The following is a 230,686-nucleotide window of genomic DNA, read 5'->3' on the forward strand; positions in this document are numbered from 1 at the left end:
TTGTTGGGGCGAGGGAGCTGGCTCCCGCTGGGCCGCGAAGCGGCCCAAACAGGGTCGGCGCGTTTTACCTGACGTAACTCTATGGCTGGTATAGGGGCTGCTTCGCAGCCCAGCGGGAGCAAGCTCCCTCGCCACAAAAGCGCTCTCCTTCTTTAGAGATTCCCCGTCTCATGTCCCAAACCCCACCCCCCAGCCAACTCGCCTACGTCCTGCACAGCCGCGCCTACCGCGAGACCAGCGCTTTGGTGGATTTCCTCACGCCCCAAGGCCGCTTGCGCGCGGTGTTGCGCAGTGCGCGGGGCAAAGCGGGTACGTTGGCACGGCCGTTTGTGGCGCTGGACGTGGAGTTTCGTGGCAAGGGCGAGCTGAAAAACGTCGGCCGCCTGGAAAGCGTCGGCACCTCGGCCTGGCTCAATGGCGAAGCGCTGTTCAGTGGCCTCTACCTCAACGAACTGTTGATCCGCCTGCTGCCCGCCGAAGACCCGCACCCCGCCGTCTTCGATCACTACGCTGCCACGCTGGTGGCCCTGGCCGAAGGTCGCCCGCTGGAGCCGCTGCTGCGCGCCTTCGAATGGCGCCTGCTCGATGACTTGGGCTACGGCTTCGAACTGAGCAACGACCTGCACGGCGACCCCATCGCCGCCGACGGTATGTACCGCCTGCAAGTCGACGCCGGCCTTGAGCGCGTGTACCTGCTGCAACCGGGCCTGTTCCAGGGCACCGAGCTGTTGGCCATGAGCGAAGCGGACTGGACCGCCCCTGGTGCCTTGTCCGCCGCCAAACGCTTGATGCGCCAGGCGCTGGCCGTGCATTTGGGCGGGCGCCCGCTGGTCAGTCGCGAGTTGTTTCGAAAGCCCTGACAAGCCCGTGTATGCTGTGCAGCGTTTCTTTCCCTTTTCAGGAGCGCTTCCGTGACCACCAGCAATCGCATTCTTCTTGGCGTCAACATCGACCACGTCGCCACCCTGCGCCAGGCCCGGGGCACCCGTTACCCCGACCCGGTCAAGGCCGCGCTGGACGCCGAAGAAGCGGGCGCCGACGGCATCACCGTGCACCTGCGCGAAGACCGCCGTCACATTCAGGAGCGCGATGTACTGGTGCTCAAGGACGTGCTGCAAACCCGCATGAACTTCGAGATGGGCGTCACCGAAGAAATGATGGCGTTCGCCGAACGCATCCGCCCGGCGCATATCTGCCTGGTGCCGGAAACCCGCCAGGAACTCACCACCGAAGGCGGCCTCGACGTGGCCGGCCAGGAAGCGCGGATCAAGGCGGCGGTGGAGCGCCTGTCGAAGATCGGCAGCGAAGTGTCACTGTTCATCGACGCCGACGAGCGCCAGATCGAAGCGTCGCGTCGCGTCGGCGCGCCGGCGATCGAACTGCACACCGGCCGTTACGCCGATGCCACCACGCCCACCGAAGTCGCGGACGAACTGCAGCGCATCATCGACGGCGTCAAGTGCGGCCTCAACGAAGGCCTGATCGTCAACGCCGGCCATGGCTTGCACTACCACAACGTCGAAGCCGTAGCCGCGATCAAGGGCATCAACGAGCTGAACATCGGCCATGCGCTGGTGGCGCATGCGCTGTTCGTCGGTTTCAAAGGCGCGGTTGCCGAAATGAAAGCCCTGATTCTGGCGGCTGCCAAGCACTGATCAGACACTGGAAATCTCCTGTGGAGCGGGCTTGTGTGGGAGCTGGCTTGCCTGCGATAGCATCACCTCGGTAAAACTGAAAAACCGAGGCGCCTGTATCGCGGGCAAGCCCGCTCCCACACAAGCCAGCTCCCACAGGAAATCTTCAGAGTCTTCATCGGCGTTTTCGCCATGCGGCAATGCGAAGCCTTACTGTTTAGCCGATGCAGGTGTATCGTATCTGCCCTTTGCGGGCCTCTGGCCTGCGGCAGATACGTGAGGTTGTTGTGTCCCGATCCTTTTCCCGTCGACAAATCCTGGGTGGCCTGGCAGGCCTGGCCGTCGTGGGCGTCGGTGCCGGTGGCGCCTATCGCTACTGGCTGGGGAAAGTCGCCGAGGCCAACGCAGGCCACGATTACGAGCTGATTGCCGCACCGTTGGACGTGGAACTGGTGCCCGGCCACAAGACCGAAGCCTGGGCGTTCGGCCCCTCGGCGCCAGGCACCGAGTTGCGTGTGCGCCAAGGCGAGTGGCTGCGGGTACGTTTTATCAACCACCTGCCGGTCGCCACCACCATTCACTGGCACGGCATCCGCCTGCCGCTGGAAATGGACGGCGTGCCCTACGTCTCGCAACTGCCGGTACTGCCCGGTGAATATTTCGACTACAAATTCCGCGTGCCCGACGCCGGCAGCTACTGGTATCACCCCCATGTGAACAGCAGCGAAGAACTCGGCCGTGGCCTGGTCGGCCCGCTGATTGTCGAAGAGCGCGAGCCCACCGGTTTCAAACACGAATGCACCTTGAGCCTGAAAAGCTGGCACGTGGACGAAGAGGGCGCCTTTGTCGCCTTCAGCGTGCCCCGTGAAGCGGCGCGTGGTGGCACGGCCGGGCGGCTGTCGACCATCAATGGCGTGCCCCAGGCGGTGATCGATCTGCCTGCCGGGCAGATCACCCGCGTGCGCTTGCTCAACCTCGACAACACCCTGACGTACCGCCTCAACATCCCCGACGTTGAAGCGCAGATCTACGCACTGGATGGCAACCCCATCGAGCCGCGCCCGTTGGGCAAGGAATACTGGCTGGGCCCGGGCATGCGCATTTGCCTGGCGATCAAGGCGCCACCGGCGGGTCAAGAGCTGTCGATCCGTAACGGCCCGGTGCGTCTCGGCACTTTCCGTTCAGTCGCCAATACCGACGCGCCGAGCGAATGGCCGCCAGCACTGCCCGCCAACCCGATTGCCGAGCCGGACCTGGCCAATGCCGAGAAACTCAACTTCAATTTCGAGTGGGTCGGCAGCGTGTCGGTGGATGACGGCAAACCGCCGAGCCTGTGGCAGATCAACGGCAAGGCCTGGGACATCACCGACAAGACCTGCGCCGACCGCCCGATTGCCAGGCTTGAGAAGGGCAAGAGCTATATTTTTGAATTGAAGAACATGACCCAGTACCAGCACCCGATTCACCTGCACGGCATGAGCTTCAAGGTGATCGCCTCGAACCGCCACAAGGTGATTCCGTATTTCACCGACACCTACCTGCTGGGCAAGAACGAGCGTGCGCGCGTGGCGTTGGTGGCCGATAACCCAGGCGTGTGGATGTTTCACTGCCACGTGATCGACCATATGGAAACCGGCCTGATGGCCGCCATCGAGGTGGCGTGATGCGCCAGATTCGCCCCGCAGCGATTATCGACCGCAGCCGCGACCAGCACTTCATGCGCGAAGCCCTGGCCCTTGCCGCCCAGGGCGCGGCACTTGGCGAAGTGCCCGTGGGCGCGGTGCTGGTGCAAGGCGGTGAAATCATCGGCCGTGGCTTTAACTGCCCGATCAGCGGCAACGACCCCAGCGCCCATGCCGAGATGGTCGCCATTCGCGCCGCTGCGCAGGCGATCAGCAACTACCGGCTGGTGGGCAGCACGCTGTACGTGACACTGGAACCGTGCAGCATGTGCGCTGGTTTGATTGTGCATTCGCGCATCGCGCGGGTGGTGTACGGCGCGCTGGAGCCCAAGGCCGGGATTGTGCAAAGCCAGGGGCAGTTTTTTACCCAGGGTTTTCTCAACCATCGGGTGCTGTATGAAGGCGGGGTGTTGGCCGAGGAATGCGGCACGGTACTGAGTGAATTCTTCAAGGCCCGCAGAGCCAAGCCCACACTCTAAAGAACACCGAGGAGCCAATGTGGGAGCTGGCTTGCCTGCGATAGCGGTGCATCAGTCACTGATGAGTTGTCGGGCTGGCCGCCATCGCAGGCAAGCCAGCTCCCACATTTTGATCCCCATTTAGTCAGGGACATCAGTGTTTATTTCTTGGCGATAATCACCGCCCGCATCGGCGCCGGCAGCCCTTCGATGGTCTTGCTGTGATCATCCGGGTCCAGGAAATCACTCAGCGACTGATACTTCATCCACTCGGTGCCGCGTTGTTCTTCAACCGTGGTCACGCTCACATCCACACAACGCACCTCACTGAAACCCGCGCGGCGCAGCCACAGCATCAGTGCCGGCACCGACGGCAGGAACCACACGTTGCGCATCTGTGCGTAGCGGTCTTCCGGCACCAGCACTTGCTGCTGATCGCCGTCCACTACCAGGGTTTCCAGCACCAACTCGCCACCTTTGACCAGTGTGTCCTTGAGTGCCAGCAGGTGCTCGATCGGCGAGCGACGGTGATAGAACACGCCCATGGAAAACACCGTATCGAAGCCTTCCAGGTTCGACGGCAGGTCCTCAAACGGGAACGGCAAGTGCCAGGCCTTTGGCGCAGACAAGTAGCGCTGCACCGCCTGGAACTGGCAGAAAAACAGCCAGTTCGGGTCTACGCCAATCACGCTGTCGGCGCCCGCGCCGAGCATGCGCCACATGTAATACCCGTTGCCGCAGCCCACATCGAGGATGCGCTTGCCCTTCAAATCCAGGTGCGGCGCCACCCGCGACCATTTCCAGTCCGAACGCCATTCGGTGTCCACGTGCACGCCGAACAGGTTGAACGGGCCTTTGCGCCACGGGCTCAGGCCCATCAGGGCGGTGTGCATTTGTGCGCGGGTGGCGTCGTCGCAATCGGTATCAAGCGTCAGGCCATTGAGCAAATCGACTTCGCTGGGCTGGATCTGCGGCAGTGCGTCCAGCGCACTTTGCCAGCGCTCCAGGTCGCCATGGCCCTTTTCCATTTTGCTGTCGAGCTGCGCTTGCAGGCCCTGGGCCCATACGGCCAGAGGAGTACCGACCAAGTGGCGGGCGAGGGGGGACAAATCAATCATGGCAAGGCAATCAACGAGGCAAAGTTAAGACACTGGAACCACGGCACGACTTTCGAGAACCCGGCCGCCAGCAGGCGTTCGCGGTGTTCTTCGAGGCTGTCGGGTTTCATGACGTTTTCGATGGCGCTGCGCTTCTGGGCAATTTCCAGTTCGCTGTAGCCGTTGGCGCGTTTGAACGCGATATGCAGGTCGGTGAGCAGCGCGTGTTCTTCGGGATCGTTGAAACGCAGCTTTTCCGAAAGGATCAGCGCCCCGCCTGGCAGCAGCGACTGGCGGATACGCCCGAGTAACGCCAGGCGTTGGTCAGGCGCGATAAATTGCAGGGTGAAGTTCAACGCCACCACCGAAGCAGGCTTAAATTGCAGCGCGAGAATGTCGCCCTCAATCACCTCAACCGGCAGCAACTCCTGGAACATCGAGTCCTGACCGTTGAGGTATTCGCGGCAGCGCTCGACCATGGCGGCGGAGTTATCCACTGCAATCACCCGGCAGCCGTCGGTGCGCACGTGGCGACGCAAAGCTTGGGTCACAGCGCCTAGGGACGAACCGAGGTCGTAAAGCACGCTGCCCGGCTGGGCAAATTGCGCCGCAAGCACGCCGAGGTTCTCGACGATGGTCGGGTAACCCGGCACCGAGCGCTTGATCATGTCCGGGAACACCCGCACCACGTCCTCGTTAAAGGCGAAGTCCGGCACCTGGGGCAGGGGCTGGGCGAATAGGCGATCGGGTTCTTTGCTCACGGTTGTTCCGGCGACGAGGGGGGAAAGGCCGGCATTTTAGCCAAGTTGGCCCTCATGTGCGCGGGTTGTCTGATGGAAAGCCGAAGCGGTAATACCCCACTGACCCAGCCAATAGGTGGTGATCAGCAAATACGGTGCCGCATCGAAGGCCAACACAAACCGGTTGATGCCGATCAGCGTGTCGGAAAACACAAACGACACCGCCCCCGCTGCCGCAAGCCATGCCGAGCGTTTGGGCACTTCACTGCCCAGCCGTGCGAGCGCACGCCAAAGCATGGCACTGATCACCAGGGCGTAAACCACCACTGGAATCAGCAAGTCGCCGAGGCCGTGGGAAATCAAAATACTCAGCAGGATTGCCCCCACACCCAGCGCCAATACCAATGGCAACACCGCCAGGCGGCGGCAATCGCTGAAATAGGCTTTCAGATACGCCAGGTGCGCAAACAGGAACGCGCCGAGGCCAAAGATAAACAGGTCGCCCGGCCAAGCGAGCAGCACATCACCGACCAGGGAAAAAATCAGCCCCAGGCTGATCCAGCGTCGATAGTCAGTGGGCGGCGCATCATGCAGCCAGCCCAGCAGTGCCAGCACCGGCAGTGGTTTGACCAGCAGGCACAACAAGGTGGCGTGGGTGGTCAGGCCGTAGATAAAGGTGCCGGCGCCCATCAGCGCAAGGATCAGCCATGGCATATCAGTTCACCGTAATGGCGCAGTCGAAGGTTTCGGCCGGTTCGGCTTCCGGCTCCCAGGGTTGCTGGGATGTCAGGCGCAAACGGCCCTGGCCGGCCGCGAAGGCCTGGAAGCGCCAGGTGGAGTGGCCACCGCCGCCGATCACACCGGATTCCGCGCTGCTGTAGACCTCTGGGCTCAAGGCGCGCAGCACACCGCCGGCGGAATCCTGGATGGCCCAGCGGTAGCCGGTGGTGGGGTTGCTCGGCAGGGTGAGGATCAGGTTTTGTCCGGTTTTAAGCTGCAGCGGGCAGGCGCTCTGGTTGTCCACTGTGACGTTTTGCTTGGGGGCACTGGCGCATCCGGCCAGCAGGGCAAGGCTCAAGGGGAGAAGCAGGCGGGCAGCGGTCATGGAGGCTCCGTTGTGTGGCGACGAAGGGCGAGCATAACCGAAGATGAGACAAGGTGTGACAAGCAGACAGTGACAGAAACCTTTGTGGCGAGGGAGCAAGCTCCCTTGCCACAGGGTTGGAGTGAAATTTAGAAGAGCACCTTCGCCACATCCGCAAAGCGCTTGGCAAAGTGTACCGTCATGCCTTCCTTCAGGTACTCCGGCAACTCCTCAAAGCTCCCGCGATTCGGCTCCGGCAAGATCAGCTCGTGAATCTTCTGGCGGCGCGCCGCAATCACCTTCTCGCGCACGCCGCCAATCGGCAGCACATGCCCGGTCAAGGTCAGCTCGCCGGTCATGGCCACGCCTTTTTTCGGCGGCTGGTTGCGTGCCAGCGACAGCAGCGCACTGGCCATGGTGACACCTGCGCTCGGGCCGTCTTTGGGTGTGGCGCCTTCCGGCACGTGCAGGTGTACGAAGGCTTCATCGAAGAACTTCGGATCGCCGCCAAACGACTTCAGGTTCGAGCTGATGTAGCTGTAGGCGATCTCGGCGGACTCTTTCATCACTTCACCCAACTGCCCGGTGAGTTTGAAGCCGCGATTGAGCGTGTGGATGCGCGTCGCCTCAATCGGCAAGGTCGCGCCGCCCATGCTGGTCCAGGCCAGGCCAGTTATCACACCAGTGCCCGACAGCACTTGCTCGTTGCGGAACACCGGCATGCCCAATGAGCTTTCCAGGTCCTTGTTGCCGATCTTGATCACCGAGTCTGGCTCATCCAGCAGCTTGACCACCGCCTTGCGCACCAGTTTGCCCAGCTGTTTCTCCAACTGGCGCACCCCGGCTTCCCGCGCATAACCGTCGATCAACGCACGCAGGGCGCCGTCGCTGATGCTCAGGCTGGTTTTCGCCACGCCGGCTTTTTCCAGCTGCTTGGGCCACAGGTGACGCTTGGCGATGGCGACTTTTTCTTCGGTGATATAGCCCGACAGGCGAATCACTTCCATACGGTCCAGCAACGGGCCGGGGATCGAGTCCAGGGTGTTGGCGGTACACACGAACAGCACTTTGGACAGGTCCAGGCGCAGGTCCAGGTAGTGATCGAGGAATTCGACGTTCTGCTCAGGGTCGAGGGTTTCCAGCAGCGCAGACGCCGGGTCGCCCTGGAAGCTCTGGCCCATCTTGTCGATCTCGTCGAGCATGATCACCGGGTTCATCACTTCCACATCTTTAAGCGCCTGCACCAGCTTGCCCGGCAGGGCGCCGATGTAGGTGCGGCGATGGCCCTTGATCTCGGCCTCATCGCGCATGCCGCCAACGCTGAACCGATAGAACGGCCTGCCCAGGGATTCGGCGATGGATTTACCCACACTGGTCTTGCCCACGCCCGGCGGGCCGACCAGCAGCACGATGGAACCGGCGACTTCGCCTTTGTAAGCACCGACCGCGAGGAATTCGAGGATGCGACTTTTGATGTCGTCCAGGCCCGCATGGTGCTTATCCAGCACTTTGCGCGCGTGTTTCAGGTCGAGCTTGTCCTCGCCATATACGCCCCACGGCACGGAAGTGGCCCAGTCCAGGTAGTTGCGTGTGACCGCGTATTCCGGCGAACCGGTTTCCAGGATCGACAGCTTGTTCATCTCTTCGCCGATGCGTTTTTGCGCCTGGGCCGGCAGCACTTTGCCCACCAGGCGTTGCTCGAACTGTTCGACGTCAGCGCTGCGGTCATCCTTGGTCAAGCCCAGCTCTTGCTGGATGACCTTGAGTTGTTCCTTGAGGAAGAACTCGCGCTGATGCTCACCGATCTTGCGGTTTACCTCGGCGGAGATTTCCTTCTGCAGGCGCGCGACTTCAACTTCCTTGCGCAGCATTGGCAATACTTTTTCCATGCGCTTGAGCATGGGGACGCAGTCCAGCACTTCCTGCAACTCGTTACCGGTTGCCGAGGTCAACGCGGCGGCGAAGTCGGTGAGCGGCGACGGGTCGTTGGGGCTGAAGCGGTTGAGGTAGTTCTTCAACTCTTCGCTGTACAGTGGGTTGAGCGGCAGCAGTTCCTTGATCGCGTTGATCAACGCCATGCCGTAGGCCTTGACCTCGTCGGTCGGCTGGGTGGGCTGGTGCGGGTATTCGACTTCCACCAGGTATGGCGGGCGATGGTGCTTGAGCCAGGTCTTGATGCGCACGCGGGTCAGGCCCTGGGCGACGAACTGCAGCTTGCCGTTCTCGCGGCTGGCGTGGTGCACCTTCACCAGCGTGCCGTACAGCGGCAGGCTGGAGGTGTCGAAGTGGCGCGGGTCTTCGGGTGGTGTGTCCATGAAAAACAGTGCAAGCGAGTGGTGGTCGGATTTGCTCACCAGCTCCAGGGTTTCGGCCCACGGATCTTCGTTGACGATGACCGGCAATACCTGCGCCGGGAAGAACGGCCGGTTGTGGATCGGGATGATATAGACCTTGTCCGGCAGGTTTTGCCCAGGCAGGGCCAGGCCGGTGTTGGACGAGGTTTCGTGCTCAGCGTTTTCGGGGTCGGCGTAATCGTTCAGGTCGATGTCCGGGAATTCTTGCTGGTCGCTCATGGGGCACCTGCATAAGGAAGTATGCAGGTTAGATGGGGCGGGGTAGCGGTGGTTTCAATGGTGGGCGTGAGATAGCAACATATTGCATGAAATTTCTAAAACGACGCTGAGTCCATGTGGGAGCTGGCTTGCCTGCGATAGCGGTGTGCCAGTTGATACATCGGGTGACTGATACACCGCCATCGCAGGCAAGCCAGCTCCCACATTTCAGATCGGGTGAAGTCAGCTGATTTTGTGCAGGTAGGCCGGCAGCGGCTGCTCCGGTAACACCGACAGCACCTTCAGGCGCTGCAACATCCGCTGCCGCGCCCGCTGCAAATGCTCGCGCAAATTCAGCGCCGCCGCATCAAATGCCCCATGCAGCAACAACTCCAGAATCAAGCGATGTTCGGCGAGCATGGCGGGATCTGCGCCGATTCCCAGTAAACGGTAAAAAATACGACTGATGATCATCGGGCTTTGGCCCTGGCGGATCAGCGCGGCGATCTTGCGGTTTTGCAGGCCGGCCAGGCAGCGTTGGTGCAAGTCCTCTTCGATCTGTTCGATGGTTTCCAGGCTGCAGTGTGGGCTTTGCTGGGCATCCAGCACGCGCTGCAACATCGCTTCGAGCATCTCGCGGTCCAGGTTCGGCGCACTCTGGCGCAGCGCTTCGGGTTCCAGGCAGGCGCGTAGTTCGTAGTCTTCGGTGACTTCCCGCGCGGTCAACGGCCCGGCCAGCCACTGGGAGTAGGGTTCTTTTTCCACCAGGCCACGGTCGCGCAGGCGCATCAGCGCTTCACGCACCACCGCGCGGCTGACGCTGTAGTGGTCAGCGGCGGCTTGCTCGTCCAGGCGGTAGTGGCCAAAAGCGATACACGTGGACAGCGCCGCGCCGATTTCCTCGACGATCCGTTCGCCCAGCGGCCGCGTATCCACCAACTCAGCTTCGCCATCAAGGCCCAGGTGCGCATGGCTCAGGGGCAAGCGCAGCGGCTCCATGACCAGGCCTTTGGGGTTGATCAAGTAACCTCGGCCATTGAAGCGGCAGATCAAGCCCTCGTCATGCAGCAGGTCCAAAGCCTTGCGGACTGGAACGCGGCTGGTGCCGAACAGCTCGGCCAGCGGCGCTTCCAGCAACACCAGCCCGTGGCGCGCAGTGCCGTTAACGATCGCATCACGCAACAGTTGGTGAATCATCGCGTAACGGGAGGCCGAGGCGGACACTGCTTTCATCGTGTTCTCTTGGGCGTGTAGGAAATTGGTCGGGGATTCTCTCATAGATGCACCTGTCACTCTGCGCTACAGCGGTGGCACTTTTTTGGGGCCGCCAAGAGAGAAACGTTACTTTTTGCACCAAAATGTATTTATTAATAAAAGATACATTATTTCAATTCGAGTCAGGCTCAGCACGTGCGCCGATATTTTTTGCAGCCTGAAAAACCATCTATCCCGCTGGTGTTGACGTTATGGCTTAGGAACACCACAACACGTCCAAAGAGACTGGCACGAAATCTGCCTTTGTAAAACGTACATTTTATTAATATGTACGTTTTGTGAGGGTCATCTTGATGTCAGACGCCACCTCAATGGCCCAAGCGTTCGCCAGCGGTCGCAACGACCCGGTGCAGGCACTGGAGCAGGCACTCGTCCACGCGAGCATGGCGCCCAGTGTCTTTATCTCCCTGACCGCCGAGCGCGCACGCCGTGAGGCCGAGGCTGCCGCCGCGCGCTGGCGTGCCGGGCAGCCTTTGAGCGCATTCGATGGCGTGCCACTGGCCTGGAAAGATTTGTTCGACGTGGCCGGCAGCATCACCACCGCAGGCGCCGCCTATCGCCGCAAGGCTGCGCCGGCCTTGGTCGATGCGCCCAGTGTCGGGCTGTTGTGCCGCGCCGGAATGGTCAGCCTGGGCAAGACCAATCTCAGTGAACTGGCGTATTCCGGCCTGGGCCTGAACCCGCATTTCGGCACGCCCCATAACCCCAATGGCAGCGATCAACCGCGCATTCCCGGCGGCTCGTCGTCGGGCTCGGCGGTCGCTGTGGCGGCGGGGATCGTGCCCATCGCCATGGGCACCGACACCGCCGGCTCGATCCGCATCCCCGCGGCGCTCAATGGTGTGGTGGGCTACCGCAGCAGCTGTCGGCGCTACAGCCGCGACGGCGTATTCCCGCTGGCGCACACCCTCGACAGCCTCGGCCCGCTGACCCGCAGCGTGCGCGATGCGCTGGCCATCGACGACCTGCTCAACGGCCGCACGCAACAGCACGTCGCCCGTAGCCTCAAGGGCCAGCACTTCGTCCTTGAGCAGGGCACGTTGGAAGACATCGAGCCCGCCGTGCGCAATAACCTGCTGCGCGCCGTGGACCAGCTCAAGGCTGCCGGTGCGCTGATCGAGGTGCGCGCGTCAGCCACCTTCCAGGCCACCCTCAACCTGATCAAGCAGGACGGCTGGCTCGGCTCATTCGAAGCCTTCGCCCTGCACGAAGGCCTGTTGGACAGCAGCGATGCCGAGCAACTCGACCCGCGTGTACGTCGCCGCCTGGAGGCCGCGCGTGAATTGCCTGCCAGCCAATTACTGCACCTGATCGACGCGCGTCGCCGCTTGCAACTCCAACTGGTCGATGAACTCGACGGTGCCGTTCTCATTACCCCGACCGTCGCCCATGTCGCCCCGGCCCTTGCACCGCTGCAAGCCGATGACGAGCTGTTCGTCAAAACCAACCTCGCCACCCTGCGCCTGACCATGCCCGGCAGTTTGCTCGACATGCCTGGCGTCAGCCTGCCCAGCGGCCGTGATGCCCTGGGTTTACCCACCGGCCTGCTGCTCAGCGCCCCAAGCGGCGAAGACGCACGTCTGCTCAGGGCCGCACTGTCGGTCGAAACCACCCTGAATTTTTAAGGAGACATACCATGGCTAAAGACATTCTCTGTGCATTTGGCGTCGACGTAGACGCCGTCGCCGGCTGGCTCGGCTCCTACGGCGGTGAAGACTCGCCGGACGACATCTCTCGCGGCTTGTTCGCAGGTGAAATTGGCGCGCCGCGCCTGCTCAAACTGTTCGAACGCTACGGCCTGCGCACCACCTGGTTTATTCCCGGTCACTCAATGGAAACCTTCCCCGAGCAGATGAAAGCGGTGGCCGACGCCGGCCACGAAATCGGCGTGCACGGCTACAGCCACGAAAACCCGATCGCGATGACCGCCGAGCAGGAAGAAATCGTCCTCGATAAGTCGATCGAGCTGATCACCCAGGTCACCGGCAAGCGCCCGACCGGTTATGTCGCACCCTGGTGGGAATTCAGCAAGGTCACTAACGAGTTGCTGCTGAAAAAAGGCATCAAGTACGACCACAGCCTGATGCACAACGACTTCCATCCGTACTACGTGCGCAAGGGCGACAGCTGGACCAAGATCGATTACAGCCAGCACCCGGATACCTGGATGAAACCTTTGGTGCGCGGCGAAGAAACCGACCTGGTGGAAATCCCGGCCAACTGGTACCTCGACGACCTGCCGCCGATGATGTTCATCAAAAAAGCCCCCAACAGCCACGGCTTCGTCAACCCGCGCCACCTGGAAGAGATGTGGCGCGACCAGTTCGACTGGGTTTACCGCGAACACGAACACGCGGTGTTCACCATGACCATCCACCCCGACGTGTCCGGCCGCCCGCAAGTGCTGTTGATGCTCGAGCGCCTGATCGAACACATCCAGAGCCATGCCGGCGTGCGCTTTGTCACCTTCGACGAAATCGCCGACGACTTTATCCGCCGCCAACCGCGTACCTGATCTGAGTCATCCGTTACCTGTGGTTCAGGTTCCACCTTGGCTAGTCGGCATTTGCCCCAACCCTGCGAGGCGCGATTTATGTCCATCTACAACAAGCTTGACCTGACTGGCTGGAAACCCCGGCAACTGACGTCGCAAGAGGTGCGCTTTGCCACCTGGATCGCGTTTTTCGCCTGGGTGTTTGCGGTGTATGACTTCATCCTCTTCGGCACCTTGCTGCCGGAGATCGGCCGGCATTTTGGCTGGGGTGAAGTGGAGCAAGCTGAAATCGCAACATGGGTGGCGGTGGGCACAGCGGTGGTCGCCTTTGCGATTGGCCCGGTAGTGGACAAGTTGGGCCGGCGCAAAGGCATTATTTTTACCGTGGCAGGTTCCGCGCTGTGCTCGGCACTTACCGCGATTGGCGGTGCGTGGGGCAAGTCGCCGCTGATTCTGATTCGTTCGCTGGGCGGCCTGGGCTATGCCGAGGAAACCGTCAACGCCACGTACCTGAGCGAGCTGTATGGCGCCTCGGAAGACCCACGACTGACCAAGCGCCGCGGGTTTATCTACAGCCTGGTGCAGGGCGGCTGGCCAGTGGGCGCGTTGATCGCTGCCGGGTTGACCGCGCTGTTGCTGCCGATTATCGGCTGGCAGGGGTGTTTCATTTTTGCAGCGATCCCGGCCATCGTGATCGCGATCATGGCGCGCAAGCTCAAGGAGAGCCCGCAGTTCCAGATCCATCAGCGCATCAGCGAACTGCGTAAAAGCGGCGCGGTAAAAGAAGCGCAAAACGTCGCTGTGACTTACGGCGTCGACTACGACGAACACAGCAAGGCTGGCCTTAAAGCCGCCTTCCGTGGCCCGGCCCGGCGCGCCACGCTGGTGATCGGCGCCGCGCTGTTGCTCAACTGGGCGGCCATCCAGGTGTTCAGCGTGCTCGGTACCTCGGTGATCGTCAGCGTGCACCATATTTCGTTCGAGAATTCGCTGATCATCCTCGTGCTGTCGAACCTGGTGGGTTACTGCGGCTACCTTACCCACGGCTGGATGGGCGACAAGATCGGCCGCCGCAACGTGATCGGCCTGGGCTGGATGCTCGGTGGCCTGGCATTTGCCGGGATGCTGTTTGGCCCAAGCAACATGCCGATGGTGGTCGGGCTTTACAGCCTGGGCCTGTTCTTCCTGATCGGGCCTTACTCGGCGGCGTTGTTCTTTATCAGCGAGAGTTTCCCCACCAGCATCCGCGCCACCGGCGGCGCGATCATCCATGCCATGGGGCCGATTGGTGCAGTGGTCGCAGGGTTTGGCGCCACCCAGGTGTTGTCCGCCGGCAGTGACTGGCAGACCGCCGCGCTGTGGTTCGGCGCGCTGCCGTGCTTCTTGTCCGGTGCGCTGATGTTTGCCGCACGCCATGTGCGTCCGGAAACCGTTCAGTAAGGAGTGTTAGATGAGCCGTAAAGTTGCCTTGATTACCGGTGCCGCCAGCGGCATCGGCCAAGCCCTCGCCGTGGCGTATGCGCGCAGCGGCGTGGCGGTGGTCGGCGGGTATTTCCCGGCCGATCCCCATGACCCGCATACCACCGTGGCCCTGGTGAAAGAAGCCGGCGGCGAATGCCTGATGTTGCCGCTGGACGTGGGCAATAGCGCCTCGGTAAACGCCCTGGCCGAGGCCGCCGTGCAGCACTTCGGCCGCCTCGATTATGCCGTGGCCAACGCCGGTTTACTGCGCCGCGCGCCGTTGCTGGAGATGACCGATGAGCTGTGGGACGAGATGCTCAATATCGACCTCACAGGGGTGATGCGCACCTTCCGCGCTGCAAGCCGGCACATGAAAGAGGGCGGCGCGCTGGTGGCGATTTCATCGATTGCCGGCGGTGTGTATGGCTGGCAGGAACACAGCCATTACGCGGCGGCAAAAGCCGGCGTGCCGGGGTTGTGCCGTTCGCTGGCGGTGGAGTTGGCGGCGTTGGGGATTCGTTGCAATGCGGTGATTCCGGGGTTGATCGAGACGCCGCAGTCGTTGGATGCGAAGAATTCTTTGGGGCCGGAAGGCTTGGCCAAGGCCGCCCGGGTAATTCCGTTGGGCCGGGTAGGGCGGGCGGATGAGGTGGCGTCGCTGGTGCAGTTTTTGACCAGTGAGGCGTCGAGCTATTTGACTGGCCAAAGCATCGTCATCGACGGTGGTTTAACCGTGCGCTGGCCCGACTGAATGCATCCAATCCAAATGTGGGAGCGGGCTTGCTCGCGAATGCGCCGTGTCAGTCAATGCATGTGTTACTGACCCACCGTATTCGCGAGCAAGCCCGCTCCCACATTGGAACTGTGTTTGTCCAAGGAGACTTGTATGTCCCAACTCGTTAACCGTCGTGCCGTAATCACCGGCGCCGGCAGCGGCATCGGTGCCGCCATCGCCCGTGCCTACGCCGCTGAAGGCGCACGCCTGCTGCTGGCCGACCGCAACGCCGTCAGCCTCGCCGAAACCGCGATCACCTGCCGCAACCTCGGCGCCGAGGTGGTCGAGTGCCTGGCCGATGTCGGCAGCGTTGAAGGCGCCCAGGCCAGTGTCGACCGCTGCGTCGAGCACTTCGGCGGCATCGATATTCTGGTCAACAATGCCGGCATGCTCACCCAGGCACGCTGCGTCGACCTTTCCATCGAGATGTGGAACGACATGCTGCGCGTCGACCTCACCAGTGTATTTGTCGCCAGTCAGCGCGCCTTGCCGCACATGCTGGCGCAGCGTTGGGGCCGCATCATTAATGTGGCCTCGCAACTGGGTATCAAGGGCGGCGCCGAGTTGACCCACTACGCCGCGGCCAAGGCTGGGGTGATCGGCTTCACCAAATCCCTGGCGCTGGAAGTGGCCAAGGACAACGTGCTGGTCAATGCCATTGCACCCGGCCCGATCGAGACGCCGTTGGTGGGCGGCATCAGCGAAGACTGGAAACGCGCCAAAGCCGCCGAGTTGCCCCTGGGCCGCTTTGGCCTGGCCGATGAAGTGGCGCCGACCGCTGTACTGCTTGCCAGCGAGCCGGGAGGCAACCTGTTTGTCGGCCAGACACTCGGCCCGAATTCCGGCGATGTCATGCCATGAGTGAGGTGTAGGCATGTGCGGACTCTGCGGCTTGCTCGGCGAAGACTTGCACTGGAGCGACCCCTTGGGCGATGAACTGCCCAGGCGCCGTGAGCGTCTGCGCCGCATTGCGGCGATCAATCAAGTGCTGGCGGTGTTCCGACTCAAGGTCGAAGACTTCCAGGGCGCGTCCTACCTGTTGTTGGGCGCGACCGGCAAACAGGCATTGGCCAGTGGCCTGGATCAACTGTGGCAGGCGGCGGAGACCATGCTCGGGCGCCCGCTGGACCCGCTGGACCCGCGTGTGCTCGATCATCTGGAGTCGTCATGAGCATCGCCCTTAATGTCATCACCGGCTTTCTCGGCAGCGGTAAAACCACCTTGCTCAAGCGTTTGCTGCAAGGCGAAAGCCTCGGTGATACGGCCCTCTTGATCAATGAATTCGGTGATATCGGCATCGACCATCTGTTGGTGGAAGAGGTCGCGCCAGACACCGTGTTGCTGCCCAGCGGCTGCGTGTGCTGCTCGATTCGCGGCGAGTTGAAAGACGCGCTGCTCGGCCTGTTGCAACGCCGTGAGCGCGGTGAGATCCCGGCGTTCAAGCGCGTGATCCTGGAAACCACCGGCCTGGCCGACCCGGCACCGATCCTCGCCACCCTGAATAACGATGTGCAACTGCGTGGGCGTTTTCATATTGGCCTGGTGATCACCTTGGTGGATGCCAGCCACGCCCAATTGCAAGAGCGCCTGCACCCGGAATGGCTGGCCCAGGTGGCGGCGGCGGATCGTTTGCTGCTGAGCAAAACCGACCTGGCCGGCGATTGCACCGCGCTACGGGCACACTTGCGGGCATTGAATGCCGGCACGCCAATCCTCGATACCCATGCGGTTCACAGCGGCGACCAACTGTTGCTCGGTGAGGGGTTGCGCAGCGCCGAGCCTTCGGTTGAAGTCAGCCGCTGGCAACTGCACCACACCACCACGGCGAGCCACGGCGCGGCCCAAGTCTGCTGCCTGACCTTTGAGCAGCCGCTGGATTGGGTGGGCTTCGGGGTGTGGTTGTCGATGCTGTTAAGATGCCACGGCGAACGAATCCTTCGCGTCAAAGGACTGCTTAACGTGAACGCAAGCTCGGCCCCCATCGTTATCCATGGCGTGCAGCATTGCCTGCATGCTCCGGTGCATTTGCCTGCATGGCCAGGCACCGACCGACAGTCACGCCTGGTGTTTATCCTGCGCGGTCTCGACCCGGCGCTGTTGCAGCGCTCCTTTGACGTGTTCTCACGGCGGTTCGCGGCATGATCACATTGCGTGTCCTCGGTACTTCCGTGACCTTGCTGGAATGCCTGCGCGTGCGCGCCGAGCAAGAGCTGGGCATTCGCCTGGTGTACCAGGTACACGATGTGGAGCAGGCCCAGCGCATTGCGGTGATGCAACCCGAGAGTTACGACCTGTACGACCAGTGGTTTCACAACGTCGACTTCGTATGGCCGGCGCGGGCGATCCAGCCCATCGACACACGGCGTATTGCGTTGTGGCATGAGATCAATGACCTGCCCAAGCGCGGCCGGCTGTCGGCCAGCGACCGCCTGGGCAGCGGCAGCGTGCCCAGTGAGCGCCTGTTCGTGCAGCACGACGGCAGCCTCGGCAGCACGGTGACCGAGCGCATCAGCATGCTGCCGCTGACCCACAACGCCGATAGTTTTGCCTACCGCCCCGAGCGTTTGCCCGATGGCTTCAGCCACGGCAATGAAAGCTGGGGCTGGCTGCTCGACCCGGCCTGGCGCGCGCGTACCGCGTTGCAAAGTGACGCGGCGATTGGCGCGCTGGATGCCGCGCTGGCCGTGCAAGGCGCGGGGCTGGCGCAGTTCAAGGACATCGGCAATATGAGCATCGAAGAGATCGATGTGCTGGCCGACATCCTGGTGCGCAAGCAGAAGGAAGGGCACTTCGCCGCGTTCTGGTCCGATGATGAAGAAGCCGCGCAGTTGATGCTCAGCCCAAGCATCGATATCCAGAGCCTGTGGTCGCCGACCTTGATGCGCCTGCACCGTGCGGGGGTGAAGTACCGGTTGGCGGTGCCGCGTGAAGGCTATCGCGCCTGGTTTGGCGGCTTGTCGTTGTCACGCCATGCCCAAGGCCCGGTGTTGGATGCGGCGTATGCCTATCTCAATTGGTGGTTGTCCGGCTGGCCGGGCGCGGTGATGGCGCGCCAGGGTTACTACATCGGCAACCCGGCGCGCACCCGCGACCATTTGAGCAGCGCCGAGTGGGATTACTGGTACGCGGGCCTTCCTGCCCGCGAGGAGTTGCCGGGCAGCGATGGGTTGCCGTTGATCGACATCGGTGACGTGCGCGATGGCGGTTCCTACGAGCAACGCATGGGGCATATCGCGGTGTGGAACTCGGTGATGGATGAGCACAACTACTTGGTGCGCCGTTGGGGGGACTTTATGCGCGCGCGCAGCGTTTAAGCCGGATATTTCCCACGCTCCGCGTGGGAGTGCCGCCCCGGACGCTACGCACGCCTTTACCGCCAATAAAATGACATTCAAGTCCCCGCTCCAATTGGGTGTACTTATCCCAAGTCCCAGCTAATCTGCTAAAACCAAATATTCAGTTTAAATGGATGTTTTTTTGACGCCAGATCAGCTTCGTCAGGGATGCGTATGACCAAGGAACCCAGTGGCACAGAGAGGCGAACGCGGCCGCAGGGTTCGGCCATGCAGTGGCGCCACACGTTCCAGACCCGTATCGCCGGGGTGCTGGCGCTGTTGTTGCTGGTGGTGGTGGCGGCCACTTACTTTGCAGTCAAGGCTGCTACCACTCGTGCCGTGGAGAACCAGGCCCAGGTTCAGCTCAGTACCGGCATCCAGGTCTTTGAGCGCCTGTTGGACCTGCGCGGGCGTCGCCTGCAATACGGCCTGGACTGGCTGACGGCGGACGGCCCTTTCAAACACGCAGTGATCGACGCCAAGGCTGATTCGATCCTGACTGCGCTGCGCCGGCATGGCACCGGTATCCACTCCACCGAGGTGTTTGTCCTCGACCTGGATGGCAAGGTGATGATCAGCACCTTGCCGGTGTTGGTACAGGGCGCGGTGTTTCCTTATGAGCAGGCCTTGCGCCATGCGCGGCGCAGTGGCCAGCAAATGTTCATCGTCGCCATGGACGGGCAGCCGTATTTGCTGGTGCAGGATGAAGTACTCGACCCGGAGCCCATTGCCCGCGTGGTCATGGGTTTCCCCATGGACAAGTTGTTCGCCAATGAATTGCGCTCCATGAGCAACCTTGAAGTGTCGTTCCTTGGTGAGCAGGACGGCCTTGTCGGCCAGTTGTTCAGCACCCAGCCTGAAGCCTATCAAGACACCGTCATCAGCCTGATGCGCGAAAGCCCTCCCAACCCTGAGGCGCAGATCAATGTGTTTCACGGGCAACGTGCACTGAGCCAGGTGCTGCCGCTGGCCAATACCGGCGATGGCGATCAAGTACGCGTGTTGCTGCAAAGCCCGCTGGACCATGCGCTGGAATCCTTTGCGCCGCTGGACCGGCAGTTCCTCGGGATTGCCCTGGCGGTGCTGCTGGTGTCATTGGCGGCGGCGTTGTTGCTGGCGCGCCGTGTGTCGCGCCCGCTCACTGCCTTGGTGGAGGCCGCTGAACGCATTGGCGCCGGTGACTACCGCACGCCAGTGCGGGTGCGCAGTCATGACGAATTCGGCTTGCTGGCCCGTGCCTTCAACGCCATGCAAAGCGGCATCGCCGTGCGCGAGCGGCAACTGGCGCATAACGCCTTGCATGATCCGCTCACCGGCTTACCCAACCGCGCCTTGGCCATGGAGCGCCTGGGCAGTGCGATCAGTGCGCGGCGGCCAGTGGTGTTGCTGTACGTGGGGATCGAAAACTACCGGGTGATCAACGAAGGGTTTGGCCCTCAGGGCGTCGAAGAAATGCTGCGTGAAGCCAGCCGGTGTTTGTCCATGAGCCTGTTGGCCAGCGACACCGCGGCGCGCATCGCTGGCAGTGAGTTCCTGCTGTTGCTGGAAAACACCGAGATCGACCGCGCCGTGGCCCGCGCCGATCGCCTTTACGGGCTGCTTACCGAACCCCAGCGTATCGGCAATGACGAAGTGCGCCATGAAGTCAGCATCGGCATCGCCGCGTACCCCACCGACGGCCAACAGGTCGAAGAGTTGATCAGCCGCGCGGCCATTGCCCGGCATGATGCGGCGAGCCTGCCGGGGCATTTGCAGATCTACCAGCAAGACCGCGACCTTGCACACCAGCGCCAGATCACCCTGATCCGCGACCTGCGCCGGGCGGTGGTCGAGGGCGAATTGTTCCTGTGTTACCAGCCCAAGCTCGACCTCAGGCACGGCCATGTGCGTCAGGCAGAAGCCTTGCTGCGCTGGCAGCATCCGACCCTTGGGCAGGTGTCGCCCACCGAATTCATTCCATTGGCCGAGCGCACCGGCAGCATGGGCAGCCTGACCTTGTGGGCAATCGAGGAAGCCATCCGCCAAATGGCCGAGTGGGCGCAACGGGGTTTGCACCTGCAACTCTCGGTCAATATCTCGGTGGATGATTTGGCTGATGATGACTTGGCCATACGCGTCACCGCCTTGTTGATGCAGTACAAGGTCTCGGCCGACCAACTGATTTTCGAGATCACCGAAAGCGCGATCATGCATAACCCGCAACAGGCCCTCAGTGTGCTGGAACAACTGCGTGGCTGCGGCATCAGCCTGTCGGTGGATGACTTCGGCACAGGCTATTCATCGCTGGCCCAATTGCAGCGTTTGCCGGTGCAGGAATTGAAGATCGACCAGTCGTTTATCCGCAACCTCGACAGCGCCAGTGGCGACGGTGTGATCGTGCGTTCGACCATTGAAATGAGCCACAACCTGGGACTCAAGGTGGTGGCGGAGGGCGTGGAGTTTGAGCCCAGCCTGAAGTTGCTCAGGCAGTGGAGGTGCGACACGGCGCAGGGGTACTTGATCAGTCGGCCGTTGAATGCCATGGCATTTGAAATGTGGATGCGGCGCGAGCGGATGGTGTTGTAAATCGTGATCTCCAGGCATTCCTGTGGGAGCTGGCTTGCCTGCGATGGCGGTTGGGCAGACGACCTGAGTGTTGAAGCCGTGCTCGGTCAAAATGGTTTCCAGCAGGGCATAAAAAAGGCGGCTACCCATCAGGTAGCCGCCTTTGTTTTACCGCCGGTTCAGCTTAATCCGGCAGTTTGAACGCCATCACATAGTCACCCTGTTTGGTGCCCAGCGAGCCGTGACCGCCGGCCATGACCAGCACGTACTGCTTGCCGTCCTTGCCGGTGTAAGTCATCGGTGTGGTCTGCGCGCCTGCAGGCAGGCGGCCTTCCCACAGTTGCTTGCCGTTTTTCACGTCATAGGCACGCAGGTACTGGTCGAGGGTGCCGCTGAGGAACGCGACGCCACCGGCGGTGGTGAACGTACCGCCCAGGCTAGGCACGCCCATGGTCAGCGGGATCGGAACCGGCGAGCTGTCGCGCACGGTGCCGTTCTTGTGCATCCAGATGGTCTGGTGGTTGGTCAGATCGACCGCCGCCACATAACCCCACGCTGGCGCCTGGCACGGCAGGCCCAAAGGCGACAGCAGTGCTTCGAGGATCACGCCATACGGCGCGCCTTTGTTCGGCTGCACGCCTTCGGTTTCGCTGACGCGTGGGCCTTGCTTGGCAATTTCGGCCGCCGGGATCAGTTTCGATTTGAACGCCATGTAGCTTGGGTTCACGAAAGCGATCTGGCGAACTGGGTCAACCGAGATACCGCCCCAGTCGAACACGCCGAAGTTACCCGGGTAAACGATCGAGCCTTGCAGCGATGGCGGGGTGAATGGGCCGTCGTAGCGCATGGATTTGAAATCGATGCGGCACAGCATCTGGTCAAACGGGGTCACGCCCCACATGTCGCGTTCTTTCAACGGCGGCGGCATGAAGTTGAGGTCGGACTTCGGCTGGGTCGGCGAGGTGTGATCACCGGCCACTGCGCCTTGCGGTACAGGGATTTCGTTGATCGGCACCACCGGCTTGCCGTTGCTGCGGTCCAGCACGTAGATGCTGCCTTGCTTGGTCGAGGCCATGACTGCTGGCTTGACGCCGTCAGCGGTCTTGATGTCGATCAGCGAAGGCTGGCCGCCCACGTCCATGTCCCACAGGTCATGGTGAGTGAACTGGAAGGTCCACTTCACGTGGCCGCTGTCGATGTCCAGAGCGGTCAGGCCGGCGCTGTATTTTTCCGAGTCTTCGGTACGGTCGCCGCCGTATTGGTCAGGCATCTGGTTGCCCATCGGCAGGTAGAGCATGCCGAGTTTTTCATCGACGCTGAACATGGACCACATGTTCGGCGAGTTGCGGGTGTAAGTCTTGCCCTCGGCCAACGGCGTGGTGTCGTCCGGGTTGCCGCTGTCCCAGTTCCACACCAGTTTGCCGGTGTGTACGTCGAACGCGCGGATCACGCCGCTAGGCTCGTCGGTGGAGACGTTGTCGGTCACGTGACCGCCGATCACGACCAGGTTCTTGGTCACGGCCGGTGGCGAGGTGGAGTAGTAACCGCCTGGAGCGAAGCTGCCGATGTTGGCACGCAGGTCGACCTGGCCTTTGTCACCGAAGTCTTCGCACATCTTGCCGGTGTCGGCGTTCAGGGCGATCAGACGGGTGTCGGCAGTCGGCACGAAGATGCGTTTAGGGCAGACAGCGCTGACAGGTGCAGTGCTGGCGCTGCCGGTAGGGCTTTGCGCGGAAGCGTAGACGGCGTCATCGTGATACGACACGCCACGGCAGGTCATGTGCGCCCAACCTTTGAAGTTCGCGGCACCCTGGCTGCTGATCTTCGGGTCGAAACGCCAGATTTCCTTGCCGGTGTCCGGGTCCAGGGCAATCACCTGGCTGTGCGGCGTGCACACATAGAGCATGCCGTTGACTTTCAGCGGGGTGTTTTCTGCGGTGGTTTCACCGGGATCGCCTGGGCCAGGGATGTCACCGGTGCGATAGGTCCACGCCGGCACCAGCTTGTGGGCGTTTTCCGGGGTGATCTGCGCCAGAGGCGAGTAACGATCACCGAAGGCCGAGCGGCCATAGGAATTCCAGTCGCCATCGGCCTGGGCCGGTGCAGTGCTGGCCATGCCAGGCGCGGCGTCGCGGTCCAGTTGGCCGGTCTTGACCATCTCACCCGGGTTGGTGAATTGGCTGGCCAGGGCGGCAGCGCCCGCCAGCACCACGGCTACGCTCAGCGCGCCAGTGCCCAGCGGCGCGGGTTGGCCACGCAGCAACGGACGGCGAAACCACGGCAGCAGCAGGACGATGCCCAAGGCGAACAGCAGGGCCAGGCGCGGCACCAATTGCCACCAGTCCAGGCCGACTTCCCACAGTGCCCACACGGTACTGGCGAACAGCACCAGTGCGTACAGGCCCAGCGCTGCGCGGCGGGTGGCCAGCAGCAACACGCCGGTGAGGGCGATGCCGATACCGGCCAGCAGGTAGTACAGCGACCCGCCGAGCATGCTCAGCTTGACGCCGCCAGCCAGCAAGGCCAGCCCCATGATCAGCAGCAAGACGCCTAGCAGCCTGGGCAGCAGGCGGCTTGGGCTTGAAGCACCATCAGTGCTCATAGTGTGTTTCTCCGTGACGTTGGAATTATGTAACCCCGTGCTTCACTGTAGATGACGATTCGGCGCGGGCTTGGTTCAGCGTTAATTTGGGTTTTTCTGGGGATAAGTCGGTTATCCACAGGCGGGCGATTGAACCCCACGCGCGGGTCGGTTTAAGACAGCGCTGTCTTTAAGGCAGGGAACATTCGGCAAGATGGGATCGACCGCAGGCGTGAAACGTTTCAGTTTGTTGCGGCAAGGATAAAGCGCCTTCTCATTTTGAGAAAGCGTAATTAGAGAGATGCATCATTTCAGATCTGGTAACAGTGACAGAACGTCGCTGCAAGAATGCCTGTAAAGCCTGGCTTCTGTGGGAGCTGGCTTGCCTGCGATAGCGTCACCTCGGTACCCCAGGGAAACTGCGGTGATGCTATCGCGGGCAAGCCCGGCTCCCACAGAAGCCGGTTACTACAGGAGGATTGTGCTGCTGTTTAGAAAGTGGTGCGCACGCCGAACTGCACGCTGCGCCCAGGCGCCGGGGCGATATCGCGCAGGATCGAACTGGCATAGCGCACGGTCTGGTTGGTGAGGTTTTCGCCATTGACGAACGCCAACCACTGGCTGCCACCCATATTGAAGTGATAACCGGCGCTGGCGCCCAAGGTGGTGTAGCCGTCGGTGCCGCTTTCGTTATCCGGCACACGCCCTTGGCCTGCGGCGTGTTCCACGTCGATCCGCGCCTGCCAGCGGTCCAGTTCCCACAGCAAGCCGCTGTTCAAGCGCAGAGGCGCAATACGCGGCAAGGCTTCGCCCGTGTCCAGGTTGGTGGCGCGGGTGTAATCGCCCGACAGTTCCAGGGCGAACTTGCCGTAGGCGCTTTCGCCCAACTTCCAGTGATCCTGGGCTTCGAAGCCGGCGAAACGTGCGCGCACACCGGAATATTTGTATTCCGGGATACCGCCCGCGTCTTCTTCGCCTTCATCGTTCAGCGTGCGCCCTGTGCCCAGCAAGCCGATGTAGTTGGAGAAGCGGCTGTAGAACACGCCGAAACTGCCTTTGTGCGTGCCGTTGTCAAAGCGAAGTGCCAGGTCGCTGGACACGGCTTTCTCTTTCTTCAGGTTGGCGTCACCCAACTCGTAAGTGCCGGTGGCGACGTGGGCGCCGTTGGCGTACAGCTCGTAGAAAGTCGGTGCGCGCTCGGTGTAGCCCAGTGTCGCGGCCAGCGACCAGACCGGCGTGAGGCTGTATACCGCGCCGGACGACAGGCTGCCGGCGGTAAAGTCATTGGATTTATCGGCACCGGCAAAGCGCGCATTACCCTTGGCATTCGGGTCGACATTGGTGTGTTCCACACGCCCGCCAAGGCTGAGCTTGAGACGCTCGGTGGCCTGCATCTCTTCGAGAATAAACAGCGCGCCGGCGTTGGTGTCGGTCTGCGGTACAAAGGCCTCTTCACCCAGTGCCGAGAACTCATTGCGCGTCACTTGGGCGCCGACCACACCCTCGAACGGGCCGAGCGGCTGGTGGCGCGCTTCAACGCGGGCTTCATAGCCCTTGTTCTTGAAAATGGTGCCGGTTTCGCCGCCTTCGATTTCACGGTGCTCGTAATCGGTGTAGCCCGCGTCTAGTTTTACCGAGGTGAACGGGCCTTGCAGGTTGCGGATCTCGGACGCAAAGGCGTAGTGATCCTGCTTCATGCGGATGCGCACATCTTGCTCGGCGGGTGAACCGTAGTTGCTGTCATAGTTGCTGTAGGACAGCCCGGCATAACCGTCGTCCCAGGTGTAGGAACCGCCGACCGCGCCGCCATCCTGACGCCCGTCGCTGTTGCCCAGTCGACCATTTTTGCCGGGGCCATCCTCGGTCTCCGGGGCATGGCGGCTGCGGGCCTGGCCTGGGATTTTGAGGTCGTTGAATTCCCGCGCGTTCGCGTCCAGGTGCAAGGCGAAGGTGCCGTTGCCGGCTTCCAGTTTACCGGCGCTGCTGCGGGTGGTGTCGGCGCCGCCGTAGCGCAGTTCACCGGCACCGTGGATGCCTTCGATGGCTTCTGTGGGAATACGGTTGTCGAAGGTGTTGACCACACCACCGATGGCGCTGCCGCCGTAGAGCAAGGCTGCCGGGCCACGTACGATTTCGATGCGGTCGACGTTGATCGGGTCCAGGGGCACGGCGTGGTCATAGGACAGCGACGAGGCATCCAGTGCACCCACGCCGTTGCGCAGGATGCGAATGCGGTCGCCATCCTGGCCACGAATGATCGGGCGGCTGGCGCCTGGGCCAAAGTACGACGACGACACGCCTGGCTGCTTATTCAGGGTTTCGCCGAGGCTGCCTTTTTGTTGCAGGGTCAGGTCATCGCCTTCCAGCACCGTGGTGGGCGAGGCGAGTTGTTCGCTGCCCAAGGGGTTGCCGGTAATGACTTGGGGTTGCAGTTCCAGGGCGTGGGCTTCGGAGCCGATCAACAGGGCGGCGGCAAGCGGGGTCAAGCGCCACAGAGTAGAGAGGGACATCAAACATTCCTTGGTAAAAGGCACAGAAAAGAGAAGGCTTAAAACGGTATCGATCTTGATAAGTATCGTTACAATATAACATCACTTTTTTGCCTGAAAAGGGGAACTTTTTTCCAGGGGCTATATTCAATGCAGTGCTTCCACCTCTACGCCCCGTCGGCTAAGGTGCGCGGCTGTGTTTCCTCTTTTTGCAAAAGGCCTGGCATGACCGCGACAAGCAACGACCCACTTCACGGCGTGACCCTGCAGCACGTCCTCACCACCCTGGTGGAACACTACGAATGGAGCGGTCTGGCCGAACGCATTGATGTGCGCTGTTTCAAGAGCGACCCAAGCATCAAGTCGAGCCTGACCTTCCTGCGCAAAACGCCGTGGGCGCGGGAGAAAGTCGAAGGTTTGTACGTCAAGCTGATGCGTACCAAACGCCCGCTGGATTGAGGCCATGAAGCGGTATGTGGCCACGGCGGCGCTGGCTGGCTGGACAGGGCTGGCGATTCAGCAATACTTGATTTTCTATTCGCGCTGGGAGGCCGGCGCGAGCCTGTTGGGCGGGCTGATCAACTTTTTCAGTTTCTTCACGGTGCTGACCAACACCCTGGTGGTCGTGGTGTTGAGCTATGCGCTGGTCAATCGCGAGTCGGCGGTAAAACGTTTCTTCCTGGCGCCCGCTGTCAGTAGCGGTATTGCCGCGAGCATCGTGGTCGTGAGCCTGGCCTACAACCTGTTGCTCCGACATTTGTGGAGCCCCACCGGCTTTCAATTTATCGCCGACGAGTTGTTGCACGACGTGATGCCGCTGCTGTTCGTGATCTATTGGTGGCGGTGTGTGCCCAAGGGCACGTTGCACTTCAAGCACATTGGCGGGTGGGTGATTTACCCGCTGGTGTACTTCGGCTATGTGCTGCTGCGCGGGCATTTGCTGGGGCAGTATCAGTACCCGTTCATCGATGTGGACAGCCTCGGTTATCCACAGGTGTTTGTGAATGCCGGGGGGATTTTGGCGGGGTTTGTGCTGATTGCGTTGGCGGTGGTGGGGCTGGACAAAGTTCTTAAACGGGCAGCGTAAAAATGTGGGAGCTGGCTTGCCTGCGATGGCGGTGGGTCAGTTGGACAATTTGTTTCTGATGCACCGCCATCGCAGGCAAGCCAGCTCCCACATTGGATCTTCAGTGGACTTGAGGGCTTTATTCTTCTTCGCTGCCCTCCGCACGCCAGTAACCCACGGCCTTGAGGAACTCCTCATTGACCTGGTGCGTGTCCAGCAACACGCGGCGCAGCTGGCGCGACAGTTTGGTTTCCGTCGCGACAAAGCTGTACAGCGAACCGCCCGGCAGGGTCAGGTTGCGCACCGTCTCCAGCAGGTCGTCGTGGCCGCGCACCACCCAAATCACCTCTACATCGGCAGCGCTGTTCAGTGGCTGCTGTTCGGCGCTATTGGCGATTTCAATCACCGTCAACACCTTGCGCCCGGCCGGCAATTCTTCCAGGCGACGGGCGATGGCCGGGATCGCGGTTTCATCACCAATCAGCAAATAGCTGTCGAAGATGTCCGGCACGATCATCGAGCCGCGCGGCCCGCCGATGTACAGGTGCTGGCCAACCTGCACCTGTTCGGCCCAGGTAGAGGCTGGGCCATCGCCGTGCAGCACGAAGTCGATATCCAGCTCGCCGATGCTCAGGTCGAAGCGCCGTGGCGTGTAGTCGCGCATGGCCGGTTGCGGGCCGTCGCCCTTGATGTTGAAGGTCGGGCTTTCCAGCGCAGCCTGCTCGGCGGCGTTTTGCGGGAACAGCAGTTTGATGTGGTCGTCACTGCCCAGGCTGATAAAACCGGCCAGCTCCGGCCCGCCCAAGGTGACGCGGCGCATGCGTGGGGTGATGTCGACCACCCGCAGCACTTGCAGGCGGCGGCGTTTGATTTCGTGGGTAACGCGATGGATAGCTTGAGTATTCATTGGTTTTTCCCGTCGGCAATGGCTTGAGCGGTGCCGTTGAGCAGCGCCGCGACACGAACGATTTCTTCCGGGCTCCAGCGCCCGTGGTGCGAATGCAAGGCGTGGCGCAGGTTATGCACCGCCTCGTGAATCTCGGGTGGGCGGTCGTGGCCACGCAGCGAGCGCTTGCTGACATCAATGCGCATGCGCACGCCTTCCAGGGCAACGGCTTGCTCGATTAAGAAGAGACGACCGGCGTCGGTGATTGTGTAGCGTTTTTTTCCATTCTCGGCGTCGCCGCTGATCAACTCGCTCTCTTCCAGAAAGGTCAGGGTGGGGTAGATCACACCGGGGCTGGGGCTGTAGGCGCCGTCGAACAGGCTTTCGATCTGGCGGATCAGGTCATAGCCATGGCAGCGCTGCTCGGCGATCAAGGCCGGTAGCAGCAGTTTCAGGTCGCCAGGGGCAAATACCCGAGGGCCGCGGCCGCCGCGTTTTTCAAATTCACTGCGATGCTCGTGTCGCATGGTCTGTCCTCCGTCCTATTTAGATATAACTTAAGATATATCTTATGGTGACGGTAGCCCGAGACGACCAACGGTCGTGAGCAGCGTCAAGCGGCTCACGCTCGAGGGGCATGGACGATAAAAGTATTTAGAGTTATAACTTTAATTAGAGTTTGTGCTCGAACAGGCGCGTTAACAGGTTGCTCTTTATAGCAGCGCTTGTGCGTGTAGTACTGCTCTTACAGTCACTTCCCGTTATGACACTTATGTTCAAGTAGGCTGATTCTTACGGCTATTTTTAAAGTTTTGGCAAAGTGCCATACTTTTCGTTCGCCCCTTGTTTCTAAAGGCTACTTGGCCGTGGGAAGCGACCTGCATACCTGTTGTTGATTTGAATTGATCATTGCTTGGCGTTGTTCGGTTCAACTAACCGTCTGCGTTATTCGTTGTTGAGAAGTTGCTTGGCGACGAATCAATCAATGTTGATAACTACAGGTATTGATCATGTTCAAGAAGTTTGCTGTCGCTGTTCCCCTGGCTGTTCTGGCGCTGTCTTCCTCGGTAACAGCTACTGCTGCCGGTGAAGCCAGCCACACCGTCAATATCAAGGCAAACATCCCGACCACCGTGTTCCACGCACAACCGCGTGATCCGAACTGGGGTCGTGACGAAACCATGACCTACAACCTGGTCAGCGGTGAGCTTGCTTCGTTGAGGGCCACCTACGACGTCAAGAACACCAACGGTTCGGTTGCTGCCTACATCGAAGGTGGCCCGGCCGTACTGTTCAACGGTGATGCCGCGCAAAACATCCCGGTCACCACCACTTTCAATGGTGTGATCTTGAGCGGCAGCCCTCAGGAAGTGGTCAACGAAGCCGACTCCACCCCGGGTATTGGGGCGGAAATGCACATCGCCGCGGCCAAGCCTACGGCCACTCAGCGTGGCTCCTACACAACCACGATCCCGGTAGTGTTCGACGCGGTACTGCCAGTCACCCCATAAGGCCAATGCGTGCCCGTTAACCACGGGCATCTGCTTGCAGGTCGGCTGACTTCCCTCCTCGGTCCGCCGGCCTGATTTTCTCTCCAGTCTTCTGGCATTCAGAGTGTTCCGTTCATGTTTCCGATGACGCCTATCGCGGCTGCGCTAGCGCTGCTGATGTGTACGAGTGCCCTGGCTGCACCTGTTTCTTCCGGTGCTTCAACCCCCGGCAGTCTGATTACTCAGGCGCAAGGCTTGCCCGCTGGTTTTACTGATCATTTTTTCGAGGTGCCGTTGGCGGTACGCGTGGACCTTGACCAGCAACTGTTGGGCGAGGCGCTGATTGTTTTGTCCCGCGATGACCGTGTCACCTTGCTTGAATTTACCGACACCGCCGACAGCAAAGTCCCGGCCGCCACCCGCGACACCTGGCAAGCGCTGCTGGAAAAAGGCGTGTCATTGGGTGCTTGTACCCAGTCCTGCCCGCAGAAAATGCTCTCGGCCTTCTACAACCTGGAAAGCTCCCAGCTGTCGATCCTCACCCAAGACGTCGAACTGAGTGGCGACATCCCGCGTTTCCATGAGCAGCCCGAAGGTGGCAGCCTCGGCTTGATCATCAACAACCAGCTCAACCTTAATGGCAGCCAAGAGGACAGCCTCGGCGGACGCTATGGTTTGCAAGCCAGTTCCAGTCTGGGTAACTGGAGTCAGGTGTTCAACCTGCAGCTGGCGCGCCAGAGCGGCGATGACGAGCCCATGCGCCATGCGATCCATGAGCTGTATACCCAGCGAGAACTCGAAGGGCAGTTTTTCCGCCTGGGCCACTTCACCCCCAATTCCGATGGCCTGACCCGCCAACTGCGCAGCTTCGGCGCCAGCCCCGATACGGCGCTGGGCCTGATGTATGGCAGCTCCGACAGCCTGGCCATCAACAACGCCAAGCCCAGCGTGTACCCGATCTATGTCACCGCCAACCGCCAGGCGGCGGTGGAGATTTACCGTAATGGCCTGTTGATTAACACCCAGGCCGTTGCGGCCGGCCTGCAAACCCTGGACACCCGGCCCTTGCCCGGCGGCATCTATGAAGTGGAAGTGCGCCTTATCGAAGACGGCCTGACCACCAGCACCACCCAGGAGCTGGTCTACAAACCCAGCAACTGGCGCAACGCCGAAGACCGCTGGCGCTATAACCTTTTCGCCGGGCGCGAGACCAAGTTGTTCAGCAACTGGGAAGAACAAGCTTCCGGCGCGGTGACGGCCGGTGCGTCGCTCAACTATCTGGTACACCCGCGCGTGATCCTCGGCCTGTCGGCCCGTCAGGTGCGCGAGCAGCTGCAATACGGTGGCTCGGCGGACTGGACGGTGGCCAACAATACCAGCCTGTATGCCAACCTCTACCAGACCCAGGAACACGGCACCGGCATGGACCTGCAAGGGCTCTATACCCTGGGCGCGACCAACCTGGTGTTCAGCCATAACCGCAGTTGGCTCGACACCCGCGACACCTACGAGACTCTGCCCGATGGCACACGCCTGCGGCGCAACACCTTCGTCGGTGAAGCCAGCAACACGGCGTTGTCGGTCAACCACCGGCTGGATGCGAAAAACACCCTGAACATGCGCCTGTCCCACAGCGAAGGCAATGTGGAGGGGACCGGCGTCGACCTGGGTTGGAGCCGCCACGACAACCTGTTCGGCAGTGACGCCAACTGGCGCTTCTCAGTGTTCGACCGGCCCGGCAGCGCCGGCACCAACGACGCGCGCAACCGCGGCGTGGACGTGAGCGTCAGCGTCAACCTGGGCACCGAAGGCCGGCAGATTTCCGGCAGCATCGGCACCCGTACTGCCCGTGACGGTGGGCGCGACAACAACGCTTCGGTGACGTTGCGCCAGGACCTCACCGACCACTTGCTGCAAAGCGTCTCGGCCACGGCGATCACCGACACCTACGGCGTCGGCCTGTCGGGCATGGCCAGCTTCAATACGGACGCGGTCAGCGGTGACGGGTTTGTGCAACGCAGCTCGTTCAACGGCGACCTGAGCGGTGGCTTGAACCTCAACAGCACCTTCGTTGCCGGCGCCGGCCAGATGCTGCTGAGCAGCCAGTACCAGGGCAACGGTGCGGGCATGATCATCGACGTGGAAACCGACCTCGACGAAATCGCCCTGCGTGCCGACGACCTCGGCGGTGGCGGCGCGATCTTGCGGCCGGGGCGCAACTACGTGCCGGTCTCCGCCTACAAGAGCAGCAGCGTGAGCTTCGACTTTGAAGGTAATCACCCGCCCGCGGCGAATATCCAGCCGACCCGCGCCAGTTATCACCTGAACAAGGGCGGGGTCGACTACCGGAAAATCACCGTGATGAAAACCGTCACCGTGCTCGGCCGGTTGTTGGATGAGCGTGGTGCACCGCTCAAGGGCCATCACGTGATCAACCACGCCAGCCGTGGGGTCAGCGAAGTCGACGGGTTCTTCTCGATGGAAATGAGCGCCAGTTCACCGACCTTGCAAGTGCGCTACCAGAACCAATTGCTCTGTCAGTTCCGCCTGGACCCTGCCAATGCGCCGAGTGAGAGCGATGTGTTGATGATCGGCGATTTGCGCTGCACCAAGGACACCCTGGCAGAAGCAACCCACAACGCCGAAACCGCTGGTTGATGGCATGGACTGGATTTTTATGAACGTGAAAAACGTAACGAGAACCGGCTTGAAGCAGTGTGCGTTCGCGCTGGCGCTGGTCAGCATGAGCCTGCCTGCGCACGCGCTGGTGCAGAACATCACGGCGGTGTTTCGTCCTGACCCGTCGAACCCGATGGTGAATAAATTCGAAAACACCACGCCCCACAGTGGCGTCTGCGCGTGGCACGTACCGGCCAGGTGCGAGGCGTTGAATACCTTCAGTATCCGTGATCCGGCATTCAGGGCCGAGTCGGTAGAGCCGATCGAAGCCAACCATGAAGACCCTCGAAAAGGCGCCTATTTCAAAGTGCCTTCATCTTGGCGTGATGTACAGGTGGTCCATGTCGGGACGGGTGAGGTTGAAACCGTACAAATGCGCATTGCGGGTATTGGTACGCGTTGGGATGTGCCGCGTCCGCCTGGCGTCAGCGGGTGGGCTAACGGAGGAACCGGTTGGACCTACTATTGGAGTAACGGTGCGCCTCCTTGCCAGGGGGTTAACTATTTGGCGGCATCCGCCAGTTACGCACTGTTTTTCTGGATCGTCCCGGAGGGCGTGGGGGCTTGTACGGTAAACCCGGGCACCACTTTTGCGCGTTTGACCTACAGCCACTTGGAGTACGGCTACGAACTTAAAACCCCCAACCCGCTAGGCATGGCCAGCGGCGAATACCGCGGCTCCCTGACTTACAGCATCGGGCCGGGCGGGGATTTTGATTTCGGTGACGTGATGGCGTCCACCGAAAGCGCCCTGACGTTCAATTTTCAATTGGCTGTAGAGCATGAGCTCAAGGTCGATCTCCCACCGGGCGGCAACCGCATCGAGTTGCTACCCGAAGGCGGCTGGCAAGCCTGGCTTAACCGTGGGCGCCAACCGGCGCGGTTGTTCCGTGACCAGACCTTTGTCATTTCCGCCAGTGGGCGTTTCAAGATGCAGCTCGAATGCAGCCTTGCGGTGGGCAACACCTGTGGCTTGCGCAACGGCGCGGGGGATCAGGTGCCGTTGCAGGTTGCTGTCAGCCTGCCCTTTGGCTTGCAGAACCAGGCCGGGCAGGCGGTCAACAAGCAGCCCTTGCGCCTGGATGGCGTGGGCACCGAGTTGTTCCAGCCTGCGTTTTATGTGAACAACCGTGCTGGAACGCTGCACTTCGAAGTCGAAAAAGACCAGGTCAAGGACATGCTCGAACAGCCGGGCAGCACCTATTCGGGTGTGGTCACGGTGATCTGGGATTCGGAAGTCTGAGCGGATATTTGCCGCACGCCGGCCGCTGGGCTGGGTTCAATCAATAAGGCGTAATCAAACATGAAACATGCAGTGTTATCAGTGGGGCTGTGGCTGGTGTCTTTGGCGGTTCATGCGGGACCTGCGATCAACGTCGGCGTGGTCTACGACTACCTGGAAGGCGACCGCAGTTCTTACCTCAAGCGTGTCTACAACGGCGGCACCAGTACCGCGTTTATCAAAGTCAATGTGCTGGAGATCGTCTACAACGCCGACGGCACGTCCAGGGAAGTGCCCGTCGCGTCGATGACCGACGCCAAAGGCAGCACCACCAACCGCGACGGCCTGATGGCCAGCCCGGCTCGTCTGATCGTACCGGCCGGCGGGCGTCAGGGCACTCGGTTGCTGTACATGGGCCAGCGAGACAAGGAGCGCTATTTCCGTGTGCGTTTCATCCCGGTGGTACCGGAAAAGGAAGATGACTTTGCTGTCACCGATGCCGAACGCGCCGAATACAAGGACGCCCTGGCCGCCGGAGTCAACGTCATGGCCGGGTACGGCACGGTGTTCTTCGTGCGCCCGCAAGACACCCGTTTTGATACCCGGATCAGCGAAACCGCCAGCCAATACACCATGCGTAATGCCGGCAACAGCGTGGTGGTGCTCGATGAGTTCCGCGATTGTTCGGTGACGAAAAAGACCGAATGTGAGGCCACCACCAAGCACCACATCCTGCCTGGCCGCCAGTTGGTGCTGGAGAAAAAGCCGGAGCGTCAGTTCAACTTCCAGCTGATCGAAGGTCGCAACAAAAAAACGATGACGGTCAACAGTAACGGGTGATGACAATGTTCAAGCAACTGACGGTACTGGCTGTGCTGATGGCGCCTGTGTTGGCGGGTGACCAGGCGCAGGCATTTCAGGAGCGCCACAGTTTTGATGTATCGGTGACCATCCCGATCCATGAGGCCTATGTGCTGCCTTCCGAGTCCGATTGGATGGGCCAGGACCAAGTGCTGCCCTGGGACCTTGCGACAGCCCGGCTGGGCCGTCTGCGCAAGAACTTTGATGTGAAAAACATCAACGGCGGCGTGGCGGCGCGCCTCGGTGACACGCCTTATCTGTTGAGTGGCCGCAACCGTATCGATTTGCAGGTGTTGTTCAACCGGGTGCCGCTGACCCTCGATTCAACCCTGGTGATCAGCGCCGATGAAGCCCGCTCGGGCCGTCGCGCTGAACTGGAAATCACCGCCGTTGAACCGGAAGACGGCTACAAGGGCGGCGAGTATTACGGCACGGTACACCTGCTGTTTGATTTTCCGGCGCCTTGAGACATGCACTTTGCCGTTCGCGAAATCGGCGGCACAGGCAAGTTATAAGTTGCCTGGCCCACCGCTTTCGCAGCCTCGCTAAAGCTCGACAGCTCCCACAGGGGATCAGTGTTGCCAGCGCTAAAAATTAAATGTGGGAGCTGGCTTGCCTGCGATAGCAATAGTGAATTCACCACCGCCATCGCAGGCAAGCCAGCTCCCGCACAAACCCCATTTCACCCCAGGCGCTTCGGTCATGCCCCGTGGCACAGCAGGGTGCCGCTGCCTTGCAAGTACGGGGTCAAAATCGGCGCCATGCCTTTGAGCACCTGCACCGGCAGTGCCGAAGTGAACTTGAAGTTTTGCGCCGAACTGCCTGGCACAAAGGCGGTTAGGGTGCCGAAGTAGCGCTCGCCGATGTAGAACACGAACGTGGCGGTGCGGTTGATCGCTTTGGAGCTGATCACTCGGCCGCCGGCGCCCATCGCTTCGATACGGTTGTCGCCGGTGCCGGTCTTGCCGCCCATGGCCATCGGCGTGCCGTCGGCCTGCACGAAACTGCCGGAAACACGCTTGGCCGTGCCCGCGTCCACCACTTGCGATAACGCGCCGCGCAGCGCGGTAGCGACCTCGGACGGCATCACTCGTTTACCCGCATCGGGCGTGTTGACCACGCGGGTTTCGTACGGCGTATCGGCGGCAAAGTGGAGACTGTCGATGCGCAGCACTTTGCCGCGCACGCCGTCGTTGAGGATGATGCCCATCAGTTCGGCGAGCGCGGCGGGGCGATCGCCCGAGCTGCCAATCGCGGTGGCCAGCGACGGCACCAAGTGGTCGAACGGGTAACCCACCGCCTGCCAGCGCTGGTGAATATCCAGGAACGCCTCGACCTCCAGTATGGTGCGAATACGACTGTCGCGCGCGCTTTGGTGACGGCTCTTGAACAGCCAACTGTAGACCTCCTGGCGTTCAAACTGGCTGGCCTTGACCACTTCGCTGAAGGTCGCGTCGGGGTGGTTGAGCAGGTAACCGAGCAACCACAGGTCCAGTGGGTGGACCTTGGCGATGTAGCCCTGGTCGGGCAAATCATAGCGGCCCGGGCCGTAGTCGGTGTAAAGGCGTTGCAGGCGTTCGTCGGTGAGTTTGTCGCTGGTTTTGGCATTCACCAGATGTGAACGCACGAAGCGATTAAAGGTGTCCTGGTCGGCCTCGGGGAACAGGTAGCGATGCACGGCCGCCATACGGATCGCCGTGGGGTGCAGCCCGTCAAGAAAGGTCTCAAGGCGCGTCTGGGTGTCTTTTTTCTGGTACTTCTTCCAGAACTTGAGCAGGAAGGTGGTGCCTTCGCGATCAGCGAATTGGGCCAGGTACTCCTGGCGCCGTGGGTCGTTATCATCCTTGAGCAATTGCGCACTGTTGTTGGGGCCTGCGTAAGTAACGTAGCGTTCCAGGTCACGCATCAGCCGGATAAATGGCAGGTTGATCGACTCGCGCAAGGCGTCTCGCAGCGACGGGCTGCGGCCATTGTCCTGGTTGCGGAAGTTGTGGAAGTGGTGCATGCCGCCGCCGGTGAAAAAACCTTCGTTGGGGTTGGCCGAGTAAGTCCGGTCGAGGGCGGCATCGAGCATGTTGGCCAGGGACTTATCGGGATTCTGGATCAGGTAATCGACCGCCCACCGGCTGATGCGGTCCTGCTCGGCAATCTCGGTTTTTTTCAACGCGGCGGGTGTTTGCGCCGCGTAGCGATCATGCAGCTCGCTGATGATCTGCAGGTAAGTGGTGAGCACTCGCAGCTTGGCCGTGGAGCCCAGCTCCAGCTTGCTGCCCTCATTGATGTCGAAAGGCTGGTCGGTGTTGTCGGTTTGCACGCGCACCCGCGAGCCGTCCGGGGTCAGTTCGAACAGGGTGAAGCTGTAGCGCACCTGGGGTGTGCTGGCGGGTGTGAGCAGGCGCTCGCCGAGCAGGCCCATTTTGCCGGCGAAGGTGGGGTCGGCCAGTTGCTTGAGGTAGTCGGTGGCCTGGCTTTGCAGCTCGGCTTGCAGGGTGCTGGTGGCCGACAGGTCCAGGCGGTCGAGGTCGTACAGCGGCCGGTTGAGCAGGGCGGCGAGACGGCTGCGGGCAACGCTGATGCCCTTGTTGGTGTCGATGGGCTGCACGGTCGGCTGTTGCTGCCAGTCGCGGTAAGTGACGTGGGATGCCAGGGCGGCCTTGAGCAACGGCGGGTCGATCACGGCGTTCTGCGCCAGCAGGCGCAGGTGGCTGTCGGTGAGTTGCGCCAGTTCATCGCGGCCGTTGGCCAGGTAATGAGACGGCCGGCGCTGAGCGATCATCAGCGACAGCACCTGGCGCAAAGCCAGGCCACGTTGCGCCACATGGACCGCATCATTTTCAGTGCCGTTAAGGGCCAGGTTCACCTGCTTGAAGTCAGCGCCGTACCACACGCGCAAACCCTCGGCCATGCCATGCACTTCGCCATGCCCCGGCACGGCGGACAGCGGCACGCTGTTGAGGTAGTCGCGCACGATATTCTGGCGTGCCACCTGGGTGTCAGGCCCAGGCTGGTAGGCGCGCACACCGGCGGACAGCATCTGGCGCAGTTTTTCACTGCCGGACAAGGTCAGGCCGTCGGGCGAATGCCGATATTTTTCCAGCTGGGTGGCCAGGGTACTGCCGCCGGCACTTTGACCGGACAGGTGCAATACCTTTGCGACTTGCGACCAGGCCGCCATGGCAAAGCGCGGCCAGTCCACCGCTGGGTTGGCCTGGGGCTGGGCGGGGTCGAGCAGGTCACGGTTCTCGATGAACAACAGGCTGTTGACCACCAGCGGCGGGATGGCGGCAAAACTTGAGTACAGCTGCTGCGGGTACTCGAACTGGTACAGGGGCAAGGCGCGACAGTCGGTGATGGAAAGGCCGGCCTGGATTTTCTCCGGGTAAGGCACGAAGAGACCGTGGCCGGCGTAGCTCATCAGCGCTGGCGAAAACTGCACCTGGGACTCGATCACATAACCGCGCTTGAGCAGGCGCGGCAAAAAGGTGCCGAGGTCGCTGTAGCCCAAGCGGCGATCGAACGGGCCGGCGCCGGGGTAAACCATTGCCTGGCTGGGGCCGGGTTCCAGCCGGTAGGTGAGGTCGTGGGCCAGCCGGCTCAGTTGCCGGGCTTGCAGTGCGGATGTGCGTATCTCTTTGGCGGCGGCGAACCCCAGCGCAATCACCACCATCAACACAATCAGCCAGAACAGGCGACGTATGTAACGGGGCCTGGGTTTATTTTTGGGTAAAGGCGCTGGGTCCGAACTGCCTTGTAATTGCGCAGCCTTGGTCGATTCGGTTTGCCACAGTGCGCCCATAGTCGATTGATCCTGCACGCAGATTGATCGGACTTGTCTGAAGCTTAGTCGCTGGGCGACAGGTGTGAGGGAATTGTGGTTGGGTAGTCGGAATCTTCTTGGATGGCGTGTGAATGCAGGGTGGGTTGCGACGTTTTGTCGCTCAGCGCAGGTAATATGCTCCTGTAAAGTGGCTTTTTAGCCGGGTCTTTCACTGAATTGCATGGTTTTTATAGTGAAAGACCCTGGTCCCGGCTTTTTATACTGCACGTCCCGCCGATCTTGCCCGGCAAGAAGGGCCCGTCCATGAGGCGGCCCCGGTTTCAACAAGGGCACAGGCTTACCGGCCTGGCCCCGGAAACTCGACGGACAATCCAATAACAAAATGAGGTTGTTTCCCTATGCCTGTCGGCAAACCACTGCCCCCTGGCGAGACCGCTCAAGGCGGCCCGCTCAAACGTGAACTGGGTGAACGACACATCCGTTTGATGGCGCTCGGCGCCTGCATCGGTGTCGGCCTGTTCCTCGGTTCGGCCAAGGCCATCGAGATGGCCGGCCCGGCAATCATGCTCTCCTACATCATCGGCGGCCTGGCCATTCTGGTGATCATGCGCGCCCTTGGTGAGATGGCCGTGCACAACCCGGTAGCCGGCTCGTTCAGCCGTTATGCCCAGGATTACCTCGGCCCGTTGGCGGGCTTTCTCACAGGTTGGAACTATTGGTTCCTGTGGCTGGTGACCTGTGTCGCGGAAATCACCGCCGTGGCGGTGTACATGGGTGTCTGGTTCCCCGACACGCCGCGCTGGATCTGGGCCCTGGCGGCGCTGATCAGCATGGGCACGATCAACCTGATCGCCGTCAAAGCCTTTGGTGAGTTCGAGTTCTGGTTTGCGCTGATCAAGATCGTCACGATTATTGCCATGGTGATCGGCGGCGTCGGCATCATTGCATTCGGCTTCGGTAACGACGGTGTGGCCTTGGGTATTTCCAACCTGTGGGCTCACGGCGGCTTCATGCCCAATGGCGTGCAGGGCGTGTTGATGTCCTTGCAGATGGTGATGTTCGCCTACCTGGGCGTCGAGATGATCGGCCTGACCGCCGGTGAAGCACGCAACCCGCAGAAGACTATTCCAAGCGCCATCGGCTCGGTGTTCTGGCGCATTCTTTTGTTCTACGTCGGTGCGCTGTTCGTGATCCTGTCGATCTACCCGTGGAACGAAATCGGCACCCAGGGCAGCCCGTTCGTGATGACCTTTGAACGTTTGGGCATCAAGACCGCCGCAGGCATCATCAATTTCGTGGTGATCACCGCCGCACTGTCGTCCTGCAACGGCGGCATCTTCAGCACCGGGCGCATGCTCTACAGCCTGGCGCAGAACGGCCAGGCGCCGGCGACTTTCGGCACCACCTCCAGCAATGGCGTACCGCGCAAGGCGCTGCTGCTGTCGATCTTTGCCTTGCTGCTGGGCGTGTTGCTCAACTACCTGGTACCTGACCAGGTGTTCGTATGGGTGACCTCCATCGCCACCTTCGGCGCGATCTGGACCTGGCTGATGATCCTGCTGGCCCAGCTCAAGTTCCGCAAAGGCCTGAGCCCGGCCGAAGCGGCGGGCCTCAAGTACCGCATGTGGCTGTACCCGGTCAGTTCCTACCTGGCGCTGGCGTTCCTGGTGCTGGTGGTGGGCCTGATGGCGTACTTCCCGGATACGCGGGTGGCGCTGTATGTGGGGCCTGCGTTTCTGGTGCTGCTGACCGTGCTGTATTACGTGTTCAAGTTGCAGCCGACCAATGCGGCGGCACGCTCCGTCGCCTGACGGCCTGGCGTACACCAAAAGCCCCTTGATCGGGGCTTTTTGTTTTCAGGCGGCGGCCATGCGTGTCGATTGGTCCAGCCGTTTGTTGAACTCCAGCCAGGCGCCCAACATCGCCATCAAGCCAGCGCCCACAAGCGCGGTAAAAATTTGCATGGCAAAGGCATCGCCGGCCATGGCGTTGACCATGTCCGCCAACGGCGCCAACAACACGCCAAGGCAGAACACTTCCAGCGAAAAGCGGCCCATCCGGCAGGTCTGCTGTGCCAGCCAGTTTTGCGTCCAGGCACGCCCCGGCAACAGTTTGGCGGTGACATAGGCCAAGGCCAGGAAATGCAGCAGACGCACCGGCGACAGGTCGGTCTTGCTGATCGGGTACAACAGTTCGCTGAGCGCGTGCGGCATCAGTGCGTCATGCACCTCGGGCCAGCGCCAGCCGATCGTGATCACGCCGGCCATCAATGCGTAGGTCGCGGCCATCATGAATAACGGCTGCCGCAGCAGTGGCCGATGCTCCTGCGCGCGGGGTTGTTGCCCATGAATCGCCGCCGCGCCGCCCAGCACGAACAGGAACTGCCAGGTAACCGGGTTGAAATACCACACCCCGTCGGCAATCGCTGCCAGGTTCCAACCCAGGTGTGGCGCCAGCAGGTACACCGCCATCGACCCCGCCACCACCCACCACGTTTTGCGCAAGAGCCACGGCAACACCAGCGGCAGGCCGGCCAGCAGCACGATATACAAGGGCAACGGGTCCATCAGGTTGGGCTTGAAGCGCAGCAGCAATTCATCCACCAACGCTTGCTGTGGTTGGGTGACAAAGTGCGTCAGGCCCATCTCCTGCACCAGATCGCGGGTTTCCACATGGCTGTTGGCGAAGAACACGATGCCCATCAGCATCGCCAGCAAGAAAATATGCACCACGTAAAGCACCCAGGTGCGCCGCAGGATCTTCAGGCAGGCCATCCAGTAGCCTTCGCGTTGCAAGACCTTGCCATAGGCCAGCACTGAGGCATAACCGGCAAGAAATACAAACACTTCAGCGGCATCGCTGAAACCGATATTGCGCAGGGTGATCTGGCCGAGTGGGTTGTGGGGGACGTGATCCCAGAAAATGAAGATCAACGCCAGGCCCCGAAAAAAATCGATGCGCGGGTCGCGTCCGTTCAGCATGGCAGCGGGCTCTTGAACAGGGGTTTAAGTCATGACAGGCGAATGCGCGTGTTGTCACACGCCGCACGTCGGGCGCGCGCAGGTTGGCGGTATTTGTAAGCAATTGCAAAGGCTGGGTATTACTGAATGTCTCTATACATCGATGATGACCAACGTGCCCCGGCTGCCGGGGCTTACAGCATGGGGAGTGCCGGCTTCTACGAGGTACATCTGGCCGGCAGCAACGCGTATTTGCTCGGTGCCAATGCTCAGGCACAACTGGCCGCTGACTACCAATAACCCCTCGTTGTAATCATGGGTTTCCTCTTTATAAGCTTGGTCATCCATACGCAACACCTTGATCCGCGCTGGGCCGACTTGGCCCAGGCGTGCGGATTTCCAGCTGTCTGGCAGTTGCGCCGCAATGGCGCTGAAGTCGAGTAACGGCATGTGAAGCTCCTTGTTTCAACGATGCCGTCGGTGGTCCGGTTCAGCGGTCAAGAGTATTCGGATATTTATGCGGCAGCCACTTCCTGCGGCTCAAAACTGTCCGCCCGTGCCATTTGCCACATGCGCGAATAGAACTCGCCGTTCACCTCGCCGGTGAGCAACTCGCCAGGCTTGAGGAACACATGCAGCTGCGAGAACAGTTTGATTTCGGTCGCCGACATGCGCCGCACCAAATGCTTGGCCGACAGTTGCGACGGATGATCCAGGCCGGCCGCAGCGAGCATTTCCGCCAAGGCGTGCAGCGTGTTGCGGTGGAAGTTGAACACGCGCTGGGCTTTGTCGGGCACCACCAGCGCACGCTGGCGCAGCGGGTCTTGGGTGGCGACGCCCGTCGGGCATTTGTTGGTGTGGCAGCTTTGCGACTGGATGCAGCCGATGGCGAACATAAAGCCGCGCGCCGAGTTGGCCCAGTCGGCGCCGATGGCCAGCACGCTGGCGATATCGAAGGCGCTGACGATTTTGCCGCTGGCGCCCAGCTTGATCTTGTCGCGCAGGTTCAGGCCCACCAGGGTGTTGTGCACAAACAGCAGGCCTTCACGCAGCGGCACGCCGATATGGTCGGTGAACTCCACCGGCGCGGCGCCGGTGCCGCCTTCCTTGCCGTCGACCACGATAAAGTCCGGGAGGATGCCGGTCTCGAGCATGGCCTTGGCGATGCCCATGAACTCCCACGGGTGGCCGAGGCAGAACTTGAAACCCACCGGTTTTCCGCCGGACAGTTCACGCAGTTGCGCGATGAACTGCATCATCTCGATCGGGGTGGAAAACGCGCTGTGGCGCGATGGCGAGATGCAGTCTTCGCCCATCATGATGCCGCGCGTCTCAGCAATTTCCTGGGTGACTTTGTGCTTGGGCAGAATCCCGCCATGGCCGGGTTTGGCACCCTGGCTCATTTTGATTTCGATCATGCGCACTTGCGGGTTCTGTGCCTGTACGGCAAAGCGTTCCGGGTCGAAACGGCCGTCGCTGGTGCGGCAGCCGAAGTAACCGCTGCCCAGTTCCCAAGTCAGGTCGCCGCCGTTTTCACGGTGGTAGGGGCTGATGCTGCCTTCGCCGGTGTCATGGGCAAAGTTGCCGAGCTTGGCGCCTTGGTTCAACGCGCGAATCGCATTGGCGCTCAGCGAGCCGAAGCTCATCGCCGAGATGTTGAAGACCGAGGCCGAGTAAGGTTGCGTGCACTGCGGGCCGCCGACCATCACGCGAAAGGCGCTGGGGTCGCTGAGCGGCGCCGGACGCATGGAGTGGCCGATAAACTCGAAGCCCGACTGGTACACGTCGATCAGGGTACCGAACGGCTTGTCGGCGGTTTCGTTTTTGGCGCGCGAGTAAACCAGCGAGCGCTGAGCCCGGGAGAAGGGCAGGGCGTCGCTGTCGGATTCGAGCAGGTACTGGCGGATCTCCGGGCGAATGGCTTCCACCAGGTAACGGATATTACCCAGGATCGGGTAGTTGCGGCGCACCGCGTGGGGGCTTTGCAGCAGGTCGAAAACGCCGATCAGGCTGAGGATGCCGGTGACCACGGTGATAGGCCACAGCCATTCATGTTCGATAAACGGAAGGCTGGCGAGGGTGAAAATGACGCACACGGCAAAGAAGGCGTAACGGCTTAGCAACGACAGGCTCATACGGTTTTTCCTCAGGTTCAACTCTACAGGTCGATCGGGCATTCTGCGCCTGTACGGAAACCATAGACAACCTGTGGGAATAATCAGTTTGGCTGCACCTGTGGGACAGACTGGCCCGGAATAGACAACTGGCGGCTATCGGTGACCTCGAATTGCGCCTGTTGGGTGGCGGTCGAGTCGGCCCCGACGAAGACGGTAAAGGTGCCCGCTTCGACCACTGGCGAGAGGTTCATATCCAGCAAGGCGAAGTCCTCTTGATCGAGGGTGAAAGTCACGCTCTGCGCCTCGCCGGGGGCCAGGTGCACTTTGCGAAACCCGCGCAGCTGTCGGACCGGGCGGGTCACACTGGCGACGTCATCGCGCAGGTACAACTGGACGATTTCATCGCCGGCACGCTTGCCGGTGTTGGTGACGGTGACCTCGACGGTCAGGGTTTGGGTGGACGCAAGCCGGGTGCTACTCAGTTTGGGCGTTGAGTAGCTGAACGTCGTGTAGCTCAAGCCGAAGCCAAATGGATAGGCTGGCGTGTCATTGATGTCCATGTAGTTGGAGCGATAGCCGGACGGCGAACCGTCGATATTGCTGTTGGGGCGGCCAGTATTTTTGTGTGCGTAGTAAAGGGGGACCTGCCCGATGCTGCGTGGGAAGGTGATCGGCAATTTGCCGCTGGGGTTGACATCGCCAAACAACACATCCGCCACTGCATGCCCCATTTCGCTGCCGAGAAACCAGGTTTCAAGCAATGCAGGCGCCTGTTGAAGGGGCTGCGCGAACACCAATGGGCGGCCGTTCATCAGGATGACTACCACGGGTCTTCCGGTGTCCAGAAGCGCGCGCAATAGCGCCTCCTGGCCGCCGGGCAAGCCAAGTTCGGCGCGGCTCTGACCTTCGCCGCTGTACTCGGCATTTTCGCCCAGTACGGCGACCACTACGTCGACGTCGCGGGCGGCTTTTTCGGCGGCTGCGATACCTTGGGTGTCGGCGCTGCTGGGGGAGGCGCCGGGCAGGTAGGTTACGTCGGTGTCGGTGGAGACGGCGTTCTGTATGCCTTGCAGGACTGTTACCGCGCCGATGGGGGTGCCTGGCCAGGACGCCGGGCCGAGCGTGGCGGCGGCATCTTTGGCCAGGCTGCCGACCACCAGCAACCGGCGAAGTTTCTTTGACAGAGGCAGTAATTGACCGCTGTTTTTCAACAATACGATAGACTTTTGCCCCGCCTCACGGGCCAAAGCACGATGCTGCGGTATATTCGCGCTATTGGCTTCGCGGATCGGGTCACTGTAGCGGTAAGGGTCTTCAAACAGTCCCAGGCGCTGCTTGGCCTTGAGTACGCGGCGCACGGCTTCATCCACGTCTGCCATTGAAACCTGGCCGTTGCGTAGGAGCGTCGGCAGGTGTTGCCGGTAAGTCTGGCTGGCCATTTCAATATTGATGCCAGCGTTAAAGCTTAACCATGCCGCATCCGATGGGGTGCGGGCGATGCCGTGCTGAATCAGTTCCTCTACGGCGGAGTAATCGCTGACGATAATACCGGTGAAGCCCAACTTCTGACTCAACAGCCCTGTCAGTAGGGCCTTGTTGCTGTTCATGGGCGTGGCGGCGACCTCGTTGAAGGCGGGCATGATTGCGTCAACGCCCGCGGCTACGGCCGCCTGGAAAGGGGGCAGGTAGACCTCCATCAAGGTTCGTTCCGACAGATCGGCGACGTTGTAATCCCGCCCGCCCTCGCCAGCCCCATAGGCAACAAAGTGTTTAGCGGTAGCCATCATGTACGAGTTGTCAGGCCGGCCTGAGCCGTGAAAACCGCGCACCCGCGCAGCCGCCAGGATCGAGCCGAGAAACGGGTCTTCACCAGCACCCTCCACCACGCGTCCCCAACGTGGGTCACGCGCTATGTCGACTACGGGAGCGTAGGTCCAGTGCACACCGCTGGCGGTGGCTTCAACAGCTAACGCGCGGGCACTTCGTTGCGTCAGTTGAGCGTCCCAGGCCGCAGCCTCCGCCAGGGGCACCGGGAACACGGTGCGAAAGCCATGAATGACATCGAGGGTAAACAACAGCGGTATATGTAAGCGCGAACCTTGTACCGCCTGTTTTTGCAGCTGGCGAGTCAGGTCGGCACCGTAGGCTCCGATGACAGAACCGACGGTTATCGTTGGCCGTTCTTCCAAGCCGTTTTGATCAACGACAGTGCCGGTCGGTGTTTCCTTGATGCCGAGCAGGCTGAGTTGGGCGACTTTTTCCTCCGGCGTCATTTGCGCCAGTAGGCGTTCGACAACATCATCCTGGGCGGTTGCTGCCAAGGCCAAAAAGCTCAGTAATAGCATCAAGAAGCGAGTAGACATGGGTATCAACGCTGGCCGAAATATGCACATAAGTGTTCAGCGCGCAGGCAAACCCAGCTACTGTCAGAAATAACAGTTCATCAACGGTTTCAGACAAACGGTCAGGCGTTTTGCGCCTGAAGAAAGATCGAGAACAGCTCCGACTGGGATTTGATCCCTAGCTTGCTGTACATGTGTTTCTTATGGACTTTCACGGTTTCAACAGAGATTTCCAGCTTACGGGCGATCTCCTTGCTGGAGCAACCGCTGAGCATCAAACGGCCTACATCCAGCTCACGGGCGGTGAGTTGTGCGCCCCCCCAGCCATCATTTTGAATCGGCGGTTGCGGCGCGCTCACCTGGTTCAGTTCATGGGGCAGGCGCTGGCGCAGCAGGCTCACCACCCACGGCTGGATCAGTGACAGCAGGGCACTTTGCTGAGGGTCAAAACGCTGTTTCGAACCCAGCGACAGGCACAGGGTGCGCCCGTCCGGCAGGTGGCAATTGAACTGGATTTCATCGGCCACCACGTTCAGGCGAAAGTAGCGCTGGTAGTACTCGGTCAGCTCGAAATGCTCCGGCGCCACGTCCGCCAGGCGCAACAGGCCGGTGCGCGCGTGTTCGCGGCTGGCGATGTAGAACGGGTCGAGCAGGTACAGGCCGTTGAGGTAGTCCTGGAACAGAGGGTCCGGCGTGCCATCGGCGCCCGGGGATTCGGCGAACACCAGCGGGCGGTGCTGACTGCTGAACAGCAAGGCCACCCAACTGTCGGACGGCACGTATTGGTCCAACAGCCGCACAAGCTGGGTCCAGAAATTGGGCTGGTCCAGGGCGTCTATCATTTGCCCCACCGAACGGTGCCAGGCGATGTCTTGCAGCGTCATGCTCATCAATCTACCCCTATCGGGTTACCTCGGCCGCGTAATTCCCTGGCCGGTGTTGGCTGCGCATACTGCGACACGGATAAAGAACAAGGAATACCCATGAAGGTCGAATTTGCCCAATTGGCAGGCCGCGATAACGGTACAGCTTACAACCTTGAGCGCGCCTTGGCGGCCATTGCTGCGTGCGCTGCCGACACGCAACTGATCGTCTTCCCGGAAACCCACCTGATGGGCTTCCCGTCGGCCGAGACCGTCGCCACTATCGCCGAGCCGGTAGACGGCCCCACCGTACAAGCGGTTATCCAGGCGGCCCGTGCGCGCAATATCGCCGTGGTCATCGGCATGGCCGAACACGACGGTGGCCAGTTCTATAACACCACCTTGCTGATCACCCCCGAGGGCATCGCCCTGCGTTATCGCAAGACGCATCTGTGGGCTTCGGATCGCGGCGTGTTCACCGCTGGTGATCGTTACGCCACATGCCTGTGGAACGGCGTGCGCGTCGGCCTGCTGATTTGCTACGACATCGAGTTCCCGGAAACCGCCCGCGCCCTGGCGCAACTGGGTGCCGAGCTGCTGATCGTCACCAACGGCAACATGGACCCTTACGGCCCCACGCACCGCACCGCGATCATGGCCCGCGCCCAGGAAAACCAGGCGTTTGCGCTGATGGTCAACCGGGTCGAAGAGGGCGACGACGACCTGTTGTTCGCCGGTGGCAGCGCCCTGGTGGACCCGATCGGCACCTTGCTGTTTGAAGCGGGGCGTGAGGAAGGGCAATTCACCGTCGAGCTGGATTTCGACCAATTGGTGGCGGCTCGCAAGGACTACCGCTACCTGGATGACCAGCGCTTGAAATTGCCCGGCGAGGTGATTGAGCGCAGCGATGGGACGCGCGAATTGCTGATCCCCCACGTTTAAGACTGGCCCCTAGTGGCGAGGGAGCTTGCTCCCGCTGGGCTGCGCAGCGGCCCCAAAATCTTAGGGCCGCTACGCGCCCCAGCGGGAGCAAGCTCCCTCGCCACAAAAGCGACATCAATCATAAAAATAGTTTGCGCTTCACTGACTTCAGTTCTGCCATAAATCTAATAAATCAGCGGAGAATCGCTCATGGCTCGTTTGCAACGCACCCTGTCGTTAGGGTCGGTGGTGCTGTTTGGCATCGCCTATATGACGCCGATCATTGTGCTCGGCACCTTCGGCATCCTCGCGCAATCCACCGGCGGTATGGTCCCGGCCGCTTACCTGGCGGCCCTGGTGGCGATGTTCTTTACCGCCATGAGCTACGGGCGCATGGCCTCGGCATTCCCGGTGGCCGGTTCCGCCTACAGCTATGTGCGCAAGGCCATCAGCCCCAAGCTGGGCTTTATCGCCGGTTGGGCGGTGTTGCTCGACTACCTGTTCCTGCCCATGGCCATCTGGTTGATCGGCGCTGCGTACCTGCATTCGGCGTTCCCGGCGGTGCCGCAGTGGGTGTGGGTGCTGGCCTTTATCGGTATCACCACGGCAATCAATATCATCGGGTTGAAGCTCGCCAACGGCATCAACGCGCTGCTGATGCTGGTGCAATTTCTGGTGCTGATCGCGTTTGTCGCGCTGTGCATCCACTACATCGGCGGTGACGCGAGCAAGCCGCTATGGACCATCGCCCCGTTCTTCAACGGCCAGATGCACATGCCGCTGATCATGAGCGGCGCGGCCATCGCCTGCTATTCGTTCCTGGGCTTTGATGCGGTCAGTACCCTCACCGAAGAAACCCGCGACCCGCGCCGTACCATCCCACGGGCAATCATGCTGATCACCTTGATCGGCGGTCTGATCTTCGTCGGCGTGTCGTACTTCGTGCAGATCGCCCACCCGTCGTTCGAATTCGCCGATGTGGATTCGGCGGCCTACGAGATTGCCCGCAACGTGGGCGGCGACCTGTTTGTGTCGATCTTCCTGATCGGCCTGATCGTCGGCCAGTTCGCCTCGGGGCTGTCGGCCCAGGCCAGCGGTTCGCGGCTGTTGTTTGCCATGGGCCGTGACGGTGTGTTGCCCAAGTCGTTCTTCGGCTCCTTGCATGCGCGCTTCGGCACGCCGGTCAACAGCATCCTGTTGTGTGCGGTGGTGGCCTTGCTGGCGTTGAAGCTCGACGTGACCACCTCAACTTCGTTCATCAACTTCGGTGCGTTCCTGGCGTTCAGCCTGGTGAACCTGTCGGTGATCTTTCACTACTGGATCGGCGCCAAACAGCGCGGTGTGCGTGAGGTGATCCTGTTCCTGGTATTCCCGACCATCGGCTTGCTCGCGGACGTGTGGCTGATGGTCAGCCTCGATCACCTGGCGATTTACCTGGGCGCGGTGTGGTTGGCGATTGGCCTGGTGTACCTGGGCTTTCTAACGCGCGGTTTCTCGAAACAACCCCCGGAAATGGACTTCCAGGAAGCGGCATAGAAGCAGTCGGCCTATTCTTATTGAAATCGGTTCTCGTTTGAGTGCATGATTAGTGTTACTGTATAACACTTGAATTGCACCCAGACGCCCCGGAGGCCTTATGAAAGCTGGTATCCATCCCGACTACCGCACTGTGCTGTTCCACGACACCGCCGCCGACGTGTTCTTCCTGATCGGCTCCACCGCCGACAGCGACCGCACCCATACACACAGTGACGGCAACACTTACCCGTATATCCCGCTTGATGTGTCCAGCGCCTCGCACCCGATCTACACCGGCCAGCAGCGCAAGACCCAGGTCGAAGGCCGGATCGCCGGGTTCAACAAGCGTTTCGCTTCGTTTGGGTCCAGCCCAAAAAAGGCGGATGCATAACCCCGACTCGGCGGCGTGCCCTACGCCGCCGTTTGCCGAATCGGCAGCACCACCCGAAAGGTTGTGCCCTTGCCCAACTCACTGCTGACCGAGATTGAGCCCCGGTGTTTCTTGACGATGCCGTAGGAGAGTGACAACCCCAGGCCAGTGCCTTCGCCGACGGGTTTGGTGGTGAAGAAGGGGTCGAAAATCTTCTGCACGGTTTCCGGCGCAATGCCACAGCCGTCGTCCGCCACTTCCAGCCAGATGTTCTCACCTTCCACGCCGTTGCTGATGGTAATGGTCCCGCGTTCCGGGCCCATGGCTTGTGCGGCGTTGATCACCAGATTCATCACCACTTGATTGAGCTGCGACGCCAGGCACTCTATGTCCGGCAGCGGCATGTAGTGCTTGACCACATCAGCCCTGTACTTCAGTTCGCTGGCGACGATGTTCAGCGTCGAATCAATGCCTTGTTGCAGGTTGGTGAATTGCCAGGTCTGGTCGTTGTCCACCCGCGAAAAATTTTTCAGGTCTTTGACGATTTGCACCACGCGGCCAATGCCATCCTTGGATTCGCGGATCAGGATCGGGATGTCCTCCTTGAGAAAGTCCAGCTCCAACGTCGTGCGCAAAGCCTTTAGCTGGTCGCGCTGTGGTTGCGATGCGATTATTTCTTCAGTGTGTCGATAAGCTTCAAGCATCTGTTGCAGCTGGTTGAAGTAGCCATCGAGGGTGCTGAGGTTGGACGAAATGAAGCCTACCGGATTGTTGATCTCATGGGCGACACCGGCGGCAAGCTGACCCAGCGACGCGAGCTTTTCCGACTGCACCAGCTGGCTTTCCAAGTGCTTGCGCTCGTCGATTTCCAGTTGCAGCGCCTGGGTACGTTGTTCCACCAGCTGTTCCAGGTGGGAGGTTTGCAAGGCGGCGCGACGGGCCATGTCCCACTTGTTGGCCAAGGTGTTGGCCATTTGCTGGACCTCAATGTTGTCGAAGGGTTTTTTCAGGATCAGCAAGCGGTCATGGGCGTGCAGGCGAAAGAGCAGGTCCTCCCAGGAGTAATCCGAGTACGCGGTGCACACCACCACTTGCAGGTCGGGGTCGACCTTCCACAATGCCTCGATGGTCTTCGCGCCGTCCCAGCCCTGGGGCATGCGCATGTCCACAAAAGCCAGCGCATAGGGCCGTTGTTCTGCCATGGCCGTGGTCAGCAAGCCCAGGCCTTCTTCGCCACCGTACGCCGAATGCAGGTCGAATACCTGAGCCTGAGGCGTGGCGGCGGCGCCGAACAGCGCTGACTCCAGGTCGTCCAGTGCAGGGTTGGCGGCCACGCTCGGCATCAGAATCTTGCGAAAGTCTTCATGAATTGACGGTGTGTCATCAATCAACAGAATGCGCCGGTTGGGAGTCTGGTTCATGGGGCAGTTCCGGCAAGGGTAAGAGGAATCGTCAAGGTAAACACTGCGCCAAGGCCTGGCCCATCGCTGTGGGCGCTGAGTTGGCCGTGCATTTCCACGGCGGCCAGGGCGCAGCTGTGCAGGCCGAAGCCGTGGCCTTCTTTGCGCGTGGTGAAGCCGTGGGTGAATATCCGGGTCATGTTCTCGGCGGGTATGCCCTCGCCATCGTCCCTTACACTGATTTTCAGCGTCTCTTCAGCCGCCGGTTGCACGGTCAGGGTCATTTGCCGTGGCCGGTCACTGAGGTTGGACATGGCGTACTTGGCGTTGCTGATCAGGTTGACCATGATCAGCAACAGCCGGTGTTTGTCGCCCAGAATCTCCGGTACTTGTGCGTACTCCTTGACCACCGTGACGTGATGACGGCTCAAAGCGCCGGCGTTCATGCGCAGGGCGTCTTCCATCAACGCGCTGATGTTGACGGGTTCGAGCAGTGTGGAGGCGCCGGCATAGGATTGCTGGGTCGAGACGATGTCCTTGATGTGGTCAACGCTTTTGCTCAGTTGCGTCAGTTCCTCGCTCATGTCTTGCTGTTCGACTGCAATCGCTTCGACCAATTGGTTCAGGTAGCCCGGCAGCAACTTGCCCTTTTCATCCTCGCTGAGGAAGGTGCCCAGGTCGCCCTGATGCGCGTTGATCAATTGCATGGCTTTGCCCAGGCCCTGGGCCTTGCTGTTGCGCAATTTACGCCCCACCAGGTCGGCGGAAATGTTCACACTGTTGAGCACGTTGCCGACGTTGTGCAGCACGTTCGTGGCGATTTCCGCCATGCCCGCCTGGCGGGCGCTGTCCATCAGCTCGCTCTGGGCGTCCTTGAGCTGTTGCGTGCGCCGCTCCACCCTTTGTTCCAGGGTTTCGTTGGCGGCCTGCAAGGCACGATTGATCCGGTTGATCTCGGCGAAACTGCGCAACAGGCGTACCGCCAGGTACAGCAGCAACACCACCAGCAAGGTTGAGAAAATCAACAGGTAGCGGTGGTATTGATGATCAATGAGGTCGGCCGCCTGCTGGTCCTGGTTGAGGTGGGTGGTCAAGTCATCCAGGCGCTCGGCCACGGGCACTGCGGCAATTCGTTCGAGGAGGCTGTTGACCACCGGTTGCTCGCGCAGGATCAGCGAAATGTGGTTGCTGAGGATCTCGACCGGGGCCTGGAACTCAATGGGCAGGCGTTCCTTGTTAATTTCCAGTTTGCCCAGGCCCACCAGAATATCGGCGGCGCGGTCGTCGCTGGTGACCTGGGCGAACTCCAGGCTGCTGAGCAGCAGGTCGTAGGTGTCGGTGGCCACGCTTTGCAGTTGCAGCCGCCCTCCATCGTCAACACGATTGAACTGGGCCTGGATATCGTCTTCAGCGGTCGGCAGAAACGCCAGCGAGTTGCGCAGCACCGCATTGTGGGATTTGAACCGGTCTACCAGCCGCGCCTTTTCCTGGATGGCGGTTTCATACGCTAGCTGGATGGTGCGCCAACGGGGCAGGTCGACGCTGTTGTGGTAGGTGCTGCGGCTGTTAAGTTCGGCCCATATACGCGTCATTTCGGTGAGTGGTGTCACCAGCGGATCGTAGTTGTGGGTAATCGCGATCCGGGCCTTGAGCACTTCGCTGTCCCATTGTGCGTTGAGTTGCTGGAGCTGGCGGATCAGGTCCCGTGACTGGGTGTAGCTGGCTGTTTGGTCGCGGGAGGACATGAGGTACAAAAAGACCAGGGTCGAGGCCAGCAGCAGGGTCATCAACCCCAGCAACAGCTGACTGATACGGCGGCGGGACAGGCTCGGCAGTCGGCTCATAACGGCTTGCCCGCCCATTGGCCAGTCAGGGTCTTGAGAAACAGGATGATCAGGTCCTTGTCTTCCTGGGTCGGAGTGCGCCCCAGCTGATACTTGAACATCACGTCCACAGCCTCTTCCAGGCTCTTGGCCGAAGCGTCGTGAAAGTAGGGCGCGGTGACCGCCACATTACGCAGGCTGGGCACCTTGAACACATAGCGGTCCTCTTCATCCTTGGTCAACAGGTAACGCCCCAGGTCCGACTCGACCGGGTTGCCGCGGTCCTTGAAGTAGTCAGCCATCACGCCGAATTTTTGAAACATGTTGCCGCCGATGTTCACACCCTGGTGGCAGGCGATACAGCCGTAATCTTTGAAACGCTGGTAGCCGTACTTTTCCTTGAGGGTCAGGATCTCCGTATTGCCCTTCAAGTATTGGTCAAACCGTGAGTCGGGCGTGAGCAGCGTGCGCTCATAGGTGGCCAGGGCGTTTTGCACATTGGCTGCGGTGACCCCATCGGGATAGGTCTGCTGGAATGCGCTCTGGTAGGCGGGCACGGCGGCGAGGTTCTGCACTACGGTTTTCCAGTCGCTGCCCATTTCTGCCGTGCTGGTGACCACGTGTTCGACTTGCGCCTCCAGCGTGTCGACACGACCATTCCAGAACTGTTTGAAATTCAGGCTGGCGTTGAACACCGATGGGGTGTTGACCTCTACCGGTTTGCCGTCAAAACCGATCGAAAACGGCTTGTCGTCGGCGCCGCCGGACTCCAGGCGATGGCAACTGGCGCAGGACAGGGTGTTGTTGGCTGACAGGCGCGGCTCATTGAACAGTTGCCGGCCCAGTTCGACTTTGGCCGGGTCCAGCGTCGGCACGCCCGGCAAGGGTTTGAGTGCCTCGTCCAGCGGTGCGGCTGCCAGTGGCAGACTCGCGCCTAACCATAAGGTGAAAATGAGCCCTTGGGTTGATACTTCGCTCAAGCGAGCACTCCTTGCAATCGGCTATTGATCGGGCATCAGGGCAGGGTGACCGGCTTGCATCAACTGCGCAAAATCCTTTGGGGGCACGGCTTTGCTGAATAGAAAACCCTGGCCTTCTTCGCACCGCTGAGCTTGCAGGAAGTTCAGTTGTTCGATCGTCTCCACGCCTTCGGCAATGATGCTCATGTTCAGACTTTTGCCCATGCCGATGATAGCGCTGATCAGTTGCGCGTCCTGGCTATTTACGCTCATGCCGCGTACGAAAGATTGGTCGATTTTCAGCACGTCGATGGAAAAGCGCCGCAGGTAGCTGAGGCTGGAATAACCGGTGCCGAAGTCATCCAGGGCCAGACGCACGCCCATGGCCTTGATGGTGTTCAAGGTGGCGACGGTGTCGTCGACATTCTGCATCAACACGCTTTCGGTGATTTCCAACTCCAATTGGGCAGGCGGCAGGCCGGTCTGTGTGAGTATCTCGGCCAGGTTGTCGGTAAAGTCCCGCTGGCGAAAGTCGATGGCCGAGACGTTCACCGAGATGCACAACGGGCTCAAGCCCATGGCGCGCCAGGCTTGCCCTTGCTCGCAGGCCCGGCGCAGTACCCACTGGGTCAAGGGCACTATCAGCCCACTGTCTTCGGCCACCGGAATGAACTCAGACGGACTGACCCATCCGGCGCGCGGCGCAAACCAACGTATCAAGGCTTCGGCACCGACGATTTTGCCGGTTTTCAATTCCAGTTTCGGTTGGTAGTGCAGCACGAACTCGTCACGCTCCAGGGCCTGGCGGATCGCGCTTTCCAGGCCTTGCTGGTGTTGCGCGCGCAGGTTCATGGTCTCGGTATAAAAGCTGAAATCACCCGGGCCACGCTCCTTGCTGGTGTGCATGGCGGTTTCGGCATGTTTGATCAGTTCCACCGCCGTGCTGCTGTCATTGGGGTAAATACTGATGCCCAGGCTGGCGGTGACGCTCAGGTCGTGCCCGGCGACGTGGCGGGTTGTGCGCACGGCCGTGAGCAACTTTTGCGCAATATGCTGGGTTTGTTGCGGGTGCTGGATATCGTTGAGCAGAATCACAAACTCGTCGGCCCCGTAGCGAAACACTGAATCCGAGTCTCGCACCGTCGCCACCAGGCTCTGGCTGACCTGCTGGAGCACCTCGTCGCCCGCCGGATACCCCAAGGCATTGTTGATGCGCTTGAAGCGGTCGAGCCCGATAAATATCACCGCCAGTTGTGTGTCATGCCGTCGGCCCAAGGCGATGGCCTGGGTCAGGCGGTCACCCAGCAACGTGCTGTTGGGCAACTGCGTGAGCGCGTCGTATTGCAACAGGTGCGACACTTTGAGCAGTTCCTGCACGCGTTCTTCAATGGTGCGCTCCAGGCCCAGTACCTTGAGGGCGACGTCTTGGGCGAGCTGCCATTTCCAGGTCAGGGCGCTGGCCATCTGGCGGATTTCCAGGTGGTCAAAGGGTTTTTTCAGGATCAGTAGCTGGTCGTTGTACTTCAATCGCGCTTCGATGGCCTCAAAGGAGTAATCGGAGTAGGCGGTGCACAGGGCAACCTGCAGGTTGGGGTCGACGTTCCACAACTGTTCGATGGTGTGCAGGCCATCCCAGCCGGGCGGCATGCGCATGTCGATAAACACCATGGCGTAGGGCGCACCGTCCGCCAGGGCTTTGTTCACCAGGGCAAGGGCCTCCTGGCCCTGATAGGCCGAATCCAGCAAAAACGCCTGGCGCACCGGCGCCGCGGTGCCGAACAGGGCTTCTTCCAGGCTGTCCAGTGAGGGGGCATCGTTGGGATTGGCGCACAGAATCTTGCGGAAATCTTCGTGGATAGAGGCGGTGTCATCCACGATCAGAATGCGTCGGTTGGCCCGCCCTGAATCCGGCTTCATGGCGCACTCTGCATTGGCAACAGGGTTGATGGCATAACACTTCCTTCCTTGGTTTGACATCCGGGAGGAGTACGTACCGGTTGAGACAGCATAGTTGAGTTCCCTTGAAATCGACGGCAAGTTGGCGTCAAATCAGCTGCGTGGCTGCGTGCATCAAGCGCAGAAACGCGGCGGGATACCAGGGTTCAATTTAGCTCTATTACGTTTATTTTTAAGGCGCAGTAACCATGGATGAACAGCTTGCGACCCCACCCACGATTCTGGTGGTTGATGATGAAGAATCGATCCTCAACAGCCTGCGCCGCCTGTTGCGCGGCCAACCCTTCAATGTCGTACTCGCCGGCAGCGGCGCCCAGGCCCTGGAGATCATGGCGGCCCAGCCCATCGACCTGGTGATGAGCGACGCGCGCATGCCCGGCATGGACGGCGCGCAGTTGCTGGCTGAAGTCCACCGGCTGTACCCGGCCACCAGCCGCATCCTGTTGACCGGCTATGCTGACCTTGCGACGATCATCAAGGCGATCAACGAAGGGCAGATTCACCGTTACATCAGCAAACCCTGGAATGACGAAGAACTGCCGCTGGTGTTGCGCCAGGCCCTGGAGCATCAGCGCCTGGAGCGCCTGGCCCATGAGCAGAATGATCAGCTCAAGGTGTTGAACGCCAACCTGGAAAAGCGCGTGGCAGCCCGTACCAGCGAGCTGCAACAGACCGCCGACATGCTCGATCTGGCCTACGACGAGCTCAAGCGCAGCTACGTGACCGGTACCGAAGTGTTTTCGCTGTTGGCCAACCTGCGCTTGCCCAAGGACAAACAGACCAACCGCGCCTTGATCGAACTGATCCGGGTCTACTGCGCGGCCCAGTCCATCGACGAAGCCAGCACCCGCGACCTGACCATGGCCGCTGCGCTGTACAACATTGGCAAGCTGAGCTGGAGCGACAGCATGATGGTTGCGCCGTCGGACAAGCTGCACAGCACCGACCGTGGCCTGTATCGCGAGTACCCGACCCAGAGCGAATCGCTGCTGATGACCCTGGAACCGATGAAGGATGCGGCGCGGATCATTCGCCACCACCAGGAGCGTTGGGACGGTACAGGGTTTCCCGATCACCTCAAGGGCGATGCGATCCCGCCCGGCTCGCGCCTGCTTAAACTGGCAGTGGACTTCATCGAACTGCAAAAAGGCTTGATCCTTGAACGGCATCTGAACAGCGACGAAGCGTTGCTGTATATCCGCAAGTACGCCGGTCGCCTTTACGATCCGGAGCTGGTGGAAGACTTCGTGCAGGCCTGCGCGGCCTTCCTCAGCGATGTGACCTTGGGCGACCCCAGCGTCAAGGTCCTCTCCACCCGAGAGCTGGAAGCCGGCATGGTGCTGGCCCGCAACCTCAATGCCGATAACGGCATGCTGTTGCTTAACGCCGGCAAGGTTTTGAATCTGCCGCTGGTGGACAAGCTGATTGCGTTCGAGGCGATGGAAGGCGCGAAATACAGCGTATTTATCAAACAACCTGAAGAGACACCGATCCTTTCATGAGCATTTCCACTATTCGAATCGCCGCCGCCCTGCTGATCGGCAGCGACGGTCAAACCCTGCTGGTACGCAAACGTGGCACCCAGGCGTTCATGCAGCCCGGCGGCAAGATCGACGCCGGTGAGCAACCCGCCGAGGCGCTGGCCCGTGAGCTGTACGAAGAACTGAACCTGTGTATCAAACCGAGTGACGCCGTGTACTTGGGCCACTTCTCGGCGCCTGCCGCCAACGAACCGGGTTTTACGGTGCACGCCGAGTTGTTCCAGGTGCACATTGATGTGCCGGTAGCGCCCGCTGCCGAGATTGAAGAAGTGCGCTGGATCGACCCGGCTGGTGACGGCGGCTTGCAACTGGCGCCTTTAACGCGGGATTTGATCCTGCCGTTTTACCGAAAGTCGCTCACCGCATGCTGATTCGCCCACTGGGTGCCCACGACGCCGAGGCATATCGAGCGCTGATGCTTGAGGCCTACGGCGCCTATCCCCAAGCGTTTACCTCCAGCGTCGCCGAGCGCGCGCGGATGCCAATGAGTTGGTGGGAAAAGCGCCTGGACAATCCGTTGGACCGGGTACTCGGCGCGTTCGCGGCTGACACCTTGGCCGGGATTGTCGGCCTGGCCTTCGAACCCCGGGAAAAGGCCCGGCACAAAGTCACGCTGTTCGGCATGTTCGTGACCGAGGCTTATCAGCGCAAGGGCCTGGGCCGTGAGTTGCTGGAGGCGGCGCTCGATGCCGCGCGACGCCAGCCCGGCGTCAAACTGATCCAACTGACCGTCACCGCCGGCAACGACGCAGCCTTCGCGCTGTACCAGCGCTGCGGTTTTATTCAATACGGCCTGGAGCCGTTGGCGGTGCGGGTGGGGATCGAGTACTTCGACAAGGTCCACATGTGGCGTGAACTCAAAGGCGACTGAAATTCCATAGGGGAACCATAGTTCTGTGTGGGAGCTGGCTTGTCGAATCGTCGCACCGCTGCGATAGCATCAACTCTGTGTACCTGACACACCGAGGTGTCTGCATCGCAGCGGTGCGACGATTCGACAAGCCAGCTCCCACATTAGAGTCCTCATTGTGTTCACCTTTGTGCGTGATTAACGCACGGCGCTGACCCCATCCAAAGTTGAAAACGAGGTGTCCTTGGCGGTCAGCAAGAAGTCGCGCATATACGGCGCATCCAGCATGTCCGCACGGATCCCCGCATACAACGTCGCGAACAAGCCTTTTTCGCCCAAACGCTTGGCCTTCACATACCCACGCGCGCTGTATTCATGCAGCGCCCAATGGGGCATGCCGCACACGCCACGGCCGCTGGCGACCAATTGCATCATCATCACCGTCAGCTCCGAGGTGCGCACCTGGGCCGGCTCCACGTCGGCCGGTTCCAGGAAGCGCGTGAAGATGTCCAGGCGGTCGCGCTCAACCGGGTAGGTGATCAGGGTTTCGCTGAGCAAGTCTTGCGGCACGATGTACGACTTGTTCGCCAGCGCATGCTGGTTGGCCACGGCCAACATGGCTTCGTAGGTAAACAAGGGCACATAGGTGATGCCCGGCAGTTCCAGCGGGTCGGAGGTCACCACCAGGTCCAGGTCGCCACGGGCCAGGGCCGGCAGCGGCGCGAAGGCAAAGCCTGAGGCCAGGTCCAGTTCGACTTCCGGCCAGGCATCGCGGAACTGGTCGATGGTCGGCATCAGCCACTGGAAGCAGCTGTGGCATTCGATCGCCATGTGCAAGCGCCCGGCGGTGCCACCGGCCAAACGCGCAATGTCACGCTCGGCGCCGCGCAACAAGGGCAGGGTGGCATCGGCCAGTTGCAGCAGGCGCAAGCCGGCGCTGGTGAAGCGCAACGGTTTGGTTTTGCGCACGAACAGCGGCATGCCCAGGCGCTCTTCCAGTTCTTTGAACTGGTGGGACAGCGCCGATTGCGTCAGGTGCAGGCGTTCGGCGGCTTCGACCAGGCTGTCGGCTTCGCGCAATGCGTGCAGGGTCTTGAGGTGGCGGATTTCGAGCACGGGCGCTCCATGAAGATAATTTGTGATGATTAGATATATCGTGAGTTTGTCTCATGTTGCCAGTCATGTCGACCATGACCGTTGGGCGCACTTCATCAAACTGTCACGTAACTGTGGCAGCGCGCTTGTACAAACTTCATCAGACTCGCGCTCTACTGGGGTTCTGCGTTTCGGTGTTTTTCATGCGCGTGTTGTTTTTATTGGCCGCTCTAGTGTTCGGCCTGCCGTCTTTTGCGGCTTCTCGATGTGATGTCAATGTCCCGACCCAAACGGTCGACCTGGAAAAAGTCAGCATCGCCTATCAGAGCATCGGCCGAGCGTCGGACCCGGCGTTGCTGTTGGTCATGGGCCTGGGCGGGCAGTTGATCCACTGGCCGGATGAAGTGGTGGTGGCCTTGTGTGAACAGGGTTTTCGAGTGATCCGCTACGACAACCGTGACGTTGGTTTGTCCACCTGGCGCCAGGCTCCCGCCAGCGCCAACCTGACGTTCGAAGTGCTGCGCTACAAGCTCGGTTTACCGGTGGCGGCGCCGTACACGCTGACCGACATGGCCGACGATGCATTGGGCTTGATGGACGCGCTGCAGATTCAGCAATTCCACGTGCTGGGCGCGAGTATGGGCGGCATGATCGCCCAGCACCTGGCAGCCATGGCGCCACAGCGGGTCGAAAGCCTGACGCTGGTGATGACCAGTTCCGGCGCCGAAGGCTTGCCGGCGCCCAATGCAGCGTTGGTGCAGTTGCTGTCGCGGCGCAGCGCGCCAAACCGTGAAGTGGCGCTGGAGCAACAAGCCGATTTACTCGCAGCCCTGGGCAGCCCCAACGTGAAAGATGATCGCCAGGCGCTGCTGCACCAGGCCGCGTTGTCCTACGACCGCGCCTTCAACCCGGACGGCGTGAAGCGTCAGATCATGGCGATTTTGGCTGAGCCGAGCCGCGTGCCTTTGCTTAACCAATTGCGCGTGCCGACCCTGGTGGTGCACGGCACCGCCGACCCGTTGTTGCCGGTGATGCACGGCGTACACCTGGCCGCGCATATCCAGGGCAGCCAGCTGAAGCTCATACCGGGCATGGCCCACCGCTTCCAGGAAGCCTTCAAGGCACCGCTGCTGACGGCTGTGTTGCCGTATCTGAAAGCCCATCGCGAAGATGCCGCGCATTGGGCGCAGATTGATCTGGGCGAGCCTTCGAAGGTGCTGTGAAGTTGGTGTATGGTGCAACCTTTATGGCGCACATTAATGCCAGCGAGGTTGCCTACCATGAGTACTCCCCTGAAAATCGATTTCGTCAGCGACGTGTCTTGCCCCTGGTGCATCATCGGCCTGCGCGGCCTGACCGAAGCCCTCGACCAACTGGGTAGCGAGGTGCAGGCCGAGATTCATTTCCAGCCGTTTGAGCTGAACCCGAAGATGCCGGCCGAAGGGCAGAACATCGTCGAGCACATCACCGAAAAGTACGGCTCCACCGCCGAGCAATCCCAGGCCAACCGTGAGCGTATCCGCGACATGGGCGCGGCGCTGGGCTTTGCCTTTCGCACGGACGGGCACAGCCGTATCTACAACACCTTCGATGCGCACCGGCTGCTGCATTGGGCGGGGCTTGAAGGGTTGCAGTACAACCTCAAGGAAGCGCTGTTCAAGGCGTATTTCAGTGATGGGCAAGACCCGTCCGACCACGCGACGCTGGCGATCATCGCCGAAAGTGTTGGGTTGGATATCAAGCGCGCGGCTGAAATTCTGGCGTCTGACGAGTACGCTGCTGAAGTCCGTGAGCAGGAAGAATTGTGGATTACACGCGGTGTGACTTCAGTACCCACCATCGTGTTCAACGACCAGTACGCGGTCAGCGGTGGGCAGCCGGCTGAAGCCTTTGTCGGGGCTATTTGTCAGATCATCCAGGAAGCCAAGGCCTGATGATCGTTCCCTTGCTCTGCGTGGGAACGCCGCCCCGGACGCTCCGCGTCCTGCCCTTGAAGTTATGACGCAGAGCGTCACAGGATGCGTCAGTCGAACTTGTAGCTGATCGCCGTCTGGACCTGGCCCTGGTTTACCTTGCCGGTCTCTTTGACGATGGTGCTGTTCGCCGCCGACCCCACCAGGCGAGTCCAACTGGCGCTGGTCAACAGTGACCAGTGGCTGTCCAGTGGGAATTCGAAGCTCTCGGTCAGCGTCAGGTTCTGAAAGCCTGCGCTGGCGTTATAGGTGCGGATGCCGGACGCAACGGACTCTTTATCATCAACGCCAAAAAACGCCTGGGTCTGGCGCGCATCAGCAAAATGCGCCATCAAGCCAGTGCTGCCGATAATGCCGCCGCCCAGCGGGTAGCCCAACTCGCCGCCCAGTTTGCCGAGCACGCCACTTTGGTCACGCGAGCCGCCGACGGCTTGGCCAACCTGGGCGTATACGCGCCAGAACTCGGCCGGTGAGTACTGGACGAACCCCCCGACTTCGGCCATGTCCGGCACATCCCGCAACCCACGCAGTGAACCGTTGGCCGTGCGGCCCGGCAGGTAATTGATATACGGGCCGGCGGTGAAACCGTTGGTATTGAGTGCGCTCCAGGTCAGGCCGTCGTCGGTGCCCAGGCTCACATTGCCCCAATCCAGATCGAAATAAGGAATCGGCCGGGTTTCGTAGCGGCTGCCTGTCGGATCATGGGGCTCATAGCTGACGCCCGCGCCGACTTCGCCGGTAATACCTTCGGCCAATACCGAGCTGGAAAAGCTCCACAGCCCCAGCAAACCGGCGAATACAGCAGAAGTAACCTTGAACATGGAGCGTTTCCTTATCTGAACCTGCGCGCATTCACGCGCGAAGAGCGTCCCTGAGGCAAGCACTCATCTTGTTTGTAGCAAGCTACAAAAATTGTAGCTCCTGCGACACAAATCACCCTGTTTATCGACCAAAACCCCAGCCCCGCTGGGCTTTGGCCAGTTGGCACAGTCTCTGCAATACCCCTGGCACAAGCGCACAGAGCGCTCCTCTTCCAGGTAAACGCAATGATCCAGTGGCATATCGTGTGCGACTTCGACGGGACCATCACCCCCACCGACGTCATCGACAACGTCCTCCAGCGCTTCGCCGGCCCTGAGTGGGAAACCATCGAACAGGAATGGCTGGATGGGCATATCGGTTCCCGCGAATGCCTGAGCCGTCAACTGGCGCTGATCAAGGCCACCCCGGCTGAACTGCTGGCGTATTTCGACAGCGTTGAAATCGACCCGGACTTCCCGGACTTTGTCGATCACGTCATGGGCCTGGGCGCGACCATCGAAGTGGTCAGCGACGGCATCGAGCAAGGCATCGCGCGCATTCTGTCGCGCAACTACGTGACTTTGCTGCCGATCCTCGCCAACCGCCTGCGCCAGGTCGACCAGAACAGCTGGCGCATCGACTTCCCGTATTCCAGCGATGCCTGCCGCGCCGCCTCCGGCAACTGCAAGTGCAAATCCACGCCGCGCAACAAGCGCGTGCTGGTGATCGGCGACGGCAAGTCCGACATGTGCGTGGCTTCAACCGCCGACTTCGTCTTCGCCAAAGGCAGCCTCGCCAAGTACTGCGAAGCCAACAACATTCCCCATGCGCGCTTCGACACCTTTGCCGAATTGCCCGCACTGCTGACCGCTTTGCCACAAGGCATCGCCGCTAACTCCGGCACCTTTGCCGCCGACCTCTCTGTTGAAAATCAGGAACTCTTCCACCATGTCTGATATTCGTATCGCTACCGCCGAAGACCAGATTCTTCTGGATAAAGAAGCCAAATACTGCTCCTACGGCGACACCGTTCACTACATCGAGCCGCCGCGTATTTTCAGCCGTTGCGAAGGCTCCTACGTGTGGGACACCGAAGACCAGGCCTACCTCGACCTGCAAATGTGGTACTCGGCCGTTAACTTCGGCTACGCCAACCCGCGCTTGAATAACGCGCTGAAACAGCAGATCGACACCCTGCCGCAAATCGCCAGCCAGTACCTGCACAAAGGCAAGATCGAGCTGTCGGAAATGATCGCGGTCGATGCCAAGAACAAATTCGGCCTCGACGGTCGCGTGCACTTCAACGTCGGCGGTTCGCAGTCGATCGAAGACTCGCTGAAAGTGGTGCGTAACGCCTCCAACGGCAAGAGCCTGATGTTCGCCTTCGAAGGCGGCTACCACGGTCGTACCCTCGGCGCTTCGTCGATCACCTCGAGCTTCCGCTACCGTCGCCGCTATGGCCATTTTGGCGAGCGCGCCAACTTCATCCCGTTCCCGTACCACTTCCGCGGCCCTAAGGGCATGACCAAAGAAGAATACGGCAGCCACTGCGTGCAGCAATTCGCGCGGCTGTTCGAGACCGAGTACAACGGCGTCTGGGACCCGAAAACCAACCAGTGCGAATACGCAGCGTTCTACGTCGAGCCGATCCAGGGCACCGGCGGCTACGTGATCCCGCCGATGAACTTCTACCGCGAATTGAAGCAAGTGCTGGATCAGCACGGCATCCTGATGGTGTCCGACGAAATCCAGATGGGCTTCTACCGTACCGGCAAACTGTGGTCGATCGAACACTTCGACGTACAGCCGGACGTGATCGTCTTCGGTAAGGCGCTGACCAACGGCCTCAACCCGCTGGGCGGCATCTGGGCGCGTGAAGAACTGATCAACCCGAAGGTCTTCCCGCCAGGTTCGACCCACTCCACCTTCGCCTCCAACCCACTGGGTACGGCGGTAGGCCTGGAAATGTTCAAGATGACCAGCGAAGTCGACTACGGCGCAATGGTCATGGCCAAGGGCAAATACTTCCTGGAAGGCCTGCAAGACCTGCAGAAACGTTTCCCGATCATCGGCGACGTCGATGGCCTGGGCCTGGCCCTGCGCTGCGAAATCTGCGGCCCGGATGGCTTCACGCCGGATAAGGCGACCCTGGACTACATGGTCGAAGAAGGCATGAAGGGCGACATGATCGTCGATGGCCAGAAACTCGGCCTGATCCTCGACGTGGGCGGCTACTACAAAAACGTGATCACCCTGGCACCGTCCCTGGAAATCAGCTACCCGGAAATCGACCTGGGCCTGAAACTCCTCGAGCAACTGCTGGTGCGGGCGACCAAGCGGTGAACAACATCGGGATCGACCTCGGTGAAGGTGATGCCGGCTTCGTTCTCGGTGAAGGTCCGGTCGGGATCCTGTTGATCCACGGCCTGACCGGCACCCCGACGGAATTGCGCCAGGTCGCCAAAGGCCTGGCCAAGGCGGGTAACTGCACGGTGTATGTGCCCACACTCGCTGGGCACTGCGGCGATAACAGCGACCTGCAGGCCACCGGCTGGCTGGACTGGTACGAAGGCGTGCGCAAGACCTTTGCGCAGGTCAAGCAGCGCCATGAGCAGGTGTTTGTCGGTGGCTTGTCCATGGGCGCGGTGATGTCGATGTACGTGGCCGCCGAGCACTCTGGGCAAGTGGCCGGGCTGCTAATGTATTCGACCACCTTGAAGTACGACGGCTGGAGCATTAACAAGCTGGCGTTTTTGACGCCGTTGCTGATGAAGATCCCGTTCGGCGTGCACATCTGTCGCTTCGAAGAGAAGCCGCCTTACGGCATCAAGAACGAGCGCCTGCGGGCGATCGTCGAGCGTCAGATGAAGGAAGGCGAAAGCAGTGAGGCCGGTTTACTGACCATGGAAGGCATCACGGTGCGCGAGTTGCACCGCATGAACGCGGTGGTCAAAAAGCGCATGCCCGAGGTCAAGGTGCCGGCGCTGGTGCTGCACTCCATCGAGGACGACATCACCAGCCGCTGGAACGCTGATTATGTCGAGCGCCACCTGGGCGGCCCGGTGACCAAGATCCTGCTGGATAACTGCTACCACATGATCACCGTCGACCTGCAATACCGCCGAGTGATCGAGTTGAGCGCAGAGTTTGTCGAGCAACACGCGGCCCCGGCTGTGCAGGCGCCCGTGGATTATCGACAGCGGGCCTCAGCCTAAGGACTAGACGTGATCACCGCCCAAGCCTTCTCGACTATCCGGGCCATCCCGCGTTGCGCCTGGAATGACTGCTTTCCTGCAGCCCTGGAGGATTGGGATTTTTACGTTGCCGTGGAAAACGCCGCGATCGATGATTTCAAGTGGCGTTACCTGGCCGTCTACGACGATGAAACGCTGGTGGCCGTTGCCGCCGCGTTCATCACTTATTATCGCCTCGACACCACGGTGTCGGGCGCCGGCAAGCGCTTTACCGAGCGCCTGGAGCGACTGTGGCCGGGTGTTTTGCGCTTGCAGTTGTATGCCATCGGCTCGCCGGTGGCCGAGCGTTGCGATGCGGGCATCGCCAGTCACGTGCCCCAGGGGCAGCGCCGACTGTTGATCAAGCATTTGCTGGAGGCGGCACGCGAGGATGCCACTACCTTCGGGATTGGCCTGGTGGCGGTCAAAGACGTGCCGACCAGTGACCTGGACTGGGCAGAAAATTGCCGCCAGGCAGGCTTTCAGAGTATGCCAAGCTTACCCAGGGGGTGGTTGACGGTGCCTTACGGCTCGGTGGAGGCCTACCTGGGCTCGCTGTGCAAGGCGACCCGCAAAGACTTGCGCCGCAAGTTGCGCGCGCCAGGCCCACGGGTCGAGTGGCGGCACACTATTGATGATGTGTTGCCCGAGGTGATGCGCCTGTACGAAGACACGCTCAGCCGCGCCGATTTGCAGTTCGAACGCCTGCCGGCGCGTTATTTCACCGGCATTCTTGAACAGCTGCAAGGGCGTGCGGTCTGTGCTCTTTACTGGGTGGATGAGCGTCTGGTGGCGTTCAACCTGGTGCTGTTGGACCAGCATCGGCTGATCGACAAGTTTTTCGGGCATGACCCTGAGTTCAGCCGTGCGTACAGTTTGTACTTTCGCTACTGGTTGACCAATGTCGACTACTGTATTGCACACAAGATCCCGGTGTACGAGTGCGGTCAGGAGGGCTATGCCAGTAAGCTGCGCCTGGGGTGCGAGTTCCAGGGCAACAGCATGTTCTTCCGTCACCGTAACCGGCTGGTCAACGGCCTGCTCAAACTCGTGAAAATGTACATAAGACCGGACCGTTCCGACCCTGCCATGGCTGCTGCGATAAGCGAAACCTGATGATCACCAAGACCCGCCCAAAAGCCCGCCCCTTTGCCATTTCGCGTTGGAGCGTCCAGCGCAAGCTGGTGCTGGCGTTCTGGCTGGTCAGCGTTATCCCGACCATGATCGCGGCCGAACTGGCGGCGACCACGTTGTCGCAGATTTTTGACAGCAACGTGCGCATCTGGCTGCAAGAGTCGACCAAGATCGTCAAGGACGAAATCGGCGACATCCTGCATGACAACGCGCGCATGGCCAAGCTGTTCCTGCGCTACACGGCTCCGCCGTTGAACAAACAAGCCGCCAAGCATGACCGGCTCACCGCCGATATTGCCGAGGCCACCGATATCGACGTGGTCTCGCTGATTCGTGTCAGTGACCACAAGATTGTGTTCAGCACGGCCCCTGACGATGTCGTCAAGCAGATCAACCTGACCAGCAACGCAGTGTTGCAAACCATCCAGGTGGCCGGCGTGACGACGGGCCTGGTGGTCTCAACGTTCGAAACCACCCAAGAGGGCGTCGACTACGTGCTGTTGGTGGCCACGTACCTGGACAGCAGCTTCCTCACCAGCGTGGCCGATGTGCATTCCCTCGACCTGCGCCTGTACCTGGCCAACCCTACGGGGTTTTCCGAGATATTCTCGACCCAGCGCTTTGAGAATCATCCCTCACGCATTCCCACGAATGTTGAAACGGCGATGCGCGCCACCAAGCAACCGAGCGAGCAGTTCACCAATAACTACAGCGGTTTGTACTGGCCGATCTTCAATGATGGCGGCGAACTGCAAGGCGTGATTTTCAGCGGCCTGTTGCGCCATACCAGCCTGGTGGGGCTGGTGAACCAGAGCAACCTGTTCGTGCTGATCTTCTTGCTGAGTTCGGCGTTGTCGCTGGGCGCCGGTGTCTTGGTGTCACGCCGCCTGACCAAACCGTTGCGCGATTTATCCCAGGGCGTGGACGCAGTGATCTCGGGCAATTACGAGCATCGCGTGCTGGTCAGCGGCGGCGATGAGCTGGCGCAACTGAGCAGCACCTTCAACCACATGACCGAACGCCTGGGCGAGTTGCACCACCTCGAGGCCCAACTGCGCCGCCGCGATCGCCTGCATGCCCTGGGTGAAGTCGCCATGGGCCTGGCACACGAGATTCGCAACCCGCTGGGCATCATCAAGACCGCCACCCAACTGCTGCACCGTCGCGTCGACCTGCCGGACACCGACAAGCGCCACCTCGAATACGTTATCAGCGAAGTCAGCCGCATCAACGACCTGATCACCGAGTTTCTGGATTTCGCCAAACCCAACCCGCCCCTGCGTGTGTTGCAGGCGGCGCGCCCGGTGGTGGAAGAGATCCTCGGCTTTTGCAGCCCGGAGCTGGCCACCCATAACATCGATGCGCACATCGATGACCAGGCGCCCGGCGCGACGATTTATGCCGATGCCAAGCAGCTCAAGCAGGCATGCCTGAACCTGATCCTCAATGCCATCGATGCGATGCCCGAAGGCGGGCGCCTGACCTTGGGCATTCGCAGCGTGGACGGCAATACGGTGATCAGCATTGCTGACACCGGCCAAGGCATTCCGGCCGATATGATCGAGCGGATCTTCACGCCATTCGTCACCACCAAGGCCTCGGGCACGGGCCTGGGGCTGGCTAAAGTCTATTCGATCATGGAAAGTCATGACGGCAGCATCGAATGTGCCAGTGAGAAAGATGCCGGCGCCACCTTCAGCCTGTACATTCCGGCCCATGGCGAAGACGACGGTGACGATGAGGAAGTTCATGACGCATAACGTATTGGTAGTCGACGACGAGCCCAAGCTCTGCGACTTGCTGTCATCGGCCTTGAGCCAGAACGGCATCCAGGTATTTACCGCCGGCAATGGCCTGCACGCGCTCAAGGTGCTGGAGCAGGAAGACATCGACCTGGTGATCAGCGACTGGCGCATGCCAGGCATGGACGGGCCGGCGCTGTTGGCGGAGATAAAAGTGCGCTTCCCGGAGTTGCCGGTGATCGTGATGACCGCCTACAGCACGGTAAAAAACGCCGTGCAGTCGATGCGTAATGGCGCCTATGACTACATTGCCAAGCCGTTCGATATCGACGAGCTGGACATCACCGTGGCCAAGGCCCTGCAGTTTCGCGACATCATGCGCGACAACGCACGCCTGCGCGCCGAGCTGGATCACCATGCGCAGTTCGACAGCCTGGTGGGCGACAGCCCGGCGTTTCGCCAGGTGCTGCACGCGGTCGATTCGGTACGCGACAGCAACGCCACCATCCTGCTGACTGGCGAAAGCGGTACCGGCAAGGAAATGGTCGCCCGCGCGATTCACAAACATGGCAGCCGCGCCGACAAGCCGTTCGTGGCGGTCAACTGCGCGGCCATCCCCGAAGGCTTGCTGGAAAGCGAGATGTTTGGCCATCGCAAAGGCGCCTTTACCGGTGCCGTGGCCGATCGGGTAGGGCGCTTTATGCAGGCTGACCAAGGCACTTTGTTTCTGGATGAAGTGGGCGACATGCCGTTGGCGTTGCAGGCCAAGATCCTGCGGGCCTTGCAGGAGCGGGTGATCGAGCCGGTGGGCGACTCGCGCGAGCGCAAGGTGGATGTGCGCGTGATCGCCGCCACGAACAAGAACCTGCTGGATGCGGTGGCCAATAAAGAATTTCGCGAAGACCTGTATTACCGCCTCAATGTATTCCCGATCCCGTTGCCGGCCTTGCGCGAGCGCGCCGAAGACATCGTGCCCCTGGCCCGGCACTTCGCCCAGACCCTGAGCGCTACCGCGGGCAAACGCATCACCGGCTTCAGCCCCGAGGCATTGCAGGCGATGGCGGCTTACCACTGGCCGGGCAATATTCGTGAGCTGCAGAACTGCGTGGAGCGGGCGACCATCGTGGCGGCTTCGCCGGTGATTGAAGACATTGACTTGCCGGCTTATCTGTTTGCGTCCAAACCTGCCGAGGACGGCGTTACGGCGCTGCTCGGTGACACACCGGGCGTGCCTGCCGACCTGGATGCGGCGCTGGCTGAGGTCGAGAAAACCTACATCATGGCGGCGTTGAACGAGAGCAACGGCGTGCAGGCTGCAGCGGCGGCGAAGATCGGGATTTCCGAGAGGAGTTTTTGGTATCGGCTGAAGAAGCTGGGGATTCAGGTCGAGAAGATCATCCGCTGATCTATCAGGCTCACCATGAACCCCAATGTGGGAGCTGGCTTGCCTGCGATAGCGGTATGTCTGTGCCAGATAAGTTGGCTGATACACCGCCATCGCAGGCAAGCCAGCTCCCACAGGTTTAACCGCGGTGTGTCAGGCGTGGACGCGTACCCACACTGTCACCAACACCGTCGCCGCCATCAACCATGCCACTGCCGCCACGGCGAGTGACGCCTCCAGGCGCATGCGGTCGACCATCACATACAGCGTCGCCAAATACACAAAATACGGAATGATCGACCACATCCCAAACAGGATGGTGGTCTTCAAGTCGTCCACCGAACGGCCCTTGCCGACGATGTAATGCGCGATCAGTGCGAAAGTCGGAAACAGCGGCACCAGCCCTGCGATATAGTAATTTCTGGTCTTGGCCAGCGCCGCCAGGATCAGCACCACCGCCGCGCCCAGGGCGGCTTTCAAGAGTAAGTCCATCAGTGGCTCAACCCGTATTTCTTGACCTTGTCGAACAGCGTGGTCTTGGCCATTCCGAGTTCCAGGCTCGCCTGGGTGAGGTTGCCGCCGCTGCGTTGCAGGGCGTCGTTAAGCAGGTTGCGCTCGAAGGCTTCCACCGCTTCGGTAAAGGCCAGGCCGTGGTTGCTGCTGCTGGCGCCGCTTTTCTTGAAGGCTGGCAAGCCCAGCGCAAAGCGCTCGGCGACGTTGCGCAGTTCACGCACGTTGCCTGGCCAGTCGTGGCTCATCAGGGTCGATACGGTCTGGTTGTCCAGCTCCGGCACACTGCGGTCAAAACGCAGTGACGATTGCTGCAGGAAGTGTTCGAACAGCTGCAGGATGTCTTCACGGCGCTCGCGTAACGGTGGCAATTCCAGAGTCACGACGTTGAGGCGGTAGTAAAGGTCGCTACGGAATTGGTTGGCGCGGCTCAGTTCATCCAGGTCGGATTTGGTCGCGGCAATGACTCGGCAATCCACCGCCACACTCTGGTTCGAACCCAGGCGTTCCAAGGTGCGTTCCTGCAACACACGCAGCAGTTTGATCTGCAGGTTGATCGGCATGCTTTCCACTTCGTCGAGGAACAGCGTGCCCTCATGGGCGTGTTCGATCTTGCCGATGCGCCGCTTGCCCGCGCCGGTAAAGGCGTTGGCTTCGTGGCCGAATATTTCGCTTTCGAACAGGTTCTCCGGCAGGCCGCCGCAGTTCAGGGCAACGAACTGATGGTCGTGGCGTCGGCTGAAATCGTGCAAGCAACGCGCAACCAGTTCCTTGCCGGTGCCGGTTTCGCCTTCGATCAGCACGTTGGCCGAGGTATCAGCGACGTTGGCGATCAGTTCGCGCAGGTTTTGCATGGCGGGCGAGCGGCCGATGATGCGGCCTTCCAGCGAGTCGCGCTCGGCCAGTTGGCGGCGCAGCGACCAGACTTCCCGCGCCAGCCCACGTTGCTCAAGCGCGCGGCGCGCCACATCGACCAGGCGCTCGGGGGAGAAGGGTTTTTCCATGAAGTCGTAGGCGCCGTTACGCATGGCACCGACTGCCATCGAAATATCCCCGTGGCCGGTGATCAGCACCACCGGCAGGCTTTTATCCAGGGCCTTGAGGCGGGTGAGCAGCTCCAGGCCATCGATGCCTGGCAGGCGAATATCGCTGATGACGATGCCTGCAAAGTTCTCACCGATGCGCTTGAGCGCTTCCTCGGCACTGCCCACACCCACGCTGTGAATGTCTTCCAGCGCCAAGGCTTGCTGGCAGCCGAGCAGCACATGGGGGTCGTCTTCGACGATCAGAACGGTGAGGTCTTTAGGATCGGTACTCATCATGTCGACTCAGCTTTTTGGGTGCCCACCAACGGCAGGCACAAGACGAAGGCAGTACCACCACTGGCCGGGTGTTCCACGGCGAGGTTGCCGCCGGTGGCCGCCGCCAGGCTGGCCGAAAGTGTCAGGCCCAGGCCCAGGCCTTGTTCGCCGGGTTTGGTGGTGAAGAACGGTTCAAATAAATGTTTGCGCGCTTCGGGGTCGATGCCGTGGCCATTGTCGCGCACTTGCAGGCGGTACTTGCCCTCGCTGCTGTGGCCGTCCAGCCATAGTTCGGGGGCCGGTTGTGCCTGCATGGCGTCGAGGGCGTTGCCGATCAGGTTGACCAGGATCTGTTCCAGGCGGGTCTGGTCGATCTGCAATTGCGCGCTGACAAAGTCACGGTGCACGGTCAACGGCAAGCCGTCCAGGCGCGCGCCCAGAACCTGGAAGGCGGCGTCCACGGCTTTGCCCAGGTTGGCCTCGCCCTGATCATCGCCGCGCCGGGCAAACGAGCGCAGGCTGGCGGTGATGCGGCCCATGCGGTCGATCAACTCGTTGATGGTCTTGAGGTTGGCGCTGGCGGTGTCGAGGGCGCCACGCTCCAGGAAGCGCACGGTGTTACCCGACAGCGTGCGCAATGCCGCCAGCGGCTGGTTGAGTTCATGGGCAATGCTGGTGGACATCTGGCCGATGGCCGCAAGCTTGCCGGCCTGCACCAGTTCATCCTGGGCGCGACGCAGGGTTTCTTCGGCCTGGCGGCGTTCGCGGATCTGGCCCTTGAGCCGTTCGTTACTGGCGCGCAGGTCGGCGGTGCGTTCGGCAATTCGCCGTTCCAGCTGGCTGTTGGCTTCTTGCAAGGCTTCGCGCGCGGCGAGGCGGGTGGCGATGACTTTGCGCCGCTCGTTCCAGGCAATCAGCAGGAACGCGACCAGGCCAAATGCGACCGCCACCAGAATGCCCTGATTGATCGCGGCGCGACGCAGGTCGTTAAGTGGAGTCAGCAGGGTGAAGTTCCACGGCGTGTCGCTGAGCGGGCGGGTCTGGGCCAGGTAGCTGACTTCGCGCTCGTCGTTGACCACTTCGCTGTTGGCCGGAAAGGTGAGTTTCTCGGTACCTTCGTTGAGACGCTCGCGGGCCAACGGCTCCAGCTCGTTCAATGTCGCCCAGTAATATTGCAGGCTGTGGGCCAGGCGTTCCTTGGTGTCATCGCTCAGCGGGCGCACGGCCTTGAGACGCCGGGCCGGGTCGCTGGAGAGGATGATGATGCCGTTCTCATCGCTCACAAAGGCTTCGAGACGCGCGCGCTGCCAGCGTTCTTCGAGTGCTTCAAGGCGCACTTTGACCACGGCCACGCCGATGATCTTGCCGTGCTCTTCGAGGCCGTGCGCCAGGTAGTAACCGGGTTCGCCGTTGGTGCTGCCAATGCCATAGAAACGGCCGGGCTGGCCGCGCACGGCGTTTTGGAAATAGGCACGGAAGGACAGGTCTTCACCCTGGTAACTGTCGGCATCGCGCCAGTTACTGGTGGCCAGCACGCGGCCGGTGGTGTCCATCACGTAGATGGCCCGGCTGCGACTGCGTCGGTTCAGGCCTTCGAGGTAATCGTTGACCGTTTGCCGGGTTTCCTGGCTCGGGTCGGCCAGCAGCCTGGAGACGCTGGATTCCAGCTCCAACAGGCTGGGCAGGTAGGTGTATTTGCTCAGTTCGCTTTCGACGGTGCGGGCATGCAGCTCCAACTGGCGTTCGCCGTTGTCGCTGAGGGTGCGGATACCATAGTACTCACTGACCCAGAAGCCGATGTAACCCAAGCCGATCATCAGGGCGATGATCAACGGCGGCAGGAACAGTTGGCGAATCAGACGAGGTTTCACGGCAAGTGATGGCGGTGCGGCGCGAAATTGGTTGGGGTCGCATTTCATCACAGATGCCTTGGGTCAACCAGCGCTGTCAGCCCTGTTGCGAACCCGGTTGTGTGGGCAATTTGATTATGTGGGAGCCGGGCTTGCCCGCGATGCAGGCGCCTCGGTGTATCAGTTGCACCGAGGTGATGCTATCGCAGGCAAGCCAGCGCCCACACAAGCCGTCTTCCACACAAGCCCGGTTCCCACAGGGAGAACAGTGCTGCTTTTTAGTGCTGCAGGATTTTCTCAAGGAAGTGCTGCGCGCGTTCGGAGCGGGCGCTGATATCGCCGAAGAACTCCTCTTTCGGGCAGTCTTCGATGATCTTGCCGGCGTCCATGAAGATCACGCGGTCGGCCACTTTGCGCGCGAAGCCCATTTCGTGGGTCACGCACATCATGGTCATGCCTTCGTGGGCCAGTTGCACCATCACGTCGAGCACTTCGTTAACCATCTCCGGGTCGAGCGCCGAGGTCGGTTCGTCGAACAGCATGACGATCGGGTCCATGGCCAGGGCGCGGGCAATGGCCACACGTTGTTGCTGGCCGCCGGAGAGCTGGCCCGGGTGCTTGTGGGCGTGCGCCGACAGGCCCACACGGTCAAGCAGCTGCAGGCCCTTCTTGGTGGCTTCTTCCTTGCTGCGGCCCAGCACTTTGATCTGTGCGATGGTCAGGTTTTCGGTGATGGTCAGGTGCGGGAACAGCTCGAAGTGCTGGAACACCATGCCCACGCGCGAGCGCAGTTTGGGCAGGTTGGTCTTCGGGTCGGCAATGGAGGTGCCGTCGACCACGATGTCGCCCTTCTGGAACGGTTCCAGCGCGTTGACGCACTTGATCAGGGTGGATTTGCCCGAACCCGATGGGCCGCACACCACGATCACTTCGCCTTTTTTGACATCAGTGCTGCAATCGGTCAGCACCTGGAAGTCGCCATACCACTTGTTGATGTTCTTGATAGAGATCATACGGCAAACCTTTTTTGCAGACGCTTGACCAGCAGCGAGGCGGAAAAGCTGATGATGAAGTAGACGACACCGGCGAAGATCAGGAACTCATTGGAGCGGCCGATGATGTCGCCGTTGGAGCGGGCGGAGTTGAGGAAGTCCACCAGGCCCACGGTGTAGACCAGCGAGGTGTCCTGGAACAGGATGATCGACTGTTGCAGCAGCAACGGGGTCATCTTGCGGAAAGCCTGGGGCAGGATGATCAGACGCATGGTCTGGCCATAGGTCATGCCCATTGCCTGGGCTGCGCCCATCTGGCCCTTGGGGATCGACTGCACGCCGGCCCGCACGATTTCACAGAAGTACGCAGCTTCGAACATCATGAAGGCCACGACGCAGGAAGTGAACGCGCCGATCGGGGTGTCTTCGCCGGTGATCCAGCGCAGCACGAACGGCACCGCCAGGTAGAACCAGGTGATCACCAGCAGCAGCGGGATCGAGCGGAAGTAGTTCACGTAGGCGCCGGCCAGGCGCGACAGCAGTTTGCTGGACGACAGGCGCATCAGCGCCAGGACCGTACCCAGTGCGATGCCGCCGACCACGCCCATGACCATCAACTGCAAGGTCATGACCATGCCGTTCCACAGGCCCGGAATGGCGGGGATGATACCGCTGAAATCGAAGTCCATTATTTACCCCCCACGGAGATCAGTCCGGGCACCGCGACTTTCTTCTCGATCACGCGCATCAGCAACATCAGGCTCATGTTCAAGGTGAAGTAGATCAACGTAGCCAGGGTGAAGGCTTCAAACAGGTTGGCCGAAAACTCGGCAGTCTGTTTGGTTTGCGCCAGCAGTTCCATCAAGCCGATCAAGGACGCCACGGAGGAGTTCTTGAACACGTTGAGGAATTCGGAGGTAAGCGGCGGAATGATGATGCGGTAGGCCTGGGGCAGCAGCACGTTCCAGTAGATCTGTGGCAGCTTGAAGCCCATGGCACGCGCCGCAGCTTCCTGGCCACGTGGCAGCGCCTGGATGCCGGTACGCACTTGTTCGCACACACGGGCGGCGGTGAACAGGCCCAGGCACACGACAACGCTCAGGTAGGCCGAGGTGGTCGGGTTGAGGTCCTGTTTGTACCAGTCCTGCAGGTTCTGCGGCAGCATATCGGGCACCAGGAAGTACCAGATAAACAGCTGCACCAGCAGCGGCACGTTACGAAACAGCTCGACGTAGCAGGTCGCGATGCCCGCTACGATGCGGTTTGGCACGGTGCGCATGACCCCCAGAATGGAGCCAAGCAACAAGGCGATAATCCATGCCACGACAGCGATGGCGATGGTCCAGCCCAAGCCGGCGATGTACCAGTCGAGATAAGTCTCGCTGCCAACGCCAGTGGACTTGAAGAACACGCCCCAGTCCCAGTTGTAATTCATTAGGGTCTCCCCTCGAGATCGATCGATGTACAAGCACCCGCTTGGGGAAGATCCTTTCCCGCCTGACGGTGAACGCCAGGCACACGCGATCGGCTCGAAAACCGCCAGGTCGAGTGTTCCACATTAATGCCAGCAGGTAGTAACAGACGCCTGAGGGAGGGTTGGCCCCCTCAGGACATAAGCTTAGTCAGGTATCAGATTTTTACGTCAGGGGCTGGCTTGTCGCTTGGGTTGGCGATCAGCTCCTTAACCTTTTCGCTCATCGGGAAGTTCAGGTTCAGGCCTTTTGGTGGGATCGGGCTCTCGAACCATTTGCTGTAGATCTTGTTGATCTCGCCGGATTTGTACAGGGCAACGATGGCGTCATCCACGGCTTTCTTGAAGGCCGGATCGTCTTTACGCACCATGCACGCGTAGGCTTCGAAGGACTGTGGAGTACCGGTGATGACCCAGTCGTCCGGCTTCTTGGCCTTGGCTTCTTCGCCGGCCAGCAGGGCGTCGTCCATCATGAACGCGACGGCACGGCCGCTTTCGAGCATCTGGAAGGATTCGCCGTGGTCTTTGGCCGAGATAACGTTCATGCCCATCTGCTTGTCGGCGTTCATCGCTTTGATGATGCGCTCGGACGTGGTGCCAGCGGTGGTCACGACGTTTTTGCCTTTCAGGTCGGCAAAGTCAGCGTAGGACGGCTTGCCATCCTTGTCCTTCTTGACCAGCAGACGGGTGCCGATTTCGAAGATGTTGACGGTGAAATCAACTTGCTGGGCGCGTTCGGCGTTGTTGGTGGTGGAGCCGCACTCAAGGTCCGCAGTGCCGTTCTGGATCAGCGGGATACGAGTCTGCGAAGTCACCAGGTTGTATTTGGCCTTCAGATCGGGCTTGTTCAGGTCTTTTTTCAGGGCTTCAACTACAGCCAACTGAACGTCGTGGGAGTAGCCCACGGGTTTGCCCGAGCCATCCGCGATGTAGGAAAACGGAATGGAGCTGTCGCGGTGAGCGAGGGTGATGGTGCCGGAGTCGTTGATTTTCTTCAGTGTGCCGGTGAGTTCGGCGGCGAAAACTGGAGTGCTGATCAGAGCAGCAGCGATAGCTGCGCCCAGGATATGGGGAACGATGCGCATCAATACTTCCTCGACATTTGTTTTTTTTATGAAGCCGGCTAAGCGACTCTCTTTGTACTGCGAATGCCCATGACGGCTCCTAAGGCGCCTCAGGCAATCGTCAGGGAGTGTAGAGCATGAGTCGTGCCATACCAGAAATAAAAGGTTATTTGATTGATTTATAAGGAGATTAAGTTTGTGTTACGAGGGATTTGTAACGGTTTGGTCCGGCAAACCGAATGGGGTGGGGTGTGGCGTTCGGAAAACCGAATGGTCAGCAAGGTATTCCGAGCCAGGCTTTTTGTGGGAGCTGGCTTGCCCCGCGATGCCTGCACCTCGGTCTTTGATTGAACCGAGGTGATGCAATCGCAGGCACCGGCGGCCTATCCGGTGCTGCTGGGCTCGGCCTTCAGTGTGATTCGCGACATGGGCCTGCGCTATGCCAGGACACACCCCATAAAAAAGCCCCTGGACCTTGCGGTACAGGGGCTTCTCGTCACTGCCTGCGATCAGGCTGCTTCAATCTTCGCGCGGTTTTGCTCGACCTTGGACAGGTAGCGCTGCACGTTTTCCTGCTCTTGCGGTGTGGTGAACAAGCCCAGCTTGGTCCGGCGCCACAGCACGTCATGCGGTTGCGTCACCCATTCTTCGGCGCACAGGTAATCGACTTCGCGGGTGTACAGGCCGCCACCCAGGTGTTCGCCCAAGTCAGCAAGCGATTGCACGCCTTCGAGCAAGCGCCAGGTACGGCTGCCGTACGTGGTGGACCAACGGCGTGCGATCTCGCTTGGCACCCAGTCAAATTTGGCGCGAATCGCTTCGGCCAAGGCTTCTGGCGTAGTCATGTTCTCGCCGCCCGGCAGGCTCGCCGTGGCGGTCCAGCTTGGGCGCATTTGCGTGAAAAACGGCGCCAGTTGCGCCATCGCCGATTCGGCCAGCTTGCGGTAGGTGGTCAACTTGCCACCGAACACCGACAGGATCGGCGCTTCACCGTTACCGCCAGACAGCGACAGGGTGTAGTCGCGGGTGATGGCCGACGGGTTGTCCGATTCGTCGTTGCACAATGGGCGCACGCCGGAGTAGGTGTGCACGATGTCGTCGCGGCTCAACTGCTTCTTGAAGTGCGCGTTGACCACTTTGAGCATGTAGTCGGTTTCACCTTCGGTAATCGCAACCTTCGCTGGGTCACCGGTGTACTCACGGTCGGTGGTGCCGATGATGGTCAGGTGGTTCAGGTACGGAATCGTGAAGACGATGCGCTGATCTTCGTTCTGCAGGATGTGCGCGTGCGCACCTTCGTAGAGTTTCGGCACGATCAAGTGGCTGCCCTGGATCAGGCGGATGCCGTAAGGCGAGTCCAGCTTCAGGTCTTCCTTGATGAACTTGGCGACCCACGGGCCGGCGGCGTTCACCAAGGCGCGGGCGCGGATCGAGAACAGGCTGCCATCGGCGCGTTCCATGTTCATTTCCCACATGCCGTTGCTGCGATGTGCGCTGATGCAACGGGTCTGGGTGTGGATATGCGCGCCTTTTTCACGGGCGGCCATGGCATTGAGTACCACCAGGCGGGCGTCATCAACCCAGCAGTCGGAGTATTCGAAGCCTTTGGTGATTTCACTTTTCAACGGGCTGTCGGGGCCGAACTTAAGGCTCTTGGAACCGGCGAGTTTCTCGCGCTTGCCCAAGTGGTCGTACAGGAACAGGCCCGCGCGAATCATCCACGCCGGGCGCAGGTGCGGGCGGTGCGGCAATACAAAGCGCATCTGCTTGACGATGTGCGGGGCCTTGGCCAGCAGCACTTCACGTTCGGCCAGAGCCTCGCGCACCAGGCGGAATTCGTAATGTTCGAGGTAGCGCAGGCCGCCGTGGATCAGCTTGCTGCTGGCGGAAGATGTGTGGCTGGCCAAGTCGTCCTTTTCGCAAAGGAATACCGACAAACCGCGCCCGGCTGCGTCTGCTGCAATGCCGACGCCATTGATTCCGCCGCCAATTACGGCAACGTCATAGACTTCGGCAAGCGGTGGAGCAGGCAAGGTGGAAGGGTTCATCGGCTGGCCTCGCGATCTTTTTCGTCTTGGAATTCGAACATTAATGTTCATTTGCGAAAATGGTAGCTGATAAACGCGCGCACAGCCACCCGACTTCGATTGAAAAAACTCATCGAAGGGCGGCGAAAGGAAGAATTGTGAACATGAGCCTACGGCAGGCTCGAGAGATGGGGTGTCGGATCTATCGCCATCGCGGGCAAGCCCGGCTCCCACAGTTGACCGAGTGCCTGCATGAGAATGCGGTCAACTGTGGGGGCGGGCTTGCCCGCGATGGCGCCAGTCCAGGCGCTAAACCACTTCCAGCCTGACTTTGTGCTGGTTCAACAACTGCACCAACGCCGGCACCGGCTGCTGGTCGGTCACCAGACAGTCCACCAGACTGATCGGCCCCAAGCGAATCATGGCATTGCGCCCGAATTTACTTGAGTCGGCCGCCAGGATCACCTGGCGCGCATTGGCGATGATCGCCTGGGAAACCCTGACTTCCTGATAATCAAAGTCCAACAAGCTGCCATCTTCATCAATGCCACTGATGCCGACCAAGGCAAAGTCGACCTTGAACTGGTTGATAAAGTCGACACTCGCCTGGCCCACCACACCGCCGTCACGGCGCACGTTGCCGCCGGTCAACAGCACATCGAAGTCGTCCTTGGCACTGAGCATGGTCGCAACGTTGAGGTTGTTGGTGATGATTTTCAGGTGGTTGTGATTGAGCAGCGCACGCGCGATGGATTCGGTGGTGGTGCCGATATTGATGAACAGCGAGGCGTGATCAGGGATTTGCGCGGCAATGGCTTCGCCGATGCGTTGTTTCTCATCGCGCATCTGGTCGGCACGCATGGCGTACGCGGTGTTCTCGACACTGGAGTCATAGGCCGCGCCGCCGTGGTAGCGGCGCAGCAGGTTGGCGTCCGCCAGTTGGTTGATATCGCGGCGGATGGTTTGCGGGGTGACAACGAATAGCTGCGCCATCTCCTCGATACTGACGTAGCCGCGTTCGCGCACCAGTTCGAGAATTTGTTGTTGGCGGGGAGGCAGATTCATGGGGCGTCCTTTGGGCTGCCATACAAAAGTGGCCCATGATGCCGCAGCAATCGACTCCCCGCCAGTTACAACCCGATATGGGTCCGGCGGTTGGCTTATTCAGCGCCTTCGTGCGGTTCCCAGTCGCGGGTGCGGCTGACTGCTTTTTGCCAGCCGGCGTAGAGCTTCTCTTTGGCGGCTTCATCAAGCTGTGGTTCGAATTCGCGCTCGATGACTGCCTTGCCACGCAGTTCGTCCAGGCTGCCCCAGAAACCGCAGGCCAGGCCTGCCAGGTACGCGGCGCCGAGTGCCGTGGTTTCGCGCATTTGCGGGCGCTCGACCTGGGTGCCGAGGATATCGGCCTGGAACTGCATCAGGAAGTTGTTGGCCACCGCGCCGCCGTCCACACGCAGGGCTTTGAGGCGTTCGCCAGAGTCCTGTTGCATGGCGTCCAGCACGTCGCGGGTCTGGTAGGCAATCGACTCCAGGGCGGCACGGATAATGTGATCCACGCGCACGCCACGGGTCAGGCCGAACAGCGCGCCACGGGCATACGGGTCCCAGTACGGGGCGCCCAGGCCGGTGAAGGCGGGCACCAGGTACACGCCGTTGCTGTCCTTGACCTTGCCGGCGAAGTATTCGGTGTCGGTGGCGTCGGCGATGATTTTCAGCTCGTCACGCAGCCATTGCACGGTGGAGCCACCGTTGAAGACCGCGCCTTCGAGGGCGTAAGCCACTTCGCCACGTGGGCCGCAAGCGATGGTGGTGAGCATGCCGTGCTTGGATTTCACCGCCTTGTCGCCGGTGTTCATCAGCAGGAAGCAACCGGTGCCATAGGTGTTCTTGGCCTGGCCGGCTTCTACGCACATCTGGCCGAACAGCGCCGCTTGCTGGTCACCGGCAATACCGCCGATGGCGATGCCGCTTTTGGTGCGGCCGTAGATTTCCGAGGAGGACTTGACTTCCGGCAGCATTTCGCGCGGCACGTCGAGAATCTCCAGCATCTTCGCATCCCACTCCAGGGTGTGGATGTTGAAGAGCATGGTGCGCGAGGCGTTGGTGTAGTCGGTGACGTGGGTCTTGCCGCCGGTAAATTTCCAGATCAGCCAGCTGTCGACGGTGCCGAACAGCAGTTCGCCATTGCGCGCACGCTCGCGGCTGCCTTCGACGTTGTCGAGGATCCACTTGAGCTTGGTGCCGGAGAAGTACGGGTCGGTGACCAGGCCGGTGGTGTCACTGATGTATTGCTCGTGGCCATCGCGCTTGAGCTGCTGGCAGATCTCGGTGCTGCGGCGGCACTGCCACACGATCGCGTTGTAGATCGGGCGGCCGGTGATCTTGTCCCAGACCACGGTGGTTTCACGCTGGTTGGTGATACCGATGGCAGCAACCTGGTCATGGTGCAGGCCGGCTTGTGCCAGGGCCTCGACCATTACCGCGCTCTGGGTGGCGAAGATTTCCATCGGGTCATGTTCGACCCAGCCGGCTTGCGGGTAATGCTGAGCGAATTCACGCTGGGCGGTGCAGACCACGTTGGCGTCACGATCGAAGATGATCGCCCGTGAACTGGTGGTGCCCTGATCAAGGGCAATGATGTAGTTCTTATTCTGAATGTCGGTCATGTCAATTGCCTTGGACGAAATAAGGAAGTCAGAAATCAGCCTGGTCCGCGAAGGGCAGGGGACCAGGCCGGCGCTTTCAGGAAATACGAGTCTTGCCGTTGACAGCCGTGTCAGGTGTTTCTTCAGCTATAGCAGGTGCGGCGCTCGGCAAGTGGCGGGCAATCAGCCCGCGATAAGCCGCTGCGCCGAGGCAGGCGCCGACAATCGGCGCGAAAATCGGTACCAGGAAGTAAGGAATATCGCGGCCGCCAGTAAAGGCCATTTCACCCCAGCCGGCGAAAAAGGTCATCAGCTTGGGGCCGAAATCACGCGCCGGGTTCATCGCAAAGCCGGTCAGCGGGCCCATGGCACTGCCGATAACTGCAATCAGCAGGCCGATTAACAGCGGGGCCAACGGGCCGCGGGGCAGGCCATTGTTATCGTCGGTCAGGGCCATGATCACGCCCATCAGGATGGCGGTGATGACCATTTCCACCAGGAATGCCTGGGCCGTGCTCAGCAGCGCGTGCGGGTAGGTGGAGAACACCGACGCCAATTCCAGGCTGGCCTGAGAGCCGCGAATCATATGGTGAGTTTGTTCGTAATCGAAAAAGAGGTTGCTGTACAGCGTGTAAACCAACGCCGCCGAGCAGAAGGCGCCAGCGATTTGCGCGAGGATATAGAAGGGCAGTTTGCGTTTTTCGAAATCGGCAAAAATGCACAGCGCGATACTTACCGCCGGGTTGAGGTGCGCCCCGGAAATACCGGCGCTCAGGTAGATCGCCATGCTCACGCCGACCCCCCAGATAATACTGATTTCCCACAGCCCGAAGCTGGCACCCGCGACCTTGAGCGCAGCGACACATCCTGTACCGAAGAAGATCAGAAGCGCAGTCCCCAGGAATTCGGCCATGCATTGGCTCGAAAGTGAAGGCTGTTGAAGAGCAGTAGTCATGGCAAACCTCGATTGTTGTTCTTGTTGGCGCACAGCCTCAACGGGCCGTTGCGCGATTTTCACCGTAATCAGGATCCCCATCCTGACTGCAGCTTCCCGCTGGAACACTGGAGCACTATTCCTACAGTATTCGGAAACGAAAAAATATAGACAAGAATGACCGCTGTCAAAGGTCGAAAGTGAACCATTGGTCATTTTCGAACTATTGGTCTGGTGAATGATCACGGGTGAGGCTGCAAGCGCGCATGGCGGGAGGGGCGCACTAGAGCGTTTTGCGCGGGCTTGGCCTAGAATTGGCGATCTTTCTGCCGCGCCCGGAGTAGTCATGACACCCGCACTGGACCTGTTGAAAAAAGTTCGCGCCGAACATCGCATCCACAGTTACGAGCACGACCCCAAGGCCGCGTCTTATGGCCTGGAGGCCGCGGAAAAATTGGGGCTCGACCCGGCGCAGGTGTTCAAGACCTTGCTGGCCAGCAGTGAGAAAGGTGAATTGCTGGTGGCGGTGGTGCCGGTCGTCGGAAGTCTGGACCTGAAGGCGCTGGCCCATGCGGCCGGCGTTAAAAAAGCCGAGATGGCCGATCCGGTAGCGGCGCAGCGCTCTACCGGTTACCTGTTGGGCGGCATCAGCCCGTTGGGGCAGAAGAAGCGTTTGCGCACATTTATTGATGAGACCGCGCAACAGTTTGCGACGATTCATGTGAGCGCAGGCAGGAGGGGGTTAGAAGTGGAACTGGCCGCAGCGGTGCTGGCCGAGCATACCCAGGCCAAATTTGCGCCGATTGGGCGGGGCTGAAACTCAATTCTGAATCCACTAAAAACCCAATGTGGGAGCTGGCTTGCCTGCGATTGCATCACCTCGGTTCAACTGACAGACCGAGGTGTCTGCATCGCAGGCAAGCCAGCTCCCACATTTTTTACCCGGTTTAGTCAGTTGTTCAGTGGGCGGCGCTGTAACGTCGCACGCCGGATTCAACTTGAGGAATCTGCGCCGCCGTGCTGCCCGATGCCTGAAACAACACCAGATGCTCCGCCGCCACCCGAATCCCCACCTGCGCACCCACCTGATGGTCTGCATGGCTGGGGAAAATCGACTCCAGCTGTGCACCGGTCGGCAGTTGCAAGCGGTACAAGGTCGAAGCGCCGAGGAAAGTCTTGCCGACAATCCGCGCTTTTAACGCGCTGTCGGGTGCGTAAACGATGTCATCCGGACGTAGCAACACATCCACCGCGCCACCCGTTGGCCAGGTGTAGGCACGGTTGCCACGCAAGTCACCCAGTTCGGTGCTGACCGATTCCGGCGAACTCAATTGCCCGCGAATGAAGTACCCCTGGCCGATAAAGCTGGCGACATAAGGGGTTTGCGGTTCGTGGTAGAGGTTGTAGGGCGTGTCCCACTGCTCAAGACGGCCCTCTTTGAATACGCCCACGTGATCACTCACGGCGAAGGCTTCTTCCTGATCATGGGTGACCAGAATCGCGCTGGTGCCGCGCGCCTTGAGAATGTCACGTACTTCATGGCTGAGCTTGCGCCGCAGTTCACCGTCGAGGTTGGAGAAAGGTTCATCGAGCAGCAACAGTTGCGGTTCCGGCGCCAAGGCGCGGGCGAGGGCGACGCGTTGTTGCTGGCCGCCGGAAAGTTCGTGGGGGAAACGCTTGCCGAGGTTTTTCAGGTTGACCAGTTCCAGCAGTTCGCCAACCACGCGGTCTTTTTGCGGGTGCTTGCGAATGCCAAAGGCGATGTTGTCGGCCACGCTCAAATGCGGAAACAGCGCGTAGTCCTGAAACACCATGCCAATGCGACGTTTCTCCGGCGCCAGGGTGAACCCGGCACTGGAGATTACTTCACCGGCCAGGCTGATCTCACCTTCATGCACCGGCTCAAACCCGGCGATCGCGCGCAAAGTTGTGGTTTTTCCGCAACCCGAGGAGCCCAGCAGGCAGCCGATGTCACCGGCGTTGAGGTGCAGGTTGAGGTGCTGCACCACGCGTTGATCTTGATAGCCGCATGCCAGATTGCGCAGGTTCAGCAGTAATGGCTGGCTCATGCGTGGTGGTACGACGGCGGGACGAGGAATTCGAGCAGCGCCTTTTGCGCATGCAGGCGGTTCTCAGCCTGGTCCCACGCCACCGAACGCTCATCGTCGAGCAGGTCGAGGCTGATTTCTTCGCCCCGGTGCGCGGGCAGGCAGTGCATGAACAGCACGTCTGGCGCGGCCAGGTCGAGCAAGGCACGGGTCACCTGGAACGGCGCGAACAGCGCCAGGCGCTTGGCGGTTTCTTCTTCCTGGCCCATGGAGGTCCACACGTCGGTGCTCACCAGGTGCGCGCCGATGACCGCGTCACGCGGGTCGCGCACCACGGTCACGCGATCGCCCGCCTGGGCCAGGAAACGTGCATCCGGCTCGTAGCCTTCGGGGCAGGCCACACGCAGTTGGAAGTCGAACTGGATCGCCGCTTCTATATAGCTGTTGCACATGTTGTTGCCGTCGCCGATCCAGGCCACGGTCTTGCCCTGGATCGAACCACGGTGTTCAAGGAAGGTTTGCATGTCGGCCAGCAACTGGCACGGGTGCAGGTCATCGGACAGGCCGTTGATCACCGGTACGCGCGAGTTGGCGGAAAATTCGGTCACGGTGCTGTGGGCAAAGGTGCGGATCATCACCGCATCGAGCATGCGCGACATCACGCGGGCAGCGTCGGCGATCGGTTCGCCGCGGCCCAGTTGGGTGTCACGCGAGGACAGGAAGATGGCTTGGCCACCCAGCTGGATCATGCCGGCTTCGAACGACACGCGGGTGCGGGTCGACGACTTCTCGAAAATCATCCCGAGCACACGGTTTTTCAAAGGCTCGAAAAGTACGCCGCGGTTACGCAGGTCTTTAAGCTCAATGCCTCGACGGATCACGCTGACCAGCTCTTCGGGCGTGCAATCCATCAGGGAGAGAAAGTGCCTTGCGCTCATCATTAACTACCTTTTTGCAACAGACCGCAGATACTCAAAGCCTTGTTTATTGTGACAACGGGCGAGACCTGCGGCGAAAGCCGCACGGGGCGACGAAATAGGGGAAGGCGCGATCTTATAATTAAATGTCGCGTCTTACCAATAGGGCTACAGTTTTTAAGGGTGTTCAAGAGGGGCGCCGGAGCGCTTTTGAAGACTGATTCCTGACAGCAGCGCCCCATTTGTACACTGGCGCCAAGACCTTTTGCAATGTGTGGGGCGGGCCTGGAGCGGGTTGTGTCGGTTTCGGAGCGCCTATGCAAAGATTTGAAACACTTGCCCATGGCCTGGCCTGATGCCCCTCGATTCACAGAACGAACGTTGCTGGTGCGCGTTCAGGTGTCGGGCCATAGTTGGGCCAAAGCCCAATAAAGAGACTGGCCATGACCAAGACTCTCCACCACCGTGCCTGCCATCTGTGTGAAGCCATCTGCGGCCTGACCCTGGAAACCACCCAGGCGGACGACGGCAGCCTGGCGATCACCTCTATCAAGGGCGACCCGCTGGACGCGTTCAGCCGCGGACATATTTGCCCAAAAGCCGTGGCGCTGCAGGATATTCAGAACGACCCCGACCGCCTGCACCAGCCCATGCTGCGAGTGGGCAGCGACTGGCAGCCGATCCCGTGGGACGAGGCCTTTGCACTGGTAGCCGAACGCCTCGCAGGCATCCAGGCCCGGCACGGGCAGAACGCGGTGGCGGTGTATCAGGGCAACCCCAGCGTGCATAACTACGGGTTGATGACCCACAGCAACTACTTCCTTGGCCTGCTGAAGACGCGCAATCGGTTTTCCGCCACCTCGGTGGACCAGTTGCCCCATCACCTCACCAGTCACCTGATGTACGGCCATGGCTTGTTGCTGCCGATTCCGGATATCGACCACACCGATTTCATGCTGATCCTGGGCGGCAACCCACTGGCGTCCAACGGCAGCATCATGACCGTGCCCGATGTGGAGAAACGCCTCAAGGCCATCCAGGCCCGCGGCGGTAAAGTGGTGGTGGTTGACCCCCGGCGCAGCGAGACGGCGGCGATTGCCGATCAGCATGTGTTCGTGCGGCCCGGTGGCGACGCGGCGCTGCTGTTCGGGCTGCTCAACACCTTGCTCAGCGAAAACCTGACTCGCGACAGCCATTTGCCGATTGCTGGCCTGGAGGATGTGCGCCAGGCGATCGCCGGGTTTACCGCCGAAGCCATGAGCCGCCAGTGTGCGGTGCCGGCCGAGCAGATCCGCCAGTTGGCGCGGGACTTTGCGGCGGCGGACAAGGCCGTGTGCTACGGGCGCATGGGCGTATCGACCCAGGCCTTCGGCACGCTGTGCCATTGGCTGGTGCAGTTGATCAATCTGGTCACGGGCAACCTCGACCGTGTCGGCGGCGCCTTGTGCACCACGCCGGCGGTGGATCTGGTGGCCTCCACTGGCGGCGGGCACTTCAATCGCTGGCAAAGCCGGGTGTCCGGGCGGCCGGAGTACGGTGGCGAGTTACCCGTATCGGCCCTGGCCGAAGAAATGCTCACTGAAGGCGAAGGGCAGATCCGCGCCCTGGTGACGGTGGCCGGAAACCCGGTGCTGTCCACGCCTAACGGTCGCCAACTGGAGAAGGCCCTGGACGGTTTGGAGTTCATGGTCAGCGTCGACCTGTATATCAACGAAACCACGCGCTATGCCGACCTGATCTTGCCGTCCACCTCAGCGTTGGAAAACGATCACTACGACACCACGTTCAATATGTTCGCAGTGCGTAACGTCACCCGCTTCAATCGCGCGATCCTGCCCAAGCCTGCCGGCGCGTTGCATGATTGGGAGATCTTTGTCGGCTTGGCCAAGGCCTTCGCTGCGCACACCGGCGCGGTGCTCAAGCCGACCATGGCGCCGGCACAGATGATCGACTTTGGCTTGCGTGCCGGGGTCTATGGCGATGCGTCCGAGCACAAACTGTCGGTGGCCACGCTCGCTGATCATCCCCATGGCGTGGATCTGGGGGCGCTCAACCCCAACTTGGCCGCACGCTTGAAAACCGCCGACGGCCACGTGCAGGCAGCGCCTGCGGTGGTCCTGGCAGACCTGGCGCGCTTTGCGGCCCAGCCGGTGCCAATGGTCAATGAGCTGTTACTGATCGGCCGTCGGCATGTACGCAGCAACAATTCCTGGATGCATAACTATCACCGCCTGGTGAAGGGCAAGCCGCGCCATCAACTGCATATGCATCCCGACGACCTTGCCAGCCGACAATTGAGTGATGGGCAGTGGGTGCGCGTCAGCTCACGCGTTGGCGAGATCGAAGTGGAAGTGGTGGCCAGCCTGGACATGATGCCTGGCGTGGTCAGCCTGCCACACGGCTGGGGCCACGGTCGTCCAGGCGTGCGCATGACCATCGCCAGTGGGCAGCCTGGGGCCAGTGCCAATGACCTGACCGACGAGCGGCAATTGGATGAATTGTCTGGAAACGCCGCGCTTAATGGCGTGCCGGTACAGGTGGCCGCCGCATAAGGCCCGAGCACCGCGCTGGAATTTTGCGTTACAATGCGCCACCGTGCCGACCTGTGAGTCGCAAAGTTCCAGCCGAGGTGTTCCATGGATATCATCGAAACGATCAAAGAGCAGATTGCCAATAACACCATTCTGCTTTATATGAAGGGCGCCCCGAACGCTCCTCAGTGCGGTTTCTCCGCGAAGGCTTCCCAGGCCATCATGGCGTGCGGCGAGAAATTCGCTTACGTGGATATCCTGCAAAACCCGGAAATCCGTGCCAACCTGCCGAAGTACGCCAACTGGCCAACTTTCCCACAACTGTGGGTAGCCGGTGAGCTGGTCGGCGGTAGCGATATCATCACTGAGATGGCTGCTGACGGTTCGCTGCAAGCGCTGATCAAAGAAGCAGCGGTAAACGCGGCGGCCAAGACTGACGCTTGACCCGAATGCAATAAAAAGCCCCGCTTCTCGAAAGAGAGCGGGGCTTTTTTGTGATCGTTCCCACGCTCCGCGTGGGAATGCATCCTGTGACGCTCTGCGTCACCATGCTCAAGTGGGAACGATCTTCAGCGCTTATTCACCCATCTGCGATTGCAGGTAGTTTTCCAGGCTGACTTTAACGATCAAGCCCAGCTGGGTTTCCAGCCAGTCGATATGTTCTTCCTGATCTTCCAGGATATCTTCCAGCAGCTCACGGCTGCCGAAGTCGCCTTTGGTTTCGCAGTGAGCGATGGCGGCCTTGAGGTCGCTGTGGCTCTTCTGCTCGAACTTCAGGTCGCTGCTGATCATCTCCTGGGTGTGCTCGCCGATGTTCAGCTTGCCCAGGTCCTGTACGTTCGGCAGCCCTTCCAGGAACAGGATGCGCTTGATCAGCGCGTCTGCGTCCTTCATGGCCTTGATCGATTCTTTGTATTCACGCTTGCCGAGCTTTTCCAGGCCCCAATCGTCATACATGCGCGCATGCAGAAAGTACTGATTGATCGCGACCAGTTCATTGGCAAGGATTTTGTTGAGTTGCTGGATGACTGAGATGTCGCCTTTCATGACTGGGGTCCTGCCCTGTAATAGCTGTGTATAGGGCGGAGTTTGAGCGGCGAAATCCCTAGTGTCAAACCTAAGTTATTGAATAATAAATGAAAATTAATCGGAATAAGAATGTTTGTGTTCCGCGTCTTGACGCTAACTAATTGAATTACGGGCATAAAAAAACCGGACATTAAGTCCGGTTCTTCAAAACACGCCTATTTAAGCGTGTGTAAATTCTGCTGAGTAGGGGAGTGCGGCCTGGGCTGTTTGCAGCTGCGTCAGGGTTTCCCGTACCACTTGCTTGGCGAGGCAAGCACATTTGCCGCACTGGCTGGCAACGCCGGTGGTTTCACGTACTTCCTTGTAGCTGCAGCAACCTTCATAGATTGCTTCGCGGATTTGTCCGTCGGTGACGCCAGTGCAGAGGCAGACATACATAAGGGAGAACCATCGCGGGTTTAAGGCTTAAGTGCGATGGATCTTAATGTTAACGAGAATGATTGTCAAAGTAGATTCACAGGGTATTGCCAGGTACCTGCGGCGCGCTGACGAACGGTTTTTTCAGTGTATGATGGTCGGTCTTCACGAAGCGTGACCGCGTCACAGGCCTGTCGCTTAACTGCGCCAGACTTGGGCTGGTCCTTTTACTTCAATCGTCACCCTTACATCAGGAGATACCCAATGAGCGTACTCGTCGGCAAACAAGCCCCGGATTTCGACGTACCTGCCGTCCTCGGCAATGGCGAAATCGTAGACAGCTTCAAACTGTCTGAAGCCATCAAAGGCAAATACGGCCTGGTGTTCTTCTACCCGCTGGACTTCACCTTCGTGTGCCCGTCGGAGCTGATCGCTCTGGACCACCGCATGGACGATTTCAAGGCGCGCAATGTTGAAGTGGTAGCCGTTTCCATCGACTCCCATTTCACCCACAACGCCTGGCGCAACACCGCCATCAATGATGGCGGCATCGGCAAAGTCAAATACACCATGGCTGCCGACATGAAGCACGACATTGCCAAGGCCTACGACGTTGAGTCCGAAGGCGGCGTGGCGTTCCGTGGCGCGTTCCTGATCGACGACAAGGGCGTTGTACGCTCGCAGATCATCAACGACCTGCCGCTGGGCCGTAACATGGAAGAGCTGATCCGTCTGGTCGATGCCCTGCAATTCCACGAAGAGCACGGCGAAGTCTGCCCTGCCAACTGGAAAAAAGGCGACAAAGGCATGAACGCTTCGCCAGAAGGCGTTGCGGCTTACCTGACCGAGAACGCTGGCAAGCTGTAAGCCAGGTTCGCGGCACAAAAAAACCGGCCTGAAAAGGCCGGTTTTTTTGTGCGCTGCATTTGGTTCTGTGGCGAGGGAGCTTGCTCCCGCTGGGCTGCGAAGCAGCCCCATAACCTGACACCGCAGTTTAACAGGTTAACCGCGGCGGTCTTATTGGGGCCGCTGCGCAACCCAGCGGGAGCAAGCTCCCTCGCCACAACCACAAAGGCGTCAGCCTCAGTCGTTGAAGTCTTCCCAGCCGCCCATTTGCTTCCACCGATTGACGATGCCGCAGAACAGCTCGGCAGTCTTCTCGGTGTCGTAGCGGGCCGAGTGGGCCTCACGACCGTCAAAGTCGATACCGGCCGCCTGGCAGGCCTTTGCCAGCACGGTCTGGCCGTAAGCCAGGCCCGCAAGCGTGGCGGTGTCAAAGCTGGAGAACGGGTGAAACGGGTTGCGCTTCATGTCCAACCGCGTCACGGCAGCATTCAGGAAGCCCAGGTCGAAGCTGCTGTTATGGCCCACCAGGATCGCGCGTTTGCAGCCATTGGCCTTCAACGCTTTACGCACACCACGGAAGATATCGGTCAGCGCCGCTTCTTCACTCACGGCCATGCGCAGTGGGTGATCGAGCTTGATGCCGGTGAACTCCAGGGCTGCAGCTTCGATATTCGCGCCTTCAAACGGCTCCACACGGAAGAAGTGGGTGTGTTCCGGGAACACAAAACCCTGTTCATCCATGCCGATAGTGGTCGCGGCGATTTCCAGCAATGCGTCGGTGGCGCAGTTGAAACCACCGGTTTCTACGTCGATGACAACCGGCAGATAACCGCGAAACCGCTCGGCCATCGGGTGGCGGGAGCCGCCACCACTGTGCTCGTGTTCGTCGTCGTAATGGTCTTCACTCACTTGCTTTCCTCCAGCAGGCGCCAGCGCAGTGTTTCACCGGCGCGCAGCGGGATAACAGTCAGCTCGCCAAACGGCAGGCTGGCAGGGGCGGTCCAGTCTTCACGAACCAGGGTAATGCGGTCGGTATTCGCCGGCAGGCCGTAGAAGCGCGGGCCGTTGAGGCTGGCGAAGGCTTCGAGCTTGTCCAGGGCGTTGCGCTGTTCAAACGCTTCGGCATACAGCTCGATGGCGGCATACGCGGTGTAGCAACCGGCACAGCCGCACGCAGCTTCTTTGGCGTGCTGGGCGTGGGGCGCCGAGTCGGTGCCGAGGAAGAACTTCGGGCTGCCGCTGGTAGCGGCGTCCAGCAGGGCTACCTGGTGGGTGTTGCGCTTGAGGATCGGCAGGCAATAGAAGTGCGGCCGAATCCCGCCCACCAGCATGTGGTTGCGGTTGTAAAGCAGGTGATGCGCGGTGATGGTCGCGCCGACATTGGCCGAAGCCTCGTTGACGAACTGCACGGCGTCGGCCGTGGTGATGTGTTCGAACACGACCTTGAGGGTCGGGAACAGCTCGACCACGCGGCGCATATGCTCGTCGATGAAGATCTTTTCACGATCAAACACATCCACATCGCCACGGGTGACTTCACCGTGGATCAGCAGCGGCATGCCGACTTCAGCCATGGCTTCGATCGCCGGCAGGATCTTGTCGATACTGGTCACGCCGGAGTCGGAGTTGGTGGTCGCGCCCGCCGGGTACAACTTGGCGGCGTACACAAAACCGCTGGCCTTGGCCTCGCGGATTTCGGCAGGCTGGGTACGGTCGGTGAGGTAGAGCACCATCAACGGTTCGAAGCGGCTGCCGGCCGGGCGCGCAGCGAGGATACGCTGGCGATAGGCATCGGCTTGCTCGGCATTACGCACCGGAGGTACCAGGTTAGGCATGATAATCGCGCGGCCAAACGTGCGCGCTACATCGGCCACGGTTTGGGGTAACGCAGCACCATCGCGAAGATGAATATGCCAGTCGTCGGGACGCAGCAGGGTCAGGCGGTCGGACATTGGGGATTCCAGGCGGGTCAATCTGGTGGGAATGCTACCGGAAAAGACTCTTGCAGGCACTCGCTATCAAGTTTTGCCGCACGTGTCCGATATCCCTGGGTATGCCTTAACGACGTATGACGCTTTGAAGTGTTGTAGAAACCAGTGGAGCCTCCCGTGCGCCAGCATTATCTAGCCCTGCTCAGTGTGTTCGCCAGCCTGCCTGCGATGGCACTCACATTCCAGACACGTCTGGAGAATATTGAGTGGAAGGTGGAAGGCGACCAATTCGAGTGCCGCCTGGCCCAGCCGATCACCGATTTCGGTTCGGGTGAGTTTGTGCGCCGGGCCGGCGAGCAGGCGACATTTCGCCTGAAAGCCTATAGCGGCGCGCTCGGAGCGGGCTCGGCGACCTTGCTGGCTGCGGCGGCACCCTGGCAACCGGGCCGTGGTGATATCAACTTGGGCGCCGTGCGTGTTGGCAGTGGCGACGTGCTGTTCAACAGCTCCCAGGCCCAGGCCGGGCGTTTGTTCACGGGTTTGCTGGAGGGGCGTAGCCCGACGGTGCGGCATTACGGGCGTGAGGGCGGCTACTCGGAGGTCCGCCTGTTGCCGGTGAAATTCAACAAGGCCTTCAACGACTATCAACTGTGCACCACCAAGCTGTTGCCGATGAATTACGATCAGGTCAAACAGACTGAAGTCGGCTTCCCCGGCGGCGGTATCGAGCTGGACGCCGCTGCCAAGAAGAAGCTGGACGTGATTCTCGCGTTCATGAAAGCCGACCCGACGGTTAATCACGTCGAGCTCAATGGTCATTCCGACAACAGCGGTAACCGCCTGACCAACCGTGACGTCTCGCGCCGTCGTGCCCTGGCGGTGATGGACTACTTCAAGGCCAATGGCATTCAGGAATCGCAGATCACCCTGCGTTTTCACGGTGAAAGTTACCCACTGGCGCCCAATACCAATGCCGCCAACCGCGCCCGCAATCGTCGCGTGAATATTCAGCTCGAACGCGTGGCTGCCCCCGAGAAACCGGCACCCCAGGCCACTGGCCCGAGCAGCGCGGCACACACGTCATAAGGTGCGACCATCGGTCGCCCGCTCGACATAATCTGTCGCTTTATCTTCATTTGCTGTCGCGCCTCTGTAAATTCACGGTTTTGGTCGGTAGAATCGACGGCTTTCCGTACAACCCCGTGGAGTGATGGCATGGCCGACGTAAACAAGGTCGTTCTCGCGTATTCCGGCGGCCTGGACACTTCGGTGATCCTCAAGTGGCTGCAGGATACTTATAACTGTGAAGTGGTGACCTTCACCGCTGACCTGGGTCAGGGCGAAGAGGTCGAACCTGCACGTGCCAAGGCGCAAGCCATGGGCGTGAAAGAGATCTACATTGACGACCTGCGCGAAGAATTCGTCCGCGATTTCGTCTTCCCGATGTTTCGCGCCAACACCGTCTACGAAGGCGAATACCTGCTGGGTACTTCCATCGCACGCCCGCTGATCGCCAAACGCCTGATCGAAATCGCCAACGAAACCGGCGCCGACGCCATTTCCCATGGCGCTACCGGCAAGGGCAACGACCAGGTGCGTTTCGAACTGGGCGCCTACGCCCTCAAGCCAGGCGTGAAAGTGATTGCTCCTTGGCGTGAATGGGACCTGCTGTCCCGTGAAAAGCTGATGGATTACGCTGAAAAGCACGCAATCCCGATCGAGCGTCACGGCAAGAAGAAGTCCCCGTACTCGATGGACGCCAACTTGCTGCACATCTCCTATGAAGGCGGCGTGCTGGAAGACACCTGGACCGAGCACGAAGAAGACATGTGGAAATGGACCGTCTCCCCGGAGAACGCTCCAGACAAGGCCCAGTACCTGGAACTGACCTACCGCAACGGCGACATCGTTGCACTGGACGGCGTCGAAATGACCCCGGCCACCGTGCTGGCGACCCTGAACCGTATCGGTGGCGAACACGGTATCGGCCGTCTCGACATCGTCGAGAACCGCTACGTGGGCATGAAGTCCCGTGGTTGCTACGAAACCCCAGGCGGCACCATCATGCTGCGCGCTCACCGCGCCATTGAGTCGATCACCCTGGACCGTGAAGTGGCTCACCTCAAAGACGAGCTGATGCCCAAGTACGCCAGCTTGATCTACACCGGTTACTGGTGGAGTCCGGAGCGTCTGATGCTGCAACAGATGATCGACGCCTCCCAGGTCCACGTGAACGGCGTTGTGCGCCTGAAGCTGTACAAGGGCAACGTGATCGTCACCGGTCGCAAGTCTGATGAGTCGCTGTTCGACGCCAACATCGCCACCTTCGAAGAAGACGGCGGCGCCTACAACCAGGCGGACGCGGCAGGCTTCATCAAGCTGAACGCGTTGCGTATGCGCATCGCCGCCAACAAGGGTCGCAAGCTGTTCTGAGTGCGACCCTTGTTGTAAAAATGGCCCCTAGTCCAAGGGGCCATTTTTTTTGCCTGCATATAAAGACGGGCGCATTTAAAAGCAAGCTGATGTTTAAACGCGGTCTGACTGTTTAAGGTTTGTTGAATGTTGAAGTTGAATTCGGCCGTTTCAGCGATGGCGTGTTTATTTCTGTACGGTTGAATGAATTTTTTACACCTGCACAGGAACTATGTCTTACGGAAAATTCACTACCTAAGTACAGCGAGTATGTAGGGCGCTGAAACTTCTGTAGGAAATAGGGATGTAAACAGGTATGTTGAATGGAACTAAATCAGTTGATTTCTTTTCAGCTGCTCACTGGCCTAGCTGCCATAAGCAAGGGGTATTTCCTGAAAGTCATGTGCGGTACATTTACCTCGTACCCATTCTGCGGCGTATATTTCACTCGAAATATGTATGGCCCCGGAAAGTTCTGAAGGGTTGCATAAAATTCCCTGCACCTGAGTTTGTGTTTTTTTGTAGGTTAATTCCTATATCGTTGTGGGTTGGGTCTCTGCTTGCTGTTGCTTGGGGGGGAGCGCTATGCCAACTAGGAAACGACTAGGCTATTGTGCTTGCTCTAAATAATTCGAACAGCGAAATTGGACTTTCTCATGAATAAAGTGCTGATCGTGGATGATCATCCCGTCATTCGACTTGCTGTGCGCATGCTAATGGAACGTCATGGTTATGAAGTCGTTGCCGAGACTGATAACGGCGTCGATGCGCTGCAACTTGCACGGGAACATATGCCGGACATTGTCATACTGGATATCGGGATACCCAAGCTCGATGGCCTGGAAGTTATCTGTCGGCTGGCGTCTACCAAGCAGGCTACACCCGTCAAGGTGCTGGTGCTGACGTCTCAGGCACCCGGCCATTTCTCCATGCGCTGCATGCAGGCGGGGGCGGCGGGCTACGTATGCAAGCAGCAGGACCTGACCGAGCTGCTGAGCGCCATCAAGGCTGTACTTTCCGGCTACAGCTATTTCCCCAACCAGGCGCTCAACTCGGTACGCTCGACCATGGGCAATGCCAGCGAGGCGGACATGGTTGAACGCTTGTCGGGTCGCGAGATGATGGTGTTGCAGCAACTGGCCCGAGGCAAAACCAACAAGGAAATTGCCGATGGCATGTTCCTGAGCAACAAAACCGTCAGCACCTACAAGACCCGCCTTTTACTCAAGCTCAATGCACGCTCCCTTGTGGACCTGATCGAGCTGGCCCAGCGCAACGGCCTCGTGTAGACGCGGTGCGGTTTTGCACCAAAACCCGAAAACCCGGCAAAAAAAAAGCCTCCGTCAGGGAGGCTTCCGGCCGTCAGCGCATCGATCAGAGGTCGAAGTCGTAATCGGCCAGTTGTTTTTGCAAGCGTCGCTCTTCCAACAGGTTGTCGATAGTGCGGCGTTTGCTCAAATTGGTCTTGGCCACCTCTGCCACAGGGGCGTCCCCTTCGTCTTCCGCCACATCAACGAGATCGTCTTCTACATCCAGTTGTTCTTTGCCAGTGCTCATAAGGTTAACTCCAGGCTAAGACTGCCGTTGGCGCTCCTTATAACGATAATCCACGAACGGGTAAAAAAGATTTTTTCAATCGACTGATCGAGAAAACCAATGAACCCTCAATCGTCCGAGGTTTTGTCCTTGTACTCGCACAGGTCTTCGATGCGGCAACTCCCGCAGCGAGGCTTGCGGGCCTGGCACACATAGCGCCCGTGAAGGATCAGCCAGTGGTGGGAGTCGAGCAGATAGGGCTTGGGCACAAACTTCATCAACTGCTTTTCTACCTCGACCACATTTTTGCCACGCGCGATGCCGGTTCGGTTGCTGACGCGGAAAATATGCGTGTCCACTGCCATGGTCAGTTGCCGGAACGCGGTATTGAGTACCACGTTCGCAGTTTTGCGGCCTACGCCGGGAAGGGCTTCCAGGGCTTCGCGGGTTTGTGGCACTTCACTGCCGTGCAGCTCAACCAACAAGCGGCAGGTCTCAATGACATTCTTGGCCTTGCTGTTGTACAGGCCGATCGTCTTGATGTACTCCGACAAACCCTCCACACCCAAGGCATAAATGGCCGCTGGCGTATTGGCCACTGGGTACAGCTTGGCCGTAGCCTTGTTGACGCCCACGTCCGTGGATTGTGCTGACAGGATCACCGCAATCAGCAACTCGAACGGCGACGAGTAGGCCAGCTCGGTCTTGGGTTCCGGATTGTCTTCATGAAACCTGCGGAAAATTTCCAGGCGTTTTGCGGCGTTCATGGGGCAGGTGGTTCCTTGCAGGCGATCAGCGCGATTGTAGTAATACACACAGCAGGGTTTAGCGCGGGTTTAAACGCTGTCATGAGTATCCACTTGGCGTTGTGCGTCATCGACTTTGCTTTGCGCCTCGGCCAGTTGCTGTGGAGTGGCGTTTAGATCCTGGGCTTTCTTCAATGCTGCGCGGTGCATGGCCAGCTGGATTTTAGCGCGCTTGAGATCGGCGCTGTTACTCGGTGCCGTTGCTGGCGTCGGTGTGCTCTGTACTTCCAGTGCGGCCAGCGCCTGCTCCGCTGCTTCGAACTGCTGTTGCAGCACGATCAACTGCGACTGCTGCTCAAAGGTCGGTGGATGTCCAAATGCCTTGAGTGATTTATGCAGTTGGGCGCGACTCATGGCAACGGTGATCTTGGCCTTCTTGACCGCTGTATCCCGGGCCGCCTGAGCGTCATCGGCTTGCACAGGGGCAACCGGCGGGGCCAAACGTTTAGCCCGCGCCAGGCGCTCGGCGAGTTTATGCGCTTCCTCGCGTTGCAGCCGCGCATTGCGTTGCTCAAAGCGCCGCCGCGCGCGGTCGCGCTTGAGGCCGCGCTCATGGCGTTGCCCATCATCGGCCGCCAGGCCGCCGACAATCGCCAGCACAGTGGTCGCTGGACGCATTTCAATGCAATCCACAGGGCAGGGCGCAACACACAGGTCGCAGCCGGTGCATTCATCCATGATCACGGTGTGCATCAACTTGGCGGCGCCGACAATCGCATCCACCGGGCACGCCTGGATGCACTTGGTGCAGCCGATGCATTCGGCTTCGCGGATGTAGGCGACCTGGGCCGGGGCTTCGCCACGACTGGTGTCCAGTTCCAACACCGGCACACGCAACAGCTGGGCCAGGCCGGCAATGGTTTCTTGCCCTCCGGGCGGGCACTTGTTGATTGCCTCACCCAACGCGATGCCCTCGGCGTAAGGCTTGCAACCCGGATGCCCGCATTTGCCGCATTGGGTCTGCGGCAGCAGCGCGTCGATACGTTGAATCAAGTTCATGGGGTGATCATTGGTATGCCGGTTGAACAAACAGTGCCTGTAGTGGCGAGCGCGCGTTCTGTGGCGAGCGGGCTTGCCCCGCGTTGCGGCGCGGAGCGGCCCTTGGTACAGGCACTCGGTTTAACAGGCCAAATGCGGCGACTTTATTGGGGCTGCTGCGCAGCCCAACGCGGGGCAAGCCCGCTCGCCACAGGCAGCCCGTTTGCCACGGGAGGCCCGCTTGCCGCAGACGGGCTTTGCGGGCTTACTTGATACGCTGACCCGGCTTGGCACCGCTGTCAGGGCTCAACAGGTAGATCTCTTCGCCGCCAGGGCCGGCTGCCATCACCATGCCTTCGGAGATGCCAAACTTCATTTTGCGTGGCTTGAGGTTGGCGATCATCATGGTCAAGCGGCCGTCGAGCTTGGAAGGATCCGGGTAGGCGCTCTTGATGCCGGAGAACACGTTACGTTGCTCGCCACCCAGGTCCAGGGTCAGGCGCAGCAGCTTGTCGGCACCCTCCACGGCCTCGGCCTTGACGATCAGCGCAACGCGCAGGTCTACAGCGGCAAAGGCGTCGAAGTCGATTTCTGCCGAGATCGGATCCTTGGCCAGCTCACCGTTACCGGCGGGCGCAGCCGAACCGGTGTCGGTCTGGCTGGCGACCAGGTCTTCTTTCGAAGCGTCGGTCATGGCCTGGACTTTCACCGGATCAATACGCGTCATCAACGGCTTGAACTCGTTCAACTGATGGTTGCTGAGCAAGGTGGCGTGGTCGTTCCAGGTCAGCGGCGCGACGTTGAGGAACGCCTCGGCATCAGCGGCCAGCAATGGCAGCACCGGCTTGAGGAAGATTACCAATTGGCGGAACAGGTTGACGCCCGTGGCACAGATAGCCTGGACTTCAGCTTGCTTGCCTTCCTGCTTGTTCAGCGACCACGGTGCCTTGTCGGCGATCCAGGCGTTGGCGCGGTCGGCCAGGCCCATGATCTCGCGCATGGCGCGGGCAAAGTCACGGGCTTCATAGGCGTCGGCGATACTTGGCGCGGCGGCCAGGAAGGCTTCGGTCAGTTCCGGTGCGGCGTTTTCAGCCACCAGTAAACCGGCATTGCCCTTGTGGATAAAACCGGCGCAACGGCTGGCGATGTTGACCACTTTGCCGACCAGGTCCGAGTTGACCTTCTGCACGAAGTCTTCCAGGTTCAGGTCGAGGTCGTCGACACCACGGCCCAGCTTGGCGGCGTAGTAGTAGCGCAGGTATTCCGGCGACAGGTGGTCCAGGTAGGTGCGCGCCTTGATAAAGGTGCCACGGGACTTGGACATTTTCTGGCCATTGACCGTCAGATAGCCGTGCACGGCGATACCGGTCGGCTTGCGATAGCCCGAACCTTCGAGCATGGCCGGCCAGAACAGCGCGTGGAAGTTGACGATGTCCTTGCCGATGAAGTGGTACAGCTCGGCGGTGGAGTCCTTGGCCCAGAACGCGTCGAAGTCCAGCTCAGGCGTGCGGTCGCAGAGGTTTTTGAAGCTGGCCATGTAGCCAATCGGCGCGTCCAGCCACACATAAAAGTACTTGCCCGGCTCGCCCGGGATCTCGAAGCCGAAGTACGGCGCATCGCGGGAGATGTCCCACTGCTGCAGGCCGCTGTCGAGCCATTCGGAGAGTTTGTTGGCCACGGCGTCCTGCAAGGTGCCGCTGCGGGTCCAGGTTTGCAGCATTTGCTGGAAATCCGGGAGCTTGAAGAAGAAGTGCTGGGAATCCTTGAGCACCGGGGTGGCGCCGGAGATTGCCGACTTCGGGTTCTTCAAGTCCGTCGGTGCATAGGTCGCGCCACATTTTTCGCAGTTGTCGCCGTACTGGTCTTCGGTGCCGCATTTAGGGCAGGTGCCCTTGATGAAGCGGTCGGCCAGGAACATTTTCTTTTCCGGGTCGAAATACTGGGTCACCGAACGCTGGTCGATGTGCCCGGCTTCCTTCAAGCGCAGGTAGATCTGGCTCGACAGCTCGCGGTTTTCTTCGGAGTGGGTCGAGTGGAAGTTATCGAAGTCCACCAGGAACTCGGCAAAGTCGGCGCTGTGTTCAGCCTGCACATTGGCGATCAGTTGTTCCGGGGTGATGCCTTCCTTCTCGGCACGCAACATGATGGCCGAACCGTGGGCGTCGTCCGCGCAGACATAAATGCATTGATTGCCGCGATGCTTCTGGAAGCGCACCCACATATCGGTCTGGATGTACTCAAGCATATGGCCAAGATGGATGGAACCATTGGCATAGGGCAGGGCGCTGGTGACGAGGATCTTGCGTGGCTCGGACATGGGGCTCGGCTACTTGATGAAACGGAGGTCGGCCACTATAAAGCGCCGGGAAATATATTTCACCCCGTGGTGCTGTTTCTGAATCTTCCCAAGTCTCGAAAGCATGCCGCTGGGCGGCCGGAACGGTTAGGATAGCCGCCTGTTTCAGTCAGTCTTTTTTCGGGAGTAGCCCATGAGCGCCGTCAATCGCGCAGCGGTGGAAGCCGTTCTTCGCCAGTACACCGACCCCTATTTGAACCAGGACCCGGTCAGCGCCGGCTGTGTACGTGCCATTGAAGTCCAGGGCGACCAGGTGTCGGTCCAGTTGGAACTGGGCTATGCCGCCGGTTTGTTCAAGAGTGGCTGGGCGCAGATGTTGCAAATGGCCATCGAAGGCCTGGAGGGCGTGCGTTCGGCCAAGGTCGACATCCAGTGCGTGATCGCCGCGCACAAGGCCCAGGCGCAGATTCCGGGCCTGGCCAACGTCAAGAATGTTATCGCGGTGGCCTCCGGCAAGGGCGGCGTGGGTAAATCCACCACCGCCGCCAACCTGGCGCTGGCGCTGGCCCGAGAAGGTGCGCGCGTGGGCATCCTCGACGCTGATATCTACGGCCCCAGCCAGGGCGTGATGTTCGGCATCGCCGAAGGCACGCGGCCCAAGGTCAAGGACCAGAAGTGGTTTGTGCCAATTGAGTCGCTGGGTGTGGAAGTCATGTCCATGGCGTTCCTAACCGACGACAACACACCTATGGTCTGGCGTGGGCCGATGGTTTCCGGCGCCTTGCTGCAACTGGTTACCCAGACCGCCTGGGGCGACCTCGATTACCTGGTGATCGACATGCCGCCAGGCACCGGCGATATCCAGCTGACCCTGGCGCAAAAGGTGCCGGTGGCCGGTTCGGTAATCGTGACCACACCCCAGGACCTGGCGCTGCTGGATGCCAGAAAAGGCGTGGAGATGTTCCGCAAGGTCAACATCCCGGTGCTGGGCGTTGTTGAAAACATGGCGGTACACATCTGCTCCAACTGCGGCCACGCCGAGCATTTGTTTGGCGAAGGCGGCGGTGAGAAGTTGGCGACCCAATACGGGGTTGAGTTGCTGGCGTCGTTGCCGCTGGCGATGGAAATTCGTGAGCAGGCCGACGGCGGCAAGCCCACCGTGGCCGCAGAGCCCGATGGACCGATCGCTATGGTGTACCAGGAACTGGCCCGTCACGTGGGCGCGCGGATCGTCCTGCAGGAAGCCGCAGCACCGGCAATGCCGACCATCACCGTCAGCGACGACTGAGCCTGCTGAAGGAAAACAGCCTCGGCGTTGTCGGGGCTTTTTTATGCCTGCCGATCAGTCAATGGTTCCGAATCATGCGTTTGCGCAATTGCGCGTGTAAGCATTTGCTTACTTTTTCGTAAGTGTTTGGTTTTTTTTACCGGGCATGTCCATCTCGAAACGGTGAAAGAATTTTCTATCCTTATGAAAAATAACAATTATTTATACTTGGATGAGCGTTCAAGTCTGTCAGCCGATCACTTGGATCCCGTTGAACTTCCCTCGGAACTCTCTAAGATCAGCCCTGTGTCCACGGATTGGCACAGCCATCAAGGAACGATGGTTGAAGGAACGTCGCAGGATGCGATTCATCAGGATGATGAAAAGGAATACAGGGACTAGGGAAAAAATGTGGGCGGGTCATACCGCCCCTTTTTTTTGCCTGCAGAAAAGTGAAAACGACCACCCAGAAACGCAAAAAGGCCCGCAAGGGGCCTTTTTTATTGGGCGGCGGCGCTTTCAGCGCTCGAGGTCTGCAATCTTACCTTTCTTGCCATCCCACTCCGCTGCATCAGGCATCGGATCTTTGCGCTCAGTGATGTTCGGCCAGATTTCCGCCAGCTCGACGTTCAACTGAATGAATTCCTGCATCTCTGCCGGGACTTCGTCCTCGGAGAAAATAGCGACGGCCGGGCATTCTGGTTCACACAGGGCGCAGTCAATGCACTCATCCGGGTGGATAACCAGGAAGTTCGGGCCTTCGTAGAAGCAGTCCACCGGACACACTTCGACGCAGTCGGTGTACTTGCACTTGATGCAGTTGTCGGTAACGACGAAGGTCATTTCTAATTCTCTCCTCAGGCGGCGGCAGCGAAACCCTTTGTGGCAGGGCTCGCGAGGTTCGGGAGCGATAGTCTGCAGGCCAGGCTAATAACCTGCAGCATCCCAAACCGCGCGAGAGTCTACCAGCTTGCAAGCCTGTGCGTTATATCCGAACTTGCAGTGCATATAACATTTCGAGCGCTTTACGCGGCGTCAAGCCGTCCAGGTCAAGCTTTGCCAGCTCATCCAGCACTGGATGGGGCAGGCTGGCGAACATATCACTCTGGTGCGGCGCGCTGGGTTTTGCGCTGGTTTTGGCCGGGCTTGCCACAGGAATCTCGTGGGGCAGGGCGGTTTCTTCCAGGCGGCTCAAGTGTTCGCGGGCACGGGTGATGACTTGCGCAGGAACCCCCGCCAACTGCGCCACGGCCAAACCGTAACTCTGGCTCGCCGGCCCCGGCAACACGTGGTGCAGGAACACGATGCGCTCGTTGTGCTCAGTGGCATTGAGATGCACGTTGGCCACCAGCGGCTCGCTTTCCGGCAACACCGTCAGCTCGAAATAGTGCGTGGCGAACAGCGTATAGGCGCGCAAATGCGCCAAACGCTCGGCCGCCGCCCACGCCAGCGACAGACCATCGAAGGTGCTGGTGCCGCGCCCCACTTCGTCCATCAGCACCAAACTGCGTTCGGTGGCGTTGTGCAGGATGTTGGCGGTTTCGCTCATTTCCACCATAAAGGTCGAACGCCCTCCGGCCAGGTCATCACTGGAACCGATCCGGGTGAAAATGCGGTCCACCAGCGACAACTCGCAACTGGCTGCCGGCACAAAGCTGCCGATATGCGCCAGCAACACGATCAAGGCGGTCTGGCGCATGTAGGTGGATTTACCACCCATGTTCGGACCGGTGATCACCAGCATGCGCGTGTCGTCATCCAGCGACAGGTCGTTGGCCACAAACGGCGTGGTCAACACCTGCTCCACCACCGGGTGGCGCCCCTGCACGATGCGCATGCACGGCTCGCTGACAAAACGCGGGCAGTTCAGGTCAAGGTTCAGCGCACGTTCGGCCAGGTTGCTCAGCACATCCAGTTCCGCCAGGGCGGCGGCGGTGTCTTGCAGCGGCGCCAGGCGGCTGATCAAATCTTCGAGCAACGCTTCATACAGCATCTTTTCGCGCGCCAGGGCACGGCTTTTGGCCGACAGTGCCTTGTCTTCGAACTCTTTCAGCTCCGGCGTAATGAAACGCTCGGCGCCTTTAAGGGTTTGGCGGCGCTGATAATCAATCGGCGCCGACTCGGCCTGCTTGCTCGGCAACTCAATAAAGTAGCCGTGCACGCGGTTGTAGCCGACCTTCAAGTTGGCCAAGCCCGTGCGGGCTTTTTCGCGGGCTTCCAGGTCAATCAGGAACTGCCCGGCGTTTTCGCTCAGCGATTGCAGCTCGTCCAGCTCGCTGTCGTAACCGGTTTTAAGCACGCCGCCGTCACGGATAATCGCCGGCGGGTTGTCGATAATGGCTTTTTCCAGCAGCGCCGCGAGGTCCGGGTAAGTGCCGGCCGTTACGGCGAGTTGTTGCAGGTGCGGCGTGTCCAGTTCGGTCATGGCCACTTGCAGCTGCGGCAGCGCGCTCAACGCATCGCGCAGGCGCGCCAGGTCACGTGGCCGCGCATTGCGCAGGCCGATCCGCGCCAGAATGCGCTCGATATCACCGATTTCTTTAAGCTGCGGCTGCAGGTTCTCAAAGCGATAGCGATCCAGCAGGCAAGTAATAGAGGTCTGGCGCGCTTGCAGCACGGTCAAGTCGCGCAGTGGGCGGTTCAACCAACGGGTCAGCAAACGGCTGCCCATGGCCGTCTGGCAACGGTCGACCACCGATTGCAGCGTGTTATCGCGGCCACCGGCCAGGTTGGTGTCCAGCTCCAGGTTGCGACGGCTGGCGCCATCGAGCACCACAGTGTCATCCAGGCGCTCATGGCGCAGGCTGCGCAAATGCGGCAGGGCGGTGCGCTGGGTTTCCTTGGCATAGCTGAGCAAGCAACCGGCAGCGCCGATGGCCAGGGTCAAGGTCTCGCAGCCGAAGCCTTTAAGGTCCTGCACCGAGAACTGCTGGCACAGGCTTTTTAGCGCTGTATCGCGCTCAAAATCCCACGGCGCACGCCGCTTGGTCCCACGGCGTTTTTCCGCCGGCAGATCCTTTGGCCAATCATCCGGAATCAACAACTCCACCGGATTGATACGCTCCAGCTCCGCCAGCAGGTTCTCCCAGCCCTTGATCTCCAGCACGCTGAAGTTGCCGCTGGTGATATCCAGCACCGACAGGCCAAACAAACGCTCATCGCCCAACACCGCCGCGATCAGATTGTCACGACGCTCATCCAGCAACGCCTCATCACTCACCGTGCCCGGCGTGATAATGCGCACCACCTGACGTTCCACCGGCCCTTTGCTGGTCGCCGGGTCACCGATCTGCTCACAGATCACTACCGACTCGCCCAGCTTCACCAGCTTGACCAGATAACCTTCCAACGAATGGTAAGGAATCCCACACATCGGAATCGACTGCCCCGCCGACTGCCCGCGCGCGGTCAGGGTGATGTCCAGCAGCTTGGCGGCCTTCTTCGCGTCTTCGTAGAAGATCTCGTAGAAATCGCCCATGCGATAGAACATCAACTGATCAGGGTGCTGGTTTTTGAGGCGCCAGTACTGCTGCATCATTGGAGTGTGGGAGGACAGATCGGAGGTGTTTTTACTCATCAGATAGTTAGCAAATTCGTTGAAAGTGATGGGGCAAAGGGCACGCTTGGTCCAGTGTCGATCAGTTGCGGAGCGCGTACTTTCCAACGACGCAGGCCGAATGTGGGAGCTGTCGAGCCTTAGCGAGGCTGCGAAGGGATCGCCGCGCTGTACCTGCAGGCCGCAGCCCGCGCATCGCTGAAGTTCTAAAGCTCAACATCGTGCCCAATCGTAGTCGCTTAACTGATCGGCATTGGGCGCTTGGCCCAGCATTTGTTGCGATGGGCGCAAGGTTAACACGTGAAGTCGGCCCTTCGCAGGTCGCAAACGGCCAGGTAAAACACAAAAAGGGCAGCGCCTTTATATAAGCGCCGCCCTTTTTTACTGTCGCCCGATTTACTGAAGGTTGCCGGGCGAATCCAACACCTTCACCACATCATCAACCACCGCCTTGACCATCTCCTGCAAGTAATGCGACGCCCAGGCGTACCGGTCCGTCTCCTTGGTCATCGCCGCATCTTCGGCGAGTTGCTTGGCGACGTGGAGGAGGTCCGAGGCGTGGTGCAGGGCTTCATGCAGGGAGACGCCGCTGTTGACGCGAAATAGCGGTTGGTCGGAATGGAAGGAGAAAGGCGTGACGCCGAGGGTGGTTAACGCAGACGGATCTGTAGCGGTCATCGGTAAAACTCCCATAGTCGGTTGAGAGCTACCACGTTCGTTGTTGAACGAATGCGTGGCGCTTTTGGCGCCTGCATCTAAACGGGTTATCAGGCCCGGTCGCTGAATTTGCAGCGACCGGGGGAGGTTAGCGTGATGGTGAGGTGGGTGCAACTGGGAAAAAGGGGGAATCTCTTGACTTTGCCTTCGCCAGTTGCCGGCGGACCCATGCGGGAGGATACGCCCCGGAAATTAACACCTAAAGATGTGAGGGCAGGATTGATCGCTTGGTCAATGGTTTAAGGTGAACGCAGCTTTCGGCCGTTAGCTGCCGTTGAAAAATAGCTGCTTTCGGCCAAAAGCTGTCAGCTGCAGGAAGGGGCTGCAGCCACCTCATTACCTCAACTCATTCATCCTGTAGAAGCTTCAAGGCACGATCAAAGTCGAAGAGTTCCACCTGCGCCGCGACCATTGCCAGACGTTCTGCCAACGCCCGATCAAGTGGCATGTTGCGCAGTTCTGCAAGCGCGTCCAGCGCCGCCGTGTCACCTTCGTCCAAAAGACCCATGAGCCTGTTCAGTTGCTCGCTGAATGCCGAGTCATCCAGCAGGTCATCCTCTTTGGCGACCAGTGCGTCTATGTTGAGGTCGGCAAGAGCCGCCAGGGTCGGGAGCAAGCAAAGCTCGACCTGTGTCGCTAGCGCTTGCAGCATCGCAGCCGGCTCGCGGTCCTGGCAGGCCTGTTCCAGCAAAGCGCAGGCCTGCGCCACTGCCTTGGCGCCGATGTTGCCAGAGGAGCCGCGCAAACTGTGCGCCAGCCGTCCGGCGGCGCCAGCATCCGGATCGACCCGTGCGGCCTGGAATTGCTCGGCAAAGCCTTTCTGAGTGTCGCGAAACTTGCAGAGCAAGCGTAAGTAGAGATCACGACGGCCCATGCAAGTGGTGAGGCCGGCATCCATATCAATGCCTTCGAGACGATCGGGCAGTCCATCTACCTGGCCTGCATTCAGCGATGCTTGGACCAGCCGTGGCTTGATCCATTTCGCCAGGGTGGCGAACATGGCCTGGACATCGAGTGGCTTGGAGATGTGGTCGTTCATGCCACTGCTCAGCGCTTTCTCGCGGTCACCGTCCATGGCGTTGGCGGTCATGGCGATCACCGGCAAGGCGTCGAAGCGCGGCTGCTGGCGAATCCGCCGGGTGGCGGAGTAGCCGTCCAGCACTGGCATCTGGCAATCCATCAGCACGCCATCGAAGTTAGTATCCTCGGCGAGGATGTCCAGGGCCTCTTGGCCGTGCCAGGCCAACCGCAGGCTGATTCCGACACTCTCCAGCAGTTCGCAAGCCAGCTCTTGATTGAGCTCGTTGTCTTCCACCAGCAGCAGCCGCGCACCATTCAGGCTGGCGAGGGTACTGGCATTGTGTTGGGAGCGCTCTCCGGCCCGGGTGTCGCCCTGCAGCCCTTTGCCCAGCACCCCACCAATGGCTTCGAGCAGAGAGGACGGTGTGACCGGTTTGGTCAGCACCACCGGCAGGCGGATGCCCTGGCGCTCGGCTTCCTCGCGCGCCTCTTCGCGGCCAAACGCGGTGACCATGATGACCGATGGCGTATGCATCAGGCTGGCAGAATGCATTCTGCTCACGGCTTCCATGCCATCCATGCCGGGCATCCGCCAGTCCATCAAGACCAAATCGTAAGGCAGCGCCTTTTGCTCGGCGTCGGCCAACATGCGCAGCGCCAGACTGCCGCCCTGTGCGACATCCACTTCCAGGCCAAAACTGCGCGCCATGCCCGAGAGGATTTCACGGGCACTGGCGTTGTCATCCACGACCAACACGCGCATGCCCAACAGCTCGTCAGCCTTGAACATACAACGCGGCTGAACGTCTTGCTGCACGCCGAGCTGTACCTGGAAGTGGAACGTGGAGCCAACTCCCGGCTCGCTCTCGACCCAGATCCGGCCGGCCATCAGCTCCACCAGCTTCTTGGAGATAGACAATCCCAAACCGGTGCCGCCGTATTTGCGGGTGATCGAAGTGTCCGCCTGACTGAACGACTGGAACATACGTGAACACTGTTCGACGGTCATGCCGATGCCGGTGTCGCGCACCCAGAAATGTAGCTGGACGCTATCCGTGTGCGTGCTGATTTCCTCCACACCGACGACGATGTCGCCGTACTCGGTGAACTTGGTCGCGTTGTTGCCGAGGTTGATCAGCACCTGCCCCAGCCGCAGGGGATCGCCGAGCAGGGCCGTGGGTAAGTCGGGCGGGATCTGGAACAGCAACTCCAGGCCCTTGTCCTCGGTCTTCAGGCCAATCATGGCGGCGAAGCTGTCGAGCACGTCTTCCAGGCGGAAAGGCACCTGTTCGAGGCTCATCCGGCCGGCCTCGATCTTGGAGAAGTCGAGGATGTCGTTGATGATCCCCAGCAGGTTCTCCGCCGAACGGTGCACCTTTTCTATGTAGTTGCGCTGGCGATTGTCCAGTTCGGTCCGCAGCGCCAGGTGGCTCATGCCGATGATTGCGTTCATTGGCGTGCGGATCTCATGGCTCATGTTGGCGAGAAACTCGCTCTTGGCCTGAGTGGCTTCTTCGGCCGTCGCCCTGGCCTCTGCCAATGCCGTCACGTCGATGTTGATGCCGGTTGCGCGCAATGGCTTGCCGTCCGCTGTGCGTGAGAACCGGTTGAGCGAGCGAAACGTGCGCACCTGCCCATCGTTTTTGCGCACGATGCGAAAGTCGAATTCGACGCGATCATCATCACTCTGAACGGCACTCTCAAACGTACTGCTGACCCGCGCCACATCTTCTGGATGCACCAGCGCCTGCCAGTGCGCCAACGTGCCGCCAAATCCGCCGGGCTCCAGCCCGAACAGGGTTTCGAGCTGGGGTGTCCAGTAGTTTGTGCCGCTGACCAGATCAACGTCGAACAAACCGATGTCACCGGACTCTTGCGCCAGGTTCAGGCGATCGCTGGCGGTACGCAGCCGGGCTTCCATCGCCCGGCGATCACTGACGTCGCGCACCGAGGCGCAGACGCAGACACCCCGACCCTCCAGACGCGGCAGATGGGATAGGCCGATTTCCACGGAGAACAGACTGCCGTCCTTCCGCACCCCGCTCAGATCATCCAGATCGCCGCCCATCTTCCGGGTTCCGCCGCTGGCAATGAAACCGTCGCGCAACCGGACATGCCGTTCGCGGGCAGGCTGCGGCACCAGACGCTCGATGCTGGCGCCAATCAACTCTCCAGGTGCATAACCAAACAGGCTGTCCATTTGCGGATTGGTCATCAGGATGTTGCCGTCGGCCCCCAGCACCAGCATGCCGTCCGGCGCCGCCTCGATGATGCCGCGATACCACGCTTCGGTGGCGCGCAGTGCCGCCTGCTGGGTCTCCAACTCACTGGCCTGGTGTTCCAGCAACAAGGTTTGCGCGCCCATTTCGTCCGCCTGACGACGGGTTTCCTGCAGCAGCGCCTTGGCCGCCTCGCTGCGCTCCATGATGGCCATGGCCCCGGCCAGCCTCGGCAGGACTTCTTGCAAAAGCAACGCTTCGTTTTCCTCCGGCGGCCGGAACCCAGCCATTTCCACAACCCCGAGCAGGCGCTCGCCACGCAGCACCGGTTGCACCATCAGATGGCTGGCAGCAGCTGCGCCCAACTGCGCGCGCACATGCCAGAACGATTCGGGCAGATCCTCAAGCAGACGGGGTTGGCGATCCAGTGCGCACTGGCCAAGCAGCCCTTCACCGAGTTCAAGCTCAGTGGGCAGAGGGTGCGCACTGTCCAGCGCGTAACCGCCGACTAATTGCAGGCGTGACTCGCCTTCATATAGCACGTAAAGCGCCCCCTGGCACATGCCCAACCGGGGCGCGATGCGACTGAAAAAAGCCTGGGCCAATTGTTGCGGCGTCTCGGCCTGCTGCAGATCCACTTGAAGCAGCGAGGCGTGCGTTTTCACCCAGCGCTGGCGTTCAAGCTGACAAGCCTCCACCTGCAGTGTGGCAATGGCCCGCGCCAGATCGCCGGTTTCGTTGCGTAGATCGGTGTGGGGGATCTGACCGTCCAGCTTGCCGGACGCCAACTCGTCCACCGCCACGCGAACGCGGTTGAGCGGCACGCGAATGGAATAGCTGACGAGCCAGGTCAATAGCAAGGCCAGCGTCGAACCACCCAGCAGCAAGACATAGGTGATCGTGCTGCTGCGCCGGGCGTACTCAGCGAGGTTCTTCGCCGTGTCGTGGATGTCGGCTTCCTTGTTTTTCTCTATCTGGGTGAGCAGCCCGTCGCTGTCCTGTTCCAGAGCGAGAAAGTCCTTGCTGTTGAGCAACGTCAACGCCTGACCCAGAGAGCCTTTGCCGGCCAGTTCCAGTGCGTCGTCGCCGTCTTTTTGCAGGCGCCGCAGGACCACTTCGAATTCCAGCAAACTGTTGATACTGCTCTGGCGCCGCAGCGTCGGCCGTACTTGCTCGAGGGCTTCGTGGAGGCGCTCCTGAGTGGCCTCCATTTGCGCTCTGGCGCTGATGCGGATGTCGGCGTTATTGGTCGCGATTGCCCGTTGCATGGCCAGCAACAGATGCGGCAGCTGCACCCGAACCTCCTGCACATGCTGGATACCCACCAGATCCTGTTGGTACAGCTGCTGCATTTCATGCCTGAGCGAATACTGGGTGCGCAGGCTTTGCACGCCGAGTATCAGGATCAATGTCATCAACGCAGCGAAGCCGATAATCAATTTGTTGCGCAGGGACAGGCGCTCGAGCAGCTCGAACAGTCTGTTCATAAATGGCCTCGTTCAACTGGAGTGCAGGGTGGCGCAAAGGGCTCAGGGATGGTCAGCTATCGGCTCATGCAAGGCCAACTGCCTGGCCATGTCCTGGTCACTGTCGGCGAAGCGCGCGGCAATCTCCCGGAACTGCTCCGCATTGGCGAGAAACGCGTCGCAGATGTCGGGGTCGAAATGCGAACCGCGGCCTTCGCGGATGATGTGCACCGCCTGCTCATGGGACATGCCGGGCTTGTACACGCGGCGGCTGATCAACGCGTCGTAGACATCTGCCACGGCCATCAACCGGGCGCTGATCGGGATGTCGTCGGTGGCCACGCCTTGCGGGTAACCACTGCCATCCCATTTTTCTTGATGGCCGTAGGCAATTTCCTTGGCAAGATGAAGAAAATCGACGTCTATGCCCAACTGATCCTCGGCGTGCTGGATGGCATCGCGTCCCAATGTGGTGTGGGTTTTCATGATCTCGAACTCTTCCGGGGTGAGCCGTCCCGGCTTGAGCAGGATGCGATCGGGGATGCCGATCTTGCCGATATCGTGCAGCGGCGCCGATTTGAAAAGTAGTTTGATGGTGTCCTCGTCGAGGAAGTGACGGAAGCGCGGGTGATTGCGCAACAGTTCAGCCAGCCGTTTCACATAGTGCTGGGTACGACGAATGTGGTTGCCGGTTTCGTTGTCGCGGGTTTCCGCCAGCGAGGCCATGGCGTGGATCGTGACATCCTGTATCGCGATCACCTCACGGGTGCGGCGTTGCACTTCCTGCTCGAGAAATTCGTTCTGATTACGCAGGAAATCGGCAACGGCCTTGAGCTTGATTTGCGTCTCGACCCTGGCCATGAGCACCTGGGGTATGATCGGCTTGGTGATGTAGTCCGCAGCGCCAAGGCTCAACCCTCTAATTTCGTCCTCTGTGGCCGTCATCGACGTCAGGAACATGATCGGTATGTGGCGAGTGCGAGCGTCAAGCTTGAGCTGCTCGGCAACGTCATAACCGGACAGACCCGGCATCATGATGTCTAGCAGGATCAGGTCGGGAAGGGGGCCAGCCTGCAGAAGGCGCAAGGCTTTCTCGCCGCTATTGGCCGCCTTGACCCGATATTTATCCTTGAGCAACTCGGCAATAAGCATCAGGTTGTCGGGTGTGTCATCGACCACCAGAACGGTTGCCGATGGATAAACGCCCTGCAGGCTGTCCATGGATGTTGGCTCCCTTGCCAGACAATTAATGAACGGGCGGAGTTACGCCATTCTTGCTGGCAAGCGTAGCTAGAAAAACCGTAATCGCTAGTTGAAATTCGGTAGGTTGGCTTGATGAAGCAATGAATAGAATGTCTCTAATTGGCCGATAGCAGCCTCTCTGACTTTGAAATTGACGAGTGCCCAGACCCCAATTGCTTACCGACGTGTCGGTTAACACTTTCTGCCATTGCATAAAATATGCAATTTAGCATTTGCCAACCCCAAAAACTCCCGGCACTATCGCCGTTATGCAAAAACGCAACGTTTCAACCGTCTTAAGAGAGCTGCTGGACCGCGACCGGATCTCCCCCACGGAGCTTCACCGGCGTACCGGCGTGCCTCAATCCACACTCTCGCGGATCCTCAGCGGCAAGATCGTTGATCCGTCGGACAAGCACATCTCGCGCATCGCCGAGTACTTCCGCGTCAGCACCGACCACTTGCGCGGGCGCGCGGCGATGGGTGCTGGGCGCGATGACGGGCGCGACCCGATGCATTCGGAACTCAAGGACATAAGCCTGTGGGACGACGACACGCCCGTTAATGATGACGAGGTGTCGATCCCCTTTTTGCGCGAGGTTGAATTGGCTGCTGGATCAGGAAGATTCGTCATCGAGGAAAGCGAGAAGGCCAGCCTGCGGTTCGGCAAGCGCAGCCTTCGCCACAACGGTGTGCAGTTCGACCAGGCCAAATGCGTGACAGTGCGTGGCAACAGTATGTTGCCGGTGCTGCGCGACGGCGCGACGGTTGGGGTGAATGCGGGCAAGAGCGGCATTGGCGACATCGTCGATGGCGACTTGTATGCCATCAATCACAATGGCCAGTTACGGGTGAAACAGCTCTACCGCCTGCCTTCCGGGATTCGCCTGCGCAGTTTCAATCGCGATGAGCACCCGGACGAGGACTACAGCTTCCAGGATATCCAGGATGAGCAAATCAGCATCCTCGGCCATGTGTTCTGGTGGGGCATGTACGCCCGTTAACTTTCTTGCGTAAGACAAAGCCCGCCCATGTGCGGGTTTTTTTTCGACCGTAGAAAACCGGTAAACCCCTGGCCCATAAGGTTCGAAATGCGCTGGTGCATTCCAATAGCAAAAATAAATGCATTTGTGCATTGACTGTATATGCATACATGCATATTCTTCATCTCAAGCCAGCCAACAAGGTGGTGGAGGCGGCAAGGATGCTGCCAAGGAAAGTGACAAGGAAGCCACGCAACATCGGCAAGGACGCCATCGAAGCGATGGCAGGGATGCCAGGCAACACCGGCAAGGATGCCGACGCTCTTTAGTTACACCGCTTTAAAAAAACAGGCAGCGATGAACCGGCCTTAACGGTTCAGAGGGTTGGCAACTGACCCGGGTGTGCAGCGTAAAGCACCAGAAGCAGTTATCCGGCAGACAGGGATCGTGGTCGGAAAAACATTGAGGAAAGAACCGTACCGCGCCAGTAGCGCCGAACGTTCGAGGACATCATTACTGAAAAGCCCGGGCAACCGGGCTTTTTGGAATGCCGACCTATCGAAGCATGTGTAAATGAAAAATGGACTATTGAGTGCTCAGCCAGGAGGCGTGACATGACAAATGAACAGCAAGCGTTAGCGGAAATGCCTATCTGGCTGGTCATCGTATTGGCAGTGATCGGCGGTGTATCCGGCGAAATGTGGCGCGCCGACAAGGAGGGCGCACGTGGTTGGTCGCTGATCCGCCGCCTGGCCCTGCGCTCCGGCGCGTGCATGGTCTGCGGGGTTTCAGCCCTGATGCTGTGCTACGCCGCCGGCATGTCGATCTGGACCGCCGGCGCTATTGGTTGCCTCACCGCGATGGCCGGTGCCGATGTCGCCATTGGCCTTTATGAACGCTGGGCGGCCAAGCGCATCGGGGTCAACCAAGGCTCCGGCCAAGATCCGCAGTAACCGTTGCAAGGACGCTACTTAATATGACCCTTATCGAAAAGCCATCCCAACTGCCCAACGCCATAGGCGCGGCGCTGCACGCGGCCTTCCCGGACTTGAAGGTCGGCAATCACCAGGATTTTCAGGGCGCCTTGGATAAAACCGGCGTGTTGATCACGGTCGAAGGCAATGGCCGAGGCATTCGCTCTCGCGAAGGGCGCAAGGCTCACGCCCTGACGATTTCGCTCCGGGCCATGGTGGCGCCGGGTGCGCTGCCGTTTGATGCCTGCGACCTGGCCAGCCAACTGATGGACCAGGTGCTGGATAACCGTTGGGGCCTGCCATTGGCCCAGTGCGATTTGCCGATAAATATCGTCGCCGCTCCGGTTGCTGCAACAACAGCAGAAACGGACTACGACACTTGGACTGTCTCCTTCACCCAGACCGTCTACATCGGGCCGGTATTACTCACAGATCCTACCGGCCAGCCGCTGTTTGCCCGCACCTGGGAAGTGTCGAACATCGACGATCCCGACCAATACAAACCACTGGCGGAGTAGCCCATGTTCGACGCGCTGTTACGCATGCAACTGGGGCCGATTGTCGAGCGCCTGGCAGAGATGGAAACCCAACTTGAAGACCTGTATCGACGCGCCGAGAGTTTTTGTCGGATCGGCACGTGTCAGTCGGTCGATGCCGCCAGCAATACCTGCAAGGTCAGCCACGGTGATTTGCTCACCCCGGCGATCCGCTTTTTCAACCCCAGCGCAGGCGCACAAACCGAAACGCGTATCCCGTCCGTGGGTGAACAATGCCTGTTGCTCAACTACGGCGGCGGCGAAGGCGGTGGGCAGTCTGTGGCTTTGTTCGGCCTCAACAGTAGTCAGTTTCCGCCCGTCTCCAGCGTTGCCACATTGACCCGACGACGCCATCAGGACGGCACCCAAAGCGACTATGACGATGCCAGCCACATTTTCAATTGGGTCAACGGCCCCACCACGTTCAGCGGTTCGCGCGAACAGGTAGACGTCAAAGTCGGCGCCGCCAGCTTGGTCATGAGCGCCCAGAACATCACCCTGCAAATCGGCGGCACCAGCCTGGTACTGGACGCTAGCGGCGCGCACTTCAGCGGCCCGCTGGTGGACCATCAAGGCCGCGTCATCAGCCCTCGATAAGGACATCCCATGCTCGGCATCGATCGAAACACCGGGGCAGCCGTCGATGACTGGCTGCAGTTCGTGCAGCGCGCCACCCGAGCGCTGACCACCCCCGTGGGCACTCGGCAGAAACGCCCGCTATATGGCTCGCTGATCCCGCAACTGCTCGGCCAGAACCTCGGCGACGACCTGCTGATACTCGCCCAAAGCCACGCCGCGCAGGCGTTCTACAACAGCCACAACGGCATCGGCGATTTTCAACCCCAGGTCATCGTCGCCACCCGCCAAGGCGCCGGCCTGCTGTTGCGCTTCGCCGGCACCTGGAAAAACCGCCAACAAACCTTCGAGGTCGTGACATGAGCATGCTGATCCCCGGCCAGAACCAACTGGCAGAACCGGCCATCATTGCGGTGGATGAGTTCGAGCCGTTGTTGGCCGAATTCAAGGCGTTTGTTGTGGACTACGTCGCCACCCGAGCACCGCAAAGCGCGGCCAAACTGAAGGTCAGCCTCGACAACGAAAGCGAGTTGCTGACCCTGGCCCTGGAAGCCTTCTGTGTACGTCTGCAAACCCACGAACGCAAATACAACGCGCGCATCAAGCAGATGCTGGCGTGGTGGGCCACCGGCAGCAACCTGGATGCGCGCCTGGCGGACATGGGCCTGGAACGCCAAGTGCTCGATCCAGGCGACCCGGCGGCGTTTCCGCCGGTGCCGCCGACGTTGGAGAGTGACGACGACGCTCGCTTGCGTTATTACCTGGCGCCCCATGCACCGGCAGCCGGCTCGCGGATGCAGTATCGGCGAGAGGTTTTTACCCTGGGTGAACGGCCGTCGGTGAAGGTGCAAAGCGCGACGCCGGGCGTGGTGACGGTCAGCTACACTTTTGATCCCGACGGTTATGCCGCGCAGGTCAAGGACGGCAACGCTCGTCGAACAGCGCCCGGTGAAGTGATGGTGACTGTGCTTGCTCGTGAGAGCGGCGGCACGCCGTCCGCCGATTTGCTTGACGGGGTTCGTCGCCATTTCGCACGGCCGGATGTGCGGCCGGAGACCGATCTGGTTAGCGTGCAAGGTGCGCAGATCCTGCCTTATAAAATCCGTGTGGTTGCGAAGATCAATGCCGGCCCGGATTCGGGGCTCACGCAAGTTGCCGCGCAGAAACTGCTACAGGACTATGCAGAGTCTTGTCATCGGCTGGAGGGGCGGGTGGATCCGAGTTGGATTGACTATGCGATTCACAGCGCCGGGGCGGCGCAGTTACAGATCCTTGAACCCTTGGCACCGATTATTGCGACGGCCTTTCAGGCGCCTTATTGCACCGGGGTTGAAGTACAGGTACGCACGCTATGAGTGAGCGCATACCGAGCCTGCTCCCCGCCAACAGTTCGCCCTTGGAAAAAGCGTTGGACCAAGGCTTCGGTCAGTTACTCGAGCGAGTAACCCCACCGTTCCCCGCGTTGATGGACCCCTCGCAAACGCCTACGGATTTTTTACCTTATCTCGCAGCGGATCGTGGCGTGAACGAATGGAGTTCTACTGCCGCCGGGGCTGAAAAGCGTGCGACGGTAAAACTCGCCTGGCCAACCGCTCGACAGGCCGGTACCCGTACAGCACTCGAAAATGCTGCCAAAGGCCTGCAACTGATCCCTGAGGTAAGGGCCTGGTATGAGCAGTCGCCGCGAGGTAATCCTTTCAGTTTTTCCATCAGGGCTTACTCCGAACTGCCGTACAGCGAAGAAATCGACGCGAGGCTGGATCTGCGTCTAGCAGAGGCCAAAAGCGAGCGTGACATTTTCACCGTCACGGTCGGGTTGAGCGCGTTTGGTAGCCATTCAGTCGGCGCTGCGACTGTCTGCGGGGAGCTGACCACTATCTATCCGATTGTTATCGAGGGGCTTGAAGCGTCCGGCATGGCCTTTTTGGCAGCCGGGTTCTACAGCGTCGAAACCGTCACTATCTATCCACAGGGGTCCTAAATGGCCGACTTTTATACCTTGCTGACCAACGCAGGGATTGCTTATGAAACTGCCTGCAAGGCTGCGGGCGTGCCGATCAAACTCGCGCAAATTTCGGTGGGCGATGGCAATGGCTCTGTCTACAACCCCGACGCCACTGCAAAAGCGCTGAAACGTGAAGTGTGGCGCGGGCCATTGAATGCGCTGTTTCAGGATGAAAAAAATCCGAGCTGGTTGCTGGCTGAAGTGACTATTCCACCCGAGGTGGGTGGCTGGTATGTGCGTGAGGCTGGGCTTTGGACGGATACCGGGGTGCTTTACGCAATCGTTAAGTACCCGGAGTCTTTCAAGCCGGTTCTGGCAACTTCTGGTTCGGGGAAAGAGTTTTATATTCGGTCGATTTTCGAGACGAGTAATGCATCGCTGGTGACGTTGTTGATTGATGACACGGTGGTCAAGGCGACGCGGGCTTGGGTGATCGGTTATGTGGCTGATGAGTTGGCCAAGCTTGACGGCAAGCAATCGGTACGCGTGGTTTCGACCGCAAACATCACATTGAGTGGTGCACAGCAAATTGATGGAGTTGCAGTTGTCGCGGGTCAACGGGTGTTGGTGACTGGCCAGGCTGAATCGAGGGACAACGGCATTTATGTAGCCGCCAATGGTGCCTGGTTCCGCGCTTCCGACGCTGACAATAGCGCGAAAGTGACGCCGGGTTTGACGGTTATGGTCGAGGAGGGCACCGCACTGGGTGATTCTCTTTGGGTCTTGGTTACGAATGGGCCGATAAGCCTCGGTTCTACGGCGTTGGTGTTTGAAATACTGGTTGGCAGAACCGGTATTAAAGCGGGCACCTATAAGAGCCTCACTGTCGATAAGTATGGTCGGGCCACGGCCGGTACGAACCCGACGACCTTGGCAGAAAGCGGCATTCTTGATGCTCCGACCAAAGACGATATGAAAAGTGCGTTGGCCGCAAAGGTATCAAAGGCCGGCGACACAATGACGGGACCATTGATTGCTTCCGCGGGTGTTCGCTCTAAAAAAGGTGTTCCGACCAATGACGCATCTGACATGGGCTACGCGTTCGGCGTTGATGGTGATTCCGGTTTGTTTGCGACGGAAGGCACGTTGCCCCAAGCCGGCAGTGAACTTCTGCTCATGTCCGACTCTACCGAGTTGGCCCGATTCGGAGCCGCCAAATCAACCATTCTGAACGCGGTACTGCCAGGTGCGACGACTCCCACTGCTACCCCCGAAAGCAATGACACTAAAGTTGCTAATACGGCATTTGTTCAGAGCACAGTAAACGCAACTGCTGCAAAAAAGCTCTCCCTTTCGGGTGGGCAAATGACCGGAATGCTTATAGGTAAGGTAGGAACAGGCGGACCCGGAAACCCGAACAGTTGTGGGTTTGTTTTTGACACTGATACTGGGTTGTTCAGTAGCGGTGATGGTCAGATCGAGTTGTTTGCTGATGGCGATATGTTGATGCGCAAACACACATCGGGAGCGCTTCAAATACTTAAAGGGGTTCGTGCACCGAAAGGGCCTCCGAACCAGAGCGACTCTTCGAGCGTTTCCGGTTACTCGTTTGCCGAGGATGGCGATACCGGCATGTTCGCCGAAGGTGGTATCCCGCAAGCGGGTTCCGACATTGTCTTTCGAGTCGACAATGTCGAGGCTGGCCGCATTAAAGCGGTGATGAAGTCCTCAGGGAAGAACGGCTGGGCACGTTTGCTCAATGGGCAAATTCTGCAATGGTGCGAATTCACAGTTACGCATGTTTCTGGTGTTGCAGTGCCATGGACTATTACCTATCCAACCTCTTTCCGCACCGCAACTTTTCAGCCCATTCTAGGATTGGGTAGCGGTATTGGTCCTCAGTCCCCTGCCTACAGTGTCGAGGGCTCAAGTTATAACGGTGCTTCTGGTTTTGTATATTCAAATGATGCTGGAGTACGTATCTACCGACTTTGGGCTATTGGAGAGTAAACATGACTGTTTTCTTTTGTGCGGTGACCTCGGCTTTTTATGACGACGATATTTATGGCGATCAGTTGCCAAAAGACGCGATAGAAATTTCCGAGGATTTGCGTCAAGCGCTACTTGAGGCGCAATCATCGGGTAAGCAAATCACTGCGGGAAAAAATGGCCAGCCAACCGCCGTAGATCCGCCTGGGCTTAATGTTGAACAGCAAGTTCAGCGCGAGCGCTTTTGGCGAGACAGCGAACTGGCCCGGACTGACATGTTGGTGGCACGTCATAGGGATGAACTTGATGCCGGGCGTATACCCACATTAACAGACGAGCAGTATCGGCAGTTGCAAAGTTATCGGTTGGCTCTTCGTGATTGGCCAGAGCAAATCGGCTTTCCTGACGAATTACTTCGACCAGAAGTGCCACAGATAGCTTGAACGATAGGCGAAGCAGCGGGAAACATACAGCGCTCCTTTCTATTGTCCTTCACCCCTAACTAACCCACACGAAAACCGCCCTGCGGTTTTTTTTATGCCCGGAGATCCACCTATGGCCAACCGCCAAACCTACACCGTCCTCATCCCATTCCCCACCGGAGGTGGCCACTGGTCCACCGCCGGCGAGGAGCTTGAACTGCTGGACGTCGAAGCATCCGCCCTGCGCACCGCCGGCCGCCTGGAACTGACTAGCGTCCTTAACTCCACCCCCAAGAAGGCTGACTAATCATGGCTGAGGTTTTGAACTTCGAGCACAACGGCATCACCGTGAATGCCACTGAATCCCCCGAGGCCATGGGTGGCCTGGGCGACAACGTTATCGGCCTGGTCGGCACCGCGCCGAATGCCCACGCGTCGATTCCGAAAAACGCGCCGTTTCGCATCAACAGCTTCACCACCCAGGCGCTGCTGGACCCGACCGGCGCCGAATCGGGCACGCTGTTTCAGGCGGTGTACCAGATCCTCAAAGTGGTGAAAGTGCCGGTTTATGTGGTGATCGTGGAGGAGGGCGCAACCCCGGCCGACACCGTCAATAACGTGATCGGCGGCAACGAGCCAGCCACCGGCCGCAAGCTGGGCCTGGCTGCACTGGCCAGTGTCCCTGAAGACCTGACCATCATCGGTGCCCCAGGCTTCACCGGCACCAAGGCTGTGGCCGGTGAGTTCGCCTCCTTCGGCAAGCGCATCAAGGCCCGTGTGGTGCTGGACGGCAAGGACGTCTCGGTCGCTGATCAAGTGACCTACAGCGGCGAGCTGGGCGGTGCCGACCTCGGCTTCGACCGCTGCCTGCTGGTGCACAACATGCCGTCGGTGTACTCCAAGGCGGCGAAGAAAAACGTGTTCCTGTCGCCATCGTCGCTGGCTATTGCTGCACTGGCCAAGGTCAAACAGTGGGAAAGCCCAGGTAACCAGGTGACCTTCGCCGAGGACGTTTCCCGTGTGGTCGAGTACAACATCCTCGACACCTCCACCGAAGGCGACCTGCTCAACCGTTACGGCGTGAGCTACTACGCGCGCACTATCCTTGGCGGCTTTTCGCTGCTGGGTAACCGCTCCCTCACCGGCAAGTTCATCAGCTACGTCGGCCTGGAAGATGCCATCAGCCGCAAGCTGGTCAAGGCCGGCCAGAAAGCCATGGCCAAGAACCTCACCAAGTCGTTCATGGACCAGGAGGTCAAGCGCATCAACGACTGGCTGCAAACCCTGGTGGCCGATGAAACCATCCCCGGCGGCAGCGTGTACCTGCACCCGGAGCTGAACAGTGTCGAGAAGTACAAGAACGGCACCTGGTTCATCGTCATCGATTACGGCCGCTACGCGCCGAACGAACACATGATTTATCAACTCAATGCCCGCGATGAAATCATCGAGCAGTTCCTGGAGGACGTTCTCTAATGTTTACCAACCGTGTAAGACAGGCCATTGCGGCCACCCTTCAAGGCCTGCCGTTGTCCGCGACGGTGGAAGAGTTCACCCCGCCGAAGATTGAGTTCGACATGGAGTCCATGTCCGGTGGGCGCTTCATCGCCGAAGAAATGGCCAAGAGCGGCAAGGTGCTCAATGCCAAGTTGGTTCTGCAAGGTGCCGGGCCGGAAATCATGCTGGCCCTGGGCGTGCGCTTGGGTGACGACATTCTGCTGAACGTGCGAGAAGCCGGTCAGGATCAGGATGGCAAAACCTACTTCACCTACCACACGGTCGGCGGCAAACTCAAATCCCTGGAGGAGGCGAAGCTGAAGATGGGCGACAAGGTCACCACCACTTTGGAACTGTCCTGCCGTACCTACAACCGTCTGGAAAACGGCATTTCGGTGATCGACATCGACGTGCGCACCCAGAAGTTCGTGCTCAACGGCGTCGACATTCTCGGCGATGCACGCCGCGCGGTGCTGATGCCTTAAAGGCGAAGCGGGCACGGTCAATGTGGGAGCTGGCTTGCCTGCGATGGCATCACCTCGGTGCACCAGACATACCGAGTCGCCTGCATCGCGGGCAAGCCCGGCTCCCACATTGACTGTGTTTAACCTCAAAAATGCTTAACAAGGAATTGCCCCATGGCCTGGATGCCACCGCTGCACATTCTGCTGTCCCCGATCACCGCCGACACTGGCGCGACGATCCAGCAGATTCAACTCAAGCCGTTGTTTTACGCCGCGCAAAAAGACGCGCTGGCCCGGGCCGGTGATGACGAGGACGACCAGTTTTTTGAACTGGCGAAACTCGCCACCGGCCTGTCGGAAAAAGAGCTCGACCAGCTCAAGCGCCCGGACTACGTAAGCATCGCTCAGTACGTACATGACATGTCGACACGCCCTACGTCGTTCTTCCTGGATCAGCCTGAAGAAGCGAGCCACGATCAGCCTGTCCAGCTGTTGCTGGCCCTTGACGCGGCCGGTCGCAGCCTGACCGAACTGCCCCTGGAAATGCCCGCCCTGCGCGCCACCAAGGTGATGAAAAAACTCGCCACCAACAAAGAACGCGCCGAGTTCATCACCGCGCACTGCACCGGCCTGATGATCCCCGATCTCGCTGGCCTGACCGTACCCGACTGGACGGAACTGCAGGAGCGCATCGACGATTTTTTAAATCAACCGGCGGACTTCTTTCGCAGCGCGACATCGAAGTAATCCTCGATGTGGTGCCGCTGATTTACTCGGTCAATGAGGCAGAGATCCTCGACTGGGACGCCGGCAAAGCATTGCGCCGCTACGACATTGCGATCACTCGCCTTGGCGTTAAACAGGAGTAAGCGGGATGCAAAACAAGTATTCGCTCGCGTATGCCATGGCCAAGGATGGCCAAGGTATTTTTAGCAACGCAGACAACGCAAAGGGGGGCGAGATTGTCAGCCCAGGCCCTTTGGTCTCTAGTGCTCTCGCAGAAGCGCCGTCGTTGTCCTCGATGAGTCTGGCGCTGACCAATGCAGGCTTGCAACTCAATGGCCTCTCGCTGTCCCTGGGGTTAGTGCGCAACAGCGTGGACGCGCTGGAAGACGCCTTGTCGCGGCTGAAGGCGGTGGACGTTGAACCGTCTAAAATCGATCAGCGTAGTGAGCAGAAGACGACCACCGAGGTTAAGTCGAGCGCATCGCAAGATCGGAGCTTGGTCCGTGACGCCATGACGTTGCGCGATGTAAAGAGCCTCGATCCGGTCGCAGCCTTTCAGCAATCGTTTGCAGCACCCGCCGTTGCGGAAAAAACTACCACTCAATTGCGAGAGGAGTCGTCAAAGAGTGAGGAGCGGCTCTCCACCACGCTGAAGCTCGCGCCGGTGCTCGGGGAGGACTGGTGGCTGCAAGCCAAGACCCATGTGATGGACCGCGCCAACACCATAGCGGGTGAGTCGCCCACAGCTGTCACCGCTGTAAAAATGGCTGAGGTGGTCGTTTTGCCGGTTATTTCACCCGTCATTACTGGCTTTTTTTCGGGCTTGGGAGAGACGATCAAAACCCGGGTAACGGGTAACTTGGTTGATGTAACGCTTGGCAAGTTGCCTGGAGTCGCCGGCAAGCTATTCAAGAGTGATGGCTTTAAAAAGGATAAGTCCTGCTGCTGTGCTGCTGCTGTTCAAGCCTCACCCAGTAGCCGCCGCGTAAGCCGTAGAAGTTCTTCTGCCAGGAAGAAGAATACCCAACCGCCAAAATCGCAGAATAAGAAGACGCAGCGCGCGCAGAACAAGCAAGGTTCGCAGAAGAAACAGGCTTCCGTGGCCAAGCCAGCTGCCACCAGGCTTGCATCCACAAAAAGCGGCGGCGTGATGGCAACGCTGCGCGGTGTGTCTGAGCGCTTTGCCAAGTCCTTCTTTCCTGCGCAGTCGAATGGTTTTCATGCCGGTGGCCCTGCTCAGGGGATGCAACTGCGCGAGGTCCGGGCAAATAGTCGAAAGCAGGGCGCTGATTACCGTCAACCGGCTGCTGGCAGAGGGCCGGGGCTGATGGAGGCCTTGGAGCGAGGGCTTGTCCCCCTGCCTTCTGATGGGCGTATGACTGCTCTGCCAAACACACAGACCTTCAGCCATGAGCGCTCAACTGAGGCGCTGCCTCACGCGCCGAAGCTGCCGGCCTCCGGCCTGTCAGGCGCGGTGAGCAAGCTGGAGTCCTCCGCCGCCCGCCGCCTCGGCCCGATGAGGTATGTCGACACTGCCATGGATGTGGCCGAGGGTATCCGCAACGGCGACGCCAAAGCCGTCGGTGCAGGCCTCACCACTGCAGGTGGCGCCTGGGCAGGAGCCTCCGCCGGCGCGGCCATTGGCACGCTGATTTTTCCCGGTGTCGGCACCGCGGTCGGCGGCGCCATTGGTGGTTTGCTTGGCAGTGAAGCGGGCACCTGGTTGGGTGACAAATTGTTCGGCTCAACCGACCGACTGCCTGCACCCGGTGCAGTGAGCAAAGAGCTCAACGCCGCGCGTACCGACAATGTGCAAGTCACCCTCGCGCCGAGCATTCAGATTACCGGCGTGAACCCCGCCGATGCCCAGCAAGTCGTCAACCAGGTGATCCAGGCCCTGCAATTTCAGTGCATGCCGATGGTCACCGACACCCTTGGCATTCGGCGCAACGCGGCGCTGGCCGATCCATCAGGAGGTGATTGATGCAACAACAAATGGTCCTCGGCGACTTTATTTTTGGCCTGTCCCGTGGCTTTGCTTATTCCGGGCTGGTGCGTACCACTGATGGCGGCTGGAGTGACCTGGCGATTATTGCCAGCAAACCCCAGTCGCGGCAAAGCGGCCAGAAGCTGGAGAAGCTCACGTTCACCGGCACAGCGATGTATGCCATCGGCATGCAGCGCCTGGACGAGTTGCGCGCCCTGCAAAATGCGCGTGCGCCCTTACCGCTGGTCGATGGCATCGGCCGTAACTGGGGCCTGTGGCGGATCAATTCGGTGATGGAAACCCAGAGCAACGTGATCGATGACGGCACTGCCATGGTCATGGCCTGGACTATAGAACTGGAGGAATTCGTCAATGCGTAGAGTGCGAAGTATTGCCGGTGATTCGGTCAACCTGTTGCTCTACCGCGAATTGGGCCGTTGCGATGACGCGGCGGAAGAAACCCTTTGGCGTCTGAACCCCGAGCTTGCCGAGTACGGGCCGGTACTGCCCGCTGGTGTGTGGGTCATCGTGCCGGAAATGCAAGCGCGGCCGGCTGCTGTGCGGCCTGTTCTGGCCTGGGATTAAGGAGGCGACATGGCACAGGGATTTACGCCAATCGTGGAGTTTTATGGCGCCAATGCCGCGCTGCTCAATCAACGCCTGATGCATTGGAGCCATACCGACGCCGCAGGTATCGAGTCTGACCGGCTGGAGTTGACCCTCAATATCGAGGGGCTGGAAGGTTTGCCCAGCCTGAGCGGCAAGATCGGTTTGCGCGTGGGTTATCAGGAGTCCGCGCTGGTGGAGAAAGGCGAGTTCGTGATCACGCAGCGCACGCCCGTGCTGTTTCCCATGCGCTTGATGATCGTGGCGACAGCCGCACCTTTCAGCATGCTCGACGCCAGCGGTTATCGCCAGCGACGGTCGGCCAGTTACGGGCCAACCACGTTGGGCGCACTGTTTCGCCAACTGGTCAGTCGCCACGGTTTTTCACCGCGTGTTGCACCTGCGTTGGAAGGCATTGCGATTGCCCATATCGACCAGTCCAATGAAAGCGACATGGCGTTCATCACCCGCCTTGCCAAGCGCTACAGCGCGGTCACCAAACCAATCAACGAGCTGTACGTGCTGGCCGAGGCGGGGCAGGTCAAATCACTTACCGGGCAACTATTACCGCAGGTGAAGCTGTCCGTGACCCAGGACAACCGTCCCGGTGACCAGGCCTTCATCACTGCCAAGCTCGACGAAACGTCTCGCTCCAAATACATGGGCAGCCGCGTGACCTGGTGGGATGCCGCAGGTGGCAAACAGCAGGTAGTCGAGGTTGGGGTGGCCCCGTTCAAAACTTTGCGTCAGCGCTGCCAGAACCAAGCCGAGGCACGTGCCGTGGCTGAAGGCGAACTGCGACGTGTGGGACGCGAAGGTTTGAAACTGCTGATTGATTGCCCTGGCAACCCTTTGTTGGCTGCCGAAGGCGTGTTGTTGCTGGATGAAACCTGGCCTTCGTATATGCAGGGCCAGTGGTCGATGAAACAGGTGGTGCATGTTGGCGATCCGGCGACGGGGTATCGCAGTTCGATCACGGCGAATGGGTTGTCGGCATAGCCATTTTCAAAGGGAAAGCCCCATGGCGATAACGCTTGCTCAACTGCTTCAAGTGATGCCTGGAGCCCGCCTTAGAGCGGGCTTTTTTTTATCTGCGTTAAATGCGGTGCTGGTTCGCTACGACATTGGCACGCCAAAGCGTAGTGCCGCGTTCCTCGCCCAAATCGGCCACGAATCCGGCCAGTTGCTCTATTTACGAGAACTGGGCAGCGATAAATACCTGAGCAAATACGACACTGGCACCCTGGCCGCGCGTTTGGGCAACACCCCCGAGGCCGACGGCGATGGCCAGAAGTACCGAGGCAGGGGGCTTATTCAGATCACGGGGCGACGCAATTACCTGGCGTGCAGCCAGGCGTTGTTCGGCGACGACCGCCTGTTGCAGCAACCGCAACTGCTGGAGCAGCCGCAATGGGCGTGTGAGTCCGCCGCATGGTTCTGGCAGAGCAATGGTTTGAACGAACTTGCTGACAAAGACCAGTTCACCACTATCACCCGGCGCATCAATGGTGGCCTGAATGGCCTGGACGATCGTTTGCAGCTCTGGGCGCGGGCGAAGGCGATATTGGGCGTTTCCTGAGGCAGGATGCGCGTCGTCGGCCGTTAGCGTCTTGATGCACTCTGCAACTTGCATGGCCGATAGGCTCCTGTAGGGTAGGCAAACCCCCGCCCATTCCTGGAGACGACCGTGAAGGAAATCACTCAACTGGCCGCTGAACTGGGTCGCCGTTTGCAGGTGCTCAATGCCCACGTCACCACTGCCGAGTCGTGCACCGGTGGCGGTATCGCCGAAGCCATCACGCGTATTCCGGGCAGTTCGGCGTGGTTTGAGGCCGGTTATGTCACTTACTCCAACCGGCAGAAGACCCGCCAGCTAGGCGTGCCGGAGGCGTTGTTCCCCAAGGTCGGCGCGGTCAGCCAGGAGGTGGTGGAGGCGATGGTGCGCGGCGCGCAGGAAAAAAGCCTGTCGCGCTTTGCCGTGGCGGTCAGCGGTGTCGCGGGGCCGGATGGCGGTTCGCCGGACAAACCGGTGGGCACCGTATGGCTGGCGTTCGGTGTGGGCGATGAGGTAACGGCCGAGCTGGCGCACTTCCCCGGCAACCGCGACGAGGTCCGCCGACAAACGGTAAAAGCCGCGCTTGAGGGCTTGTTGCGACGAGCTGCAGCAGAAATCGAAAATCAGGGGTAGGCGATCCCGGATCTTTGTGGAACAATACTGTCTACTTATACAGGTGTTGGCCGTCAGGCCTTATTGATTACGTGAGGACTTTAATGGACGACAACAAGAAGAAAGCCTTGGCTGCGGCCCTGGGTCAGATCGAACGTCAATTCGGCAAGGGTGCCGTAATGCGTATGGGCGATCACGACCGTCAGGCGATCCCGGCTATTTCCACTGGCTCTCTGGGTCTGGACATCGCACTCGGCATTGGCGGCCTGCCAAAAGGCCGTATCGTTGAAATCTACGGCCCTGAATCTTCCGGTAAAACCACCCTGACCCTGTCGGTGATTGCCCAGGCGCAAAAAATGGGCGCCACCTGTGCGTTCGTCGACGCCGAGCACGCCCTGGACCCGGAATATGCCGGCAAGCTGGGCGTCAACGTTGACGACCTGCTGGTTTCCCAGCCGGACACCGGTGAGCAAGCCCTGGAAATCACCGACATGCTGGTGCGCTCCAACGCCATCGACGTGATCGTGGTCGACTCCGTGGCTGCCCTGGTACCGAAAGCTGAAATCGAAGGCGAGATGGGTGACATGCACGTGGGCCTGCAAGCCCGCCTGATGTCCCAGGCGCTGCGTAAAATCACCGGTAACATCAAGAACGCCAACTGCCTGGTGATCTTCATCAACCAGATCCGTATGAAGATCGGCGTAATGTTCGGCAGCCCGGAAACCACCACCGGTGGTAACGCGCTGAAGTTCTACGCTTCGGTCCGTCTGGATATCCGCCGTACCGGCGCGGTGAAGGAAGGTGACGAGGTTGTTGGTAGCGAAACCCGCGTTAAAGTCGTGAAGAACAAGGTGGCTCCGCCATTCCGTCAGGCTGAGTTCCAGATCCTCTACGGCAAGGGTATCTACCTGAACGGCGAGATGATCGACCTGGGCGTACTGCATGGCTTCGTCGAGAAGTCCGGTGCCTGGTATGCCTACAACGGCAGCAAGATCGGTCAGGGCAAGGCCAACTCGGCCAAGTTCCTGGCGGACAACCCGGATATCGCCGCCACGCTTGAGAAGCAGATTCGCGACAAGCTGCTGACCCCGGCACCAGACGTGAAAGCTGCTGCCAACCGCGAGCCGGTTGAAGAAGTAGAAGAAGTCGACACTGATATCTGAAGCAAACGATGACTGTTGTACTGGATACACTCGTCGCCGTTCGGCGCACTGCCATGGACCTGCTCGCTCGCCGCGAGCATGGTCGAGTCGAGCTGACGCGTAAACTGCGTCAGCGCGGTGCAGAGCCCGAGATGATCGAAACAGCCCTCGACCGTTTGACGGAAGAGGGGCTGCTTTCCGAAGCCCGCTATCTTGAAAGCTTTGTTTCCTACCGCGCGCGCTCCGGCTACGGCCCGGCGCGAATTCGTGAAGAACTGAGCCAACGCGGCCTGCAACGTGCCGATATCGACCTCGCCCTGCGTGAGTGCGGTATCAGTTGGCAGTCGCAGTTGGAAGATACCTGGCGTCGCAAGTTTGCCGGCCATCTGCCGATTGATGCCCGGGAGCGTGCAAAGCAAGGCCGCTTCTTGAGCTATCGCGGGTTTTCGATGGATATGATCAGTCGGCTGCTCAGCGGTCGAGACATGGACGATTAAGTCTTCAGGCTGGTAAAAATCTAAATGTGGGAGCTGGCTTGCCTGCGATGGCAGTGGGTCAGCTACCTATAAGCTAGCTGGCAAACCGCAATCGCAGGCAAGCCAGCTCCCACATTGGAATGTGTTGGTTGCCGGGATGCCAAATCCCGGTAAAACAAAAGGCCCACTACGACAGTAGTGGGCCTTTTTTTTTTGCCTTAAAAATCACGCCGGCTCTGGCGCCGCCCGCTGCTGTGTCTTCCCCTGAGCCTGTGCCCAGTTCTCCGGCAAGTTGATGTAATCCACCAACTCCCGCAACCGGCCCTGATCACGACCGTTGAAGTTGAACACCAGCCGCGTCAAATGGCTGAACCTTGGTTCATCATGTTCCTCGCCTGTGTAAGCAAGCTGCTGGAACTCTCCACTTAGCCGCAAGCTGGCAAACTCGCTCTGCAAGTGGGTCAGTGCACGATCACTGAGCGGATGATTCATGCGCACCACAAACTCACGCTTCAACCAACGCGTGGAGTGGAAGTTGGCATAGAACTGGTTGATCTCCGCCACCGCCTCTTCAGCGCTGTAGACCAGGCGGATCAGCTTGAGGTCGGTGGGCAGGATATAGCGATTGGCTTCCAACTGACTGCGAATGAAGTCCAGTGCGCCTTGCCAGAAACCACCGCCTGGGGCATCCAGCAGCACCACCGGCACCAGCGGGCTCTTGCCGGTCTGGATCAGGGTCAGCACTTCCAGCGCTTCATCCAGCGTGCCAAAACCGCCCGGGCACAGCACCAACGCGTCGGCTTCCTTGACGAAGAACAGCTTGCGGGTAAAGAAGAAGTGGAAAGACAGCAGGTTCTCGGTGCCATCAATGGTCGGGTTGGCGTGCTGTTCAAACGGCAGGTTGATGTTGAACCCCAGGCTGTGTTCCAGACCTGCGCCCTCGTGGGCAGCGGCCATGATGCCGCCGCCACCGCCGGTGATCACCATCAGGTCGGATTGCGCCAGCAGCGTGCCGACTTCCCTTGCCAAGGCGTACAGCGGGCTTTCGACCGGCGTGCGCGCCGAGCCAAACACCGTGACCTTGCGGCGGCCCTTGAACTGTTCCAGCAAGCGGAAGGCGTTATCCAGCTCGCGGATCGCCTGCAGCGTGATTTTTGCATTCCAACGGTTGCGGTCATCCTTGGCCATGCGCAGCACGGTGAGGATCATATCGCGATAAAGGGGGATGTTCGGGCTGTTGGGAGCGACCAGCTGGAGTTGTGCGTCGACCTGCTGGGTGAGGTCAGCGCCGTTTGCTTCAAAATGACGGAGCAGGCGGTCATTCGGTTCGTAAGGCATTCAACTTCTCCTTCTTCACAGAACCTGGGCCATCGGCGAGAGATTCGTCCGCGGCCACGACACTGCGTGTGTCGCTGCACGCCTTAAGCGTTGCACGGTGTTCGCCAGGCGGCAAAACGGGCTCTGTATGTTCCTTGTGATTTGGAAACCTTTGCACTGCAAGTCGCAGGAGGGCAACCCTCTTTTGCCCTGAAAATGTTACAGAACGGCGTGAAAAACGCAGTAGATGGGCTGCCGGGATGGCTTGATCATGAGCCGAAAAACCCTTGGCTGGCAACCGCTTATTGGTCACTCATCAAGCAGTTTAGTTGGCGGCTGGCCAATAAGGCGAGGGAGGTGCGCGCCACCGGACAGCAGCGCGCGATGATCGAGCAACAGTTACTTTTTCTTCTTCGCCGCAGCGGGTGCCGGGCAATCGGCTTCCACGAACTTGACCGACGCTACCGGGCGGTTGGTCTTGTTCTCGGTGATCTCATAACGCATCACGGCGCCCTTGGCCATCAGCTCGCGATAGCCTTTGTTCAGGCATACGCTTTGACCCAGCTGGAAATACACAGCTTTGGGGTTTGCGCGCATCTGTTCGGCACGGTCAGGTAGCACACTGAGGTGATCAATCAGTTGCATGCCTTCAACGGTGTAGGCCACTTCCAGGGTCTTTGCATCGATTTCCCGGGGCAGGTCCTTGTTGCTCTCGGCCGCGACGCTCTGCAGTTTCCTGTTCATTTGGGCCTCCAGCAGCGACGCCGCGTGGGCGCCCATGGGCAGAACCAGCGCAAGGGCGACGGATGGGGCAACAAGGCGCAGCATGGAACGCAGCATGAAACTCTCCTGATTCGGTTACTGGTGCATAGACCAGCCACTGCGCTGTGCGTTCAGTGGCGCGCAATTATAGGGGACCGCTTGCCACTACAGCCAGGCGTATCGCTGGTAAACTGCGGCCACTTAAGCCTGATTCGAGTTTTGCCTGTGTCGATTGACCTCTGCTCGCGGTGCGCCCGATGAGCCACGCCGTCTCCCGCTTGCGTACCCAGCGCCTGGCGCGCGCCGTCCGGCCGTTTCTAAACCGTGGTTCGCGCGCCGAACGTTGCCCCGGTTGCCGGGTGATTCCCGAGTACTGCCTGTGCGCCTGGCGCCCAACAGTGCAGGCCCGCTCGGCCATGTGCCTGTTGATGCATGACGTGGAACCGATGAAGCCCAGCAACACCGGCTGGCTGATCGCCGATGTCATCGACGACACCACCGCGTTCGCCTGGTCGCGCACAGAAGTGGACCCCGAGTTGCTGACCCTGTTGGCCGACCCGCAATGGCAGTCTTATATCGTGTTTCCGGGCGAGTTCGTTGCGCCTGAGCGGGTGTGCAGCGAGGTCAAGGTGCAAGACGGCAAGCGCCCGTTATTCATCCTGCTGGACGGCACCTGGAGCGAGGCGCGCAAGATGTTCCGCAAAAGCCCTTACCTTGCGCACTTGCCGGTGTTGAGCCTGGCGCCCGAACAGCTGTCACGCTACAAGCTGCGCCGGTCCAAGCGCGATGATCATTTCTGTACCGCCGAGGTTGCGGCGCTGTGCCTGGAGCTGGCCGACGACCCAGCGGCCAGCGAAGTGCTGGATGCCTACCTCGATGTGTTCAGCACGCATTACCTGGCCGCTAAATTTCAATTGCCGCTGGACCCGGCGGACAGCGTGCACATGCGGCTCGCGCCCCATATCCCTACGGTATAACCAGACGACGTTTGCATGATGGCACCGTAAACCCGCAACCGGCTAAAATGCCCACGGGCGTAGTGCTTGACCCCCCAGGCTGCGCTGGGCATGCTGGGCGCCGATTGGGGCGTAACCGTGACTTTTCAGTGTCGTTTCAGGTGTTTTTGATGCTGAGTGTGCCCTGTGGCGATGGCTGCCTGGCCATTGCCTTGTGTACTGGCGAACCCTGAACCCATCAGGGCTCCCATAAAAAACAGGATCATTTAATCAATGGCCACATACGAAATCCTGATAGCCGATGACCATCCGCTGTTTCGCAGTGCGCTGCATCAGGCCGTTACCTTGGGCCTTGGCCCTGACGTGAGCCTGGTCGAAGTGGCCAGCATTGCCGAACTGGAAGCCCGCCTCAACGAAAAATCCGACTGGGACCTGGTGCTGCTCGACCTGAACATGCCGGGTGCCTATGGCTTCTCGGGATTGGTGCTCTTACGCGGGCAATACCCGCAGATCCCGGTAGTAATGGTTTCAGCCCAGGAAGAAGCCGACGTGGTGGTGCGCTCCAAGGAGTTTGGTGCCAGCGGTTTCATTCCCAAGTCCAGCTCTATGGAAGCGATCCAGAAAGCCGTGCGCACCGTGCTGGATGGCGACGTGTCATGGCCGCCGCAAGCGTTTGAAGAAATCAACGTGTCCGACGAAGCCAAAGCCGCCCGTGATGGCCTTGCCAGCCTGACGCCCCAGCAATTTCGGGTGCTGACCATGGTTTGCGAAGGCTTGTTGAACAAGCAGATTGCGTATGAGTTGAGTGTGTCGGAAGCGACCATCAAGGCCCACGTGACGGCGATCTTTCGCAAGCTCGGCGTGCGTACCCGCACTCAGGCGGCGCTGCTCTTGCAACAACTTGAGTCAATTTCGCAGCATTAAGCTGTACCCGATTCACGCTTTTTTGACTTTGCGTGATCTAGTTTCCCCACTTCTTTGGTTCAGTTGCCTACATCTATGTCGCCTTTCAAGGGTCAAACCGGTATCAAACGTATCTTCAACGCAGGGGGCTATTCCCTGGATGGCCTGCGCGCAGCTTTCACCGGCGAGGCGGCATTCCGTCAGTTGGTGTTGCTGAACGTGATCCTGATCCCGCTGAGCTTCTTCCTGCACGTCAGTCGGGTCGAGCGCGCCTTGCTCATCGCGGTCTGCCTGCTGGCCTTGATCGTTGAGTTGCTCAACTCGGCAGTGGAAGCGGCTATCGACCGGATTTCCCTCGACCGCCACCCGCTGTCGAAAAACGCCAAGGACATGGGCAGCGCCGCGCAATTCGTAGCGCTGACCATGATTACCCTGGTGTGGGCCGTGATCCTGATCTAAGCCTCAGGCAATGTTTGGCAGCACGATCTCGTCGCTGCGCTGAACCCCGGCGGTGAAGGCGCGGCACAGCTCCAGAAACTCGCGCATCGCCGAGGTCTGGTACTTCTGTTTATGCCAGATGAAGTAAAACTGCCGGGCCAGGTCCAGGTCCGGGGTTTCCACCGGCACCAAACTGCCACGGCGGAACGCATCGCGCAGGGCCAGTCGGGAAATACAGCCAATCCCCAACCCTGACTCCACTGCACGCTTGATCGCCTCGGTGTGTTCAAGCTCCAGGCGGATATTCAGCGCGCTACGGTGATGGCGCATGGCCTGGTCAAAGGTCAAGCGCGTGCCCGAGCCCTGTTCGCGCAGGATCCATGCTTCATGGGTCAGCTCTTCCATCGTCGCCACACCGCGCTTGGCCAAGTGATGCTGCGGCGCACAGAACACCACTAACTCATCCTCGACCCAGGTTTGTACCTCGATGTCCGGGTGGCTGCAGTCGCCTTCGATTAGACCCAGGTCAATTTCGTAATGCGCCACTTGGTGCACGATATTGGCAGTATTCTGCACATGCAGTTTCACCTGGCTCTCGGGGTGCTGCTGCATGAAGCTGCCGATCAGCAGGGTCGCCAGGTAATTGCCGATGGTCAGGGTGGCGCCGACCGCCAGGGAACCAAAGCCGGACTTGCCGTTGAGCAAGTCTTCGATCTCCTTGGCCTGGTCCAGCAGCGCAACGGCCTGCGGTAATAACTGATGGCCGAGAGCATTGAGGCTCAGGCGCTTGCCTGCGCGGTCGAATAATTGGCAGCTGGATTGACGCTCCAGCTCGGTGATTGAGGTGCTGGCGGCGGATTGAGATAAGGCCAGAAGGCCAGCAGCGCGTGAGACGCTTTCCTGCTGGGCGACGGCGACGAAGACTTGCAGTTGACGTAGAGTAAATCGCATATCGATATAACCGATAACCCTTATCTTAATAATCCAGTTAACAGATATTGTCGCCGCCATTAGAATGCTGTGCAATTGCGCATCTCATCTTTGGCGCAGACCCATTTCCAGGAGTTCCCCGTACATGAGCAACATGAACCACGAACGTGTCCTCAGTGTTCATCACTGGAACGACACGCTGTTCAGCTTCAAGTGCACCCGCGATCCGGGCTTGCGCTTTGAGAATGGTCAGTTCGTGATGATCGGCCTGCAACAGCCCAACGGCCGCCCACTCATGCGCGCGTACTCCATTGCCAGCCCAAACTGGGAAGAGCATCTGGAGTTCTTCAGCATCAAGGTGCCCGATGGTCCGCTGACTTCGCAATTGCAGCACTTGAAGGAAGGCGACGAGATCATCATCAGCAAAAAACCGACAGGCACCCTGGTGCTTGACGATTTGAAGCCGGGCAAACATCTGTACCTGCTCAGCACGGGTACCGGTCTGGCGCCGTTCATGAGCGTGATCCAGGACCCGGAAACCTACGAGCGCTTCGAAAAAGTGATCCTGTGCCACGGCGTGCGTTACGTCAATGAAGTCGCCTACCGCGAATTCATCACCGAGCACCTGCCGCAGAACGAATTCTTCGGCGAGGCGTTGCGTGACAAGTTGATCTACTACCCAACGGTGACCCGCGAGCCGTTCGAAAACGAAGGCCGCCTGACCGACCTGATGCGCAGCGGCAAGCTGTTCAGCGACATCGGCCTGCCGCCGATCAACCCCGAGGACGACCGCGCCATGCTGTGCGGCAGCCCGAGCATGTTGGACGAGACCAGCGAAGTGCTGAACAGCTTCGGCCTGAAAGTTTCGCCACGTATGCGTGAGCCGGGTGATTACCTGATCGAGCGCGCGTTCGTCGAGAAGTAAACACTGCTCAAAAAAAATGTGGGAGCTGGCTTGTGTGGGAGCTGGCTTGCCTGCGAAAGCATCACCTCAGTTCAACTGAACGACCGAGGTGTCTGCATCGCAGGCAAGCCAGCTCCCACATGAGCGGCTCCCACAGTTGTTTCGGCGTTTACTTGGCCGGTACCACTTCCAGCACACAGATGACACCCGCCTCTGGATAGTGCCAACGCACATCCACATCCCAGAACTGCGCGCCGTACTCACGCTCAGGCCCTGGCGTCTGATACGCCGGCCGTGGGTCTTGGGCCAGACACTGCTCGATCAATGCCACCAGCGGCTCATCAAGGCGCTGCGCATGGCCTTGTGCCTGGTGCAGTGCCGTCTTCAGCCACTGCACGGGAATCAGCTGCGGCGCACTGCTGGCAATATCATTGGTGGCGGTGTCAATGATGTCCGCGTACGGCACGTACGGCTTGATATCCAGCACCGGCGTGCCGTCGAGCAAATCGATCCCGGAAACCCACAAGCGGCCCGGCTCGACCTTATCCAGCTTCACCACCGATTGGCCAATGCCATTGGGGCGATGAGTCGCGCGGGTGGCGAACACGCCCATGGAGGTATTGCCGCCCAGGCGTGGCGGCCGCACCTTGAGGCGCGGCTTGTCTTCCAGGGCCTGGTGGAACAGAAACAGCAGCCACACATGGCTGACCTGCTCCAGGCCCTGCACCGCCTCGCCCTGATCGAACGGCGCCACCAGCTCCAGCACGCCGCGTGCGGCCGGGGCCAGCTGCGGCTGGCGCGGGATGGCGAACTTCTCCTTGAAGCAGGAGCGCACGAAGCCGACGGGCGAGACCGAGTAGCTCATGGCTTACGCACGAACCCGCAGGGTCAGGCCCTTAAGGAAATTGCGCAGCAACTGGTCGCCACAGGTGCGGTAGTTGGTGTGGCCGAACTTGCGGAACAGTGCGCTCAACTCAGGCTTGGACACCGGGAACTCAGCGGCCTTGAGGATGGCGTGCATGTCGTCTTCCTTCAGTTCGAAGGCCACGCGCAGCTTCTTGAGGATGATGTTGTTGGTCACCGGGGTTTCGATCGGCTGCGGCGGACGGCTTTCGTCCTTACCACGCTTGAAGATCACCAGGCCATCGAGGAAGTGCGCCATGACATCGTCCGGGCAGAACACAAAACCTTCTTCCTCATCTTTCTTGAGGTAGGTCAGCAGGTCTTCCTTGGTGACGTCCATGCCGCCGAGCTTGATGATCTCGACCATCTTGTTGTCGCTGATGTCGAGCATGTAGCGCACGCTGCGCAATACGTCGTTGTGAATCATGGTGGGCAATCCTGGTATTCAACTGAGGGCACCGCGCAGAGTTGCCGGTGCCGGGAAAAGGGGAGCGGCTTAGAATTTCTCTTTGCCGGACAGGTAACGCCATTGGCCGACCGGCACCTTGCCGATGGACACGCCGCCAATGCGGATGCGGCGGATGGCGATGACTTTCAGGCCGACCGCTTCGCAAAACAGGGCAATTACACCCGGCTGCGGGTTTTTCAGCGCAAACCGCAGGCGGTTTTCGTTCTGCCAGCTGGCTTTGACGGCCGGCAGCTCTTTGCCTTTGTAGGTCAAACCGTGGTTCAGGCGGTTGAGGCCATGGGCAACCATGTCACCCTCGACCTCAACCACGTATTCCTGCTCGATCTTGGCGGCATCGGCGGTCAACTTGCGCAAAATCTTCCAGTCCTGGGTGAACACCAGCAGGCCGCTGGCCTTGGCCTGCAGATCGGCGCTGGCGGTCAGGCGCAGGAAGTGGCCCTTGAGCGGGCGCTTGCTGAAACGGTGCTCTTCGGACAGCGTCTCGGCGCTGATCGAGGCCATTGCTGTTTCCACATCCACGCCCACCGGGGCGTGCAGCAGAATGGTCACCGGTTCCGGCACAGTGGCTTTAGCCTCTGGGTCCAGCTCGACCTTCTGGGTGGTGACCTTGAATTGCGGCTCGTCGATCACTTCACCGTCCACCGAGACCCAGCCGCCTTCGATAAACAGCTCAGCCTCCCGACGGGAGCAACCGACCAGTTCGATAAGGCGTTTGGAAAGGCGTATGGGGTCAGTCATGACAAGGGCCGTAGCAAAAGGGGGCGGCTATTGTACCTGTGTGGGCGCGGTTAATCCCGGACCCATTTCAGCGTAGTGGCTTTTTGTGGGCGCTGGCCTGTGTGGGAGTCGGGCTTGCCCGCGATGCAGACACCTCGGTCGTGCATTTGGAATCGAGGTGATGCCATCGCAGGCAAGCCAGCTCCCACACAAGCACGCTCCCACATTGGCGCTGTGTTGTGTCAGCCACTGCGCCGTTGCTGTTGGCGCAAGCGCATATGCAGCAGCGGGTACGGCTGGCCAAGGCCATCATGCTCGGCACGTCCGACCACCTCGAAACCCTGCTTGAAGTAGAACCCCAGGGCCTGCGGGTTTTGCTCGTTGACGTCCAGCGCATCGGCATTCAGGTGCTCGATCGCATAACTCAGCAATTGCTGGCCCAAGCCCTGGCCACGGTGTTGCGGGTCGATAAACAGCATCTCGACCTTGCCCGCCGCTACCCCGGCAAACCCGGTGATGCGCTGGCGCGCGTCCTTGGTGCAGATCAGCATCACCGCGTCCAGGTAGCGCGTCAGCACCAGCTCCTTGAGCAGTACGATGTAGCTGTCCGGCAAAAAGTCATGGGTCGCTCGCACTGAGTCTTCCCAGATCTGCGCCAATTGCTGGTAGTCGCTGGTTTTAGGTGTGTGGATAACCGAATGCTGACGCATGCCCGCTGCCCCTTGCCGATGATCGGCGCTGATGGGCAAACGATAGACCTAAAAAAGCCCCGCATCTTGTTCAGACACGAGGCTTTTTCAACTTTTCACGCCGATCGTTCCCACGCTCTGCGTGGGAATGCCTCGCCGTACGCTCTGCGTGCGCATAGCTAGTCGCGCTTTTCAGCCCATAGGTCGTACTCGTCGGCATCCGTCACGGTGCACCAGACCTTGTCGCCCGGCTTCAAGCCGCTGGCATCGTCGATAAACACGTTACCGTCGATTTCCGGCGCATCGAAGAAGCAACGGCCCACTGCGCCTTGCTCGTCGACTTCGTCGATCAGTACTTCGATTTCCTTGCCGATGCGCAGTTGCAGGCGTGCGGAGCTGATGGCCTGCTGATGCGCCATGAAGCGCTCCCAGCGGTCCTGCTTGACGTCGTCCGGCACGATGGCCGCATCCAGCAGGTTGGCCGGGGCACCTTCGACCGGCGAGTACTGGAAGCAACCGACGCGATCCAGCTGCGCTTCGGTCAGCCAGTCCAGCAGGTACTGGAAGTCTTCTTCGGTTTCGCCAGGGAAGCCGACGATGAAGGTCGAACGGATGATCAGCTCCGGGCAGATCTCGCGCCAGTTCTTGATGCGCGCCAGGGTCTTGTCTTCGAAGGCCGGGCGTTTCATGGCCTTGAGGATTTTCGGGCTGGCGTGCTGGAACGGAATGTCCAGGTACGGCAGGATCTTGCCGGCGGCCATCAACGGGATCAGCTCGTCCACGTGCGGGTACGGGTAAACGTAGTGCAGGCGCACCCACACGCCCAGGCTGCTCAAGGCTTCGCACAGTTCGGTCATGCGGGTTTTCACCGGCGCGCCGTTCCAGAAGCCGGTGCGGTATTTCACGTCGACGCCGTAGGCGCTGGTGTCCTGGGAGATCACCAACAGCTCTTTCACGCCGGATTTGACCAGGCGCTGGGCTTCGTCCAATACATCACCCACTGGGCGGCTGACCAGCTTGCCGCGCATCGACGGGATGATGCAGAAGCTGCAGCTGTGGTTGCAGCCTTCGGAAATCTTTAGGTACGCGTAGTGGCGCGGCGTCAGCTTGATGCCTTGCGGCGGCACCAGGTCGATCAGCGGGTTGTGGTCCTGACGCGGCGGCACCACGTCGTGCACGGCGTTGACCACCTGCTCGTACTGCTGCGGGCCGGTTACCGCCAGCACGCTTGGGTGCACGTTGCGGATATTGCCTTCTTCCACGCCCATGCAGCCGGTGACGATGACCTTGCCGTTTTCCTTGATGGCTTCGCCGATCACTTCCAGCGATTCAGCCTTGGCCGAGTCGATGAAGCCGCAGGTGTTAACCACCACCACGTCGGCGTCCTGATAAGTGGACACGACGTCATAGCCTTCCATACGCAGTTGCGTGAGGATGCGCTCGGAGTCAACGAGAGCCTTCGGGCAACCCAGGGATACAAAGCCGACCTTTGGGTTGGCTTTTGCGATGGTGGTGGACATGTCTAACCTCGGTATTGAATGACGCCGCCAGTCGGGCACGACATGGCGGTAGACGGGCGCTTGGTGCGCCTCTGATCAAAAAGTGCGCAATTCTATCGACGGGCAGCGCGCTTGACCAGCTTTATACGGGGAAATGCGACGAGTGCTGCGCTATGCTTCGCGCCGTTGCGCACGGGTGAAACCCCGGGGTCAATAAAACGTCTGTTACGAGAAGTAAAACAGCGCATGCTAGGGTCAGCTTAGGCGCGTTGTTTATAAAAGACCTCAGGTCAAAGGGCAGGAGTGGTTGATGGGTCAGGCAAATAGTCAGGCAGCAGGTGCCGAGCATTCCAATGCAAAGCCGATTGGCATGCTGGTGGCGGCGGTCGGGGTGGTTTACGGCGATATCGGTACCAGCCCGCTCTATACCCTTAAAGAAGTGTTTACCGGTGGTTATGGGGTTCAAGTCAATCACGACGGGGTCTTTGGCATTCTGGCGCTGATTTTCTGGTCGCTGGTGTGGGTCGTGTCGATCAAGTACGTGCTGTTTATCCTGCGCGCGGACAACCAGGGCGAAGGCGGCATCATGGCCCTGACGGCGCTGGCGCGACGGGCGGCGTCGCCGTACCCCAAGTTGCGTTCGGTGCTGGTGATCCTCGGCTTGATCGGTGCGGCGCTGTTCTACGGCGACAGCATGATTACCCCGGCGATCTCGGTATTGTCGGCGGTTGAAGGCCTGGAACTGGCCTTTGACGGGATTGAACGTTGGGTGGTGCCGCTGTCGCTGGTGGTGCTGGTGGGGCTGTTCCTGATCCAGAAACACGGCACTGACCGCATCGGCAAGCTGTTCGGGCCGGTGATGGTGGTGTGGTTCCTGGTGCTGGGCGGTCTTGGCGTGCACGGCATCCTGCAACATCCCGAGGTGCTCAATGCGCTGAACCCCGTGTGGGGCGTGCGTTTCTTTGTGTCCCATCCGGGCATGGGCGTCGCGATTCTTGGCGCCGTGGTGCTGGCCTTGACCGGTGCCGAAGCGCTGTACGCCGACATGGGCCACTTCGGCCGCAAGCCGATCGCCCGTGCCTGGTTCGCCCTGGTGCTGCCGGCGCTGGTGCTCAATTACTTCGGCCAGGGCGCGTTGCTGCTGGAAAACCCCGAAGCGGCGCGCAACCCGTTCTACTTGCTCGCGCCGGAATGGGCCTTGGTGCCATTGGTCGCGCTGTCGACCCTGGCCACCGTGATTGCATCCCAGGCGGTGATTTCCGGCGCGTTCTCGCTGACGCGTCAGGCGATCCAGTTGGGTTACATCCCGCGCATGCATATCCAGCACACCTCCAGCGCCGAGCAAGGCCAGATCTACATTGGCGCGGTGAACTGGTCGCTGATGGTCGGCGTGATCCTGCTGGTGCTCGGCTTCGAATCCTCCAATGCCCTGGCCTCCGCCTACGGCGTGGCAGTCACCGGCACCATGTTGATTACCAGCATCCTGGTGTCGGCGGTGATGCTGCTGCTCTGGAAGTGGCCGCCGGTGCTGGCGATTCCGGTGCTGATCGGCTTCCTGTTGGTGGACGGCCTGTTCTTCGCCGCCAACGTGCCAAAGATCGTGCAGGGCGGTGCCTTCCCGGTGTTGGCGGGGATTGTGCTGTTTGTGCTGATGACCACCTGGAAGCGCGGCAAGGAACTGTTGATGGACCGCCTCGACGAAGGCGGGCTGCCGTTGCCGATCTTTATCAGCAGTATCCGCGTGCAACCGCCTCATCGCGTGCAGGGCACTGCGGTGTTCCTCACCGCGCGGCCCGATGCCGTGCCCCACGCGCTGTTGCACAACCTGCTGCATAATCAGGTGTTGCATGAGCAAGTGGTGATGCTCACGGTGGTCTACGAAGACATTCCGCGTGTGCCTGCCTCGCGGCGCTTTGAGGTGGACGCCTACGGCGAAGGCTTCTTCCGGGTGATCCTGCATTTTGGCTTTACCGATGAGCCGGACGTGCCCGAGGCCCTGAAACTGTGCCACCTGGACGATCTGGATTTCAGCCCGATGCGCACCACCTACTTCCTCAGCCGTGAAACGGTGATCGCCTCGCGCATCAAGGGCATGGCCCGTTGGCGTGAGAGCTTGTTTGCGTTCATGTTGAAAAACGCCAACGGCAACCTGCGCTTCTTCAAACTCCCGGTAAACCGGGTGATCGAGCTGGGCACCCAGGTCGAGATGTAATCTTTTGCAACACGGGAGCCGGCATTCGGCTCCCGCTTTCCTTTCTGAACCCTGTGCAATCCACCGTTGTCGACTAGGCTCTAAGCACTGTTTGAATAGTGCCCACAGAACCCAGAAGAGGTGCGCCATGAGTCAGCTGCTCGAACCCTACACCCTCCGTCAATTGACCTTGCTCAACCGCATCGCCGTCTCGCCGATGTGCCAATACTCGTCCGACGATGGCCTGGCCAATGACTGGCACCTGGTGCACCTGGGCAGCCGCGCCGTCGGTGGTGCCGGGCTGATTTTTACCGAAGCCACCGCCGTCACCGCCGATGGCCGCATCACCGCCCAGGACCTGGGCCTGTGGAACGACGCGCAGATCGAACCGCTGCAGCGCATCACCCGCTTTATTGCTGCTCAAGGCGCGGTGGCGGGCATCCAGCTGGCACATGCCGGGCGCAAGGCCAGCACCCATCGGCCGTGGATCGGCAAGCACGGCAGCGTCAAGCCGGAGGAGGGCGGCTGGGTGCCGGTGGGCCCTTCGCCGATTGCCTTTGACCCGAACCACACGCAACCCAGGCCACTGGATGAAGGGCAGATCCAGCAGGTGATTGCCGACTTTGTCGCCGCCGCCAAACGCGCGCTGACCGCCGGTTTCGAAGTGGTGGAGATCCACGCTGCCCACGGTTACCTGTTGCATCAATTCCTCTCGCCGATCAGCAACCAGCGCCAGGACCACTACGGCGGCTCGTTTGAAAACCGTATCCGCCTGGTGCTCGAAGTGACCACCGCCGTGCGCGCCGTCTGGCCCCAGGAGCTGCCGCTGTTTGTGCGGGTGTCGGCCACCGATTGGGTCGAAGACGGCTGGAACCCCGATGAAACCGTAGAGCTGGCGCGCCGCCTCAAAGAACTCGGCGTGGACCTGATCGACGTGTCCTCCGGTGGCACCGCCGCCAACGCCGAGATTCCCACCGGCCCGGGCTACCAGACGCGGTTTGCCGAGCGCGTGCGCAAAGAGTCGGGTATCGCCACCGGCACGGTGGGTATGATTACCGAACCGGCCCAGGCTGAACACATACTGCGCACCTGCCAGGCCGACATCATCTTCCTCGCCCGTGAGCTGTTGCGTGACCCTTACTGGCCGCTGCATGCCGACGATGACCTGGGTGGGCGCAAAGCCATCTGGCCCGCGCAGTACCAGCGGGCGACTCACCGTGATCAGCCGATTCACGAGTCTGACCTGAGGGATTGAACCCGCGTCTGCCTGCAATAAACCCACCCGACTCGGTGGGTTTTTTGTTGCCCGCGTTTAGCGCCTGCCTGATCCGCAGCTGTATGCGCAAGCGCTTCCCGATATCCACCTTTACCGGTCGCTGCGTGAGAAAGGGTTGTAGGTATTTGTTACCGAAGTAATTTTTTAAGTGAATACTCTAAAAAAATCCCACACGTGACGAGATTGTTTCTACGCTTAGGGTAAGTGTGATTTCTGGCCCAGGGAGTCAGGCTGTTTGTCCTTGAAGCCATTGCGCTTCATGAGCGTAGGGAATGGGCACCAGGAGTAATTGACTGATATCAGGAGTAACGGTCCATGACCAAGTCTTATGGCGTAGCGGGTGCGGTGGCGTCTTTTTGGAGTCGCCGGATGTCCTTGCGGGGGCGAAGGTTGAGTTCGGATGAGGTGGAGTTGCTGGCGCAGTATCGCGCCCTGACCGAAAACGATCAGGTGGCGATGCGCTATTTGATCGGCGCAATGAAGAGCGTGTCGCGGTTTTAACGGCATAAGCTCGTTCCCACGCTCTGCGTGGGAATGCAGCCCAGGACGCTCCGCGTCCTGCTATCACCACGGGATGCGCTCCCACGCGGGAGCGTGGGAGCGCTCTGTTGGCGCGTATCAGCTGTACTTACGCTGGTCCGGTGCCGGCGGGAAGTACTGATACAGCCAGGTTTCACTCAAGGTGCGGTCCTGGGTGCGGATAAACAGCCGCAGTTCCACCGGCTCCACACTGTCGCTGGTCGGGTACCAATCGAACAGAATGCGATAGCCCTTGATGTTGTCCAGCACCAGCACACTGAAGTCTTTGACTTCCCCGTGGGAGCAGGTCACCACCGGCTCGATCCCGGTGCCGGCCGGCAGGCGATCCAGACCACCGCCCTTGAAATCCACGGCAAAGCGGCGCGCCCACACTTCGGGGTAATGCTCGCCCGGTGCCCAGCCTTCGGTAAAACCGCCCATGCCTGAACGGGTGGCATCCACTTGCGCCAGCGGTGTGCTCACCGGCGGCAGCGCGCTCCAGTACAGCTTGTAGCCATAGTTGAGTGATTCGCCTGCGGCCACGGGCTTTTTTGGGGTCCAGAAGGCCACGATGTTGTCCAGGGTTTCGCCGGTGGTGGGGATTTCCAGCAGGTCGATCGAGCCTTCGCCCCAGGCGGTGGTGGGTTCCACCCACAGGCTAGGGCGCTTGCTGTACCAGTCCACAGTGTCCTGGTAGCTGGCGAACTCATGGTCGGTCTGTACCAGGCCGAAACCTTTCGGGTCGGTGTCGGCAAAAGCGTTGAACTGCAGCTTGGCCGGGTTGTTCAGTGGACGGCAGATCCACTCGCCGTTGCCACGCCACATGGCCAGGCGGTCCGAGTCGTGGATTTGCGGGTGGATGGTGTCGCACATCCGGCGTTCATGGGTACCGCAGCTGAACATGCTGGTCATCGGCGCGATGCCCAGTTGCTCGATGGCGGTGCGCGCATTGATATGCGCGTCGATGGCCATCACCACTTGGTTGGCCTGGCAGTCGATGTCAAAGCGGTAGGCACCGGTGGCGCTCGGCGAGTCGAGCAGGGCGTAGACCACAAAACGCGTGGCGTCCTTGCTCGGGGTTTCGAACCAGAACTGCGTGAAGTCGGGGAATTCCTCGCGTTTTTTCGCGTAGGTATCAATCGCCAGGCCGCGTGCGGAGAGGCCGTACTGGCCGGTTGCGTCCACCGCACGGAAGTAACTGGCGCCGAGAAACGACAGCACGTCATGGCGATCCAGTTCCGGCGCCTTGAACAGCTTGAAACCGGAGAAACCCAGGTCGCCGGTCAGCTGCTTGGTGTCCACCGTGGTCTTGGCATAGTTGAACAGCGACGGGCGGAAATGCACCTCGCGGGCTTCGCGGGTCTTGGGGTCGACGCTGTGCATGCGTACTGGCGTCTTGAAGCCCATGCCGACGTGGAAAAACTGCACGTCGAGCTGGCCGTTCAGCTCCTTCCACAGCGAATGGTTGCCGTCGTAGCCGATGGCATTGAAGTTCTGCGGGGTCATGGTTGCCAGGGTCGGCGGCAGCACCTGTTTGGTGTCTTTATACGCGGTGGCGGCGAGCTGCCTGGCCTGGGCCTTGAGCGATTCGAAGTCAAACGCTACAGCCTTGCCATCGGCGGCACGGTTTCCCGCCCAGGCCTGCGCGGCCAACAGGCCACTGGCCGACAAGCCGGTGTAAGCCGCAATGGCCATGGACGCTTTGAGCAAATTCCTGCGGTGCATAGAGACAACCTGTCGTGAGCAAATCCCGCGCCGTTCCTGGCACGTAACGGATCATAAATAACGGTTCGGACATGCCTTCGACCAAACGCAACGGACAATAAACAGACGCCGGATAGCTTAAGCGGTTCGATGCAGAAGGAAAATTGATTGATGGCGGGATGATGGCGTTGCATGTGAAACAAGACGTTTCAAATACGCGCTGCCGGCGTTACATCTGGAAGCACTCTAGATCGCGGCTTTTTGGCACTTAGTTTTACGCTGGGAGCCTATTGGTCCTACGAACCCAAGTGTCTGGAGGCTACGCATGAATACCCGTGGATTGCTCGATCAGTTGCTCAAATCCGGCCAGGACATGTTGCAAAACAAGGCGGGCGGGCAACGCAAATCGGACGACAAAAGCGCCCTTGGCGGCTTGCTCGGCGGCGGTGGGCTCGGCAGTTTGCTTGGCGGTGCGGGTGGCGGTGCCCTGGCGGCCGGCGCGATGGGGCTGCTGCTGGGTAACAAGAAGGCACGCAAGTTCGGTGGCAAGGCGCTCACCTATGGCGGGCTGGCAGCACTCGGAGTGATCGCCTACAAGGCTTACGGCAACTGGCAGGCGCAGCAGGCCGGCGCACCCCAAGGCGAGCCGCAAACCATCGACCGCCTGCCGCCGGCCCAGGTCGAACAACACAGTCAGGGCATTCTCAAGGCGCTGGTCGCCGCCGCCAAAGCCGACGGGCATGTAGACGAGCGAGAGCGCGCTTTGATTGAAGGCGAATTCACCAAGCTGGATAACGACCGTGAACTGCAAAGCTGGCTGCACGCCGAGCTGAACAAGCCTCTGGATCCCGCTGATGTGGCGCGCGCAGCGAGCACCCCGGAAATGGCCGCCGAGATGTACATCGCCAGTGTGATGCTGGTGGACGAAGAGAACTTCATGGAAAAAGCTTACCTGGACGAGCTGGCGCGCCAGCTCAAACTTGAGCCCGGCTTAAAGGCCGAGCTGGAAAAACAGGTACGCCAAGCCACGCCCTGACCTCCTGAATGATCGCTCCCACGCTCTGCGTGGGAGCGCAGCCCGTGACGCTCTGCGTCAACTGCACAGTGTTTTTGCGTTCTGTGAGCGCGACATCAAAACCTGTTGATAAATGCGGGCACCTGCTCAGCTATACTCCTCGGCATTTGATCGGCCCTTCGAGGAATTACTGTGAAGAACTGGACCTTGCGCCAAAGGATTTTGGCGAGCTTTGCGGTAATTATCGCGATCATGCTGTTGATGGTCGTGGTCTCGTATTCGCGCCTGCTGAAGATTGAAGTCAGCGAAAACTCGGTCCGGGATGACGCCGTACCCGGGGTGTTTTTCAGTTCGATGATCCGCAGCGCCTGGGTCGACAGCTACCTGCAAACCCAGGAATTGGTCGGTGCCCACCGAAGTCAGGGCATCTCGGAAGCCGACAAACAGGACTACAAGTCGTTTGAGGCACGTTTGGAACAGCACATGGCCAGTTACGCGAGCACGATCAATATTGATCAGGATCGCACTGAGTTCGACGCCTTCGAAAAGCTCCACCAGAACTACAACAAGATTCTTGCCCTGGTACTGGACGCCCATCAGGCTAACAACGGCGTTGAGGCGCAAAAGCTGTTCGACGAGCAACTCACGCCCGCCTGGACCGCAGGCCGCATGAAGCTCAATGACATTATCAATGAAAACAAACAGGTCGCCGATAACGCCACCGCCGCCATCGATGAAGCGGTGGCCGCCGCCAAAGTCAGCATGTTCGTATCGTTGGTCGTGGCCATTCTCGCAGCGGGCCTGTGCGGCCTGCTGCTGATGCGCGCGATCATGGCGCCGATGAATCGCATCGTCGAAATCCTCGAAACCATGCGCACGGGCGACCTGAGCAAGCGCTTGAACCTTGAGCGCAAGGACGAATTCGGCGCTGTCGAAACCGGCTTCAACGACATGATGACCGAGCTGACCGCCCTGGTTTCCCAGGCCCAGCGTTCGTCGGTGCAGGTGACTACCTCGGTGACCGAGATTGCCGCCACCTCCAAGCAACAACAGGCCACGGCCACCGAAACGGCGGCCACTACCACCGAGATCGGCGCGACATCACGGGAAATTGCCGCCACGTCCAAGGACTTGGTGCGCACCATGACCGAAGTGTCCACCGCCGCCGACCAGGCGTCGGTCGCTGCCGGCTCCGGCCAGCAAGGCCTGGCGCGTATGGAAGAAACCATGCACTCGGTGATGGGCGCCGCTGACCTTGTGAACGCCAAGCTGGCGATCCTCAATGAGAAGGCCGGCAACATCAACCAAGTGGTGGTGACCATCGTCAAGGTGGCCGACCAGACCAACCTGCTGTCGCTCAACGCCGCCATTGAAGCCGAGAAGGCTGGCGAGTACGGACGCGGGTTTGCCGTGGTGGCCACCGAAGTGCGCCGTCTGGCCGACCAGACCGCCGTAGCCACCTACGACATTGAGCAGATGGTGCGCGAGATCCAGTCGGCAGTGTCAGCGGGCGTGATGGGCATGGACAAGTTCTCCGAAGAAGTGCGTCGCGGCATGTTCGAAGTGCAGCAAGTGGGCGAACAGCTGTCGCAGATCATCCATCAGGTACAGGCCTTGGCGCCGCGGGTATTGATGGTCAACGAAGGCATGCAGGCCCAGGCCACCGGCGCCGAACAGATCAACCATGCGCTGGTGCAACTGGGCGATGCCAGCAGCCAGACCGTGGAATCCCTGCGCCAGGCCAGTTTTGCCATTGATGAACTGAGCCAGGTTGCGGTCGGTCTGCGCAGCGGCGTGTCGCGTTTCAAAGTCTGATGAGCGACCTTGCGGCTAAACGCGGCGTCGTCCCGGCAGCGAAAAAGGCGTTGTTTCTGGTGTTCCACATCGGCGGCGAACGATATGCCCTCAAGGCCACGGAGGTGGCCGAGGTGCTGCCGCGCCTGCCACTCAAACCCATCGCCCATGCACCGCTGTGGGTGGCGGGGATCTTTGCCCATCGTGGCGCGCTGGTGCCGGTTGTCGACCTGTGTGCGTTGACCTTCGGCAAACCGGCCCAGGCCCGCACCAGCACACGGCTGGTGCTGGTCAACTACCAGCCGCAACCTTGGATCGAGCCACGCTGGCTGGGGTTGGTCCTGGAGCAGGCCACCGACACCCTGCGTTGCGACCCGGCCGAGTTCCAGCCTTATGGCCTGGATAACCGCGAGGCGCCGTACCTGGGGCCGGTGCGTGAAGATGCGTTGGGCTTGATGCAGTGGATCGGCGTGGCCGACTTGCTCACCGACGACGTGCGCGCCTTGCTGTTTGCCAGCGAGCTAAGCTTATGAGCAACGACCCACGCTTTTTTGCCTTCTTGAAGGACCGTATTGGCCTGGACGTTGCTTCGGTGGGCGAAGCAATCATTGAGCGTGCGGTGCGCCAGCGCAGCCAGGCCGTGCAGGCGCAGACCGTGCAGGATTACTGGCAGCATTTGCAGAGTTCGCAGGATGAGCAGCAGGCGCTGATCGAAGCGGTGATCGTTCCCGAGACCTGGTTTTTCCGCTATCCCGAGTCCTTTGCCACCTTGGCGCGTTTGGCCAGGGAGCGCCTGGCGGCGATCAAGCAGATGCGCGCCCTGCGCATTCTCAGCCTGCCGTGTTCCACGGGCGAGGAGCCTTATTCGATTGCCATGGCCTTGCTCGATGCCGGGCTGGCGCCGCACCAGTTCAAAGTGCTGGGGCTGGACGTCAGCCCATTGTCGGTGGAGCGCGCCAAGCGTGGGGTGTATGGCAAGAACTCCTTTCGCGGCGGCGATATCGAGTTTCGCGAGCGTCACTTCAGCGAACAGCCCGATGGTTACCACATTGCCGAGCGGGTGCGCGAACAAGTGCGTCTGCAAGTCGGCAATTTGCTCGACCCGGCGTTGCTGGCCAATGAGCCCACCTACGATTTTGTGTTCTGCCGCAACCTGCTGATCTACTTCGACCAGCCCACCCAGAAGCAAGTGTTCGATGTGCTCAAGAGCCTGACCCATGAGGACGGCGTGCTGTTTATCGGCCCCGCCGAGGGCAGCCTGCTGGGGCGCCATGGCATGCGCTCGATTGGCGTGCCGCAATCCTTTGCATTCAGTCGGCATACCGAGCCGGTCAAGCCTGAACCGGTATTTGTGCCCCTGCCCATCCCCCAGCGCAGCGCGGCACCCATTCCTGCCAAGCCGCGCCCGTTCAGCACCGCGAGTGCCCAAGTGGTGCCGATCAAGGCGCCGCACAGCGATGCGGGCGATTTGCTCAGCCGCATCGCTACGTTGGCTAACGAAGGCAAAAGTGCTGAGGCCCGTGCCGCGTGTGAACAGTATTTGAGTAACCACCCGCCGGCAGCCCAGGTGTTTTACTGGCTGGGGCTGCTCAGCGACGTGGCCGGCAGCGCCCTGGAAGCCCAGGGTTATTACCGCAAAGCCTTGTACCTGGAACCGCAGCACCCGCAGGCCTTGATGCACTTGGCCGCATTGCTCGAGTCCCAGGGTGACAGTGCGGGCGCGCGTCGCTTGCAGGCGCGCGCCGCGCGTAGCGAGCGTGCAGACAGTGAGTCCAAACGATGAATAACCTTGATGCGCTCGACACCGCAGGTCTGGACCTGACCCTGGCCGACACCCAAGCCATCGACGACTGCTGGAACCGCATTGGCATCCATGGCGACAAGTCCTGCCCGTTGCTCGCCGAACATATCCACTGCCGCAACTGCTCGGTGTATTCCGCCGCCGCCACGCGCCTGCTTGACCGTTATGCGTTGCAGCAGGACGACCGACAGGCGTATGCAGCCGCGGAAGTTGACGAAGACATCGTCACCCGTTCGATCCTGATGTTTCGTCTGGGTGAAGAGTGGCTGGGCATTGCCACGCGATGCCTGGTGGAGGTGGCGCCACTGCAGCCGATTCACTCGCTGCCGCACCAACGTTCCCGCGCATTACTGGGCGTTGCGAATGTGCGCGGTGCGCTGGTGGCGTGCCTGTCACTGGTGGAACTGCTGGGGCTGGACCCGGCCAGCACAGGCGCTACCGGCGCGCGAGTGATGCCGCGCATGTTGATTATTGCTGCCCAGGACGGCCCGGTGGTGGTACCGGTGGATGAAGTCGACGGCATCCATGCCATCGATGAGCGCACCTTGAAGGCCGCGTCGGCTTCCGGCACCCAGGCCAGCGCGCGCTTTACCCAAGGCGTGTTGCAGTGGAAAGGCCGCAGCCTGCGTTGGCTGGACGAGGCGCAATTGTTGTCTGCCGTGACCCGGAGCCTCACATGACCCCCGACCAGATGCGCGATGCCTCGCTGCTGGAACTGTTCAGCCTGGAAGCCGATGCGCAAACCCAGGTGTTGAGCGCGGGCCTGCTGGCCCTGGAACGCAACCCCACCCAGGCTGACCAGCTTGAGGCATGCATGCGCGCCGCGCACTCGCTCAAGGGCGCGGCGCGGATTGTCGGCGTGGACGCCGGGGTCAGCGTGGCCCATGTGATGGAGGACTGCCTGGTCAGCGCCCAGGAAAACCGCCTGTACCTGCAACCTGAGCATATCGACGCCTTGCTGCAGGGCACCGACCTGCTGATGCGCATCGCCACGCCGGGCAATAATGTCGGGCCAGCGGACATTGAAGGCTATGTAGCGCTGATGGAACGCCTGCTGGATCCGTCGCAGCCGATTGTCAACGCCACACCAGCCCCCGCCGCTCCCGAACCTGCGCCGGTGATTGAAGCGTTGCCGCCGGAGCCTGAGCCAGAGCCTGTGCCGCCGGTCAGCACTGACCTGCCGCGCCCGAACAAACGCCTGACCGAAGGCGGGGAGCGCGTGCTGCGCATCACCGCCGAGCGCTTGAACAGCCTGCTCGACCTGTCGAGTAAATCTTTGGTGGAGACCCAGCGGCTCAAGCCTTACCTGGTGAGCCTGCAGCGCCTCAAGCGCATTCAAAGCAACAGCGCGCGCGCCTTGGACACGCTCGATGGCCAACTCAAGGCCATTAACCTGAGCCTGGAAGCCCAGGAAGCCCTGGCCGACACGCGCCGCCTGTTGAGTGAAGCCCAGGCGTTGCTGGCGGATAAGACCGCCGAACTGGATGAGTTCGGCTGGCAGGCCGGCCAGCGTGCCCAGGTGCTTTATGACACCGCGCTGGCCTGCCGCATGCGACCGTTTGCCGATGTGCTCGCCGGCCAGGTGCGCATGGTGCGTGACCTTGGCCGCAGCCTCGGCAAGCAGGTGCGCCTGGAGATCGAGGGTGAAAAGACCCAGGTCGACCGCGACGTACTGGAAAAACTCGAAGCGCCGCTCACGCATTTATTGCGCAATGCCGTCGACCACGGCATCGAAATGCCCGAGCAGCGGGTGTTGGCGGGCAAACCCGCCGAAGGCTTGATCCGCCTGCGCGCCTCCCATCAAGCCGGTTTGCTGGTGCTGGAGTTAAGCGACGACGGCAATGGTGTCGACCTGGAGCGTCTACGTGGCACCATCGTCGACCGGCACCTGTCACCGCTGGAAACCGCGCTGCGCTTGAGTGAAGAAGAGCTGCTGACTTTCCTGTTCCTGCCGGGTTTCAGCCTGCGCGACAAGGTCACCGAAGTGTCCGGGCGCGGCGTCGGCCTGGATGCGGTGCAGCACATGGTCCGCCAACTGCGTGGCGCCGTGGTGCTGGAGCAGACGGCGGGGCAGGGCAGCCGCTTCCACCTGGAAGTGCCGTTGACCCTGTCGGTGGTGCGCAGCCTGGTGGTGGAGGTCGGCGAGGAAGCCTATGCCTTCCCGCTGGCGCACATCGAACGCATGTGCGACCTGGCGCCGAATGACATTGTGCAACTGGAAGGGCGCCAGCATTTCTGGCACGAAGGCCGGCATGTCGGTCTGGTGGCCGCCAGCCAGTTGCTGCAGCGCCCGCCGGGGCAGAGCAATGACGAAACCTTGAAGGTGGTGGTCATCCGCGAGCGCGATGCGGTGTATGGCATTGCGGTGGAGCGTTTTATCGGTGAGCGCACCCTGGTGGTATTGCCGCTGGATGACCGCCTGGGCAAGGTCCAGGATATTTCCGCCGGTGCTTTGCTGGACGACGGCTCGGTAGTGTTGATCGTCGACGTCGAAGACATGCTGCGTTCGGTGGATAAATTGCTCAACACCGGGCGCCTGGAACGCATCGCACGGCGCAGCCAGCAGGCGACCGAAGCACCGCGCAAACGCGTGCTGGTGGTGGACGATTCGCTCACCGTGCGTGAGCTGCAACGCAAATTGTTGCTTAATCGTGGTTATGAAGTGGCGGTCGCGGTCGATGGCATGGATGGCTGGAACGCGCTGCGCTCCGAAGACTTCGACCTGCTGATCACTGACATTGATATGCCTCGTATGGACGGGATCGAATTGGTCACACTCTTGCGCCGTGATAGTCGCCTGCAATCGTTGCCGGTGATGGTGGTGTCGTACAAGGATCGCGAAGAAGACCGGCGCCGTGGACTGGACGCCGGCGCCGACTATTATCTAGCTAAGGCCAGTTTCCATGACGATGCGTTGCTGGATGCCGTGATGGAGCTGATTGGAGGCGCCCGGGCATGAGGATTGCGATCGTCAATGACATGCCCCTGGCGGTAGAGGCCTTGCGCCGCGCGTTGAGTTTAGAGCCGGCCCACGAGGTTGTGTGGGTGGCCAGCAATGGCCTGGAAGCTGTGCAGCGCTGCGCCGAATTGACCCCGGACCTGATCCTGATGGACTTGATCATGCCGGTGATGGACGGCGTGGAGGCCACGCGGCAGATCATGGCCGAGACCCCGTGCGCTATTCTGCTGGTGACCGTCGACCGCCAAGCGAATATGAGTCGCGTGTTCGAAGCCATGGGCCATGGCGCCCTGGATGTGGTGGACACTCCGGCGCTGGGCGTGGGCAACCCCAAGGATGCGGCGGCGCCGTTGCTGCGCAAAATCCTCAATATTGGCTGGCTGATCGGCCAGCGTGGCAGTCGTGTACGCGCCGAAACCGCGCCGGCGCGCACCACTGGCAAACGTCAGAGGCTGGTGGCGATTGGTTCCTCTGCGGGCGGCCCGGCCGCGCTGGAAATCCTGCTCAAGGGTTTGCCCCGCGACTTTCCCGCCGCCATTGTGCTGGTGCAGCATGTGGACCAGGTGTTTGCCGCCGGCATGGCCGAATGGCTGAGCAGCGCCTCCGGCCTGCCGGTGCGCCTGGCACGCGAGGGCGAACCGCCTCAAAACGGCGTGGTGCTGCTGGCTGGCACCAACCACCACATTCGCCTGTTGAAAAATGGCACGCTAGCCTATACCGCGGAGCCTGTGAACGAGATTTACCGGCCTTCCATCGACGTGTTCTTCGAAAGCGTCGCCAGCCACTGGAATGGTGATGCCGTCGGCGTACTGCTGACCGGCATGGGGCGCGACGGGGCTCAGGGCCTCAAGATACTGCGTGAACAAGGATATTTGACCATCGCCCAGGATCAGCAGAGCTGTGCGGTGTATGGCATGCCAAAAGCGGCGGCGGCGATTGATGCTGCTGTTGAAATCCGCCCACTGGACAGAATTGCGCCCCGATTGCTGGAGGTATTTGCAAAATGATCAAGACCTCTCGCAGTGCCGGCTTGCAGGAAAGTAATTCAGGTGACTGCACATGAATGATTTACAGATCGACGACATCAAGACCGACGAAAACGCTGCCATGGTGTTGCTGGTCGACGACCAGGCCATGATCGGCGAAGCTGTGCGGCGCGGCCTGGCTCACGAAGAAAACATCGACTTTCACTTTTGCGCCGACCCGCATCAGGCGATTGCCCAGGCGATCCGCATCAAACCGACGGTGATCCTGCAAGACCTGGTGATGCCCGGTCTTGATGGCCTGACACTGGTGCGCGAATACCGCAACCACCCGGCCACGGCGAATATCCCGATCATCGTGCTTTCGACCAAGGAAGACCCGCTGATCAAGAGCGCGGCGTTTTCGGCCGGGGCCAATGATTACCTGGTCAAGCTGCCGGATAACATCGAGCTGGTGGCGCGCATTCGCTATCACTCGCGCTCGTATATGACGCTGTTGCAGCGCGATGCGGCTTATCGCGCGCTGCGTGTGAGCCAGCAGCAATTGCTGGACACTAACCTGGTGCTGCAGCGGCTGATGAACTCCGATGGCCTCACCGGGCTGTCCAACCGCCGCCACTTTGACGAATACCTGGAGCTGGAATGGCGCCGTGCCATGCGTGACCAGACCCAGCTGTCGTTGTTGATGATCGATGTGGACTTCTTCAAGACCTACAACGACAGCTTTGGCCACGTCGAAGGTGATGAAGCCCTGCGCAAAGTCGCCGCGAGCATCCGTGAAGCCAGCAGCCGACCTTCGGACTTGCCGGCGCGGTACGGCGGTGAAGAGTTTGCGTTGGTGCTGCCCAATACTTCGCCGGGCGGTGCGCGCCTGGTGGCCGAGAAGCTGCGCATGGCGGTTGCGGGGCTGAAGATCCCGCACATTGCCCCGGCAGAAGGGGCGAGCCTGACTATCAGCATCGGCCTGTCGACCATGACGCCGTTGCAGGGTACGGATTGTCGGCAGTTGATCATGGCGGCGGACAAGGGGTTGTACACGGCCAAGCATAACGGGCGCAATCAGGTCGGTATCGAGTAAGCAGAACACCGCCGAACCCTTGTGGGAGCTGGCTTGCCTGCGATAGCGGCCTGTCAGTTACCACATCTGTACCTGATACACCGCTATCGCAGGCAAGCCAGCCCCCACATTTGATCTCAATCGTTCTGGAGATCGTCAACAACCCCGCCTTTTCGCCAAGCGGGCTGCCGTTAGCGCCGGTTTGTCGTTATACTCGTCGGCTTTCAAAAGTTCGCCAACGAGTGCTGCCCGCCATGGAAATCAACCCGATCCTTAACACCATCAAGGACCTGTCCGAGCGCTCCGAAACTATTCGGGGGTATCTTTGACTACGATCAAAAGCATGAGCGTCTGACCGAAGTCAATCGCGAGCTTGAAGATCCGGCTGTCTGGAACAAACCTGAATACGCCCAGGAACTGGGCCGCGAGCGTGCTGCGCTGGCGCAGATCGTCGACACCCTCGACGAGTTGAACACCGGTCTGGGCGATTGCCGCGACCTGCTGGACATGGCCGTCGAAGAAAACGACGAAGGCGCAGTGGGCGATGTCGTCGCCGAGCTGGCCCGTCTCGAGGAAAACCTCGCCAAGCTTGAATTCCGCCGCATGTTCAGCCACGAAATGGACCCGAACAACGCCTACCTGGACATCCAGGCCGGTTCCGGCGGCACCGAGGCCCAGGACTGGGCCAACATCCTGCTGCGCATGTACCTGCGCTGGGCGGATAAACGCGGTTTCGACGCCACCATCATGGAACTGTCGGCCGGTGAAGTCGCCGGTATCAAAGGCGCGACCGTGCACATCAAGGGCGAATACGCCTTTGGCTGGTTGCGGACCGAGATCGGCGTACACCGCCTGGTGCGCAAGAGCCCGTTCGACTCCGGCAACCGTCGCCATACCTCGTTCTCCGCCGTTTTCGTCTCGCCAGAGATCGACGACAAGGTGGAAATCGAGATCAACCCGGCCGACCTGCGGATCGACACCTACCGTTCCTCCGGTGCCGGTGGCCAGCACGTAAACACCACCGACTCGGCGGTGCGTATTACCCACGTACCGACCAACACCGTGGTCAGCTGCCAGAACGAACGTTCCCAGCACGCCAACAAGGACACCGCCATGAAAATGCTGCGGGCCAAGTTGTACGAGCAGGAAATGCAGAAGCGCAACGCCGCTTCCCAGGCGCTGGAAGACACCAAGTCGGATATCGGCTGGGGCCACCAGATCCGTTCGTATGTGCTTGATGCATCGCGGATCAAGGATCTGCGCACTAACATCGAACGCAGCGATTGCGACAAGGTGCTCGACGGTGATATCGACGAATACCTGGAAGCCAGCTTGAAATCGGGGCTGTAAACCGTCAGCCAAGACCTTAAGTCCCCTGCCACCGGTGGGGGCAACGAACCTGTGATGGAATTTCAAAAGACATGAGCGACCAACAACTCGACCCGCAAGCCCTGCAACAGGAAGAAAACTCCCTGATCGCCCTGCGCAAGGAAAAGCTTGCTGCCGAGCGCGCCAAGGGTAATGCCTTCCCGAACGACTTTCGCCGTGACAACTACTGCGATGCCTTGCAGAAACAGTACGCGGACAAGACCAAGGAAGAGCTGGCAGAGGCTGCAATCCCGGTCAAGGTGGCGGGTCGCATCATGCTTAACCGTGGCTCGTTCATGGTGATCCAGGACATGACCGGTCGCATTCAGGTGTACGTCAACCGTAAAACCCTGCCTGAAGAAACCCTGGCCTCGGTGAAAACCTGGGACATGGGCGACATCATTGCCGCCGAAGGCACCCTGGCGCGTTCCGGCAAGGGCGACCTTTACGTTGAAATGACCAGCGTGCGCCTGCTGACCAAGTCGCTGCGCCCGCTGCCGGACAAGCACCACGGCCTGACCGACACCGAGCAGCGCTATCGCCAGCGCTACGTCGACCTGATCGTCAACGAAGACGTGCGCCAGACCTTCCGCGTGCGTTCGCAAGTGATTGCGCACATCCGCAGCTTCCTGATGGCGCGTGACTTCCTTGAAGTGGAAACGCCGATGCTGCAAACCATCCCCGGTGGTGCCGCAGCCAAACCGTTCGAGACTCACCACAACGCGCTGGACCTGGAAATGTTCCTGCGTATCGCGCCGGAGCTGTACCTCAAGCGCCTGGTGGTTGGCGGCTTCGAGAAAGTGTTCGAGATCAACCGCAACTTCCGTAACGAAGGCGTCTCGACCCGTCACAACCCTGAATTCACCATGTTGGAGTTCTACCAGGCCTACGCCGACTACGAAGACAACATGGACCTCACCGAAGAACTCTTCCGCGAGCTGGCGCAGCTGGTACTGGGCAGCACTGACGTGCCGTACGGCGACAAGGTGTTCCACTTCGGCGAGCCGTTCGTGCGTCTGTCGGTGTTCGACTCGATCCTCAAGTACAACCCTGAGCTGACCGCTGACGACCTGACCGACATCGACAAGGCCCGCGCCATCGCCAAGAAAGCTGGCGCCAAGGTGCTGGGCTTCGAAGGCCTGGGCAAACTGCAGGTGATGATTTTCGAAGAGCTGGTGGAGCACAAGCTGGAACAGCCGCACTTCATTACCCAGTACCCGTTCGAAGTGTCGCCGCTGGCACGTCGCAACGATGACAACCCGAACGTCACCGACCGTTTCGAGCTGTTCATTGGCGGCCGCGAAATCGCCAACGCCTACTCCGAGCTTAATGATGCAGAAGACCAGGCCGAACGCTTCATGGCCCAGGTGGCCGACAAGGACGCCGGTGACGACGAGGCGATGCACTACGACGCCGACTTCGTTCGCGCCCTGGAATACGGCATGCCGCCGACCGCCGGTGAAGGTATCGGTATCGACCGGTTGGTGATGTTGTTGACCAACTCGCCGTCGATCCGCGATGTGATCTTGTTCCCGCACATGCGGCCACAAGCATAACCGTAGCGAAATCCGAAGCCGCCTTTTATAAGGCGGCTTTTTTGTGTGACGAATTCAGCCGTCAGCAGAACGGCGCCAAGAGGCACGCGCTGAGCGTTCCCAGGCTCTGCACAGGAATGCAGCCCGTGACGCTCCGCATAACTCATTAAAGGAAGATCTGTCGTGAACCGCGTAATGGCTCAAGAAGGCGCCGCCGGCATTGCTGCTGCCGTGGCTGATAGTGTCCAGTACCAGGGCCGCAAGGCCAGCCGTCGAGGCAGCGAGCAACGCCGGCAAGACATTCTCGATGCGGCCATGCGCATCGTCGTGCGTGATGGGGTACGCGGTGTGCGCCATCGCGCGGTGGCAGCAGAGGCCGGCGTGCCGTTGTCGGCCACCACCTATTACTTCAAGGACATTGATGACCTGCTCACCGATACCTTCGCCCAATACGTGGAGCGCAGCGCTGCCTTCATGGGCAAGCTGTGGGTGCGCAATGAAGGCCTGCTGCGCGAGATGGTCGCCTATGGCGATGGCAGCCCGCAGTCACGCTCACAACTGGCCGATGACATTGCACGGCTGACCGCCGACTACGTGATGCGCCAACTGACCAATCGCCGCGAACACTTGATGGCCGAACAGGCCTTTCGCCAGGAAGCCTTGCTTAACCCGCGCCTGGCTGAGCTGGTGCGCTCGCACCAGCAGATTCTGTTGCAGGGCACCGGGCAGTTTTTCCAGGTATTGGGTTCCCGCGAGCCGCAACAGGATGCCAGAGTGTTGACGGCGATAATCGGTCGGATGGAATATCAGGGCCTGCTCGGCGGCCCTGAGCCTCTGACGGGTGAAGAGATGCTTGAGATTCTCAAGCGTTACATGCATTTGGTGTTGGCCTCGGTCTAGCCCCGTGCGCAATCTGCTTTATGTGGGAGCCAGCTCCCACACTTGATGGGGTGCCCAATGAAAGCCTGGCGTGTCATTGCAATCGCCTTGTCGTTCCTGCTGCTCAGCGGTTGCCTGGTCACCTTCAAGGACCCGCTGCCGGCCAGTGAAGCCGCGCCCGACGCCTTGCTCGGCCACTGGTCAAGTAAAAACGCCTGGGGCGAACCGCTGAATCTGCAGATCACCCGTGTCGATCAGCAGCATTACAAGGCCGTGAGCTACCCTAAAGCCAAGCCGGGCCAGCGTGATGAGTACCTGTTTACGGTGTCGCGCCATGGCAACCGCTGGTACCTTTCTGCGCCGTTGCCGGCGGCCTTGGGTGGCAATTACTTCCTGGCCGGTTTTGACTTTGAAGGTAAGGGCGACAAAACGCGTGAATTGGTGGTCTACAACCTCGACCTTGAGCAGATCCATCAAGCCATAGGCCAAAATGCTTTGCGCGGCAGCACCGTGGAAACCGTCGAAGGTGACGGCGTGCGGGTCGACAGCCCCATGGACCAGGTATTTGCCTATCTGGATGACCCGGCCAATGCCGATGTGTTCGTTGAAGCCGTGCGCTACCGGCGCGCGGGCAAATAACGTTTAAAGAGGAAGCACCGGGTGGACGATTACCAGCAGACGATACGCACCTTGTCCGATCGCATTGTGCTGGCACAAACACCGATTCGCGTCCTCGACGCCGTGAAGTGGGACGAGAACATTCGCCAGGGCTTTCTCAAGGCCAAGGGCAAGGCCATGCCGGCCGTGGACCGCGATTACTACCTGGGCCGGCCGCTGTCGTTTGACTCCAGCGCGGTGAAGCTGGAGTTCCAGAACATCGAGCGCGACATCACCCGTCGTCTCGGCCAGTTCAGCCCGGTGGGGCAGATCATGCGCCGCATGTGCCGCGAGTACCGCATGGTGGTGCGCATGCTCGAAGCGCGGGGCACCGAGGACTTCGGCCTGATTTCCCAGGAACTCTACGGCGCCGCCTCGGACGCGTTCCACGCCGGTGACCCGACGCTGGCCGACCTGGGCCTGATGATGTCTGACTACCTCAACCAGATCGACGGCCGTGGCGACCTCAAGGACGAAGCCAAGACGCTCACGGCCAAGCATGCCGTGGCCTTGCTGCAAACCCGTTTGAATAAGGTGTTCGGTGAGGCCGAAGAGACCATCCGCGTCTTCGAGTCCGACGGTATCGTCGCCGATGCGGCGGCGGGCGCCGACTACATCAAGATCCGCGCCGACGCGATGTTCAACGAGCGTGATGTGCGCGCGCTGGAAGTGCACGAAGGCCTGGTGCACGTCGGCACCACGCTCAATGGCCAGAACCAGCCGATCTGCACCTTTCTGTCCAAAGGGCCGCCCTCGTCAACGGTGACCCAGGAAGGCCTGGCGATTCTGATGGAGATCATCACCTTTGCCTCCTACCCCAGTCGCCTGCGCAAACTGACCAACCGCACCCGTGCCATCCATATGGTCGAAGAGGGCGCCGACTTCCTGCAGGTATTCGAGTTCTTCCGCGAGCAAGGCTTTGAGATGGCCGAAAGCTACGGCAATGCCAGCCGCGTGTTCCGTGGTTCGACGCCGACCGGTCTGCCGTTTACCAAGGATTTGTCCTACCTCAAGGGCTTTATCATGGTTTACAACTACATCCAGTTGGCCGTGCGCAAAGGTAAGTTGGAACAAGTGCCTCTGCTGTTCTGCGGCAAGACCACCCTGGAAGACATGCGCACCTTGCGCCAACTGGTCGACGAAGGCCTGGTGGTGCCACCCAAGTACCTGCCCGAGCAGTTTCGCGACATGAACGCCCTGGCGGCGTGGATGTGCTTCTCCAACTTCCTCAACCACCTGAGCCTGGACCGGATCGAGGCGGATTACTCGAATATCCTGTAGAGATTTCCCTGACACAACCGAATCAAAAAGGTGGGAGCTGGCTTGCCTGCGATAGCGGTGTATCAGTCACCGCTGTTTTAACTGAAAGACCGCTATCGCAGGCAAGCCAGCTCCCACATTTGATCTCATTGGTTCTTGAGAAATGAGTACAACCTATCAGCGAGGCTTCAACGGATGAGAATCCTCGGCATTCTTTGCCTGCTACTCACTTTAAACGGCTGCAGCTCACTGCTGTTCTACCCCGAACCCGGCCTGCCGTTCACGCCGGAAAAAGCCCACCTGGCCTATCGCGACGTCACCCTCACCACCGCCGACGGCGTAAAGCTGCATGCCTGGTGGCTGCCGGCCAAACCCGGTGTGCCGCTCAAAGGCACGGTGCTGCACCTGCACGGCAATGGCGGCAACCTGGCCTGGCATCTGGGTGGCAGCTGGTGGTTGCCGGAGCAGGGCTATCAAGTGCTGTTGCTGGACTATCGCGGTTATGGCCTGTCTGAAGGCAAGCCGTCCTTGCCGGCGGTGTATCAGGACATCGATGCCGCATTCGGCTGGATCGACAAGGCCCCTGAAACCCAAGGCCAGCCGCTGATCGTGTTGGGCCAGAGCCTGGGCGGTGCGCTGGCGGTGCATTACCTGGCGGCACACCCGCAGCGCCAAGCCCAGCTCAAGGCCCTGGTCCTGGACGGCGTGCCCGCCAGTTATCGTGATGTAGGACAATTCGCCCTCAGCACCTCCTGGTTAACATGGCCGTTTCAGGTGCCGCTGTCGTGGCTGGTGCCCGACGCCGACAGTGCGATCAATGCCATGCCCCAGCTTACCGGCGTGCCCAAGCTGCTGTTCCATAGCCTGGATGACCCGATTGTGCCGGTGGCCAACGGCATTCGCCTGTATCAGGCCGCGCCGCCGCCGAGGGTGTTGCAGTTGACCCGTGGCGGCCATGTGCAGACCTTCGCCGACAAGACCTGGCAAACCGTGATGCTGCGCTATCTGGACGACCCGCAGTACTTCAATGGCCTGCGCCGCCTGGGCGAGATACCGAATTACCCTATTCCTAAAGTTGATTCATCAGAGAGCCCGCAATGAGCGAAGAACGCAACATGATCCCGCTGATCCTCACCGGCATCGGCACCATCATCGGCACCGTCGGCTGCCTGTGGTTTTACGGCTACTTGCACTTCGCCAAGCCGGAAGATGCCTTGTTGCTCAGCGACTTCACCATGCTCAAGACCGTGCCGGGCGAGGACTACAAGGTCTCGCTGACTCCGGCTGCGCAGGTGGCGCAATGCATTGATGGCGTATTGGTGATGTTTGATACCGAACAGAAAGGCTTGAGCGGCGTACTGGTCAATAACAAGAAACAAGCCGTGCGTTGCATGGGCCAGGAAACCCCGCAACTTCAAGAGTAAAGCGCTTCAATGCAGCGATACTGAAATATCTGGAACCGTATTCCGTAGGATGCCACTTAAGGGCTTGTCAGCGCTGCTGATGGATAACTTATGAATGGCCAGCCAAGGGAGAGTTACGGTGAATATTGCTGCGATAGACAGGATGTTGGATATGGCCCGGGCGCAGCAAAGTTTGGATGAGTTCAGCGAGTGGGACGCAGAGCTTTCCCAAAAGGAGCAGGACGAAACCAGGCGGCGCACGGAGTTCGAGTTGGCGGGCGGCGACGACAGCAACCGTCAGATCCAATTCTGAAGCAAAAAAAACCACCGTTTCCGGTGGTTTTTTCATCCTGCGTCAATCAATCAGTTAGCAACGGAAGAGCGTGGCTTGACTGGCTGGTTGTCGTTGGAGATGGTCACTTCAACGCGGCGGTTCATGGCACGGCCCGAAACGCTGCCGTTGTCGGCAACCGGGTATTCCTTGCCGTAACCCTGGGTCACGATGCGCGAGATATCCACGCCTTGTTGAGCCAGTGCACGTTGTACCGAAGCGGCACGGCGCTCGGACAGGCTCTGGTTGTACGAGTCCGAACCGGTGCTGTCGGTGTAGCCTTCGACGATCACTTTACGGTCCGGGTTGTCGCGCAGGAACTGAGCCAGTTTGGTGATGTTCACCAGGCCACTGGATTTCAGGTCGGACTTGTTGGTGGCGAACAGCACGTCACCGAAGGTCACCAGAGTGCCGCGATCAGTCTGCTTGGCGTTCAAGCTGTCTTGCAGTTGCTTGATCTGTGCATCACGGGCTTGCAGCAGGGCGCGAGCACGTTCGTCGCCGGCGTTTTTCAGCTTGGCTTCGGATTCACGCAGCGAGATGGTGTCTTTGGCCACTTCCACACGCTGGTTGGTCAGGTAGGCCAGTTGGTCGACCTTCTTCTCGTCTTCCTTGTCGCGGTAGGCCTTGTCAGCCTTGTCCAGCCAATCCTGCGCGTCCTTGGTTTCCAGCGCCGCTACCTTGGTGGCTTGCGGGTTGGATTGCAGGGCCGAGAAGTTGGTCCGTGCGTTTTCCAGGTTCTGGTTCGGCGGGGTGGAGCACGCCGCCAGAGCAACGCTCATCGCCAGCAGGGCAGGGATCATCAATTGTTTACGCATAGTCGTGTCGTCCTTTCAATTCGATATCGGGTGCAGTGCAATCAGTGGCGGCGGCTTATTGCTGTTTGATAACAGCCGGGCGCATGCCTTCCTGACGCAGTTCCTGCACAGCTTTCTGGGAATCCTTCACAGCCTGGTCAGCTTTGGCAGCCTGGGCCTTGCGCTCTGCGACTCGGGCATCCCACTCGGCTTGCTCAGCCAGTTGACGCGCTTTGTCGTAGTTTTTGTCATGCATGGCCAGTTCGGCAGCTTTGAGCTTGTCCTGGGCCGACTTCATTTCTACCGCTGCGTACTCGGTGCCGCCGGCGCTGACTGCGCTGTTTACGGCGGACTGGGTCACGGCGTATTGCTCGGTCGGCGGGTTGCCGGCGCAGCCCGCCAGAACGAAGCTGGTGCCGATTGCCAGCGCGGCCAATTTCAGCCCGCGCAGATGGTTAAACGAGGATTTGGCAGTGCTGGTCTTCATCGTCTTCAACTCCATTGGATAACTCCTGAAAAAATCAAAATCCACTTCATTGGTTGGCGGTTTCAGGCCCGGCGGTAAAGCACCAAATGCCCTTTTCAAACGGCCGTTCCAAGTGATGGCTTACTGGTTGTGACCGGAGCGTTTTTTCAAAAGTTCAGCGGAGATGGCGATTTGCCTAAAAAAATATCTGACTGTTTGGTCAGCGTTTAAAAGTTTGAACTTTCGCGTTGCGCAGAGGTACTCCGAGCCACTGTGAGGCCCGGAATACAGGGGTTAAACGGGGGTTTCGAATGTTTATCAGTGTTGCTGTTTATCGGCGGTGGCTGATAAATCATGCAGATAGCGGCGTGACAGAGTCAGAAAGCGCGGCGTCGGGCCGACGTCCTCGTACAGTGGGTCACCCTCTTCATCGGTGGCGATCACATGCTGGCCCTTGATGTAGGGGAAGCTCGCTTCCAGCTCTTCAAGGGCCGCGCCGATCAGTTCGCCGAGCAATTCTTCGGTGCTGCGCTTGGGGTACATCTCGGCGATAGCGGCCAGGCGCGCAGCGGACTCGACGTCCAAGTGGATCGCGTACTCGGTTTTGGTCAGGCGACCCTTGGCGTTCTCTTCCCAATGTTGGGCCAGTTCTCGAATTTTCATGGCAACCTCAATAAGCCCGCGATGGCAGGCGGTGATGGGTGTCCAGTCGCCTGCGTGGGTAACACGACGACTCACTGTTGAGACTAGCTGCAAGTCGCAAGGTTTAAAGTGTCTTGTCAGAAACTGACGCGGGCGGCACTCTGGAAGGCCTGCGCGTCCCGGATTTCTGGCTGGAGATTGGCTGATGAGTGATATCGATGCACGCTTGCGTGAGGATGTTCACCTGCTGGGTGAGCTGCTGGGCAACACCATTCGAGAACAGTACGGCGATGCTTTTCTCGACAAGATCGAGCAGATCCGCAAAGGCGCCAAGGCTGACAGACGAGGTGCTGGCGATGAGCTGAGCACCCGCCTCAATCAGTTACAGGAAGATGAATTGCTGCCCGTGGCCCGGGCCTTCAACCAGTTTCTCAACCTGGCCAATATCGCCGAGCAGTACCAACTGATCCATCGGCGCGATGAATCGCAACCAGCGCCCTTCGAGTCTCGCGTATTACCGGAGTTGCTGGCGCGCCTGCAAAGCGAAGGTCACAGCAATGAGTCCCTGGCCCGTCAGTTGGCGCGCCTGGAGATTGAGCTGGTGCTCACCGCCCACCCGACCGAAGTGGCGCGCCGCACCTTGATCCAGAAATACGATGCGATTGCCGCACAACTGGCGTTGCAGGATCACCGCGACCTCACCAGCGCCGAGCGCGAGCAGATCCGCCAGCGCTTGCAGCGGCTGATCGCCGAAGCCTGGCACACCGAAGAGATCCGCCGCATCCGGCCCACGCCGGTAGACGAAGCCAAGTGGGGCTTTGCGGTGATCGAGCATTCGCTGTGGCATGCCATTCCCAATTATTTGCGCAAGGCCGACCAGGCCTTGCACGCCGCCACCGGCCTGCGCCTGCCACTTGAGGCGGCGCCGATCCGCTTTGCTTCGTGGATGGGCGGCGACCGTGACGGCAACCCGAATGTCACCGCGCCGGTCACCCGCGAAGTGCTGCTGCTGGCGCGCTGGATGGCGGCGGATTTGTACCTGCGAGATGTCGATCATCTGGCCTCTGAGCTGTCGATGCAGCAGGCCAGCCCTGCATTGCAGGCCAAGGTCGGTGATAGCGTCGAACCTTACCGTGCCTTGCTCAAGCAACTGCGCGAACGCCTGCGCGCCACGCGTCAATGGGCGCATACCTCACTGACCGCCAGCACGCCTGCGCCTGCCGATGTGTTGCAAAACAACCGCGACCTGCTTGACCCGTTGGAGCTGTGCTACCAGTCGCTGCATGAGTGCGGCATGGGCGTGATCGCTGATGGCCCGTTGCTCGACTGCCTGCGCCGTGCCGTGACCTTCGGCTTGTTCCTGGTGCGCCTGGACGTGCGTCAGGATTCCAGTCGTCACTCGGCGGCCATGACCGAAATCACTGATTACCTGGGCTTGGGCCGTTATGAAGACTGGGACGAAGAAGCGCGCATCAGCTTCCTGAGCAAAGAGCTGACCAATCGCCGACCGCTGCTGCCGGGTTATTTCAAACCGTCGGCAGACACCGCCGAAGTGTTGAACACCTGCAAGGAAATCGCCGCCGCACCGGCTGCATCACTCGGTTCTTATGTCATTTCCATGGCGGGTGCCGCGTCGGATGTGCTGGCCGTGCAACTGTTGCTTAAAGAGTCGGGCGTGCAACGGCCGATGCGCGTGGTGCCGCTGTTTGAAACCCTGGCCGACCTGGATAACGCCGGGCCGGTGATGGAGCGTCTGCTGCAATTGCCGGGTTATCGCGCGCGCTTGCAAGGCCCGCAGGAAGTGATGATCGGCTATTCGGACTCGGCCAAGGATGCCGGCACCACCGCCGCTGCCTGGGCACAGTACCGGGCGCAGGAACGGCTGGTGGATATCTGCCGCGAGCAACAGGTGGAGTTGCTGTTGTTCCATGGTCGCGGCGGCACCGTTGGCCGTGGCGGCGGCCCGGCGCATGCGGCGATCCTGTCGCAGCCGCCAGGCTCGGTGGCGGGGCGTTTCCGTACGACCGAACAAGGCGAGATGATTCGCTTCAAGTTCGGCCTGCCGGACATTGCCGAGCAGAACCTCAACCTTTATCTGGCTGCCGTGCTCGAAGCCACGCTGCTGCCACCGCCGCCACCTGAGCCGGCCTGGCGGCATCTGATGGATGAATTGGCAGCAGACGGTGTCAGTGCTTACCGCGCCGTGGTGCGGGAAAATCCGCAGTTCGTCGAATACTTCCGCCAGTCCACACCCGAGCAGGAGTTGGGCCGCTTGCCATTGGGCAGTCGCCCGGCCAAGCGCCGTGCGGGCGGTATCGAGAGCCTGCGCGCGATTCCGTGGATCTTCGGCTGGACCCAAACCCGCCTGATGCTGCCCGCCTGGCTTGGTTGGGAAGCGGCATTAAGCAAGGCGCTGGAGCGTGGCGAAGGTGAGTTGCTCGGCCAGATGCGCGAGCAATGGCCGTTCTTTCGCACCCGCATTGATATGCTGGAAATGGTGCTGGCCAAGGCAGATGCCGATATTGCGCGGCTGTATGACGAGCGTTTGGTGCAGCCGGACTTGCTGCCATTGGGTGCGCACTTACGCGACCTATTGTCGCAGGCGTGCGACGTGGTACTTGGCCTGACCGGCCAGTCGCAACTGCTGGCCCATAGCCCGGACACGCTTGAGTTCATTCGCCTGCGCAACACCTACCTCGACCCGCTGCACCTGTTGCAGGCCGAATTACTGGCACGCTCGCGCCAGCAGGAGGCGGCGCAGGACAGCCCTCTGGAACAGGCGCTGCTGGTGTCTGTAGCCGGTATTGCCGCCGGTTTGCGCAACACTGGCTGAGGTTTTCTGCGTGTTCTCAATGGCTTGCAGATAAACAACGACGGCCGCCCGGAAACGGGCGGTCGGCGTTTAGGAGGCGGGGTTGCACTCAGGCATACCCTACCTATGACTGCATGGCGGGCGCGGTTCTTGCGACTTTTGGCGGCTTGTATGGATAGAGCCCGCTGTGTATCTTGATCAGCCTTTGGCCGTTTGATCGGCCAGGACCCACATTTTTACGAGATTGGCCCCACGCGGCGAATCCGAGCGTCATCTCTATAAAAAATTGAGGAGCACATCGATGCGCGTCATTCTGCTGGGAGCTCCCGGGGCCGGTAAAGGTACTCAGGCAAAGTTCATCACTGAAAAATTCGGCATTCCACAAATCTCCACCGGTGACATGCTGCGTGCCGCCGTCAAGGCCGGCACCGAGCTGGGCCTGATCGCCAAGAGCGTAATGGACAGCGGCGGCCTGGTCTCCGATGACCTGATCATCAACCTGGTCAAGGAACGCATCAGCCAGGAAGACTGCAAGAACGGTTTCCTGTTCGACGGTTTCCCACGCACCATTCCCCAGGCGGAAGCCTTGGTGAAAGCCGGCGTTGAGCTGGACGCTGTGGTTGAAATCGCAGTTGAAGACGAAGAAATCGTTCAGCGTATTGCGGGCCGTCGCGTTCACGAAGGCTCGGGCCGCGTGTACCACATCGTCTACAACCCGCCAAAGGTTGAAGGTAAAGACGATGTGACCGGTGAAGACCTGGTACAGCGTAAGGACGACACCGAAGAAACCGTGCGCCATCGCCTGTCGGTCTACCATTCGCAGACCAAGCCGCTGGTGGATTTCTACCAGAAGCTTTCGGCTGCCCAAGGCAAGCCGAAGTACAGCCACATCCCTGGCGTGGGTTCGGTAGAATCCATCACTGCCAAGGTGCTTGAAGCACTGAGCTGATCCTTCGATCGGCTTTGCGTACAACGGCCCGCTTGCGGGCCGTTGTTGTTTATACTGGCGCACTTTTTTTCGACTTGGACACCTACACCGATGAGCACCCTGCTGGCCCTGGACACCGCGACTGAAGCTTGCTCCGTCGCCTTGCTGCACGATGGCAAGGTAACGAGCCACTACGAGGTGATCCCGCGTCTGCATGCGCAGAAGCTGTTGCCGATGATCAAGCAACTGCTGGAAGAGGCGGGCACCACGCTGTCTGCCGTGGACGCGATTGCTTTCGGGCGTGGCCCGGGCGCCTTTACCGGCGTGCGTATTGCCATTGGTGTGGTGCAGGGCCTGGCCTTTGCGCTGGAGCGCCCGGTGTTGCCGGTGTCCAACCTTGCGGTATTGGCCCAGCGTGCATTGCGTGAACACGGCGCCTCGCAGGTGGCGGCGGCGATTGATGCGCGCATGGATGAAGTGTATTGGGGCTGCTACCGCGAAACCGATGGCGAAATGCGTCTGGTGGGCGTGGAAGCCGTACAGCCTCCGGAATCGTCGGTGTTGCCTGCTGACGCCAGCGGCGATTGGTTTGGTGCCGGTACTGGCTGGGGTTATGGCGAGCGCATCCCTGTGCAATTGGCGGGGCAGGACGCTGCCATGTTGCCCCACGCCGAAGACTTGCTGACCCTGGCACGTTTCGCTTTCGAGCGCGGCGAAGCGATTTCGGCCGACCAGGCTGCACCGGTTTATCTGCGCGATAAAGTTGCGCAAACCAAGGCTGAACGCGGGATTATTTGACGTCAAAAATGCTGGCAATTTGGAGCAAAAATCCCCAATCGTCAGAATTTGCCCCGGTTTGTAAACCTTTTACAAATTATGTGTTCTAGTTATCACCAGAGCATTTGCGCGCTACGGAAAGTGCCGCTAAATTGCCATCATTGATACCGAGTCTGCATGTATGCGTATAGACGGCTTTTCCTCACAGTCCTACCCACTCAAGCGTAAGCCGCGCAAGGCGAACGTCACGGTAGACGAGTCCGTCGAAGATTCGCCGGACTTCATCGAGGTTCAGTCAGAGTCGCAACCCAGTGCCCAAGGTTCTGGCGCTGCACGCATCAGTGGCCTTCCTGCCCGTCAGCAAGACATGGTCTTCCCCCGTTCCATGAGCAAAAGCGTCGCCACCGCGCTGGCCAGCTACCTGACCACCGCCGGCTTTGTCGAATGGGATATGGAAGTGCTGGGTCTCGACATCCACATCTGATGCGCCTGCCTTACTACATCGGCTGCCCGTCCTGGAGTGAAAACGCCTGGCGCGAGTACCTGTACCCGGCCGATGCCCGTTCCAGCGACTACCTTGCCCTGTATTCCCAGGTCTTTAACGCCGTTGAAGGCAACACCACCTTTTATGCCCGCCCCTCGGCCGCCACGGTGCAGCGCTGGGCTGAAATCATGCCTGAGGGTTTTCGTTTCACCGCCAAATTCCCCGGAGATATCAGCCACGGCGGCGATTTGCGCGAGCAATTGCCGGCAGCGGAAAGTTTTGTCGGCTTGATGAGCCCTTTGGGCGAGCGGGTTTCGCCGCTGTGGTTGCAATTGTCGGCGAGCTTTTCGCCGCAACGCCTGGGCGAACTGGCGGGTTTCATTGACGGCCTGGAACGCCCGCTGGCCGTGGAAGTGCGTCACCCTGAGTTCTTCGCCAAGGGCGATGCCGAGCGCAGGCTCAACCGCCTGTTGCGCGACCGTGGCGTGGAGCGTATTTGCCTCGATCCACGTGCGCTGTTCAGTTGCACTTCAACGTCGGCGGCCGTGCTGCACGCCCAATCGAAAAAGCCCAAGGTACCAACACGGCCGGCGGCGCTGACTCTATTTCCCCAGGTGCGCTTCATCGGCCATCCGGAACTGGAGGCCAATGACCCGTTCCTGGTCCCGTGGGTAGAAAAAATTGCTGGCTGGATCGAAGAGGGGCGCACGCCTTATGTGTTCCTGCACACCTCGGATAACCGCCTCGCCGCGCAACTGGCGCTGCGCTTTCACCAACAGTTGATCCTGCGTTTGCCGGGGTTGCCAGCGCTGCCAACCTTGCATCGGGAACCCGCAGCGGAGCAACTGGGGTTACTCTAGGGCTCCTTTTTCCGACAGGAGTCAGCCATGGATGCCCAAACCCTTCGCGCCGAAACCTTCAAGGCCTTGCATGAGCGTGACCGCGCATTCGTGATGCCCAACCCGTGGGACGCCGGCTCCGCCATCATGCTCGCCAGCCTGGGTTTTGAGGCGTTGGCCACGACCAGTGCGGGCTATGCGTTCAGCCTCGGGCGACCGGATGCGGAAGGCGCATTATCCCTTGAAGACACCTTGGCCAATGCGTCATCGATCGTGCGGGCCACTGCGCTGCCGGTGGCGGCTGACCTGGAGAACGGCTTCAGCGACACCCCCGAAGGCTGCGCCCAGACCATCCTGCGCGCCGCGGCCAGCGGTATTGTGGGTGGCTCTATCGAAGACGCCACGGGCATTGCGGTCGACCCGATCTATCCGTTTGACCTGTCGGTGGAGCGCGTGGAAGCCGCCGTCGCCGCTGCCCGCAGCTTGCCATTTGCCTTTACGCTCACCGCCCGTGCAGAAAACCTCCTGCATGGTCGCCTGGATTTGCCTGACACTATTCGCCGCCTGCAAGCCTACGCCGAAGCCGGGGCGGACGTGCTCTACGCTCCCGCCTTGCGCAGTGCCGAAGAAGTGCTCGCGGTGGTCAAGGCGGTGGCGCCCAAACCGGTAAATGTACTGATGTCCGGTGGTTTGAACCTGAGCGTGGCGCAGTTGAGCGAAATGGGTGTGCGCCGCATCAGTGTCGGCTCAGCCATGGCGCTGGCGGCGTATGGCGAGTTCTATCGGGCGGCGCAGGAGGTGTATGAGCTGGGCACTTTTACCTTCACTGAACGCAAGATGCCGTTCAGCCAGGCCAACGGTTTTTTCAAAGACTGAATCAGGCCGCCAGGCGCAGGTTGTTGAGGACCAGCGGGCGCGCCCAGTGATAATCGAAGTCCAGCGCCTTCTGTTGCGCCACCAGCTCCTCGGCCGGGTAAGGCGTGGCAGGCGGTGGCAGCAGGTCTAGTTCGAATTCGGCAATCGGCAGGTGCAGCGGCTGGGGCTGCGGCGCCGGGCCAGGCTCAGGCGGCGGGTTGCCGGCATTGAGCACAATCGGGCGGACCCAGCCGCTTTCGAAGTTTTGCTGGCGCTGCTGGGCGATGATTTCTTCTGCCGGGAACGGCGTGGCAGGCGGCGGCAGCAGCTCGGTTTCAAATTCGGCGATGGGCAGGAACAGCGGCTCCGGCGGGGCGACCTCGGTGTCGTGTACGTCGCATTCACGCTGGGTGAGGATCTGTGACAACAGGTCGGCGCCTTCGCTGGGTTCTACCGCCGGGTCCCTCGGCGCCGGGGCTTTGGCCGCCAGCGCACCCGGCGTATCGCCAAGCTGCTCGGCCAACGCACGGGCGAAGAAGTCCTGCCACACATGGCTCACCCCAGCCAGCGCTTGAGTATTGCGCAGGCCGTAGTGGTTGTGGGTCGGCAGTACACCGATGGTTAGGGGAAGAATGTCTGACATTTTTCTCGGTCGACGCTCAGCTCTGGCAAAATACCTGACTGTTGTTTTTATCGGCCGTTGTTTGCCGATCCTTAATATTTTTGAGCGTAGCGATTGATGAGCGAACAACCAGCGGCCAGCCGCATTCGGGTCGAGGCTTTGGCCGACGGTTTCAAGGCCCGCGCCGAGCACTGGGCCGCGCAGCTTGGCCTGCCTTTGCAGCTGGAGGAGGCGGACTTTTCCCTGCAAGTCGGGGAACACGGCCTGCAACTGCAACAGCTCGGGCCTGACGCGCCGGGGCCGGTGCGCGTGGACTTCGTCGAAGGCGGCGCGGCGCATCGGCGTCTCTACGGCGGTGGCAGCGGGCAGATGATCGCCAAGGCGGTCGGTGTTGCCCAAGGGGTGCGCCCACGGGTGCTGGACGCTACGGCGGGCTTGGGCAAGGACGCGTTCGTACTCGCCAGCCTGGGCTGCGAGATGAGCCTGATCGAGCGTCAGCCGTTGATCGGCGCCTTGCTCGAAGACGGCCTGGCCCGTGGTGCGGACGACTTTGAAGTGGCGCCGATTGTGGCGCGCATGCAGTTGCTCAAAGGCAACTCGATCGAGGTGATGCGCAACTGGGAGGGCGAGCCGCCGCAGGTGATCTACCTGGACCCGATGTTCCCGCACCGTGAGAAAACGGCGCTGGTTAAGAAGGAAATGCGCCTGTTTCGCCCATTAGTGGGTGATGATCCGGACGCACCGGCCTTACTCGCTGCCGCCTTGGCGTTGGCCAGCCACCGCGTGGTGGTCAAGCGCCCGCGCAAGGCGCCGTGCATTGACGGGCCGAAACCGAGCCATGCGTTGGATGGAAAGTCCAGCCGGTATGACATCTATCCAAAGAAAGCGCTCAAGTCCTGAATCATTGTTGTTCTATCGGGCCTCATCGCAGGCAAGCCAGCTCCCACCTTTTGATTTGCAAACACAGTCAAAGGTGGGAGCTGGCTTGCCTGCGATAGTGCCCGATCAGGCAGCTCAAACCCTCAAGGCCGATACGCCCGCATAAACAACCCCACCACCTCCTGCACATGCGCTTCGGCAGCTTCTTCACTCAGCTGCCCGCCACACCCATACAACAAGCAGAAATTTGCCGTGCCCTTGAGCAGGCAAAAGAAGTGCTCAGCCGCCGTAAATGGTTTGTCGATGCTCAAGGCGCCGCTCTGGTCAATGCGGCTGAGCAGGCGCTCCATGCCTTGCAGCATGCGCATAGGCCCGGCTTCAAAGAAGATCTGCGAGAGTTTCACGTCCTGGTTGCCGGTGGTCATCATCAGGCGGTGCAGGTTCACCGATTCTTCGCTGTTGATCAGCCGATGAAAGCCGCGCGCGATGTTCAGCAGTACGGTGTGCACCGGCATGCCCTCGGGCAACTCGAAATACATCACCGGCAACTGCTCCTCGCACTTGGCCACGACGGCGGCGGTGAACAAGGTCTCTTTATCCGTGAAGTGGCTATAGACCGTCAGTTTTGACACGCCGGCCTCAAGGGCCACGGCATCCATGCTGGTGCTGGCGTAGCCATTGCTCAAAAACAGGATTTTGGCTGCTTCGAGGATTGCCTGGCGTTTTGCCATGTCCTTGGGACGCCCGGGGCTATTGGTGTTTACAGGATTGTCGGACATTTTCACCTTTAATACTGGACTGGTGAGTTTGGTATTAATAACATACCGGCCAGTATAATTATTCCTAGCTCCATTTGCGAAAGGTCCTTCAGCATGCGCAGTACTTTCCTGCCCCTTGCGTTGCCTGTCAGCCTGATCTTCCTGTTGACCGCCTGCGGTCATGAAGAAGCGGCCCAAACCACCATCCGCCCGGCCATGGTGGTGCAACCGCAGCCGTCGGCGCTGGCGATGGACAGTTTTCCGGGGGAAGTACGCGCCCGTTATGAGCCGGACCTGGCCTTTCGCATCGGCGGCAAAGTCAGTAAGCGCTTGGTGGAGGAGGGCGAGCGGGTCAAGGCCAACCAACCATTGGCAGAGCTCGACCCACAGGACGTGCGCCTGCAACTGGAAGCCACCCGCGCTCAGGTTGCCGCCGCCGAAGCCAACCTGAGCCTGGTGCGCGCCGAACGCGACCGCTACAAGACCCTGATGGACCGTCAGATGGTCAGCCGCTCGCAGTACGACAATTCCGAAAACCTCTACCGATCCGGTGAAGCGCGTCTTAAGCAGATCAAGGCCGAGTTCGACGTATCGAGCAACCAGGCCGGCTATGCCGTGCTGCGTGCGCCCCAGGACGGTGTAGTGGCCAAGCGTGCGGTGGAAGTCGGCCAAGTGGTGTCCGCCGGCCAAACGGTGTTTACCCTGGCCACCGATGGCGAGCGCGAAGTGTTGATCAGCCTGCCCGAGCAAGGCTTTGGCCGCTTCAAGATCGGCCAACCGGTATCGGTGGAGTTGTGGAGCCAGCCCGACCAACGTTTTGCCGGGCGCATTCGTGAGCTCTCACCGGCAGCCGACCCAAAATCCCGCACCTTCGCTGCACGCGTTGCCTTCACCGGCGGCAAAGTCCCCGCCGAGTTGGGCCAGAGCGCCCGCGTCTTCATCCAGGCTGATGGCATCGTCCCACTGTCCGTGCCGCTGTCGGCCCTGAGCGCGGAGAACGGTGCGTCCTACGTCTGGCGGGTACAGCCGGACAACACGCTCAAACGAACGCCGGTGCGCATCGGTGCTTTCGGTGAAAAAACCGTGCCGGTGCTTGAAGGCTTGGCCCCCACCGATTGGGTGATCGCGGCGGGTGTGCATGTGCTCCATGAGGGCCAGCAAGTGCGCCCGGTGGATCGCTCCAACCGAGTAGTGAATCTGGCGGCCAAGGAGTAGTCCCCGATGGGTTTCAATCTTTCCGAATGGGCGTTGCGTAATCGCCAGATCGTACTGTTCCTGATGATCCTGCTGGCAGTGGTCGGCACGTTGTCCTACACCAAGCTGGGGCAAAGTGAAGACCCGCCGTTTACCTTCAAGGCCATGGTCATCAAGACCAACTGGCCGGGCGCCACGGCCCAGGAAGTTTCGCGCCAAGTCACCGAACGTATCGAGAAGAAGCTGATGGAGACGGGCGAGTACGAGCGCATTGTCTCGTTCTCCCGGCCCGGTGAGTCCCAGGTCACCTTCATGGCCCGCGATTCGATGCACTCGGCACAAATCCCGGAGCTGTGGTACCAGGTGCGCAAGAAGATCAGCGATATTCGCCAGACCTTGCCGCCGGATATCCAGGGGCCGTTTTTCAACGATGAATTCGGCACCACCTTCGGCAATATCTACGCCCTGACCGGTGACGGTTTTGACTACGCGGTGCTCAAGGACTACGCCGACCGCATCCAGATTCAACTGCAACGCGTGCCGGATGTGGGCAAGGTCGAGTTACTGGGCCTGCAGGACGAGAAGATCTGGATCGAACTGTCCAACCTCAAGCTCGCCACCCTCGGCCTGCCATTGGCTGCAGTGCAGCAGGCACTGCAGGAGCAGAACGCCGTCTCCACCGCCGGTTTCTTTGAAACCCCGACGGAACGCGTGCAACTGCGCGTCTCGGGTAACTTCAAAACGGTCGATGAGATCCGTAACTTCCCGATTCGCGTAGGTGACCGCACCTTCCGCATCGGTGATGTGGCGCAAATCCATCGCGGCTTCAACGACCCACCGGCGCCGCGCATGCGCTATATGGGCGCGGACGCCATCGGCCTGGCCGTGGCGATGCGTGACGGCGGCGACATTCTGGTACTGGGCAAGGCCCTTGAAGGCGAATTCGCACGCCTGCAGAAGAACCTTCCGGCAGGCATGGAACTGCGCAAGGTCTCGGACCAACCGGCGGCGGTGAAAACCAGCGTCGGTGAATTCGTCCAGGTACTCGCTGAAGCCTTGGCCATCGTGCTGCTGGTGAGCTTCTTCTCCCTTGGTGTACGCACCGGCATGGTGGTCGCCCTGGCGATTCCGCTAGTACTGGCGATGACCTTTGCGACCATGTATTACCTGGGCATCGGCCTGCACAAAATCTCCCTCGGTGCCTTGGTGTTGGCCCTGGGCTTGTTGGTGGACGATGCGATCATCGCCGTGGAAATGATGGCGATCAAAATGGAGCAGGGCTACGACCGGCTCAAGGCCGCGAGTTTTGCCTGGACCAGCACCGCGTTCCCGATGCTCACCGGCACATTGATCACCGCCGCAGGTTTCCTGCCGATTGCCACCGCGCAATCGAGTACCGGTGAATACACCCGTTCGATTTTCCAAGTGGTGACCATTGCCCTGCTGGCCTCGTGGGTTGCGGCGGTGGTGTTTGTGCCGTACCTGGGGGAAAAGCTCCTGCCGGACCTGGCGAAGATTCATGCGGCCAAACACGGCACCGATGGGCCTGATCCCTACGGCACGCCGTTCTATCAACGTGTAAGACGCTTGGTCGAATGGTGTGTGCGTCGGCGCAAAACCGTGATCGTGTTGACCTTGTTGTTGTTTATCGGCTCGGTGGCGCTGTTCCGTTTTGTACCTCAGCAGTTCTTTCCGGCCTCCGGTCGCCTGGAGCTGATGGTCGACCTGAAACTGGCTGAAGGTGCTTCGCTGAGCAACACCGCCGACCAGGTCAAGCGCCTGGAAGCCTTGCTCAAGGAACATGCTGGCATCGACAACTATGTGGCCTATGTGGGCACCGGTTCGCCGCGCTTCTACCTGCCGCTGGACCAACAACTGCCGGCCGCCAGCTTTGCGCAGTTTGTGGTACTGGCCAAAACCATCGAGGAACGCGAAAGCCTGCGCACCTGGCTGATCGAGACCCTTAACGAACAATTCCCCGACCTGCGTTCACGCGTCACGCGCCTGGAAAACGGCCCGCCCGTGGGCTACCCGGTGCAGTTTCGCGTGACCGGCGAGCACATCGAAGAAGTCCGTGCCCTGGCGCGCAAGGTCGCGGCCAAGGTTCGCGAAAATACCCACGTGGTCAACGTGCACCTGGACTGGGAGGAACCGAGCAAGATCGTCTACCTGAATATCGACCAGGACCGTGCCCGTGCGCTGGGCGTCAGCACTGCCAACCTGTCGAAGTTCCTGCAAAGTTCCTTGACCGGCTCCAGCGTCAGCCAGTACCGCGAGGACAACGAGTTGATCGAGATCCTGCTACGCGGCACCGTGCATGAACGTACCGAGTTGTCGCTGCTGCCGAGCCTGGCGGTGCCGACCGACAACGGCAAAAGCGTAGCGCTGTCGCAGATTGCGACCCTCGAATATGGCTTTGAAGAAGGCATCATCTGGCACCGCAATCGCCTGCCGACGGTGACCGTGCGTGCCGATATCTACGGCAAGGAACAACCGGCAACCTTGGTCCAGCAGATCCTGCCGACCCTGGAAGGCGTGCGCGCCGAACTGCCGGACGGCTACCTGCTCGAAGTGGGCGGCACCGTCGAGGATTCGGCCCGTGGCCAGAACTCGGTCAAGGCCGGCGTGCCGCTGTTTATCGTGGTAGTGCTGACCTTGCTGATGCTGCAACTGCGCAGTTTCTCACGCACTGCAATGGTGTTTCTGACGGCGCCGCTGGGCTTGATCGGCGTGACCTTGTTCCTGCTGGTGTTCCGCCAGCCCTTCGGCTTTGTCGCCATGCTCGGCACCATCGCGCTGTCGGGCATGATCATGCGTAACTCGGTGATCCTGGTGGACCAGATTGAACAAGACATCAAGGCGGGACTGGCGCCCTGGCAGGCGATCATCGAAGCCACCGTCCGACGCTTCCGCCCGATTGTACTGACGGCGCTTGCGGCGGTATTGGCAATGATTCCGCTGTCGCGCAGCGTGTTCTTCGGGCCGATGGCGGTGGCAATCATGGGCGGGTTGATTGTGGCGACCGCGTTGACGTTATTGTTCTTGCCAGCCCTGTATGCGGCATGGTTTCGCATTAAGAAGGAGGCGCACTAGTTCATAACGGGAGGCGTGAAGGCGTATCGATAGTATTGACGGGTGTGGGAAAAGCCTGAAATTCGATAACTGCTGTTTAAGCCTGAATGTCTCCCACTTGTTTATTTAGAACAGGGGCAGTTTCTTCTCGACGGTTTTTATAATAGAGGTGTTGGTGTCGGCCAACGGCGTTATTTTTTGCAAGGTTTGATCAAGGTGGTTAACGGAATGTGTGTACAGATGGCAGACGAAACTGTCTTCCCCGGTGATCTTGTAACAGACAATACATTCAGGCATGTCTGACAGTAGCTGCTCCACTGTTTGAAAATTTCCCGTCAGCGGTTTTACCCGCACCAGTGCCTGCAGCGCAAACCCCAGTGCCTGCGCGTCCAACGCTACGCTGAACCCACTTATAACCCCTGCCACTTCCAGGCGTTTGAGACGCTCACTGCAACCAGGAGCGGACAATCCCACCTGCCGGCTGAGCGCGCGGATAGAGGCACGGGCATTCTGATGCAGGGCGACCAGCAGCGCGCGATCAATTGCATCGAGTGTCTGATCGTTTTTTGTAAGCCTTTTCATTAGATGGACCTTACGAACATTGATGAAATAGCGTGAAAATCTTACATACCACAGATCCCTGACAAAAGAATGGATTTTTAAAAGGTTTCCATCTATTTTTTTATTCTTGAATGTGCGAATTACAGCTGCGTTCAAAAGTTACCGCCGGCTAAACGATGCGGCTGTGTTTGAGTGAGTGTTTTTAACTTGCTATAAATTTTATTGAATGGGTGTATGAATGTGCAAAGCGGTCCAGTGCGTGGTGGTTGTGAGGGGGGCTAACGTCGAGTTACAACTACAAGGCGGTGCGGTTTCATTAAGTTTTGAATAAAGCTACCGAGGCGCTTCACATGTTTGATGTCACGCTAAGTGTTTACCAGGCGATATTCACCTTTACCCTCGCAGCTATCGCCTTACTGGCCAGCCCCGGCCCCGCGACTCTGGCGCTGGCTGCCAGCGGCGCGGCGTATGGCATGCAACGCTCGTTTCAGTTTTTTGTCGGGATCACCCTGGGTTTAGTGATTGCCATGGCGTTGGTTGTTTCTGGGCTGTATGTGGTCTTGCACAGCTTTCCCGGGTTGGCGGTGGCACTGACGATCATCTCCATTGTTTATATTTTTTGGTTGGCTTACCGCATTGGTACGGCACCGCCCATTCAGGATCAGCAAGCCGTGGTCACGCCGGGCTGGGGTGCCGGTTTTGTGCTGGGGGTTGCAAATATCAAGGCGTATGCCGCGTTTGCAGCGTTACTGGGCAGTTTCACCTTGGGCACGACGCCGGGCTGGGAGCAGGGCACAAAAGCGCTTATTTGTTTATTGGTTTGCGTGGTATTCGATTTTTTGTGGCTTTTTGCAGGCAGCCGGATGCGCAAGTTGTTCATCCACCCCGTTTGGAGTCGACGACTTAACGTAAGCTTCGCGATTTTGATGGTAGTGACGGTCGCCTGGTCATTCACGCTGACGTAGTAGCACTGACTCACATCCTGATGCAAACAGGCGTCTGCGCCTTTGGAACGTTTGCCTTTTTTACTCCACTCAGAATTGCCTGATGGACAGGCGCAGGTTTGGACTTCCCTGAGTTGGCAGTCCGACCTATTCAATGAGTTTATGGAGAGTTACATGGCTTTTTTTGATGCTGTAATTGCTTTCAAAAGTGCGCTGCTCGGAGCCCTGTTGGGCAATAATGCACCGCGCAACAATTTTGGAAATGGATATAGGTCGGGGCACGCAACAAACAATCACCACTATCCCCAACATCGTCCTCATACAGTCCGGCCGAACGTGGGCCACACCTATCCAACCCAGACCAACCATGGCAGGCCGTATCCACAGCAGCACACGGTCTACGAGCAACCTTCACCCTACAGGCCTAGCTATCCGCTTTTTACGCTGAATCGTTAAGGGGCTTGGCCTGAAACAACTGCGCCAAGGCCCGTGGTAAGCGGCCTTGGCGCAGTGGGACCAGTGTGTTTGAGAAGCTTATAGTGCCCCAAACACCTTCTTGGCCAGGCTGGTGGCCGCGGCCGCCGGGTTTTTGCGAATGGTTTCTTCCTGCTGCGCGATCATCTTGAACAAGCCGTCCAGCGCCTGTTCGGTCACGTAGTTTTCAACGTTGGCACTTTTGGCATCCACTGCGCCAAATGCTGCCGCCTTGCCGGCCAGGGCGTTGTACTGTTGCGCAACCCCAACCTTGTCGGTAGCGGCCTTGACGATCGGCAGGAACTTGGCGCGGATCTGCTCGCGGCTGCTTTTGTTCAAGTACTGCGTCGCCGAGTCCTGGCCGCCGCTGAGAATGCCCTTGGCGTCAGTCACGCTCATGTTTTTGACGGCATTGACCAGAATCGGTTGCGCCTGGGTCACGGCCGTTTCGGCGGCCTTGTTCATGCTGGTTTCCAGCTGCGTGACCTGGTCACCCATGCCGAAAATCTTCAGCTTGTCGGCGACTTTGCCGAGTTTGCCTGGCAAGCCGATCTTCACTTCGGGGTTGTTGCTGAAGCCACCGGGCACGCCCAGTTGTTTCACGGCGATCTGGGCGCCTTGGGTCAGGGCGTCTTTGAGACCGCCGCTGGCGTCGCCCTGGGACAGGCTGCCAAGGTCCAGGGCCATGGCGTTGGCACCGAGCAGCAAGCCGGCACACAGGGCAGTGAGGCGAAGAGAGTGACGGAGCATGAGCGCTTCCTTATGTTCGGGCTTATGGTCTGGAAAGGTCAGTGTGCGACAGCATCAACGCGCAGACGCAGTGGCTGTTCGTCCTTGCCGTCGAGCTGCACCGCGTGGCGTTCGGTGGTAATAAACAGTAGCTTGCCGTCCAGCTCGATGCGAGCACTCACCGAATAAGTGTGGCCTGGCTTGATTTGGGCCGGGTCGTAGCTCAGGTGAAACGGCAGCGGCACCTGGCCTTTGACCGGGCCTTTCTGTTCGGCCAGGGTCACCGCCGGCGCGTCCATCAGCGACACGTCCTGCAGACTGACGCTCAGGGTGGCCGCGGGCGGCAAGGCGATGCGTTGCAGGTAGAACACTTCGCCGTCGAGGCTGGCCTTGGGGGCTGGGGTCATGGATTGGCAGGCTCCGAGCAGGGCGGTAAGGCCCAGGAGGATGATCTTTTTCATGGTACAGCTCCTTTTCAACGGCGCCGGAAACAGCCCGGCGCCTCAGTCAATCTAGCGGCTTTCTGCCGGTTCCACAGGCGCTTCAGCTGCGCCGTCGACGCGATGCAAGGCCACCTGGCGAATCGACAGACGAATCTCGGCAGGCAGCACGCGTTTGGCCGCGCCTTCCGCCAGTTCACCCAGCAGGTCGTGGTAACTCAATTTCCCGGCCTCGTCGCGGCGCAGCACATCTTGCTCCAGCAATGTCTGGATAAAATGTCGGAAAAGACTCTTGTCGAAGAACTCCGGCGCGTTCAGGCCATGCAGGATCGACAGGCGCTGGGCCATGATCGTGCACAGGTCTTCCAGCTCTTCGGCGCTGATGCTGTTCTGGCCGCTGTTAAGCAGCAGCGAGATCGCCATGTAGAAGCGTTGCAGGGTCTGGGCGATGCTCTTGGACAACAGCGTCAGCAGCACAAAGTGCCGCGAACTCGGGGCCGGGCGCAGGTACACGTTGTTTTCAAAACGCAGCAGGCCTTGCTCGACAAAGGCTTCCAGCCATCGGTCGACGACGGCGTCCAACTCTTCCAGCGACCAGCGGATAAACAACTCCGATTGCAGGTAAGGGTAGAGCGCGCGAGTAAAGCGCAGGATCTGCTCGCGGCTCATGCGCGAGCTGCTCTGGAAGAAGCTCGCCAGCAGCGCCGGCAGGGCAAAAATATGCAGCACGTTGTTGCGGTAATAGGTCATCAGGACGGCGTTCTGCTCATCCAGATACACAATTTTGCCCAGGGCGTCACTCTGCTCCGAGAGCAGGTTCATGTCCTTGACGTGCTTGATCAGCGCCAGCCCATCGCCTTCCGGCAAGGTGGTGTGCGGCGAGTAGGGCACACGGCGTAGCAGTGCCAGGTACAGGTCCAACTGGCGGGCCATGGCCTGTTCATCCAGGGCCAGGCGTGTGGTCGAAAGCAGTGCCAGGGCCACCAGGTTTACCGGGTTGACCGCTGCGGCTTCGTTGAGGTGGCGTGCCACCTGTTCGCCGAGGCGGTTGGTGGTTTCGTTGAGCCACGCCGGTTTGTAGTTCGGGCCCAGCTCTTGGGCACGCCAGTCCGGCTGCTCGGCGTCGAGGAACTCGGCCAGCTTGATCGGCTCGCCGAAGTTGACCGCGACCTGACCAAAGCGCTGCTTGAGCGCGCCGACCACTTTGAAAATATCGAAGATCGATTCTTTCTTCTTGCTCGCCCCGCGCAACTCGCCCAGGTAGGTACGGCCTTCGAGTACGCGTTCATAGCCGATATACACCGGCACGAACACGATCGGCATGCGTGAGGAACGCAAAAAGCTGCGCAGGGTGATCGCCAGCATGCCGGTTTTCGGTTGCAGCATGCGCCCGGTGCGCGAGCGTCCGCCTTCGACGAAGTACTCCACCGGGAAGCCCTTGGTGAACAGGGTGTGCAGGTACTCGTTGAACACCGAGGTGTACAGCGGGTTGCCCTTAAAGGTGCGGCGCATGAAAAATGCACCGCCCCGGCGCAACAGGCTGCCGATCACCGGCATGTTCAGGTTGATGCCGGCGGCAATGTGCGGCGGAGTCAGGCCGTTTTTGAACAGCAGGTACGAAAGCAGCAGGTAGTCGATATGGCTGCGGTGGCAAGGCACGTAGATCACCTCGTAACCCTGGGCAACCTTTTGCACACCTTCGATATTGTTGACCTTGATGCCGTCGTAGATCTTGTTCCAGAACCAGCTCAATACCACTTCCAGAAAGCGAATCGCGGTGTAGGTGTAGTCCGAAGCGATCTCGTTGCCGTAGCGCAGGGCCTGGGCCTTGGCTTTTTCCGGGGTGATTTTCTCGCGCTCGGCTTCATCGGCGATGGCCTGGCGCACCAGCGGCATGTTGACCAGGCCTTTGACCAGGTTACGGCGGTGAGACAGGTCGGGGCCGATGACCGCAGTCTTCAGGTTACGAAAGTGCACGCGCAGGATGCGCTGGGCCATGCGCACGGTACGTTCGTGGCCTTTATTGTGCTCGATCAATTCACGCAGGTTGATAGGCGCGGAGAATTGCACACGTGTCTTGCGGCCCAGGATCAGGATGCTCAGCAACCGGCGCAGGCGGCCGGTGACGGCCCAGCTGTCGGCAAACAGCAGTTTCCACGGGCTGGACTCGCTTTCGGGCGACTGCCCCCAGAACACGCTGACCGGAATGATTTGTGCATTCTCTTCGGCGTGCTCGGTCAGGGTGTTGACCAGGCGGGTCAGGGTTGGCGGCGCGCCGCGCTTGTCCTGGCGGCCGAGCCAGTCGGGTTCGGGCGTGAGGTAGAAGAACGCGGCGGGTTCGATCAACGACCCCACTGACACCGGCAGCACCGGGCGCGGCAGGCCGGCCTTGGTGCATTCCTTGTCGACCACCGCCAATTCGGTGAGAGAGGGCGATTGCAGGACGTAAAACACCGGCCGGCTGCGGTCCAGGTTAAGGGTTAGGGACGACTGATTGATCGTCTCCGAGCGAACCCAGAGGTACAACAGTCGGCGCAAGGTGCCAAACACCAGACGGCGGAACGGGGAGCGGGTCATAGGCGTGCTGCTTCAAGTGGAAAAAACCGAGCAGGTGCTCGGGCGGGTAGTGTGCCGTATTCGCCGAAAATCGGCAAAAAAGCAGCGATGTAAACTTGAGTTGATCGTTTTTGAGCCTGTCTTATACTCGGCAGTTCAATGCGAGCGACTCAACAATAAAAATGCATGTGGGAGTAAGACAGATGGCAACGCGTGAAACCGGCAATGTGAAGTGGTTCAACGATGCAAAGGGCTATGGCTTTATCCAGCGTGAAGACGGCAAGGATGTGTTTGTGCACTACCGCGCCATTCGCGGTGAGGGCCACCGCTCATTGGCCGAGGGCCAGCAGGTGGAATACGCCGTGGTGACCGGCGAGAAGGGCTTGCAGGCTGAGGATGTGGTGGGTCTGTAACACCCTTGTCCTGCCGACCCAATCAACTGTGGGAGCTGGCTTGCCTGCGATGCAGACACCTCGGTCTATCAGTCGGACCGCGGTGATGCTATCGCAGGCAAGCCAGCTCCCACATTGATTGGGTTTTCCGGTTTGGATCAGGCAGTTTTCCAGGTGATCTGCTCTTCACCGTCAGCACTGATGCGAATCCAGGTATCAGCGCTTTCCTCGCCTTCCTCCTCAACCCAGGTACCCGGCGCGCAGCGCACTTCGACGTTCAGCGCGGCAAAGGCGGCGCGGGCGCAGGCGATGTCGTCATCCCACGGCGTCTGGTCGCTTTCCAGGTACAGGCTGTTCCACTTGCCCACGGCTTTTGGCAGCCAGGTGATCGGTACAGTGCCGGCCGTGCACTTGTAGGTCTGGCCTTTCTGGACCCAGTCGGTGCACGGGCCGAGGGCAGTGCCCAGCCAGGCGGCGATGGCCTTGTAGTCGACCTCGGCGTCTTTCAGGTAAATCTCGATATCAGGTTGGCGCATGGATGTTCCTCGTTGCGGGATTCGAAAATCCATTCGCGGATACTTAAAAGTCGGTTATTGAAGCACGAAATAATCGTAGCGCATCGACACGGTGACCAGCAGCGGCTCGGCGGCCTCGATCACTTCAGCACGGCGCTCGGCACTCGCGCGCCAGCCATGGGGCGTCATCGCCAGCAGGTTGGCGCGGTCCTGGGGCTCGATCAGGCTCAGGGTGAACTCCAGCGTTTCACTGTGCGCCAGGCTCATGCCTTCGGGTACCAACGCCAAATGCTTGTCGTCGGTGTATTCACGCACTTCGTCGTACAGGCGTTCGCGCAATTCCATCAGGTGGCCGGCAGTCGGGCCAACCTTCATCAAACCGCCGCCGGGGCTGAGCAGGCGCTTGGCCTCTTCCCAGTCCAAAGGGCTGAACACGCTGGCGAGAAACTGGCAACTGCCCGACGCCAACGGCACGCGGGCCATGCTGGCGATCAACCAGGTCAGCGCCGGGTTGCGTTTGCACGCGCGTTTCACCGCTTCCTTGGAGATATCCAGCGCATAACCGTCAGCGTGGGGCAGGGCGTCGGCGATTTGCGCGGTGTAGTAACCCTCGCCACACCCGATGTCCACCCAGCGCTGCGGCGCGCGCTCGGCGGCCAGTTCGGCCAGGCGCCTGGCCACTGGCGCATAGTGCCCGGCATTGAGAAAGTCGCGGCGTGCCTCGACCATGGCGAGGTTGTCGCCTGGGTCGCGGCTGTTCTTGTGCTGCACCGGCAACAGGTTCAGGTAACCCTGGCGCGCACGGTCGAAACGGTGCCCAGCGGGGCACGCCACGCCATTATCCACCGCGTTGAGCGGTGCGCTGCAAAGGGGGCACGCGAGCATCAGGCGAGCAACTTGATCAGGGTTTGGTAGTAGATTTCGGTCAGCACATCGAGGTCGCTGGCCAGAATGCGTTCGTTGACCTGATGAATCGTCGCGTTGACCGGGCCCAGCTCCACCACCTGAGTGCCGAGGGTGGCAATGAAGCGCCCGTCGGACGTGCCGCCGCTGGTGGACGCTTTGGTCTCGCGGCCGGTAATCGCCTTGATGCTGGCCGAGACAGCATCCAGCAACGCGCCCGGCTCGGTGAGGAATGGCAGGCCAGACAAGGCCCAATCAACGTGCCAGTCCAGGCCGTGTTTATCCAGAATCGCCGCAACCCGCTGTTGCAGGCCTTCGACGGTGGATTCGGTGGAGAAACGGAAGTTGAACACTGCTGTCAGGTCACCCGGAATCACGTTGGTGGCGCCGGTGCCGGAATTGAGGTTGGAGATTTGAAAGCTGGTCGGTGGGAAGAAGGTGTTGCCATCGTCCCAATGCTCGGCAGCCAGTTCCGCCAGCGCCGGTGCTGCCAGGTGGATCGGGTTTTTCGCCAGGTGCGGGTATGCCACGTGGCCCTGCACGCCGCGCACGGTCAAGGTGGCGCCGAGGGAGCCGCGACGGCCGTTCTTCACAACATCGCCCACCAGCGTGGTGCTCGACGGTTCGCCGACGATGCACCAGTCCAGACGCTCCTTGCGTGCCGCCAGACGCTCAATCACCGCTTTGGTGCCGTGGTGCGCCGGGCCTTCTTCATCACTGGTGATCAGAAAAGCCACCGAGCCCTTGTGGTCCGGGTAGTCGGTGACAAAACGCTCCGAAGCCACCAGCATTGCCGCCAGGCTGCCTTTCATGTCCGCTGCGCCACGCCCGCAGAGCATGCCGTGCTCGTCGATCAACGCATCGAACGGGTCGTTCTGCCAGGCCTGCACCGGGCCGGTCGGCACCACATCGGTGTGGCCGGCAAAGCACAGCACCGGGCCTTCGTGCTTGCCATGGGTGGCCCAGAAGTTGTCCACATCTTCGATACGCATCGGCTCAAGTGCAAAACCTGCGTCGCCCAGGCGCTGCATCATCAGCTTCTGGCAGTCGGCATCAATCGGCGTCACTGAGGGGCGACGGATCAAGTCGATGGCAAGTTGAAGGGTCGGCGAAAGGTCGGCATGGGCCGTCATGGGAAAACTCCGGGAAGCGTGTAATGGGCGCGCAGGACGAATGTGGATAAAACAGGGTTCGATGTGGGAGCAGGCAAGCCAGCTCCCACAGAAAGCAGGGCCTGGCCAAGTCTCGTAAAACGGCCGTTATCTTATAGCAAAACGGCGGCCAGAGGCCGCCGTTTAGTGCATTGCGCAAGTTTTTACTCAGCGGTTGCCGGCTCAACCTTAGGTGCAGGTTTTGGCAGCGACGACAGGAACGCCATGATCAGCGCCGCCACATACGGCAGCGATTGCACCAGCAGCATCACCACCCAGAAGCGTATGTCATTGCTCGGCAGGCCCTGCACCAGGTAAATCCCGAGTGCGGCGCCCCACAACAGCAACATGATGAACATCTCTTCGCGGGCTTCGGAAATGGCTACCCAGAAGCCGTGGTTATCGGCGTTTTTCGGTGTGCGAAAGAACGGAATACTGGTGGTGAAGAAGCCATACAGCACCGCCTTGGCGATGGTGTGTGACAACGCCAGCCCGGCCAGCGCCGCGCAGAATGCGTCCTTCAAGTTCACACCCACCGCACGGCGGTAGAGGAAGATGATCTTGCCGACCTTGAACACAAACAACGCCAACGGCGGGATCGCGAAAATCAGTAGCGGCGGGTCAACACGGGTCGGCACGATGATCATCGCCGCCGACCACAACAGGGCGCCGACGGTGAAGAAGATGTTCATGCCATCCGCCACCCACGGCAACCAGCCCGCGAGGAAGTGGTAGCGCTGGCCACGGGTCAGCTCGGTGCCCTTGCCGCGCAACAGGCTGGCGGTGTGGCGCTTGATGATCTGGATCGCGCCGTAGGCCCAGCGGAAACGCTGCTTCTTGAAGTCGATAAAGGTATCCGGCATCAAGCCCTTGCCGTAGCTGTCGTGGTAATACGCGGCCGACAGGCCTTTCTCGAATACCCGCAGGCCGAGTTCGGCGTCTTCACAGATGCACCAGTCGGCCCAGCCCAGTTCCTCGAGCACCGAGCGACGGGTCATGGTCATGGTGCCGTGCTGGATGATCGCGTCACGGTCGTTGCGGGTGACCATGCCGATATGGAAGAAGCCTTTGTATTCGGCGTAGCAGAGCTTCTTGAAAGTGCTCTCGTTCTGGTCGCGGTAGTCCTGCGGCGACTGCACCACGGCGATTTTCGGGTCGGCGAAGTGCGGCACCATGTGCTTGAGCCAGTTGGGCGACACGCAGTAGTCCGAGTCGATCACCGCGATCACTTCGGCATCCTTGGCGGTATGCGGGATCAGGTAGTTCAGCGCGCCGCCCTTGAAACCGGCGAGGGGCGAGACGTGGAAGAACTTGAAGCGCGGGCCGAGGGTTTCGCAGTAGTCGCGCACCGGCTCCCAGACGGCTGGGTCCTTGGTGTTGTTGTCGATGATCAGGACTTCGAAGTCCGGGTAATCGAGGGCGGCCAGGGCGTCGAGGGTCTGTTTGACCATCTCCGGCGGCTCGTTGTAGCACGGCACATGGATCGAGACTTTCGGGCGGTAGTCCGAATCGCCTTCCACCGGCAGGAATTCACGCCGGCGCTTGTGGGTCCACACCGCTTCAGCCAGTTCGTGGGCTTCGGTGAGCAATACGATAAACACGCCCAACGCGCCGAGGGCCAGCAAAATGCCGACGGTGACGCTGAACCAGGTGCTGTATTGCTGGCTGTAGTCGTAACCGATCCAGACCAATACCGAACCACAGAGGAACGCGATAAAGGTCAGGAAGGTGCGGCCACGCTGGCGCAGGGCCGAGCCGTCGATCATCAGCAGGGTCAGCGACAGCAGCGCCAGCACCACCGAGCCGATGGCCAGCACGCGCCATTGCGGGATCGCGACGACCGGTCCTTCAAAGTTGAATTTCTGCTGGCGTGCGGCGTTGTACACGCCCCAATAAGCGCCCGCCGAGCCTTCGTCGCTGACTTTCCACGGCTGGTCGAAGGCCTCGATCACGAAGTAGTTGTAACCCTGGCGGTTCAGTTTGTTCACCAGCGTACGCAGGTAAATCGCCTGGTCTGCCGGCGAGCTTTCATTGCCACCGCGCATACGGCCGTTGCTCGGCCAGCCCACTTCCGAGAGCAGCAGCGGTTTTTTCGGGAACAGCTTTTTCAGATCCCGTGCACGGTCCAGTACGTACTGGCCGGCCTTGTCCATCGGGATGAACTCCCAGAACGGCAGGATGTGCGCGGCGATCAGGTCGACGTGCTTGGCCAGTTGCGGGTTCTTTTCCCAGATGTGCCATTGCTCGGAGGTGGTCACCGGCACTTTCACGGCGGCGCGCACCCGGTCCAGCAGCACGATCAGCGCCTCCGGGGTGATTTCTTCGCGGAACAATGCCTCGTTACCGACCACCACGCGCACGACACTGCGCGAGTTGTTGGCGATCTCGATGGCGCGCTGGATTTCACGCTCGTTGCGTTCCAGGTCCGGGCTGATCCAGATCCCCAGGGTCACGCGCAGGCCGAACTCTTCGGCCAGTTTGGGAATATCGCCCAAGGTGCCGTCGACTGAGTAAGTACGGATGTTGTCCGTCAGCTTGCTCATGATCGCCAGGTCCTGGCGCATCTGGTCGTCGGTGGGGTACTGGTCTTTCTGCGGGAACTGGCCTTGTTGGAACGGCGAGTAGGAGAACCCGGAGATCTGTTCAGGCCAGTTAGGGGTGGTGACCGGGCGGTTTATCAGCGCCCAGAAGCCGGTAAACAGCGCGGCAATTGCCAGCACTACCACCAGGTTGAGTCCAAATTTACGCGATGACATGGCTATTTCGGGTTCCAAAGGGTGTGGAACGAAAAGAGGTGTCGGCCTACGCCGAACGGCGCGCATCCTACACCGGCCTTTAACTGAGCGTACAGCAGACAGAGAAAAGCCGGACGTTAGTCAGCGAAAGACCCTCTAAGTTCTTTACTTGTAGCTGGAAGCTTCGAACTTGTCGCTGTGTAGTCCATAATGCGCGCCGGTTTTTGGGGTAATGGTCATGAGCACAGAAGATCCGCGGTTTGCAGGCGTCGCCCGCTTGTATGGCATTGAAGGCCTGGAACGCTTGAAAGCGGCCCATGTGGCGATCGTCGGCGTCGGCGGCGTGGGCTCTTGGGCGGCGGAAGCCATGGCCCGTTGCGGCGTGGGCGAGATTTCGCTGTTTGACCTGGACGATGTCTGCGTCAGCAACAGCAACCGCCAGTTGCACGCCCTGGACAGCACCGTGGGCAAGCCCAAGGTCGAGGTAATGGCCGAACGCCTGCGCGGCATCAACCCGGATTGCACGGTGCACGCGGTGGCGGACTTCGTGACCCGTGACACCATGGCTGAGTACATCACGCCGAATATCGATTGCGTGATCGACTGCATCGACGCCGTGAACGCCAAGGCCGCGCTGATCGCCTGGTGCAAGCGCCGCAAGATCCAGATCATCACCACCGGCGGCGCCGGCGGGCAAATCGACCCGACGCTGATCCAGGTCTGCGACTTGAACCGCACCTTCAACGACCCGCTGGCCTCGAAAGTGCGCTCCACGCTACGCCGCGACTACGGCTTTTCGCGCACCGTGACCCGCCATTACAGCGTGCCGTGTGTGTTCTCTACCGAGCAGCTGCGCTATCCCAAGCCGGACGGCAGCATTTGTTTGCAGAAAAGTTTTGTCGGTGACGGCGTGAAGCTGGACTGTGCGGGCGGGTTTGGCGCGGTGATGATGGTCACGGCCACGTTTGGCATGGTGGCGGCGACCAAGGCGGTGGACAAGATTGTGGCCGGGGTGCGCAGGCCGTCGGAGCGGGTTAAACCTACCCAGATCTAGCTGTCCTGCACAAAACAAAATGTGGGAGCTGGCTTTGACTGATAGACCGAGGTGCCTGCAGCGCAGGCAAGCCAGCTCCCACACAAGCCAGCTCCCACATTAGTTTTGCGTACAGGTCAGCTCTTGCATGCGCTGCAGTACAGCATTAAGCCCATTGCTGCGCGACGGCGACAGCTGGCGCGAAAGCCCCAGTTGATTGAACCAGTCCGGCAAGTCAACCGCCTGCAACTCACTTGCCGACAACCCATTGACCCGTGCCAGCAGCAACGCCACCAACCCCCGGATCATTCGCGCATCGCTGCTCGCGGCAAACTGCCAATGGCCGTCCTGTAAACGGCCGACCAACCACACCAGGCTTTCACAGCCCTGCACGAGGTTGGCCTCAACCTTTTCGTCAGCCGTCAACGCCGGCAGCCGCTCGCCCCACTGCATCAGCATGCGGGCGCGTTGTTCCCAACTGCCTACTGCCTGAAACGACTCAAGCGCGCTGATGGCATCCGCAGGCAAGCTCATCGCAACATATCCAGCGCCTGATCCAGCGCTTCAAAGAAGCGCTCCAGGTCATCGGAGTCGTTATACAGCGCCAGGGACACACGGATCGCTCCGGACAAGTGCATGGCCTTGAGCAATGGCATGGCGCAATGATGGCCAGCTCGCACGGCAATGCCTTGTTCGGTCAACAGATGAGCCAGGTCGGCGTTATGCACGCCCTCCACTACGAAACTGGCGAGTGCCACCTGGGGCGAGCCCAGTACGCGCACGCCATTGCGTGCTTTCAGGCCGCGCAGCAGGTAGTCATGCAGGGCTGCTTCATGGGCGACCACGGCCGGCTGGTCCAGTGAGTTCAGGTAGTCCAGCGTGGCACCCAGGCCGATCACACTTGCAATCGGCGGCGTGCCCGCTTCGAAACCCAGCGGGGCAGGGCGAAAGCTCGCACTTTGATACTCGGCCTGCTGCACCATCTCGCCGCCAAACTGCCAGTGGCGCAGGTGATGCAGCGCTTCGTTGCGGCCATACAGCACGCCGACGCCGTCCGGGCCGTAGAGCTTATGACTGGAAAACACGTAGAAGTCGCAACCCAGCGCCTGTACGTCGTGGCGACCATGGACAATGCCTTGGGCGCCATCGACCACGGTCAAGGCACCGTGGGCCTTGGCCATTGGCAGCAAGACCTCCAAAGGTTGCCAGGCGCCGAGTACGTTGGACAGCTGGCTCACTGCCAGCAAGCGCGTACGCGGGCTGATCAATTCGGCGGCGGCTTGCAGGTCAATCACGCCATCATCGCCAAGGGGCAAGACCACCAGCGTCAGCGCGCGACGTTTGGCCAGTTGCTGCCAGGGCAGCAGGTTGGCGTGGTGTTCCAGGGCGCTGATGACAATTTCATCACCCGCATTGAATAAGTGCTCAAGGCCATAGGCCAGGAGGTTCAGCGCAGACGTCGCGCCGTGGGTAAACACGATCTGCCCGCTGTCACCTGCATTCAACCACTGCGCGACCTTGCTGCGACTGTCTTCAAACGCCTGGGTCGCGTGGGCACCCGGCAAATGCTGGGCACGGTGCACATTGGCTGCGCCATTGGCGTAGTAATGGCTGATGGCATCCAACAGGGCTTGGGGTTTTTGCGTGGTGGCGGCGTTGTCCAGGTAGGTCTGGTCTTGCCGTTGCAGGGTGGCGATGGCCGGAAAATCGGCGCGCCAGGGGGAGGGCACAAGCATGGTCTTAAGACTCGTATAAGCGAGCCCCAGGTGTGGGGCCCGCTAGTTGCATCGAGTGGCTGCTTAGTTGTGAGCGTGCAGCGCTTCGTTCAGTTCGATCGCCGATTTGTGGGTTTTGCACTCCACGGCACCGGTCTGGGAATTGCGGCGGAACAGCAGGTCCGGCTGGCCGGCCAGTTCGCGCGCCTTGACCACTTTGACCAGTTGGTTGTGCTCGTCTAGCAGAGCAACCTTGGTACCGGCAGTCACGTACAGGCCCGACTCCACGGTATTGCGGTCGCCCAACGGGATACCGATACCGGCGTTGGCGCCGATCAGGCAGCCTTCGCCCACCTTGATCACGATGTTGCCGCCGCCCGACAGGGTGCCCATGGTGGAGCAACCGCCGCCCAGGTCCGAACCCTTGCCGACGAATACACCTGCCGATACACGGCCTTCGATCATACCCGGGCCTTCGGTGCCACCGTTGAAGTTGACGAAACCTTCGTGCATCACGGTGGTGCCTTCGCCCACGTAGGCGCCCAGGCGGATGCGCGCGGCATCAGCGATACGCACGCCAGCCGGCACTACGTAGTCAGTCATTTTCGGGAACTTGTCCACCGAGAACACTTCCAGCAGCTCGCCACGCAGGCGTGCTTCCAGTTGGCGCTCGGCCAGCTCGTTGATGTCGATTGCGCCCTGGCTGGTCCACGCCACGTTCGGCAACTGCGGGAACACACCGGCCAGGCTCAGGCCGTGGGGCTTGACCAGGCGGTGGGACAGCAGGTGCAGCTTGAGGTAGGCCTCAGGCGTGGAGGTCAGTGCGGCGTCTTCGGCCAACAGGGTGGCGACCAACGGGGTGTGGCTTTCAGCCAGGCGGCTGAGCAGCGCGGCCTGGGCCGTGTCGACACCTTTGAGCGCGTCAGCCAGTTGCAGCGCCTGGCTCACGGTGAAAGTAATGGCCTGGTTGCCCTCGGTATAACCGAGGATCGGCGCGATGGCGGCAACGATCTCGGCCGACGGGTTGAGCAGCGGTTGTGCGTAAAACACTTCCAGCCAAGCACCTTGGCGGTTCTGAGTGCCGACGCCGAAGCCCAGGCTGAACAGGGAATTGGACATGCTGTTACCTCTACAAAAATGGAAGGCTGGCCTACTTGAGGGCCGCCGAATAACTATCTGGCTTGAAGCCAATCAGGGTTCTGCCACCGAGATCGAGCACCGGGCGCTTGATCATCGAGGGTTGTGCGAGCATCAATTCAATGGCTTTCGACTGATCGAGATCGGCTTTGCGTTCGTCTTCGAGTTTGCGAAAGGTGGTGCCCGCACGGTTCAAAACCACCTGCCAACCGTGCTCGTTGCACCATTGGGTCAAGTGTTCGCGGTCGATACCGGCTGTTTTGTAGTCGTGGAACTCATAGCTCACAGCGTGCTCATCGAGCCAGGTGCGCGCCTTTTTCATGGTGTCGCAGGCTTTGATGCCGAAAAGGTGCAAGGTTTTGCTTGAAACGGTCAAGGAATTGCCCCCCTTTGGACGTATGAAAGTTAAAGGTCACGGATTATGCCACGACCAGCGGGTTTGGGTGCCGCTCGTCATACTTGCCGATGATTCAGTGCGACTTATGTGCAAAAGCCGTTGCGCAGCCAAGCGGGTAACATAGCCGGTTAATATGGCACTTCAACGGCCAGTTGTTGCCAGATCGGTGTCATAGCAAGTCGATTGTCCGGGAAACCCGCGTTATGCAAACCGCCTATACCGTTCTTATCCTGCTGATGCTGGTCAGCGTTTCGCGCCTTGTCGGGCGCATTATTCCCCTGCCGTTGCCCTTGGTGCAGATCGCCGCCGGCGCCTTGCTGGCCTGGCCTACGCTGGGGTTGCACGTGGCGCTGGACCCGGAGCTGTTCCTGTTTTTGTTCCTGCCGCCGTTGCTGTTCTCCGATGGCTGGCGCATGCCCAAGCGCGAATTGTGGCGGCTCAGAGGCCCGATCCTGACGTTGGCGGTGGGGCTGGTGTTGTTTACCGTGGTCGGTGCCGGTTACTTCATCCATTGGATATTGCCTACGATCCCGTTGCCGGTGGCCTTCGCCTTGGCGGCCGTATTGTCCCCGACTGACGCCGTGGCGGTGTCGGCCATTTCCCAAAATCGCCTGCCAAAACCTTTGATGCATATGCTTCAAGGCGAGGCATTGATGAATGATGCCTCGGGCCTGGTGACCTTCAAGTTCGCCCTGGCGGCGGCGTTGACCGGCGTGTTTTCCCTGGCCGATGCCAGCCTGACTTTTGTGCTGGTGGCGGTGGGCGGCCTCGCGGTAGGCGTGGCGCTGAGCTGGTTGGTCGGCCGTTTACGCGCCTGGATGATTGCCCGTGGTTGGGACGACCCGGCCACCCACGTGGTGTTTATGTTGCTGCTGCCGTTCGCAGCCTACGTGCTGGCCGAGCGCCTGGGCGCATCCGGCATCCTGTCGGCGGTGGCGGCGGGCATGATGCAAAGCTGGCTCGACTTGCTGCCACGCCAGACCAGCACGCGCTTGCTCAACCGCAGTGTGTGGTCGCTGCTGGAGTTTGCGTTTAATGGCCTGATCTTCCTGCTACTGGGCCTGCAACTGCCGGACATAATCAAGGCCGTGGTCAGTCACGAACCGACACTGTGGCCAACGCTGTTGTATCGCTGCCTGGATGTGGTTGCGATCTTCCTGGTGCTGGTGGTGCTGCGCTTTATCTGGGTGCAAAGCATCTGGCGTTTGTCGGGCCTGTTACGGCGGCTGCGTGGGAAAAGCGAGCTGACACTCGTGCCTACGGCCCGGTCCTGCTGGCTATTGACCGTGGGTGGCGTGCGCGGTGCGGTCACTTTGGCGGGTGTGATGTCGGTGCCTTTATTGCTGGCGCCTGGCCAGGATTTTCCCGAGCGCGACCTGCTGATCTTTATCGCCGCCGGCGTGATCCTACTGTCGCTGGTGGCCGCCTGCATCGCCTTGCCGCTGCTATTGCGTGGCATCGAGCAGAGCCCCGATGAAAAGCGCCATAACGAAGTGCGTGAGGCGTGGAAAAAAACCGCGGTAGCCGCCATCCACGCGCTGGAAGCGGACGAGCCTGCCGAAACCGAAACCCCAGACGCCGCCCAGGCAGCACTCGCGACCGAGCTAAAGGCGCGGCTGATGTCGGAATACCGTCATCAGTTGGAAGTATTCAACGATTCAGCCGAAGCCCAGGCACTGGCGCATCAGATGGACCTGCTTGAACGCAAATTGCGCCTCAAGGCCTTGCGCGCGCAGCGCTTGGAGTTGTACAGCCTGAGCCGTCATCACCAGATTGGTGATGACGTGTTGCGCGAGGTCCTGGCGGATCTGGATATGAGTGAGGCGAATCTGGGTGTGATGAAGTAGTTGTCCACACCGCGGTGCCTTAAGGTTTGGGGTACTGCTCGGCTATGAAAGACTTATCCAGTTCTGTCAATCGGGTGGGCCAAGGGATTGCCGGCTGCTTCCATAGTTCGTCTCTGGTGAAGCCGTAATGCATGATTGAGTTTCTATCGTATTTGGAGGCAGCGACGTTTTTTCCAGTGAGGCGCTGGAGAATGTCTTTATGGATGGCTTCATTCGATCCATGGCCTTTAAAGTGCCTGTAGATGGTTGGCGTATTAAAATCAATCGTTCTATTGGGGTGTTTATGTTCGTGATGCAACCCTAGGGCATGCCCGAACTCATGGGCTGCAATGGCTTCGAATCTTGGGTTGTCGTAAGGGTTTGGCAACACCATGGTCGGTAAGTAGAGGGGCACTTTTTGCGCGTCGGTTCCAAGTGCAGAGCTGCCTGATTGAGTCTCCCCATAGTCCAGCGCGATGCGTATATCTCCCTCTTCCCCTGAAACAAATTCAAAGGTCAGGTTGATATGCGACAGCCAAAGATTCGCAGCCTTTTTTATGTGCTCCAGTGCTTCTTCGTCGGCATCATAGACAGCAATCTTCAGCGTGGAATTTTGCGGCCAGTATTTGTCGGGTGCTGAAACAGCGCGGGTTTTTCTTGAGTGGGATTTATCCGGGGGCGCTTGATATATATCAATGTCGTGAGTGCGTGTGGAGGTGAAACCGAGAGTTGCTGTGCTCAGGTTTGTCATCGTGCCATGTCTACATTGTTCAAGACGTTAATGAACATTGAGTGGCACTTGTCGTTGATAGGATTCCACCGATTATCGTTTTTAAGCAAATGGCTACTTATGCAGCGCAGTGTCGATCGTGTGGCGCTGCCCGCACTTTATCTACAGTGCGGGCAGCGTGGGGGTGTTCAGCGACGGTTTATGAAGTCCCGAATCCGTTCCGCCGCTTCCACACACTCCGACAACGGCGCAACCAGCGCCAGGCGTACGCGACCGGCGCCAGGGTTGAAGCCGTCGACTTCGCGCGACAGGTACGAACCCGGCACTACGGTCACGTGTTCTTCCACGAACAAGTCACGGCAGAACGCGGCATCGTCGCCCTTCACATTCGGCCACAGATAGAAGCCGCCGTCTGGGGCTTGTACATCCAGCACCGGCTTGAGAATCGCCAGCACGGCGTCGAATTTCTCCCGATACATGTCACGGTTGGCCAATACGTGGGGCTCATCCTGCCAGGCAGCAATGCTGGCCAGCTGGGTTTGCACCGGCATCGCGCAACCGTGATAGGTGCGGTACAGCAGGAAGGCCTTGAGGATATCGGCATCGCCGGCCACGAAGCCCGAGCGCAGGCCTGGCAGGTTGGAGCGCTTGGACAGGCTGTGGAACACCACGCAACGCTTGAAGTCCTGGCGGCCCAGTTCGACACAGGCGCTGAGCAGGCCTGGCGGCGGGGTCTGTTCGTCGAAGTACAGCTCGCTGTAGCACTCGTCGGCGGCGATCACGAAGTCATATTCGTCGGCCAGGGCGATGAGCTTTTTCAGGGTCTCGACCGGGATCAGCGCGCCGGTCGGGTTGCCGGGTGAGCACAGGAACAGGATCTGGCAGCGTTTCCAGATGTCTGGCGAAACGGCGTCGAAGTCCGGGTTGAAACCATTGCTGTCCAGGCACGGCAGGTAATGCGGCTTGGCCCCGGCCAGGAACGCAGCGCCTTCATAGATCTGATAGAACGGGTTGGGGCTGACCACCAGTGCATCGTCAGCGCGGTTGACCACGGTTTGGGTGAAGGCAAACAGCGCCTCGCGGGTGCCGTTGACCGGCAAAATGTTGCGCGCCGGGTCGAGCCAACCTTTGGGCACGTTGAAGCGCCGTTCGCACCAGGCGCCGATGGCCTCGCGCAGGGCCGGGATGCCCAGGGTGGTCGGGTACACCGCCATCTGGTCGAGGTTATCCGCCAGGGCCTTGGCTACGAAGGCCGGGGATTTGTGCTTCGGCTCGCCGATGGACAGCGCGATCGGGCGTTTATCCGGGTTCGGTGTAACGCTGCCGAGCAGGGCGCGCAGTTTTTCGAACGGGTAGGGCTGGAGCTGGTTCAGGGCGTTGTTCATGTAAGCCTCGATCAAGATGAGTGCGGCCTTTTGTGGGAGCTGGCTTGCCTGCGATCACATCGCTGCGGTGTACCAGATGCACCGCGGCGCCCGCATCGCAGGCAAGCCAGCTCCCACAGGGACCGTGCCCACTGGGAAGTTAAAAATCAAATGGTCAGTCTGGTCAGCTCGACACCCGGTTCCTGGCTCACGCTCAATTGCTGCACGATAGCTTCCTGCAAGCGCAGGCACAGCTGCGGGTCGGACAGCGGCTGGTTGTCGGCGTCGGTAATGAAGAACACGTCTTCCACGCGTTCCCCCAGGGTCGCAATCTTGGCGTTTTGCAGCGACAGGTCGAACTCCAGGAAGATCCCGCCGATGCGCGCCAGCAAGCCTGGGCGGTCCGGTGCGCTGAGTTCCAGCACGGTCACTGGGCGCTGGGCGTCGTTGGAAATGGTCACCTGGGGCGCAAACGCAAAGTGCTTGAGCTGGCGCGGCACCCGGCGCTGGATGATGGTCGGGTAGTCATCAGGGTTGCGCAGGGCCTCGGTAAGGCCTTCGCGGATCTTTTTCACGCGCACCGGGTTGTCGCCGATCGAGTCACCGTCGGTGTCGAGCACAATGTAGGTGTCGAGGGTGAACTGGCTGCTGGAGGTGATAACCCGCGCATCATGGATGTTCAGGTTGAGCTGGTCCATGGCGGCCACGGTCACGGCGAAGAAGTCGTGCTGGTCCGGCGCGTAGATGAAGATCTGCGTGCCGCCCTCGAATTCGCGCTGGGTGGTTTCCTTGATCAGCACCAGTGGGCCGCCGTCGGCCGGCTGTTGCAGGATCGCGTCACTGTGCCAGGCCACGTCGCCGGCGGTGTGGCGCAGGAAGTAATCATCGCCCAGTTGCGACCATAGCTGCTCGACGTCATCCGGGTCGTTGCCGCCGCGCACGAGGATATCCAGGGCCGCGCTTTGGGTGCGGCGGATCTGCTCCTCGCGGTCCACCGGGTTTTCCAGGCCACGGCGCAGCGCGCGCTTGGTCTCGGTGTAGAGCTGGCGCAACAGGCTGGCGCGCCAGGAGTTCCACAGTGTCGGGTTGGTGGCGTTGATGTCGGAGACGGTCAGCACGTAAAGATAGTCGAGGCGGGTTTCATCACCGACGATCCCGGCAAAGTCGTGGATCACCTGCGGGTCGGACAGGTCCTTGCGCTGCGCGGTCGTCGACATCACCAGGTGGTTCTGCACCAGCCACACGATCAGGCGGCTGTCCCACTGCGGCAATTGGTGGCGCTGGCAGAAGGCTTCGGCATCGACCGCGCCGACTTCAGAGTGGTCGCCATGCCGGCCTTTGCCGATGTCGTGGTACAGGCCGGCCAGATAGATCAGTTCGGGTTTGGGTAGCTTGGCCATGAGTTTACTGGCCAGCGGGAATTTTTCTGACACCTGGGTGTACTGCAACTTGCGCAGGTGTTTGATCAAATTGAGGGTGTGGGCGTCGACGGTATAGATGTGGAACAGGTCGTGCTGCATCTGCCCGACGATAAAGCCGAACTCCGGCAGGTAGCGGCCGAGGATGCCGTAACGGTTCATGCGCCGCAGGTTGCGGTGAATGCCGATCTTGCACTTGAACAGTTCGATAAACAGGCTGGTGTTACGGATGTCGTTGCGAAAATCATCGTCGATCAGGTGACGGTTTTCCCGCAGCAGGCGGATGGTATCGGCGCGCACGCCTTTGATTTCCGGCTGCTGGGCCATCAGCACAAAGATTTCCAGCATGGCGAACGGCGTGCGACGGAACACATTGTCGTTGCGCGCCTCGATATAGCCGTCGTGCAGTTGGAAGCGCGAGTTGATCGGCTGCGGCGGGGCTTCGTCTTCCGGCGCCAGGATCACCTCTTCGAAGTGCTGGATGATCAGGTCGCTGAGCTGGGCAATGCTCATGACCACGCGGTAATACTGCTGCATGAAGCTTTCGATGCTGGTTTTCGCGTCCTCGCCTTCAAACCCCAGCAGGGTGGCGATGGAGCGCTGGTGGTCGAACAGCAGGCGGTCTTCGGAGCGCCCGGCGAGCATGTGCAGGGCGTAACGCACCTTCCACAGGAACTCCTGGGACGAGGCCAGCAGCGCATTTTCGCTCTCGACCAGAAAGCCTTCACCGGCCAAGGCGCGCAGGTTGAGGGTGCCGTACTGGCGGCGGGCCACCCATAAGATGGTCTGGATGTCGCGCAGCCCGCCCGGCGAGCCTTTGACGTTGGGTTCCAGGTTGTATTCGGTGTCGTTGTACTTGTGGTGCCGGGCTTTTTGCTCGGCACGCTTGGCCAGGAAGAACTCCTTGCTTGGCCACATATGCGCGGTGCTGGTGACCTCCAGCATGCGCTGGCGCAGGCGTTCCGGCCCGGCGATGGTGCGGCTTTCCATCAGGTTAGTGATGACGGTGAGGTCGGCGCGTGCCTCTTCGGCGCATTCGTCCACCGAGCGCACGCTCTGGCCGACCTCCAGGCCGATGTCCCACAACAGCGTCAGAAAACGCTCGATGGAATCGCGAAAGATCTCATGATCGGCACTGTCCAGCAGGATCAGCAGGTCGATGTCGGAGTAGGGGTGCAACTCACCCCGACCGTAGCCGCCGACCGCTACCAGGGCGATGTCGGCGTCTTCGCTCCAACTGAACTGCTCCCAGGCCTTTTGCAGGATATTGTCGACGAACCAGGCGCGGTCCTCGATTAGCCGACGAATGTCCCGGCCGCTGCGAAAGCGCTCATCGAGCACCTCGCGGGCCTGGCGGATAGCCTTCTTGAAGGCGGCGATGGGGCTTGCCTTCAGGGCCAGTTCGGCCTGGAACTGGCCACGGTCGAAGAGTTCGGGGTCCACCTGGGGCATCGATCGGCTTTCCTATCTGTCTATTGAGTCAGTCACAACGGTGTAGCTGGAAAACCGAGGCAACCATCACGCCGAAACGCGAGGGATCGTGTCGTCTGCGCGCAGGGTGAAGATCTCGTAGCCGGTTTCGGTGACCAGCAGGGTATGTTCCCACTGGGCCGAGAGCTTGCGGTCCTTGGTGATGGCGGTCCAACCGTCGCCCAGCACCTTGGTGTCGGCTTTGCCCTGGTTGATCATTGGCTCGATGGTGAAGGTCATGCCTGCCTTGAGCTCCATGCCGGTGCCGGCGCGGCCGTAGTGCAGGATCTGTGGTTCTTCGTGGAATACGGTGCCGATACCGTGGCCGCAGAATTCGCGCACCACCGAAAAGCCGTTCTTTTCTGCGTGCTTCTGGATCACTTCACCGATATCGCCCAGGCGGCAACCAGGTTTTACGATCTCGATGGCCTTGTACATGCATTCCTGGGTGACCTGGGACAGGCGCTCAGCCCAGACCGGCACGTTGCCGACGTGGAACATACGGCTGGTATCGCCGAAATAGCGGTCCTTGATCACGGTGACGTCGATGTTCAGGGTGTCGCCGTCCTTCAACGGCTTGTCGCCTGGAATCCCGTGGCAGACCACGTGGTTGACCGAGGTGCAGATCGATTTGGGGAAGCCCTTGTAGTTCAGTGGGGCAGGGATGGCCTTTTGCACGTTGACTATATAGTCATGGCAGATCTGGTTCAGAGTGTCGGTGGTGACGCCTGGCTTGACATGCTCGGCAATCATTTCCAGCACGTCGGCAGCCAGTTTGCCGGCAATGCGCATGCCGGCGATGTCTTCGGCGGTTTTCAAACTAACGGTCATACAGGCTCTCTCTAGCGCGACGCGCTGAAATCAATACGGTTTACGGGCGTGCGACAAATGGTTACGAAATTCGCACAAGCCTCAAAAAACGCGATTCTAACAGACGATGGCGTCAAATCATGATCCTCTGATAATCGCATCTCTCTATAGAGTAGGGGTATGTCGGCTCTATTCAAGGGGTTACACGAACACGGTTGCTGGCAAATGTGATTGCAGGTTTCGTTTTCGTCCTTCGTGTGGTATAAAATGCGCCGCTTTCCGGGGATACCCCGCAAAGCTTAAATCCACACACGTGTCGACACGATGACCTGGGTGCCGGAGGCCTTGATGCCGCTGGTTGGTCATTGGGATACGTGGAGGCCAAACCCGACTTATTAAGGAACTATCATGTCCCAAGTCAACATGCGCGATATGCTGAAGGCCGGTGTGCACTTCGGTCACCAGACCCGTTACTGGAACCCGAAAATGGGTAAATACATTTTCGGCGCGCGTAACAAGATCCACATTATCAACCTTGAAAAAACCCTGCCAATGTTCAACGAAGCTCTGACTTTCGTAGAGCGTCTGGCCCAGGGCAAAAACAAGATCCTGTTCGTCGGCACCAAGCGTTCCGCTGGCAAGATCGTTGCTGAAGAAGCAGCACGTTGCGGTTCGCCGTACGTCGATCACCGCTGGTTGGGTGGCATGCTGACCAACTTCAAAACCATCCGTGCTTCCATCAAGCGTCTGCGTGACCTTGAAGTGCAAGCCGAAGACGGTACTTTCGCCAAGCTGACCAAGAAAGAAGCGCTGATGCGCTCCCGTGACCTGGAAAAGCTCGATCGTTCCCTGGGTGGTATCAAGGACATGGGCGGTCTGCCTGACGCACTGTTCGTTATCGACGTTGATCACGAGCGCATCGCGATCACCGAAGCCAACAAGCTGGGCATCCCTGTTATCGGCGTAGTCGATACCAACAGCAGCCCGGAAGGCGTTGACTACATCATCCCAGGCAACGATGACGCAATCCGCGCTATCCAGCTGTACATGGGTTCGATGGCTGACGCTGTAATCCGTGGTCGCAACCACGTTGCTGGTGGTACCGAGCAGTTCGTTGAAGAAGCTCCGGTAGCTGCCGCTGAGTAATTAGCGCCCTGGCGTTGACTCAGTAAGCAAAAAGGGGGCTTGGCCCCCTTTTTGCCACCTCGAAAACCATTTGTCGGCAGCGCAGCTACAACTTCTGTAACGTGCAGCGGCCTACAAGGGTGATTCGGGAAGAATTGATCGCCCGTTTGATCGGGTGGAATGGTTGAAAACCTATCCAAGAGGATTTTGAAATGGCAGAGATTACTGCAGCGTTGGTTAAAGAACTGCGTGAGCGTACCGGCGAAGGCATGATGGATTGCAAAAAGGCCTTGACCAAGGCTGGCGGCGACATCGAAAAAGCCATTGATGACATGCGTGCTTCCGGCGCCATCAAGGCTGCCAAGAAAGCAGGCAACGTTGCTGCTGAAGGCGCTATCGCTCTGGTTGAAGACGGCAAGGCTGCCGTTCTGCTGGAAGTGAACTCCCAGACCGACTTCCTGGCTCTGCAGGACGACTTCAAGGCATTCGTTGCTGCCAGCGTCAAGAAAGCATTCGACGACAAGCTCACTACCGTTGAGCCGTTGATCGAAGCTCAAGAAGCTGATCGCCTGGTACTGGTCGGCAAGGTTGGCGAAAACGTCAACATCCGTCGCCTGGCCCGCATTGAAGGCGATGTGGTTGGTGGTTACCTGCACGGTAACAAAATCGGCGTCGTGGTTGCCCTGAAAGGCGGCGACGTTGAGCTGGCAAAAGACATCGCTATGCACGTAGCGGCCAGCAACCCGGAATTCCTGCTGCCATCGGAAGTGTCCGCTGACGCAATCGAACGCGAAAAAGCCGTGTTCCTGAGCCTCAACGCTGACAAGATCGCCGGCAAGCCGGAAAACATCGTTGAAAACATGATCAAAGGCCGTATCAGCAAGTTCCTGGCTGAAGCGAGCCTGGTTGAGCAGGCGTTCGTCAAGAACCCTGAAATCAAGGTTGGCGAACTGGCCAAGAAAGCCGGTGCTGAAATCGTTTCCTTCACCTACTACAAAGTAGGCGAGGGCATCGAGAAGCCGGTCGACAACTTCGCTGAAGAAGTTGCTGCCCAGCTGGCTGCCGCCAAGCAATAAGACAGTTTTCAACTGTCGCCGAAAGAGGCTGCCCGCTCACGCGCGCAGCCTCTTTTCAAATGGGAAGGCCAATTTTTATTTGGCTTCCTTTCGGAACTGGCTTACAAAGCCGTGTTCCGATGGCGCTGTGATAGCGTCCAGCTAGAGTGAACGCAAGCCGTAAACGGCTCGCCAAGAATTTTTAAAAAATACGCCGCAGGAGAGATTCGCAATGGCTCAGCAGGGCAGTGGTTATCAGGCTCGCTATAAACGCATTCTACTCAAGCTCAGCGGCGAGGCCCTGATGGGCTCGGAAGAGTTCGGGATCGATCCCAAGGTGCTCGACCGCATGGCGCTCGAAGTCGGCCAACTGGTCGGCATCGGCGTTCAAGTCGGCCTGGTGATTGGCGGCGGTAACCTGTTCCGTGGCGCGGCACTGAGTGCTGCCGGTATGGACCGGGTCACTGGCGACCACATGGGCATGCTGGCCACTGTGATGAACGCCCTGGCCATGCGCGACGCCCTGGAGCGCGCCAATATCTCGGCCATCGTGATGTCGGCTATTTCCATGGTTGGCGTGACTGATCATTATGATCGTCGCAAAGCCATGCGCCACCTGAACGCCAAGGAAGTCGTGATCTTTGCCGCAGGCACGGGTAACCCGTTCTTCACGACCGATTCGGCTGCCTGCCTGCGTGCCATCGAAATCGATGCCGACGTGGTGCTCAAGGCCACCAAGGTAGACGGCGTCTATACTGCCGACCCATTCAAAGACCCGCATGCCGAGAAGTTCGATCATCTGACCTACGATGAAGTGCTGGATCGCAAGCTGGGTGTGATGGACCTGACGGCTATTTGCCTGTGCCGCGACCACAAGATGCCGCTGCGCGTATTTAACATGAACAAGCCCGGCGCCCTGCTGAATATCGTACACGGCGGCGCGGAAGGGACTCTGATCGAGGAAGGCCAACAATGATCAACGAAATCAAGAAAGACGCTCAAGAGCGTATGCAGAAATCCCTGGAGTCTCTGGCCCATGCATTTGGCCAGATTCGTACCGGCAAGGCTCACCCAAGCATCCTGGGTAGTGTGATGGTGCCGTACTACGGCGCAGATACCTCCATCACTCAGGTAGCCAATATCACCGTAAAAGACTCGCGCACCCTGCAAGTCGTGGCTTTTGAGCGCAACATGCTCGGCGCTGTCGACAAGGCCATCCAGAGCGCTGGCTTGAACCTCAACCCGACCAACCTGGGCGAGTTGCTGTTGATCTCCATGCCGGCCCTGACCGAAGAAACCCGTAAGGGCTTCACCAAGCAGGCGAGCGCTGCGGCTGAGGATGCACGGGTTGCCATGCGAAACATTCGCCGTGATGCCATGGGTGAGCTGAAGAAGCTGGTCAAGGATAAAGAAATCAGTGAAGACGAAGAGCGTCGTGCTGCTGCTGATATCGACAAGCTGATCAAGGATTTCGAAGGCAAGATCACCAAGGCCTTCGAGGAGAAAGAAAAGGACCTGATGGCCGTATAAGGGGTCAGGACACCTTCATGGAAAAGACCAAGCAGACTGTGCCCTCTGTGGTGCCGCGCCATGTCGCGATCATCATGGATGGGAATAATCGCTGGGCGAAAAAACGCTTTATGCCGGGTGTCGCCGGGCATAAAGCGGGTGTCGATGCAGTGCGCGCGGTGATTGAGGTATGTGCCGAGGCCAAGGTCGAAGTGTTGACCCTGTTTGCCTTCTCCAGTGAGAACTGGCAACGGCCGGCCGAAGAAGTCAGCGCCTTGATGGACCTGTTCTTCAAGGCTCTGCGTCGTGAGGCCAAGCGCCTCAACGACAACAACATCAGCCTGCGTATCATCGGTGACCGTTCGCGGTTTCATCCGGAGCTGCAGGCTGCCATGCGCGAAGCTGAAGCCATCACCGCTGGCAGCAACCGTTTTGTACTGCAGATCGCGGCCAACTATGGCGGCCAGTGGGATATCGCCCAGGCCGCGCAGCGCCTGGCTCGCGAAGTACAGGCCGGGCACCTGCGGCCCGACGACATCACGCCCGAATTGTTGCAAACCTGCCTGGTGACCGGTGACCTGCCGTTGCCGGACCTGTGTATCCGCACCGGTGGCGAGCACCGCATCAGCAACTTCCTGTTGTGGCAGTTGGCCTACACCGAGCTGTACTTCTCCGACCTGTTCTGGCCGGACTTCAAACACGATGCCATGCGTAATGCACTGGCCGATTTCGCTTCCCGTCAGCGCCGCTTCGGTAAAACGAGCGAGCAGATCGAAGCTGGAGCCCGGGTTTAAATGCTTAAACAACGAATCATCACCGCACTGATCCTGCTGCCGATCGCCTTGTGTGGGTTTTTCCTGCTCGACGGTTCCGGCTTTGCGCTGTTTATCGGCGTGGTCGTGACCCTGGGTGCCTGGGAGTGGGCGCGTCTGGCGGGCTTTAATGCGCAATTGCCACGCGTGGTCTACGCCGCTGTTGTAGCGCTGTTGCTGTTTCTGATGCATACCCTGTCGAGCATCGTGGTGCCTTGGGTATTGGGCGCTGCGGTGCTGTGGTGGGCGCTCGCGACCTTCCTGGTGCTGACCTTTCCGCGCACCAGTGGCCATTGGTCCAGTGTTGCCAGCAAATTGGTGATTGGCTTGTTGATTTTGCTGCCGGCCTGGCAAGGCCTGGTGGAAATCAAGAATGCACCGATGGGCAACTGGCTGATCATGGCGGTGATGGTATTGGTGTGGGGTGCCGATATTGGCGCCTACTTCTCTGGTCGCGCCTTCGGCAAGCGCAAGCTGGCCCCGGCTGTCAGTCCTGGCAAGAGCTGGGAAGGCGTCTACGGCGGCTTGGCGTTGACCTTGCTGATCACGCTCGTAGTGGGTGTTGTGCGCGACTGGTCGGTGAAGGAAATACTCCTGGCCCTGCTGGGTACGGCGGTCGTGGTGTTCATCTCGGTGGTGGGCGACCTGACTGAAAGCATGTTCAAGCGCCAGGCCGGGATCAAGGACAGCAGCAACCTGCTGCCGGGCCATGGCGGCGTGCTGGATCGTATCGATAGCCTTACCGCTGCTATCCCGATCTTTGCAGTGCTGTTGTGGATGACGGCTTCGTGAGCCGCCTGCAACAGGTGACCGTGCTGGGTGCAACCGGCTCGGTGGGGTTGAGCACCCTGGATGTGATCGCTCGCCATCCTGACCGTTATCAGGTGTTTGCCTTGACCGGGTTCACCCGTTTGGCCGAGCTGCTGGCCCTGTGCGTGCGTCATACGCCGCGCTTTGCCGTAGTGCCTGAAGTGGCGGCAGCACGTGGCTTGCAGCAACAGTTGCAGGCTGCCGGGCTGGCTACGCAGGTGCTGGTGGGTGAGGAAGGGCTGTGCCAGGTGTCGGCCGATGCCGAGGTGGACACCGTGGTGGCGGCCATCGTCGGCGCAGCGGGTTTGCGCCCGACGCTGGCAGCGGTGGGTGCCGGCAAGAAGATCCTGCTGGCCAATAAAGAAGCGCTGGTCATGTCCGGCACGCTCTTTATGCAGGCAGTACGCAAGAGCGGCGCAGTGTTGCTGCCCCTCGACAGCGAACACAACGCAATCTTCCAGTGCATGCCCGGTGATTTTGCCCGCGGCTTGAGCCAGGTGGGTGTACGACGGATTCTTCTTACGGCATCCGGTGGTCCGTTCCGGCAAACTCCACTGGCTGATCTGGAGCACGTGTCGCCTGATCAGGCCTGTGCACACCCGAACTGGTCCATGGGGCGCAAGATTTCCGTGGACTCGGCGAGCATGATGAACAAAGGCCTGGAGTTGATCGAGGCGTGCTGGTTGTTCGACGCTCGGCCGGATCAGGTTGAAGTGGTGATCCATCCGCAAAGTGTGATTCATTCCCTGGTCGACTATGTGGACGGCTCGGTGCTGGCGCAGTTGGGTAACCCGGACATGCGCACGCCGATCGCCAATGCCCTGGCCTGGCCGGAGCGGATTGACTCGGGGGTCGCGCCGTTGGACCTGTTCGCCGTTGCGCGCCTGGACTTCGAGGCGCCGGACGAACAACGCTTCCCGTGCCTGCGTTTGGCGCGGCAAGCAGCAGAGGCGGGCAACAGTGCGCCGGCGATGCTTAATGCGGCTAACGAGGTGGCTGTGGCGGCGTTTCTTGACGGGCGTATTCGCTTCCCGCAGATCCCGAGTATCATCGAGGAAGTTTTGAGCCTTGAGCCCGTTGTGGCAGTGGAAGATTTGGGTGCAGTGTTCGAGGCCGATGCAAAGGCCCGTGCCCTGGCCGAGCAATGGTTGAACCGCAACGCGCGTTAGCCTGTGGGCAGGTTTGAGCCTTCAGGCACTGGATTGGAATGCGGAGAAATTAGATGAGTGCGCTCTACATGATTGTCGGCACCCTGGTTGCTCTGGGTGTGCTGGTCACCTTCCACGAATTCGGCCACTTTTGGGTGGCGCGTCGTTGCGGCGTCAAGGTACTGCGCTTTTCCGTCGGTTTCGGCATGCCGTTGCTGCGTTGGCACGATCGTCGTGGCACCGAATTCGTAATTGCGGCCATTCCGCTGGGTGGCTACGTCAAAATGCTCGATGAGCGTGAAGGCGAAGTGCCGGCTGATCAATTGGACCAGTCCTTTAATCGCAAGACCGTTCGTCAGCGTATCGCGATTGTGGCTGCCGGTCCGATCGCCAACTTCCTCTTGGCGATGGTGTTCTTCTGGGTCTTGGCCATGATGGGCAGCCAGCAGGTGCGCCCGGTCATCGGCGCGGTCGAAGCGGACAGCATGGCGGCCAAGGCCGGCATGGTCGCAGGGCAGGAAATTGTTTCCATTGATGGCGAACCGACCACAGGGTGGGGCGCGGTCAATTTACAGCTGGTACGCCGCATGGGTGAAAGCGGCACCATTAATGTGGTGGTGCGCGAACAGGATTCCACCGCCGAGACGCCTCGCGCCCTGGCCCTGGATCACTGGCTCAAGGGCGCAGATGAGCCTGATCCGATCAAGTCGCTGGGGATTCGGCCTTGGCGCCCGGCCTTGCCGCCGGTGCTGGCCGAGTTGGATCCGAAAGGCCCGGCGCAAGCCGCAGGTCTGAAAACCGGCGACCGTTTGTTGGCCCTTGATGGCCAGGCGCTGGGCGACTGGCAGCAAGTGGTTGATCTGGTGCGTGTACGCCCTGATACCAAAATTGTGCTGAAAGTTGAGCGCGATGGTGCTCAAATCGACGTCCCTGTGACCCTGGCGGTACGCGGGGAAGCCAAGGCCGCTGGGGGTTACCTGGGTGCCGGGGTGAAAGGTGTCGACTGGCCACCCTCGATGGTGCGGGAGGTCAGCTTCGGGCCGTTGGCGGCGATTGGCGAGGGTGCAAAACGCACTTGGACCATGAGTGTGCTGACCCTCGAATCGCTCAAGAAAATGTTGTTCGGCGAGCTCTCGGTAAAAAACTTGAGTGGACCGATAACCATTGCTAAAGTGGCGGGCGCTTCTGCCCAGTCGGGTGTCGCGGATTTCCTGAATTTCCTGGCTTATCTGAGTATTAGCCTTGGAGTTCTGAATTTGCTGCCCATTCCAGTATTGGATGGGGGGCATCTGTTGTTTTATCTGGTCGAGTGGGTGCGTGGTCGCCCCTTGTCGGATCGGGTGCAGGGTTGGGGGATACAGATCGGTATCAGTTTGGTGGTTGGAGTGATGTTGTTAGCTCTGGTCAACGATCTGGGACGACTGTAACGCTTCGCTGAATTGCGAATCTGCCGCATTTTGCGGCAGTTTGTTTATTGCCAGTTGGAATAAGAAAGGACTTCATGAAACGTCTGCTGCTAACTGCGGTTCTCACCGTATTGATGATCGCCGAAGTTCACGCCGAGTCCTTCACTATCTCCGATATTCGCGTCAACGGCCTCCAGCGGGTTTCCGCCGGTAGCGTCTTTGGTGCCTTGCCGTTGAACGTCGGGGAACAGGCGGATGATCGTCGCCTGGTGGAATCCACTCGTGCGCTGTTCAAAACCGGGTTCTTTCAAGATATCCAACTGGGTCGCGAAGGTAACGTCCTGGTCATCACTGTCGTTGAGCGACCTTCCGTCGCCAGTATCGAGATCGAGGGTAACAAGGCGATCTCCACTGAAGACTTGATGAAGGGTCTCAAGCAATCCGGCCTGGCCGAAGGCGAGATCTTCCAGCGCGCCACCCTCGAGGGTGTGCGTAACGAACTGCAACGTCAGTACGTCGCACAGGGTCGCTATTCCGCGTCCGTGGAAACCGAAGTGATTCCGCAGCCTCGTAACCGTGTTGGCCTCAAGGTCAAGATCAACGAAGGCACCGTGGCGGCGATCCAGCACATCAACGTGGTGGGTAACACCAAGTTTGCTGATGACGACCTGATCGACCTGTTCGAACTCAAGACCACCAACTGGCTGTCGTTCTTCAAGAACGATGACAAGTACGCCCGTGAAAAACTCTCCGGTGACCTGGAACGTCTGCGTTCCTACTACCTGGACCGTGGCTATATCAACATGGATATCGCTTCGACCCAGGTGTCCATCACCCCGGACAAGAAACACGTCTACATCACCGTCAACGTCAACGAAGGTGAGAAATACACCGTGCGTGACGTCAAGCTCAGCGGCGACCTGAAAGTCCCTGAAGACCAGGTGAAGTCGCTGTTGCTGGTGCAGAAAGACCAGGTGTTCTCGCGCAAGCTGATGACCACCACGTCCGAACTGATCACCCGTCGCCTGGGTAACGAAGGCTATACCTTCGCCAACGTCAACGGCGTGCCGACCCCGCACGACGAAGACCACACCGTGGACATCACCTTCGTTGTCGACCCAGGCAAGCGTGCCTACGTGAACCGCATCAACTTCCGTGGCAACACCAAGTCTGCGGACGAAGTGCTGCGTCGTGAGATGCGTCAGATGGAAGGTGGCTGGGCGTCGACTTACCTGATCGACCAGTCCAAGACCCGTCTTGAGCGCCTGGGCTTCTTTAAGGAAGTCAACGTCGAAACCCCGGCCGTACCGGGTGTGGATGACCAGGTTGACGTGAACTACGCCGTTGAAGAACAAGCCTCGGGTTCGATCACTGCCAGCGTCGGTTTTGCACAGAGTGCCGGCCTGATCCTCGGTGGTTCGATCACCCAGAACAACTTCCTCGGTACCGGTAACAAGGTCTCCATCGGCCTGACCCGAAGCGAATACCAGAGCCGCTATAACTTCGGTTATGTCGACCCCTACTGGACAGCTGACGGTGTGAGCCTGGGCTACAACGCCTTCTATCGCACCACCGACTACAAAGACCTGAACGTTGACGTTGCCAGCTACGCGATCGACAGCCTCGGCGCCGGTGTCAACATCGGTTACCCGATCAGCGAGACTTCGCGTCTGACCTTCGGTTTTACTGCGCAACAGGACAAAATCAAGACCGGTGTGTACACCACGGATGAGATTTTCGACTTCGTGCGCCGTGAAGGTGACCAGTTCCTGAACTTCAAGGCGTCGGTTGGCTGGTCGGAATCGACCCTGAACAAAGGTGTGCTGGCGACACGTGGCCATTCCCAAAGCCTGACTGCGGAAGCCACCACGCCGGGCAGCGACCTGTCGTTCTTCAAGCTCGACTACCGTGGCCAGTTGTTCCAGCCGCTGAGCGACAACTACACCGTGCGCCTGCACACCGAATTGGGTTATGGCGACGGTTATGGTTCGACCAGTGGTCTGCCGTTCTATGAGAACTACTATGCAGGCGGTTTCAACTCGGTTCGTGGCTTCAAGGACAGTACCTTGGGCCCGCGTGGTACGCCGAGTCGTGGTCAAGCGGTAACCGGTAACCAAGGCACGCTCCCTGACTCCAACAATGACGCTCTGGCATTCGGTGGTAACGTACTGATCCAGGGTGGTGCCGAGCTTCTGTTCCCGCTGCCATTCGTCAAGGATCAGCGTTCGCTGCGTACTTCGGTCTTCTGGGACGTGGGTAACGTGTTTGACTCCAAGTGCCAACAGGTCAACAACCCGACTCCTGGTTCTGTGTCCAACACCCAGTGCAATGACGTCAGTCTGACCAACCTCGCCAGTTCCGTAGGTGTAGGTGTGACGTGGGTGACTGCACTTGGCCCATTGAGCTTTGCTCTGGCCATGCCGATCAAGAAACCGGATAACGCTGAAACCCAGATTTTCCAATTCTCCCTCGGCCAGACGTTCTAAGCGTCTGACCCAAGATAACGACAACGGATTCTGTAGGAGTACATCGTGCGTAAGTTGACTCAATTGGTTCTGCTGGCCACCGTGCTGGTAACCACCCCGGCCTTCGCCGAAATGAAAATCGCCGTCCTGAACTATCAGATGGCCCTGCTGGAATCCGACGCGGCCAAGCGTTACGCCGTGGATGCCGAGAAGAAGTTCGGTCCGCAACTGACCAAGCTCAAGACTCTGGAAAGCAGTGCCAAGGGTATCCAGGATCGTCTGGTAGCCGGTGGCGACAAAATGCAGCAAGGCGAGCGTGAGCGTCTGGAGCTTGAATTCAAGCAAAAGGCCCGCGACTACCAGTTCCAGTCCAAGGAGCTGAACGAAGCCAAAGCCGTTGCTGACCGTGAAATGCTCAAGCAGCTCAAGCCTAAGCTCGACAGCGCCGTGGAAGAAGTCATCAAGAAAGGTGCCTTTGACCTGGTGTTCGAGCGCGGCGCCGTGATTGACGTCAAGCCTCAATACGACATCACCCGCCAGGTGATCGAGCGCATGAACCAGCTGAAGTAAGCCATGACCGCGACTATCAAGCTCGGCGAGTTGGCCGAGTTCCTGGGGGCCACCTTGCGTGGCTCCAAGGAGAAAGAAATTACTGGGCTAGCCACCTTGCAGGAGGCTGGCCCAGCTCAGTTGAGCTTCCTCGCAAATCCCCAATACCGTAAATACCTGGTCGACAGCCAAGCCGCAGCCGTGTTGCTGAAGGCCGCTGACGCCGAAGGGTTTAACGGGGATGCGCTGGTGGTTGCCGACCCTTACCTGGCGTATGCCCGGGCGTCGCACCTGTTCGATCCGAAACCCAGGGCGGCGGCTGGTATTCACCCGTCGGCCGTGATTGCCGATGATGCCCAGGTTGACCCTGCGGCCAGCATTGGCGCGTTTGCCGTGATCGAGAGTGGTGCGCGCATTGCTGCCGGTGTCACGGTGGGGGCTCATTGCTTTATCGGTGCGCGCTGCGAAATCGGCGCCGATGGTTGGCTGGCGCCTCGCGTCACCCTTTACCACGACGTGCGTATTGGTGAGCGGGTTGTCATTCAGTCAGGCGCAGTGATCGGTGGCGAAGGTTTCGGTTTTGCCAACGCCAAAGGCATCTGGCACAAAATTGCCCAGGTCGGCGGCGTATTGATCGGCGACGACGTGGAAATCGGTGTCAACACCGCTGTGGATCGCGGGGCCTTGGCCGATACCGTACTCGGTAACGGCGTGAAGCTCGACAACCAGATCCAGATCGCCCACAACGTGCAGATTGGCGATCACACCGCCATGGCGGCGTGCGTGGGTATCTCCGGCAGTACCAAGATCGGCAAGCATTGCATGCTCGCCGGTGGCGTTGGGCTGGTGGGGCATATTGAAGTTTGCGACAACGTCTTCATCACCGGCATGACCATGGTGACCCACTCGATTACCGAGCCGGGTGCCTACTCTTCCGGTACGGCCATGCAGCCTGCGGCTGAATGGCGCAAAAGTGCGGCACGTTTGCGCAAGATCGACGACATGGCCCGACGCCTCAAGCAGGTCGAAAAGCGTGTCGAGGACGTGACCCCTGGCGGTAATGCTTCATCAGAAGGCTGATACCATTTCCATATCAAGTGTGCACAGCCGCTAGACTGCCTCCTTGATTTGCTAGCGGGGCGTGCGTTTAGTTCGCCCGCCCCCAATCTTTATTACAGGCTTCCCCCCGAAATGATGGACATCAACGAGATTCGCGAATACCTGCCTCACCGTTACCCGTTCCTGCTGGTGGATCGTGTAGTGGACCTCAATGTCGAGGAAAAGCGCATTCGTGCCTACAAGAATGTCAGCATCAACGAACCGTTCTTCAATGGTCACTTCCCCGCGCATCCGATCATGCCGGGCGTGCTGATTATCGAAGCGATGGCCCAGGCTGCCGGTATCCTTGGTTTCAAAATGCTCGACCTCAAGCCTGCCGACGGCACGCTTTACTATTTCGTGGGCTCCGACAAACTGCGCTTTCGCAACCCGGTCACTCCGGGTGACCAGTTGATCCTGGAAGCCAAGTTCATCAGCTGCAAGCGCCAGATCTGGAAGTTCGAATGCCAGGCCTCGGTGGACGGCAAGCCGGTGTGTTCCGCTGAGATCATCTGTGCGGAACGCAAACTATGAGTTTGATTGACCCTCGCGCAATCATCGATCCGTCGGCCGTTCTGGCCGCCGACGTTGAGGTCGGCCCTTGGTCGATCATCGGCGCAGGTGTTGAAATCGGCGAGGGGACTGTCATCGGGCCACACGTGATCCTCAAAGGTCCGACCCGCATTGGCAAACACAATCGTATCTACCAGTTTTCCTCGGTAGGCGAAGACACCCCGGACATGAAGTACAAGGGTGAAGAAACACGCCTGGTAATCGGTGATCACAACATCATCCGTGAAGGTGTGACCATTCACCGTGGCACTGTGCAGGATCGTGCCGAAACCACGCTGGGTGATCACAATCTGATCATGGCCTATGCGCATATCGGCCATGACAGTGTGATCGGCAACCATTGCATCCTGGTCAACAACACGGCGCTGGCCGGCCATGTGCACGTTGACGATTGGGCGATCCTGTCCGGCTTCACCCTGGTCCACCAGTACTGCCATATCGGCGCCCACAGCTTTTCCGGCATGGGCACAGCGATTGGCAAGGATGTTCCGGCATTTGTCACGGTGTTCGGCAACCCTGCCGAAGCCCGCAGCATGAACTTCGAAGGCATGCGCCGTCGCGGTTTCAGTGAAGACGCGATTCACGCTCTGCGCCGCGCCTATAAGACGGTTTACCGTCAGGGGCTGACGGTTGAGCAGGCACTGACTGAACTGACCGAGCCAGCAGCGTTGTTCCCGGAAGTCGCGGTGTTCCGCGACTCTATCCAGGCATCGACGCGCGGCATCACCCGCTGATCATGGCTACTCTGCGTATTGCGCTGGTGGCCGGTGAAGCTTCCGGCGATATCCTGGGCGCTGGGCTGATGCGGGCGCTCAAGGCCCAGCATCCAGCGGTGGAGTTTATTGGCGTGGGCGGCCCGCTCATGCAGGCCGAAGGTCTGACATCCTACTTTCCCATGGAGCGCCTGTCGGTCATGGGGCTGGTGGAGGTGCTGGGCCGCCTGCGTGAGTTGCTGGCACGCCGCAAGCTGCTGATTCAAACCCTGATCGAAGAAAAGCCCGACGTCTTTATTGGCATCGATGCGCCGGACTTCACCCTCAATATCGAACTCAAGTTGCGTCAGGCCGGCATCAAGACCGTGCATTACGTCAGCCCGTCCGTATGGGCGTGGCGGCAGAAGCGTGTGCTGAAGATCCGCGAAGGCTGCGACTTGATGCTGACCTTGCTGCCGTTCGAAGCCAGGTTCTACGAAGAGAAGGGCGTACCGGTGCGGTTTGTCGGGCATACCTTGGCCGACACCATCCCGCTACAAGCTGACCGCGCCGCCGCGCGCGCCCAGCTGGGCTTGCCTGACGGTCCGCTGGTGGCATTGATGCCAGGCAGTCGTGGCGGCGAAGTCGGGCGTCTGGCCAGTGTGTTTTTCGAGGCTGCCGAACGCCTTCAAGCCCTGAAGCCAGGCGTGCGTTTCGTATTACCTTGCGCCAGCCCGCAACGGCGTGCGCAAATCGAGACGTTGCTCGAAGGCCGCAATCTGCCGTTGACCTTGCTCGACGGCCAGTCGCACCTGGCTCTAGCCGCCTGTGATGCGGTATTGATTGCCTCGGGCACCGCGACCCTGGAGGCGCTGCTGTACAAGCGCCCGATGGTCGTGGCTTATCGCCTGGCGCCGCTGACGTTCTGGATTCTCAAGCGCATGGTCAAGAGCCCTTACATCTCCTTGCCTAACCTGCTGGCCCAACGCCTGCTGGTGCCGGAGTTGTTGCAGGACGATGCAACGCCCGAAGCCTTGGCACAAACCCTACTACCCTTGATCGACGGCGGCGAAGAGCAGACCCGTGGTTTTGACGACATCCACCGCACCCTGCGGCGTGATGCATCGAACCAGGCGGCTGATGCCGTACTGACCTTGATCGGGCAAAAACAGGACGCTTTATGACCACGCAAATGGGCCTGGATTTCAGTCTGGTCGCACACGCCGACGCACTGGTCGCCGGTGTTGATGAAGTGGGGCGTGGCCCGTTGTGTGGCGCGGTGGTGACGGCGGCGGTGATCCTCGACCCAAATCGCCCGATCCTCGGTCTCAATGACTCGAAAAAACTCACCGAAGCGCGCCGTGAAAAGCTCTACGACGAGATCTGCGAAAAAGCGTTGAGCTGGCACATCGCCCGGGCCGAAGTCGAAGAGATCGATGAGCTGAACATCCTTCACGCCACCATGCTGGCCATGCAGCGCGCCGTCGAAGGGCTGCACATCACACCGAAAATGGCGATGATCGACGGCAACCGCTGCCCCAAACTGGCGATGCCTTCAGAAGCCGTGGTCAAGGGGGATAGCAAGGTCCCGGCGATTGCCGCCGCCTCGATCCTGGCCAAAGTCAGCCGCGACCGCGAAATGGCGGCGTTTGAATTGATCTATCCGGGCTACGGCATCGGTGGTCATAAAGGTTACCCGACGCCCGTTCATCTGGAAGCCTTGGCTCGCCTGGGCCCGACGCCGATCCACCGTCGTTCGTTCGCCCCGGTTCGTCAGGCTTACGAGGCGCGTGAGAGTCTCAGCGAGGTTTAGTCGCGAGGCTGATGTTTTGCTCAAGGCCCGGTACAATCCCGGGCCTTGTTGTTTCTAAGTTTTTAGACAGGATCACTATGCCGGCTTCATTCGTTCACCTGCGCCTGCACACTGAATACTCCCTGGTCGACGGCCTGGTACGGATCAAACCGCTGGTCAAAACCCTGGTGGGCATGAACATGCCTGCGGTGGCGGTTACCGATCAGAACAACATGTGTTCCCTGGTCAAGTTTTACAAGAACGCCATGGGCGCCGGCATCAAGCCGATTTGCGGCGCCGACCTGTGGCTGTCGAACAAAGACCCGGATAACCCCCTGAGCCGCATCAGCCTGCTGGCGATGAATGGCGTGGGTTATCGCAACCTCACCGAATTGATCTCGCGCGGTTTTATCGACGGCCAGCGCAACGGCTCGATCATCATTGAGCGTGAGTGGGTGGCTGAGGCGAGTGAGGGCGTGATCATGCTCTCGGCCGCCAAAGAGGGCGAGATCGGTATCGCGCTGCTGGGCGGCAACCCCCAGGAAGCCGAAGTGTTGGCCCGCGAGTGGATGGACGTGTTTCCCGACCGCTTCTACCTGGAAGTCCAGCGCACCAACCGTCCCAACGATGAAGAGCACCTGCACGCCGCCGTGGCCCTGGCCGACAAGCTGGGCGCGCCGCTGGTTGCGACCAACGATGTGCGCTTTATCAAGAAAGAAGATTTCGAGGCCCACGAAACCCGCGTGTGCATTGGCGAAGGCCGGGCACTGGATGACCCGCGCCGCTCCAAGAACTACAGCGAAGAGCAGTACCTCAAAAGCGCCGATGAAATGGCCGAGCTGTTCAGCGACCTGCCTGAGGCGCTGGAAAACTCGGTCGAAATCGCCAAACGCTGCAATATCGAAGTGAAGCTGGGCAAGCACTTTCTGCCCAACTTCCCGATTCCCGATGGCATGACCATCGATGAGTATTTCCGCAAGGTGTCGTTCGACGGTCTGGAAGAGCGATTGAGCGTTCTGCTGCCCAAGGACACTACCGAAGACTACGACGCCAAGCGCCAGGTCTACGTCGACCGGCTGAATTTCGAGCTGGATATCATTATCCAGATGGGGTTCCCCGGTTACTTCCTGATCGTAATGGACTTTATCCAGTGGGCCAAGAGCAACGGCGTGCCGGTAGGCCCAGGGCGGGGTTCGGGTGCCGGGTCGCTGGTGGCCTATGTGCAGAAGATCACCGACCTTGACCCGCTGGAATACGACCTGCTGTTCGAACGGTTCCTGAACCCGGAACGGGTTTCCATGCCCGACTTCGACGTCGACTTCTGCATGGACGGTCGCGACCGTGTGATCGAGTACGTGGCCGAGAAATACGGCCGCAACGCCGTGAGCCAGATCATCACCTTCGGTTCCATGGCGGCCAAGGCAGTAATCCGTGACGTGGCGCGGGTGCAAGGCAAGTCCTACGGTTTGGCGGACCGTCTATCGAAGATGATTCCGTTTGAAGTCGGCATGACCCTTGAGAAGGCTTACGAGCAGGAAGAAATCCTGCGCGACTTCATCAAGATCGATGAAGAAGCCGCCGAAATCTGGGACATGGCACGCAAACTCGAAGGCGTGGTGCGTAACGTCGGCAAACACGCCGGTGGTGTGGTGATTGCGCCAACCAAGCTCACCGACTTTTCGCCGATTTATTGCGATGAAGAAGGCGATGGCCTGGTCACCCAGTTCGATAAGGATGACGTGGAGGCAGCCGGCCTGGTGAAGTTCGACTTCCTCGGCCTGCGAACCCTGACGATCATCGACTGGGCGCTCAAGACCATTAACCGCGAGCGCGCCAAGGTCGACGAAGAACCGCTGGATATCGCGTTTATCCCGCTGGATGACAAACCTACCTACCAGCTGCTGCAAAAAGCCGAAACCACCGCGGTGTTCCAGCTTGAGTCGCGCGGCATGAAAGAGCTGATCAAAAAGCTCAAGCCCGACTGCCTGGAAGACTTGATCGCACTGGTGGCCTTGTTCCGCCCAGGCCCGCTGCAGTCGGGCATGGTGGATGACTTTATCAACCGTAAGCACGGCCGCGCCGAACTGGCGTACCCGCACTCCGATTACCAGTATGAAGGCCTAAAACCGGTACTGGCGCCGACCTACGGCATCATCCTGTATCAAGAACAGGTGATGCAGATTGCCCAGGTCATGGCCGGTTACACCCTTGGCGGTGCGGACATGCTGCGTCGCGCCATGGGTAAGAAAAAGCCCGAGGAAATGGCCAAGCAGCGCGGCGGTTTCATTGAGGGTTGCGCCACCAACAATATCGACGCGGACCTGGCTGGTAACATTTTCGACCTGGTAGAGAAGTTCGCCGGTTACGGCTTCAACAAATCCCACTCCGCCGCCTACGGCCTGGTGTCGTACCAGACCGCCTGGCTGAAAGCCCACTACCCGGCGCCGTTCATGGCGGCGGTACTCTCGGCGGATATGCACAACACCGACAAGGTCGTGACCTTGATCGAGGAAGTGCGCACCATGAAGCTGCGCCTCGACGCGCCGGACGTGAACGCCTCGGAGTTCAAGTTCACGGTGAACGACGAAGGCCGCATCATCTATGGCCTGGGCGCCATCAAGGGCGTGGGCGAAGGGCCGGTTGAAGCAATCACCGAAGCGCGTCAGCATGGGCCGTTCGAGGATTTGTTCGACTTCTGCGCACGGGTTGACCTCAAGCGCATCAACAAGCGCACCCTCGATGGTTTGATCCGCAGTGGCGCGCTCGATCGTCTCGGCCCGTATTTCCATGATGAACCGAAGGCTTACCAGGCGAACATCGACCGCAACCGGGCGGTGCTGCTCACAGCCATGGAAGAAGCGATCAAGGCCGCCGAACAGACCGCCCGCACCCATGACAGTGGCCACGCCGACCTGTTTGGCGGGCTGTTTGTCGAGGAAGATGCCGACGTTTATGCCAACCATCGCAAGGCCAAGGAGCTGACCCTCAAGGAGCGTCTCAAAGGTGAGAAAGACACCCTGGGCCTGTACCTGACCGGTCACCCGATCGACGAGTACGAAGGTGAAATACGCCGTTTCGCCCGTCAGCGCATCATCGACCTGAAGCCAGCGCGCGATACCCAGACCGTCGCCGGTATGATCATCGCCCTGCGCGTGATGAAAAATAAGAAGGGCGACAAGATGGGCTTTATCACCCTCGATGACCGCTCGGGCCGCATCGAGGCGTCGCTGTTTGCCGATGCGTTTCACTCCGCGCAGTCGCTGCTGCAGACCGATGCCATGGTGGTGGTGGAAGGCGAGGTCAGCAACGATGACTTCTCCGGCGGCCTGCGCCTGCGGATCAAGCGGGTGATGAGCATGGAAGATGCGCGCACCAACCTGGCCGAAAGCCTGCGCTTGAAGGTCAAGACCGAAGCCCTTAAAGGCGATCAGCTACGCTGGTTGGGTGACTTGCTCAAACGTCACCGTGGCGCGTGCCCGGTGACCATGGAATACACCGGCAATGACGCCAAGGCGATGTTGCAGTTTGGTGAGACGTGGCGAATTGATCCCGCTGATGGCTTGATTCAAGCTTTGCGTGACCAGTTCGGGCGAGACAACGTCTTCCTCCAATACCGCTGACGGTCAGATACGTCTGATCTCGGCTGAACATTTAATCTCGACCTAAACGCGCCTCTCCCTTAAGGTAGGGCGCGAATAGACAACCGGCTGGCCAGGCACTCCTTGGCCGTCGACCCAAGACGGACGCTTATGAACCCGAATTTTCTTGATTTCGAACAGCCGATCGCTGACCTGCAAGCCAAGATTGAAGAACTGCGCCTGGTCGGCAATGACAATTCGCTGAATATCGGCGATGAGATCGCTCGCCTGCAAGACAAGAGCAGCACGCTCACCGAAGACATTTTCGGCAAGCTGACCAGCTGGCAGATCGCGCGCCTGGCCCGCCACCCGCGCCGTCCGTACACCCTGGATTACATTCAGCACATTTTCACCGAATTCGACGAGTTGCATGGCGATCGCCACTTTTCCGACGACGCGGCCATCGTGGGCGGTATTGCCCGCCTGGACGACCAGCCAGTGATGGTGATCGGTCACCAGAAAGGCCGTGAAGTGCGTGAAAAGGTTCGCCGTAACTTCGGCATGCCGCGCCCGGAAGGCTACCGCAAGGCGTGCCGCCTGATGGAAATGGCTGAGCGCTTCAAGATGCCGATCCTGACCTTCATCGACACCCCGGGTGCTTACCCCGGTATCGATGCCGAAGAGCGCAACCAGAGCGAAGCGATCGCGTGGAACCTGCGCGTCATGTCCCGTCTGAAAACCCCGATCATCGCCACCGTGATTGGTGAGGGTGGTTCCGGCGGTGCACTGGCCATTGGCGTCTGCGACCAACTGAACATGCTGCAATATTCGACCTACGCGGTGATTTCGCCGGAAGGTTGCGCCTCGATCCTGTGGAAAACCGCCGAAAAAGCGCCGGACGCTGCCGAAGCCATGGGCATCACCGCCGATCGCCTGAAAGGCCTGGGCATCGTTGACAAGGTTATCGCCGAGCCATTGGGCGGCGCCCACCGCGATCCGGCTGCCGCTGCTGCGACTATCCGTGCCGAGCTGGGTTCGCAACTGGCGATGCTCAAGAAGCTGGACAACGAAGCGCTGCTCAAGCGTCGTTATGAGCGCCTGATGAGCTACGGCCTCTAAGTCCTCGCAGTACCCAATGTGGGAGCTGGCTTGTGTGGGAGCTGGCTTGCCTGCGATAGCATCAACTCGGTGTAACAGATAAACCGAGTTGTCTGCATCGCGGGCAAGCCCGGCTCCCACACAAGTCCGCTCCCACATTTGCTTTGTGTATGCTTGGCTGCCGTATTCCAGTTCTGCGCCGGTATTTTTGATGAGCCCGACTTTACCCGCCAAACTTCTGCAAAACCTCGCCCCTTGGCGCAACGCCCCCGCCTGGCATATCGCCTTCTCTGGCGGCCTTGATTCCACCGTCCTGCTGCACCTCCTGGCCTCCCTGGCAAACACCGAAACCCTGCCGCCCCTCAGCGCAATCCATGTCCATCATGGTCTGCAAGCTGCCGCCGATGCCTGGCCAAGTCATTGCCAGGGCGTATGTGACGAGCTGGGCGTGCCCTTGCAGGTGGTGCGTGTGCAAATCCAGTCGGGTGCCAGCGTTGAGCGTGCAGCGCGGGAGGCGCGCTACCGGGCGTTTACCGAAGTGACCGGGGCAGGGCAGGTGATGCTCACCGGCCAGCATCGTGACGATCAAGCCGAAACCCTGCTGTTTCGCCTGTTGCGTGGCGCGGGGGTGCGAGGCTTGGCGGCCATGCCGGTGCATCGCCCATTGGGGGGAGGGCACTTGCTGCGGCCGTTGCTGGATGTCTCACGCGTCGAGCTGCAAGCCTATGCGCACCAGCACCAGTTGCAGTGGATCGAAGACCCATCCAACGCCGATTCCCGATTTTCGCGCAATTACCTGCGCAATCGTGTGTTCCCGCTGCTGAGCGAGCGTTGGCCCCAAGCGGTCGCCAGCCTGGCCCGCACTGCCGAGCACTTGAGCGAAGCCCAGGGCTTGCTCGACGAATTGGCCGTCATTGACCTGCAAACCGCCGACCAGCCTTCGCCGTTTCCCTGGCTGGCCTTGCCGTCATTGGCCCTCGCTCCCTTGCGCGAATTTTCCGATGCCCGCCAACGCAATGCCCTGCGCCACTGGCTGACGCCGCTGACGCGCTTGCCCGACAGCGACCACTGGGCCGGTTGGTATTCCTTGCGGGATGCCAAGGGTGATGCGCAACCGCTGTGGCGCCTGGCCGATGGTCAATTGCACCGCTGCGGCGAGCGTGTGTGGTGGCTGCCTTCCACCTATTCAGCGTTTTCCGACACGCCGGTGAGCTGGCCCCATCCGCAAAACCCACTAGAGTTACCGGGTAATGGTCAGCTTGAACTTATCGGAGAGGCACCTGCAGGCCCGTTGGTGATTCGTTATCGCCAGGGCGGCGAAATCATCGATGTGCCTGGTCGGGGCCGGCGGGACTTGAAGCGCCTGCTGAATGAAAGTAGCTTGCCGGGCTTCATCCGTGGCAGATTGCCGCTGCTCTATCAGGGCGAGCAATTGCTGGCTGTCCCAACCCTTGCGGGGCTATGCGCCTGCTCGACTGGCAAGTGGCAACTACATTGGATGCCACAGAGGTGCGATCAAGGTTTGAGCTGATAGAGGCTTTCCGGTAGACTACGCTCCCTTCTTGATACAACTTCTGTGGATTCAACTGAATCGCAGCAGTTGCCGATTACCAAGCAGTCTTTGCTGGGCGATTCCAAAAAATGTGTAGCGATCAACGTACCGGTGTTTCATTGCTGGTCTGTCACCACGCGGCGGTTTTTTTGAAAGGTGCACTGTGATTAATGCAGGTGATCGGGGGCTTCGGCCTTCCTTCGCTTTCCCCGGCGGCTCGGACCGCTTTAACGCAGACTTCTAGGGTTTTTCATGACGCGCTACATATTCGTCACGGGCGGTGTTGTTTCTTCATTGGGGAAAGGCATTGCCTCCGCTTCATTGGCGGCCATCCTGGAGGCGCGGGGACTTAAGGTCACCATGCTCAAGCTGGACCCGTACATCAACGTTGACCCGGGCACCATGAGCCCGTTCCAGCACGGTGAAGTGTTCGTCACCCACGACGGCGCCGAAACCGACCTGGACCTGGGCCACTACGAGCGGTTCATCCGCACGACCATGACCCAGAACAACAACTTCACCACCGGTCGTGTCTACGAGCACGTGCTGCGCAAAGAGCGCCGTGGTGACTACCTGGGTGCAACCATCCAGGTGATCCCGCACATTACCGACGAAATCAAACGCCGCATCATCAAGGGTGCAGGCGATGCCGACGTGGCAATGGTCGAGATCGGTGGCACCGTGGGTGACATCGAATCCCAACCGTTCCTCGAAGCCATCCGCCAGCTGCGTTTCGAAGTCGGCGCCAAGCGCGCGATGCTGATGCACCTCACGTTGGTGCCGTACATCGCCACCGCTGGCGAGACCAAGACCAAGCCAACCCAGCACTCGGTAAAAGAGCTGCGTTCGATTGGCCTGCAGCCGGACGTGCTGGTGTGCCGCTCCGATCACCCGATCGACATTTCCTCGCGTCGCAAGATCGCGCAATTCACCAACGTTGAAGAACGTGCGGTCATCGCGCTGGAAGACGCCGACACCATCTACAAGATCCCGGGCATCCTGCACTCGCAAGGCCTGGACGATTTTGTGGTCGAGCGTTTCGGCCTGCAGTGCAATGGTGCAGACCTGTCCGAGTGGGAAGCCGTGGTTGACGCCAAGCTCAACCCTGAGCACGAAGTCACCATCGCCATGGTCGGCAAGTACATGGAACTGCTGGATGCGTACAAGTCGCTGATCGAAGCGATGAGCCACGCGGGTATCAGCAACCGTACCAAGGTCAACCTGCGCTACATTGATTCCGAAGACATCGAGAACCAGGGCACTGCACTGCTCGAAGGTGTTGACGCGATCCTCGTGCCAGGCGGTTTTGGCCTGCGTGGCGTGGAAGGCAAGATCACCGCGGTTCAATACGCTCGTGAAAACAAAGTGCCGTACCTGGGTATCTGCCTGGGCATGCAAGTGGCCGTTATCGAGTTTGCCCGTAACGTGCTGGGCTGGAAAGACGCCAACTCCACCGAGTTCGATCACACCAGCGGCCACCCGGTCGTGGGCCTGATCACCGAGTGGGAAGACGCCACCGGCGCCGTTGAAACCCGTACCGAAACCTCCGACCTGGGCGGCACCATGCGCCTTGGCGCACAGGACTGCCTGCTGGAGCCGGGCTCGCTGGTTCACGACTGCTACGGCAAGGACGTGATCGTCGAGCGTCACCGTCACCGCTACGAAGTGAACAACAACCTGCTGCCGCAGATCAAAGAAGCCGGCCTGAAAATCTCTGGTCGCTCCGGTGATGGCAAGCTGGTTGAAGTGGTAGAGGCGCCGGATCATCCGTGGTTCGTGGCCTGCCAGTTCCACCCTGAGTTCACCTCGACGCCGCGCGATGGTCACCCGTTGTTCAGCGGTTTCGTTAAAGCAGCACTGACGCAACATCAGAAGAAGGCGTAAACCTGATGGCCCAGAAGATCATTCGCGTAGGCGACATCGAGATTGCCAACGACAAGCCCATGGTGCTGTTCGGCGGCATGAACGTGCTGGAAAGCCGCGACATGGCGATGCAGGTCTGTGAAGAGTACGTAAAAGTGACCGAGAAACTCGGTATCCCTTACGTGTTCAAGGCCAGCTTCGACAAGGCCAACCGTTCGTCCGTGACCTCCTATCGCGGTCCCGGCCTTGAAGAAGGCATGCGGATCTTCCAGGACATCAAGCAAGCCTTCGGCGTGCCGATCATCACCGACGTCCACGAGCCTGAACAGGCTGCCGTGGTCGCCGAGGTGTGCGACATCATCCAGTTGCCGGCCTTCCTGTCGCGCCAGACCGATCTGGTCGTTGCGATGGCCAAGACCGGCGCTGTGATCAATATCAAAAAAGCCCAGTTCCTCGCGCCTCAGGAAATGAAACACATCCTGAACAAGTGCGTGGAAGCGGGTAACGACCAGTTGATCCTCTGCGAGCGTGGTTCGAGCTTCGGCTACAACAACCTCGTGGTGGACATGCTCGGTTTCGGCATCATGAAACAGTTCGAATACCCGGTATTCTTCGACGTGACCCACGCGCTGCAAATGCCCGGTGGTCGCGCCGATTCTGCTGGCGGGCGACGTGCCCAGGTGCTGGACCTGGCCAAGGCGGGCATCAGCCAGTCGCTGGCGGGCCTGTTCCTGGAAGCTCACCCGGACCCGGACAACGCCAAGTGCGACGGCCCTTGCGCCCTGCGCCTGGACAAGCTGGAGCCGTTTTTGGCCCAGTTGAAGCAGTTGGACGAACTGGTCAAGAGTTTTCCGACGGTAGAGACCGCGTAAGCCGCGTTTCTCCGGTAAAGTATCCCACGCTAAACGCTCAGGCCTGCGGGCCTGAGCCTTGTCGCCTGCAAGTCTGCCCTGTTGTTCCACCCTTGCGGTCGGTCAAAAGATTTCCTACAGCTGCGTCGTTTTCGTCAACTTTGGAGTGTTTACAACAATGGCAAAAATCGTCGACATCAAAGGTCGTGAAGTTCTCGACTCCCGTGGCAACCCCACCGTCGAAGCCGACGTGCTTCTCGATAACGGCATCATCGGCAGCGCTTGCGCGCCGTCCGGTGCGTCTACCGGTTCGCGCGAAGCGCTGGAACTGCGTGATGGCGACAAGAGCCGTTACCTGGGCAAAGGTGTACTCAAAGCTGTAGCCAACATCAACGGCCCGATCCGTGACCTGTTGCTGGGCAAAGACCCGCTGGACCAGAAAGCCCTGGACCACGCGATGATCAAGCTCGACGGCACCGACAACAAAGGCAGCCTGGGCGCCAACGCCATCCTCGCCGTGTCCCTGGCCGCTGCCAAGGCGGCTGCACAGGACCAGGACCTGCCGCTGTACGCACACATCGCCAACCTGAACGGTACCCCGGGTGTTTACTCGATGCCGGTGCCGATGATGAACATCATCAACGGTGGCGAGCACGCCGATAACAACGTCGACATCCAGGAATTCATGGTGCAGCCGGTTGGCGCCAAGAACTTCTCCGAAGGCCTGCGCATGGGCACCGAGATTTTCCATCACCTCAAGGCTGTGCTGAAGGCCCGTGGCCTGAGCACTGCGGTGGGTGACGAAGGTGGCTTTGCACCGAACCTGGCGTCCAACGAAGATGCACTCAAAGTCATCTCCGAAGCTGTGGCCAACGCTGGCTACAAGCTGGGCACCGACGTGACCCTGGCCCTGGACTGCGCGGCCAGCGAATTCTACGAAGACGGCAAGTACAACCTGTCCGGCGAAGGCCACGTGTTTACGTCGGAAGGTTTTGCTGATTACCTCAAAGGCCTCACCGAGCGCTACCCGATCATCTCGATCGAAGACGGCCTGGACGAGTCCGACTGGGATGGCTGGAAAGTCCTCACCGACAAGATCGGCGAGAAAATCCAGCTGGTGGGCGACGACCTGTTCGTCACCAACACCAAGATCCTGAAAGAAGGCATCGATAAAAAGATCGCCAACTCGATCCTGATCAAGTTCAACCAGATCGGCACCCTGACCGAAACCCTGGAAGCCATCCAGATGGCCAAGGCTGCGGGCTACACTGCCGTGATCTCGCACCGCTCCGGCGAAACCGAAGATTCGACCATTGCCGACCTGGCTGTGGGCACTTCTGCAGGCCAGATCAAGACCGGTTCGCTGTGCCGTTCCGATCGTGTGTCCAAGTACAACCAATTGCTGCGTATCGAAGAGCAACTGGCAGGTAAAGCCAAGTACAACGGTCGTAGCGAGTTTCGCGGCTGATTGTTAAGTGGTAAAAGTCTAAGGATTGTGTCGGAAAGTTCACGACAGTGTGTATTTCGGCGCTAATCTGATGGCTATCAAGCACAAGCCTGGGTCTTCCAGGCTTCGTGCTATCAGTTGCTGTAGAAGTTTTGCATGGCTGTCTTTTTTTACTGGATACCCGGATTTCGATGCGCAGTCCCAATTGGTTGTTCCTCGTCTTGCTCTTGTTGCTGGCTGGCCTGCAATACCGCCTATGGGTGGGTAATGGCAGCTTTGCGCAGGTAAAAGAGTTGACCCAGCAGATTGCCGACCAGCATGCCGAAAACGAACGTCTGCTGGAGCGCAACCGCGTCCTCGATGCCGAAGTGCTTGAGCTGAAAAAAGGTACGGAGACCGTTGAAGAGCGGGCTCGCCATGAGTTGGGCATGGTCAAGGAGGGTGAAACCCTCTACCAGTTGGCCCAATGAGTAACGATTTACCGGCCTTCTGGGCCGTGATTCCTGCCGCGGGCGTCGGTGCCCGTATGGCTGCGGACCGTCCCAAGCAGTATCTGCAACTGGGCGGGCGCACTATTCTGGAACACAGCCTTGGCTGTTTTCTCGACCATCCAGGCCTCAAGGGGCTGGTGGTCAGCCTTACTGTCGATGATCCCTATTGGCCAAACCTGTCGTGTGCCAACGACCCTCGCATCGTGCGTGCGGAAGGCGGCGACGAGCGCTCGGGCTCGGTGCTCAATGCGCTGTTGCAACTCAATGCCCTGGGCGCCAGTGATGATGATTGGGTGCTGGTGCACGATGCCGCGCGGCCAAACCTGAGCCGGGATGACCTCGACACACTCCTGGCTGAACTGGCGGATGATCCGATCGGCGGCCTGCTTGCGGTGCCGGCGCGCGACACCCTCAAGCGCGTCGACAAACATGGACGTGTGGTTGAAACCGTCGACCGCAGCCTGATCTGGCAGGCGTATACGCCGCAGATGTTTCGTCTGGGTGCGTTGCATCGTGCCTTGGCCGATAGCCTGGTGGCCGATGCGGTGATCACTGATGAAGCCTCGGCCATGGAATGGTCCGGTCAAGCGCCGCGCTTGATCGAGGGGCGTGCGGACAACATCAAGGTGACCCGGCCAGAGGATCTTGAATGGCTCAGGTTACGGTGGGCTAACCGCAGGTAGTCAGTTAAACCGTGTCGACTTCATCGCAGGCAAGCCAGCTCCCACCTTTGAAATGCATTCCCCTGTGGGAAGCAAGCCAGCTCCCACCTTTGAAATGCATTCCCCTGTGGGAAGCAAGTTAGCTCTACCTTTGAAATGCATTCCCCTGTGGGAGCCGGGCTTGCCCGCGATGAGGCCGGTACAGGCGCCGAATAATCAGCCACAGTACTCCGGCCTTTCAGCCAACCCAGCCTTCAAAAAGTCCACCAGCTTCCTGACCTTCGGCGACAAATGCCGCTGCTGCGGATACAACGCCCACACCGCCGTATTCGGCGGCTGATGCGCCTCCAGCAACGACACCAGCGCGCCAGTGTGCAAATGTTCCAGCACGTAATAATCCGGCAGTTGGCACAACCCAACCCCTTGCAGCGCCGCATCCAGTACCGCCTGCCCACTGTTACAGCGCCAGTTTCCCTGCACTCGCTGGGAAAATTCCCGTCCATCCTGAGCCAGTTGCCAGATATCCGAGCTGCCGATCAGACAGTTATGCCGACTCAATTCCGACAAACTATGTGGCCGACCATACCGCGCTAAGTAGGACGGCGATGCGCACAGGTACATGCGCCGAGGTGCCAGGCGGCTGGCGACCATGCGTGAGTCTTGCAAGCGCCCCAGGCGAATCGCCAGGTCCAGCCCCTCGTGCACCAGGTCCAACTGGCGATTACTCAATTCGATATCCACGCGCAACTGCGGGTACAGCCCCATGAACCGCGTGACCAACGGCACGATGAAGCGCTCACCGTAAGCCACCGCGCAGGTCATGCGCAACATGCCCTTGGGTTCGCTGGTGAGGTCGCCCACCGCGCGCAACGCTTCTTCACGACCATCTTGCAAACGCTGGCAATGTTGCAGAAAGGTCTGGCCGGCTTCGGTGAGCGTCACCTTGCGCGTACTGCGATACAGCAAGCGCGTTTGCAGCCGTTCTTCCAGGCGCGCCACCTGCCGGCTGATATGCGATGAAGACACGCCAAGCCGCTCGGCCGCCGCGGTGAACTGGCTGCATTCAGCCACGGCGACGAACTCATCTATGCCTTCCCAGCGGTTTTCCAGCATGTTGATTGTCCCTGTGCAGCAATAATGTTTTGCTTTTGCCTGGATTATTCATCAGTGAGCCATGTTTTACACTCACTGCCTCAGTTTTTAACTCCCTGGAGAAACCCGGATGATCAAGTCCCGCGCCGCCGTAGCCTTTGAAGCTAAAAAGCCCCTTGAGATCGTTGAAGTGGATGTCGCCATGCCCAAGGCCGGCGAGGTGCTGTTGCGTGTGGTTGCGTCCGGCGTGTGCCATACCGACGCCTACACCTTGTCGGGCGCCGACCCGGAAGGCATCTTCCCGTCGATCCTCGGCCACGAAGGCGGTGCGGTGGTTGAAGCGATCGGCGAAGGCGTGACCTCGGTAGCGGTTGGCGACCACGTGATCCCGCTGTACACCCCGGAATGCGGCAAGTGCAAATTCTGCCTGTCGGGCAAGACCAACCTGTGCCAGGCCATTCGCTCCACCCAGGGCAAAGGCCTGATGCCCGACGGCACCACGCGTTTCTCCTACAAGGGCCAGCCGATTTTCCACTACATGGGCACCTCGACCTTCTCCGAGTACACCGTGTTGCCGGAAATCTCCGTGGCCAAGATCCCTAAAGAAGCGCCGCTGGAAAAAGTCTGCCTGCTGGGCTGCGGTGTCACCACCGGCATTGGTGCAGTGATCAACACTGCCAAGGTCAAGCCGGGCGACACCGTGGCCATCTTCGGCCTCGGCGGCATCGGCCTGTCGGCGGTGATTGGCGCGGTGAAAGCCAAGGCCGGTCGCATCATTGCCATCGACATCAACCCGGCCAAGTTCGAAATCGCCAAGCAACTGGGCGCCACCGACTGTATTAACCCGAAAGACTACGACCGCCCGATCCAGGACGTGATCGTCGACTTGACCGACGGCGGCGTGGACTTCTCCTTCGAGTGCATCGGCAACGTACAACTGATGCGCGCCGCCCTCGAGTGCTGCCACAAAGGTTGGGGCGAGTCGGTCATCATCGGTGTGGCCGGTGCCGGCCAGGAAATCTCCACCCGCCCATTTCAACTGGTGACGGGGCGCGTCTGGCGCGGTTCGGCGTTCGGCGGTGTGCGCGGTCGTACCGAATTGCCAAGCTATGTGGAAATGGCCCAGACCGGCGAAATCCCGCTGGACACCTTTATCACTCACACCATGGGCCTGGAAGACATCAACAAAGCGTTTGATCTGATGCATGAAGGCAAGAGCATTCGTACCGTCATCCACTTCTGAGGTCGGCCATGAACCTGGAAAACCTGTCGTGCCAGAAGAGCTTCGGCGGCTGGCATAAACGCTACAAGCACCATTCCGATGTGCTCGGTTGCGACATGACTTTCGCCGTCTACCTGCCGCCGCAAGCGGAGCAGGGCGGCAAGTTGCCAGTGCTGTACTGGCTGTCGGGGCTTACCTGCACCGATGAGAACTTCATGCAAAAGGCCGGCGCCCAGCGCATGGCCGCCGAGCTTGGGTTGATCATTGTCGCACCCGACACCAGCCCGCGTGGGCCGGGTGTGCCGGGCGACCCGGACAACGCCTGGGATTTTGGCCTGGGTGCCGGCTTCTACCTGAATGCCACGCAGGAACCGTGGGCCAAGCACTATCGGATGCATGATTATGTCGTGCAGGAATTGCCTGCCTTGGTTGAAGCGCATTTCCCGGCTTCAGGCAAGCGCGGCATCAGCGGCCACTCCATGGGCGGTCACGGTGCGCTGGTGTGTGCCTTGCGCAACCCGGGGCGTTACCAATCGGTGTCGGCGTTTTCGCCGATCAACAATCCGATGGATTGCCCGTGGGGCCAGAAAGCTTTCTCCCGTTACCTGGGCGAAGAGCGCTCCAAATGGCGCGAGTGGGATGCCTGCGTGCTGATCAGCGAAGCCTCGGAAAAACTGCCGCTGCTGGTGGATCAGGGCGATCGCGACGATTTCCTTGCCGTGCAGCTTAAGCCTGAGGCGTTGCAGCAAGCGGCCAAGGCTGCCAACCATCCGCTTGAACTGCGCCTGCAGCCGGGTTATGACCACAGTTACTTCTTTATCGCCAGCTTCATCGAAGATCATTTGCGACATCATGGTCGTGCTTTGCTCGGTTAATGTGAGGCAAAAGTAGGTAGAATCACGCCCTGAATTAAATCGGGGCGTTTTTTTATGCGTATTGGCCACGGCTACGATGTGCACCGTTTCGCTGAAGGCGATTTCATCACCTTGGGCGGCGTGCGCATTGCACACCACCATGGGTTGCTGGCTCATTCCGACGGCGACGTTGTGCTGCATGCCTTGAGCGATGCCTTGCTCGGCGCGGCTGCGTTGGGCGATATCGGCAAGCACTTTCCAGACACCGACCCGACCTTCAAGGGCGCGGACAGCCGTGTCTTGCTGCGCCACGTGGTCGGCCTGATCCATGCCAAGGGCTGGAAGGTCGGCAACGTCGACAACACCATCGTGGCCCAGGCGCCGAAAATGGCACCCCACATCGAATCGATGCGCGCGCTGATTGCCGCCGACCTGCAAATTGAATTGGATCAAGTCAACGTGAAAGCCACCACCACCGAAAAGCTCGGGTTTACCGGCCGGGAAGAAGGCATCGCGGTGCACTCCGTCGCCTTGTTGCTGCGCGCATGAATGATCTGCAATTGCTGGGCCCGCGTGCCTATGGCGAGGCCTTGGGCAGCGCGGTTTTGAAGGCAACGGCTGAAGACTTCCAGGTCGACGAAGTGCTGGACATTCCCCTGAGCGGCGACGGTGAGCACCTGTGGCTGTGGGTAGAAAAGCGCGGCCTGAATACCGAAGAGGCTGCGCGCCGTATCGCCAAGGCTGCTGGCGTGCCCTTGCGCACCGTCAGCTATGCCGGGCTCAAGGACCGTCAGGCGTTGACCCGTCAGTGGTTCAGCGTGCAACTGCCGGGCAAGGCCGACCCGGACATGAGCGGGGCCGAAAACGACACCCTCAAGATCCTCAAAATGGGCCGCCACAAGCGCAAGCTGCAACGCGGCGCGCATTCGGCCAACGGCTTTACCCTGCGCCTGACGCAATTGGCCGGCGATACCGCCGCCATCGACGCACGCTTGCAACTGATCGCCCAGCACGGCATCCCGAACTACTTCGGTGCCCAGCGTTTCGGGCATAACGGCGGCAACGTGGTGGATGCCCGTGAGTGGGCGGCGCGCAAGGCGTTGCCCGAGCAGCGCAATGTGCGTTCGCGGCTGCTGTCGACCGCGCGCAGCTTTCTGTTTAACAAAGTGTTGGCGGCGCGGGTCGCGGACGGCTCCTGGCAACGTGCCCAGGTCGGTGACCTGCTGGCGTTTACCGACAGTCGCAGTTTTTTTCCGGCGGGTGAGGCTGAATGCAGCGACCCGCGCCTGGCGATTCTGGATCTGCACCCCACCGGCCCACAGTGGGGCGAGGGTGATTCACCGGCCGGCGGCGCGACCCACACGCTTGAGCAAACCATTGCCGCGAGCGAGCCAGAGCTGCGCGATTGGCTGGTGAACGCCGGCATGAGCCAGGAACGTCGCATTCTGCGACTGCCCATTGGCGGGTTGACGTGGCATTATCCCGGTCCTGACATTCTGCAATTGGAATTCGTCCTGCCGGCCGGATGCTTCGCCACTGTGTTGGTGCGCGAGCTTGTTGATCTGGTGCCGGTGGGGCCGACGGACAACCCATGCGTATTCTGATATCAAACGAT

208 protein-coding genes (1 of these 208 cut by a window edge) are annotated in these 230,686 nt (G+C 60.0%); 129 read left to right on the plus strand and 79 right to left on the minus strand.

Features of this window, described 5'->3' with window-relative positions:
- Positions 1-170 precede the first annotated feature (170 nt).
- From recO to tadA, 4 genes are all read left to right on the plus strand, one after another.
- A complete protein-coding gene (gene recO / locus HBO41_RS04505; RefSeq protein ID WP_017136296.1) occupies positions 171-860 on the plus strand; it encodes a DNA repair protein RecO in 690 nt (229 codons plus the stop codon).
- Positions 861-911: 51 nt separating this feature from the next.
- On the plus strand, positions 912-1,655 hold the full coding sequence (pdxJ, locus tag HBO41_RS04510; protein ID WP_169985285.1) for a pyridoxine 5'-phosphate synthase: 744 nt from the start codon (positions 912-914) through the stop codon (positions 1,653-1,655).
- Between the two features lie 266 nt (positions 1,656-1,921).
- Positions 1,922-3,298 carry a multicopper oxidase family protein gene (locus HBO41_RS04515; RefSeq protein ID WP_026013628.1) on the plus strand — a complete coding sequence of 459 codons (1,377 nt, stop codon included), beginning with the start codon at positions 1,922-1,924 and terminating at the stop codon, positions 3,296-3,298.
- Positions 3,298-3,795, plus strand: a complete 498-nt coding sequence (gene tadA / locus HBO41_RS04520; RefSeq protein ID WP_017136300.1) for a tRNA adenosine(34) deaminase TadA — start codon at positions 3,298-3,300, stop codon at positions 3,793-3,795. Before HBO41_RS04515 ends, tadA begins: the two co-directional genes overlap by 1 nt.
- 140 nt (positions 3,796-3,935) lie before the next feature.
- On the opposite strand, the gene cmoB is transcribed toward tadA, so the two are convergent.
- The 6 genes from cmoB to HBO41_RS04550 form a co-directional block, all read right to left on the minus strand.
- The gene (gene cmoB, locus HBO41_RS04525) at positions 3,936-4,892 is read right to left on the minus strand and encodes a tRNA 5-methoxyuridine(34)/uridine 5-oxyacetic acid(34) synthase CmoB (RefSeq protein ID WP_017136301.1); all 957 of its coding nucleotides are present in this window, start codon (positions 4,890-4,892) and stop codon (positions 3,936-3,938) included.
- Positions 4,889-5,632: a carboxy-S-adenosyl-L-methionine synthase CmoA gene (cmoA, locus tag HBO41_RS04530; RefSeq protein WP_017136302.1), complete on the minus strand. Its 744-nt coding sequence runs from the start codon at positions 5,630-5,632 to the stop codon at positions 4,889-4,891. The genes cmoB and cmoA overlap by 4 nt, the downstream gene beginning before the upstream one ends.
- Positions 5,633-5,668: 36 nt before the next feature.
- Positions 5,669-6,325, minus strand: a complete 657-nt coding sequence (locus HBO41_RS04535) for a lysoplasmalogenase (protein ID WP_099548485.1) — start codon at positions 6,323-6,325, stop codon at positions 5,669-5,671.
- 1 nt (position 6,326) lies between these two features.
- Positions 6,327-6,716, minus strand: coding sequence for a protease inhibitor I42 family protein (locus HBO41_RS04540; RefSeq protein WP_017136304.1), 390 nt, complete (start codon positions 6,714-6,716; stop codon positions 6,327-6,329).
- Between the two features lie 128 nt (positions 6,717-6,844).
- Positions 6,845-9,268, minus strand: coding sequence for an endopeptidase La (gene lon / locus HBO41_RS04545; RefSeq protein WP_236460774.1), 2,424 nt, complete (start codon positions 9,266-9,268; stop codon positions 6,845-6,847).
- A gap of 222 nt (positions 9,269-9,490) precedes the next feature.
- Positions 9,491-10,480 carry a GntR family transcriptional regulator gene (locus HBO41_RS04550; protein ID WP_017136306.1) on the minus strand — a complete coding sequence of 330 codons (990 nt, stop codon included), beginning with the start codon at positions 10,478-10,480 and terminating at the stop codon, positions 9,491-9,493.
- Positions 10,481-10,815: 335 nt separating this feature from the next.
- Between HBO41_RS04550 and HBO41_RS04555 the strand changes: the two genes are divergently transcribed.
- The 9 genes from HBO41_RS04555 to HBO41_RS04595 all read left to right on the plus strand — a co-directional run bounded on the left by HBO41_RS04555 (position 10,816) and on the right by HBO41_RS04595 (position 21,152).
- Entirely contained in the window at positions 10,816-12,147 is a 1,332-nt protein-coding gene (locus HBO41_RS04555) for an amidase (protein WP_099548487.1), read from the plus strand.
- An 11-nt stretch (positions 12,148-12,158) separates the two neighbouring features.
- Complete coding sequence (locus HBO41_RS04560) at positions 12,159-13,037, plus strand: polysaccharide deacetylase (protein WP_003234086.1); 879 nt, start codon at positions 12,159-12,161, stop codon at positions 13,035-13,037.
- A gap of 78 nt (positions 13,038-13,115) precedes the next feature.
- Complete coding sequence (locus HBO41_RS04565; protein WP_069786160.1) at positions 13,116-14,456, plus strand: MFS transporter; 1,341 nt, start codon at positions 13,116-13,118, stop codon at positions 14,454-14,456.
- Positions 14,457-14,466: 10 nt separating this feature from the next.
- A complete protein-coding gene (locus tag HBO41_RS04570; protein WP_169985288.1) occupies positions 14,467-15,228 on the plus strand; it encodes an SDR family NAD(P)-dependent oxidoreductase in 762 nt (253 codons plus the stop codon).
- Positions 15,229-15,363: 135 nt separating this feature from the next.
- On the plus strand, positions 15,364-16,113 hold the full coding sequence (locus tag HBO41_RS04575; RefSeq protein WP_169985290.1) for an SDR family NAD(P)-dependent oxidoreductase: 750 nt from the start codon (positions 15,364-15,366) through the stop codon (positions 16,111-16,113).
- 13 nt (positions 16,114-16,126) lie between these two features.
- Positions 16,127-16,423, plus strand: a complete 297-nt coding sequence (locus tag HBO41_RS04580; RefSeq protein WP_169985292.1) for a hypothetical protein — start codon at positions 16,127-16,129, stop codon at positions 16,421-16,423.
- Positions 16,420-17,394, plus strand: coding sequence for a GTP-binding protein (locus HBO41_RS04585; RefSeq protein ID WP_169985294.1), 975 nt, complete (start codon positions 16,420-16,422; stop codon positions 17,392-17,394). Before HBO41_RS04580 ends, HBO41_RS04585 begins: the two co-directional genes overlap by 4 nt.
- Positions 17,391-18,566, plus strand: coding sequence for a PotD/PotF family extracellular solute-binding protein (locus HBO41_RS04590; RefSeq protein WP_099548491.1), 1,176 nt, complete (start codon positions 17,391-17,393; stop codon positions 18,564-18,566). The genes HBO41_RS04585 and HBO41_RS04590 overlap by 4 nt, the downstream gene beginning before the upstream one ends.
- Before the next feature lie 249 nt (positions 18,567-18,815).
- Positions 18,816-21,152: a bifunctional diguanylate cyclase/phosphodiesterase gene (locus HBO41_RS04595; protein ID WP_169985296.1), complete on the plus strand. Its 2,337-nt coding sequence runs from the start codon at positions 18,816-18,818 to the stop codon at positions 21,150-21,152.
- 163 nt (positions 21,153-21,315) lie between these two features.
- Here the strand turns inward: HBO41_RS04595 and HBO41_RS04600 are convergent, their stop codons facing one another.
- Together HBO41_RS04600 and HBO41_RS04605 are read right to left on the minus strand one after the other, a co-directional pair.
- Positions 21,316-23,733 carry a glucose/quinate/shikimate family membrane-bound PQQ-dependent dehydrogenase gene (locus tag HBO41_RS04600; RefSeq protein ID WP_169985298.1) on the minus strand — a complete coding sequence of 806 codons (2,418 nt, stop codon included), beginning with the start codon at positions 23,731-23,733 and terminating at the stop codon, positions 21,316-21,318.
- Between the two features lie 470 nt (positions 23,734-24,203).
- The gene (locus tag HBO41_RS04605; RefSeq protein ID WP_169985300.1) at positions 24,204-26,222 is read right to left on the minus strand and encodes a TonB-dependent receptor; all 2,019 of its coding nucleotides are present in this window, start codon (positions 26,220-26,222) and stop codon (positions 24,204-24,206) included.
- 204 nt (positions 26,223-26,426) lie between these two features.
- Between HBO41_RS04605 and HBO41_RS04610 the strand changes: the two genes are divergently transcribed.
- Positions 26,427-26,660 carry a VF530 family DNA-binding protein gene (locus HBO41_RS04610; protein ID WP_010212838.1) on the plus strand — a complete coding sequence of 78 codons (234 nt, stop codon included), beginning with the start codon at positions 26,427-26,429 and terminating at the stop codon, positions 26,658-26,660.
- 4 nt (positions 26,661-26,664) lie between these two features.
- A complete protein-coding gene (locus HBO41_RS04615) occupies positions 26,665-27,288 on the plus strand; it encodes a Pr6Pr family membrane protein (RefSeq protein WP_099548495.1) in 624 nt (207 codons plus the stop codon).
- A 118-nt stretch (positions 27,289-27,406) separates the two neighbouring features.
- Here the strand turns inward: HBO41_RS04615 and HBO41_RS04620 are convergent, their stop codons facing one another.
- Positions 27,407-28,174 (minus strand): siderophore-interacting protein, encoded by a 768-nt coding sequence (locus HBO41_RS04620; RefSeq protein ID WP_169985302.1) that lies wholly within the window; start codon positions 28,172-28,174, stop codon positions 27,407-27,409.
- Complete coding sequence (locus HBO41_RS04625) at positions 28,171-28,680, minus strand: PadR family transcriptional regulator (RefSeq protein WP_169985304.1); 510 nt, start codon at positions 28,678-28,680, stop codon at positions 28,171-28,173. The genes HBO41_RS04620 and HBO41_RS04625 overlap by 4 nt, the downstream gene beginning before the upstream one ends.
- 483 nt (positions 28,681-29,163) lie before the next feature.
- Here HBO41_RS04625 and HBO41_RS04630 point away from each other — a divergent pair, with 483 nt between their 5' ends.
- The 5 genes from HBO41_RS04630 (at position 29,164) to HBO41_RS04650 (ending at position 34,872) form a co-directional block, all read left to right on the plus strand.
- Entirely contained in the window at positions 29,164-29,664 is a 501-nt protein-coding gene (locus HBO41_RS04630; protein ID WP_017136321.1) for a CS1 type fimbrial major subunit, read from the plus strand.
- Between the two features lie 114 nt (positions 29,665-29,778).
- The gene (locus tag HBO41_RS04635) at positions 29,779-32,301 is read left to right on the plus strand and encodes a CS1-pili formation C-terminal domain-containing protein (RefSeq protein WP_169985306.1); all 2,523 of its coding nucleotides are present in this window, start codon (positions 29,779-29,781) and stop codon (positions 32,299-32,301) included.
- A 19-nt stretch (positions 32,302-32,320) separates the two neighbouring features.
- Positions 32,321-33,565 (plus strand): hypothetical protein, encoded by a 1,245-nt coding sequence (locus tag HBO41_RS04640; protein WP_169985308.1) that lies wholly within the window; start codon positions 32,321-32,323, stop codon positions 33,563-33,565.
- Positions 33,566-33,625: 60 nt separating this feature from the next.
- Positions 33,626-34,384 (plus strand): molecular chaperone, encoded by a 759-nt coding sequence (locus HBO41_RS04645; protein WP_169985310.1) that lies wholly within the window; start codon positions 33,626-33,628, stop codon positions 34,382-34,384.
- Between the two features lie 5 nt (positions 34,385-34,389).
- Positions 34,390-34,872, plus strand: a complete 483-nt coding sequence (locus HBO41_RS04650) for a CS1 type fimbrial major subunit (protein ID WP_017136325.1) — start codon at positions 34,390-34,392, stop codon at positions 34,870-34,872.
- 233 nt (positions 34,873-35,105) lie between these two features.
- Here HBO41_RS04650 and HBO41_RS04655 read toward each other — a convergent pair whose 3' ends face one another.
- On the minus strand, positions 35,106-38,201 hold the full coding sequence (locus HBO41_RS04655; protein ID WP_169985312.1) for a transglycosylase domain-containing protein: 3,096 nt from the start codon (positions 38,199-38,201) through the stop codon (positions 35,106-35,108).
- Positions 38,202-38,581: 380 nt separating this feature from the next.
- Between HBO41_RS04655 and HBO41_RS04660 the strand changes: the two genes are divergently transcribed.
- On the plus strand, positions 38,582-39,994 hold the full coding sequence (locus HBO41_RS04660) for an amino acid permease (RefSeq protein ID WP_099548500.1): 1,413 nt from the start codon (positions 38,582-38,584) through the stop codon (positions 39,992-39,994).
- Between the two features lie 45 nt (positions 39,995-40,039).
- Here HBO41_RS04660 and HBO41_RS04665 read toward each other — a convergent pair whose 3' ends face one another.
- From HBO41_RS04665 to HBO41_RS04685, 5 genes are all read right to left on the minus strand, one after another.
- On the minus strand, positions 40,040-41,164 hold the full coding sequence (locus HBO41_RS04665) for an OpgC family protein (RefSeq protein WP_099548501.1): 1,125 nt from the start codon (positions 41,162-41,164) through the stop codon (positions 40,040-40,042).
- A 132-nt stretch (positions 41,165-41,296) separates the two neighbouring features.
- The gene (locus tag HBO41_RS04670) at positions 41,297-41,593 is read right to left on the minus strand and encodes a cupin domain-containing protein (RefSeq protein ID WP_099548502.1); all 297 of its coding nucleotides are present in this window, start codon (positions 41,591-41,593) and stop codon (positions 41,297-41,299) included.
- 65 nt (positions 41,594-41,658) lie between these two features.
- On the minus strand, positions 41,659-43,278 hold the full coding sequence (locus tag HBO41_RS04675; protein ID WP_169985314.1) for an FMN-binding glutamate synthase family protein: 1,620 nt from the start codon (positions 43,276-43,278) through the stop codon (positions 41,659-41,661).
- Positions 43,279-43,361: 83 nt separating this feature from the next.
- Positions 43,362-45,623 carry a glycoside hydrolase family 3 N-terminal domain-containing protein gene (locus HBO41_RS04680; RefSeq protein WP_169985316.1) on the minus strand — a complete coding sequence of 754 codons (2,262 nt, stop codon included), beginning with the start codon at positions 45,621-45,623 and terminating at the stop codon, positions 43,362-43,364.
- A 101-nt stretch (positions 45,624-45,724) separates the two neighbouring features.
- Positions 45,725-46,492 (minus strand): LuxR C-terminal-related transcriptional regulator, encoded by a 768-nt coding sequence (locus HBO41_RS04685; RefSeq protein ID WP_169985317.1) that lies wholly within the window; start codon positions 46,490-46,492, stop codon positions 45,725-45,727.
- Between the two features lie 93 nt (positions 46,493-46,585).
- On the opposite strand from HBO41_RS04685, the gene HBO41_RS04690 reads away from it, so the two are divergent.
- From HBO41_RS04690 to HBO41_RS04700, 3 genes are all read left to right on the plus strand, one after another.
- Positions 46,586-47,407: a carbon-nitrogen hydrolase family protein gene (locus HBO41_RS04690; protein WP_017136333.1), complete on the plus strand. Its 822-nt coding sequence runs from the start codon at positions 46,586-46,588 to the stop codon at positions 47,405-47,407.
- A gap of 189 nt (positions 47,408-47,596) precedes the next feature.
- On the plus strand, positions 47,597-48,922 hold the full coding sequence (locus tag HBO41_RS04695) for an APC family permease (protein WP_169985319.1): 1,326 nt from the start codon (positions 47,597-47,599) through the stop codon (positions 48,920-48,922).
- Between the two features lie 100 nt (positions 48,923-49,022).
- A complete protein-coding gene (locus HBO41_RS04700) occupies positions 49,023-49,295 on the plus strand; it encodes a type B 50S ribosomal protein L31 (RefSeq protein WP_017135901.1) in 273 nt (90 codons plus the stop codon).
- Between the two features lie 20 nt (positions 49,296-49,315).
- Here HBO41_RS04700 and HBO41_RS04705 read toward each other — a convergent pair whose 3' ends face one another.
- The 4 genes from HBO41_RS04705 to HBO41_RS04720 are packed head-to-tail and all read right to left on the minus strand — an operon-like array spanning position 49,316 to position 55,373.
- Positions 49,316-50,695 carry an ATP-binding protein gene (locus HBO41_RS04705; protein ID WP_017135902.1) on the minus strand — a complete coding sequence of 460 codons (1,380 nt, stop codon included), beginning with the start codon at positions 50,693-50,695 and terminating at the stop codon, positions 49,316-49,318.
- Complete coding sequence (locus HBO41_RS04710) at positions 50,692-52,518, minus strand: DAHL domain-containing protein (RefSeq protein WP_225933034.1); 1,827 nt, start codon at positions 52,516-52,518, stop codon at positions 50,692-50,694. The genes HBO41_RS04705 and HBO41_RS04710 overlap by 4 nt, the downstream gene beginning before the upstream one ends.
- On the minus strand, positions 52,515-53,477 hold the full coding sequence (locus tag HBO41_RS04715; protein ID WP_099548508.1) for a cytochrome-c peroxidase: 963 nt from the start codon (positions 53,475-53,477) through the stop codon (positions 52,515-52,517). The genes HBO41_RS04710 and HBO41_RS04715 overlap by 4 nt, the downstream gene beginning before the upstream one ends.
- A gap of 21 nt (positions 53,478-53,498) precedes the next feature.
- Complete coding sequence (locus HBO41_RS04720) at positions 53,499-55,373, minus strand: bifunctional diguanylate cyclase/phosphodiesterase (protein WP_017135905.1); 1,875 nt, start codon at positions 55,371-55,373, stop codon at positions 53,499-53,501.
- A gap of 227 nt (positions 55,374-55,600) precedes the next feature.
- Between HBO41_RS04720 and HBO41_RS04725 the strand changes: the two genes are divergently transcribed.
- From HBO41_RS04725 to HBO41_RS04735, 3 genes are read left to right on the plus strand one after another with little or no spacing between them, the layout of a single operon-like run.
- Complete coding sequence (locus HBO41_RS04725; RefSeq protein WP_169985321.1) at positions 55,601-56,914, plus strand: HD domain-containing phosphohydrolase; 1,314 nt, start codon at positions 55,601-55,603, stop codon at positions 56,912-56,914.
- Positions 56,911-57,324 carry an NUDIX domain-containing protein gene (locus tag HBO41_RS04730; RefSeq protein WP_169985324.1) on the plus strand — a complete coding sequence of 138 codons (414 nt, stop codon included), beginning with the start codon at positions 56,911-56,913 and terminating at the stop codon, positions 57,322-57,324. The genes HBO41_RS04725 and HBO41_RS04730 overlap by 4 nt, the downstream gene beginning before the upstream one ends.
- Positions 57,318-57,824, plus strand: a complete 507-nt coding sequence (locus HBO41_RS04735; RefSeq protein ID WP_099548509.1) for a GNAT family N-acetyltransferase — start codon at positions 57,318-57,320, stop codon at positions 57,822-57,824. Before HBO41_RS04730 ends, HBO41_RS04735 begins: the two co-directional genes overlap by 7 nt.
- Positions 57,825-58,001: 177 nt before the next feature.
- Here the strand turns inward: HBO41_RS04735 and metR are convergent, their stop codons facing one another.
- Positions 58,002-58,919 (minus strand): transcriptional regulator MetR, encoded by a 918-nt coding sequence (metR, locus tag HBO41_RS04740; RefSeq protein ID WP_017137016.1) that lies wholly within the window; start codon positions 58,917-58,919, stop codon positions 58,002-58,004.
- Positions 58,920-59,101: 182 nt separating this feature from the next.
- Between metR and HBO41_RS04745 the strand changes: the two genes are divergently transcribed.
- Entirely contained in the window at positions 59,102-60,121 is a 1,020-nt protein-coding gene (locus tag HBO41_RS04745; protein ID WP_099548510.1) for an alpha/beta fold hydrolase, read from the plus strand.
- Positions 60,122-60,178: 57 nt separating this feature from the next.
- A complete protein-coding gene (locus HBO41_RS04750) occupies positions 60,179-60,832 on the plus strand; it encodes a DsbA family oxidoreductase (RefSeq protein ID WP_169985326.1) in 654 nt (217 codons plus the stop codon).
- 89 nt (positions 60,833-60,921) lie between these two features.
- Here the strand turns inward: HBO41_RS04750 and HBO41_RS04755 are convergent, their stop codons facing one another.
- Positions 60,922-61,692: a MipA/OmpV family protein gene (locus HBO41_RS04755; protein WP_026013708.1), complete on the minus strand. Its 771-nt coding sequence runs from the start codon at positions 61,690-61,692 to the stop codon at positions 60,922-60,924.
- 225 nt (positions 61,693-61,917) lie between these two features.
- Here HBO41_RS04755 and HBO41_RS04760 point away from each other — a divergent pair, with 225 nt between their 5' ends.
- The 6 genes from HBO41_RS04760 to HBO41_RS04785 are packed head-to-tail and all read left to right on the plus strand — an operon-like array spanning position 61,918 to position 69,186.
- A complete protein-coding gene (locus HBO41_RS04760) occupies positions 61,918-62,628 on the plus strand; it encodes an MtnX-like HAD-IB family phosphatase (protein ID WP_017137020.1) in 711 nt (236 codons plus the stop codon).
- On the plus strand, positions 62,621-64,015 hold the full coding sequence (locus HBO41_RS04765) for an aspartate aminotransferase family protein (RefSeq protein ID WP_017137021.1): 1,395 nt from the start codon (positions 62,621-62,623) through the stop codon (positions 64,013-64,015). The genes HBO41_RS04760 and HBO41_RS04765 overlap by 8 nt, the downstream gene beginning before the upstream one ends.
- Complete coding sequence (locus HBO41_RS04770) at positions 64,012-64,887, plus strand: alpha/beta fold hydrolase (RefSeq protein WP_169985328.1); 876 nt, start codon at positions 64,012-64,014, stop codon at positions 64,885-64,887. The genes HBO41_RS04765 and HBO41_RS04770 overlap by 4 nt, the downstream gene beginning before the upstream one ends.
- A gap of 9 nt (positions 64,888-64,896) precedes the next feature.
- Complete coding sequence (locus tag HBO41_RS04775; protein ID WP_169985330.1) at positions 64,897-66,021, plus strand: GNAT family N-acetyltransferase; 1,125 nt, start codon at positions 64,897-64,899, stop codon at positions 66,019-66,021.
- A complete protein-coding gene (locus tag HBO41_RS04780) occupies positions 66,021-67,799 on the plus strand; it encodes a HAMP domain-containing sensor histidine kinase (RefSeq protein WP_017137024.1) in 1,779 nt (592 codons plus the stop codon). Before HBO41_RS04775 ends, HBO41_RS04780 begins: the two co-directional genes overlap by 1 nt.
- The gene (locus HBO41_RS04785; protein WP_017137025.1) at positions 67,789-69,186 is read left to right on the plus strand and encodes a sigma-54 dependent transcriptional regulator; all 1,398 of its coding nucleotides are present in this window, start codon (positions 67,789-67,791) and stop codon (positions 69,184-69,186) included. Before HBO41_RS04780 ends, HBO41_RS04785 begins: the two co-directional genes overlap by 11 nt.
- Positions 69,187-69,318: 132 nt before the next feature.
- Here HBO41_RS04785 and HBO41_RS04790 read toward each other — a convergent pair whose 3' ends face one another.
- From HBO41_RS04790 to HBO41_RS04840, 11 genes are all read right to left on the minus strand, one after another.
- Positions 69,319-69,657 carry a GlpM family protein gene (locus HBO41_RS04790; protein ID WP_017137026.1) on the minus strand — a complete coding sequence of 113 codons (339 nt, stop codon included), beginning with the start codon at positions 69,655-69,657 and terminating at the stop codon, positions 69,319-69,321.
- Positions 69,657-70,994, minus strand: coding sequence for a sigma-54 dependent transcriptional regulator (locus HBO41_RS04795; protein WP_017137027.1), 1,338 nt, complete (start codon positions 70,992-70,994; stop codon positions 69,657-69,659). The genes HBO41_RS04790 and HBO41_RS04795 overlap by 1 nt, the downstream gene beginning before the upstream one ends.
- Complete coding sequence (locus HBO41_RS04800; protein ID WP_169985332.1) at positions 70,994-72,895, minus strand: sensor histidine kinase; 1,902 nt, start codon at positions 72,893-72,895, stop codon at positions 70,994-70,996. The genes HBO41_RS04795 and HBO41_RS04800 overlap by 1 nt, the downstream gene beginning before the upstream one ends.
- A 209-nt stretch (positions 72,896-73,104) precedes the next feature.
- Entirely contained in the window at positions 73,105-73,839 is a 735-nt protein-coding gene (locus HBO41_RS04805; protein WP_017137029.1) for an amino acid ABC transporter ATP-binding protein, read from the minus strand.
- Entirely contained in the window at positions 73,836-74,507 is a 672-nt protein-coding gene (locus tag HBO41_RS04810) for an amino acid ABC transporter permease (protein WP_017137030.1), read from the minus strand. Before HBO41_RS04810 ends, HBO41_RS04805 begins: the two co-directional genes overlap by 4 nt.
- Entirely contained in the window at positions 74,507-75,253 is a 747-nt protein-coding gene (locus tag HBO41_RS04815) for an amino acid ABC transporter permease (RefSeq protein ID WP_099548514.1), read from the minus strand. The genes HBO41_RS04810 and HBO41_RS04815 overlap by 1 nt, the downstream gene beginning before the upstream one ends.
- A 194-nt stretch (positions 75,254-75,447) precedes the next feature.
- Complete coding sequence (locus HBO41_RS04820; protein WP_058421600.1) at positions 75,448-76,374, minus strand: glutamate/aspartate ABC transporter substrate-binding protein; 927 nt, start codon at positions 76,372-76,374, stop codon at positions 75,448-75,450.
- Positions 76,375-76,862: 488 nt separating this feature from the next.
- The gene (gene glpD, locus HBO41_RS04825) at positions 76,863-78,401 is read right to left on the minus strand and encodes a glycerol-3-phosphate dehydrogenase (RefSeq protein WP_169985334.1); all 1,539 of its coding nucleotides are present in this window, start codon (positions 78,399-78,401) and stop codon (positions 76,863-76,865) included.
- A 288-nt stretch (positions 78,402-78,689) separates the two neighbouring features.
- The gene (locus HBO41_RS04830) at positions 78,690-79,445 is read right to left on the minus strand and encodes a DeoR/GlpR family transcriptional regulator (protein ID WP_010212755.1); all 756 of its coding nucleotides are present in this window, start codon (positions 79,443-79,445) and stop codon (positions 78,690-78,692) included.
- Between the two features lie 95 nt (positions 79,446-79,540).
- Positions 79,541-81,046, minus strand: coding sequence for a glycerol kinase GlpK (gene glpK, locus HBO41_RS04835; protein ID WP_017137034.1), 1,506 nt, complete (start codon positions 81,044-81,046; stop codon positions 79,541-79,543).
- Between the two features lie 76 nt (positions 81,047-81,122).
- Positions 81,123-81,980: an MIP/aquaporin family protein gene (locus HBO41_RS04840; protein ID WP_169985840.1), complete on the minus strand. Its 858-nt coding sequence runs from the start codon at positions 81,978-81,980 to the stop codon at positions 81,123-81,125.
- Positions 81,981-82,305: 325 nt separating this feature from the next.
- On the opposite strand from HBO41_RS04840, the gene ybaK reads away from it, so the two are divergent.
- A complete protein-coding gene (ybaK, locus tag HBO41_RS04845; RefSeq protein WP_017137036.1) occupies positions 82,306-82,776 on the plus strand; it encodes a Cys-tRNA(Pro) deacylase in 471 nt (156 codons plus the stop codon).
- 142 nt (positions 82,777-82,918) lie between these two features.
- Here the strand turns inward: ybaK and HBO41_RS04850 are convergent, their stop codons facing one another.
- Positions 82,919-84,028, minus strand: a complete 1,110-nt coding sequence (locus tag HBO41_RS04850; protein ID WP_099548516.1) for an ABC transporter ATP-binding protein — start codon at positions 84,026-84,028, stop codon at positions 82,919-82,921.
- Entirely contained in the window at positions 84,025-84,945 is a 921-nt protein-coding gene (gene argF / locus HBO41_RS04855) for an ornithine carbamoyltransferase (protein ID WP_069786197.1), read from the minus strand. The genes HBO41_RS04850 and argF overlap by 4 nt, the downstream gene beginning before the upstream one ends.
- A gap of 422 nt (positions 84,946-85,367) precedes the next feature.
- On the opposite strand from argF, the gene HBO41_RS04860 reads away from it, so the two are divergent.
- Both HBO41_RS04860 and grxD read left to right on the plus strand, forming a co-directional pair.
- Complete coding sequence (locus tag HBO41_RS04860) at positions 85,368-87,476, plus strand: molybdopterin oxidoreductase family protein (RefSeq protein ID WP_169985336.1); 2,109 nt, start codon at positions 85,368-85,370, stop codon at positions 87,474-87,476.
- Positions 87,477-87,560: 84 nt separating this feature from the next.
- Positions 87,561-87,899 (plus strand): Grx4 family monothiol glutaredoxin, encoded by a 339-nt coding sequence (gene grxD / locus HBO41_RS04865; protein WP_058421605.1) that lies wholly within the window; start codon positions 87,561-87,563, stop codon positions 87,897-87,899.
- 132 nt (positions 87,900-88,031) lie between these two features.
- Here the strand turns inward: grxD and bfr are convergent, their stop codons facing one another.
- Together bfr and HBO41_RS04875 are read right to left on the minus strand one after the other, a co-directional pair.
- Entirely contained in the window at positions 88,032-88,502 is a 471-nt protein-coding gene (gene bfr / locus HBO41_RS04870; RefSeq protein ID WP_017137040.1) for a bacterioferritin, read from the minus strand.
- A 201-nt stretch (positions 88,503-88,703) separates the two neighbouring features.
- Positions 88,704-88,922, minus strand: a complete 219-nt coding sequence (locus HBO41_RS04875; protein WP_010564137.1) for a bacterioferritin-associated ferredoxin — start codon at positions 88,920-88,922, stop codon at positions 88,704-88,706.
- A 243-nt stretch (positions 88,923-89,165) separates the two neighbouring features.
- Between HBO41_RS04875 and HBO41_RS04880 the strand changes: the two genes are divergently transcribed.
- Positions 89,166-89,768, plus strand: coding sequence for a peroxiredoxin (locus HBO41_RS04880; protein ID WP_003172097.1), 603 nt, complete (start codon positions 89,166-89,168; stop codon positions 89,766-89,768).
- Positions 89,769-89,984: 216 nt separating this feature from the next.
- Here the strand turns inward: HBO41_RS04880 and rnt are convergent, their stop codons facing one another.
- Positions 89,985-90,656: a ribonuclease T gene (rnt, locus tag HBO41_RS04885; protein WP_017137041.1), complete on the minus strand. Its 672-nt coding sequence runs from the start codon at positions 90,654-90,656 to the stop codon at positions 89,985-89,987.
- The gene (pyrC, locus tag HBO41_RS04890) at positions 90,653-91,699 is read right to left on the minus strand and encodes a dihydroorotase (RefSeq protein ID WP_017137042.1); all 1,047 of its coding nucleotides are present in this window, start codon (positions 91,697-91,699) and stop codon (positions 90,653-90,655) included. The genes rnt and pyrC overlap by 4 nt, the downstream gene beginning before the upstream one ends.
- A 156-nt stretch (positions 91,700-91,855) precedes the next feature.
- On the opposite strand from pyrC, the gene HBO41_RS04895 reads away from it, so the two are divergent.
- The 3 genes from HBO41_RS04895 to HBO41_RS04905 all read left to right on the plus strand — a co-directional run bounded on the left by HBO41_RS04895 (position 91,856) and on the right by HBO41_RS04905 (position 95,379).
- Positions 91,856-92,764 (plus strand): OmpA family protein, encoded by a 909-nt coding sequence (locus HBO41_RS04895; RefSeq protein ID WP_099548518.1) that lies wholly within the window; start codon positions 91,856-91,858, stop codon positions 92,762-92,764.
- 129 nt (positions 92,765-92,893) lie between these two features.
- Positions 92,894-94,111: an argininosuccinate synthase gene (locus HBO41_RS04900; RefSeq protein ID WP_003208700.1), complete on the plus strand. Its 1,218-nt coding sequence runs from the start codon at positions 92,894-92,896 to the stop codon at positions 94,109-94,111.
- A gap of 635 nt (positions 94,112-94,746) precedes the next feature.
- Positions 94,747-95,379: a response regulator transcription factor gene (locus tag HBO41_RS04905; protein WP_017137044.1), complete on the plus strand. Its 633-nt coding sequence runs from the start codon at positions 94,747-94,749 to the stop codon at positions 95,377-95,379.
- A gap of 85 nt (positions 95,380-95,464) precedes the next feature.
- On the opposite strand, the gene HBO41_RS04910 is transcribed toward HBO41_RS04905, so the two are convergent.
- The 4 genes from HBO41_RS04910 to metG form a co-directional block, all read right to left on the minus strand.
- Positions 95,465-95,647, minus strand: coding sequence for a PA3496 family putative envelope integrity protein (locus HBO41_RS04910; protein ID WP_017137045.1), 183 nt, complete (start codon positions 95,645-95,647; stop codon positions 95,465-95,467).
- Positions 95,648-95,754: 107 nt separating this feature from the next.
- Positions 95,755-96,393: an endonuclease III gene (gene nth / locus HBO41_RS04915; protein WP_017137046.1), complete on the minus strand. Its 639-nt coding sequence runs from the start codon at positions 96,391-96,393 to the stop codon at positions 95,755-95,757.
- A 69-nt stretch (positions 96,394-96,462) separates the two neighbouring features.
- Positions 96,463-97,431 (minus strand): electron transport complex subunit RsxB, encoded by a 969-nt coding sequence (rsxB, locus tag HBO41_RS04920; protein ID WP_138453760.1) that lies wholly within the window; start codon positions 97,429-97,431, stop codon positions 96,463-96,465.
- A 244-nt stretch (positions 97,432-97,675) separates the two neighbouring features.
- A complete protein-coding gene (gene metG, locus HBO41_RS04925) occupies positions 97,676-99,727 on the minus strand; it encodes a methionine--tRNA ligase (RefSeq protein WP_017137048.1) in 2,052 nt (683 codons plus the stop codon).
- Positions 99,728-99,899: 172 nt separating this feature from the next.
- Between metG and apbC the strand changes: the two genes are divergently transcribed.
- Positions 99,900-100,994 (plus strand): iron-sulfur cluster carrier protein ApbC, encoded by a 1,095-nt coding sequence (gene apbC / locus HBO41_RS04930; protein ID WP_017137049.1) that lies wholly within the window; start codon positions 99,900-99,902, stop codon positions 100,992-100,994.
- A 498-nt stretch (positions 100,995-101,492) separates the two neighbouring features.
- Here the strand turns inward: apbC and fdxA are convergent, their stop codons facing one another.
- The 5 genes from fdxA to HBO41_RS04955 form a co-directional block, all read right to left on the minus strand.
- Positions 101,493-101,816 (minus strand): ferredoxin FdxA, encoded by a 324-nt coding sequence (fdxA, locus tag HBO41_RS04935; protein WP_003208688.1) that lies wholly within the window; start codon positions 101,814-101,816, stop codon positions 101,493-101,495.
- Between the two features lie 142 nt (positions 101,817-101,958).
- A complete protein-coding gene (gene mutS / locus HBO41_RS04940; protein WP_099548520.1) occupies positions 101,959-104,550 on the minus strand; it encodes a DNA mismatch repair protein MutS in 2,592 nt (863 codons plus the stop codon).
- Between the two features lie 375 nt (positions 104,551-104,925).
- Positions 104,926-105,207 carry a DUF3077 domain-containing protein gene (locus HBO41_RS04945; protein WP_053254658.1) on the minus strand — a complete coding sequence of 94 codons (282 nt, stop codon included), beginning with the start codon at positions 105,205-105,207 and terminating at the stop codon, positions 104,926-104,928.
- A gap of 385 nt (positions 105,208-105,592) precedes the next feature.
- Complete coding sequence (locus HBO41_RS04950; protein WP_017137053.1) at positions 105,593-109,972, minus strand: response regulator; 4,380 nt, start codon at positions 109,970-109,972, stop codon at positions 105,593-105,595.
- 42 nt (positions 109,973-110,014) lie between these two features.
- A complete protein-coding gene (locus HBO41_RS04955) occupies positions 110,015-111,172 on the minus strand; it encodes a two-component system response regulator (protein ID WP_017137054.1) in 1,158 nt (385 codons plus the stop codon).
- A gap of 290 nt (positions 111,173-111,462) precedes the next feature.
- Here HBO41_RS04955 and HBO41_RS04960 point away from each other — a divergent pair, with 290 nt between their 5' ends.
- The 22 genes from HBO41_RS04960 to recX all read left to right on the plus strand — a co-directional run bounded on the left by HBO41_RS04960 (position 111,463) and on the right by recX (position 127,704).
- Complete coding sequence (locus HBO41_RS04960) at positions 111,463-112,197, plus strand: XRE family transcriptional regulator (RefSeq protein WP_017137055.1); 735 nt, start codon at positions 111,463-111,465, stop codon at positions 112,195-112,197.
- A 149-nt stretch (positions 112,198-112,346) separates the two neighbouring features.
- Positions 112,347-112,505 (plus strand): hypothetical protein, encoded by a 159-nt coding sequence (locus tag HBO41_RS04965; protein ID WP_169985283.1) that lies wholly within the window; start codon positions 112,347-112,349, stop codon positions 112,503-112,505.
- 285 nt (positions 112,506-112,790) lie between these two features.
- Positions 112,791-113,129, plus strand: coding sequence for a phage holin family protein (locus HBO41_RS04970; RefSeq protein ID WP_053254660.1), 339 nt, complete (start codon positions 112,791-112,793; stop codon positions 113,127-113,129).
- Positions 113,130-113,152: 23 nt separating this feature from the next.
- Positions 113,153-113,668, plus strand: a complete 516-nt coding sequence (locus HBO41_RS04975; protein ID WP_169985338.1) for a hypothetical protein — start codon at positions 113,153-113,155, stop codon at positions 113,666-113,668.
- A gap of 3 nt (positions 113,669-113,671) precedes the next feature.
- Entirely contained in the window at positions 113,672-114,283 is a 612-nt protein-coding gene (locus tag HBO41_RS04980; protein ID WP_099548522.1) for a phage baseplate assembly protein V, read from the plus strand.
- 9 nt (positions 114,284-114,292) lie between these two features.
- On the plus strand, positions 114,293-114,625 hold the full coding sequence (locus HBO41_RS04985; RefSeq protein WP_053254663.1) for a hypothetical protein: 333 nt from the start codon (positions 114,293-114,295) through the stop codon (positions 114,623-114,625).
- Positions 114,622-115,617, plus strand: a complete 996-nt coding sequence (locus tag HBO41_RS04990) for a baseplate J/gp47 family protein (protein WP_099548523.1) — start codon at positions 114,622-114,624, stop codon at positions 115,615-115,617. Before HBO41_RS04985 ends, HBO41_RS04990 begins: the two co-directional genes overlap by 4 nt.
- Positions 115,614-116,243, plus strand: a complete 630-nt coding sequence (locus HBO41_RS04995; protein WP_169985340.1) for a phage tail protein I — start codon at positions 115,614-115,616, stop codon at positions 116,241-116,243. The genes HBO41_RS04990 and HBO41_RS04995 overlap by 4 nt, the downstream gene beginning before the upstream one ends.
- Complete coding sequence (locus HBO41_RS29450) at positions 116,244-118,217, plus strand: phage tail protein (protein ID WP_236447586.1); 1,974 nt, start codon at positions 116,244-116,246, stop codon at positions 118,215-118,217. It begins immediately after the preceding gene.
- Positions 118,218-118,219: 2 nt separating this feature from the next.
- On the plus strand, positions 118,220-118,639 hold the full coding sequence (locus HBO41_RS05005) for a phage tail assembly chaperone (protein ID WP_169985342.1): 420 nt from the start codon (positions 118,220-118,222) through the stop codon (positions 118,637-118,639).
- Between the two features lie 94 nt (positions 118,640-118,733).
- A complete protein-coding gene (locus tag HBO41_RS05010) occupies positions 118,734-118,925 on the plus strand; it encodes a hypothetical protein (RefSeq protein WP_146233153.1) in 192 nt (63 codons plus the stop codon).
- A gap of 2 nt (positions 118,926-118,927) precedes the next feature.
- A complete protein-coding gene (locus HBO41_RS05015; protein WP_169985344.1) occupies positions 118,928-120,094 on the plus strand; it encodes a phage tail protein in 1,167 nt (388 codons plus the stop codon).
- Positions 120,094-120,600, plus strand: a complete 507-nt coding sequence (locus HBO41_RS05020; protein WP_099548528.1) for a phage major tail tube protein — start codon at positions 120,094-120,096, stop codon at positions 120,598-120,600. Before HBO41_RS05015 ends, HBO41_RS05020 begins: the two co-directional genes overlap by 1 nt.
- Positions 120,601-120,753: 153 nt before the next feature.
- The gene (locus HBO41_RS05025; protein ID WP_169985346.1) at positions 120,754-121,326 is read left to right on the plus strand and encodes a phage tail assembly protein; all 573 of its coding nucleotides are present in this window, start codon (positions 120,754-120,756) and stop codon (positions 121,324-121,326) included.
- A gap of 127 nt (positions 121,327-121,453) precedes the next feature.
- On the plus strand, positions 121,454-123,289 hold the full coding sequence (locus tag HBO41_RS05030) for a phage tail tape measure protein (protein ID WP_169985348.1): 1,836 nt from the start codon (positions 121,454-121,456) through the stop codon (positions 123,287-123,289).
- Complete coding sequence (locus tag HBO41_RS05035) at positions 123,289-123,672, plus strand: phage tail protein (protein WP_099548531.1); 384 nt, start codon at positions 123,289-123,291, stop codon at positions 123,670-123,672. The genes HBO41_RS05030 and HBO41_RS05035 overlap by 1 nt, the downstream gene beginning before the upstream one ends.
- Complete coding sequence (locus tag HBO41_RS05040) at positions 123,665-123,877, plus strand: tail protein X (protein WP_017137071.1); 213 nt, start codon at positions 123,665-123,667, stop codon at positions 123,875-123,877. The genes HBO41_RS05035 and HBO41_RS05040 overlap by 8 nt, the downstream gene beginning before the upstream one ends.
- Positions 123,878-123,886: 9 nt before the next feature.
- Complete coding sequence (locus tag HBO41_RS05045) at positions 123,887-124,897, plus strand: contractile injection system protein, VgrG/Pvc8 family (protein ID WP_099548532.1); 1,011 nt, start codon at positions 123,887-123,889, stop codon at positions 124,895-124,897.
- 22 nt (positions 124,898-124,919) lie between these two features.
- A complete protein-coding gene (locus tag HBO41_RS05050) occupies positions 124,920-125,477 on the plus strand; it encodes a glycoside hydrolase family 19 protein (RefSeq protein WP_017137073.1) in 558 nt (185 codons plus the stop codon).
- 108 nt (positions 125,478-125,585) lie between these two features.
- A complete protein-coding gene (locus HBO41_RS05055) occupies positions 125,586-126,086 on the plus strand; it encodes a CinA family protein (RefSeq protein WP_099548533.1) in 501 nt (166 codons plus the stop codon).
- Between the two features lie 83 nt (positions 126,087-126,169).
- Positions 126,170-127,228 carry a recombinase RecA gene (gene recA / locus HBO41_RS05060; protein WP_017137075.1) on the plus strand — a complete coding sequence of 353 codons (1,059 nt, stop codon included), beginning with the start codon at positions 126,170-126,172 and terminating at the stop codon, positions 127,226-127,228.
- Between the two features lie 8 nt (positions 127,229-127,236).
- Positions 127,237-127,704 carry a recombination regulator RecX gene (gene recX / locus HBO41_RS05065; protein ID WP_034118389.1) on the plus strand — a complete coding sequence of 156 codons (468 nt, stop codon included), beginning with the start codon at positions 127,237-127,239 and terminating at the stop codon, positions 127,702-127,704.
- Between the two features lie 204 nt (positions 127,705-127,908).
- On the opposite strand, the gene HBO41_RS05070 is transcribed toward recX, so the two are convergent.
- Both HBO41_RS05070 and HBO41_RS05075 read right to left on the minus strand, forming a co-directional pair.
- Positions 127,909-129,021 carry a TIGR00730 family Rossman fold protein gene (locus HBO41_RS05070; protein WP_169985350.1) on the minus strand — a complete coding sequence of 371 codons (1,113 nt, stop codon included), beginning with the start codon at positions 129,019-129,021 and terminating at the stop codon, positions 127,909-127,911.
- Positions 129,022-129,399: 378 nt separating this feature from the next.
- Entirely contained in the window at positions 129,400-129,840 is a 441-nt protein-coding gene (locus HBO41_RS05075) for a PA3611 family quorum-sensing-regulated virulence factor (RefSeq protein WP_017137078.1), read from the minus strand.
- Positions 129,841-130,019: 179 nt separating this feature from the next.
- Between HBO41_RS05075 and HBO41_RS05080 the strand changes: the two genes are divergently transcribed.
- The 3 genes from HBO41_RS05080 (at position 130,020) to HBO41_RS05090 (ending at position 132,080) form a co-directional block, all read left to right on the plus strand.
- Positions 130,020-130,739, plus strand: coding sequence for a tRNA-uridine aminocarboxypropyltransferase (locus HBO41_RS05080; RefSeq protein WP_017137079.1), 720 nt, complete (start codon positions 130,020-130,022; stop codon positions 130,737-130,739).
- 252 nt (positions 130,740-130,991) lie between these two features.
- Positions 130,992-131,642, plus strand: coding sequence for a response regulator transcription factor ErdR (erdR, locus tag HBO41_RS05085; protein WP_017137080.1), 651 nt, complete (start codon positions 130,992-130,994; stop codon positions 131,640-131,642).
- 75 nt (positions 131,643-131,717) lie between these two features.
- Positions 131,718-132,080 carry a diacylglycerol kinase gene (locus HBO41_RS05090; RefSeq protein WP_017137081.1) on the plus strand — a complete coding sequence of 121 codons (363 nt, stop codon included), beginning with the start codon at positions 131,718-131,720 and terminating at the stop codon, positions 132,078-132,080.
- A gap of 3 nt (positions 132,081-132,083) precedes the next feature.
- Here HBO41_RS05090 and HBO41_RS05095 read toward each other — a convergent pair whose 3' ends face one another.
- On the minus strand, positions 132,084-133,010 hold the full coding sequence (locus HBO41_RS05095) for a LysR family transcriptional regulator (RefSeq protein WP_026013711.1): 927 nt from the start codon (positions 133,008-133,010) through the stop codon (positions 132,084-132,086).
- A 124-nt stretch (positions 133,011-133,134) separates the two neighbouring features.
- Between HBO41_RS05095 and fpr the strand changes: the two genes are divergently transcribed.
- Positions 133,135-133,914 (plus strand): ferredoxin-NADP reductase, encoded by a 780-nt coding sequence (gene fpr / locus HBO41_RS05100; RefSeq protein ID WP_003189055.1) that lies wholly within the window; start codon positions 133,135-133,137, stop codon positions 133,912-133,914.
- A gap of 148 nt (positions 133,915-134,062) precedes the next feature.
- Here the strand turns inward: fpr and tsaA are convergent, their stop codons facing one another.
- The 5 genes from tsaA to rimO form a co-directional block, all read right to left on the minus strand.
- The gene (gene tsaA / locus HBO41_RS05105) at positions 134,063-134,758 is read right to left on the minus strand and encodes a tRNA (N6-threonylcarbamoyladenosine(37)-N6)-methyltransferase TrmO (RefSeq protein ID WP_099548535.1); all 696 of its coding nucleotides are present in this window, start codon (positions 134,756-134,758) and stop codon (positions 134,063-134,065) included.
- Between the two features lie 3 nt (positions 134,759-134,761).
- Positions 134,762-135,223: a DUF1456 family protein gene (locus HBO41_RS05110; RefSeq protein WP_003189058.1), complete on the minus strand. Its 462-nt coding sequence runs from the start codon at positions 135,221-135,223 to the stop codon at positions 134,762-134,764.
- 69 nt (positions 135,224-135,292) lie between these two features.
- Positions 135,293-136,003: an rRNA pseudouridine synthase gene (locus HBO41_RS05115; protein WP_058421638.1), complete on the minus strand. Its 711-nt coding sequence runs from the start codon at positions 136,001-136,003 to the stop codon at positions 135,293-135,295.
- A gap of 221 nt (positions 136,004-136,224) precedes the next feature.
- Entirely contained in the window at positions 136,225-136,692 is a 468-nt protein-coding gene (locus HBO41_RS05120; protein ID WP_017137085.1) for a GNAT family N-acetyltransferase, read from the minus strand.
- A gap of 158 nt (positions 136,693-136,850) precedes the next feature.
- Positions 136,851-138,191: a 30S ribosomal protein S12 methylthiotransferase RimO gene (gene rimO, locus HBO41_RS05125; protein ID WP_017137087.1), complete on the minus strand. Its 1,341-nt coding sequence runs from the start codon at positions 138,189-138,191 to the stop codon at positions 136,851-136,853.
- A 289-nt stretch (positions 138,192-138,480) separates the two neighbouring features.
- Here rimO and HBO41_RS05130 point away from each other — a divergent pair, with 289 nt between their 5' ends.
- From HBO41_RS05130 to HBO41_RS05140, 3 genes are all read left to right on the plus strand, one after another.
- On the plus strand, positions 138,481-140,382 hold the full coding sequence (locus HBO41_RS05130; RefSeq protein ID WP_099548536.1) for a potassium transporter Kup: 1,902 nt from the start codon (positions 138,481-138,483) through the stop codon (positions 140,380-140,382).
- Between the two features lie 127 nt (positions 140,383-140,509).
- Positions 140,510-141,616, plus strand: a complete 1,107-nt coding sequence (locus tag HBO41_RS05135; protein ID WP_017137089.1) for an NADH:flavin oxidoreductase/NADH oxidase — start codon at positions 140,510-140,512, stop codon at positions 141,614-141,616.
- A 336-nt stretch (positions 141,617-141,952) separates the two neighbouring features.
- A complete protein-coding gene (locus HBO41_RS05140) occupies positions 141,953-142,138 on the plus strand; it encodes a hypothetical protein (RefSeq protein ID WP_017137090.1) in 186 nt (61 codons plus the stop codon).
- A 117-nt stretch (positions 142,139-142,255) separates the two neighbouring features.
- Here HBO41_RS05140 and HBO41_RS05145 read toward each other — a convergent pair whose 3' ends face one another.
- Positions 142,256-143,881, minus strand: a complete 1,626-nt coding sequence (locus HBO41_RS05145; protein WP_169985352.1) for a glucan biosynthesis protein D — start codon at positions 143,879-143,881, stop codon at positions 142,256-142,258.
- Positions 143,882-144,185: 304 nt separating this feature from the next.
- Between HBO41_RS05145 and HBO41_RS05150 the strand changes: the two genes are divergently transcribed.
- From HBO41_RS05150 to HBO41_RS05225, 16 genes are all read left to right on the plus strand, one after another.
- The gene (locus HBO41_RS05150; protein WP_169985354.1) at positions 144,186-144,896 is read left to right on the plus strand and encodes a tellurite resistance TerB family protein; all 711 of its coding nucleotides are present in this window, start codon (positions 144,186-144,188) and stop codon (positions 144,894-144,896) included.
- Positions 144,897-145,067: 171 nt separating this feature from the next.
- Complete coding sequence (locus HBO41_RS05155; RefSeq protein WP_099548538.1) at positions 145,068-146,690, plus strand: methyl-accepting chemotaxis protein; 1,623 nt, start codon at positions 145,068-145,070, stop codon at positions 146,688-146,690.
- Positions 146,690-147,202, plus strand: coding sequence for a chemotaxis protein CheW (locus HBO41_RS05160; protein ID WP_017137094.1), 513 nt, complete (start codon positions 146,690-146,692; stop codon positions 147,200-147,202). Before HBO41_RS05155 ends, HBO41_RS05160 begins: the two co-directional genes overlap by 1 nt.
- Positions 147,199-148,452 carry a protein-glutamate O-methyltransferase CheR gene (locus tag HBO41_RS05165; RefSeq protein WP_017137095.1) on the plus strand — a complete coding sequence of 418 codons (1,254 nt, stop codon included), beginning with the start codon at positions 147,199-147,201 and terminating at the stop codon, positions 148,450-148,452. Before HBO41_RS05160 ends, HBO41_RS05165 begins: the two co-directional genes overlap by 4 nt.
- Entirely contained in the window at positions 148,449-149,150 is a 702-nt protein-coding gene (locus tag HBO41_RS05170; RefSeq protein WP_017137096.1) for a chemotaxis protein CheW, read from the plus strand. The genes HBO41_RS05165 and HBO41_RS05170 overlap by 4 nt, the downstream gene beginning before the upstream one ends.
- Positions 149,147-151,429 carry a hybrid sensor histidine kinase/response regulator gene (locus HBO41_RS05175; protein ID WP_169985356.1) on the plus strand — a complete coding sequence of 761 codons (2,283 nt, stop codon included), beginning with the start codon at positions 149,147-149,149 and terminating at the stop codon, positions 151,427-151,429. The genes HBO41_RS05170 and HBO41_RS05175 overlap by 4 nt, the downstream gene beginning before the upstream one ends.
- The gene (locus HBO41_RS05180; protein WP_017137098.1) at positions 151,426-152,436 is read left to right on the plus strand and encodes a chemotaxis response regulator protein-glutamate methylesterase; all 1,011 of its coding nucleotides are present in this window, start codon (positions 151,426-151,428) and stop codon (positions 152,434-152,436) included. The genes HBO41_RS05175 and HBO41_RS05180 overlap by 4 nt, the downstream gene beginning before the upstream one ends.
- Before the next feature lie 52 nt (positions 152,437-152,488).
- Positions 152,489-153,490 carry a PleD family two-component system response regulator gene (locus tag HBO41_RS05185; RefSeq protein WP_017137099.1) on the plus strand — a complete coding sequence of 334 codons (1,002 nt, stop codon included), beginning with the start codon at positions 152,489-152,491 and terminating at the stop codon, positions 153,488-153,490.
- Positions 153,491-153,723: 233 nt separating this feature from the next.
- A protein-coding gene (prfB, locus tag HBO41_RS05190; protein WP_096236834.1) for a peptide chain release factor 2 occupies positions 153,724-154,819 on the plus strand; the annotation gives its coding sequence in 2 pieces (ribosomal slippage) (positions 153,724-153,795 and positions 153,797-154,819; 1,095 coding nt in all).
- 71 nt (positions 154,820-154,890) lie between these two features.
- Positions 154,891-156,393, plus strand: coding sequence for a lysine--tRNA ligase (gene lysS / locus HBO41_RS05195; protein ID WP_017137101.1), 1,503 nt, complete (start codon positions 154,891-154,893; stop codon positions 156,391-156,393).
- A gap of 162 nt (positions 156,394-156,555) precedes the next feature.
- Positions 156,556-157,272, plus strand: a complete 717-nt coding sequence (locus HBO41_RS05200) for a TetR/AcrR family transcriptional regulator (protein WP_026013712.1) — start codon at positions 156,556-156,558, stop codon at positions 157,270-157,272.
- Positions 157,273-157,329: 57 nt separating this feature from the next.
- Complete coding sequence (locus HBO41_RS05205) at positions 157,330-157,890, plus strand: hypothetical protein (RefSeq protein WP_017137103.1); 561 nt, start codon at positions 157,330-157,332, stop codon at positions 157,888-157,890.
- Positions 157,891-157,911: 21 nt separating this feature from the next.
- Positions 157,912-159,189, plus strand: a complete 1,278-nt coding sequence (locus HBO41_RS05210) for a flavohemoglobin expression-modulating QEGLA motif protein (protein WP_017137104.1) — start codon at positions 157,912-157,914, stop codon at positions 159,187-159,189.
- A gap of 174 nt (positions 159,190-159,363) precedes the next feature.
- On the plus strand, positions 159,364-160,269 hold the full coding sequence (locus HBO41_RS05215) for an alpha/beta hydrolase (RefSeq protein ID WP_099548540.1): 906 nt from the start codon (positions 159,364-159,366) through the stop codon (positions 160,267-160,269).
- The gene (locus tag HBO41_RS05220; protein WP_017137106.1) at positions 160,266-160,592 is read left to right on the plus strand and encodes a hypothetical protein; all 327 of its coding nucleotides are present in this window, start codon (positions 160,266-160,268) and stop codon (positions 160,590-160,592) included. The genes HBO41_RS05215 and HBO41_RS05220 overlap by 4 nt, the downstream gene beginning before the upstream one ends.
- Before the next feature lie 118 nt (positions 160,593-160,710).
- Positions 160,711-160,884 carry a hypothetical protein gene (locus HBO41_RS05225; protein WP_157786501.1) on the plus strand — a complete coding sequence of 58 codons (174 nt, stop codon included), beginning with the start codon at positions 160,711-160,713 and terminating at the stop codon, positions 160,882-160,884.
- Between the two features lie 50 nt (positions 160,885-160,934).
- On the opposite strand, the gene HBO41_RS05230 is transcribed toward HBO41_RS05225, so the two are convergent.
- The 3 genes from HBO41_RS05230 to HBO41_RS05240 form a co-directional block, all read right to left on the minus strand.
- The gene (locus HBO41_RS05230; RefSeq protein WP_017137108.1) at positions 160,935-161,720 is read right to left on the minus strand and encodes an OmpA family protein; all 786 of its coding nucleotides are present in this window, start codon (positions 161,718-161,720) and stop codon (positions 160,935-160,937) included.
- 55 nt (positions 161,721-161,775) lie between these two features.
- Positions 161,776-162,201 (minus strand): DUF4398 domain-containing protein, encoded by a 426-nt coding sequence (locus tag HBO41_RS05235; protein ID WP_017137109.1) that lies wholly within the window; start codon positions 162,199-162,201, stop codon positions 161,776-161,778.
- Positions 162,202-162,483: 282 nt separating this feature from the next.
- Complete coding sequence (locus HBO41_RS05240; RefSeq protein WP_099548541.1) at positions 162,484-162,828, minus strand: pilin assembly protein; 345 nt, start codon at positions 162,826-162,828, stop codon at positions 162,484-162,486.
- Between the two features lie 184 nt (positions 162,829-163,012).
- On the opposite strand from HBO41_RS05240, the gene ppc reads away from it, so the two are divergent.
- The 6 genes from ppc (at position 163,013) to HBO41_RS05270 (ending at position 169,523) form a co-directional block, all read left to right on the plus strand.
- The gene (gene ppc, locus HBO41_RS05245; RefSeq protein WP_169985358.1) at positions 163,013-165,640 is read left to right on the plus strand and encodes a phosphoenolpyruvate carboxylase; all 2,628 of its coding nucleotides are present in this window, start codon (positions 163,013-163,015) and stop codon (positions 165,638-165,640) included.
- Between the two features lie 280 nt (positions 165,641-165,920).
- Positions 165,921-166,568: an adenylate kinase gene (gene adk / locus HBO41_RS05250; RefSeq protein WP_056857561.1), complete on the plus strand. Its 648-nt coding sequence runs from the start codon at positions 165,921-165,923 to the stop codon at positions 166,566-166,568.
- 90 nt (positions 166,569-166,658) lie between these two features.
- A complete protein-coding gene (tsaB, locus tag HBO41_RS05255) occupies positions 166,659-167,345 on the plus strand; it encodes a tRNA (adenosine(37)-N6)-threonylcarbamoyltransferase complex dimerization subunit type 1 TsaB (RefSeq protein WP_169985360.1) in 687 nt (228 codons plus the stop codon).
- 160 nt (positions 167,346-167,505) lie between these two features.
- Positions 167,506-167,808, plus strand: a complete 303-nt coding sequence (locus HBO41_RS05260; protein ID WP_017137114.1) for a hypothetical protein — start codon at positions 167,506-167,508, stop codon at positions 167,806-167,808.
- Positions 167,808-168,668, plus strand: a complete 861-nt coding sequence (locus HBO41_RS05265; RefSeq protein ID WP_169985362.1) for a DUF72 domain-containing protein — start codon at positions 167,808-167,810, stop codon at positions 168,666-168,668. Before HBO41_RS05260 ends, HBO41_RS05265 begins: the two co-directional genes overlap by 1 nt.
- Positions 168,669-168,695: 27 nt before the next feature.
- Entirely contained in the window at positions 168,696-169,523 is an 828-nt protein-coding gene (locus HBO41_RS05270; protein WP_099548544.1) for an oxaloacetate decarboxylase, read from the plus strand.
- A 1-nt stretch (position 169,524) separates the two neighbouring features.
- On the opposite strand, the gene HBO41_RS05275 is transcribed toward HBO41_RS05270, so the two are convergent.
- Complete coding sequence (locus HBO41_RS05275; protein WP_138451325.1) at positions 169,525-170,145, minus strand: energy transducer TonB; 621 nt, start codon at positions 170,143-170,145, stop codon at positions 169,525-169,527.
- Positions 170,146-170,241: 96 nt separating this feature from the next.
- Here HBO41_RS05275 and HBO41_RS05280 point away from each other — a divergent pair, with 96 nt between their 5' ends.
- Positions 170,242-171,024: a class I SAM-dependent methyltransferase gene (locus HBO41_RS05280; protein WP_017137118.1), complete on the plus strand. Its 783-nt coding sequence runs from the start codon at positions 170,242-170,244 to the stop codon at positions 171,022-171,024.
- Between the two features lie 122 nt (positions 171,025-171,146).
- On the opposite strand, the gene HBO41_RS05285 is transcribed toward HBO41_RS05280, so the two are convergent.
- Positions 171,147-171,782, minus strand: coding sequence for a TetR/AcrR family transcriptional regulator (locus HBO41_RS05285; RefSeq protein WP_017137119.1), 636 nt, complete (start codon positions 171,780-171,782; stop codon positions 171,147-171,149).
- A gap of 93 nt (positions 171,783-171,875) precedes the next feature.
- Here HBO41_RS05285 and HBO41_RS05290 point away from each other — a divergent pair, with 93 nt between their 5' ends.
- Entirely contained in the window at positions 171,876-172,976 is a 1,101-nt protein-coding gene (locus HBO41_RS05290) for an efflux RND transporter periplasmic adaptor subunit (RefSeq protein ID WP_169985364.1), read from the plus strand.
- Between the two features lie 6 nt (positions 172,977-172,982).
- On the plus strand, positions 172,983-176,048 hold the full coding sequence (locus HBO41_RS05295; protein WP_138453031.1) for an efflux RND transporter permease subunit: 3,066 nt from the start codon (positions 172,983-172,985) through the stop codon (positions 176,046-176,048).
- A gap of 105 nt (positions 176,049-176,153) precedes the next feature.
- Here the strand turns inward: HBO41_RS05295 and HBO41_RS05300 are convergent, their stop codons facing one another.
- A complete protein-coding gene (locus tag HBO41_RS05300; RefSeq protein ID WP_225933036.1) occupies positions 176,154-176,744 on the minus strand; it encodes an Lrp/AsnC family transcriptional regulator in 591 nt (196 codons plus the stop codon).
- 194 nt (positions 176,745-176,938) lie between these two features.
- On the opposite strand from HBO41_RS05300, the gene HBO41_RS05305 reads away from it, so the two are divergent.
- Positions 176,939-177,553 (plus strand): LysE family translocator, encoded by a 615-nt coding sequence (locus HBO41_RS05305; protein ID WP_169985366.1) that lies wholly within the window; start codon positions 176,939-176,941, stop codon positions 177,551-177,553.
- A 513-nt stretch (positions 177,554-178,066) separates the two neighbouring features.
- Here HBO41_RS05305 and HBO41_RS05310 read toward each other — a convergent pair.
- The 3 genes from HBO41_RS05310 to plsB are packed head-to-tail and all read right to left on the minus strand — an operon-like array spanning position 178,067 to position 181,752.
- Positions 178,067-178,756, minus strand: a complete 690-nt coding sequence (locus HBO41_RS05310; RefSeq protein WP_169985368.1) for a DUF4197 domain-containing protein — start codon at positions 178,754-178,756, stop codon at positions 178,067-178,069.
- Between the two features lie 38 nt (positions 178,757-178,794).
- On the minus strand, positions 178,795-179,196 hold the full coding sequence (locus HBO41_RS05315; protein WP_017137125.1) for a YbaY family lipoprotein: 402 nt from the start codon (positions 179,194-179,196) through the stop codon (positions 178,795-178,797).
- A gap of 51 nt (positions 179,197-179,247) precedes the next feature.
- Entirely contained in the window at positions 179,248-181,752 is a 2,505-nt protein-coding gene (gene plsB, locus HBO41_RS05320) for a glycerol-3-phosphate 1-O-acyltransferase PlsB (RefSeq protein WP_017137126.1), read from the minus strand.
- Positions 181,753-181,934: 182 nt separating this feature from the next.
- On the opposite strand from plsB, the gene HBO41_RS05325 reads away from it, so the two are divergent.
- Positions 181,935-182,144, plus strand: coding sequence for a cold-shock protein (locus HBO41_RS05325; RefSeq protein ID WP_003219353.1), 210 nt, complete (start codon positions 181,935-181,937; stop codon positions 182,142-182,144).
- A 137-nt stretch (positions 182,145-182,281) separates the two neighbouring features.
- Here HBO41_RS05325 and HBO41_RS05330 read toward each other — a convergent pair whose 3' ends face one another.
- The 4 genes from HBO41_RS05330 to HBO41_RS05345 all read right to left on the minus strand — a co-directional run bounded on the left by HBO41_RS05330 (position 182,282) and on the right by HBO41_RS05345 (position 187,448).
- Complete coding sequence (locus tag HBO41_RS05330; RefSeq protein WP_169985370.1) at positions 182,282-182,659, minus strand: hypothetical protein; 378 nt, start codon at positions 182,657-182,659, stop codon at positions 182,282-182,284.
- A 54-nt stretch (positions 182,660-182,713) separates the two neighbouring features.
- Positions 182,714-183,523 (minus strand): putative RNA methyltransferase, encoded by an 810-nt coding sequence (locus HBO41_RS05335; protein ID WP_138449950.1) that lies wholly within the window; start codon positions 183,521-183,523, stop codon positions 182,714-182,716.
- Positions 183,523-184,674 (minus strand): succinyl-diaminopimelate desuccinylase, encoded by a 1,152-nt coding sequence (gene dapE, locus HBO41_RS05340; protein ID WP_017137129.1) that lies wholly within the window; start codon positions 184,672-184,674, stop codon positions 183,523-183,525. The genes HBO41_RS05335 and dapE overlap by 1 nt, the downstream gene beginning before the upstream one ends.
- A 182-nt stretch (positions 184,675-184,856) precedes the next feature.
- Positions 184,857-187,448, minus strand: coding sequence for a glycosyltransferase (locus HBO41_RS05345; RefSeq protein WP_099548548.1), 2,592 nt, complete (start codon positions 187,446-187,448; stop codon positions 184,857-184,859).
- Positions 187,449-187,665: 217 nt separating this feature from the next.
- Between HBO41_RS05345 and tcdA the strand changes: the two genes are divergently transcribed.
- Entirely contained in the window at positions 187,666-188,481 is an 816-nt protein-coding gene (tcdA, locus tag HBO41_RS05350) for a tRNA cyclic N6-threonylcarbamoyladenosine(37) synthase TcdA (protein ID WP_017137131.1), read from the plus strand.
- A gap of 99 nt (positions 188,482-188,580) precedes the next feature.
- Here tcdA and HBO41_RS05355 read toward each other — a convergent pair whose 3' ends face one another.
- The 4 genes from HBO41_RS05355 to HBO41_RS05370 form a co-directional block, all read right to left on the minus strand.
- A complete protein-coding gene (locus HBO41_RS05355; protein WP_099548549.1) occupies positions 188,581-188,994 on the minus strand; it encodes a SufE family protein in 414 nt (137 codons plus the stop codon).
- A complete protein-coding gene (locus HBO41_RS05360; RefSeq protein WP_169985372.1) occupies positions 188,991-190,196 on the minus strand; it encodes an aminotransferase class V-fold PLP-dependent enzyme in 1,206 nt (401 codons plus the stop codon). Before HBO41_RS05360 ends, HBO41_RS05355 begins: the two co-directional genes overlap by 4 nt.
- Before the next feature lie 63 nt (positions 190,197-190,259).
- On the minus strand, positions 190,260-191,294 hold the full coding sequence (gene dapD, locus HBO41_RS05365) for a 2,3,4,5-tetrahydropyridine-2,6-dicarboxylate N-succinyltransferase (RefSeq protein WP_017137134.1): 1,035 nt from the start codon (positions 191,292-191,294) through the stop codon (positions 190,260-190,262).
- A gap of 31 nt (positions 191,295-191,325) precedes the next feature.
- Positions 191,326-191,634, minus strand: coding sequence for an arsenate reductase (locus tag HBO41_RS05370; RefSeq protein WP_262380226.1), 309 nt, complete (start codon positions 191,632-191,634; stop codon positions 191,326-191,328).
- A 278-nt stretch (positions 191,635-191,912) separates the two neighbouring features.
- On the opposite strand from HBO41_RS05370, the gene HBO41_RS05375 reads away from it, so the two are divergent.
- Positions 191,913-193,556: a Na+/H+ antiporter gene (locus tag HBO41_RS05375; protein ID WP_017137136.1), complete on the plus strand. Its 1,644-nt coding sequence runs from the start codon at positions 191,913-191,915 to the stop codon at positions 193,554-193,556.
- Between the two features lie 19 nt (positions 193,557-193,575).
- Here the strand turns inward: HBO41_RS05375 and HBO41_RS05380 are convergent, their stop codons facing one another.
- The 4 genes from HBO41_RS05380 to map all read right to left on the minus strand — a co-directional run bounded on the left by HBO41_RS05380 (position 193,576) and on the right by map (position 199,348).
- Positions 193,576-194,286: a M12 family metallopeptidase gene (locus HBO41_RS05380; RefSeq protein ID WP_099548552.1), complete on the minus strand. Its 711-nt coding sequence runs from the start codon at positions 194,284-194,286 to the stop codon at positions 193,576-193,578.
- Positions 194,287-194,453: 167 nt separating this feature from the next.
- Complete coding sequence (dapC, locus tag HBO41_RS05385; RefSeq protein WP_169985376.1) at positions 194,454-195,650, minus strand: succinyldiaminopimelate transaminase; 1,197 nt, start codon at positions 195,648-195,650, stop codon at positions 194,454-194,456.
- A 146-nt stretch (positions 195,651-195,796) separates the two neighbouring features.
- Positions 195,797-198,499, minus strand: a complete 2,703-nt coding sequence (locus tag HBO41_RS05390) for a [protein-PII] uridylyltransferase (RefSeq protein WP_017137139.1) — start codon at positions 198,497-198,499, stop codon at positions 195,797-195,799.
- A gap of 66 nt (positions 198,500-198,565) precedes the next feature.
- The gene (gene map, locus HBO41_RS05395; RefSeq protein WP_017137140.1) at positions 198,566-199,348 is read right to left on the minus strand and encodes a type I methionyl aminopeptidase; all 783 of its coding nucleotides are present in this window, start codon (positions 199,346-199,348) and stop codon (positions 198,566-198,568) included.
- Positions 199,349-199,735: 387 nt separating this feature from the next.
- Here map and rpsB point away from each other — a divergent pair, with 387 nt between their 5' ends.
- The 23 genes from rpsB to ispD all read left to right on the plus strand — a co-directional run bounded on the left by rpsB (position 199,736) and on the right by ispD (position 225,924).
- Positions 199,736-200,473 (plus strand): 30S ribosomal protein S2, encoded by a 738-nt coding sequence (gene rpsB, locus HBO41_RS05400; protein WP_003189158.1) that lies wholly within the window; start codon positions 199,736-199,738, stop codon positions 200,471-200,473.
- Between the two features lie 191 nt (positions 200,474-200,664).
- On the plus strand, positions 200,665-201,528 hold the full coding sequence (gene tsf / locus HBO41_RS05405; protein ID WP_053254736.1) for a translation elongation factor Ts: 864 nt from the start codon (positions 200,665-200,667) through the stop codon (positions 201,526-201,528).
- A gap of 211 nt (positions 201,529-201,739) precedes the next feature.
- Positions 201,740-202,483, plus strand: coding sequence for a UMP kinase (gene pyrH, locus HBO41_RS05410; protein ID WP_003172271.1), 744 nt, complete (start codon positions 201,740-201,742; stop codon positions 202,481-202,483).
- Positions 202,480-203,037 carry a ribosome recycling factor gene (gene frr / locus HBO41_RS05415; protein ID WP_017137142.1) on the plus strand — a complete coding sequence of 186 codons (558 nt, stop codon included), beginning with the start codon at positions 202,480-202,482 and terminating at the stop codon, positions 203,035-203,037. Before pyrH ends, frr begins: the two co-directional genes overlap by 4 nt.
- A 17-nt stretch (positions 203,038-203,054) precedes the next feature.
- Positions 203,055-203,810, plus strand: a complete 756-nt coding sequence (gene uppS, locus HBO41_RS05420; protein ID WP_017137143.1) for a polyprenyl diphosphate synthase — start codon at positions 203,055-203,057, stop codon at positions 203,808-203,810.
- On the plus strand, positions 203,811-204,620 hold the full coding sequence (locus HBO41_RS05425) for a phosphatidate cytidylyltransferase (protein ID WP_065928976.1): 810 nt from the start codon (positions 203,811-203,813) through the stop codon (positions 204,618-204,620).
- Positions 204,617-205,807 (plus strand): 1-deoxy-D-xylulose-5-phosphate reductoisomerase, encoded by a 1,191-nt coding sequence (ispC, locus tag HBO41_RS05430; RefSeq protein ID WP_138454083.1) that lies wholly within the window; start codon positions 204,617-204,619, stop codon positions 205,805-205,807. The genes HBO41_RS05425 and ispC overlap by 4 nt, the downstream gene beginning before the upstream one ends.
- Before the next feature lie 53 nt (positions 205,808-205,860).
- On the plus strand, positions 205,861-207,213 hold the full coding sequence (gene rseP / locus HBO41_RS05435) for a sigma E protease regulator RseP (protein ID WP_169985378.1): 1,353 nt from the start codon (positions 205,861-205,863) through the stop codon (positions 207,211-207,213).
- A gap of 74 nt (positions 207,214-207,287) precedes the next feature.
- On the plus strand, positions 207,288-209,678 hold the full coding sequence (gene bamA / locus HBO41_RS05440) for an outer membrane protein assembly factor BamA (protein WP_017137147.1): 2,391 nt from the start codon (positions 207,288-207,290) through the stop codon (positions 209,676-209,678).
- A 45-nt stretch (positions 209,679-209,723) separates the two neighbouring features.
- Positions 209,724-210,227, plus strand: a complete 504-nt coding sequence (locus tag HBO41_RS05445; protein WP_003189173.1) for an OmpH family outer membrane protein — start codon at positions 209,724-209,726, stop codon at positions 210,225-210,227.
- Between the two features lie 3 nt (positions 210,228-210,230).
- Complete coding sequence (lpxD, locus tag HBO41_RS05450) at positions 210,231-211,286, plus strand: UDP-3-O-(3-hydroxymyristoyl)glucosamine N-acyltransferase (RefSeq protein WP_017137148.1); 1,056 nt, start codon at positions 210,231-210,233, stop codon at positions 211,284-211,286.
- Between the two features lie 111 nt (positions 211,287-211,397).
- Positions 211,398-211,838: a 3-hydroxyacyl-ACP dehydratase FabZ gene (gene fabZ, locus HBO41_RS05455; protein WP_003172281.1), complete on the plus strand. Its 441-nt coding sequence runs from the start codon at positions 211,398-211,400 to the stop codon at positions 211,836-211,838.
- Complete coding sequence (lpxA, locus tag HBO41_RS05460) at positions 211,835-212,611, plus strand: acyl-ACP--UDP-N-acetylglucosamine O-acyltransferase (RefSeq protein WP_017137149.1); 777 nt, start codon at positions 211,835-211,837, stop codon at positions 212,609-212,611. The genes fabZ and lpxA overlap by 4 nt, the downstream gene beginning before the upstream one ends.
- 2 nt (positions 212,612-212,613) lie before the next feature.
- The gene (lpxB, locus tag HBO41_RS05465) at positions 212,614-213,753 is read left to right on the plus strand and encodes a lipid-A-disaccharide synthase (protein WP_099548557.1); all 1,140 of its coding nucleotides are present in this window, start codon (positions 212,614-212,616) and stop codon (positions 213,751-213,753) included.
- The gene (gene rnhB, locus HBO41_RS05470; protein ID WP_017137151.1) at positions 213,750-214,382 is read left to right on the plus strand and encodes a ribonuclease HII; all 633 of its coding nucleotides are present in this window, start codon (positions 213,750-213,752) and stop codon (positions 214,380-214,382) included. Before lpxB ends, rnhB begins: the two co-directional genes overlap by 4 nt.
- A 77-nt stretch (positions 214,383-214,459) precedes the next feature.
- The gene (gene dnaE, locus HBO41_RS05475; protein WP_017137152.1) at positions 214,460-217,981 is read left to right on the plus strand and encodes a DNA polymerase III subunit alpha; all 3,522 of its coding nucleotides are present in this window, start codon (positions 214,460-214,462) and stop codon (positions 217,979-217,981) included.
- A 129-nt stretch (positions 217,982-218,110) separates the two neighbouring features.
- Complete coding sequence (locus tag HBO41_RS05480) at positions 218,111-219,058, plus strand: acetyl-CoA carboxylase carboxyltransferase subunit alpha (protein WP_017137153.1); 948 nt, start codon at positions 218,111-218,113, stop codon at positions 219,056-219,058.
- Between the two features lie 190 nt (positions 219,059-219,248).
- Positions 219,249-220,568, plus strand: a complete 1,320-nt coding sequence (tilS, locus tag HBO41_RS05485; protein WP_169985381.1) for a tRNA lysidine(34) synthetase TilS — start codon at positions 219,249-219,251, stop codon at positions 220,566-220,568.
- A 273-nt stretch (positions 220,569-220,841) separates the two neighbouring features.
- On the plus strand, positions 220,842-222,473 hold the full coding sequence (locus tag HBO41_RS05490) for a CTP synthase (RefSeq protein WP_078741105.1): 1,632 nt from the start codon (positions 220,842-220,844) through the stop codon (positions 222,471-222,473).
- Between the two features lie 5 nt (positions 222,474-222,478).
- Positions 222,479-223,324: a 3-deoxy-8-phosphooctulonate synthase gene (gene kdsA / locus HBO41_RS05495; RefSeq protein ID WP_010212442.1), complete on the plus strand. Its 846-nt coding sequence runs from the start codon at positions 222,479-222,481 to the stop codon at positions 223,322-223,324.
- A gap of 157 nt (positions 223,325-223,481) precedes the next feature.
- Positions 223,482-224,771 (plus strand): phosphopyruvate hydratase, encoded by a 1,290-nt coding sequence (gene eno, locus HBO41_RS05500; RefSeq protein ID WP_169985383.1) that lies wholly within the window; start codon positions 223,482-223,484, stop codon positions 224,769-224,771.
- Between the two features lie 170 nt (positions 224,772-224,941).
- Positions 224,942-225,220 (plus strand): cell division protein FtsB, encoded by a 279-nt coding sequence (ftsB, locus tag HBO41_RS05505; protein ID WP_017137157.1) that lies wholly within the window; start codon positions 224,942-224,944, stop codon positions 225,218-225,220.
- The gene (gene ispD / locus HBO41_RS05510) at positions 225,217-225,924 is read left to right on the plus strand and encodes a 2-C-methyl-D-erythritol 4-phosphate cytidylyltransferase (RefSeq protein ID WP_169985385.1); all 708 of its coding nucleotides are present in this window, start codon (positions 225,217-225,219) and stop codon (positions 225,922-225,924) included. Before ftsB ends, ispD begins: the two co-directional genes overlap by 4 nt.
- A gap of 195 nt (positions 225,925-226,119) precedes the next feature.
- Here the strand turns inward: ispD and HBO41_RS05515 are convergent, their stop codons facing one another.
- Positions 226,120-227,016 (minus strand): LysR substrate-binding domain-containing protein, encoded by an 897-nt coding sequence (locus tag HBO41_RS05515; RefSeq protein WP_017137159.1) that lies wholly within the window; start codon positions 227,014-227,016, stop codon positions 226,120-226,122.
- A gap of 109 nt (positions 227,017-227,125) precedes the next feature.
- On the opposite strand from HBO41_RS05515, the gene HBO41_RS05520 reads away from it, so the two are divergent.
- The 5 genes in view from HBO41_RS05520 to surE are tightly spaced (at most 54 nt apart) and all read left to right on the plus strand, a layout consistent with a single transcriptional unit that may run on beyond the window.
- Positions 227,126-228,238 (plus strand): S-(hydroxymethyl)glutathione dehydrogenase/class III alcohol dehydrogenase, encoded by a 1,113-nt coding sequence (locus tag HBO41_RS05520; RefSeq protein WP_017137160.1) that lies wholly within the window; start codon positions 227,126-227,128, stop codon positions 228,236-228,238.
- An 8-nt stretch (positions 228,239-228,246) separates the two neighbouring features.
- Complete coding sequence (fghA, locus tag HBO41_RS05525) at positions 228,247-229,092, plus strand: S-formylglutathione hydrolase (RefSeq protein WP_169985387.1); 846 nt, start codon at positions 228,247-228,249, stop codon at positions 229,090-229,092.
- Positions 229,093-229,146: 54 nt separating this feature from the next.
- Entirely contained in the window at positions 229,147-229,620 is a 474-nt protein-coding gene (gene ispF / locus HBO41_RS05530; protein ID WP_012722614.1) for a 2-C-methyl-D-erythritol 2,4-cyclodiphosphate synthase, read from the plus strand.
- Positions 229,617-230,675, plus strand: coding sequence for a tRNA pseudouridine(13) synthase TruD (gene truD / locus HBO41_RS05535; protein ID WP_169985389.1), 1,059 nt, complete (start codon positions 229,617-229,619; stop codon positions 230,673-230,675). The genes ispF and truD overlap by 4 nt, the downstream gene beginning before the upstream one ends.
- A protein-coding gene (gene surE, locus HBO41_RS05540; protein WP_017137163.1) for a 5'/3'-nucleotidase SurE crosses the window boundary here: on the plus strand, positions 230,663-230,686 show its 5' portion. Its footprint extends 726 nt past the window's final position; the window shows 24 of its 750 coding nt (coding positions 1-24); its start codon is at positions 230,663-230,665; its stop codon lies off the right edge, out of view. Before truD ends, surE begins: the two co-directional genes overlap by 13 nt.

Origin of the sequence: Pseudomonas sp. WS 5146, assembly GCF_012985495.1 — a bacterium.
Lineage (GTDB): Bacteria > Pseudomonadota > Gammaproteobacteria > Pseudomonadales > Pseudomonadaceae > Aquipseudomonas > Aquipseudomonas edaphica.

Bases quoted from the DNA above. Each gene is read 5' to 3' on its own strand.
- HBO41_RS05185 (WP_017137099.1), top strand. From the start codon at position 152,489: ATGAATGATTTACAGATCGACGACATCAAGACCGACGAAAACGCTGCC.
- HBO41_RS05130 (WP_099548536.1), top strand. From the start codon at position 138,481: ATGGGTCAGGCAAATAGTCAGGCAGCAGGTGCCGAGCATTCCAATGCA.
- HBO41_RS04555 (WP_099548487.1), top strand. From the start codon at position 10,816: ATGTCAGACGCCACCTCAATGGCCCAAGCGTTCGCCAGCGGTCGCAAC.
- HBO41_RS05120 (WP_017137085.1), bottom strand. From the start codon at position 136,692: ATGCGTCAGCATTCGGTTATCCACACACCTAAAACCAGCGACTACCAG.
- HBO41_RS04790 (WP_017137026.1), bottom strand. From the start codon at position 69,657: ATGGACTTACTCTTGAAAGCCGCCCTGGGCGCGGCGGTGGTGCTGATC.
- HBO41_RS05110 (WP_003189058.1), bottom strand. From the start codon at position 135,223: ATGATTCACAACGACGTATTGCGCAGCGTGCGCTACATGCTCGACATC.
- HBO41_RS04875 (WP_010564137.1), bottom strand. From the start codon at position 88,922: ATGTATGTCTGCCTCTGCACTGGCGTCACCGACGGACAAATCCGCGAA.
- ftsB (WP_017137157.1), top strand. From the start codon at position 224,942: ATGCGCAGTCCCAATTGGTTGTTCCTCGTCTTGCTCTTGTTGCTGGCT.
- tsaB (WP_169985360.1), top strand. From the start codon at position 166,659: ATGAGCACCCTGCTGGCCCTGGACACCGCGACTGAAGCTTGCTCCGTC.
- HBO41_RS04610 (WP_010212838.1), top strand. From the start codon at position 26,427: ATGACCGCGACAAGCAACGACCCACTTCACGGCGTGACCCTGCAGCAC.
- fdxA (WP_003208688.1), bottom strand. From the start codon at position 101,816: ATGACCTTCGTCGTTACCGACAACTGCATCAAGTGCAAGTACACCGAC.
- HBO41_RS04625 (WP_169985304.1), bottom strand. From the start codon at position 28,680: ATGCGACACGAGCATCGCAGTGAATTTGAAAAACGCGGCGGCCGCGGC.
- HBO41_RS04810 (WP_017137030.1), bottom strand. From the start codon at position 74,507: ATGGACTTCGATTTCAGCGGTATCATCCCCGCCATTCCGGGCCTGTGG.
- HBO41_RS04830 (WP_010212755.1), bottom strand. From the start codon at position 79,445: ATGAATCTGCCTCCCCGCCAACAACAAATTCTCGAACTGGTGCGCGAA.
- HBO41_RS04970 (WP_053254660.1), top strand. From the start codon at position 112,791: ATGACAAATGAACAGCAAGCGTTAGCGGAAATGCCTATCTGGCTGGTC.
- HBO41_RS04595 (WP_169985296.1), top strand. From the start codon at position 18,816: ATGCAGTGGCGCCACACGTTCCAGACCCGTATCGCCGGGGTGCTGGCG.
- metG (WP_017137048.1), bottom strand. From the start codon at position 99,727: ATGTCCGAGCCACGCAAGATCCTCGTCACCAGCGCCCTGCCCTATGCC.
- uppS (WP_017137143.1), top strand. From the start codon at position 203,055: ATGGAAAAGACCAAGCAGACTGTGCCCTCTGTGGTGCCGCGCCATGTC.
- HBO41_RS04590 (WP_099548491.1), top strand. From the start codon at position 17,391: ATGATCACATTGCGTGTCCTCGGTACTTCCGTGACCTTGCTGGAATGC.
- HBO41_RS04645 (WP_169985310.1), top strand. From the start codon at position 33,626: ATGAAACATGCAGTGTTATCAGTGGGGCTGTGGCTGGTGTCTTTGGCG.
- rsxB (WP_138453760.1), bottom strand. From the start codon at position 97,431: ATGAACTTGATTCAACGTATCGACGCGCTGCTGCCGCAGACCCAATGC.
- HBO41_RS04820 (WP_058421600.1), bottom strand. From the start codon at position 76,374: ATGCGCATCGTTCCCCATATCCTGGGCGCAGCTATCGCTGCTGCTCTG.
- erdR (WP_017137080.1), top strand. From the start codon at position 130,992: ATGGCCACATACGAAATCCTGATAGCCGATGACCATCCGCTGTTTCGC.
- HBO41_RS04675 (WP_169985314.1), bottom strand. From the start codon at position 43,278: ATGAGCCTGTCGTTGCTAAGCCGTTACGCCTTCTTTGCCGTGTGCGTC.
- HBO41_RS05165 (WP_017137095.1), top strand. From the start codon at position 147,199: ATGAGCAACGACCCACGCTTTTTTGCCTTCTTGAAGGACCGTATTGGC.
- HBO41_RS04655 (WP_169985312.1), bottom strand. From the start codon at position 38,201: ATGGGCGCACTGTGGCAAACCGAATCGACCAAGGCTGCGCAATTACAA.
- tadA (WP_017136300.1), top strand. From the start codon at position 3,298: ATGCGCCAGATTCGCCCCGCAGCGATTATCGACCGCAGCCGCGACCAG.
- HBO41_RS04600 (WP_169985298.1), bottom strand. From the start codon at position 23,733: ATGAGCACTGATGGTGCTTCAAGCCCAAGCCGCCTGCTGCCCAGGCTG.
- HBO41_RS05345 (WP_099548548.1), bottom strand. From the start codon at position 187,448: ATGTCATCGCGTAAATTTGGACTCAACCTGGTGGTAGTGCTGGCAATT.
- HBO41_RS05050 (WP_017137073.1), top strand. From the start codon at position 124,920: ATGGCGATAACGCTTGCTCAACTGCTTCAAGTGATGCCTGGAGCCCGC.
- lpxD (WP_017137148.1), top strand. From the start codon at position 210,231: ATGACCGCGACTATCAAGCTCGGCGAGTTGGCCGAGTTCCTGGGGGCC.
- HBO41_RS04990 (WP_099548523.1), top strand. From the start codon at position 114,622: ATGAGCATGCTGATCCCCGGCCAGAACCAACTGGCAGAACCGGCCATC.
- HBO41_RS05230 (WP_017137108.1), bottom strand. From the start codon at position 161,720: ATGCGTAAACAATTGATGATCCCTGCCCTGCTGGCGATGAGCGTTGCT.
- HBO41_RS05285 (WP_017137119.1), bottom strand. From the start codon at position 171,782: ATGTCCGACAATCCTGTAAACACCAATAGCCCCGGGCGTCCCAAGGAC.
- mutS (WP_099548520.1), bottom strand. From the start codon at position 104,550: ATGAGTAAAAACACCTCCGATCTGTCCTCCCACACTCCAATGATGCAG.
- HBO41_RS04700 (WP_017135901.1), top strand. From the start codon at position 49,023: ATGAAAGCTGGTATCCATCCCGACTACCGCACTGTGCTGTTCCACGAC.
- HBO41_RS05335 (WP_138449950.1), bottom strand. From the start codon at position 183,523: ATGCTCGCGTGCCCCCTTTGCAGCGCACCGCTCAACGCGGTGGATAAT.
- HBO41_RS04860 (WP_169985336.1), top strand. From the start codon at position 85,368: ATGACCAAGACTCTCCACCACCGTGCCTGCCATCTGTGTGAAGCCATC.
- rpsB (WP_003189158.1), top strand. From the start codon at position 199,736: ATGTCCCAAGTCAACATGCGCGATATGCTGAAGGCCGGTGTGCACTTC.
- HBO41_RS05215 (WP_099548540.1), top strand. From the start codon at position 159,364: ATGAGAATCCTCGGCATTCTTTGCCTGCTACTCACTTTAAACGGCTGC.
- rimO (WP_017137087.1), bottom strand. From the start codon at position 138,191: ATGTCCACCACCATCGCAAAAGCCAACCCAAAGGTCGGCTTTGTATCC.
- HBO41_RS05355 (WP_099548549.1), bottom strand. From the start codon at position 188,994: ATGAGCTTGCCTGCGGATGCCATCAGCGCGCTTGAGTCGTTTCAGGCA.
- HBO41_RS05005 (WP_169985342.1), top strand. From the start codon at position 118,220: ATGACTGTTTTCTTTTGTGCGGTGACCTCGGCTTTTTATGACGACGAT.
- fpr (WP_003189055.1), top strand. From the start codon at position 133,135: ATGAGCAACATGAACCACGAACGTGTCCTCAGTGTTCATCACTGGAAC.
- tsf (WP_053254736.1), top strand. From the start codon at position 200,665: ATGGCAGAGATTACTGCAGCGTTGGTTAAAGAACTGCGTGAGCGTACC.
- HBO41_RS04710 (WP_225933034.1), bottom strand. From the start codon at position 52,518: ATGAGCCGACTGCCGAGCCTGTCCCGCCGCCGTATCAGTCAGCTGTTG.
- HBO41_RS04615 (WP_099548495.1), top strand. From the start codon at position 26,665: ATGAAGCGGTATGTGGCCACGGCGGCGCTGGCTGGCTGGACAGGGCTG.
- HBO41_RS04995 (WP_169985340.1), top strand. From the start codon at position 115,614: ATGAGTGAGCGCATACCGAGCCTGCTCCCCGCCAACAGTTCGCCCTTG.
- HBO41_RS29450 (WP_236447586.1), top strand. From the start codon at position 116,244: ATGGCCGACTTTTATACCTTGCTGACCAACGCAGGGATTGCTTATGAA.
- pyrC (WP_017137042.1), bottom strand. From the start codon at position 91,699: ATGTCCGACCGCCTGACCCTGCTGCGTCCCGACGACTGGCATATTCAT.
- recA (WP_017137075.1), top strand. From the start codon at position 126,170: ATGGACGACAACAAGAAGAAAGCCTTGGCTGCGGCCCTGGGTCAGATC.
- HBO41_RS05380 (WP_099548552.1), bottom strand. From the start codon at position 194,286: ATGACAAACCTGAGCACAGCAACTCTCGGTTTCACCTCCACACGCACT.
- HBO41_RS04910 (WP_017137045.1), bottom strand. From the start codon at position 95,647: ATGAGCACTGGCAAAGAACAACTGGATGTAGAAGACGATCTCGTTGAT.
- HBO41_RS05095 (WP_026013711.1), bottom strand. From the start codon at position 133,010: ATGCGATTTACTCTACGTCAACTGCAAGTCTTCGTCGCCGTCGCCCAG.
- HBO41_RS04905 (WP_017137044.1), top strand. From the start codon at position 94,747: ATGAATAAAGTGCTGATCGTGGATGATCATCCCGTCATTCGACTTGCT.
- HBO41_RS04960 (WP_017137055.1), top strand. From the start codon at position 111,463: ATGCAAAAACGCAACGTTTCAACCGTCTTAAGAGAGCTGCTGGACCGC.
- HBO41_RS04945 (WP_053254658.1), bottom strand. From the start codon at position 105,207: ATGACCGCTACAGATCCGTCTGCGTTAACCACCCTCGGCGTCACGCCT.
- ppc (WP_169985358.1), top strand. From the start codon at position 163,013: ATGAGTGATATCGATGCACGCTTGCGTGAGGATGTTCACCTGCTGGGT.
- HBO41_RS05015 (WP_169985344.1), top strand. From the start codon at position 118,928: ATGGCTGAGGTTTTGAACTTCGAGCACAACGGCATCACCGTGAATGCC.
- HBO41_RS05275 (WP_138451325.1), bottom strand. From the start codon at position 170,145: ATGTCAGACATTCTTCCCCTAACCATCGGTGTACTGCCGACCCACAAC.
- HBO41_RS05490 (WP_078741105.1), top strand. From the start codon at position 220,842: ATGACGCGCTACATATTCGTCACGGGCGGTGTTGTTTCTTCATTGGGG.
- HBO41_RS05220 (WP_017137106.1), top strand. From the start codon at position 160,266: ATGAGCGAAGAACGCAACATGATCCCGCTGATCCTCACCGGCATCGGC.
- HBO41_RS04725 (WP_169985321.1), top strand. From the start codon at position 55,601: ATGGATGAACAGCTTGCGACCCCACCCACGATTCTGGTGGTTGATGAT.
- HBO41_RS04765 (WP_017137021.1), top strand. From the start codon at position 62,621: ATGTCTGATATTCGTATCGCTACCGCCGAAGACCAGATTCTTCTGGAT.
- HBO41_RS04800 (WP_169985332.1), bottom strand. From the start codon at position 72,895: ATGAAATGCGACCCCAACCAATTTCGCGCCGCACCGCCATCACTTGCC.
- tilS (WP_169985381.1), top strand. From the start codon at position 219,249: ATGAGCCCGACTTTACCCGCCAAACTTCTGCAAAACCTCGCCCCTTGG.
- HBO41_RS05035 (WP_099548531.1), top strand. From the start codon at position 123,289: ATGCAACAACAAATGGTCCTCGGCGACTTTATTTTTGGCCTGTCCCGT.
- HBO41_RS04795 (WP_017137027.1), bottom strand. From the start codon at position 70,994: ATGAGTACCGATCCTAAAGACCTCACCGTTCTGATCGTCGAAGACGAC.
- HBO41_RS04785 (WP_017137025.1), top strand. From the start codon at position 67,789: ATGACGCATAACGTATTGGTAGTCGACGACGAGCCCAAGCTCTGCGAC.
- HBO41_RS05175 (WP_169985356.1), top strand. From the start codon at position 149,147: ATGACCCCCGACCAGATGCGCGATGCCTCGCTGCTGGAACTGTTCAGC.
- nth (WP_017137046.1), bottom strand. From the start codon at position 96,393: ATGAACGCCGCAAAACGCCTGGAAATTTTCCGCAGGTTTCATGAAGAC.
- HBO41_RS05305 (WP_169985366.1), top strand. From the start codon at position 176,939: ATGTTTGATGTCACGCTAAGTGTTTACCAGGCGATATTCACCTTTACC.
- HBO41_RS04955 (WP_017137054.1), bottom strand. From the start codon at position 111,172: ATGGACAGCCTGCAGGGCGTTTATCCATCGGCAACCGTTCTGGTGGTC.
- argF (WP_069786197.1), bottom strand. From the start codon at position 84,945: ATGAGCGCAAGGCACTTTCTCTCCCTGATGGATTGCACGCCCGAAGAG.
- HBO41_RS05360 (WP_169985372.1), bottom strand. From the start codon at position 190,196: ATGCTTGTGCCCTCCCCCTGGCGCGCCGATTTTCCGGCCATCGCCACC.
- HBO41_RS04705 (WP_017135902.1), bottom strand. From the start codon at position 50,695: ATGAACCAGACTCCCAACCGGCGCATTCTGTTGATTGATGACACACCG.
- HBO41_RS04690 (WP_017136333.1), top strand. From the start codon at position 46,586: ATGAAGGTCGAATTTGCCCAATTGGCAGGCCGCGATAACGGTACAGCT.
- HBO41_RS04640 (WP_169985308.1), top strand. From the start codon at position 32,321: ATGAACGTGAAAAACGTAACGAGAACCGGCTTGAAGCAGTGTGCGTTC.
- HBO41_RS05045 (WP_099548532.1), top strand. From the start codon at position 123,887: ATGGCACAGGGATTTACGCCAATCGTGGAGTTTTATGGCGCCAATGCC.
- HBO41_RS04755 (WP_026013708.1), bottom strand. From the start codon at position 61,692: ATGTTCAAGGTTACTTCTGCTGTATTCGCCGGTTTGCTGGGGCTGTGG.
- HBO41_RS04965 (WP_169985283.1), top strand. From the start codon at position 112,347: ATGCATATTCTTCATCTCAAGCCAGCCAACAAGGTGGTGGAGGCGGCA.
- HBO41_RS05290 (WP_169985364.1), top strand. From the start codon at position 171,876: ATGCGCAGTACTTTCCTGCCCCTTGCGTTGCCTGTCAGCCTGATCTTC.
- HBO41_RS04880 (WP_003172097.1), top strand. From the start codon at position 89,166: ATGAGCGTACTCGTCGGCAAACAAGCCCCGGATTTCGACGTACCTGCC.
- HBO41_RS04985 (WP_053254663.1), top strand. From the start codon at position 114,293: ATGCTCGGCATCGATCGAAACACCGGGGCAGCCGTCGATGACTGGCTG.
- dapE (WP_017137129.1), bottom strand. From the start codon at position 184,674: ATGACGGCCCATGCCGACCTTTCGCCGACCCTTCAACTTGCCATCGAC.
- HBO41_RS05080 (WP_017137079.1), top strand. From the start codon at position 130,020: ATGAGCCACGCCGTCTCCCGCTTGCGTACCCAGCGCCTGGCGCGCGCC.
- HBO41_RS05205 (WP_017137103.1), top strand. From the start codon at position 157,330: ATGAAAGCCTGGCGTGTCATTGCAATCGCCTTGTCGTTCCTGCTGCTC.
- HBO41_RS04900 (WP_003208700.1), top strand. From the start codon at position 92,894: ATGGCCGACGTAAACAAGGTCGTTCTCGCGTATTCCGGCGGCCTGGAC.
- HBO41_RS04565 (WP_069786160.1), top strand. From the start codon at position 13,116: ATGTCCATCTACAACAAGCTTGACCTGACTGGCTGGAAACCCCGGCAA.
- lysS (WP_017137101.1), top strand. From the start codon at position 154,891: ATGAGCGACCAACAACTCGACCCGCAAGCCCTGCAACAGGAAGAAAAC.
- HBO41_RS05375 (WP_017137136.1), top strand. From the start codon at position 191,913: ATGCAAACCGCCTATACCGTTCTTATCCTGCTGATGCTGGTCAGCGTT.
- HBO41_RS05240 (WP_099548541.1), bottom strand. From the start codon at position 162,828: ATGAAAATTCGAGAACTGGCCCAACATTGGGAAGAGAACGCCAAGGGT.
- ispF (WP_012722614.1), top strand. From the start codon at position 229,147: ATGCGTATTGGCCACGGCTACGATGTGCACCGTTTCGCTGAAGGCGAT.
- HBO41_RS04760 (WP_017137020.1), top strand. From the start codon at position 61,918: ATGATCCAGTGGCATATCGTGTGCGACTTCGACGGGACCATCACCCCC.
- HBO41_RS04560 (WP_003234086.1), top strand. From the start codon at position 12,159: ATGGCTAAAGACATTCTCTGTGCATTTGGCGTCGACGTAGACGCCGTC.
- dnaE (WP_017137152.1), top strand. From the start codon at position 214,460: ATGCCGGCTTCATTCGTTCACCTGCGCCTGCACACTGAATACTCCCTG.
- ispD (WP_169985385.1), top strand. From the start codon at position 225,217: ATGAGTAACGATTTACCGGCCTTCTGGGCCGTGATTCCTGCCGCGGGC.
- HBO41_RS04540 (WP_017136304.1), bottom strand. From the start codon at position 6,716: ATGACCGCTGCCCGCCTGCTTCTCCCCTTGAGCCTTGCCCTGCTGGCC.
- HBO41_RS04665 (WP_099548501.1), bottom strand. From the start codon at position 41,164: ATGCTGAACGGACGCGACCCGCGCATCGATTTTTTTCGGGGCCTGGCG.
- HBO41_RS05515 (WP_017137159.1), bottom strand. From the start codon at position 227,016: ATGCTGGAAAACCGCTGGGAAGGCATAGATGAGTTCGTCGCCGTGGCT.
- HBO41_RS05145 (WP_169985352.1), bottom strand. From the start codon at position 143,881: ATGCACCGCAGGAATTTGCTCAAAGCGTCCATGGCCATTGCGGCTTAC.
- HBO41_RS04575 (WP_169985290.1), top strand. From the start codon at position 15,364: ATGTCCCAACTCGTTAACCGTCGTGCCGTAATCACCGGCGCCGGCAGC.
- ybaK (WP_017137036.1), top strand. From the start codon at position 82,306: ATGACACCCGCACTGGACCTGTTGAAAAAAGTTCGCGCCGAACATCGC.
- eno (WP_169985383.1), top strand. From the start codon at position 223,482: ATGGCAAAAATCGTCGACATCAAAGGTCGTGAAGTTCTCGACTCCCGT.
- HBO41_RS04660 (WP_099548500.1), top strand. From the start codon at position 38,582: ATGCCTGTCGGCAAACCACTGCCCCCTGGCGAGACCGCTCAAGGCGGC.
- HBO41_RS05260 (WP_017137114.1), top strand. From the start codon at position 167,506: ATGCGTATAGACGGCTTTTCCTCACAGTCCTACCCACTCAAGCGTAAG.
- fabZ (WP_003172281.1), top strand. From the start codon at position 211,398: ATGATGGACATCAACGAGATTCGCGAATACCTGCCTCACCGTTACCCG.
- HBO41_RS05390 (WP_017137139.1), bottom strand. From the start codon at position 198,499: ATGCCCCAGGTGGACCCCGAACTCTTCGACCGTGGCCAGTTCCAGGCC.
- lon (WP_236460774.1), bottom strand. From the start codon at position 9,268: ATGAGCGACCAGCAAGAATTCCCGGACATCGACCTGAACGATTACGCC.
- HBO41_RS04980 (WP_099548522.1), top strand. From the start codon at position 113,672: ATGTTCGACGCGCTGTTACGCATGCAACTGGGGCCGATTGTCGAGCGC.
- HBO41_RS04730 (WP_169985324.1), top strand. From the start codon at position 56,911: ATGAGCATTTCCACTATTCGAATCGCCGCCGCCCTGCTGATCGGCAGC.
- lpxA (WP_017137149.1), top strand. From the start codon at position 211,835: ATGAGTTTGATTGACCCTCGCGCAATCATCGATCCGTCGGCCGTTCTG.
- grxD (WP_058421605.1), top strand. From the start codon at position 87,561: ATGGATATCATCGAAACGATCAAAGAGCAGATTGCCAATAACACCATT.
- HBO41_RS04685 (WP_169985317.1), bottom strand. From the start codon at position 46,492: ATGAGCATGACGCTGCAAGACATCGCCTGGCACCGTTCGGTGGGGCAA.
- lpxB (WP_099548557.1), top strand. From the start codon at position 212,614: ATGGCTACTCTGCGTATTGCGCTGGTGGCCGGTGAAGCTTCCGGCGAT.
- rnhB (WP_017137151.1), top strand. From the start codon at position 213,750: ATGACCACGCAAATGGGCCTGGATTTCAGTCTGGTCGCACACGCCGAC.
- HBO41_RS05315 (WP_017137125.1), bottom strand. From the start codon at position 179,196: ATGAAAAAGATCATCCTCCTGGGCCTTACCGCCCTGCTCGGAGCCTGC.
- HBO41_RS04720 (WP_017135905.1), bottom strand. From the start codon at position 55,373: ATGAAGCCGGATTCAGGGCGGGCCAACCGACGCATTCTGATCGTGGAT.
- HBO41_RS05115 (WP_058421638.1), bottom strand. From the start codon at position 136,003: ATGACTGACCCCATACGCCTTTCCAAACGCCTTATCGAACTGGTCGGT.
- HBO41_RS05480 (WP_017137153.1), top strand. From the start codon at position 218,111: ATGAACCCGAATTTTCTTGATTTCGAACAGCCGATCGCTGACCTGCAA.
- HBO41_RS04585 (WP_169985294.1), top strand. From the start codon at position 16,420: ATGAGCATCGCCCTTAATGTCATCACCGGCTTTCTCGGCAGCGGTAAA.
- HBO41_RS04635 (WP_169985306.1), top strand. From the start codon at position 29,779: ATGTTTCCGATGACGCCTATCGCGGCTGCGCTAGCGCTGCTGATGTGT.
- HBO41_RS05280 (WP_017137118.1), top strand. From the start codon at position 170,242: ATGAGCGAACAACCAGCGGCCAGCCGCATTCGGGTCGAGGCTTTGGCC.
- HBO41_RS05425 (WP_065928976.1), top strand. From the start codon at position 203,811: ATGCTTAAACAACGAATCATCACCGCACTGATCCTGCTGCCGATCGCC.
- HBO41_RS04840 (WP_169985840.1), bottom strand. From the start codon at position 81,980: ATGACTACTGCTCTTCAACAGCCTTCACTTTCGAGCCAATGCATGGCC.
- rseP (WP_169985378.1), top strand. From the start codon at position 205,861: ATGAGTGCGCTCTACATGATTGTCGGCACCCTGGTTGCTCTGGGTGTG.
- HBO41_RS04745 (WP_099548510.1), top strand. From the start codon at position 59,102: ATGCGCGTGTTGTTTTTATTGGCCGCTCTAGTGTTCGGCCTGCCGTCT.
- HBO41_RS04550 (WP_017136306.1), bottom strand. From the start codon at position 10,480: ATGAAAGCAGTGTCCGCCTCGGCCTCCCGTTACGCGATGATTCACCAA.
- tsaA (WP_099548535.1), bottom strand. From the start codon at position 134,758: ATGAGCTACTCGGTCTCGCCCGTCGGCTTCGTGCGCTCCTGCTTCAAG.
- HBO41_RS04735 (WP_099548509.1), top strand. From the start codon at position 57,318: ATGCTGATTCGCCCACTGGGTGCCCACGACGCCGAGGCATATCGAGCG.
- HBO41_RS04780 (WP_017137024.1), top strand. From the start codon at position 66,021: ATGATCACCAAGACCCGCCCAAAAGCCCGCCCCTTTGCCATTTCGCGT.
- HBO41_RS04630 (WP_017136321.1), top strand. From the start codon at position 29,164: ATGTTCAAGAAGTTTGCTGTCGCTGTTCCCCTGGCTGTTCTGGCGCTG.
- frr (WP_017137142.1), top strand. From the start codon at position 202,480: ATGATCAACGAAATCAAGAAAGACGCTCAAGAGCGTATGCAGAAATCC.
- dapD (WP_017137134.1), bottom strand. From the start codon at position 191,294: ATGTCCAATTCCCTGTTCAGCCTGGGCTTCGGCGTCGGCACTCAGAAC.
- kdsA (WP_010212442.1), top strand. From the start codon at position 222,479: ATGGCCCAGAAGATCATTCGCGTAGGCGACATCGAGATTGCCAACGAC.
- HBO41_RS04605 (WP_169985300.1), bottom strand. From the start codon at position 26,222: ATGTCCCTCTCTACTCTGTGGCGCTTGACCCCGCTTGCCGCCGCCCTG.
- HBO41_RS04805 (WP_017137029.1), bottom strand. From the start codon at position 73,839: ATGATCTCTATCAAGAACATCAACAAGTGGTATGGCGACTTCCAGGTG.
- HBO41_RS05325 (WP_003219353.1), top strand. From the start codon at position 181,935: ATGGCAACGCGTGAAACCGGCAATGTGAAGTGGTTCAACGATGCAAAG.
- HBO41_RS04650 (WP_017136325.1), top strand. From the start codon at position 34,390: ATGTTCAAGCAACTGACGGTACTGGCTGTGCTGATGGCGCCTGTGTTG.
- HBO41_RS04850 (WP_099548516.1), bottom strand. From the start codon at position 84,028: ATGAGCCAGCCATTACTGCTGAACCTGCGCAATCTGGCATGCGGCTAT.
- HBO41_RS04680 (WP_169985316.1), bottom strand. From the start codon at position 45,623: ATGTCTACTCGCTTCTTGATGCTATTACTGAGCTTTTTGGCCTTGGCA.
- HBO41_RS04750 (WP_169985326.1), top strand. From the start codon at position 60,179: ATGAGTACTCCCCTGAAAATCGATTTCGTCAGCGACGTGTCTTGCCCC.
- glpK (WP_017137034.1), bottom strand. From the start codon at position 81,046: ATGACCGACATTCAGAATAAGAACTACATCATTGCCCTTGATCAGGGC.
- recO (WP_017136296.1), top strand. From the start codon at position 171: ATGTCCCAAACCCCACCCCCCAGCCAACTCGCCTACGTCCTGCACAGC.
- adk (WP_056857561.1), top strand. From the start codon at position 165,921: ATGCGCGTCATTCTGCTGGGAGCTCCCGGGGCCGGTAAAGGTACTCAG.
- map (WP_017137140.1), bottom strand. From the start codon at position 199,348: ATGACCGTTAGTTTGAAAACCGCCGAAGACATCGCCGGCATGCGCATT.
- HBO41_RS05265 (WP_169985362.1), top strand. From the start codon at position 167,808: ATGCGCCTGCCTTACTACATCGGCTGCCCGTCCTGGAGTGAAAACGCC.
- HBO41_RS05025 (WP_169985346.1), top strand. From the start codon at position 120,754: ATGGCCTGGATGCCACCGCTGCACATTCTGCTGTCCCCGATCACCGCC.
- bfr (WP_017137040.1), bottom strand. From the start codon at position 88,502: ATGAAAGGCGACATCTCAGTCATCCAGCAACTCAACAAAATCCTTGCC.
- HBO41_RS05170 (WP_017137096.1), top strand. From the start codon at position 148,449: ATGAATAACCTTGATGCGCTCGACACCGCAGGTCTGGACCTGACCCTG.
- HBO41_RS04975 (WP_169985338.1), top strand. From the start codon at position 113,153: ATGACCCTTATCGAAAAGCCATCCCAACTGCCCAACGCCATAGGCGCG.
- HBO41_RS05040 (WP_017137071.1), top strand. From the start codon at position 123,665: ATGCGTAGAGTGCGAAGTATTGCCGGTGATTCGGTCAACCTGTTGCTC.
- HBO41_RS05140 (WP_017137090.1), top strand. From the start codon at position 141,953: ATGACCAAGTCTTATGGCGTAGCGGGTGCGGTGGCGTCTTTTTGGAGT.
- HBO41_RS04570 (WP_169985288.1), top strand. From the start codon at position 14,467: ATGAGCCGTAAAGTTGCCTTGATTACCGGTGCCGCCAGCGGCATCGGC.
- pyrH (WP_003172271.1), top strand. From the start codon at position 201,740: ATGGCTCAGCAGGGCAGTGGTTATCAGGCTCGCTATAAACGCATTCTA.
- bamA (WP_017137147.1), top strand. From the start codon at position 207,288: ATGAAACGTCTGCTGCTAACTGCGGTTCTCACCGTATTGATGATCGCC.
- truD (WP_169985389.1), top strand. From the start codon at position 229,617: ATGAATGATCTGCAATTGCTGGGCCCGCGTGCCTATGGCGAGGCCTTG.
- tcdA (WP_017137131.1), top strand. From the start codon at position 187,666: ATGAGCACAGAAGATCCGCGGTTTGCAGGCGTCGCCCGCTTGTATGGC.
- HBO41_RS05075 (WP_017137078.1), bottom strand. From the start codon at position 129,840: ATGCTGCGTTCCATGCTGCGCCTTGTTGCCCCATCCGTCGCCCTTGCG.
- HBO41_RS05520 (WP_017137160.1), top strand. From the start codon at position 227,126: ATGATCAAGTCCCGCGCCGCCGTAGCCTTTGAAGCTAAAAAGCCCCTT.
- HBO41_RS05370 (WP_262380226.1), bottom strand. From the start codon at position 191,634: ATGAAAAAGGCGCGCACCTGGCTCGATGAGCACGCTGTGAGCTATGAG.
- HBO41_RS05295 (WP_138453031.1), top strand. From the start codon at position 172,983: ATGGGTTTCAATCTTTCCGAATGGGCGTTGCGTAATCGCCAGATCGTA.
- HBO41_RS04815 (WP_099548514.1), bottom strand. From the start codon at position 75,253: ATGAATTACAACTGGGACTGGGGCGTGTTCTTCAAGTCCACTGGCGTT.
- fghA (WP_169985387.1), top strand. From the start codon at position 228,247: ATGAACCTGGAAAACCTGTCGTGCCAGAAGAGCTTCGGCGGCTGGCAT.
- HBO41_RS05180 (WP_017137098.1), top strand. From the start codon at position 151,426: ATGAGGATTGCGATCGTCAATGACATGCCCCTGGCGGTAGAGGCCTTG.
- HBO41_RS04580 (WP_169985292.1), top strand. From the start codon at position 16,127: ATGTGCGGACTCTGCGGCTTGCTCGGCGAAGACTTGCACTGGAGCGAC.
- HBO41_RS05270 (WP_099548544.1), top strand. From the start codon at position 168,696: ATGGATGCCCAAACCCTTCGCGCCGAAACCTTCAAGGCCTTGCATGAG.
- recX (WP_034118389.1), top strand. From the start codon at position 127,237: ATGACTGTTGTACTGGATACACTCGTCGCCGTTCGGCGCACTGCCATG.
- HBO41_RS05030 (WP_169985348.1), top strand. From the start codon at position 121,454: ATGCAAAACAAGTATTCGCTCGCGTATGCCATGGCCAAGGATGGCCAA.
- HBO41_RS05310 (WP_169985368.1), bottom strand. From the start codon at position 178,756: ATGCTCCGTCACTCTCTTCGCCTCACTGCCCTGTGTGCCGGCTTGCTG.
- cmoB (WP_017136301.1), bottom strand. From the start codon at position 4,892: ATGATTGATTTGTCCCCCCTCGCCCGCCACTTGGTCGGTACTCCTCTG.
- HBO41_RS05090 (WP_017137081.1), top strand. From the start codon at position 131,718: ATGTCGCCTTTCAAGGGTCAAACCGGTATCAAACGTATCTTCAACGCA.
- HBO41_RS04535 (WP_099548485.1), bottom strand. From the start codon at position 6,325: ATGCCATGGCTGATCCTTGCGCTGATGGGCGCCGGCACCTTTATCTAC.
- HBO41_RS05235 (WP_017137109.1), bottom strand. From the start codon at position 162,201: ATGGAGTTGAAGACGATGAAGACCAGCACTGCCAAATCCTCGTTTAAC.
- glpD (WP_169985334.1), bottom strand. From the start codon at position 78,401: ATGAACCCTTCCACCTTGCCTGCTCCACCGCTTGCCGAAGTCTATGAC.
- HBO41_RS05160 (WP_017137094.1), top strand. From the start codon at position 146,690: ATGAGCGACCTTGCGGCTAAACGCGGCGTCGTCCCGGCAGCGAAAAAG.
- HBO41_RS05070 (WP_169985350.1), bottom strand. From the start codon at position 129,021: ATGCCTTACGAACCGAATGACCGCCTGCTCCGTCATTTTGAAGCAAAC.
- HBO41_RS04695 (WP_169985319.1), top strand. From the start codon at position 47,597: ATGGCTCGTTTGCAACGCACCCTGTCGTTAGGGTCGGTGGTGCTGTTT.
- HBO41_RS04620 (WP_169985302.1), bottom strand. From the start codon at position 28,174: ATGAATACTCAAGCTATCCATCGCGTTACCCACGAAATCAAACGCCGC.
- HBO41_RS05135 (WP_017137089.1), top strand. From the start codon at position 140,510: ATGAGTCAGCTGCTCGAACCCTACACCCTCCGTCAATTGACCTTGCTC.
- HBO41_RS04670 (WP_099548502.1), bottom strand. From the start codon at position 41,593: ATGCCGTTACTCGACTTCAGCGCCATTGCGGCGCAACTGCCAGACAGC.
- HBO41_RS05010 (WP_146233153.1), top strand. From the start codon at position 118,734: ATGCCCGGAGATCCACCTATGGCCAACCGCCAAACCTACACCGTCCTC.
- HBO41_RS04950 (WP_017137053.1), bottom strand. From the start codon at position 109,972: ATGAACAGACTGTTCGAGCTGCTCGAGCGCCTGTCCCTGCGCAACAAA.
- plsB (WP_017137126.1), bottom strand. From the start codon at position 181,752: ATGACCCGCTCCCCGTTCCGCCGTCTGGTGTTTGGCACCTTGCGCCGA.
- HBO41_RS05020 (WP_099548528.1), top strand. From the start codon at position 120,094: ATGTTTACCAACCGTGTAAGACAGGCCATTGCGGCCACCCTTCAAGGC.
- dapC (WP_169985376.1), bottom strand. From the start codon at position 195,650: ATGAACAACGCCCTGAACCAGCTCCAGCCCTACCCGTTCGAAAAACTG.
- HBO41_RS05150 (WP_169985354.1), top strand. From the start codon at position 144,186: ATGAATACCCGTGGATTGCTCGATCAGTTGCTCAAATCCGGCCAGGAC.
- HBO41_RS05330 (WP_169985370.1), bottom strand. From the start codon at position 182,659: ATGCGCCAACCTGATATCGAGATTTACCTGAAAGACGCCGAGGTCGAC.
- apbC (WP_017137049.1), top strand. From the start codon at position 99,900: ATGAGCGCCGTCAATCGCGCAGCGGTGGAAGCCGTTCTTCGCCAGTAC.